The sequence below is a fragment of the Xanthomonas sp. 1678 genome (assembly GCF_031455575.1).
Lineage (GTDB): Bacteria > Pseudomonadota > Gammaproteobacteria > Xanthomonadales > Xanthomonadaceae > Xanthomonas_A.
In genome coordinates, this window is record NZ_JAVDSZ010000007.1 from 111058 (window position 1) to 276195 (window position 165138).

The 165138-nt window shown below is 68.4% G+C and carries 142 protein-coding genes and 1 pseudogene (1 of these 143 only partly in view); 68 read left to right on the plus strand and 75 right to left on the minus strand.

The genetic code is table 11. The features are described from left to right. On the plus strand, nucleotides 1-413 hold the 3' portion of the coding sequence (locus J2Y70_RS13900) for a lysophospholipid acyltransferase family protein (RefSeq protein ID WP_309918588.1). The gene continues 220 nt to the left of window position 1, outside the view; only the last 413 of its 633 coding nucleotides appear in the window; its start codon lies beyond the left edge, outside the window; the stop codon is at nucleotides 411-413. Then, the gene (locus J2Y70_RS13905; RefSeq protein ID WP_263396939.1) at nucleotides 410-1384 is read left to right on the plus strand and encodes a phosphatidate cytidylyltransferase; all 975 of its coding nucleotides are present in this window, start codon (nucleotides 410-412) and stop codon (nucleotides 1382-1384) included. The genes J2Y70_RS13900 and J2Y70_RS13905 overlap by 4 nt, the downstream gene beginning before the upstream one ends. A gap of 296 nt (nucleotides 1385-1680) precedes the next feature. Here the strand turns inward: J2Y70_RS13905 and fis are convergent, their stop codons facing one another. From fis to J2Y70_RS13920, 3 genes are all read right to left on the minus strand, one after another. Next, on the minus strand, nucleotides 1681-1953 hold the full coding sequence (fis, locus tag J2Y70_RS13910) for a DNA-binding transcriptional regulator Fis (protein ID WP_003471008.1): 273 nt from the start codon (nucleotides 1951-1953) through the stop codon (nucleotides 1681-1683). 115 nt (nucleotides 1954-2068) lie between these two features. Further along, nucleotides 2069-2569 (minus strand): DUF3426 domain-containing protein, encoded by a 501-nt coding sequence (locus tag J2Y70_RS13915; protein WP_309918592.1) that lies wholly within the window; start codon nucleotides 2567-2569, stop codon nucleotides 2069-2071. 617 nt (nucleotides 2570-3186) lie between these two features. After that, nucleotides 3187-3555, minus strand: coding sequence for a helix-turn-helix transcriptional regulator (locus J2Y70_RS13920; protein WP_263396941.1), 369 nt, complete (start codon nucleotides 3553-3555; stop codon nucleotides 3187-3189). A 161-nt stretch (nucleotides 3556-3716) separates the two neighbouring features. On the opposite strand from J2Y70_RS13920, the gene J2Y70_RS13925 reads away from it, so the two are divergent. Beyond that, entirely contained in the window at nucleotides 3717-4202 is a 486-nt protein-coding gene (locus J2Y70_RS13925; protein WP_309918596.1) for a hypothetical protein, read from the plus strand. 43 nt (nucleotides 4203-4245) lie between these two features. Here the strand turns inward: J2Y70_RS13925 and prmA are convergent, their stop codons facing one another. After that, complete coding sequence (gene prmA / locus J2Y70_RS13930) at nucleotides 4246-5166, minus strand: 50S ribosomal protein L11 methyltransferase (protein ID WP_309918599.1); 921 nt, start codon at nucleotides 5164-5166, stop codon at nucleotides 4246-4248. 194 nt (nucleotides 5167-5360) lie between these two features. Between prmA and J2Y70_RS13935 the strand changes: the two genes are divergently transcribed. Both J2Y70_RS13935 and J2Y70_RS13940 read left to right on the plus strand, forming a co-directional pair. After that, entirely contained in the window at nucleotides 5361-6290 is a 930-nt protein-coding gene (locus J2Y70_RS13935; protein ID WP_309918602.1) for a hypothetical protein, read from the plus strand. Beyond that, nucleotides 6287-6640, plus strand: a complete 354-nt coding sequence (locus J2Y70_RS13940; RefSeq protein ID WP_263396945.1) for a hypothetical protein — start codon at nucleotides 6287-6289, stop codon at nucleotides 6638-6640. Before J2Y70_RS13935 ends, J2Y70_RS13940 begins: the two co-directional genes overlap by 4 nt. Before the next feature lie 97 nt (nucleotides 6641-6737). Here J2Y70_RS13940 and J2Y70_RS13945 read toward each other — a convergent pair whose 3' ends face one another. Next, on the minus strand, nucleotides 6738-7481 hold the full coding sequence (locus J2Y70_RS13945; RefSeq protein WP_309918605.1) for an SDR family oxidoreductase: 744 nt from the start codon (nucleotides 7479-7481) through the stop codon (nucleotides 6738-6740). A 100-nt stretch (nucleotides 7482-7581) separates the two neighbouring features. Here J2Y70_RS13945 and J2Y70_RS13950 point away from each other — a divergent pair, with 100 nt between their 5' ends. Beyond that, on the plus strand, nucleotides 7582-8472 hold the full coding sequence (locus tag J2Y70_RS13950; protein ID WP_309918608.1) for an AraC family transcriptional regulator: 891 nt from the start codon (nucleotides 7582-7584) through the stop codon (nucleotides 8470-8472). Between the two features lie 236 nt (nucleotides 8473-8708). On the opposite strand, the gene accC is transcribed toward J2Y70_RS13950, so the two are convergent. From accC to J2Y70_RS13975, 5 genes are all read right to left on the minus strand, one after another. Beyond that, on the minus strand, nucleotides 8709-10076 hold the full coding sequence (gene accC, locus J2Y70_RS13955) for an acetyl-CoA carboxylase biotin carboxylase subunit (RefSeq protein ID WP_263396948.1): 1368 nt from the start codon (nucleotides 10074-10076) through the stop codon (nucleotides 8709-8711). Beyond that, complete coding sequence (locus tag J2Y70_RS13960) at nucleotides 10066-10500, minus strand: four helix bundle protein (RefSeq protein ID WP_309918612.1); 435 nt, start codon at nucleotides 10498-10500, stop codon at nucleotides 10066-10068. Before J2Y70_RS13960 ends, accC begins: the two co-directional genes overlap by 11 nt. 20 nt (nucleotides 10501-10520) lie before the next feature. Next, nucleotides 10521-11000 (minus strand): acetyl-CoA carboxylase biotin carboxyl carrier protein, encoded by a 480-nt coding sequence (gene accB / locus J2Y70_RS13965; RefSeq protein WP_263396949.1) that lies wholly within the window; start codon nucleotides 10998-11000, stop codon nucleotides 10521-10523. Nucleotides 11001-11093: 93 nt separating this feature from the next. Further along, nucleotides 11094-11540 carry a type II 3-dehydroquinate dehydratase gene (gene aroQ, locus J2Y70_RS13970; RefSeq protein ID WP_309918616.1) on the minus strand — a complete coding sequence of 149 codons (447 nt, stop codon included), beginning with the start codon at nucleotides 11538-11540 and terminating at the stop codon, nucleotides 11094-11096. Nucleotides 11541-11854: 314 nt separating this feature from the next. Then, complete coding sequence (locus J2Y70_RS13975) at nucleotides 11855-12178, minus strand: helix-turn-helix domain-containing protein (protein ID WP_309918618.1); 324 nt, start codon at nucleotides 12176-12178, stop codon at nucleotides 11855-11857. A 144-nt stretch (nucleotides 12179-12322) separates the two neighbouring features. Between J2Y70_RS13975 and gstA the strand changes: the two genes are divergently transcribed. Both gstA and J2Y70_RS13985 read left to right on the plus strand, forming a co-directional pair. Continuing rightward, the gene (gstA, locus tag J2Y70_RS13980; protein ID WP_309918621.1) at nucleotides 12323-12952 is read left to right on the plus strand and encodes a glutathione transferase GstA; all 630 of its coding nucleotides are present in this window, start codon (nucleotides 12323-12325) and stop codon (nucleotides 12950-12952) included. Nucleotides 12953-13223: 271 nt separating this feature from the next. Then, on the plus strand, nucleotides 13224-14621 hold the full coding sequence (locus J2Y70_RS13985) for an FAD/NAD(P)-binding protein (protein ID WP_309918624.1): 1398 nt from the start codon (nucleotides 13224-13226) through the stop codon (nucleotides 14619-14621). Nucleotides 14622-14837: 216 nt separating this feature from the next. Here J2Y70_RS13985 and J2Y70_RS13990 read toward each other — a convergent pair. From J2Y70_RS13990 to J2Y70_RS14015, 6 genes and pseudogenes are all read right to left on the minus strand, one after another. After that, a pseudogene (locus tag J2Y70_RS13990) lies at nucleotides 14838-14969 on the minus strand (TlpA family protein disulfide reductase); the annotation flags it as partial. 87 nt (nucleotides 14970-15056) lie between these two features. Further along, a complete protein-coding gene (locus J2Y70_RS13995; protein WP_309918626.1) occupies nucleotides 15057-15584 on the minus strand; it encodes a hypothetical protein in 528 nt (175 codons plus the stop codon). Between the two features lie 476 nt (nucleotides 15585-16060). Further along, nucleotides 16061-16645, minus strand: a complete 585-nt coding sequence (locus J2Y70_RS14000; RefSeq protein WP_263396955.1) for a TlpA disulfide reductase family protein — start codon at nucleotides 16643-16645, stop codon at nucleotides 16061-16063. Beyond that, on the minus strand, nucleotides 16642-18927 hold the full coding sequence (locus J2Y70_RS14005) for a protein-disulfide reductase DsbD (RefSeq protein WP_309918631.1): 2286 nt from the start codon (nucleotides 18925-18927) through the stop codon (nucleotides 16642-16644). Before J2Y70_RS14005 ends, J2Y70_RS14000 begins: the two co-directional genes overlap by 4 nt. Before the next feature lie 4 nt (nucleotides 18928-18931). After that, nucleotides 18932-19264 (minus strand): divalent-cation tolerance protein CutA, encoded by a 333-nt coding sequence (cutA, locus tag J2Y70_RS14010; protein ID WP_309918634.1) that lies wholly within the window; start codon nucleotides 19262-19264, stop codon nucleotides 18932-18934. 447 nt (nucleotides 19265-19711) lie between these two features. After that, nucleotides 19712-21478 (minus strand): endonuclease, encoded by a 1767-nt coding sequence (locus J2Y70_RS14015; protein WP_309918637.1) that lies wholly within the window; start codon nucleotides 21476-21478, stop codon nucleotides 19712-19714. Nucleotides 21479-21751: 273 nt separating this feature from the next. Here J2Y70_RS14015 and J2Y70_RS14020 point away from each other — a divergent pair, with 273 nt between their 5' ends. The 4 genes from J2Y70_RS14020 (at nucleotide 21752) to J2Y70_RS14035 (ending at nucleotide 26251) form a co-directional block, all read left to right on the plus strand. After that, entirely contained in the window at nucleotides 21752-22039 is a 288-nt protein-coding gene (locus J2Y70_RS14020; protein WP_263111158.1) for a co-chaperone GroES, read from the plus strand. Between the two features lie 135 nt (nucleotides 22040-22174). Next, a complete protein-coding gene (groL, locus tag J2Y70_RS14025) occupies nucleotides 22175-23821 on the plus strand; it encodes a chaperonin GroEL (protein ID WP_263396959.1) in 1647 nt (548 codons plus the stop codon). Between the two features lie 438 nt (nucleotides 23822-24259). Continuing rightward, on the plus strand, nucleotides 24260-25333 hold the full coding sequence (locus tag J2Y70_RS14030) for a 3-deoxy-7-phosphoheptulonate synthase (protein ID WP_263396960.1): 1074 nt from the start codon (nucleotides 24260-24262) through the stop codon (nucleotides 25331-25333). Nucleotides 25334-25966: 633 nt separating this feature from the next. Next, nucleotides 25967-26251 (plus strand): GIY-YIG nuclease family protein, encoded by a 285-nt coding sequence (locus J2Y70_RS14035; RefSeq protein ID WP_309918924.1) that lies wholly within the window; start codon nucleotides 25967-25969, stop codon nucleotides 26249-26251. A gap of 233 nt (nucleotides 26252-26484) precedes the next feature. On the opposite strand, the gene J2Y70_RS14040 is transcribed toward J2Y70_RS14035, so the two are convergent. Then, the gene (locus tag J2Y70_RS14040; RefSeq protein ID WP_309918643.1) at nucleotides 26485-28005 is read right to left on the minus strand and encodes an acetyl-CoA hydrolase/transferase family protein; all 1521 of its coding nucleotides are present in this window, start codon (nucleotides 28003-28005) and stop codon (nucleotides 26485-26487) included. Between the two features lie 154 nt (nucleotides 28006-28159). Between J2Y70_RS14040 and J2Y70_RS14045 the strand changes: the two genes are divergently transcribed. Together J2Y70_RS14045 and glnE are read left to right on the plus strand one after the other, a co-directional pair. Then, entirely contained in the window at nucleotides 28160-30352 is a 2193-nt protein-coding gene (locus J2Y70_RS14045; RefSeq protein ID WP_309918646.1) for a hypothetical protein, read from the plus strand. Between the two features lie 615 nt (nucleotides 30353-30967). After that, entirely contained in the window at nucleotides 30968-33796 is a 2829-nt protein-coding gene (gene glnE / locus J2Y70_RS14050; protein ID WP_309918648.1) for a bifunctional [glutamate--ammonia ligase]-adenylyl-L-tyrosine phosphorylase/[glutamate--ammonia-ligase] adenylyltransferase, read from the plus strand. Nucleotides 33797-33886: 90 nt separating this feature from the next. On the opposite strand, the gene J2Y70_RS14055 is transcribed toward glnE, so the two are convergent. The 5 genes from J2Y70_RS14055 to J2Y70_RS14075 all read right to left on the minus strand — a co-directional run bounded on the left by J2Y70_RS14055 (nucleotide 33887) and on the right by J2Y70_RS14075 (nucleotide 40763). Continuing rightward, nucleotides 33887-34114, minus strand: a complete 228-nt coding sequence (locus J2Y70_RS14055; protein ID WP_309918651.1) for a hypothetical protein — start codon at nucleotides 34112-34114, stop codon at nucleotides 33887-33889. Between the two features lie 304 nt (nucleotides 34115-34418). Beyond that, nucleotides 34419-35012, minus strand: a complete 594-nt coding sequence (locus tag J2Y70_RS14060; RefSeq protein ID WP_263396966.1) for a queuosine precursor transporter — start codon at nucleotides 35010-35012, stop codon at nucleotides 34419-34421. 297 nt (nucleotides 35013-35309) lie between these two features. After that, nucleotides 35310-36422 carry a glycerophosphodiester phosphodiesterase gene (locus J2Y70_RS14065; protein ID WP_309918655.1) on the minus strand — a complete coding sequence of 371 codons (1113 nt, stop codon included), beginning with the start codon at nucleotides 36420-36422 and terminating at the stop codon, nucleotides 35310-35312. A 41-nt stretch (nucleotides 36423-36463) separates the two neighbouring features. Then, complete coding sequence (locus J2Y70_RS14070; RefSeq protein WP_309918658.1) at nucleotides 36464-38788, minus strand: TonB-dependent receptor; 2325 nt, start codon at nucleotides 38786-38788, stop codon at nucleotides 36464-36466. A 1003-nt stretch (nucleotides 38789-39791) separates the two neighbouring features. Continuing rightward, entirely contained in the window at nucleotides 39792-40763 is a 972-nt protein-coding gene (locus J2Y70_RS14075; RefSeq protein ID WP_309918661.1) for a mitochondrial fission ELM1 family protein, read from the minus strand. A gap of 127 nt (nucleotides 40764-40890) precedes the next feature. Between J2Y70_RS14075 and J2Y70_RS14080 the strand changes: the two genes are divergently transcribed. Together J2Y70_RS14080 and J2Y70_RS14085 are read left to right on the plus strand one after the other, a co-directional pair. Continuing rightward, a complete protein-coding gene (locus J2Y70_RS14080) occupies nucleotides 40891-41481 on the plus strand; it encodes a malonic semialdehyde reductase (RefSeq protein WP_309918664.1) in 591 nt (196 codons plus the stop codon). A gap of 88 nt (nucleotides 41482-41569) precedes the next feature. Next, entirely contained in the window at nucleotides 41570-42208 is a 639-nt protein-coding gene (locus tag J2Y70_RS14085) for a YceI family protein (protein ID WP_309918667.1), read from the plus strand. Between the two features lie 361 nt (nucleotides 42209-42569). Here J2Y70_RS14085 and J2Y70_RS14090 read toward each other — a convergent pair whose 3' ends face one another. The 9 genes from J2Y70_RS14090 to J2Y70_RS14130 form a co-directional block, all read right to left on the minus strand. Next, nucleotides 42570-43010 (minus strand): hypothetical protein, encoded by a 441-nt coding sequence (locus J2Y70_RS14090; protein ID WP_309918671.1) that lies wholly within the window; start codon nucleotides 43008-43010, stop codon nucleotides 42570-42572. 22 nt (nucleotides 43011-43032) lie between these two features. After that, a complete protein-coding gene (locus tag J2Y70_RS14095) occupies nucleotides 43033-43287 on the minus strand; it encodes a hypothetical protein (protein WP_309918674.1) in 255 nt (84 codons plus the stop codon). A gap of 9 nt (nucleotides 43288-43296) precedes the next feature. After that, complete coding sequence (locus J2Y70_RS14100) at nucleotides 43297-44280, minus strand: radical SAM protein (protein ID WP_309918676.1); 984 nt, start codon at nucleotides 44278-44280, stop codon at nucleotides 43297-43299. 8 nt (nucleotides 44281-44288) lie between these two features. Beyond that, nucleotides 44289-44555: a hypothetical protein gene (locus tag J2Y70_RS14105; protein ID WP_309918679.1), complete on the minus strand. Its 267-nt coding sequence runs from the start codon at nucleotides 44553-44555 to the stop codon at nucleotides 44289-44291. Nucleotides 44556-44803: 248 nt separating this feature from the next. Further along, the gene (locus J2Y70_RS14110) at nucleotides 44804-45595 is read right to left on the minus strand and encodes a siderophore-interacting protein (RefSeq protein ID WP_309918682.1); all 792 of its coding nucleotides are present in this window, start codon (nucleotides 45593-45595) and stop codon (nucleotides 44804-44806) included. 78 nt (nucleotides 45596-45673) lie between these two features. Further along, complete coding sequence (locus J2Y70_RS14115) at nucleotides 45674-46090, minus strand: PadR family transcriptional regulator (RefSeq protein WP_309918926.1); 417 nt, start codon at nucleotides 46088-46090, stop codon at nucleotides 45674-45676. 1024 nt (nucleotides 46091-47114) lie between these two features. Continuing rightward, nucleotides 47115-47501, minus strand: coding sequence for an STAS domain-containing protein (locus J2Y70_RS14120; RefSeq protein ID WP_263396973.1), 387 nt, complete (start codon nucleotides 47499-47501; stop codon nucleotides 47115-47117). Then, nucleotides 47498-47938 (minus strand): ATP-binding protein, encoded by a 441-nt coding sequence (locus J2Y70_RS14125; RefSeq protein WP_309918686.1) that lies wholly within the window; start codon nucleotides 47936-47938, stop codon nucleotides 47498-47500. Before J2Y70_RS14125 ends, J2Y70_RS14120 begins: the two co-directional genes overlap by 4 nt. Further along, on the minus strand, nucleotides 47935-49842 hold the full coding sequence (locus J2Y70_RS14130) for a SpoIIE family protein phosphatase (RefSeq protein ID WP_309918929.1): 1908 nt from the start codon (nucleotides 49840-49842) through the stop codon (nucleotides 47935-47937). Before J2Y70_RS14130 ends, J2Y70_RS14125 begins: the two co-directional genes overlap by 4 nt. Before the next feature lie 269 nt (nucleotides 49843-50111). On the opposite strand from J2Y70_RS14130, the gene aceE reads away from it, so the two are divergent. The 4 genes from aceE (at nucleotide 50112) to J2Y70_RS14150 (ending at nucleotide 61337) form a co-directional block, all read left to right on the plus strand. After that, a complete protein-coding gene (gene aceE, locus J2Y70_RS14135) occupies nucleotides 50112-52802 on the plus strand; it encodes a pyruvate dehydrogenase (acetyl-transferring), homodimeric type (protein WP_309918689.1) in 2691 nt (896 codons plus the stop codon). A 474-nt stretch (nucleotides 52803-53276) separates the two neighbouring features. Next, on the plus strand, nucleotides 53277-56357 hold the full coding sequence (locus J2Y70_RS14140) for a BPTD_3080 family restriction endonuclease (protein ID WP_369011099.1): 3081 nt from the start codon (nucleotides 53277-53279) through the stop codon (nucleotides 56355-56357). A gap of 1 nt (nucleotide 56358) precedes the next feature. Beyond that, a complete protein-coding gene (locus J2Y70_RS14145; protein WP_309918695.1) occupies nucleotides 56359-59259 on the plus strand; it encodes a DNA methyltransferase in 2901 nt (966 codons plus the stop codon). Continuing rightward, nucleotides 59259-61337: a UvrD-helicase domain-containing protein gene (locus J2Y70_RS14150; protein ID WP_309918698.1), complete on the plus strand. Its 2079-nt coding sequence runs from the start codon at nucleotides 59259-59261 to the stop codon at nucleotides 61335-61337. The genes J2Y70_RS14145 and J2Y70_RS14150 overlap by 1 nt, the downstream gene beginning before the upstream one ends. Before the next feature lie 173 nt (nucleotides 61338-61510). Here J2Y70_RS14150 and J2Y70_RS14155 read toward each other — a convergent pair whose 3' ends face one another. Both J2Y70_RS14155 and J2Y70_RS14160 read right to left on the minus strand, forming a co-directional pair. Beyond that, nucleotides 61511-61774, minus strand: a complete 264-nt coding sequence (locus tag J2Y70_RS14155; protein ID WP_309918701.1) for a hypothetical protein — start codon at nucleotides 61772-61774, stop codon at nucleotides 61511-61513. A gap of 159 nt (nucleotides 61775-61933) precedes the next feature. After that, nucleotides 61934-62746 (minus strand): hypothetical protein, encoded by an 813-nt coding sequence (locus J2Y70_RS14160; RefSeq protein WP_309918704.1) that lies wholly within the window; start codon nucleotides 62744-62746, stop codon nucleotides 61934-61936. 356 nt (nucleotides 62747-63102) lie between these two features. Here J2Y70_RS14160 and J2Y70_RS14165 point away from each other — a divergent pair, with 356 nt between their 5' ends. From J2Y70_RS14165 to J2Y70_RS14185, 5 genes are all read left to right on the plus strand, one after another. Continuing rightward, nucleotides 63103-63702 (plus strand): XAC0095 family protein, encoded by a 600-nt coding sequence (locus J2Y70_RS14165; RefSeq protein ID WP_309918707.1) that lies wholly within the window; start codon nucleotides 63103-63105, stop codon nucleotides 63700-63702. A gap of 428 nt (nucleotides 63703-64130) precedes the next feature. Next, the gene (locus tag J2Y70_RS14170) at nucleotides 64131-64619 is read left to right on the plus strand and encodes a hypothetical protein (protein ID WP_309918710.1); all 489 of its coding nucleotides are present in this window, start codon (nucleotides 64131-64133) and stop codon (nucleotides 64617-64619) included. A 27-nt stretch (nucleotides 64620-64646) separates the two neighbouring features. Continuing rightward, nucleotides 64647-66464: an XVIPCD domain-containing protein gene (locus J2Y70_RS14175; RefSeq protein ID WP_309918712.1), complete on the plus strand. Its 1818-nt coding sequence runs from the start codon at nucleotides 64647-64649 to the stop codon at nucleotides 66462-66464. 246 nt (nucleotides 66465-66710) lie between these two features. Beyond that, the gene (locus J2Y70_RS14180; protein ID WP_309918715.1) at nucleotides 66711-67190 is read left to right on the plus strand and encodes a hypothetical protein; all 480 of its coding nucleotides are present in this window, start codon (nucleotides 66711-66713) and stop codon (nucleotides 67188-67190) included. Then, nucleotides 67187-68098, plus strand: coding sequence for a hypothetical protein (locus tag J2Y70_RS14185; RefSeq protein ID WP_309918718.1), 912 nt, complete (start codon nucleotides 67187-67189; stop codon nucleotides 68096-68098). Before J2Y70_RS14180 ends, J2Y70_RS14185 begins: the two co-directional genes overlap by 4 nt. Before the next feature lie 232 nt (nucleotides 68099-68330). On the opposite strand, the gene J2Y70_RS14190 is transcribed toward J2Y70_RS14185, so the two are convergent. Continuing rightward, entirely contained in the window at nucleotides 68331-69050 is a 720-nt protein-coding gene (locus J2Y70_RS14190) for a helix-turn-helix domain-containing protein (RefSeq protein ID WP_309918720.1), read from the minus strand. A 459-nt stretch (nucleotides 69051-69509) separates the two neighbouring features. On the opposite strand from J2Y70_RS14190, the gene J2Y70_RS14195 reads away from it, so the two are divergent. Both J2Y70_RS14195 and J2Y70_RS14200 read left to right on the plus strand, forming a co-directional pair. Continuing rightward, entirely contained in the window at nucleotides 69510-70196 is a 687-nt protein-coding gene (locus J2Y70_RS14195; RefSeq protein WP_309918723.1) for a MipA/OmpV family protein, read from the plus strand. 91 nt (nucleotides 70197-70287) lie between these two features. Beyond that, nucleotides 70288-70470: a hypothetical protein gene (locus J2Y70_RS14200; protein ID WP_309918726.1), complete on the plus strand. Its 183-nt coding sequence runs from the start codon at nucleotides 70288-70290 to the stop codon at nucleotides 70468-70470. 13 nt (nucleotides 70471-70483) lie between these two features. Here the strand turns inward: J2Y70_RS14200 and J2Y70_RS14205 are convergent, their stop codons facing one another. Further along, on the minus strand, nucleotides 70484-70897 hold the full coding sequence (locus tag J2Y70_RS14205) for a hypothetical protein (RefSeq protein ID WP_309918729.1): 414 nt from the start codon (nucleotides 70895-70897) through the stop codon (nucleotides 70484-70486). A gap of 228 nt (nucleotides 70898-71125) precedes the next feature. Next, a complete protein-coding gene (locus J2Y70_RS14210; RefSeq protein ID WP_309918731.1) occupies nucleotides 71126-72382 on the minus strand; it encodes a hypothetical protein in 1257 nt (418 codons plus the stop codon). Nucleotides 72383-72523: 141 nt separating this feature from the next. On the opposite strand from J2Y70_RS14210, the gene J2Y70_RS14215 reads away from it, so the two are divergent. The 4 genes from J2Y70_RS14215 (at nucleotide 72524) to J2Y70_RS14230 (ending at nucleotide 76316) form a co-directional block, all read left to right on the plus strand. Then, complete coding sequence (locus J2Y70_RS14215; protein ID WP_309918732.1) at nucleotides 72524-74050, plus strand: SAM-dependent methyltransferase; 1527 nt, start codon at nucleotides 72524-72526, stop codon at nucleotides 74048-74050. 43 nt (nucleotides 74051-74093) lie between these two features. Beyond that, a complete protein-coding gene (locus tag J2Y70_RS14220; RefSeq protein ID WP_309918735.1) occupies nucleotides 74094-75008 on the plus strand; it encodes a hypothetical protein in 915 nt (304 codons plus the stop codon). A gap of 48 nt (nucleotides 75009-75056) precedes the next feature. After that, the gene (locus J2Y70_RS14225; protein WP_309918738.1) at nucleotides 75057-75698 is read left to right on the plus strand and encodes a hypothetical protein; all 642 of its coding nucleotides are present in this window, start codon (nucleotides 75057-75059) and stop codon (nucleotides 75696-75698) included. A 204-nt stretch (nucleotides 75699-75902) separates the two neighbouring features. Continuing rightward, nucleotides 75903-76316: a hypothetical protein gene (locus J2Y70_RS14230; RefSeq protein WP_309918740.1), complete on the plus strand. Its 414-nt coding sequence runs from the start codon at nucleotides 75903-75905 to the stop codon at nucleotides 76314-76316. 218 nt (nucleotides 76317-76534) lie between these two features. Here the strand turns inward: J2Y70_RS14230 and J2Y70_RS14235 are convergent, their stop codons facing one another. Both J2Y70_RS14235 and J2Y70_RS14240 read right to left on the minus strand, forming a co-directional pair. After that, nucleotides 76535-76807 carry a hypothetical protein gene (locus tag J2Y70_RS14235; protein WP_309918932.1) on the minus strand — a complete coding sequence of 91 codons (273 nt, stop codon included), beginning with the start codon at nucleotides 76805-76807 and terminating at the stop codon, nucleotides 76535-76537. A gap of 1562 nt (nucleotides 76808-78369) precedes the next feature. Beyond that, nucleotides 78370-80922, minus strand: a complete 2553-nt coding sequence (locus J2Y70_RS14240; RefSeq protein WP_309918742.1) for a DUF1963 domain-containing protein — start codon at nucleotides 80920-80922, stop codon at nucleotides 78370-78372. A 187-nt stretch (nucleotides 80923-81109) separates the two neighbouring features. Here J2Y70_RS14240 and J2Y70_RS14245 point away from each other — a divergent pair, with 187 nt between their 5' ends. From J2Y70_RS14245 to J2Y70_RS14255, 3 genes are all read left to right on the plus strand, one after another. Then, nucleotides 81110-82030 (plus strand): hypothetical protein, encoded by a 921-nt coding sequence (locus J2Y70_RS14245; protein ID WP_309918745.1) that lies wholly within the window; start codon nucleotides 81110-81112, stop codon nucleotides 82028-82030. A 245-nt stretch (nucleotides 82031-82275) separates the two neighbouring features. Beyond that, entirely contained in the window at nucleotides 82276-82908 is a 633-nt protein-coding gene (locus tag J2Y70_RS14250) for a DUF4142 domain-containing protein (RefSeq protein ID WP_309918747.1), read from the plus strand. A gap of 320 nt (nucleotides 82909-83228) precedes the next feature. Further along, complete coding sequence (locus J2Y70_RS14255; protein WP_309918935.1) at nucleotides 83229-84266, plus strand: DUF5694 domain-containing protein; 1038 nt, start codon at nucleotides 83229-83231, stop codon at nucleotides 84264-84266. Between the two features lie 64 nt (nucleotides 84267-84330). On the opposite strand, the gene J2Y70_RS14260 is transcribed toward J2Y70_RS14255, so the two are convergent. Beyond that, entirely contained in the window at nucleotides 84331-85659 is a 1329-nt protein-coding gene (locus J2Y70_RS14260) for a M1 family aminopeptidase (RefSeq protein WP_309918750.1), read from the minus strand. Nucleotides 85660-85703: 44 nt separating this feature from the next. Beyond that, entirely contained in the window at nucleotides 85704-86624 is a 921-nt protein-coding gene (locus J2Y70_RS14265; protein ID WP_309918938.1) for an alpha/beta hydrolase-fold protein, read from the minus strand. Between the two features lie 234 nt (nucleotides 86625-86858). On the opposite strand from J2Y70_RS14265, the gene J2Y70_RS14270 reads away from it, so the two are divergent. Together J2Y70_RS14270 and J2Y70_RS14275 are read left to right on the plus strand one after the other, a co-directional pair. Beyond that, complete coding sequence (locus J2Y70_RS14270; RefSeq protein WP_309918753.1) at nucleotides 86859-87836, plus strand: polysaccharide deacetylase family protein; 978 nt, start codon at nucleotides 86859-86861, stop codon at nucleotides 87834-87836. Nucleotides 87837-87944: 108 nt separating this feature from the next. Then, nucleotides 87945-88145 carry a hypothetical protein gene (locus J2Y70_RS14275; protein ID WP_309918756.1) on the plus strand — a complete coding sequence of 67 codons (201 nt, stop codon included), beginning with the start codon at nucleotides 87945-87947 and terminating at the stop codon, nucleotides 88143-88145. Between the two features lie 201 nt (nucleotides 88146-88346). On the opposite strand, the gene J2Y70_RS14280 is transcribed toward J2Y70_RS14275, so the two are convergent. Next, nucleotides 88347-89663 carry an acetamidase/formamidase family protein gene (locus J2Y70_RS14280; protein WP_309918759.1) on the minus strand — a complete coding sequence of 439 codons (1317 nt, stop codon included), beginning with the start codon at nucleotides 89661-89663 and terminating at the stop codon, nucleotides 88347-88349. 237 nt (nucleotides 89664-89900) lie between these two features. Between J2Y70_RS14280 and J2Y70_RS14285 the strand changes: the two genes are divergently transcribed. After that, nucleotides 89901-90524 carry a DUF2076 family protein gene (locus tag J2Y70_RS14285; protein WP_309918762.1) on the plus strand — a complete coding sequence of 208 codons (624 nt, stop codon included), beginning with the start codon at nucleotides 89901-89903 and terminating at the stop codon, nucleotides 90522-90524. A 375-nt stretch (nucleotides 90525-90899) separates the two neighbouring features. On the opposite strand, the gene J2Y70_RS14290 is transcribed toward J2Y70_RS14285, so the two are convergent. After that, a complete protein-coding gene (locus J2Y70_RS14290) occupies nucleotides 90900-92081 on the minus strand; it encodes a glycoside hydrolase family 30 beta sandwich domain-containing protein (RefSeq protein WP_309918941.1) in 1182 nt (393 codons plus the stop codon). A gap of 495 nt (nucleotides 92082-92576) precedes the next feature. On the opposite strand from J2Y70_RS14290, the gene J2Y70_RS14295 reads away from it, so the two are divergent. From J2Y70_RS14295 to J2Y70_RS14305, 3 genes are all read left to right on the plus strand, one after another. Further along, entirely contained in the window at nucleotides 92577-94664 is a 2088-nt protein-coding gene (locus tag J2Y70_RS14295; RefSeq protein WP_309918765.1) for a beta-galactosidase, read from the plus strand. A 176-nt stretch (nucleotides 94665-94840) separates the two neighbouring features. After that, nucleotides 94841-95602, plus strand: coding sequence for an AAA family ATPase (locus J2Y70_RS14300; RefSeq protein ID WP_309918768.1), 762 nt, complete (start codon nucleotides 94841-94843; stop codon nucleotides 95600-95602). A 116-nt stretch (nucleotides 95603-95718) separates the two neighbouring features. After that, complete coding sequence (locus tag J2Y70_RS14305; RefSeq protein ID WP_309918771.1) at nucleotides 95719-96060, plus strand: DUF3817 domain-containing protein; 342 nt, start codon at nucleotides 95719-95721, stop codon at nucleotides 96058-96060. A gap of 120 nt (nucleotides 96061-96180) precedes the next feature. On the opposite strand, the gene J2Y70_RS14310 is transcribed toward J2Y70_RS14305, so the two are convergent. After that, nucleotides 96181-96714: a hypothetical protein gene (locus tag J2Y70_RS14310; RefSeq protein WP_309918774.1), complete on the minus strand. Its 534-nt coding sequence runs from the start codon at nucleotides 96712-96714 to the stop codon at nucleotides 96181-96183. 410 nt (nucleotides 96715-97124) lie between these two features. On the opposite strand from J2Y70_RS14310, the gene J2Y70_RS14315 reads away from it, so the two are divergent. Then, nucleotides 97125-97460 (plus strand): hypothetical protein, encoded by a 336-nt coding sequence (locus J2Y70_RS14315; RefSeq protein WP_309918777.1) that lies wholly within the window; start codon nucleotides 97125-97127, stop codon nucleotides 97458-97460. 21 nt (nucleotides 97461-97481) lie between these two features. Here J2Y70_RS14315 and J2Y70_RS14320 read toward each other — a convergent pair whose 3' ends face one another. Continuing rightward, nucleotides 97482-98585, minus strand: coding sequence for a DUF1615 domain-containing protein (locus tag J2Y70_RS14320; RefSeq protein WP_309918778.1), 1104 nt, complete (start codon nucleotides 98583-98585; stop codon nucleotides 97482-97484). 85 nt (nucleotides 98586-98670) lie between these two features. After that, complete coding sequence (locus tag J2Y70_RS14325; RefSeq protein WP_309918781.1) at nucleotides 98671-99474, minus strand: NAD(P)H-dependent oxidoreductase; 804 nt, start codon at nucleotides 99472-99474, stop codon at nucleotides 98671-98673. Nucleotides 99475-99558: 84 nt separating this feature from the next. Here J2Y70_RS14325 and J2Y70_RS14330 point away from each other — a divergent pair, with 84 nt between their 5' ends. After that, nucleotides 99559-100452: a LysR family transcriptional regulator gene (locus J2Y70_RS14330; protein ID WP_309918784.1), complete on the plus strand. Its 894-nt coding sequence runs from the start codon at nucleotides 99559-99561 to the stop codon at nucleotides 100450-100452. 136 nt (nucleotides 100453-100588) lie between these two features. Here J2Y70_RS14330 and J2Y70_RS14335 read toward each other — a convergent pair whose 3' ends face one another. The 3 genes from J2Y70_RS14335 to J2Y70_RS14345 all read right to left on the minus strand — a co-directional run bounded on the left by J2Y70_RS14335 (nucleotide 100589) and on the right by J2Y70_RS14345 (nucleotide 103613). Further along, nucleotides 100589-101446 carry an SAM-dependent methyltransferase gene (locus J2Y70_RS14335; RefSeq protein ID WP_309918787.1) on the minus strand — a complete coding sequence of 286 codons (858 nt, stop codon included), beginning with the start codon at nucleotides 101444-101446 and terminating at the stop codon, nucleotides 100589-100591. A gap of 254 nt (nucleotides 101447-101700) precedes the next feature. Then, complete coding sequence (locus tag J2Y70_RS14340) at nucleotides 101701-102900, minus strand: peptidoglycan-binding protein (RefSeq protein WP_309918790.1); 1200 nt, start codon at nucleotides 102898-102900, stop codon at nucleotides 101701-101703. A 20-nt stretch (nucleotides 102901-102920) separates the two neighbouring features. Beyond that, a complete protein-coding gene (locus J2Y70_RS14345; protein WP_263397010.1) occupies nucleotides 102921-103613 on the minus strand; it encodes a hypothetical protein in 693 nt (230 codons plus the stop codon). A 426-nt stretch (nucleotides 103614-104039) separates the two neighbouring features. Here J2Y70_RS14345 and J2Y70_RS14350 point away from each other — a divergent pair, with 426 nt between their 5' ends. Together J2Y70_RS14350 and J2Y70_RS14355 are read left to right on the plus strand one after the other, a co-directional pair. Next, nucleotides 104040-104915: a DMT family transporter gene (locus tag J2Y70_RS14350; RefSeq protein WP_309918795.1), complete on the plus strand. Its 876-nt coding sequence runs from the start codon at nucleotides 104040-104042 to the stop codon at nucleotides 104913-104915. A 176-nt stretch (nucleotides 104916-105091) separates the two neighbouring features. Next, nucleotides 105092-106003: a CorA family divalent cation transporter gene (locus J2Y70_RS14355; protein ID WP_263397011.1), complete on the plus strand. Its 912-nt coding sequence runs from the start codon at nucleotides 105092-105094 to the stop codon at nucleotides 106001-106003. Between the two features lie 52 nt (nucleotides 106004-106055). On the opposite strand, the gene J2Y70_RS14360 is transcribed toward J2Y70_RS14355, so the two are convergent. Continuing rightward, nucleotides 106056-106415: a hypothetical protein gene (locus tag J2Y70_RS14360; protein ID WP_263397012.1), complete on the minus strand. Its 360-nt coding sequence runs from the start codon at nucleotides 106413-106415 to the stop codon at nucleotides 106056-106058. Nucleotides 106416-106716: 301 nt separating this feature from the next. Between J2Y70_RS14360 and J2Y70_RS14365 the strand changes: the two genes are divergently transcribed. Together J2Y70_RS14365 and J2Y70_RS14370 are read left to right on the plus strand one after the other, a co-directional pair. Continuing rightward, on the plus strand, nucleotides 106717-107616 hold the full coding sequence (locus J2Y70_RS14365; protein ID WP_309918802.1) for an AraC family transcriptional regulator: 900 nt from the start codon (nucleotides 106717-106719) through the stop codon (nucleotides 107614-107616). A gap of 137 nt (nucleotides 107617-107753) precedes the next feature. Then, nucleotides 107754-109847 (plus strand): gluconolaconase, encoded by a 2094-nt coding sequence (locus tag J2Y70_RS14370; RefSeq protein ID WP_309918805.1) that lies wholly within the window; start codon nucleotides 107754-107756, stop codon nucleotides 109845-109847. A 478-nt stretch (nucleotides 109848-110325) separates the two neighbouring features. Here J2Y70_RS14370 and J2Y70_RS14375 read toward each other — a convergent pair whose 3' ends face one another. Next, complete coding sequence (locus tag J2Y70_RS14375; RefSeq protein WP_263397015.1) at nucleotides 110326-110796, minus strand: DUF4410 domain-containing protein; 471 nt, start codon at nucleotides 110794-110796, stop codon at nucleotides 110326-110328. Nucleotides 110797-110947: 151 nt separating this feature from the next. Then, the gene (locus tag J2Y70_RS14380; protein WP_309918809.1) at nucleotides 110948-111724 is read right to left on the minus strand and encodes a transporter substrate-binding domain-containing protein; all 777 of its coding nucleotides are present in this window, start codon (nucleotides 111722-111724) and stop codon (nucleotides 110948-110950) included. A 275-nt stretch (nucleotides 111725-111999) separates the two neighbouring features. Here J2Y70_RS14380 and J2Y70_RS14385 point away from each other — a divergent pair, with 275 nt between their 5' ends. Then, nucleotides 112000-112986 (plus strand): hypothetical protein, encoded by a 987-nt coding sequence (locus J2Y70_RS14385; protein ID WP_309918812.1) that lies wholly within the window; start codon nucleotides 112000-112002, stop codon nucleotides 112984-112986. Nucleotides 112987-113647: 661 nt separating this feature from the next. Continuing rightward, nucleotides 113648-114421 (plus strand): lytic transglycosylase domain-containing protein, encoded by a 774-nt coding sequence (locus J2Y70_RS14390; protein WP_263397018.1) that lies wholly within the window; start codon nucleotides 113648-113650, stop codon nucleotides 114419-114421. Nucleotides 114422-114765: 344 nt separating this feature from the next. On the opposite strand, the gene J2Y70_RS14395 is transcribed toward J2Y70_RS14390, so the two are convergent. From J2Y70_RS14395 to J2Y70_RS14415, 5 genes are all read right to left on the minus strand, one after another. Continuing rightward, nucleotides 114766-115461, minus strand: a complete 696-nt coding sequence (locus J2Y70_RS14395; protein ID WP_309918816.1) for an AIM24 family protein — start codon at nucleotides 115459-115461, stop codon at nucleotides 114766-114768. A 51-nt stretch (nucleotides 115462-115512) separates the two neighbouring features. Then, nucleotides 115513-117210, minus strand: coding sequence for an alpha,alpha-trehalase TreA (gene treA, locus J2Y70_RS14400; protein ID WP_309918817.1), 1698 nt, complete (start codon nucleotides 117208-117210; stop codon nucleotides 115513-115515). A gap of 556 nt (nucleotides 117211-117766) precedes the next feature. Further along, nucleotides 117767-118555, minus strand: a complete 789-nt coding sequence (locus J2Y70_RS14405; protein WP_309918820.1) for a DUF72 domain-containing protein — start codon at nucleotides 118553-118555, stop codon at nucleotides 117767-117769. 96 nt (nucleotides 118556-118651) lie between these two features. Next, a complete protein-coding gene (locus J2Y70_RS14410) occupies nucleotides 118652-119125 on the minus strand; it encodes an SMI1/KNR4 family protein (RefSeq protein WP_309918825.1) in 474 nt (157 codons plus the stop codon). A 342-nt stretch (nucleotides 119126-119467) separates the two neighbouring features. Then, nucleotides 119468-122362 carry a pitrilysin family protein gene (locus tag J2Y70_RS14415; protein WP_309918827.1) on the minus strand — a complete coding sequence of 965 codons (2895 nt, stop codon included), beginning with the start codon at nucleotides 122360-122362 and terminating at the stop codon, nucleotides 119468-119470. A gap of 367 nt (nucleotides 122363-122729) precedes the next feature. Between J2Y70_RS14415 and J2Y70_RS14420 the strand changes: the two genes are divergently transcribed. From J2Y70_RS14420 to J2Y70_RS14430, 3 genes are all read left to right on the plus strand, one after another. After that, entirely contained in the window at nucleotides 122730-124406 is a 1677-nt protein-coding gene (locus J2Y70_RS14420) for a M28 family metallopeptidase (RefSeq protein WP_309918830.1), read from the plus strand. 98 nt (nucleotides 124407-124504) lie between these two features. After that, nucleotides 124505-124960 (plus strand): hypothetical protein, encoded by a 456-nt coding sequence (locus tag J2Y70_RS14425; protein WP_263397025.1) that lies wholly within the window; start codon nucleotides 124505-124507, stop codon nucleotides 124958-124960. A gap of 181 nt (nucleotides 124961-125141) precedes the next feature. Next, the gene (locus J2Y70_RS14430; protein WP_263397026.1) at nucleotides 125142-125702 is read left to right on the plus strand and encodes a hypothetical protein; all 561 of its coding nucleotides are present in this window, start codon (nucleotides 125142-125144) and stop codon (nucleotides 125700-125702) included. Nucleotides 125703-125720: 18 nt separating this feature from the next. Here the strand turns inward: J2Y70_RS14430 and J2Y70_RS14435 are convergent, their stop codons facing one another. Beyond that, nucleotides 125721-127313, minus strand: coding sequence for an APC family permease (locus J2Y70_RS14435; protein ID WP_309918834.1), 1593 nt, complete (start codon nucleotides 127311-127313; stop codon nucleotides 125721-125723). A 296-nt stretch (nucleotides 127314-127609) separates the two neighbouring features. Between J2Y70_RS14435 and J2Y70_RS14440 the strand changes: the two genes are divergently transcribed. The 3 genes from J2Y70_RS14440 to J2Y70_RS14450 are packed head-to-tail and all read left to right on the plus strand — an operon-like array spanning nucleotide 127610 to nucleotide 128691. Beyond that, nucleotides 127610-128032: a hypothetical protein gene (locus tag J2Y70_RS14440; protein WP_309918837.1), complete on the plus strand. Its 423-nt coding sequence runs from the start codon at nucleotides 127610-127612 to the stop codon at nucleotides 128030-128032. 10 nt (nucleotides 128033-128042) lie between these two features. Next, nucleotides 128043-128492 carry a type II 3-dehydroquinate dehydratase gene (locus tag J2Y70_RS14445; protein ID WP_263397029.1) on the plus strand — a complete coding sequence of 150 codons (450 nt, stop codon included), beginning with the start codon at nucleotides 128043-128045 and terminating at the stop codon, nucleotides 128490-128492. Next, nucleotides 128473-128691, plus strand: coding sequence for a hypothetical protein (locus J2Y70_RS14450; RefSeq protein ID WP_309918839.1), 219 nt, complete (start codon nucleotides 128473-128475; stop codon nucleotides 128689-128691). The genes J2Y70_RS14445 and J2Y70_RS14450 overlap by 20 nt, the downstream gene beginning before the upstream one ends. 273 nt (nucleotides 128692-128964) lie before the next feature. Here J2Y70_RS14450 and J2Y70_RS14455 read toward each other — a convergent pair whose 3' ends face one another. Next, the gene (locus J2Y70_RS14455; protein WP_309918842.1) at nucleotides 128965-130176 is read right to left on the minus strand and encodes an FAD-dependent oxidoreductase; all 1212 of its coding nucleotides are present in this window, start codon (nucleotides 130174-130176) and stop codon (nucleotides 128965-128967) included. 339 nt (nucleotides 130177-130515) lie between these two features. On the opposite strand from J2Y70_RS14455, the gene J2Y70_RS14460 reads away from it, so the two are divergent. Genes J2Y70_RS14460 through J2Y70_RS14470 form a run of 3 tightly spaced genes read left to right on the plus strand, consistent with a single transcriptional unit; the run spans nucleotide 130516 to nucleotide 133026 of the window. After that, entirely contained in the window at nucleotides 130516-131817 is a 1302-nt protein-coding gene (locus tag J2Y70_RS14460) for a histidine kinase (protein WP_309918943.1), read from the plus strand. Then, on the plus strand, nucleotides 131810-132577 hold the full coding sequence (locus J2Y70_RS14465; RefSeq protein ID WP_263397032.1) for a LytTR family DNA-binding domain-containing protein: 768 nt from the start codon (nucleotides 131810-131812) through the stop codon (nucleotides 132575-132577). The genes J2Y70_RS14460 and J2Y70_RS14465 overlap by 8 nt, the downstream gene beginning before the upstream one ends. A 41-nt stretch (nucleotides 132578-132618) precedes the next feature. Further along, nucleotides 132619-133026 carry a hypothetical protein gene (locus J2Y70_RS14470; RefSeq protein ID WP_309918846.1) on the plus strand — a complete coding sequence of 136 codons (408 nt, stop codon included), beginning with the start codon at nucleotides 132619-132621 and terminating at the stop codon, nucleotides 133024-133026. A 903-nt stretch (nucleotides 133027-133929) separates the two neighbouring features. Here J2Y70_RS14470 and J2Y70_RS14475 read toward each other — a convergent pair. Continuing rightward, on the minus strand, nucleotides 133930-136020 hold the full coding sequence (locus tag J2Y70_RS14475) for a TonB-dependent siderophore receptor (protein WP_309918849.1): 2091 nt from the start codon (nucleotides 136018-136020) through the stop codon (nucleotides 133930-133932). Between the two features lie 452 nt (nucleotides 136021-136472). Next, on the minus strand, nucleotides 136473-137090 hold the full coding sequence (locus J2Y70_RS14480; RefSeq protein ID WP_263397035.1) for a hypothetical protein: 618 nt from the start codon (nucleotides 137088-137090) through the stop codon (nucleotides 136473-136475). A gap of 219 nt (nucleotides 137091-137309) precedes the next feature. On the opposite strand from J2Y70_RS14480, the gene J2Y70_RS14485 reads away from it, so the two are divergent. Together J2Y70_RS14485 and J2Y70_RS14490 are read left to right on the plus strand one after the other, a co-directional pair. Continuing rightward, on the plus strand, nucleotides 137310-138257 hold the full coding sequence (locus J2Y70_RS14485) for an oxygenase MpaB family protein (RefSeq protein ID WP_309918851.1): 948 nt from the start codon (nucleotides 137310-137312) through the stop codon (nucleotides 138255-138257). A 109-nt stretch (nucleotides 138258-138366) separates the two neighbouring features. After that, nucleotides 138367-141360, plus strand: a complete 2994-nt coding sequence (locus J2Y70_RS14490) for an EAL domain-containing protein (protein ID WP_309918854.1) — start codon at nucleotides 138367-138369, stop codon at nucleotides 141358-141360. Here J2Y70_RS14490 and J2Y70_RS14495 read toward each other — a convergent pair. The 10 genes from J2Y70_RS14495 to J2Y70_RS14540 all read right to left on the minus strand — a co-directional run bounded on the left by J2Y70_RS14495 (nucleotide 141350) and on the right by J2Y70_RS14540 (nucleotide 151679). Next, nucleotides 141350-142363, minus strand: coding sequence for a Rieske 2Fe-2S domain-containing protein (locus tag J2Y70_RS14495; protein ID WP_309918857.1), 1014 nt, complete (start codon nucleotides 142361-142363; stop codon nucleotides 141350-141352). The genes J2Y70_RS14490 and J2Y70_RS14495 overlap by 11 nt on opposite strands. Before the next feature lie 264 nt (nucleotides 142364-142627). Next, nucleotides 142628-143737 carry a hypothetical protein gene (locus tag J2Y70_RS14500; RefSeq protein ID WP_309918860.1) on the minus strand — a complete coding sequence of 370 codons (1110 nt, stop codon included), beginning with the start codon at nucleotides 143735-143737 and terminating at the stop codon, nucleotides 142628-142630. Continuing rightward, nucleotides 143734-144915 (minus strand): ATP-grasp domain-containing protein, encoded by a 1182-nt coding sequence (locus J2Y70_RS14505; RefSeq protein ID WP_309918863.1) that lies wholly within the window; start codon nucleotides 144913-144915, stop codon nucleotides 143734-143736. Before J2Y70_RS14505 ends, J2Y70_RS14500 begins: the two co-directional genes overlap by 4 nt. Next, nucleotides 144908-145756 carry an MBL fold metallo-hydrolase gene (locus J2Y70_RS14510; protein ID WP_309918866.1) on the minus strand — a complete coding sequence of 283 codons (849 nt, stop codon included), beginning with the start codon at nucleotides 145754-145756 and terminating at the stop codon, nucleotides 144908-144910. Before J2Y70_RS14510 ends, J2Y70_RS14505 begins: the two co-directional genes overlap by 8 nt. A gap of 166 nt (nucleotides 145757-145922) precedes the next feature. Beyond that, nucleotides 145923-146900, minus strand: coding sequence for an NAD-dependent epimerase/dehydratase family protein (locus J2Y70_RS14515; RefSeq protein WP_309918870.1), 978 nt, complete (start codon nucleotides 146898-146900; stop codon nucleotides 145923-145925). A 1-nt stretch (nucleotide 146901) separates the two neighbouring features. Continuing rightward, nucleotides 146902-147918, minus strand: coding sequence for a 3-oxoacyl-[acyl-carrier-protein] synthase III C-terminal domain-containing protein (locus J2Y70_RS14520; protein WP_309918873.1), 1017 nt, complete (start codon nucleotides 147916-147918; stop codon nucleotides 146902-146904). Nucleotides 147919-148029: 111 nt separating this feature from the next. Next, on the minus strand, nucleotides 148030-148437 hold the full coding sequence (locus J2Y70_RS14525; RefSeq protein ID WP_309918876.1) for a GNAT family N-acetyltransferase: 408 nt from the start codon (nucleotides 148435-148437) through the stop codon (nucleotides 148030-148032). Between the two features lie 121 nt (nucleotides 148438-148558). Next, entirely contained in the window at nucleotides 148559-149260 is a 702-nt protein-coding gene (locus tag J2Y70_RS14530; RefSeq protein WP_309918878.1) for a glycosyltransferase, read from the minus strand. 97 nt (nucleotides 149261-149357) lie between these two features. After that, nucleotides 149358-150353, minus strand: a complete 996-nt coding sequence (locus J2Y70_RS14535) for an aldo/keto reductase (RefSeq protein ID WP_309918881.1) — start codon at nucleotides 150351-150353, stop codon at nucleotides 149358-149360. Between the two features lie 243 nt (nucleotides 150354-150596). Next, nucleotides 150597-151679 (minus strand): aldo/keto reductase, encoded by a 1083-nt coding sequence (locus tag J2Y70_RS14540; protein ID WP_309918884.1) that lies wholly within the window; start codon nucleotides 151677-151679, stop codon nucleotides 150597-150599. A gap of 108 nt (nucleotides 151680-151787) precedes the next feature. Between J2Y70_RS14540 and J2Y70_RS14545 the strand changes: the two genes are divergently transcribed. Further along, nucleotides 151788-152690, plus strand: a complete 903-nt coding sequence (locus J2Y70_RS14545; protein WP_309918887.1) for a LysR family transcriptional regulator — start codon at nucleotides 151788-151790, stop codon at nucleotides 152688-152690. Nucleotides 152691-152772: 82 nt separating this feature from the next. On the opposite strand, the gene J2Y70_RS14550 is transcribed toward J2Y70_RS14545, so the two are convergent. Next, nucleotides 152773-153342 carry a flavodoxin family protein gene (locus tag J2Y70_RS14550; protein WP_309918890.1) on the minus strand — a complete coding sequence of 190 codons (570 nt, stop codon included), beginning with the start codon at nucleotides 153340-153342 and terminating at the stop codon, nucleotides 152773-152775. A 111-nt stretch (nucleotides 153343-153453) separates the two neighbouring features. Next, complete coding sequence (locus tag J2Y70_RS14555; RefSeq protein WP_309918893.1) at nucleotides 153454-154362, minus strand: LysR family transcriptional regulator; 909 nt, start codon at nucleotides 154360-154362, stop codon at nucleotides 153454-153456. Nucleotides 154363-154553: 191 nt separating this feature from the next. On the opposite strand from J2Y70_RS14555, the gene J2Y70_RS14560 reads away from it, so the two are divergent. The 4 genes from J2Y70_RS14560 (at nucleotide 154554) to J2Y70_RS14575 (ending at nucleotide 158653) form a co-directional block, all read left to right on the plus strand. Then, complete coding sequence (locus tag J2Y70_RS14560; protein ID WP_309918896.1) at nucleotides 154554-155360, plus strand: class III extradiol ring-cleavage dioxygenase; 807 nt, start codon at nucleotides 154554-154556, stop codon at nucleotides 155358-155360. A 108-nt stretch (nucleotides 155361-155468) separates the two neighbouring features. Beyond that, on the plus strand, nucleotides 155469-156713 hold the full coding sequence (locus J2Y70_RS14565; protein WP_309918899.1) for a putative DNA modification/repair radical SAM protein: 1245 nt from the start codon (nucleotides 155469-155471) through the stop codon (nucleotides 156711-156713). Next, nucleotides 156706-157215 (plus strand): hypothetical protein, encoded by a 510-nt coding sequence (locus tag J2Y70_RS14570; protein WP_309918901.1) that lies wholly within the window; start codon nucleotides 156706-156708, stop codon nucleotides 157213-157215. The genes J2Y70_RS14565 and J2Y70_RS14570 overlap by 8 nt, the downstream gene beginning before the upstream one ends. After that, a complete protein-coding gene (locus J2Y70_RS14575; RefSeq protein ID WP_309918904.1) occupies nucleotides 157202-158653 on the plus strand; it encodes a UdgX family uracil-DNA binding protein in 1452 nt (483 codons plus the stop codon). The genes J2Y70_RS14570 and J2Y70_RS14575 overlap by 14 nt, the downstream gene beginning before the upstream one ends. A gap of 128 nt (nucleotides 158654-158781) precedes the next feature. On the opposite strand, the gene J2Y70_RS14580 is transcribed toward J2Y70_RS14575, so the two are convergent. Both J2Y70_RS14580 and J2Y70_RS14585 read right to left on the minus strand, forming a co-directional pair. After that, nucleotides 158782-159372, minus strand: coding sequence for a fasciclin domain-containing protein (locus J2Y70_RS14580; protein ID WP_309918907.1), 591 nt, complete (start codon nucleotides 159370-159372; stop codon nucleotides 158782-158784). A 138-nt stretch (nucleotides 159373-159510) separates the two neighbouring features. Then, complete coding sequence (locus tag J2Y70_RS14585; RefSeq protein WP_309918910.1) at nucleotides 159511-159711, minus strand: hypothetical protein; 201 nt, start codon at nucleotides 159709-159711, stop codon at nucleotides 159511-159513. Between the two features lie 191 nt (nucleotides 159712-159902). Between J2Y70_RS14585 and J2Y70_RS14590 the strand changes: the two genes are divergently transcribed. The 3 genes from J2Y70_RS14590 to J2Y70_RS14600 all read left to right on the plus strand — a co-directional run bounded on the left by J2Y70_RS14590 (nucleotide 159903) and on the right by J2Y70_RS14600 (nucleotide 163526). Then, a complete protein-coding gene (locus J2Y70_RS14590; protein ID WP_263397057.1) occupies nucleotides 159903-161540 on the plus strand; it encodes a Na+/H+ antiporter in 1638 nt (545 codons plus the stop codon). A 280-nt stretch (nucleotides 161541-161820) separates the two neighbouring features. Then, a complete protein-coding gene (locus tag J2Y70_RS14595; RefSeq protein ID WP_263397058.1) occupies nucleotides 161821-162768 on the plus strand; it encodes an ABC transporter ATP-binding protein in 948 nt (315 codons plus the stop codon). Continuing rightward, nucleotides 162765-163526, plus strand: coding sequence for an ABC transporter permease (locus J2Y70_RS14600; RefSeq protein ID WP_309918916.1), 762 nt, complete (start codon nucleotides 162765-162767; stop codon nucleotides 163524-163526). The genes J2Y70_RS14595 and J2Y70_RS14600 overlap by 4 nt, the downstream gene beginning before the upstream one ends. Nucleotides 163527-163887: 361 nt before the next feature. Here the strand turns inward: J2Y70_RS14600 and J2Y70_RS14605 are convergent, their stop codons facing one another. Then, nucleotides 163888-164130, minus strand: coding sequence for a DUF3297 family protein (locus J2Y70_RS14605; protein WP_263397060.1), 243 nt, complete (start codon nucleotides 164128-164130; stop codon nucleotides 163888-163890). Nucleotides 164131-164277: 147 nt separating this feature from the next. On the opposite strand from J2Y70_RS14605, the gene J2Y70_RS14610 reads away from it, so the two are divergent. Beyond that, nucleotides 164278-164823: a hypothetical protein gene (locus J2Y70_RS14610; RefSeq protein WP_309918919.1), complete on the plus strand. Its 546-nt coding sequence runs from the start codon at nucleotides 164278-164280 to the stop codon at nucleotides 164821-164823. Nucleotides 164824-165138 lie beyond the last annotated feature (315 nt).

Consider the following 165138-nt stretch of genomic DNA (forward strand, 5'->3'; position numbering starts at 1 on the left):
CGCTGCGCCGCTACCTGATCCACGCGGTGTTCAACGGCGTGCTGATCGAGCGCGAGGCCGCGCAGCGCACCCGCGATCCGATCGATTGCCTGTGCGAAGCGGTTGACGGCGGCGGTTCGCTGATCCTGTTCCCGGAAGGTACCCGCAACACCGACGAAGGCGTGCTGCCGTTCAAGAGCGGCATCTACCACCTGGCGCGGCACCGGCCGGAACTGGAATTCGTGCCGGTGTGGATCGACAACCTGAAGCGGGTGATGCCAAAGGGCAAGTGGCTGCCGTTGCCGCTGCTGTGCACCACCACCTTCGGCGCGCCGCTGCGGCTGGACGCTGGCGAGGACAAGCAGGCGTTCCTGGAACGCACGCGCGCGGCGCTGCTGGCGCTGTCGCCGGAACAGATGGAGGCCGCGCGATGAACCCGATCGCCTTCAGCGACCACCTGCAGCAATCCTCGCTGCGCCAGCAGACCATCTGGCTGTTCCTCGGCATCGCCGCGGTGCTGCTGCTGGCCACGCTGATCTCCGAGACGCTGCGCTGGCGCGCGCGCGAACGCCCGACCGCGGTGCTGGACAACCTGGTCGCGCGGATCCGCGCATGGTGGGTGATGGCGGCGGTGGTGGCGCTGGCGTTCGTGTTCGGGCGCATCGGCGTGATCGTGCTGTTCGCGCTGGTGTCGCTGTTCGCGCTGCGCGAATTCATCACCCTGGCGCCGACCCGGCGCGGCGACTACTACGCGTTGCTGGCCGCGTTCTACATCGTGCTGCCGTGGCAGTACTGGCTGGTGTGGAGCGGCTGGTACGGCCTGTACACGCTGCTGATCCCGGTCTACGCGTTCCTGGTGCTGCCGATCCTGGCCACCATCGGCGGCGACACCACGCGCTACCTGGAACGCACCGCCAAGGTGCAGTGGGGGCTGATGATCTGCGTGTTCTGCATCTCGCACGTGCCGGCGCTGCTGAACCTGGAGATCCCCGGCTACGAAGGCCGCAACCTGCTGTTGTTCGCGTTCCTGGTGATCGTGGTGCAGTCCTCCGACGTGCTGCAGTACGTGTGGGGCAAGCTGATCGGCAAGCACCTGATCGCGCCGAAGCTGTCGCCGTCCAAGACCGTGGAAGGTTTCGTCGGCGGCCTGCTGTCGGCGAGCCTGCTCGGCGCGGCGCTGTGGTGGATCACCCCGTTCTCGCCGCTGCAGGCGTTCGCGCTGGCGCTGGTGGCCAACCTGATGGGCTTCTTCGGCGGCCTGGTGATGTCGGCGATCAAGCGCGACCGCGGCATCAAGGACTGGGGCCACATGATCGAAGGCCACGGCGGCGTGCTCGACCGGCTGGACTCGGTGTGCTTCGCCGCGCCGGTGTTCTTTCACTTGATTCGGTATGGGTGGGTTTGAGGGCTTCGGGACCGGGGACCAGGGACCAGGGACCCGGGGGGATGGTCGCGAGTGCGTTGCGTCTTCGCTTTCTGTAGGAAGGGCTTCGCCCCCGGCGATTGGCCGGCTAGATGTCGGGGCTGAGCCCCCTCCTACACAAAAACCGATGGGCTGAAAATAAAAAAAGCGCCGCTTTTCCGAGGGAAAGGTGGCGCTTTTTTTATCAAATCGCTTGACAGTGATTTTTGCCAGGAGATGATCCTGCGGTCCCCGGTCCCCGGTCCCCGGTCCCCGGTCCCCGGTCCCCGGTCCCCGCCTCACGCCAATCCATATTCCTTCAGCTTCTTGCGCAAGGTCGCGCGATGGATGCCGAGCATCGCCGCGGCGCGGCTCTGGTTGCCTTCGCAGTGGTTGAGCACTTCCACGAACAGCGGGATCTCCATCTCGCGCAGCACGATCTCGTACACGTCGTCGGCGTCGCAGCCATCGAGGTCGCGCAGGTAGCGGCGCACGGACTGCGCCACGTGTTCGCGCAGCGGCGGCTTCGGCGCGCCGCGACTGGAGTCAGGACGAGTGGTGGCAGCGTTCAAGTTCGACGGGTCCCCGGATGACGGCGGCGCCGGAGGGCTGGAGGGCCGGCGCGGGGGGACGAGTCTAGCGCGTGGCCTGCCCGGCTGCCATCGCGGATCGTGGTGCCACAGCGTTTCAGTGGAACTCGAAGCTGAATGCCGCGGTCTCCGCCGCCGGTTCGCGCACCTGGAACGCCACCTGCGCGCTCTGCCCGGGCGCCAGCGTCGCCGCGTCGGGGCGGGTGCGGCCCAGGTACTCCTCCGGGCGCAGCACGCGGCTGCCGATGGTGCGGCCGTCGGCGTCGGCCAGCGACAGTTGCAGCAGCGGCCAGGCCTGCGCCCAGCGTGCGTCGTTGCGGAACGTGGCCTGGATCTGCAGCGTGCCGGCGCGGCCGGGCAGCGGCCGCACTTCGCGGCTGAGCATGGTGAACGCGCTCGGCTCGCGCCACGGCGGCAGGCTGCAGCGCAGCACCTGGCACACGCCGGCCACCCAGGGCCGCCAGCGCGCGTCGGCGCCCAGCCTTTGCCGGTCGGCGATCAGGATCTGCAGCGCCAGCAGCAGGCCCAGCCCAGCCAGCGCGATCCATTGCCATGGCGCAGCGCGCAACACCGGCCGGCGTGGCGCGCTGGGCTGCATGAAGCTGGGCGCGATGGGCGTCGTGGCGGACGCGAGGGCCGGTTCTGGCGCTGGCGTCGGCTCGGGCTCGGGGTCTTGCTCCAGGGCCGGCTCCGCTTCGTAAGCCGATGCGCCTGCGCGCGGCGCGCTCGAATCGCTGGCCTCGGAAGCGGGCGGTGACGGCGTAGCGGCGAGCGATGCGTCCGTGTCCGCCTCAGCCTCCGCCTGGGGCACCAGCGCAGATGCGGACGGAGGTGCCGGCGCGGGTTCGGCGTGGGGCGCAGCGTCGGTGCCGGTGCCGGGACCGCTCGTCTCGCCTGCGCTGGCGCTCGCGCCCGGGTCCGCGTCCGCGTCCGCCGGCGCGGCGGCATCGGCCTGCTCCGGCGCAGGCCGATCGGGCTGGCGCAGCAGGGTCGCGAGGCTGGGGTGGGGCGGAGTGGGATCGGGCATGCGCGGGGACGACGGCGGCGGCAACGAGAGCGCTATTCAAGCACGCGCGGGAACGGGCTGCAGGGCCGGGCGGCGTTCCCGCGTCCTGTAGGAGCGGCTTCAGCCGCGACAGGCACTCCGGTCAGCTCCGTGTCGCGGCTGAAGCCGCTCCTACAAGGGCGCGCGGAGGCGGCTTGGGTCTGTGCCGCTCAGCGCCGCTTCCTGCCGGCGCCGATCAGGTCCAGCAGGCCGGCGCGCTGGCGCGGGCTCAGGGTCTCGAAGCCGTCGAGCAGGCGCGCCTGCTGGTCGGACAGCTGCCGGTAGTGCGCGGCTTCCTCGGCCACGGACAGCGGTTCGCCGAACACGCGTTCGCCGCGGCCGGTGGCCAGGTATTCGAAGGTCAGCCCGCTGCGGCGGGCCAGGGCGATCAGGTGCTCCACCGCCGGCGCGGTGCCGTCGGCCATTTCCCACTGCGCCACGGCGCTGCGGGTCACCGCCAGGTCCAGCGCCAGCGCTTCCTGGGTGAGACCGGTCAGCTTGCGCGCCTCGCGCACCCGTTCGTACAGCTTGCTGCTCACGCTCACCTCCGCAGGGGAGGCGAGATATAGCCGCGTCGACTGGAGAAGTTGGTTCGTACGGCTTTCAATCGCCGCTTTGTTGTTGATACTGTCAACCGTGACGGGTGGGCGTGGTGAAGATGCGCGCCGTCCGCCAGGGATCGCCCAGACCGACCGCTGCCATGGACCAGGACGCGCCGATGCACATGCAGGATGCCCACCCGCGGGACGCCCGCCACCCCCGTTTCGCCCGCGCGCCGCTGTGCGCGCAGCGCCGCCCGCGGCCGCCGCCGGGGATCGGCGTGCGCCGCTACCGGATCTGGGCCGACGCTGGCGACGGCCGCCGCGCGGTCAGGCAGGGCTGGTCGTGGCAGGTGTTCGCGCTGCCGTATCCGCCCGCGCCGCCGGCGCGGCTGCCGGTGGCGCTATGGCTGCTGCCGCACGTCGCGGCCTGGATCGTCCTGGTGCAGGCGCTGGGCCTGTCGGCGGTGTTCGCCTTGGCACTGGAGCTGGCCTGGCGGCTGCCGCAGGCGTGGCGCGGCCATCGCTGGCACGAACGCCGCCTGCGCGCACAGGGCTGGCGGCCGCGCGCGCGGGTGCTGGCGATCCACGCCGAGGCGGCGCTGCTGACGGTGGCGATCCGCAGTCTGGCTGCAGGGCGGCGCTGAACGTACCGGCCCGCACGGCCAGGGCAACGGCGGCGTGCCGGCCTCAGCCGCGGCGCACGCCGTCGATGCGCATCCAGTCGCCGTCCTGTTCGCTGCGCAGCTGCTCGAACCACGGTGCGTAGCGCTGCAGCAGCTCCTGTTCCTGGCCGTGCAGGATGCCGGACAGGGCGATGCGCCCGCCCGGCGCCACCCGTTCGGCCAGGGTCGGCGCCAGCGCGTCCAGCGCCGAGGCGAGGATGTTGGCGACCACCACCGGGTAGGTCGCCGGCGGCTCGTCGGCCGGCAGGTGCACGGCCAGGCGCGCGCCGACCGCGTTGCGCTCGGCGTTGTCGTGCGTGGCCAGCAGCGCCTGCGGGTCGTTGTCCACGCCCACCGCCGCGGCCGCGCCCAGCTTCAGCGCGGCCAGCGCCAGGATCCCGGAGCCGCAGCCGAAGTCCAGCACGCGCGCCTGCGCCAGGGCGCCGTCGGCGGCCAGGGCGTCGAGCCAGCGCAGGCACAGCGCGGTGGTCGGGTGGGTGCCGGAACCGAACGCCAGGCCCGGGTCCAGCCGCACCACCGCGGCATCGGCGCCGCGCGCCTCCTCCGGCAGGTCGTGGTTCCACGGCACGATGAAGGTGCGCGCGCCGAAGCGCATCGGCTGGAACTGGTCCAGCCAGGCGCGTTCCCAGTCCTGGTCGTCGACCTTGCGGAACGTGGCCTGGGCCCAGTCCAGGCCCGGGTCGAACGCATCCAGCGCGGCCAGCAGCAGCAACGCGTCCTGCTCGGCGGGAAACAGCGCGCTGAGCACCAGCGTGCCCCACAGCGGGGTCTCGCCGACGCCCGGTTCCAGGATCGCGCGCTCGTTGCTGGTGTCGGCCTCGGCGTCGAGCAGGGTGACCGCCAGCGCGCCGACGTCCTCCAGCGCGTTCTCGTAGCGGGGCTGGGTGGCGTCGGTGCAGCGCACAGTCAGTTCGAGGAACGGCATCGGTCGGGCACGAGGAGGAATGAGCGCGCATCTTAGACGACCGCCGCAGCGGCTCGGCTGCGGCGCCGCCCCACCCCGCGACCGCTCCCGTATGTCGTGGGCCGCCATCGGCTGCGCTAGACTGCGACATTGCGCGGCCGCCGGTTCCAAGGGCTTGCCGCCATTGCCGCCTGTCGCCCTCATCGCCTCCGCGCATGTCCCTCGCCGTGTCTCGCAAAACCTGGCTGTTGCTGGCGCCCGCTGCGCTGCTGCTCGGCGTGGTCGCGTATCGCGCCGCGCTGCTGGTGGCCGCGCCGGCGGCGCCGGCCGCCGCCACGGCAATGGCGACGGCCGACGCCGTGGCGGTGCCGACCCAGGACCGCCGGCGGTCGACGTCGGTGCAGGCGCTGCCGCTCGACCGCCGCGCCGCGCTGGAGCGCAGTCCCGACCTGTACCGCTCGGCGCAGCAGCTGTCCGCCGCCGTGGCCCAGGGCGATGCCGACGCGTCCTGGCTGCTCAGCCGCATCTACGACTATTGCGCCGGCTATGCGATGGACCCGGCCGGCTTCGCCGCCGACACCCGCGCGATCGACGCGGCGCGGCTGCCGACCTCGGCACGCATGGTCGCCGCGCGCGCGCGGGTCGGCAGCCGCTGCGCCGGCTTCGTGCCCGGCGACGGCCTGACCCGCCAGGCCATCGTCGCCCAGCGCGTGCAGGCCGCGCGTGGCGGCAACCTGGCCGCCGAGGCGGCGCTGCTGGCGCTGGGGCAGCCCCTGCAGCCGTCGGCCGACTACAAGCGCGACCTGGTCGAACGGGTCCGCGCCTCCGGCGATCCGGACGCATACATGGCGCTGGCGCCGGCGATGGGCCTGGCCGCCAGCGGCGACGACAGCCTGGACGAGCGCATCGCCGGCACCGCCTTCACCGAATTGGCCTGGCAACTGGCGGCATGCCGGCTGGGGCTGGATTGCGGCCCGGACAGCGAGTTGATGACTCGCTATTGCGCCAACGGCGGGATCTGCGCGCAGGACCCGACCCAGGATTTCAGCAGTTTTGTTTTCGACGCCGCGGTGCCGCGGCAAGGCACGGACACGATGAACGACATGGTCAACCGTCTGGTAGGCAGGACAGGAGCAGGCTCATGAAATACCGGCAATGGCTGCACGGCGCCAAGTTCTGGTTCTGGGTGCTGGCCCTGGTCGCCTACTCGGCGGCGGCGGCCGGCTTGCTGCTGATCGACACCAGCGAGCAGCGCTATCGCGGCCTGTCCAAGGTCGAGCTGACCACCGCGCATGCCGCGCCCGACCTGCGCCGCGCCGGCGCCGCACAGGTCGCGGCGATCTACCGCGCGCGCAGCGGCATGCCGTTCTCCACGCTGCCGCCCGGCAGCACCTTCCAGATCGTCTGGCCGGACGGCTCGACCGAGACGGTGATGATCGTCAGCCCGACCTCGAGCCTGGGCGCCGAGCCGGTGCAGGGGACCCAGGCAAAGTAGCCGGGATTGGGGATTGGGGATTCGCAAAGGCGGGTCTCCGGTTCCGATCTGTTAGTGCTGCCTGACGTGCCAACGCTCGCGGCGCCGCGCGGTACAGCTAGCGCTGTTCGGACAGCGCCACGGCATCGGCGCCGGCCGGGAAATGCAGTCGCTCGGAATCGTCGTTGGCCGCGTGCCAGATCGCCTGGGCGACGTCGCTCGCCGTGGTCACCGCCGCCGGTTGGCCCAGGCGCGAGAACACTTCGTGGGCAAACGGCGCATAGGCGTCGGGGATCAGGCCCTGCATGCGCTGCTGCCCGTTGGCGGTGAACCGGGTGGACGGACCGTAGCCGGGTTCCACCAGCTTGACTCGCACGCCGAACGCCTGCAGTTCGTGGCGCAGCGACGCGGTGAAGCCCTGCACCGCGGTCTTGCTCGCCGTGTACGCGGCCACCAGCGGGAACGGCGCGAGCGTGGCGCTGGAGGTCACGTTGACGATGACGCCCGCGCCGCGCTCGCGGAACTGGGGAATCGCGGCCTGGCACATCGCCATGACGCCGAAGGTGTTGGTCTCGAACACTTCGCGCACGGTCGCCATCGGCGTGGCCTCGAACGCGCCGAACAGCCCGATGCCGGCATTGTTGACGAGCGCGTCGATGGGGCCGGCCGCCTGCAGCGCCCGCGCGATGCTGTCGGGCTGGGTCACGTCCAGCGCCAGCAGGCGCAGCTCGGGCGAGGCCGGCAGCAGCGCCGGGTGCGGCTGGCGCATGGTGGCCACGACGTTCCAGCCTTGGGCCAGGAAGTGGCGCGCGGTTTCCAGGCCGTAGCCGGAGGAGCAGCCAGTGATCAGGACGGTCTTCATTTCGTTCTCCAATAGTGAGTGGACTCGGGAAGAAACGATAGGCCGGCCGCCTCGGATGATCGATAATGCGGAATCCGTTTTGTTTTAGCCAAAGTCCGAAATGCACGATCCGCTTTCCGACGTCGTCCGCCTGCTCCATCCCCGCGCGGTGTTCGCCAACCTCATCAGCGGCAAGGGCAACTGGGCGGTGCGCTATGCCGAGTACGGGCAGCCGGGGTTCTGCATCGTCCTGGAAGGCACCGCCGTGCTGGCGGTGGACGGGCATGCGCCGGTCACGATCGGCGCCGGCGATTTCGTGCTGCTGCCGACCACGCCGGCGTTCACGCTCTCCAGCCTGGTGCCGGCGCCACCGGTGTTCATCGATCCGAAGGTCGTCCCCGGCGGGCAGGGCGAACGGCGCCATGGCGATCCGGACGGCGCACCGGACATGCGCTCGTTGGGCGGCGCGTTCGAGTTCGACGGCGCCCATGCCGGGCTGCTGGTCTCGCTGCTGCCGGCGTTGGTCCACGTGCGCGGCGCGGGCCGCCTGATGCAGCTGGTGCAGATGGTGGGTGAGGAATACCAGGACCGGAAGCCGGGCAACGACTACATGCTGTCCCGGCTGGTCGAGATGCTGCTGGTCGAGGCCATGCGCTGGACGACGGCGGGCAGCGCGCCGCCGGGCCTGCTGCGCGGCCTGGGCGACGCACGGCTGGCGCCGGCGCTCAAGCAGATACACGGGCGTATCGACCACGCCTGGACGGTGGGCGAGCTGGCACGCGCGGCGGCATTGTCGCGCTCCACGTTCTTCGACCGCTTCGCCCGCACCGTCGGCGTGCCGCCGATGGAGTACGTGCTGGCCTGGCGCATGGAGCTGGCGAAGGACCTGCTGCGGCGCGGATCGAACGTGGCCGAGGTGGCGCAACGCGTCGGCTATGGCTCGACCAGCAGCTTCAGCGTCGCCTTCAGCCGCCACGTGGGCGAAGCGCCCAGCCAATACGCCAAGCGCTGACGCAAAACGCGGCGGGGATGCCGATGGCAGTGCTTTGCAACGCCATCTGCGAGCAATCCGAAGTGGCCGGATGCGATCGCCAATCTGCCGCGCAACGCGCATCCGGCGAAGGCTTGCCCAAGGCGCGTCCTGGCAGCGACTAGAACCGGTCGCCTGCCATCACCAGGAATGGATCAGGACCCGGGTCCGCATTTGCGAATCCCGAATCCGAAATCCCAAATCCCAAATCCCGGCTCTCAAACCAACGCGATCGACTTGTTCTTGCGCTCTGCCAGCCGCTTTTCCAGGTAGTGGATGTTCTGCCCGCCGGCCTGGAAGCCCTTGTCGCGCATGATCCGCTGCTGCAGCGGGATGTTGGTCTTGATCCCGTCCACCACCATCTCGCTCAGCGCCACGCGCATGCGCGCGATCGCGGTGTCACGGTCGGGGCCGTGCACGATCAGCTTGCCGATCATCGAGTCGTAGTTCGGCGGCACCTTGTAGCCGCTGTAGATGTGCGTGTCCACGCGCACGCCGGGGCCGCCGGGCGGGTGGAAGCCGGTGATCAGGCCCGGGTTGGGCATGAACGTCTCCGGGTCCTCGGCATTGATGCGGCACTCGATCGCATGGCCGCGCAGCACGATGTCGCTCTGCTTGATGCTCAGCTTCTGCCCGGCGGCGATGCGCAACTGCTCGCAGACCAGGTCGATGCCGGTGATGCGCTCGGTGACCGGGTGCTCGACCTGGATGCGCGTGTTCATTTCGATGAAGTAGAAGCTGCCGTTCTCGAACAGGAACTCGAAGGTGCCGGCGCCGCGATAGCCGATGCGCACGCAGGCGTCCACGCAGACCTTGCCGATCTCGTTGCGCAGCGCTTCGCTGATGCCCGGCGCCGGCGCTTCCTCCACCACCTTCTGGTGGCGGCGCTGCATCGAGCAGTCGCGCTCGCCCAGGTGGATGGCGTTGCCCTGGCCGTCGGCCAGCACCTGGATCTCCACGTGGCGCGGATTCTCCAGGAACTTCTCCATGTACACCTGGTCGTTGCTGAAAGCGGCCTTGGCCTCGGACTTGGTGGTCTCGATCGCCGCCTTCAGCGCCGCCTCCGAATGCACCACGCGCATGCCGCGGCCGCCGCCGCCGCCGGCCGCCTTGATGATCACCGGGTAGCCGATCTCGCGCGCGACCTTGGTGTTGGCGACGATGTCGTCGCCCAGTGGGCCGCCCGAGCCGGGCACGCACGGCACGCCGGCGGCCTTCATCGCGCGGATCGCCTCAACCTTGTCGCCCATCAGGCGGATGGTGTCGGCCTTGGGCCCGATGAAGATGAAGCCGGACTGCTCCACGCGCTCGGCGAAGTCGGCGTTTTCCGACAGGAAGCCGTAGCCGGGATGGATGGCCTGCGCGTCGGTGACCTCGGCCGCGGCGATCAGCGCCGGGATGTTGAGGTAGCTCTCGGCCGAGGACGCCGGGCCGATGCACACCGACTCGTCGGCCATCGCCACGTGCTTGAGGTTGCGGTCGACGGTGGAGTGCACCGCGACCGTGCGGATGCCGAGCGTATGGCACGCGCGCAGGATGCGCAGCGCGATTTCGCCGCGATTGGCGATGACGACTTTATCGAGCATGGGATTCGGGATTCGAGATTGGGGATTCGTAGAGGGCGCCGGGCTCGCGCAGATGTCGCGAATCGTCCAGCGTGCGGATCAATGCGTTGAGCCTGGAAAAGGTGCGGTTCAAGAGATCGAGGGTTGCCGCGTCCGGCGAACCGAACTGCAGCCGTGCCGCGATCTGCATCTGCGTATCCAGCTCGGCCAGCGAGCCTCGCGCCATCGACAGATAACGCAGGTACTCGGCAGTGGACCGCCGTGCGGCGCCCTCCGCGATGTTGGAGGGAACGCTGATCGCCGCGCGCCGCATCTGTGCGGTCAGTCCAAAGCGTTCGGCATCGGGGAAGTTCTGGGTGAGATGGTAGGTGGCTTCGACCAACGCCATCGCGTCGCGCCACACCGTGAGGCGCTCGTGCGGCCGCTGTTGCGAATCCCAAATCACGAATCCCCAATCCCGGCCGCTCAGCCAATCACGAACAACGGCTGATCGAACTCCACCGGCACGCCGCTCTCGCTGAGGATCGCGACGATGGTGCCGGAGACGTCGGCTTCGATCGGGTTGAACATCTTCATCGCCTCGATGATCGCCAGGGTCTCGCCGGCCTTCACCGCCTGGCCGACGCTGACGAACGCGGGCTTATCCGGCGACGGCGAGGTGTAGAAGGTGCCGACCATCGGCGCGCGCAGCACGTGGCCCTCGGGCAGGGCGTTGCCGGGCTTGGCGGTGCCGCCGGTGGAGGCCTCGGTGGGCGAGCTCATCGGCATCGGCGCGGCCGCCGGCGGCGCGGCGGGGGCCGGCGCGGCGTACTGCGGGGCACTGGCCATCATGCCCGTGGGCGTGCGCGCCAGGCGCACGCTTTCCTCGCCTTCCTTGATCTCGATCTCGGCGAGATTGGATTCTTCCAGCAGGTCGATCAGCTTCTTGATTTTACGGAGATCCATAACGGCCTCTTGAGGTGAATCGGGGAAAGACCGGGCACGCGGCCCGGCGAACTCGAAAAGAAGGGGCGCCGCGCGCTGCAGGCGGGGTAGGGCTCATGCGCTGGTCCCCAGCCGGGCCAGCGCCGCGTCCATCGCATAGCGGTAGCTGTCGGCGCCGAAGCCGCAGATCACGCCGACCGCGTGGTCGCTGAAATAGCTGTGGTGGCGGAACGGCTCGCGGCTGTGCGGGTTGGACAGGTGGATCTCGATGAACGGGATCGCCACCGCCGCCAGCGCGTCGCGCAGCGCCACCGAGGTGTGGGTGAACGCGGCCGGGTTGATCAGGATGAAGGCGGTGCCGTCGCCGCGCGCGGCCTGCACCCGCTCCACCAGCACGTGCTCGGCGTTGGACTGCAGGCTGTCGAGCTGGTGCCCTGCTGCGCTGGCCTGGGCCAGCAGCGCCGCATCGATCTGCGCCAGCGTCGCGTGCCCATAGACCCCCGGCTCGCGGCTGCCGAGCAGGTTGAGGTTGGGGCCGTGCAGCAGCAGCAGTCGCGCCATGGAAGACAAAGCAGCGGAAAGGGCGGCAGTCTGCGCGAAGCCGGCATTACTGTCCAGTTCGGCGAAGTTGCGCATGTTTTAAACGGATGTTTGGTTCTGCCGCCCTATGCACCGGGGCGACTTGGGCACGCAAGCGATGGATCGTCCCTGCCGTCGCTCATCCTGTCCCAGCGCAGCGATCGAACCGGCGAGGAGGGAAGACGATGTGCCGCTCCAGGTCGCGGAAAGGTGAAGCGCGATGCTGCATGGCACCGCGCATTTCCGCCACCAGCGCTGGCGCCCCGATCCCGCACCAGCCGCCAGCCCCGCGCCGCTCAGCCGGCAGCCCGCGCCTTGAGCCACAGCCCGAATTCCTTCATCACCGCCACCACGGGCTCCAGGCGGCGACCGTCCTCGGTCAGCGCGTACTCGACCTTGACCGGCACGGTCGGATACACGGTGCGCTGGACCAGGCCCGCTTCTTCCAGGGCTCTCAGATCCAGGGTCAGCATCCGTTGCGAGATCGCCGGAATGTCGCGCCGCAGGACGTTGAACCGCTTGGGCCCGTCCAGCAGGTACGACACCAGCAACAGCCGCCATCTTCCGCCCAGCAGGCGCATGGCCTCTTCCACGGAGCAGCCGGAAACGTTGTCTTTCATGTGGGCTCCTCGGCACTCGGCGCCAGGTATAAATTATGTACCTATACAACACTATAGTGCCTTCTTCCTTTTTTATACCCGGTTCCTAGAATGCAGCGGCCGCTCCGCCGAGACCGGCAGTCCCGCCTGTTTCTGGAGATCGCAATGAAGCTGTACTACATCCCGGCCGCCTGCTCGCTCGCGGCGCATATCGTGCTGCACGAGCTCGGCCTCGCCGCGACCCTGGTGAAGGTCGACCACAGGACGCACCTGGCCGAGGACGGAGCGGATTTCCATCGGGTCAATGCACTGGGCTACGTGCCGGCGCTCGAACTCGACGACGGCAGCGTGCTGCGCGAAGGCCCCGCCATCGTCCAGTACCTGGGCGACCGCAAGCCGGAACTGGGCCTGGTGCCGCGCAATGGCAGCATGGAACGCTATCGCCTCCAGGAGTGGCTGAACTTCCTGAGCACCGAGATCCACAAGGGTTTCATTCCCCTGCTGTATGCGCGGCTCGCCGGCCAGTACGTGGACACCGCGCGGCCGAAGCTGGAGCAGCGTTTCGCCTGGATCGACGCGCAGCTCGCCGATCGCCGGTTCCTGATGGGAGACGCCTTCACTGTCGCCGACGCCTACCTGTACGCGCTGGCCGGCTGGGGTCAGGCGCCCTGGCTGACGTCGCACTACAAGGCCGACATCCACTTCGACGGCTTGCAGCATCTGGAAGCGTGGTACCGGCGCGTGCATGCGCGGCCTTCGGTGCAGCAGGCGCTGGGCGAAGAAGGGCTTCATTAGGTCGACGTCGCGCCGGCGTGTGTGTGTCCTTGGTGTGTTTCCTGGGCAATGCGAGAAACGATCGCTTCGTACGGGCAATCGTGCATTTCCACGGCCACGCGCCGAGCGCGCGGACCCTGTTGCGAAGGCCCGCCGGACGCGGCTCATGTAGCAGGCGCATGTGCTGATGCCCGATCGGCATGCGCCGCAACGCGCGCATTAACCGGCGATTTACACCCGCGGCCGGCATCCCGGGCACAAAGGACGCCCCGACCGGCCAAGAGTGCGAGCCATGCGAATTGCGATCATCGGCGCAGGATTCTGCGGCAACGTGCTGGCCGCAGAGTTGGCCAGCCGGGGAGCGGCCAGCCGCATCACCCTCGTCGGCGTGGCCGACACCTTCGGCCGCGGCATCGCCTACGGCGCGGCACGCCCGGAACATCTATTGAACGTGCGCGCCAAGGACCTGGGCGTGGACCCGCAGGATCCGGGCGGGTTCGCCGACGCCTTGCAGCTCGATGCCGCGCAGCGCCTGGAATTCCTGCCGCGGCTGCGCTACGGCCGCTACCTGGAGCAGCACCTGGACGCGGCGCTGGCCGCGTCGGCCGTCGAGGTGGCGCGGGTGACCGAGGAGGCGGTGGCGGTGGAGCGCGATCCGGACGGCTTCCGCATCTTCCTGGCCAACGGCGAGGACGTGGTCAGCGACGTGGTGGTGCTGGCGATCGGCGCGCTGCCGCCGGCGGCGCTGCCGGGCATCGGTCCGCGCCTGGCGGTGCACCGGCGCTACATCGGCTGGCCGTGGCAGGACGGGGTGCTGGACGAGGTGCCGCCGCAGGCGCGGCTGTTGCTGGTCGGCACCGGCCTGACCATGGCCGATGTCGCGCTGACCCTGCGCCGCCGCGGCCATCGCGGCCAGATCACCGCGTTGTCGCGGCGCGGCCTGGCGCCGCAGGCGCACCTGGCGGTGCCGGGCGCGCCGGTGACGCTGCCGCCGAGCGTGGCGCAGGCGCTGCGCCACCACGATCTGGCCGGGCTGGTGCGCAGCCTGCGCCAGCTGACCACGGTGGTGGAGGACTGGCGCAGCGTGGTGGACGCGTTGCGCCCGCACCTGCAACCGTTCTGGCAGGGCCTGGCGCCGCCAGCGCGCGCGCGCTTCCTGCGCCACCTGCGTCCGTACTGGGAAGCGGCGCGGCATCGGCTGGCGCCGGCCGCGGCCAGCGCGTTGGCGCAGCTGCAGCAGCAGGGCCAGTTGCGCATCCGCGCCGGGCGCCTGCTGCGCGCGCGGCTGGGCGAACACGCGGTGGAGGCGGTGATCCGCGATCGCGCCAGCAGCAGCGCGCGTACCGAAACCTTCGACGTGCTGATCCGCGCCACCGGGCTGGACACCGACGTCGCCCGCACCAGCCATCCGCTGGTCGCGTCGATGCGCGATGCCGGCCTGCTGCAGGCCGATCCGCTGGGCCTGGGGCTGGTCGTCGACGCGCGCCTGCAGGTGCGCGACGGCAGCGGCCATCCGGTCCCCGGCCTGTACTGCCTGGGGCCGCTGCTGCGCGGCGTGCTGTGGGAGATCACCGCAGTGCCGGAGCTGCGCGCCGGCGCGCAGCGCCTGGCCGCGGAGCTGGCGGCGCTGGGGCAGGCGCGGGTTACAGGTGGCGGCGTCGGCGGCGAGGCGCAGCGGCAGGCGCTCTAGCCCAATCCCGATCCAGGCGACGATTCCCTGTAGGAGCGGCTTCAGCCGCGACCGGGTTTACTGGTAGTGCCTGTCGCGGCTGAAGCCGCTCCTACAGGTGGATTGCGGCCAGCGGACCGGATGCGCTGCAGAAGAGACTTCAGCCCCGACCGCGACCAGGCCGGATCAAGCGCGATCGCGCCGGTCGTGGCGATGGTCGTTCAACCAAGAAGTCCGCTATCGCGCCCAGTGCTGCACTTCGCCCGGCGCGAACGGGCCGAGTTTCTGCTTGACCATGCGGCCGTCGGCGCCGATCGGCACGCTGTACGGCAGCAGGCCCTGGGTATCGCCCAGGCGCGCGCTGGCGTCGGCGAGGTTGCGGTTGTTTTTAAAACGGATGTTTCTTATGGCGGGCGCTGCCGCGGCGCGAAACGCGCCTGGGCGCCAGGCTCGCCCTCATCCGCCGGCGCCCGATTCGCGTCCCCGTGCCCGTCTGGCGAGCCACATGGCCGCCGGCCATGCGATGCGATGGGCCGCAGCGGAGATCCCCGCCACCACCAGGGCGATGATGCCTGGAAGCACCGAGCCGAACACGAACGTCATGCCGAGCACGAAACCGAAGCCGTACTCCGCGCGGTAGGCGGGCACCACGAGGCCCGAGGCCAATATCGCCAGAAACAGCGCCGACGCCGCTGGCTCGTTGCCGGCGACGAAGGCCGCCGACAGCGCCGCGCCCGCGGCGAGCGCCGCGACGAAGGCGGCCAGCGCGCGCGGCAGTGCCGAAGGGCTGGCGTGCGCCCTGCGGCCGACCGACCGTCCGGCCAGGGCGCCCAGCAGCGGAAGCACGATCAAGCCCCACCAGTTGGAGATCGCGGGCAGGTCGGCGCGGTCGAGCAAGTGGTGGCTCTTGACCCCGCCGTGCGTGTATTCCCAGCCCAGGTGCAGTGCGGCCGCCGCGAGGGCAAGTCCCAGCGCGACCGGCATCAGCCAACGACGATCCTGTTTCGGCATTCCCATCCCCAGTGTGAGCAGCCGTCTTGGCCAGGTTGAACCGCTGCGGCCGCGGGTGGCGCGGGCGGCCGCTTTGTTCGATTCGATGGTAGGCCGTGCTTGAACGCACACAACGTGCTGGGCGGCATCGTGACTTCCAGCCCTTGGCCGCGGATTTCGCCCCCCGACCCTCACCCCAGCCCCTCTCGGGCGAGAGGCTTGTTGCTTGCCCATTGCTTGCCATGCGCCGCAGGGAGGGATCCCGCTCCGGTTCGGCCAGCCGTTCGGCGACCGTCAAGCCAGCGCGGTGCGCCGCGTGCCCGGTGTGGCGAGCAGGATGGGCTTGGAGCGGCCGCGTTGACCACGCCGCCGCGAAGATTCAGCAGTCGGTGTCGGATGCCGCGCCGTCTGCGCAAGCACACGCGCGACGGCACATGCGCAGGACGCAGTATCGTTCCGGAAGATCGCGCCTACGGCAGTCGCGCCCACCGCTCCGCTTCGCCCGGCGCGAACGGCCCCAGTTTCTGCCGCACGATGCGGCCGTCGGCGCCGATCAGCACGCTGTAGGGCAGCAGGCCCTGGGTATCGCCCAGGCGCACGCTGGCATCGGCGGGGCCGGGCGTTTCCAGCGCGATCGGGTAGGCGATCGGCACCCGTTGCAGGAAGGCGCGCACGTCCTCGGGGCGGTCCAGGGCGATACCGAGCACCTGCAGGCCGTCGGCCGGCTGCGCCTGCGCCAGGCGGTCGAGCTCGGGCATCTCGCGCACGCACGGCTCGCACCAACTGGCCCAGACGTTGACCAGCAGCGGACGGCCGCGGAACCGTTCCAGGGTCAGGCTGCCGCCGTCGAGCGTGGGCAGGCGCAGCGCTGGCGCCATGTCGCCGGGGCGGGCCGCGGCGACGCGTGCGGGTGCGGCGGGAGCAGTTGTCGCGGTGCCGGTGGCCGGCGTCGGCGACGAGGTCGTCGGCACGCGCCACCACAGCTGCGCGGCGGCCACGCCCAGCACCGCCGCCACCGCGGCGACCGCGAGCAGCCGCGGCGGCGTGGCCTTCATCGCGCCGCGCGCAGCAGGGCGTCCTCGACCACCGCCTGGCTCAGTACCGGCGGCAGCACGGTCGGCGGCGCGCCCGGGCCGTAGACCACGTACAGCGGCACGCCGACCGCCTTGTGCTCGGCGAGGAAGGCGCTGATGCGCTGGTCCTCGTTGGTCCAGTCGCCTTTCATGTACACCGCGTCGACGCGCTTGAGCGTGTCGCGGAAGGCGTCGCCGCTGAACACGTTGCGCTCGTTGGCCTTGCAGGTCACGCACCAGTCGGCGGTCATGTTGACGAACACCACGCGGTTGTCGGTGCGCAGCCGGTCCAGCATCTCCGGCGAATAGGCCACCGTGTTGCGCTCCACCGTGGCGCCGGGCGCCGGCAGCCGGGTCACGCCCCAGGCCGGCACCAGCGCCAGCAGCAGCAACACGCTGGCCAGGCGCATGCCCGCCTTGTGTCCGCGCCAGCGCGCGCGCTCGAACCACCACAGGCCCAGCGCCAGCAGCGTGGCGCCGACCAGCAGCAGCGCCACCGCATCCACGCCGCGCTGCTTGCCCAGCACCCACAGCAGCCAGATCGCGGTCAGGTACATCGGGAACGCCAGCACCTGCTTGAGCGTTTCCATCCACGCGCCGGGCTTGGGCAGGCGCCTGGCCAGCGAGGGCACGAAGCCGATCAGCAGGAACGGCAGCGCCAGGCCCAGGCCCAGGGTCAGGAACACCAGCATCGCCATCGCCGGCGGCGCGGTCAGCGCATAGCCCAGCGCCGGGCCCATGAACGGGCCGATGCAGGCGCTGGACACCACGCAGGCCAGCACGCCGGTGAAGAAGTCGCCGACCGGGCCGCTGCGCGTGGACAGCGATTGGCCCAGGCCGCCGAGGTTGGCGCTCAGGGTGAACACGCCCGACAGGCTCAGGCCGACCACGAACATCAGGTACACCAGCACCGCGACGAAGCCCGGGCGCTGCAACTGGAAGCCCCACAGCAAGCGCGCGGCGACGGCGATGCCGCCGACCACGGCGAAGGACACCAGCACGCCCAGCGTGTACCACAGCGCATGGCTGCGCGCGCGGCTGCGGCTCTCGCCGCTCTGCGCCACGCCCAGCACCTTCAGCGACAGGATCGGCAGCACGCACGGCAGCAGGTTCAGCACCAGCCCGCCGCCCAGCGCCAGCAGCAGCATCCACAGCAGGTTCTGCGGCTCGGCCTGCGGCGCGGTGCTGCGCGCGGCGTTGTGCACCGACGCATCGGGCGGCGTCGCCGCGTCGGCCGCGGTCACCGGGGTCGCGGTGTCGGCGGCCGCGGCGCTGGCGTCGGCCTGGCTGCTGTTGAGCGGCGTCACCAGCAACGGCGCCACCTCGGCCTGGCCGTCGGGGCTGACCTTGCCCTTGGGCAGCGACAGCTTCACCCGCCGGGTCATCGGCGGATAGCAGATGCCCTCGCTCTGGCAGCCCTGGAAGGTGGCGACCAGGGTCGCCTCGGCCGCATCGGCGCGCTGGCGCTGCAGCGGCACGGTGACCTCGGCCTGGTCGAAATACACCACCACGTTGCCGAAATGCTCGTCCTTGTGCGAGCGGCCCTGCGGCCACTGCGGCATGCCGGTGCGGATGCCGGCGGCGCCTTCCAGCGCCAGCGCGGTGCGGTCCCGATACAGGTAGTAGCCCGGCGCCGGGGTGAAGCGCAGCAGCAGGGTGTTGCCGTCGCCGACGATGGCCTCGAAACCGAACGCCTGGTCCGACGGCAGCGGCAGCCCCTGCACGGCGCTGGCGCCAGCGCCGAACAGCGGCTTGGCGGCGGGGCCGGCGTTACCCGGACCGCTGCCGGGTAGCGGCGAGGACGCGGCCGCGGCCAAGCCGGTCTCTTCCGCCGGCAGCGCCACGCTGAGCAGGCGCTTCTGCGGCGGATAGCAGACCCCGGCATCGGCGCAGCCCTGGTAGCGCACTTCCACCTGCAGCGTGTCCACGCCGCTGGCGGCGGCGCCGGTCTGCACCGCGCTGAGCTGGCCGCGGTAGGTTTCCACCTCGCCGAAGTAGGGGTCGGTCTTCTTGTGCCCGGCGGGCAGTTGCAGGGTCGGGTTGGCCTTGAAGCCGCTCTCCACCCGCACCGCGATCCGGTGCCGGTACAGGTAGTAGCCGTCGGCGATCTTCCAGTGCAGCGCGATGCGGCCGCGCTCCGGCGCCTGCGCGGTCAGCACGAAGGCCTGGTCGACCGGCAGCAGGTCCTTTTCGTTGATCGCCAGGGCGGGGAAGGCGGCCACGGCCAGCAGGCACAGGGCGGCGAGACGGTGCAGCAAGGTCATCGGCTTACGGTTCCTCACGGGTTTCGGCATGCACCCACTGCAGGTAGGCGGGCAGGCCGCCGGCGACCTCGAGCTCGATCAGTTCGGGGACGTCGTAGGGATGCAGTTCGCTCAGCCGCCGCTGCAACGCGGGGACGCGGTCGGCAGCGGTCTTGATCAGCAGCAGCACTTCCTCGGCCTGCTCCACGGCGTCCTGCCATCGATAGGTCGACTGCACGCCGGGCAAGCGGCTCACGCACGCGGCCAACCGTTCCTCGACCAAGACCAGCGCGATGCGCGCGGCGCTGGCCGGATCGGGGCAGGTGCTGAACAGCAAACGGAGCGGGGGCGAAGACATGCGGCCGACAGTATAGGGACGCCGGCAGGGCTTTGCCGGCGCGTATGGGCAGTGGGTCCGCGGACGGCGGCGGCCGGTTGCGATGGCGTGCGCGGCAGTCGGCGAGGGCCGCCGCGCCGTGCCTGCGCCGGTACCGCCGCCAGAGGCGGACGTGTGCGGATGCCGTCGGCGGGCGGCGGTTCTAACCAGGCAAGCAGATTTCATGACGCCGGCGGCGATGCCGGCGTGTTCTGGTGCCGCGCGATTGCCGCAGTTGCGGCACGGCACGCAGCGTCGCGACGCCTCGTGCAGCCGTGGAGCCCGGTCGTGTGTGTGCCTGTCGTCCCAGGGGTGCAGAATGCAGGCGATGGCGGCGATGCACGCGCCGCGCGCAGGAGCGACCGGGGCGATGCCCAGGCCGCGCCGCCAACCCTGGCGCGCCGCGATCGGCGCGCGCCAGGGGATACGTCAGTTGAGCAACTGGCAGCTCGCCGGCTTGGCCGAGGTGAACAGCCCGGAGGTCGCCCACTCCGGATGGTCGATGAACGGGTTGCGGTTGCCCTGGAAGCTGTAGATCACTTCGTTGCGGGCACGCTCGGCATCGTCCGGCGGATCCAGCTGGCTCCACGCGATCAGCGTCGACAGCAGGCCCATGTAGGCCGGCGAGGCCGAGGTCTGCACGATCTTGCTGCGGTCGTCGGTCAGCTCCAGGTCCGGCTCGGACTGCCCGGTGCCGGCGTCGGTGCCGCCTTCGTAGCGGATCGCCATGTACATCACAGCGCGCGCCATGTCGCCCTTGCGGTGGTTCCACACCTCGAAGCTGCCGCCATTGCCGTCCGGGGTGCGCACCCAGTTGGAATTGCCGGGGTAGCTGCCGCTGCCGCCGCCGAAACCGGCGTTGGCCTCGGTGATGCGCTCGCCGCAGTTGCTGTCGCAGTTCGCGTAGGGCTTGTTGCCGCGGTCGGCGTTCCAGGTGGCGTCGGTCAGGTACAGCATGTGCGTATCGGTGTACGGCGCGTAGGGCAGGCCCTTGTCGCCGCTGGCCGAGCCGAAGCCGAGCGAGTTCGGCCAGCTGTGCTCGCGGTTGTAGCGCAGGCCGCTGCCGCTGCCGGCGCGGTCGCTGACCTTGGCGTAGCTGCGGTTGCGGTAGGCGTCGAGGATGCGCCCGCTGTTGTTCGGGTCCTCGTCGGCGATCTCCAGGATGGTCCAGGTGCTGGTGCCCGAGCTGCTGCTGTACGGGTAGACGGTGTGGCCCTTGATCGTCTCGTGCAGCGAGCAACGCAACTGGCTGGCATTGGCGGTGTTGACCCGCGAGTAGTAGCCGGTGCTGCCGCCGCCACCGCTGGCGACGCTGAAGGCGATGCTGCCGTCCTGCGCCGGATGCGCGCCGCCGGCGTCGCTGACCCGCGCGGCGAGGATGCTCAGGCTGCAGCTTTCGCCGGCCGCCAGCGCGGTGTTGGTGGAGATGGCGAACTGGCTGCCGCTGCTCGGGTAGCTCAGCGCCACCGTGCCGGACTGGCTGCAGCTCAGCGCGAACGCGCCGCTGGCCAGGCTCACCGTCTCGCTGAAGGTCACCGCCAGGTCGCCGGCGGCGGGGAAGTTGCTGGCGCCCTGGGTGGGCGTGGTCGAGACCACCGACGGCGCGGTGTTGCTGCTGCCGCCGCTGAAGGTCTGGCCGCTGTTGCAGGCGCCGAAGCTGCTGGCCGAGCTGCCGGCCCAGGTGAAATTGGCGGCCGCGCTGCCGTTGCTGCCGCGCAGCTGCAGTGAGGTGCCGGCCGCGGTGCTGTTGCTCTCGCTGACCGGCAGGTTCTGGCTGCTCAGGCCGGCGGCCGGGCCGCCGCCGCCGGTGATCGCGCCCTCGTAGCTGAGGAACTGCACCACCTGACCGCTGCCGTCGACCAGCGCCAGGCCGTCGTTGGCGCCGTTCTGCACGCCGTTGCTGGCATAGCCGACGGTGGCGATGCGCACCTGCCCGCCGCAGCTGACCAGGTTGCCGGCCGGCACCGCGGTATTGGCGTACGCCACCGCGGCGCCCGGGTTGCTGCCGTTGTACAGGTAGACCTTGTAGCCGCTCAGGCTCTCGCCGGCGGTGGCGACGATCTCCACGCCCTCGCCGGTATCGCCGGCGGCGGTGGCATCGTCGTAGTGCAATTCGTTGATGAATACGGCGGCCTGGGCGGGGCCGGCCAGGGCCAGCAGACAGGCGAGGGGTAGCGCAACGGCGGATGGCTTCATCGACAACTCCTTTTGGATGGTCCCCCCTGGGTCTGCGAGACTAGCCTGCCTCTGTGACAGCGTGCGGAATCCGGGTACCAGTTCCGCAGCCCGGGCGGCCGGCAGGGCGAAATTTTTTGCGGCCGGCCCTTGAAAGGGCGCCGGCCAGCACCACATCAAGCGCATCCCGGCACACCGGGTTTTTTCGCGAGCGTTGCTGGCAGTCGTCACATGCGAGTGCTAACATCGCCAGCCTTTCCCAGACCAATCAATCACTTAAGAGGGTCTCTCTCAATGAGCATCAAGCCGCTTCACGACCGCGTCGTAGTCAAGCCGATCGAAGCCGACGAAATTTCCGCCGGTGGCATCGTGATCCCGGACTCGGCCAAGGAAAAGTCCACCAAGGGCGAGATCGTGGCCATCGGCAGCGGCAAGCCGCTGGACAACGGCAGCGTCCGCGCTCCGGCGGTCAAGGTCGGCGACAAGGTCATCTACGGCCAGTACGCCGGCTCCAGCTACAAGTCCGAAGGCGTCGAGTACAAGGTGCTGCGCGAAGACGACATCCTGGCGATCGTGGGCTAAGAGCCCCCTGATAGCGGGATCCGGCAATCGGATCCGGGATTCGCAGCGCGCCTGCCGCGCCGCGATCCCTGATCGGCCCGAATCCCGCTTCTAGCGAATCCCCAATCCCCAATCACGAATCCCGGAGTTACACACATGGCTGCCAAAGATATCCGTTTCGGTGAAGACGCTCGTTCGCGCATGGTGCGCGGCGTCAACATTCTCGCCAATGCCGTCAAGGCCACCCTGGGTCCGAAGGGCCGCAACGTCGTGCTCGAGAAGAGCTTCGGCGCCCCGACCATCACCAAGGACGGCGTCTCCGTCGCCAAGGAAATCGAGCTTGCCGACAAGTTCGAGAACATGGGCGCGCAGATGGTGAAGGAAGTCGCCTCCAAGACCTCCGACAACGCCGGCGACGGCACCACCACCGCCACCGTGCTGGCGCAGGCGCTGATCCGCGAAGGTTCCAAGGCGGTCGCCGCCGGCATGAACCCGATGGACCTCAAGCGCGGCATCGACAAGGCCGTCGTGGCCGCCGTGGCCGAGCTGAAGAAGATCAGCAAGCCCACCGCCGACGACAAGGCGATCGCCCAGGTCGGCACCATCTCGGCCAACTCCGACGAGTCGATCGGCAACATCATCGCCGACGCGATGAAGAAGGTCGGCAAGGAAGGCGTCATCACCGTTGAAGAAGGCTCGGGCCTGGACAACGAGCTGGACGTGGTCGAGGGCATGCAGTTCGACCGCGGCTACCTGTCGCCGTACTTCATCAACAACCAGCAGAGCCAGTCGGCCGACCTGGACGACCCGTTCATCCTGCTGCACGACAAGAAGATCTCCAACGTCCGTGACCTGCTGCCGGTGCTGGAAGGCGTCGCCAAGTCGGGCAAGCCGCTGCTGATCGTCGCCGAGGAAGTCGAAGGCGAAGCGCTGGCGACCCTGGTGGTCAACACCATCCGCGGCATCGTCAAGGTCGTGGCGGTCAAGGCCCCGGGCTTCGGCGACCGTCGCAAGGCGATGCTGGAAGACATGGCCGTGCTGACCGGCGGCACCGTGATCTCCGAGGAAGTGGGCCTGGCGCTGGAGAAGGCGACCATCAAGGACCTGGGCCGCGCCAAGAAGGTGCAGGTCTCCAAGGAGAACACCACCATCATCGACGGCGCCGGCGAAACCACCGGCATCGAATCGCGCATCAAGCAGATCAAGGCGCAGATCGAAGAGACCTCTTCGGACTACGACCGCGAGAAGCTGCAGGAGCGCGTGGCCAAGCTGGCCGGCGGCGTGGCGGTGATCAAGGTCGGTGCCTCGACCGAGATCGAGATGAAGGAAAAGAAGGCGCGCGTCGAAGACGCCCTGCACGCGACCCGTGCGGCCGTGGAAGAAGGCGTGGTCCCGGGCGGCGGTGTGGCCCTGGTGCGCGCGCTGACCGCGATCGGCGAGCTGAAGGGCGCCAACGAAGATCAGACCCACGGCATCCAGATCGCGCTGCGCGCGATGGAAGCGCCGCTGCGCGAGATCGTCACCAACGCCGGCGAAGAGCCGTCGGTGATCCTGAACCGCGTCAAGGAAGGCACCGGTAACTTCGGTTACAACGCCGCCAACGGCGAGTTCGGCGACATGGTCGAGTTCGGCATCCTGGACCCGACCAAGGTGACCCGTTCGGCGCTGCAGAACGCCGCGTCGATCGCCGGCCTGATGATCACCACCGAAGCGATGGTGGCCGATGCGCCGAAGAAGGAAGAGCCGGCCGCCGGTGGCGGCATGGGCGGCGGCATGGGCGGCATGGGCGGCATGGATTTCTGATCCGCGCCGGCGCAAGCCGACCTGCAGTACGCAGTCGAAAGGAGCCCCGCAGCGATGCGGGGCTCTTTTTTTGTGCGCGGTGGGATGTGTTCGACTTGAGCCGGGACTCGGGACAGGGGACCCGGGACTCGGAAGAGCCGAGAGCCGGCCTGCGCGCGAGAACCTGCCCTGCGAGTCCCGAGTCCCGAGTCCCGCAGCCACAGTTGCATCAGCAACTGTGGCACCCGCAAAAATCCTGTGCTATCAATGCATCCCATGAACGCCAACCGCAGCTTTTATTTTTGGTACTACGGTTTTCCGATGCCGCTGGCGGAGGAAGGAATGCGTTCACCCTGAAGGAAACTTCAGCCGCATCCCCGAAAGCCGCCAGCGAACCTGGCGGCTTTTTTCATGCCGCCGGACCTGGCTCCCCACCCAGACCCCCGACGAGAGATTCCAATGGCTCCCCACACCGACGATCTGCGCATCCGCAAGATCGAACCGCTGACCCCGCCCGCCCAGTTGCAGTCGCTGCTGCCCTGCGACGAAGAGGCCTCGCAGACCGTCGCCGCTTCGCGCGCGGCGCTGCATGAAATCCTGCACGGCCGCGACGATCGCCTGGCGGTGGTGATCGGCCCGTGCTCGATCCACGATCCGGTCGCAGCGATGGAGTACGCGCAGCGCCTGCGCCCGCTGCGCGACGCCTACGGCGATGCGCTGGAGATCGTGATGCGGGTGTATTTCGAGAAGCCGCGCACCACGGTCGGCTGGAAGGGCCTGATCAACGATCCCAACCTCGACGGCAGCTTCGACATCAACAAGGGCCTGCGCCTGGCGCGCGGCCTGCTGCGCGACATCAACCGCCTCGGCCTGCCGGCCGGCGTGGAATTCCTCGACATCATCTCGCCGCAGTACATCGCCGACCTGGTGGCCTGGGGCGCGATCGGCGCGCGCACCACCGAAAGCCAGGTGCACCGGGAAATGGCGTCGGGGCTGTCGTGCCCGGTCGGGTTCAAGAACGGCACCAGCGGCGACGTCAAGATCGCGGTCGACGCGGTCGGCGCGGCCTCGCATCCGCATCATTTCCTGGCGGTGACCAAGGACGGGCAGACCGCGGTCGCCGCGACCACCGGCAATCCCGATTGCCACGTGATCCTGCGCGGCGGCAAGCTGCCCAACTACGATGCGGCCAGCGTCGACGCCGCCGGCCAGGTGCTGGAGAAGGCCGGGCTGCCGGCGCGGCTGATGGTCGATGCGAGCCACGCCAACAGCGGCAAGAACCCAGACAACCAGCCGAAGGTGGTCGAGGACATCGCCACCCAGCTGGAGGCCGGACAGACCCGCATCGTCGGAGTGATGGTGGAAAGCCACTTGGTCGGCGGGCGCCAGGAACTGGTCGACGGCCAGCCGCTGGTCTACGGGCAGAGCATCACCGATGGCTGCATCGATTGGGACAGTTCGGTGCAGGTGCTGGAGCGACTGGCGCAGGCGGTGCGCGCGCGGCGCCAGGCGCGTTTGTCGCAGGCGGCCTGAGCAAAGCGGCAACACCACACGGAACGCGTGCCGCTCTCACGCGTGCCGCTCTTCTGTAGGAGCGGCTTCAGCCGCGACGAGCGCAGGAGTGATCTCTCCAACCCCGGTGACAGCAGGGATGGAAGCCTCTTCCACAGCGCGCGTAGCAGGGGAGGCGCAGTCCTTGTAGGCGGCTTCAGCGCGACATGCCGGCGTCGCCAGCAAAGGCTGGGGGCGCGTCCGATGCGGCGCCAGACATGGGCCGTCGAAGCGCTGTTGATCCGGTGGCGGGTCACAGGCGACGCACGAGATGTCCGTTGCGTATCGCCTAAAAAAGACCCGGCCGTGCCGTCGAATCCAAAGGGAGAGAGCCTCGTCATCGACGGCATCCGGCCGGTGGTGAAATTTATGCGCCTGCGCCGTGGCTGTGGTTTGCCGGCGTGTGCCAGGGACTGGCAAGGTGTTCGGGTTGTGTTAAAGCCGGTTTCGTAGCGGTTCAGCGCGGCGCGGCGATCGCGATGATCGGCGCCGGCGTCGGCGTCGGCATCGATGGGATGGGATGGATCGGCAGAGGTATGGCCAGAGGTCGAACGCATAGGGCAATGCAACGCTGCGGACGGTGGCGCGAAGCGCGCGCTGACCGATAATGCGCGCATGGCCGACTCCACGCCCTGGTTCCTGTATCTGCTCGAATGCCGCAACGGCAGCTACTACGCGGGCATCACCGTCGACCTCGAGGCGCGCTTCCAGGCGCATCTGCGCGGCACCGGCGCCAAGTACACCCGCGCCAACCCACCGCTGCGACTACTGGCCAGCCGCGCCTATCCGGACCGCGCCGCCGCCTCGCGCGCCGAATGGGCGCTCAAGCAATTGCCGCGCGCACGCAAACTGGCGTTCCTGCACGAGCCTGAGTTGGTTCTTTCGTCCATCGATTCATAGCGGAGGTTGTCGAGGTTCGGCCCCGGCAACTCCCGACGTCGGCGGGTCTCTTCCTTCGTTCGTCGCGGCTGAAGCCGCTCCTACAGGGACTCGCGGCAAGCTTGCTGGGTGCACTGTAGGAGGGGTTTCAGCCCCGACAGCATCCTAGGCCGGCAGCAGTGCCGCTTCGCTCGTCGCGGCCGAAGCTGCAAGAAGCGAGGAAGCCGCGATGGCGACGTGCGCACCGCTCTCGATCAACCCGCGGCGTGCATGCTGCCGGTGTCCAGCCAGCGCTGGTGCCAGGACAGCGCCTCGGGCAGCAGGTGCGGGGTGTGCTTGCCGTAGCTGTCGTGCAGCGCGCGATCGAAATAGTCTTCCAGCTGCGCGTGGTAGCTCGGGTCCACGCAGTGGTCGATCAGCTGGCGTGCGCGATGCCGCGGCGGCAGGCCGCGCAGGTCGGCCAGGCCGTGTTCGGTGACGACGATGGAGACGTCGTGCTCGGTGTGGTCGACGTGGCTGACCATCGGCACGATCGCCGAGATGCTGCCCTGCTTTGCGGTGCTGGGGCTGAGGAAGATCGACAGGAAACTGTTGCGGGCGAAGTCGCCGGAGCCGCCGATGCCGTTCATGATGCGGCTGCCCATCACGTGGGTGGAGTTGACGTTGCCGTACAGGTCGGCCTCGATCATGCCGTTCATCGCGATGCAGCCCAGCCGCCGCACCAGCTCCGGATGGTTGGAGATCTCCTGCGTGCGCAGGATGATGCGCTCGCGGTAGAAATCGATGTTGCGCTTGAACTCCTCGTTCGCCTCCGGGCTCAGCGCGAAGCCGGTGCACGACGCGACCTTCAGTACGCCGCTGCGCAGCAGGTCGAGCATGCCGTCCTGGATCACCTCGGTGAAGGCGCTCAGGTCGCGGAAGCCGCTGCTGGCCAGGCCGGCCAGCACCGCATTGGGGATGTTGCCCACGCCCGACTGCAGCGGCAGCAGGTTGGCCGGCAGCCGGCCCTTGCCGACTTCGTGTTGGAGGAAGTCGATCAGGTGCGCGGCGATGCGCTCGCTGGTGGCGTCGGCCGCGGCGAACGGGCTGTTGCGGTCCGGGCCATGGGTGCGCACCACCGCCACGATCTTGTCCGGATCGCAGCGCAGCGACGGCTCGCCGATGCGATCGTCGGCGTGCAGCAGCGGGATCGGCTTGCGCTGCGGCGGCAGCGCGGTGCCGTAGTACACGTCGTGCATGCCGTCGATGCCGGCCGGCTGCCAATCGTTGACCTCCACGATCACTTTCTTGGCTAGGTCCAGCCAGGTCTTGTTGTTGCCGATCGAGGTCGACGGGATCAGGCTGCCGTCCTCGCGGATGCCGGCCACTTCGACCACCGCGGTGTCGATCTCGCCGTAGAAGCCGAACCACACATGCTGGGCGACGTGGCTGAGGTGGATGTCGATGTAGTCCAGGGTGCCGGCGTTGATGCGCTGGCGCGCGTCCGGATCGGTCTGGAACGGCATGCGCAGGGCGATGCCGTCGGCCTTGGCCAGCGCGCCGTCCAGTTCCGGCGCGGTGGAGGCGCCGGTCATCAACTGGATCTTGAACGCCTGGCCCTGCAGGTGCGCGGCCTCGATCCGCTGCGCCAGCGCGATCGGCACCGCCTTCGGGTAGCCGGAGCCGGTGAAGCCGCTCATCGCCACCGTCTCGCCGGGCTGGATCAGCGCGGCCGCGGCCTCGGCGGTGACGACGCGCTCGCGCAGGCGCGGGTGGAGGATGCGTTCGGCGGACATGGGCAACCGTGCGGAAAGAGAGGGAGTGCCGATTATCGCGGATCGCGCCGGGTCCGGGTTTGCGCCGATGGGGCACTGGCGGCGCGCGGCTTTCACGCGCCCGACGCCGCAGCGCAGCGATAGTGCCGCAGTGCCGCCCTTCGCCCGCCTCTCGTTGAACGCCGCCCTCGAACGCTACCGGCGCTGGCCGCGGCCGTGGCGCCTGCTGCTGCGCGGGCTGCTGGTCGCCTATCTGCTGTACCTGCTGCTGGGCAACGTGTTCCTCAACACGCCGCTGTTCGACATGGCGACCAACCGCAAGCCGGAAAAATTCCGCATGCAGACCGGCCCGGCGCTGACCGTGCTGCCGGGCTTCGTCACCGCCTGGAACGTGCGCATGCGCGGCCATGTGCAGCGCACCGTGTGGACCCTGCGCGCCGACCGCGCCAGCGCGCGCATCGCGTTGCTGCCGCTGCTGCACCGCGAAGTGCGGCTGCCGTGGCTGGAGGCGGTGAACGTGATCGGCGAGATCGATCGCGTCGCCGACACCATCCCGCCGCCGCCGCCCAGCGACCAGGGCTGGACGCTGCGCTTCGATGCGATCCACAGCGGCACGCTGCGTCGCGCGCGCTTCGGCGACCTGGCGATCGAGGGCAAGGGCCACGGCACCGTGGGCTTCCTCAAGCAGTTGCGCGGCGGGCCGTCGGAACTGTTCCCGTCGCAGATCGTGTTCGACGACGCCAGCGTGCGCTACGGCAAGCGCCAGATCGCCGACCAGGCGCACGTGGACGCGCGCTTCTCGTTCCCGCGCCACTACCGGGCGCAGGCACCGGGCCTGCGCAAGCTGGGCATCGCCGACGTGGCGCTGCAAGTGCATGGACGCAGCGTGGCGCTGCGTATCGATACGGCCGGCGGCCAGACCCGGCTGAGCACCGAACCCGGACTCGGACACGTGGAAGCGAACCTGCGCCTGCTGCGTGGCGAACTGCAGCCGGGCAGCAAACTCAACTGGCGGGTGCCGCTGCACGCCGGCGTCGGCGCCACCGACCGCGGCGTGCTGGCGCTGCTGCTCGACGTCGATCGCGACATCCGGCTGCGCGCGCGCCTGCCCGGCCAGGTCGACCCGCGCAGCATGATCGATGCCGACCTGCGCATCGCCGGGCGCAGCATTCCCTTCGCCGACCCGGCGGCGCTGCTGCCACGGTTGTCCGGCACGCTGCAGGGGCGTTGGCATTTCGAATCGCTGAACTGGATCAGCGACCTGCTGGTGCGCAAGCCGTGGTTCCGGCTCGACGGCGGCGGCGACGTGTCCGCCGATCTGCGTCTGGCGCAGGGTGCGCTGCAGCCGGGCAGCCGCCTCGACGTGCCCGACGTGCAGGCGGTGGCCGACGTGCTGCAGGTACGGATTCGCGGCAAGGCGCAGGCCATCGGACGCATCGTCGGCAGCGCCGCGCAGCCGCGCACGCAGGTGAACGTGCGCATGCACACGTTCGCGTTGACGCCGGTGGCCGAGCCCAAGGCGATCTTCGTGCAGGGCGAGGACCTGCGCCTGGATCTGGACGGCGACGGCACGCTGGCGACGCTGAAGGAATCGCTGCAGGCACGCCTGCGTTTCGACGATGCGCGCGTGCCCGACCTGCGCGCCTACAACCGCTACCTGCCGGCATCGCAGGTGCGCGTGCTCGGCGGCAACGGCTCGCTCAGCGGCGACCTGCATCTGGACGCCGCCGGGCAGGTCGGCGCAGGCAACGTGCGCCTGCGCGGCCGCCAGGCGCAGTTGCAGGCCGCCGGGCTGGCGCTGGTGGGCGACCTGGACCTGGACGCGCGCTTGCGGCGCGCGGAACTGCACGGCAAGCGCTTCGATCTGAGCGGCAGCACGCTGCGCCTGCAAGGCGTGCGCTACGGCGAAGCGGCGAAACAGCGCGACTGGTGGGCCACGCTGCGCGTGCCGCGCGGCCGCATCGTCGCCGAGCGGGACAAGCAGGCCGATGCGCAGGTGCAGATCCAGATGCGCGACGCCGGCCCGGTGCTGGCGGTGTTCGCGCAGCGCAGCGAGGCGCCGGCGTGGCTGCTCAAGCTGGCCGATGCCGGGCAGCTGGATGCGAGCGGCCAGCTGCGTTGGCGCAAGGACGCGCTGTGGCTGGATCGCCTGTCCGCGGAAAACCAGCGCGTGTCGCTGCGCGCGCGCCTGCGGGTCGGCGATGCCGGTACCCAGGGCGACCTGTACGCGCGCTGGGGCGTGCTCGGCGTCGGCGTGGCGCTGCGCGGCGAACAGCGGCAATGGCATCTGCTGAACGCGCGCGAGTGGTACGAGCGGCAGCCGGCGTGGTTGCCGGACAGCGCGGCGCCGCCCGCGTCGGCACCCTGATCGAGTCGCAAGGCGGCATCGGCTTCGCGCGTGGCTGCGGTCATGCAAACGCGCAGCCGGATGCACCGTGCCGCGCCGCCGTCGCGATGCAGGCAAAGCGTTTGCGCATGGCTGGATGACAGCGTGTGGAGTCGGCTCGGAAGCGGCTGGGGTCATCGGTCGCTGCAGGCGTAGTCGACGAAGCGTGTCGCGATCGATGTCGACCACGCCCCGCACGGATCGCGACATGCGGGTGCGACAATTGCGCCTTCGCCAAGGCAGCGCGCGTACGGCGGGAACAGCCCTCGGCGCATCCCGCAGCGCAGCAGAATGTACCGCCCGGTATCGTTTTGCAGTGCAGCGTGCAATGTGCAAACAAAGCGCCCAAGATCGTCCTGCATCCCGACGTGGGGGAGGGAGCAAGGCCCGCTGGCAGTTCGCTGCAAGCGGGCTTTTTTTTGCCTGGATTTTGGCCGAGCCGAAGACGCCGGGCCGCGTTCTAAGGCAATACCAGGGCATGGTGCCGAACGCATGCGGCGCGGCGTAGCCGCGATCCAGTCGGCGGCCTGGGCGCAAACATCGTCCGGCGACATGCGGCCCCTGTCTGCGGGCGCGGCGGGATGCCAGAATCGGCGGATGCCTGCGCCCTCCCTGCTTGTTCCCGACATCCTGCAGCCCGTGCTGGACCGCAACCTGGCGCGCCTGCGCCAAGCCGTCGGCGCCTTGCCCTGGCCCGACCGCCCGGGCTTCGACGCCGACCTGCAGCGCGCCGTGCTGGCCAGCGAGTTCCTGCTCGACACGCTGTGCCGGCAGCCGACGCTGCTCGCGCACCTGGCGCAGCCCGATCCGCCGCCGTTGCCGCCGCCGCTGCTGGACCCGGCGCAGCCGGCGCAATGGCCGGCGCAACTGCGCCGCCATCGCGCCGCCGCGTCGGCGCGGCTGGTATGGCGCGACGTGCTGGGTCTGGACGATGTCGACGCGACCCTGGCCAGCAGCACGCAGCTGGCCGAGACCTGCCTGGACCTGGCGCTGCAGGCGCTGGAAGGCGAGTTCGCCACCCGCCACGGCGTGGTCCGCGCCGCCGACGGCAGCGCGCAGCGGCTGGTGGTGTTCGGCCTGGGCAAGCTCGGCGGCGGCGAACTGAATTTTTCCTCGGACGTGGACCTGGTCTACGCGTATCCGCAGGGCGGCGAGTCCGATGGCGCGCGTCCGCTCGCCGCCGAGGAATATTTCGCGCGCCTCGGCCAGCGCCTGGCGCGGCTGCTGGACGAGACCACCGCCGACGGTTTCTCGCACCGCGTGGACCTGCGCCTGCGGCCGTTCGGCACCGCAGGGCGGGTGGCGCTGTCGTTCGCCGGCATGGACCACTACTTCCAGCGCGAAGGCCGCGACTGGGAGCGCTATGCGTGGCTGAAGGCGCGCGCGGTGGCCGGCGACATCGCCGCCGGCGAGGACTGGCTGCAGACCCTGCGCCCGTTCGTGTACCGGCGCTATCTCGACTTCACCGCGCTCGACGGGCTGCGCGAGATGAAGGCGGCGATCACCGCCGAGGTCGCGCGCCACGATCGCTTGGACGACATCAAGCGCGGCCCCGGCGGTATCCGCGAGATCGAATTCCTGGTGCAGTCGCTGCAGCTGATCCGCGGCGGCCGCGAGCCGGCGTTGCGCGAGCGCCGCTTGCTGCCGGCGCTGCAGGCGTTGGTCGCCGGCGGCCAGGTCGCGGCCGCGGATGGCGCCGCGCTGGCCCATGCGTACCGCTTCCTGCGCCAGGTCGAGAACCGCCTGCAGATGCTGCGCGACGCGCAAACCCATGCGCTGCCGGAAGACCCGCTGGACCGCGCGCGCATCGCGCTCGGCCTCGGTTACGCCGACTGGGCGCAGCTGTATGCCGCGTTGCAGGTGCAGCGCGACCGCGTCGCCGCCGAATTCGCCGAGCTGCTGGCGCCGCGGGTGCAGGCCGCGGCGCCGGATGCGCTGGCCAGCTACTGGCGCGGCCTGCCGCACGAGGCCGGCTCCCAGGTGCTGGCCGCGGCCGGATTCGCCGATGCCGACGGCGCCGACCAGGCGCTGCGCGGTTTCGTGCAGTCGCTGGGCGTGCGCACGCTGTCGGACGCGGCGCGCGCGCGCCTGGATCGGGTGCTGCCGGCGCTGCTGCATGCCGCCACGCGCTCGCCGCAGGCCGACGCCGCGCTGCACCGCGTGCTCGGCCTGCTGCAGGCGATTCTGCGCCGCGCCAGCTACCTGGCGCTGCTCGACGAACAGCCCAGCGCGCTGGCGCGGCTGGTCGACGTGCTGGCGCGCAGCGCGTTCCTGTCCGAACGCCTGGCCGCGTATCCGCTGCTGCTCGACGAACTGCTCGACAGCCGCGTCGCCGGGCCGATGCCGGATCGGGCGGCGATGCAGCGGCTGTGCGACAGCGCGGTCGCCGCCGCCGGCGACGATCCGGAAGCCGCGCTGCGCGGCCTCAACGAAGCGCGCCAGGCCTTGAGTTTCCGCATCGCGCTGGCCGCGCTGGACCGGCGCCAGCCGGCGGTGCGCAGCGCCCGCCAACTCGCGGAACTGGCCGAGGGTGTGGTGCTGACGGTGCTGCGCCTGGCCCGCGCCGAACTGGCCGCCGCCCATGGCGAAGTACCCGGCGGCAGCTTCGCGATCATCGGCTACGGCAGCCTGGGCGGCATCGAACTGGGCATCGGCTCGGACCTGGACCTGGTGTTCCTGTACGACCACGCCGCCGGCGTGGAGGCCTCGGACGGCGCGCGCCCGCTGGAGAGCGGACGCTGGTTCGCGCGGCTGGCGCAGAAGGTGATCGCCCTGCTCGGCGCGGTCACCGGCGGCGGTCGCCTGTACGACATCGACGTGCGCCTGCGCCCGGACGGCGGCAAGGGCGCGCTGGTGTCGTCGTTGGCCAGCTACACCGACTACCAGCGCGAGCGTGCCTGGACCTGGGAGCACCAGGCACTGGTGCGCGCGCGCGGCGTGGCCGGCGACGCCGACCTGCTGCAACGCTTCGAGCAGGTACGGGCGCAGACCCTGGCACGCCCGCGCGAGGCCGCGCAGTTGCGCGAGGAAGTGCTGAAGATGCGCGCACGCATGCGCGCCGAACTGGACCGCAGCGATGCGGCGCGTTTCGACCTGAAGCAGGGCGCCGGCGGCCTGGTCGACCTGGAGTTCCTGCTGCAGGCCGGCGTGCTGCTCGGCGCCGCGCAGCATCCCGAGCTGACCCAGCCGCGCGATACGCCGGCGCTGATCGACGCCTTGGCGGCCAGCGCATGGTTCGATGCGCCGACCGTCGCCACGTTGCACGACGCACACGCGACCCTGGTCGACGCCGGCCTGGCCTGCACGCTGGATCGGCGCCCGCGGCTGACCGCCAGCACCGAGGCGATCGCGCACGCACGCGCGGCGATCACCGCCGCGGCGCAGGCCAAGGAGTTGGCGTTCGAGCCGGGGCGCAGCGGGCGATAGCGCGGCAGGCCCGCCGACGGCGCGCCGGATCCCACCCGGCCTGCCCGGAAGTGGATGGCGCGCCCCTGAAGTGGACATGGGGCATGCCTGTCATCTGGGGTTGACGCGCTTTTTGAGCCAAAGCGCCCTGATGAGCGTGAGCACAAGCAGAAGAAAGCCGCAGAGTCCTTGCAGTAATTCCGGCCAGCCGGGGCCGAGGTCGCATGCGGCCGCAATTTTCTGCCACAGAACGCCTGCGGAAAGCGCATTCAGAAGCGAGGCGAGCAATAACGGAAGAAGCAGTGGATCGCGGAGCATGCGCCTAGAGTTCGATGTCATCTGTCTTCGCCTCCTTTCGTTTGTGAGGTGGCCGATTCGCGTCCGAGTCGTGGCGCCGTCGATGCATCGCGGGGAAGAATTCGAAGCGTGTATTGGGTCCGAGCCACGTGCGCGTCCGCACGTAGCGGCGTTGTTCGATCCGTCGTACTGGCTCGGCGACGATGTTGCCGACGTCGGCCTGGCGTGGCGAGTGCCGACGGGGCGTCCATTGGCGTTTGCGTGGCTGCGCGTTGCCAGGCCGGGACGTTGCGCAAACGCCGGGTGCCTGATTCCATGGCGGCCGCCAAGCGGATCGCGGTGCGCCCTAACGCGGCGGCGCGCGCGTGGCCGATGCATCGTCGGCGGCCGGCGGGGCGGTCCGCCACAGCAGTGCGCGGAACGGCGCCAGCAGGAACACGCCGATGCCCAGCTTCACCGCCAGGTCGCCGGCGGCCCAGCTGACCCACGGCAGCGCCGAACCGGCGAAGGCGATCGACCAGAAGATCGCGGTGTCCAGCGTCGCGCTGCAGGTGGTGGCGACGATCGGCGCGCGCCACCAGCGGCCGCGGCGCAGGCGGTCGAACACGGTGATGTCCAGCAGCTGCGCGGCGATGAACGCCAGGCACGAGGCGGCGGCGATGCGCGGGGTGGCGATCCAGATCGACAGCAGCACCGCCAGCGCAAAGCCGCACCAGGCCACGCGCCGTGCCGCGCGCGGCCCGAAGCGGCGATTGATCAGATTGCTGACCAGGAACGCCACCGGATAGCTGAAGGCGCCCCAGGTCAGCCAATCGTTGATCGGGAATTGCACCAGCACGTTCGACAGCAGCACCACCGCACCCATCGCCAGCACCGCCAGCAGCAGGGCGCGTGGGGTCAGCGCAGCGAAGGTCGGCGATGGCGAGGATGGTTGGTTCACGGGCGGCGGCGCTAGGGCGAGGCGAAGCGGCGCATTATCGCGATGCGGCGGCGTGGCGGCCAGCGCGGTGTACCGGCGAGATCGCAGGTGCCTCCTGTAGGAGCGGCTTCAGCCGCGACAGGATCTTACTGGTGAAGCCCGGTCGCGGCTGAAGCTGCTCCTGCAGGGAGAAGCGATCCTTGCGAATCCCTTTGGCCCTTCTGTGGGAGCGACTTCAGTCGCGACGGGCTTTCCCGATAGAGCCCGTCGCGACTGAAGTCGCTCCCACAGGATCGCTAGGTGTCCCTGCAGAGCGCCTCAGCGCTCGCGCGACACCGCCGTCCCATCCACTGCCGCACGACCCACTGCCGGGTCGTCGGTGAAGAAGCCATCGACCCCTGCGGCAATGAACGCACGCATCTCGGCGATGCTGCCATCGGCATTCACCGCCGCCGGACCGCGCGCGTCCTGCAGGTGCTCGGGCAGGAAATAGTTCTCCGGACGGAACGTGTACGGCACCACCTGCAGCCCGGCCGCATGCGCGTCGGCGACGAAGGCGGTGGGCGCGGCCAGCGCGCCGTCGGCATCGACCGGGACGATGGCGCGCAGGCTGGGACTGACCAGCTGCGCGTACTTGGCGATCGCGCGCAGGCCCTGCGCGCTGCCCATCTGCGCATAGGTCGGGCCGTCGCGCAGCTGGTCGCCCGGGCGTTCCTCCGGGTCGCCCAGCAACTGCACCAGGCGCACGTTCGGATGGGTGTCGCCGAGCTTGCGGTGCAGCGACTGCAGGTTGCCGATCTCGAACGACTGCACGATCACCGGTGCGCTGCGCGTGTACGCATGCGCGTCCAGCATGGCCAGCACCTTGTCTTCCATCGCCAGGCCCAGCGCCTGGAAATAGGTGCCGTGCTTGATCTCCGGGATCAGCCCGATCGGACGCCCGCGCGTGGCCGATTCGGCCGCGGCGAAATCGATGATCTCGTCGAAGGTGAGCAACTGGAACTGCCCGTCGAACGCGGTGCCGCGCAGTTGCGGCAGGCGCTCGCGCGCGCGCAGCGTCTTCAGCTCGGCCAGGGTGAAGTCTTCGGTGAACCAGCCTTCCACCTGCTGCCCGTCGATGGTCTTGCGCGTCTTGCGCGCGGCGAACTGCGGGTGCGCGGCGACGTCGGTGGTGGCGCCGATCTCGTTCTCGTGGCGCGCCACCAGCGCACCGTCCTTGGTCGAGACCAGGTCCGGCTCGATGAAATCGGCGCCGTCGGCGATGGCCTTGGCATACGCCGCCAGCGTGTGCTCCGGGCGCAGCGCGCTGGCGCCGCGGTGACCGATCACCAGCGGCTTGTGCGGACCCGCAGCCGCGGCGTTTTCGGCCGCGGCGGTCAGCGACGACAGCGCCATCGAACATCCCAGCAACCAGACAATCGGTTTCATCATCGCATGCGTTCCGGAGAGAAGTGGCGACAGGATGCGCGCGTTCAGAAGCGCGCGTCCAGGGTCAGGAACACCTGCCGTGGCGCGCTGGCGTGGAACGCCAGCGAACGCCCGTTCGGGTCGCTGTTGCTGAAGGCGGTGAGGTTGGAGGCGTAGCGCTTGTCGGTGAGGTTGGTCACGTTGAGCGACAGCTTCAGGTCCTGCAGGAACGACACCGCGCCGAAGTCGTAACCGGTGCCGGCGTCGAACGCGGTGTAGCCGCCGAAGCCCTGGTCGTTGGTGTAGGTGTAGTAGCGCTGGCCGGTGTACTTGCCTCGCAGGTTCGCGTTCCAGCCGTTGTAGTTCCAGCTGATCTCGCTGGTGAACATGCGCTTGGGCGTGTCCACCGTGTACTTGCTGGCGGTCGGAATGGTCACGCCGTTCTGCACGTAGTTGTCGTCGTAGGTGGAGCGGTTGATCGAGGCCGAGTTGTACCACTGCAGGTGCGCGGTCGGCTTCCAGATGAAGGTCAGCTCGCCGCCGCGGCTGCTGACCGAGCCGACGTTGAAGAAGCGCGTGGTGCACGCCGGGGTGGTGCCCTGCTGGATGCTCGGGCAGGGGTTGAGCGAGAGCAGGCGGTTGTCGAAGGTGACGTCGTAGCCGACCAGCGAGGCCTCGAAGGTATCGCGCACCAGCCGGTAGCCTGCCTCGAAGGTCTTGGACTTCTCCGGCTCCAGCGCACCGGCGCTGGCGTCGAACGAGGCCTGCGTGACCAGCAGCGGGCCGCCGGCGCCGCCGCCCTGGAACGCGGCGATGTTTTCGGCGTAGGAGGCGAACAGTTCCTGCCCGTCGGCCAGGCGGTAGCTCACGCCCACCTGCGGCAGCAGCGCCTCGCTCGCCTTCAGTGTGCCGTTGGCGACCGGCGCTTCGACCGCGATCCCCGGCGTCTCGCGCGCGGTCATCGTGGTGTGCGGGCTCTTTACGCCCAGATCCAGGGTCAGGCGCTCGTCGAGCAGCTTGAAGGTGCCCTGCAGGTAGGCCTGCTTGGTGGTGATCGTGTAGTCCTGCGAAAACAGCCGGCGGTCCGGGCCGCTGAGGAACAGGTCGTCGTCGATCGGGCCGTCGATCCAGTAGAAGTTGCGCTCCACGTGATGCTTGTTGCGCTCGTACCACACGCCGGCTTCCAGGTGGTGCGGGCCCAGGTCCCAGCCCAGCGAGGCGATGCCGCCGGTGCGGTTGATGGTGTAGTTGGTGCTGCGGATCGAGATCGGCAGCGCCTGCGGCGTACCCGGGTTCGACGCCTGGCCCGGCGACCACCAGTGGCCCTGGCCTTCGTTCTCGTGGTGGTAGACCTGGGTGTGCACGCTCACCGTGTCCGATGGCTGGAAGTCGCCGGCGAGGTAGTACAGGTCGTCGTTGCGCAGCGCGCGGCTCTGGTAGTACGCGTCGTCGATGTTGTCCACGCCACCGCTGTAGGCGCAGCGGCTGGCGTCGCGGGTGGCGGGCGCGCAATAGGCCGCGGCCAGCGCGCGTTGCCAGTCCGGCGCGTACAGGTTCCAGTCCCAGCCCAGGCCGCGGCGCATGCCGCTCTTGGACAGGTAGGCGTAGTCGGCCTGCGAGGTGCGCGAGGTATCGACGAAGGCGGTGATCTTGCCGCCGTCGAACTGGTACACGCCCTTGCCGTTGAACTGCGCGGTGCTGGTCGGCGAGTCCGGCTTGGCCCACATGTCGGCGCTGGCGTAGATGCCGGACAGGTAGGCGGAGAAGCCGTTGTGCTCGCCGGTGTCCAGGCGCAGGTAGGTGCGGCGGTTGGCGTCCGAGCCCACGGTCTGCGACAGGCGCACGCCGGTTTCGGTGGCCGGATCGTCCGAGAAATACTGCACGGTGCCGCCGAGGTTGCTGGTGGAGGCGGTGCCCAGGCTGCCGATGCCCGAGGCCAGTTCCACCCCGCCGAAGTTCTCGGCGATCAGCGCGCGACTGATGTTCAGGCCGTTGTAGTTGCCGTAGGCGTTGTCGCCCAACGGCAGGCCGTCGAGCGTATAGCCCAGGCGCGTGCCGTTGAAGCCGCGCAGGCTCACCGTCTGCGATTCCTCGTTGGCGCCGAACGCGTCGTTGGACTGCACGTTGACGCCGGGGATGCGGTTGAGCAGCTTCTGGATGCTGGTGCCCGGCGGCAGCACCGGCACGTCCTGACGGGTGATGCGCTGCACCTGGCGGGTCTCGCCCTGGCCGATCACCGACACCGCGTCGAGTTGCTGCACGCTACCAGTGCCTGTGTCGGCGTCGGCCGAGGCGGCATCGGCCGCGGCCGGATCGGCATCGGCGGCCTGAGCGGCGAAGGACGACAGGACGAGCGCCAGCGCGGCGGCGAGCGGGTAGGGACGGGGCATCGGGCGATTCCATGGCAACGGGGGAGGAGAGGAATCGGCCCGGCGCAGGACGCGTTCGTGCGAGCGGCAGCGATGGTGGGGCGGCGCAGATTCCAGAAGCCAGGGTGTTGCCGAACTGTTAACGGCAGATGCAACGCTGCTGACACTGCGGTGACAGTGGCGGCGAATGCGACGGCGTTTGCCGTGTGCGCCGCATGTGCGTGCCTTTGTCTTGGTGGCGTTGGAGGCGGGTGCTGGAGTGCTAGCGAGCGGCGCAGATTCTGTTGCGCCGCTATCGTGGCCAATGGGAGCCAAGTGCTGCTCGTCGGGACTGAAGTCCCTCCCACAAAAAAGCGTGCTCCCACGAGAAGCCACTGTGGGAGCGGCTTCAGCCGCGACGCTTTCTCAACTCGATCCATCCGGCCGTTTCATTTTCCGGTCGCGGCTGAAGCCGCTCCTACACGGGTACTTGGCGATGCGGCAACCAAGGTGCCACTCGTCAGGACTGAAGTCCCTCCCACAAAAAAGCAGGATCCCTTGTAGGCCACTGTAGGAGCGGCTTCAGCCGCGACGCTTTTCTCGGCTCGATCGATCCGACCATTTCGTTCTCCGGTCGCGGCTGAAGCCGCTCCTACACGGGTACTTGGCGATGCGGGAGCCAAGGTTCCGCTCGTCGGGACTGAAGTCCCTCCCACAAAAAAGCAGGATCCCTTGTAGGCCACTGTAGGAGCGGCTTCAGCCGCGACGCTTTCTCAACTCGATCCATCCGGCCGTTTCATTTTCCGGTCGCGGCTGAAGCCGCTCCTACACAGGCACTTGGCGATGCGGGAGCCAAGATGCTGCTCGTCAGGACTGAAGTCCCTCCCACAGTGCATTCAGGACGCCGGCCGCGATTCCTTGTGGGAGCGACTTCAGTCGCGACGAACGAAGCGGTGTACCCGACGGCTCTGGAACAAGTCGATCGGCACCCCATCAGACGAGCGCATACACAGCACCTCGCCGCAGCGGACGAACGGAGCGGGCGTTACGCCTCGTCCAGGCCCAACATCGCGCGCAGCTGCGTGGCGATGCGCGCCGTCTCGCGCAGTGGCGTACAGGCAGCGCCGATGTCGCCGGGCACCGTTTCGTCCAGGCGGCCGCGCGCGCGCAGCGCCGCATGGAAGTCGCGCGCCCGGCCGCGTGCCAGCGTCGGCATCGCTACGCGCACCGGCACCCGCGTCGCGCACGCCTCCGACAGCAGGTTCACCGAATCGGGCGTGCAGACGACGCGTTCGGCCCAGCCCAGCATGCCGGCATACGGGTTCGGGCCATCCTGCTCACCGCACCAGACCAGCCCCGGCACGCCGGCGAACGCACTGCGCAGCGCGGCGGCCACCGCGGGCGGCGTGCGTCGCGAGGTGCTGGCGAGCACGCTGCCGCCGCTGTCGCGCAACTCCGCGGCCAGTTGCCTGAACAGCGCCGCCGCCGCGTCGGCGGTCCACGGCGCCAGCGCGGCGGGACCGCCGACCAGCAGTGCAGTGCGCGGCGACGGCAGCGCGCCGAACGCCGGGAACGCCGCGCGCGCAGTGGCCAGCCAGGCATCGTCGACCGGATGCAGGCTGCCGAGCAGGGTGAGCACGTTGTCGCCACGCAGGCGATCGTGGTCGGGCACCACCACCACATCCCAGTGCCGCGGCGGCAGGCGCGGATCCAGTACCTGCACCACGCGGCTGCCGCGCGCGCGCAGCAACCGCGTCGCCAATGCCGCCTGGCGGCCGCAGCCGATCGCCAGCGCCGGCGGTTGCCGCAACAGGTCGGCAAGGCCGGGGCCGTAGGCGTGCGCCGCGCCGGGCAGCCGCCGCGGCGCCAGCCAGCGCCAGGGCATGTGCGGGTGCAATACCAGCGACGCGGCGGGCGTCGCCGCGTCCCGGGCCAGCGCGGCGGCCAGTGCCTCGGCCTGGCGCGCATTGCCGGCGCGACCATCGCTAATCGCCCAGAGCGCGCCCGATCGTTTCACGTTTGGTAGTAATCCGTTGCATTGCGGCTGGGTGTTGCGGCTATCGTGCCACTCTACACTGGCCGTCTTGCGCCGAGACCGCCCCCTGGGGCGCCGGCGTCCCACTGAAGACAAAAGGAATGCCCGCATGTCCGACGCCCTGCACGACGCCGCCCTGGATCAGCTGTTCCGTACCGCCCGCACCCAGAACGCCTTCCGCGACACGCCGGTCGGCGAAGACACCCTGCGCGCCCTCTACGACCTGCTGAAGTGGGGCCCGACCGCAGCCAACGGCAGCCCGGCGCGTTTCGTGTTCGTGACCTCGGCCGCGGGCAAGGAGAAGCTCAAGCCCACGCTGTCCGAAGGCAACCTGGCCAAGACCATGGCCGCGCCGGTGACGGTGATCGTCGCCCACGACGAAGACTTCCATGAGAAGCTGCCGTACCTGTTCCCGCACGCCGATGCCAAGAGCTGGTTCGACGGCCCGCGCGAAGGCCGCAGCGAATCGGCGTTCCGCAACGGCTCGCTGCAGGGCGCCTACCTGATCCTGGCCGCGCGTTCGCTGGGCCTGGATGCCGGCCCGATGTCGGGCTTCGACAACGCCAAGGTCGATGCGGCATTCTTCGCCGGCACCGCGATCAAGTCCAACTTCCTGGTCAACCTCGGCTATGGCGATCCCACCGGCCTGTTCCCGCGCCTGCCGCGGCTGAGTTTCGACGAGGCCGCGCGCATCGAGTAAGCCGCAACAGATCCGCTTCATCCTCACACCGCTGTACCTGCGCTTGCCGCAGTTTCCCAACCACCGATTTCCCAGGAGCTCCTCGCCCATGAACAAGACCCGCAAACTGCTGCTTCCGCTCGCCCTGGCGCTGGCCGTCGTCGTCGCCCAGCCGGCCACCACCGCCTTCGCCGCGCCGGCCGCAGCAGCCGCCACCGCGATCAAGGGCGCCACCGGCACCTACAAGCTGGACCCGACCCACACCGACGTGCTGGTGCAGTGGAACCACCTCGGCTTCTCCAACCCCACCGCGCACTTCGGCGACGTCGACGGCACCCTGGTCTACAACGCCGAGAACGTGGGCAAGTCCAGCGTCCAGGTGACCCTGCCGCTGTCGGGCCTCAACAGCTTCACCGCCAAGTTCGACGAGCACCTGAAGAGCGGCGACTTCTTCGACGCCGCCAAGTTCCCGACCGCCACCTTCAAGAGCACCAAGGTGAGCGCCGCCGGCACCAACAAGCTGAGCGTGGCCGGCGACCTGACCATCAAGGGCGTCACCAAGCCGGTGGTGCTGGCGGTGACGCTCAACGGTGCCGGCCCGCACCCGATGAAGAAGGTGCCGGCGCTGGGCTTCGACGCCTCCACCACGATCAAGCGCAGCGATTTCGGCCTGGGCGCGTACGTGCCCAACGTCAGCGACGAGGTCAAGATCCGCATCACCACCGAGGCGCTGCAGGACGCGAAGTAAGCCTGCGCTCTGAGGTGAAGGCAGTGGCCTGAACTGGCCGTCGCTTTCGAGGAAAACGCCCGCCATCCGGCGGGCGTTTTCGTGTGTGCCCTCGCGGCGCGACATGTTGGCCCCGCTGGCGGGAGTGCGCGGTGCCCGCGCGCAGCCGCAGGTGTTTCGGCTGCCTGCAGTCGGGACTGAAGTCCCTCCCACAAGGAGCGATGCGTTTTGTGGGAGGGACTTCAGTCCCGACGCATGACCCTATGGCTTCCGCATCGCCAAGCGCTTATGTAGGAGCGGCTTCAGCCGCGACCGGAGAATGAAGCGGTCGGATCGATCGAGCCAAGAAAAGTGAAACGTTGTCACCGCCGTCTGGGAAGACTCACACGGCCTGTTCTATCGACAGCGCATAGACCTGGACGCCATACCGGGTAAAGATCGCGGTGGTGTCGCTGCCGATGTTCATCTGTTCCAGTGGCGTGCCATTGGCATCGGCAAGCACGAGCGAATAGATCGGCCCGAACCGAGAGGCCATGTCGGTGGGTGTGATGCGCACACGATAGGTGTCGTTGCCCTTGAGGGCGATCGGGTCTGAAAGCTGGCCCGGGATCAGTTGCAGCTCCGCCGGCAGTTCACGTAGGTCGCCGAACAGCTTCACCGCAAATACCTGAGTTTCCGGCAGCGCCAGGTGTGCGGAGCGGGCCGACGTGCCAGCGTGGGCGAGGTCCGATGCGTTTCCTGCCACAGGCACGATCGCGGCGACTGCACTGGCGGCAGTGCCAATCAGGAAGTTGCGGCGGCTGTCGTTCGTGCGCGTCGTCATGCTATCCACCTGTCAGTGAGGGTCAGCCCTGGCCAGGGCCTGGGGTCGGTGTGAAAAAACACTTGCCTTGGTTGTTGCAATTGGTGTTGCTGCCCAATGAACAATCCTTCGTGTTCGTGCAGGATGGATTGGTGCCATTGCAGACCTCGTTGGTGGCCATCGGCCCGAAGCGCTGCGTTGCCAGCGCTTCGATTGCCGACGCTGTATCGGGATCCCCGAACTGGATCGCTGCATCCTTGTCCAATGAAATCCTGTCTGGGCTGATGCGGAGCGGCATGGGTCCTCCTCAGGCGCGCGGCAGGCTGGCGAGCGGGCAGCCCAGCGTCTGTTCGGAAAGGTCGGAAAAGCCGCTCATCCATCGGCGCAGCTTGTCGTTTGCTACCTCGACCGTTCCATCGGAATGGAGTCGCCCTAGATCGTTGCGGTCGTCGTTCAGTGCCACCGTGCATTTGCCGATGCGGCCGTTGGCGCGGATCATGAGCGAGTTGGGCTTTGCGGCGTAGCAGATGTAGCCGTCCAGGTGTTCTTCGGAGATCGCCTTGCCTGATCCGGTACAGCCGTTGCCCTGGTCGGTAATGAAGGCAATCGCCTCCAGATACCGATCGCGCGGCAAGACCGTCTCCTTGATCGTGCTGGTCGCGCTGAGGTTGGACACCTTGTGGAAATAGACCGAGAACCGGCCGTCATCCAGCAGTTCGCGCTGCAACTTGCCGTAGAGGCGTTTGACGGACGCGATGTTGTCCTGGTGAACATGCAGCCTGAGCGAAACGGAAAAGTTTCCGGACAGTGCGCGATACGCGATGAGGTTGGACCAGATCTTCTCGAACGTGGCGCCCTTGTTGGCCGTGATCCGGGTTTTGTCGTGCCAGTCGGCGTCGCCGTCCAGGGTGATCTGGAATTCTCGGTGACGCAGCTCGATGAGCTGGCTCAGCAGATCCGGGGTGAGCAGGTAGCCGTTGGTGGTGAAGCCTGCGCTGAACTGGACATCGTGACGCTCGCATTCCTGGTGCGCATGGTGGCCGATGTCGAGCACGGTCCCCAGCGCCAGCAGCGGTTCGCCGCCGAACCAGGAGATGTTCAACCTGTCCAATGTCGAGGCGCGCCTGGAAATCAGTTGCTTGATCCCGCCCACGACGGCAGGCTGCATGCGCCCGATCGCGAAATCCTCATAGCAATAGGTGCAGCGGAAATTGCACTTTTCCGTCGGAAGAAGAATCAAGGAAAGAATGCGCGGAGATAGCGCCTCCGCCACGGTCGCGTCGCTTAACATCGCGTCCCTCAACCGCCAGGGGTGGGTTGGCGGACGAGGCAGACGCCAACATTGGAGGCCTTGGAACAGTCGCCGGTATTCGTGCAGGTGTAGTTGGTGCCGGAACACGTGCCGGAATTCGTACAGTTTCCGGCGTTCTCACCCATTGGGCGAATCGTCCCGCGTGTCGCGGACGCAATGGCAGCGGCACGCAGCCGGTGGTTGTCGAAATGGAGGGATCCGTCCGGATTCAACGTAATGCCGCGCGGATCTATAGTGTGGAACGCTTTGTCCATGTGCGCTGTCCGTAATCGTTCGCTGCATCCAAGTCGCCAGCGACTAAAAAATCTAAGGAAGCCTCACATGCTGTTTTGTGACGAGTCTCACTTTAAGAAGTGTTGTCTACATTTGCTGCTGTGATCTTTGCTCGCTACTTGGACTGGGCAATGATGCTGGCGTGCTGATACAGCTTTAGGAGTCGGAAAGCATCTGCTGCTGGTTCAGCGCATGCATGCAGGCTCGAAGCTCTCTACTGCTGGCGCCATTAGCCCTGCTCCTCGCGCCCCGACTTCCAGTACCCTGTCGCGCGGATCCAGTCCCTGGGCACGTTGAGGCGGCCTTCGACGAACTTGCGCATCATCCGGGCGCGTGCCGATTCGCAGGCGATCCAGTAGAACGCGTCGCCGTCCGGCGCCTCGAAATCACGCAGTGCGTCTTCCAGCAGTTGGCTGCCGAGCACAGGCACGCCGTTGCGTTCCAGCCAACTGACGCGCACCTGCGCGCGCGAGGGCAGCGCCTGCCGATCGGCGGTGCCGGCGATCTCGATCAGGGCGTGCACCCGGGCGCTGGCCGGCAGTTCCTCCAGCCAGCGGCCGATCGCCGGCAGCGCGGTCTCGTCGCCGATCAGCACGTAGGCGTCGTAGTCGTCGGCCACGACGAACGAGCCGCGCGGGCCGCCGACCACCAGCGGGTCGCCCGGATTGGCGCGCGCCGCCCAGCGGCAGGCCGGGCCGTCGCCGTGCAGCACGAAATCCAGGGTCAGCTCCTGCGCCGCCGCGTCGTGGTGGCGCGGCGTGTAGTCGCGCGCCGGCGAGGGCGCGGCGTCGGCCGGGTAGACCGGGCCGCTGTCGGTCATCGTCGGCAGCACGAACGCGCTGTCGGCGTTGGGGAAGAACAGCTTGACGTGATCGTCGGGGCCGGCGCTGACGAAGCCGTCCAGCTCCGGGCCGCCGACCACGATGCGGCGCATGTGCGGGGTCAGCGGCTGGGTGCGCAGCACCTGCAGCTGGCGCATCTTCAGTGGATGGCGCAGCAGGCGGTTTTCATGGGGGGTCATGCGAAATCCTTTGGGGAAAGGGTGGCGGCGCGGTGCGCCTGCATAGAAGAAGGAAAGGCGGTAGAGCGCGGGCAGGTTTCAGTCATCGCCGTCGCGCTCCATGCCGTCGGCGGCCTCCGACAGCAGCTGCGCGACGCGGGCGATTTCCGCCTCGGTCCAGCGGCCGTGGCGCGCCAGCAAGGCGTGCTTGATCCGGCGCATCGCCTCGCGCACCGGTGCCGGCACGTTGGCGCGCACCAGCGCGCGGGCGCTGTGATGGGTGCGTTCCACTGCCGCATCCAGCTGCGTGCGCTGCGCCTGCACGAAGGCGCGGCCATCGGCGGTGATCGCGTAGCGCTTGCGCCCCGCATCGGCGTCGGCCTGCACCAGGCCCTGCGCCTCCAGTTGCGCCAGGGTCGGGTAGACGGTGCCGGCGCTGGGCGTGTACAGGCCATGGAACAGATCGGCGACCGCGCGGATCAACTCGTAGCCGTGGCGCGGCTGGGTCTCGATCATCGCCAGCAGCAGCAGGCGCAGGTCGCCATGGCCGAGCGGGCGCCCGCCACGCCCGCCGCTACGGCCCTGCGGGCCGCGGCCGGGGCTGTCCTCGTCGAACAGGCGGTGCGGGTGGCGGTGGCTGGAATCGGTCGGGCGCGGCATCGTTTCGATATGTCTAAGTTTTGCGAAACGATATATCGAATCTAGTCTGCGGGCAAGGCAAGAGCGGTGGGTGGGGCGAATGGAATGGGCGCGCGTTCAGTCAGGGGCTGCTCACCGATGCGGCGCGTTCGGGATGGTCGAACGGATTCAGTTGGTCGCGTCGCGACTGAAGTCGCTCCCACAACAAGCGCGAGGCTGGAGCACCCGGCGAGCTGGTCGCAAGCTTTTTGTAGGAGCGGCTTCAGCCGCGACAGGGTGTCTCACTCGGTCAAAGGGTTTCAGTTCCCTGTCGAAGTCGAATCGCCTTCGGTTGCTGTCGGGACAGAAGCTCCCACAGTGCAGCGAGCCAGCACTCCTAATTGTGGGAGCGACTTCAGTCGCGACGCGCGTGGCGGCATATCTAGCGCTTGCAGATCCTGTCGGGGCTGAAGCCCCTCCTACAGAAGCGGGCGCAAGGATCCACCAAGCGCCCTCTGTAGGAGCGGCTTCAGCCGCGACAAGGTGTCCACTCGGTCGACCGGCTTCAGTTCCCCTGTCGAGTCGAATAAGCTTCGTTTGCTGTCGGGACTGAAGTCCCTCCTACAGCGCAGCGAGCCAGCACCTCGAGTGCCTACATGTGGGAGCGACTTCAGCCGCGACGCGCGCGGTGTGAATATTGCGCGCTTGCAGATCCTGTCGGGGCTGAAGCCCCTTCTACAGAAGCGATGCACGCTCCAGCAGATACCCCTGTAGGAGCGGCTTCAGCCGCGACAAGGTGTCCTGCCCGGCGGACCGGCTTCAGCTCCCTGTCGAATCGATCGGCTTCAGAAGCAGTCGGGACTGAAGTCCCTCCGGCAGTGCACCCAACAGGCCACGACCCAACCGAACACCCGCGCCCAACTCAGCCGCCATCCCCATCCTCAAGCACCCTGCGCTGCATCTCGTCCAGGTACTCGTCCAGCTCCTGCACCGAGGTGAAGATCTCGTTCAACGGCACCGCTTTGACCACGTCGAACACCTTGCGGATCTGCGGTTGCGGGTTGACCACCAGCACCCGGCCCTCGCGCGTGGCCAGCACCTTGCGCGCCTTGAAGATCGAGCGGATGCCGGCGCTGCTGATGTAGTCCAGGTGCGACAGGTCCAGCACCAAGGTGGTGATCTGCGTGGCCAGCAGCGGGGCCAGCGCCTCGTCCAGCGCCTGGTAGGTGTGCGTGTCCAGGCGCCCGCTGAGGGTGATGCGCTGGCGCCTATCTTGCGTCGGTTCGATCTGCAGGCTCAACGTGGTCATGCGGGGAACTCCTGGGGGATGGGGTCGAAGGGCTGCAGCAAGGTGATGCGCACGACGTTGCGGCCGGCGTCGTGACGGTAGTCGATGTGGTCGGCCAGCTGCCGCACCAGGTGCAGGCCGAGGCCGCCGATCGGGCGCTCGGCGATGTCCGCGTCCAGGTCCGGCATTGGTGCGTTGCGCAGGTCGAAGGCCGGGCCGCTGTCGTGGAATTCCAGCACCAGCGCGCCGCTGTCCACCTGCAGGGTCACCTCCACCGGCGGCTGTTCGCCGCTCAGGTGCCCGTGCTCGAGCGTGTTGCAGGCCAGTTCCTCCACGATCAGCCGCGCCCGGTGCACGTGCTCCAGGACCACGCCGTGGCGCAGCAGCGCGGCTTCCAGTGCGTCGCTCAGCTGCGCCAGCGTGTCCAGCGCCGGCACCATCTGCAGCCGTAGTTTCATGTGCTTGCCTCCCGCGTCGGGTCCTGGCGCAACCGGATCGCCAGCAACGTAATGTCGTCGGACTGCGGTGCGCCTGCGGTGAACGCGTGCACGTCGGCCAGCACCCGCGCGCATTGCGCCTGCGCGTCGATGCCCGGCCGCAGCGCCGCCAGCAACCGCGCTTCGCCGTACGCCTGGTCCTGCGCGTCCATCGCTTCGGTGATGCCGTCGGTGTAGCTCAGCAGCGTGGCGCCGGCGGCCAGGCGCCCGCGCACCACCGGGTAGCGCGTCTGCGGCTCGATCCCCAACGGCGGGCCCGATTCCACCGCCAGCAGCTGCACCTGGCCGTCGGCGCCGAGCAGCACCGGCGGATCGTGGCCGGCGCTGGACAGCCAGTAGTCGCCGCTGTGCACGTCGATCAACCCGCACAGCACGGTGGCGAACATGCAGGTGTCGTTGCCGTCCACCATGCGCTGCGAGGCCGCGATCAGGATCGCGTCCGGCCGGGTGTGGCGGCGCGCGGCCACTTCCAGCACGGTCATCGCCCGCGCCATGAACAGCGCCGCCGGCACGCCCTTGTCTGACACGTCGCCGACCACGAACCACAGCAGCCCCGGCTCGGTCTCGAAGAACTGGTAGAAATCCCCGCCGACCATCGTCGCCGGCTCCAGCAGCGCGTAGGTCTCCAGGTGCTTGTGCGCGCTGTCGAAGGTGCGCCCGTCCGGCAGCATCGCCTGCTGGATGTCGCGCGCGATCGACAGCTCGCTCTGCATCCGCTGCCGCGCCTGCGCCAGCGTGGCGATCTCTTCCAGCTGCAGCTTGATCGAGCCGCGCGCGCGGTCGAACGCGCGCGCCATCACCCCCACCTCGTCCTGCCGCTCCACGTGCCGCAGCGGGTAGTCGAACTCGCCCTGGCTGAAGTGTCCCGCCGAGTTGGTCAGGTCCTCGATCGGTCGCGCCAGCCGCAACGTGTAGCGGCGCAGCAGCCACAGCCACAGCAGCAGCGCGGTGCCGCCGCCCAGTCCCACCCACAGCGCGATGCGGTTGAGCCCGGCCAGGATGTAGCGCTCGGACACGGTCAGCGCGAAGGTCCAGCCGGTGTCGCCGACCGCCGCGCTCTGGGTCAGGTAGCGCTCGCCGTCGGGCGCGGTATGGGAAAAGCGCACCGGCCGGTGCGCGGCCACGGCGGCGGCCAGCGGCGACAGGTCCGGCCGCGCCCGCGCCACGTGCGCCTCCAGGGTGCGGCGGAAGCGCAGGGCCGGGTCCGGATGCAGCACGAACAGCCCATCCGGCGACAGCAGCATCGGCTGCAGCCCGGCGCTGGCCGGCAGCTCGCCGACGATGGTCTGCAACCGCTTCAGCGGCACGTCCACGCTAACCATGCCGATCGCCGGCGCCCCCGTATCGTCGCCGGGCAGGCGCAGCGGCAGGTTGTAGGTGGTGAGGAAATCGCCGCCGGTGGAGGCGTCGCTGTACGGCTCGGACCACCACGGTGCCGACGCCGCCAGCGTGCGCCGGTACCAGGGCATGCTGCGGTAGTCGAAGCCCAGCGCCTCGGCCGGCTGCTCGATGATCTTGCCGCGCGTGCGCCGCAGGTGCCAGGCGAAGCCGCGGTCGTCGCCCTTCAGCGCGCCCGGCTCGATCACCAGCAGCGCCCCGGCGATGTCCGGGTCGCCCTCCAGCGTGGCGTGCAGCAGGCTGCGCAGGTTGAACGGCTGGCGCCCGACCCCGGACGCGCCGGCGGCCAGGGTGCGGCCGCTCACCTGCACCGACCCCAGCGTCGCGTCCAGGCTGCGCGCGGTCTGCTGGGCCAGCCCGGCCACTTCCTCGCGCGCGTTGCGCACCACCACCTGGCGCGCGCCCAGGTAGAACAGCAGCGCCAGGCCCAGCAGCAACGCCACCTGGATCAGGCTGCCCCACAGCATCAGCCGGGTGCGCAGGCTGTGCCGCCAGGCGACCGCGGAAGCGTCCTGCACGGAGGATAGGGCGGCGATGGCGGCGCTCCGCGGGAGTCGGCCACGATCATAAGCGCAGCCGCGCCCCGCCGCGCATCCATGGCCCGCGCTGTCCCGGGCCAATGTGACAGTGCGTTCCATACGCTGCCGTACGAGGTCCGGCGGGGTGGTTGCGCTACACTTGGAGGCTTCGAAAAACACATGCAATCGCGCGCGTGCGTGCGACCGACGGGAGCGCTATGAACTGGTTGAACGAGGTGCTGCAGAACGATCCGAACCCCACTGAGACCCAGGAGTGGATCGAATCGCTCAAGGCCGTCATCGATGTGGCGGGCCCCGAGCGCGCGCATCAGCTGCTGGAGGACATGGTCGAACTGACCCGTCGCTCCGGTGCCTACCTGCCGTTCTCGCCGACCACCGAGTACGTCAACACCATCGCGCCCGCCAACGAGGCCAAGAGCCCGGGCGATGCGGCCATCGAGTGGAAGATCCGCTCGATCATCCGCTGGAACGCCATGGCCACCGTGGTCCGCGCCAACCGCAAGCCGGGCGACCTGGGCGGCCACATCGCCTCCTTCGCCTCCAGCGCCACCCTGTACGACGTGGGCTTCAACCACTTCTGGCGCGCGCCCTCGGACAACCACCCGGGCGACCTGCTCTACATCCAGGGCCACAGCTCCCCGGGCATCTACGCCCGCGCCTTCCTCGAAGGCCGCATCAGCGAAGACCAGCTCAACAACTTCCGCATGGAAGTGGACGGGCAGGGCATCTCCTCCTATCCGCACCCGTGGCTGATGCCGGATTTCTGGCAGACCCCCACCGTGTCGATGGGCCTGGGCCCGCTCAGCGCCATCTACCAGGCGCAGTTCATGAAGTACCTGGAACACCGCGGCCTGATCGAGAAGTCCGACCGCAAGGTGTGGTGCTTCATCGGCGACGGCGAGTCCGACGAGCCGGAAACCCTGGGCGCCATCGCCCTGGCCGGCCGCGAAGGCCTGGACAACCTCATCTTCGTGGTGAACTGCAACCTGCAGCGCCTGGACGGCCCGGTGCGCGGCAACGGCAAGATCATCCAGGAACTGGAAGGCGTGTTCCGCGGCGGCGGCTGGAACGTCATCAAGCTGCTGTGGGGCGGCTACTGGGATGCCCTGCTGGCGCGCGACACCGACGGCGTGCTGCGCAAGCTGATGATGGAAACCGTCGACGGCGAATACCAGAACTGCAAGGCCTTCGGCGGCGCCTACACCCGTGCCAACTTCTTCGGCAAATACCCGGAGACCGCGGCCATGGTTGCCGGCCTGTCCGACGACGACATCTGGCGCCTGAACCGCGGCGGCCACGATCCGCACAAGGTCTACGCCGCCTACCACCAGGCGGTGAACACCAAAGGCATGCCCACCGTGATCCTGGCCAAGACGGTCAAGGGCTACGGCATGGGTTCCTCGGGCGAATCGCTCAACCCCACCCACCAGACCAAGAAGCTGGACGACGACGCCGTGCGCGCGTTCCGCGACCGCTTCAACATCCCGCTCAGCGACAAGCAGCTGGCCGACGCCGAGCAGGTGCCGTTCTACCACCCCGGCCCGGATTCGCCGGAAGTGCAGTACCTGCAGGAGCGCCGCGCCGCGCTCGGCGGCCACCTGCCGCAGCGCCGCCGCAAGGCCGACCAGTCGTTCACCGTGCCCGGCCTGGACAAGTACGACCGCCTGCTCAAGTCCAGCGGCGAGCGCAGCTACTCCACCACCATGGCCTTCGTGCAGAGCCTCAACATCGCCCTGCGCGACAAGGACCTGGGCCCGCGCATCGTGCCCATCGTGGCCGACGAAGCGCGCACCTTCGGCATGGAAGGCATGTTCCGCCAGATCGGCATCTATGCCCCGTTCGGCCAGAAGTACAAGCCGGTGGACGCCGACCAGCTGATGTTCTACCGCGAGGACCAGTCCGGCCAGGTGCTGCAGCAGGGCATCAGCGAGCCGGGCGCGATTTCCTCGTGGCTGGCCGCCGGCACCAGCTACTCGGTCAGCAACGTGCCGATGCTGCCGTTCTACATCTACTACTCCATGTTCGGCTTCCAGCGCGTGGGCGACATCGCCTGGCAGGCCGCGGACATGCGCACCCGCGGCTTCCTGCTCGGCGGCACCGCCGGCCGCACCACGTTGAACGGCGAAGGCCTGCAGCACGAAGACGGCTTCAGCCAGGTCATCGCCGGGTCGATCCCGAACGTGCGCAGCTACGACCCCACCTTCGGCTACGAAGTCACCGTGGTCATGCAGTACGGCATGAAGCGGATGATGCAAGAGCAGGTGGACGAGTACTACTACATCACCCTGATGAACGAAAACTACACCCACCCGGAAATGCCGGCCGGTGCAGAAGACGGCATCATCAAGGGCATGTACCTGCTGACCGACGCCGGCAAGCCCAAGAAGGGCGAACTGCGCGTGCAGCTGCTGGGCTCGGGCACCATCCTGCGCGAAGCCATCGCCGCCGCCGAACTGCTGGACAAGGACTTCGGCGTCACCGCCGACATCTGGTCCTGCCCCAGCTTCAACGAACTGCGCCGCGACGGCTTCGACGCCGAGCGCTGGAATCGCCTGCATCCGGAAGGCGAGCAGCGCAAGCCGTATGTGACCCAGCTGCTGGAAGGGCGTCAGGGTCCGGTGATCGCCGCTACGGACTACGTACGTGCCTTCGCCGACCAGATCCGTGCGTTCGTGCCGACGCACTACACCGTGCTGGGCACCGATGGCTTCGGCCGCTCCGACACCCGCGCCAACCTGCGTCGGTTCTTCGAAGTGGACCGGTACTACATCGCGCATGCCGCGATTGCGGCGCTGGCGAAGGATGGGAAGATGACCGGGAAGGATGTGGCTCGGGCGATCAAGCAGTACAAGATCGATGCGGAGAAGGCTAATCCGGTTGGGGTTTGATGGCTTGATGAGCTGACTACTATCCGAGAGGTGCGCTGGCTCGAGCCCAAGCCTTGATGCCGGAGTTTGTTTTAAAAGATGGGGCCCTCACCGCTGTGTAGGGCCTTTTTCTTTGCATTCGGGTTGTATGAGTAGTACTCAGTACATGCCAGCATCCTCCAATGCCGCGTGGCATGGTATTAGGGCCGGTACTAGAGTGCTCGTGTCAGTCTCTGGGGTGGATAGCCAGAAAGGGCGCCCGCCTTTCAGTGTTGCCTGCTGACGCCTTTGGTGTGAAAAACCAGTGCCAAGTCGCAGCGTGCTAGAGCCGGGCGGCGGATGCTAACGTCGAAAGTTTGCTTCGTCGCCCACTGGCTGATCTACTTCATGGCTCGGGGAAAATTATGGGGTTGGCTTGCTGGCATGCCTTCCTTTCAAATCGGGAAGCCCCACCCTAAGGGATGGGGCATCATGCTGGATCAAGGGATTAAAGAAGTGAATGACCAGTTTTTCAAGCAGCCTATTCTCAATTCTCCTTACGGCTACCCATCCCTGCACTGGGAGCTTGATGACGAGGGGCAACCCACCCAGCAAATCGTTGAGTCTCGCCGAGCGTCCAGCTTCATTAGCCCGATCCCAAAGCCACGCTGGCACCACGGTGAACAGGCAGCTCTTGCACTAGATGAAATCGAGAACTTGGCTGATGACGGCCAACGTTACCGCCATTCGGAACTGATCAATTCGGTCCGGCGCGAGGTTGACACCTGGCGTCGCTTGCCAGCGTCGCAGTGGCGCGTCACCGCTGAAACAGCTCGTCTGTTAGAGCACTGGCGCAATCATACGTTCGCAGGTATACGCCCGTTCTTCTGTCAGGTAGAAGCGGCCGAAACTGCCATCTGGCTGACCGAGGTCGCCCCGCAGCTTGGCAAGAACGGCGAGCGCTTCCTCGATCACCTGAAAAAGGCTAGCAACGATGCCAATCCAGGCTTGATGCGTCTGGCGCTGAAGCTGGCCACTGGTGCTGGCAAGACTACGGTCATGTCCATGCTCATTGCGTGGCAGACGGTCAATGCCGTGCGGCATCCACAGAGCAAGAAATTCACCCGTGGTTTCCTGCTGGTCGCACCTGGCCTGACCATCAAGGATCGTTTGCGTGTGCTGTTGCCCAATGATGCAGACAGCTACTACGCCAACCGCGAGATCGTGCCGCGCGACATGCTGGCCGATCTGGATAAGGCCAAGATTGTCATCACCAATTACCACGCTTTCAAGCCGCGCGAGCGAATGGAATTGTCCAAGGGCGGCCGCCGTTTGCTGCAAGGCCGTACCGGCAGCGAGCTGGGCACGTTGGAAACCGAGGGCCAGATGCTCCAGCGGGTCATGCCGGAGCTGATGGGGCTGAAGAACATTCTCGCCATCAACGACGAGGCGCACCATTGCTATCGAGAGAAGCCGCACGCTGCTGGGGACGACGACGATCTCGATAAAGATCAGAAAGCCGAGGCCGATGAGAACAACGAAGCAGCGCGACTGTGGATTTCCGGCTTGGAAGCCGTGAATCGCAAGCTGGGCCTCCAGCAGGTGATGGACCTGTCGGCGACGCCTTTCTTTCTGGCCGGCTCCGGCTATGTCGAGGGCACGCTGTTTCCTTGGACGATGAGCGACTTTTCGCTGATGGACGCCATCGAATGCGGCATCGTCAAATTGCCGCGCGTTCCTGTAGCCGACAACATCCCCGGCGCGGAAATGCCCATCTACCGCGAACTCTGGAAGCACATCGGCAAGAGGATGCCGAAGAAGGGGCGCGGCAAGAACGCCCAGCTAGATCCGTTGGCCATTCCGGTGGAATTGCAGACCGCGCTGGAAGCCCTATATGGCCACTATCTCAAAACCTACGAAGCCTGGAAGCAGGCCGGTATCAATGTGCCGCCATGCTTCATCGTGGTATGCAACAACACCGCCACTTCTAAACTGGTTTTCGACTACATCTCCGGTTTCGAACGCACTAACGATGATGACTCCATCACGCGCGTGCCAGGACGGCTGGAATTGTTTCGCAACTTCGACGAGCATGGCGAGCCCCTGGCTCGCCCGAACACGTTGCTGATTGACAGCGAGCAGCTCGAATCCGGCGAGGCGCTGGACGACAACTTCCGAGGCATGGCCTCCGACGAGATCGAACGCTTCAAGCGCGAGATCATCGAGCGCACCGGCGACCGTCGCCAAGCTGAGAACCTGAGTGACAGCGAACTGCTGCGCGAAGTGATGAATACCGTTGGCAAGCAGGGCCGCCTGGGTGAGCAAATCCGCTGCGTCGTGTCGGTGTCCATGCTCACAGAAGGTTGGGATGCCAATACCGTTACCCACATCCTCGGTGTGCGGGCGTTCGGCACCCAGTTGCTGTGCGAGCAGGTGATTGGCCGAGCCCTGCGCCGCCAATCCTATGAGTTGAACGAGCGGGGCCTGTTCGACGTGGAGTACGCCGACGTATTCGGCATTCCCTTCGACTTCACCGCCAAGCCGGTCGTTGTCACTCCGCCCAAACCCCGCGAAACCGTCACGGTCAAGGCACTTCGACCAGAGCGCGACTATCTGGAAATCCGATTCCCTCGCGTGCAGGGCTATCGTGTCGAACTTCCAGAAGAGCAACTCGAAGCTGAATTCAACGACGACCACCACCTCACCCTGACGCCAGACATGGTCGGCGCAACCAAGACCCACAACGCCGGCATCATTGGCGAAGCGGTGGAGCTGGATATCAAGCATCTGGGAGACGTGCGCCAGTCCACCCTGCTGATGGAGCTGACCAAACACCTGCTGTTCCAGCATTGGCGTGATCAAGGCCAGGATGCACCTATTGCCTTGTTTGGTCAGCTCAAGCGCATCGTGCGCCAATGGCTAGACGAGTGCCTGGAATGCAAAGGCGGCACCCACCCGGCGCAGTTGATGTATCGAGAATTGGCGGACATGGCCTGCCAGCGCATCACCAAGGGCATTACCGCGAAGGAGCTGGAGAAAGGCCGGCAGGTCAAGGCCATCCTTGACCCATTCAACCCTACCGGCAGCACCGCGCACGTGCGCTTCAACACCTCTCGTCCGGGCAGCGAACGCTGGGAAACCCTCGGCGTGGAGAACCAGCCGAAGAATCAGGTCAACTTGGTGATCCTGGACAGTGGCTGGGAAGCTGAATTCTGCCGAGTCGCCGAGTCGCATCCCAAGGTGCTGGCCTACACCAAGAACCACAACCTCGGCCTGGAAGTTCCTTACCGCTTCGGCTCGGCCAACCGCATCTACATCCCGGACTTCATTGTGCAAGTGGACGACGGTCGCGGCAAGAACGACCCGCTGAACCTGATCGTCGAGATCAAGGGTTACCGGCGCGAGGACGCGAAGGAGAAGAAGTCCACCATGGACACCTACTGGATTCCCGGCGTGAACCACCTTGGCACACACGGTCGCTGGGCCTTCGTCGAGTTCGGCGACGTGTACGAAATGCAGGATGACTTCGCCAAAGAGGTCGAAGCGAAGTTCAACCAAATGATTGAAGCGGCTGCACCGGGAAACAAGGAATATTGAGATGGCAACCAAGAAAAACCAGAAGCCCGGCAAGAGTATCGAGCAGATAACGCATACCGAGGCCAAACGCAAGAACATTCCGACTGTCGAGCACCAGTCGGTGATGCAGCAGCACGAGCAGGCGCCAGTGCAAGTGGTCTACCCCCGCGCTAATCGGCAATGGCTGGAGGAACTGTGCGCATTGCATGACGCGGGAAAGGTCTCCCCGGGATTCCAGCAGCGGCTGAATCGCGATCTCGACCCGCAGCTCATCTGGCGCGGCAAGGACCAGCAAGACTGGTCAGATCTGGTCGTCAACGCGCCGCCGCTCTACATTCAGGAAAAGGTCAAACCCAAGGCGCTGATCGACGACCTGCGCCGCCAAACGGAAGAACGCCGCGAAGCCGCCGCGCCGCAACAGGACACGCTGGATCTGTTTGGCGACTTCAACGGTATGCCCGAAGGCGCGGACCGCACCGAGTTCTATCAGCATGAAGGCCACTGGCAGAACCGTTTCATCCTGGGCGACAGCCTGCAGGTGATGGCCAGCCTGGCCGAGCGCGAGGGGCTGCGGGGCAAGGTGCAATGCATCTATTTCGATCCGCCCTACGGCATCAAATTCAACAGCAACTTCCAGTGGTCAACGACCAGCCGCGACGTAAAGGACGGCAACGCCGAGCACATCACCCGCGAGCCTGAGCAGGTCAAGGCCTTCCGCGATACCTGGCGCGACGGCATCCATTCCTACCTGACGTATCTGCGCGACCGGCTGATAGTGGCACGGGATTTGTTGACGGAATCCGGCTCCATCTTTGTGCAGATTGGCGATGAAAATGTACATCGCGTGCGGGCGGTGATGGATGAGGTGTTCGGAGACGACAACTTTTGCAACCTGATTGCCTTCAAGAAGACCGGTGGACTCATCAGTGGTTTCCTTCCTTCAACTGGCGACTACTTACTCTGGTACAGCCGAAACAAGCACAAGGCGAAATTCCGACAGCCATACATCGAGAAGGCATATGGCGCAGACTCGGATTACCAGCATGTGCGCCTACCAAAACTCGAAGTGCGTAGGCTCACACGACAAGAAGCCGAGCAAGCTGACAGCCTTCCCGAAGGCTGGAAAGTCTTGCAAACTACTGCACTTGAGTCGGCGAATCCAACCTTCGACTTCAGTTTCCGAGGCAAAAAATATTCGCAGCGGTGGAAGACAAATTTGGTGGGCCTGAGCAGGCTCCAAAGGGCTGATCGTCTTTACGAGGCCACGAGCAAGCTACGCTACTTGCGCTACGTCGATGATTTTCCGGTGATTCCAATCATCAATAATTGGGACGATACCGGGTCCAGCGGCTATCGCGACGCGAACATCTATGTCGTCCAAACAGTTTCTAAGGTTATCGAACGCTGCCTGCTGATGGCATCCGACCCCGGTGATTTGGTGCTTGACCCCACCTGTGGCTCCGGCACCACCGCCTATGTCGCCGAACAATGGGGCCGCCGTTGGATCACCATCGACACCAGCCGCGTCGCGCTGGCGCTGGCCCGCGCCCGCATCATGGGTGCGCGCTACCCGTACTACCTGTTGGCCGACTCCCGCGAAGGCCAGTTGAAGGAAGCCGAAATCACCCGTAGCGTGCCGTCCAGTCAGCCCACCTACGGCAACATCGCCCACGGCTTCGTCTATGAGCGCGTGCCGCACATCACCCTCAAATCCATCGCCAACAACGCCGAAATCGACGTCCTCTGGGACAAGTTTCAGGCCGTGCTGGAGCCGCTGCGCGAAGCGCTGAACAACGCGCTTGGCAAGCAGTGGCAGGAATGGGAGATTCCACGAGATGCCGATGCCAAGTGGAGCGACGCCGCTAAAAAGCTGCACGCCGACTGGTGGCAGCGGCGCATAGCCCGCCAAAAGGAAATCGACGCCTCCATCGCAGCCAAGGCGGAATTCGAGTACCTCTACGACAAGCCCTACGAGGACAAGAAGAAGGTGCGCGTAGCTGGCCCCTTCACCGTGGAATCGCTCAGCCCGCACCGCGTATTAGGCGTGGACGAGGAAGACAACCTGATCGACCATGTGGCCGAGACCCAAGCCGAATACGGCCAAGACTTTGCCAGCCTGATCCTGGCCAACCTGCGCACTGCCGGTGTGCAACAGGCGCACAAGGCCGACAAGATCGAATTCACCTCACTGGAGCCGTGGCCTGGTGAGCTGGTCTGCGCCGAAGGTCGCTACCTGGAAAACGAGCAGGTGAAGCGTGCCGGCATTCTGATCGGGCCAGAATTCGGCACCGTCACCCGCGCTGACCTGGTTGATGCTGCCCGCGAAGCCGGTGATGCCAACTTTGAGGTGCTCATCGCCTGCGCTTTCAACTATGACGCGCCGGCCACCGAATTCAGCAAGCTGGGCCGTATCAACGTACTTAAGGCACGTATGAACGCCGACCTGCATATGGCCGAGGACTTAAAGAACACTGGTAAGGGCAACCTATTCGTGATCTTCGGCGAGCCGGATGTGGGTGTGCTGGACACGCAAGGCCGCAGCATCCGTAGATACGATGGCAGGCGCGACATTATCGAGGTGCCCGCCGATGGGCAACTGGTGGTGCGCATCAACGGCGTGGACGTGTTCCACCCCAGCACAGGTGAAGTCCGCAGCGACGGCGCAGACGGCATAGCCTGTTGGTTCCTGGACACCGACTACAACGAGGAGTCCTTCTTCGTCCGCCATGCCTACTTCCTCGGCGCGAACGACCCATACAAGGCTCTGAGGACTACCCTCAAAGCTGAAGTCGATCCCGACGCCTGGGCGACGCTCAACTCCGACACCTCGCGCCCTTTCCCGAAACCGAGCAACGGCCGGTTTGCGGTGAAGGTCATCAATCACCTCGGCGATGAGGTGATGAAAGTATTTAAGGTGAACTGATGGAATTCCGGATCGCCGATACGTTTACTACCAGTCTCGCCCGCTTGACCGGCGATGAGCAGAAGGCCACCAAGACCACCGCATTCGATTTGCAGGTCGATCCGACCGGCAAGGGTATGAGCTTTCATAAGCTCGACAGGGCCAAAGACCCGAATTTCTGGTCGGTGCGCGTCAGTCGCGATATTCGCGTGATCGTCCACAAGACGGCAGGCAGACTGCTGCTGTGCTATGTCGATCATCACGACCGGGCCTATCAATGGGCCGAGCGACGCAAGCTTGAAGTGCACCCGACTACCGGCGCGGCACAACTCGTTGAGATTCGCGAACGTGTCGAGGAAATCCTCGTTCCGAAGTGCGTCCAGGATCGTGCGTCGGCCATGCACCAGAAGCCGAAATTGTTCGAAAAATACGGTGATGCGCAACTGCTGGCCTATGGCGTGCCGCAGGAATGGCTAGCCGATGTAAAGGCTACCGACGAAGATACGCTGCTGGAACTGGCCGGCCACCTGCCGGGCGAAGCGGCCGAGGCCCTGCTCGAACTGGCGACTGGCGGTATGCCGGCGTTGCCGGAAGTGGCGAGCAAAGGAGCAGATCCATTCCAGCACCCCGATGCGCAACGCCGCTTCCGCGTCATGTCCGATATGGACGAGTTGGCTCGCGCCCTGGAGTATCCATGGGACAGATGGACAGTGTTCCTACATCCGGCACAGCGGCAACTCGTTGAACGGAATTACAACGGAGCGGCACGCGTGTCCGGCTCGGCGGGTACGGGGAAAACTGTAGTGGCTTTGCACCGCGCTGTGCATCTGGCACATAAAGATGAAGACGCACGCGTTCTGCTTTCCACGTTTTCCGATACGCTGGCCAATGCGTTGCGTGGCAGTCTGTACCGACTTATCTGGAACACTCCAAAGCTCGGCGAGCGTATCGACGTGGCCGCAATGGAGGCTGTCGGCATTCGCTTGTATTCAGCGGAATTTGGCAAGCCGGTATTCGCTAGCAGGGATGAAATTTCCGCCCTGCTGAAGGCTGCCGCCATGCAAGTCGATGGCCTGAAATCCAACGCTGCATTCCTGCTTTCCGAATGGGAGGACGTGGTAGACACCTGGCAGGTCGATGACTGGGAGAATTACCGGGATGCCAAGCGGCTGGGACGAAAGACGCGCCTGCCGGAGGCGCAGCGCGCCTTGTATTGGCAAGCATTCGCCCAAGCAAAGGCACAGTTGAAAAAATCTGGCAAGATCACTACCGCTGAAATGTTCGCCAGGCTTGGCGACGTTATGCCCAAGCGTAAGCATGCGGTATTCGATTACATCGTGGTGGATGAGGCGCAGGACATCAGCGTGCAACAATTGCGCTTCCTCGCAGCGATTGCCGGCAACCGCGCCAATGCGCTCTTCTTCGCCGGCGATCTCGGCCAACGCATCTTCCAGACGCCCTTCTCGTGGAAATCACTGGGGGTGGAAGTGCGCGGTCGTTCGCGTACGCTCAATATCAATTACCGCACATCACACCAGATTCGCTCACAGGCCGATCGTCTGCTCGGCCCGGAGGTATCCGATGTGGACGGAAACGTCGAAAGTCGCAAGGGTACTATTTCGGTGTTTAATGGGCCTGAGCCGACTGTCTGCAGCTATGCTGATGCCGAAGTGGAGAGCCAAGCCGTTGGCGGATGGTTGAAGCAATGTATAGCGAGTGGTGTGTTGCCGCGGGAAATCGGCGTATTCGTCAGATCCGAAAGTGAACTGCCCCGCGCGCAGGCGGCAATAAAGTTCGCTGGCTTGCAGTGTCGCGTACTGGGAAAGGAGATGGCGACGGAAGAAGGTTCGGTAAGCATCACCACCATGCATTTAGCAAAAGGTATGGAATTCCGCGTGGTCGCGGTGATGGCTTGCGATGATGAAATAATCCCTTCACAGGCGCGCATCGATATTGCCGCTGACGAGGTCGAGCTAACCGAAATTTATAACACCGAGCGCCAGTTGCTATATGTGGCTTGCACCCGTGCCCGCGATCAGCTGCATGTTTCGGCAGTGAAACCTGAGTCGGAGTTCATGCGAGACTTGATGCAAATTTAGTTAGTTCCCCTATGGCGCATCTCGTGCCTGAAAAAAGATGTCAGGTTTTTTCTTTTGAAATTCCCGATGGCAACGGTTCGATGCGTGAATCCACTGGCTTCATGCATCACCTCCGTCGATCTGAGCTCCATAGAAAAAATCGCGTGCAGTGATCGCATCGCTACTCTGATAAATCAATAGTGCGACCGAGAAGCCGAGAAGCCTTTTTCTGCTGGGCTGTGTGTTGCATGGAGCAAAAAGCCATTGGCCAGTGGTGATTGCTTCACTTCGTGCCAGGAATGCGCCGCATCCGCAGGAGGATCGAGCTTGATGCCGAACGCCGCCTCCATGCATGGATAGACTAGGTCCGTTGGCGCTTTCAGGGCGTCGGCATAGCGCAGCAGCCTGCGCTCCAGGTCCTGAACGCTGGTGTTGGCCGTGCTGGCGGCTGTAGCCATAGAGTGAGGTGCCTCACCGATCTTTACGAGAGTTCGAGCGCAAGCGCTTGGCAGCATGGCTGCAAGTGCCAGCAAGAAGAGCGCTCTTGATTGAGGCCTTTCCATGGCGCCTCGTTCTCGTGGTGTGCTAGCAAACGCTAGTGTCTGTGGCGGCGCGCGTCAAGTTGGCGTCGGCTTCGCGGTGCTCACATGTGCTGATGGTCTCTCGCCACCTGGGCGTGCGCTGGCGTGCTCAACGGCTTGTACATTGTTTTGTCGGTTTGCTTCGATGAGCAGTTGCTCATATCTCTGCAAGCGAACGTGTAGGCGGATCAGATGCCAGGAAAGCGCGTAAGCAAACAGCAACAAGAACGCGAGCACGCCCTGGATCGCCGTGATCTTGCTCAGCACGCTCCAATCACCCAGTCGCCAATCCTTGAATTGTAGATAGAGTGCTAACAGGAGCGGCATGATGCCCAGCTTCTCCATTCCGCCGGTAAACAAGCCCAAGCGCTCATGCATATTCGTCCGCCTGTCCCGGACGAAGGTCTCTCGCTGACGGCGCTGCTCCAGCGGAAACTTGCGCAGTGCAGTGATGATGCCTTGGTACTGATAAAAATCCTGCTCCAACTGCTCTGCTTGGGTGGCGTAGGGACGTCGAAATTCCTTTACTTCGCGTTTGAGCTGCAACGCAGCGGACAAGGCAAAGCCAACGATCTCAACCGCCAGTCCCGCTGCTGCAAAGGCGAACCCTGCCTTTCCATCCAGCACAGCGCCTAATAGCATGCCAAAACCTGCGCCCAAGAGCCCTATGATAAAACTCCAGCGCTCCACTGATCCTGCGCGGCTCTGATCGGTGATCTGCAAGTAGCGACTCATCACTACGGACAGCGAAGTAAAGCTGAGCTCGTAGAGTGCTGTGCTGTCTTCTGACTTTTTGGCAGGCGCTGCGGTCATTTCTTCCGTTGAGTTTGCCATTTTTTCTTTGAGCATCCAGGCTGAGTCTGTCTCCGGCTAGTATTCCGTAGCCACTGACACGGCGCTAGAGCAAGTCGATTTCCCAATGCAAGATTCTACAAATTGCTATTGACAGCTATGTATCGCGGTAGCACTCTCTACATCAAGGAGCGTCGAAACTCCTCTAGTAGCGGTACCCACCTCCGACAAACCGGTGGGTTTTTTGTGCCCGATGCTCGGGCGCAAGCCGACGCGATGCCTGCGTCGGGAGGGCGGCTAATACAACACCCTTCGGGGAAATACGCCCGCCGGCTACTAGCGGTTTCGAACCTCCCGACTTCCCGTCCGCCATGCGTGGCGGACGGGCCCCTTCATGGACCGAGGAGGCAACGATGTCGTACGACCGTTTGGACGATGAAGACATGCCCGGCTATTTCCTGCCGGAGGAGAGCCAGTTCCGGCTGGCGAAGCTGCGCGATCACGTGAGGTTCCTGGTCCGGCTGGCGCAGCCGCGCACGCCGGACGAGGAGCGTGCCGCCGAGCCCAAAGTGCGCATGGGCGAGCTGGCACTTTGTCTGGAGCTGTTGGCCGACCAGGCGGAGCTGGTGCTGGACGCGCTGTCCTATCCTGCGCAGCGGACCGACACGACGCACGGCGCCCGGCCCGCTGCCACCGTCGAGGTGGCGCCGGACGTAGGCGGCGGCGCCTTCCGTGTCACGCTGGCGCAGATCGACCGACTCACCCTGCTGGCCGAGACCGTCTCGGCCCATGCCCGGGCGGTGGCGGCCGGCGATGCTGCCGCGCGTGCCGGCCAGGCATTGCCAGCGGTGGGCGACACGCTCTGCGACGCGGCGAACGCGATGCGGGCGCTGCTGCAGCAGATCGAGCGCCAGCCGCTGCACGAACCAACGCCCAACGCCGTACGCGAGGAGCGGGCGGTCTATGCGGTGGAGTGGAGCGCGCCGCCTGCGGGAGGCGGGCGGCTGCATTGATCGCGGGTGGGATGAGGCACGGATGCGTCGCCGGAGAGGGCTGGTCTCGTGTTGCGGGGCCGGCCCTGGATGCAGCGAGCGTCAGTGCGCGGGCAAAGGGAGCGAGGCGCCAGAGGAATAAGCGGCCGTCATGCGATCAGCCAGCCCATCCATTGCGCCCCGGCCTATCCCGCGTTGCACTGCCACACCGGTGATCACCGCGTTCCGGTCCTGCGCCCGAGCGGCCTCTGGCTGGAGCAACTGGGCTTCGCCATCGGCAGCAGGCTGCAAAGCACCTGCCAGGGCGGTAGATAGGTGATGGAGCTGGCAAATTTTGATCGCGATTGACGTGGACGCGCAACCGGCGGTGGGCTATTTTCCACGTGGCTAGCCCACAACGTGGCGGCACGTGCCTAGGGCGCGTGTAGCCGTCCAAGCAAGGAGTGTGCATGACAACCAAGTTCTTCCGGGGCTTCCTCCTGACACTGGTTCTCATGACGGGGTGTACCTCCGTATCGGCTGGCGGCGAAGACGCCCTGCCGGAGAAGAGATCGCTATGCGAACAGTCACGCGGCTGGGGTGGCAGCGCATCGTCGGCAGCCAGTCAGATTGAGCCTCAGGTGTCTGAGGACGACAGCGGGCGCACCTATCGTTTCGATCTTGGCGGCCGCGGAGGAGTCCGGTCACTGGATGCCAGCTGTGGTTGGGGAAGCTACGCCGAGTGCGATATCAAAGTGCTTCAAGTTGACGGCGCGAGCTATCATTTCCCGGAAATGTCGACGTTCGGCCTATGGGAGTCGCAAGACAACCTTTATCTCCTTTATCGCATCGTTGCCCCCAAGGACGATGTGGCAGCTGGCAAGCGCCGAGTGGTGAGGGTGGGGAATCCCCCGCTTGAAGTCTGCAATGAGATTGGGGATTACTCGAACATCATGTAGTTGTGCTTTTTGATACGGAGATCATGCATGCCTATCGTCTATCGCCAACTCACCCAAGATCAGTACAACACGCTGACTGGTGATTTGATCAAGCTCACTGAAAGCTTGCACGCCCGGTCGCAGGACGTAGGGGATGGCCGGGCAACCATCGGCTATGGGTACACCTTCAATCGTTCCAACAATACCGAGATCTGGCGAGATTCGGGAGTCGGTCTCTCCGAAGCACAGTGGCGCCAGCTTGCTGCCATTGATGCTGCCGCCCCAGGCGACCGCACAAGACTGGGCTTGCAGTTCGACAGGACGCTCAACGCGGCTGAGGGCGATAGGCTGTTATCAGCGTCCATGCCTGAATATGAGCGCCCGATTGCTGGCTTGAACATGCCGATGTCGCAGGAACGCGCCGCACTGGTGTCGCTGGTCTACAACCGCGGCGCCGGGTCCTATAACGCCAACATGCAGCCGTTTCGGGACGCGGTTACTTCGGGGGATCGCGCCGAGGCCTGGTTCGAGATGCGGTACAACGCGTGGGGCAGTAACGCGACTGCCGAGGCCGGCTTGCGCAAGCGCCGCGTGATGGAAGCAGAACTGTTTGGCCTCTACAACGATCCCAACAACGTAACGCCCGAGGAGGCGTTGTCGACCTATGGCATGTATCAACAACACCGAGACCGCATCAATCGGGACGAGACACGATGGGGCGTTGACGTGGATGGAAATCCAGGCCGGCGCAACCTGATTGCGGAGGCGAACCGCGACTACGCCACCCTGTTGGCCGGTCGTGGTGAAGTGCAAACGCTGGCGCAGTCCTTGGAGCCTGCCCGCGTACGTCTGCTGTCCGACCTACGTGAGCAGCATCCGGAGATCGCGGACCGTTTGACGGAAAATGCATTCAATGCTGGTTCGATCTATGTCGATCCAGGCAGGGATTCAGCGCGTGTGGCGGTAGACGCCAACCATGCTGCCACGCTCGATGCGACCCGCAGCCGTGGTGGCAGTGAGGTCGCCAATAACGATCTGCTGTTGGGGCAGGGAGGAAACGACACGCTGATCGGAGGACAAGGAAATGACGTTCTGATCGGTGGAGGTGGCCGTGACGTGCTGCAGGGTGGCGCCGGTAATGACACGTATGTCGTTGGTGACGGCGATGTGGTCAGGGACGCCGATCGCAGCGGGCAAATATTCTGGAGCGGCCAGCATCTCACAGGCGGCATTCGGCAAGCAGAAGATCCAGAAGGTGTGTTTCGAAGTGTGGACGGTCAACATACCTACCATCTGGAAGGTGCTGATTTGTTGATTCGCAACGGACAGGGTCAAACCGTGACTGTCCAAGACTATCAACCTGGTAGCCTCGGCATCGAATTGGGTGAAGCGCGCCGACAGGATCGGGACAGGGCTTCGATAGCTGATCCTGATCTGCGTCACGTTGATAGTCGCCCGGTCTCTCCAGCGGATCAACGGCAGCCAGAGTCGCTCGCCGCAAATCCGCTGGTGGATCAAGCACGAAGTGCTGTGCATCGCTTGGATGCCTCGCTCGGCCGGGCGTCGGACGATGCCAGCGAACGGATGACCGCGAGCTTGGCTGGGTTGGCGCGAGAAAATGGCCTGACTCGTATCGATCACATTGTTCTGAGTGAGAAGACCGAACGACGTGCCGCCGGAGAGAATGTCTTCGTGGTGCAAGGTGCCTTGAACGATCCGGCGCACCTGCGTGCTCACATGAGTACCGAACAGGCCGTTGCTACTCCGGTGCAGGAGTCGATGCAACGGCTGCAAGAGCTGGAGCAACGACAGGCACTGGCTCAAACTCAGGAGCAGACCACACCGCACCGAACGATGGGAGTATAGGCCCGTTGCTGATGATTGTCTTTTGGGCTCTAGGTGCCGGGGCCTGGTAGGCCGTTAAATCGGTGTCGGCATTGTCTCCATCCCTTCCGGCGACTGTTGCTTTCGCGCCTGCGTCTAAATGGCCAGGCTGGAGCAATCGCTTTGCCAGCGACAGCAAGCTGCAGATCAGCGTCGTGTCTCGTGGCACGCTGGTTGGTGTCTTCCTTCATGCGTAGCCGCCGATGCAGGTGTATTGAGGAGATGCCGATGGCCGGCTCAGGGAAATATGGATTTCGGCTGCTGGGCATCTTGCTCTTTGCAGCGACAGTGTTGCCCGCTAGCGTCGCTTCTGCGGCTAAGGCGCCTCCATTTGAGGGGAAGTGGGCGTACGCCAATAAGTGTGGTTCGGGCCACTACCTGGGCATAAATCTTCGGCAAAGCGGCGATCGCGTGAGTGGCAATTGGAGCGAAGGCACCAACGTGCATGGCGGTGACGGAAAGCTTGAAGGCCAGCTGCGTGGGAAAAAGCTCTATGTCCGCTATTGCAGCGACGATGAAGAGGTTGGGTATGCAGACTGTCCCGAATTTTCGGGGGACGAGGATTATTTCCGAGTCGATAGAGGAATGCTGGTTCGCTACAAGAAGTATGGTTCCAGCTATGTACGTACCGTCGCTCTATATCCCGACGTTATCGGAAAAGACGTGCCTTTGGTCGAGGAATGCCTCGACGAGGAAGGCGGCCCGTGAACCGCCCCACTGATCAGGATCTGCACATAGCCCGCGCCAGCCAAGCTGCTATTCCATCAGCGCTGATTCCGATCTCGATCTTCAGGCCAAGTGCTCGTCTTTCCTTGGGGTCTGTCGTTCTATTGGGATTGGCACTTGCCCTACTAACTTCTTGTGCTTCAATTCAGGTCCCTCCTTCAGATTTGATCGCAAAGGAGGGAGCGCATGCCACTGCCATCGACAAATTTGGCCCTCTCTCCATTGTGCGCACGGCGACAGTGCTGCCTGGCGAGAAGCTCGCCGGCGGCAAGTTTTCTGTTCTGGACGAGTGTCACGAGGGCAAGGTGCGCGTAGTTGTTCGGCTGGAAAGCGGCCAGGAGGCTTATGGCGACCTCGTGCCTCCCTGCGCCGTGGTTCTGCGAGGGATCCAGTACGTCATCGACGGATCTGCAATGCATACCATCCAGTTGACCTTGACCGTGGATCTGGTGGGGGCCGACAGGTCCCTCGTGGCCAGATCCTCATCACTGGCAACAGCTAGACGCGCAAGTGCGCGCTACGCGTTCGCAGTCGATCGGGATGGTGACCTGTTGAGTGCCAATGTCGTGTCGACAACGGCGCACGAAACGTTTCATGTTCTGCAGGGACTGCGTGGTGCTCCTGTAAACGTTCAGGGCGATGAGGAGCTCGCCTACACGATTGGCGCGTGCGCCCAGCTGGATGCCCTGGGGTGGGTAAGGGAAGTGGATCTTCCCTCCATCGCTATCCCTCGCGGTGCCGAGGGAGTTTCGGATAGCGTGGCAGCTTCCAATGTGGCGGGCATCGCTGTGAAAAAGAAGCTCGAGCAGTTCACGCAGGGTGGCGCGGTGACCGGTAACTCAATCAATGGTTCGGCCATGAGGCGGTTTTGCCGGAACGTGTTTCGTTGAAGCCTGGGGCAGTCTTCGGCGTAGGTGGTGCCGCATCCAAACTGGCTGGTTGGATTTCATGCGCCGGTAGGTAAGGGCGCCGGCAAGTGGCGCTTACGATCCGCTCTTGTTGCTAGTTCTTCGTCGACCCTTTGCGACACAAGCCGATGTTGGAACTCGCGGCGCGCACGCGCTACTGCGCCGGTGTGATTGCTGTGTGGGTTGATGCTTGCGAGAACCTCGACCGCCGCGCCTACGGCTCCAGCAACTGATGCAGCAGCTTGCGGTGCGTTTCCTTCATGCGTTCCACCTCTTCCGTGGCGGCGTCGCCGAATACCAGCTTGGCGATGCCGGCGTACACGAACGGGGTCATGGCGAAGTGGAAGTGTTCGCTGAGCGGGCTGCGCTTCATCCGGCCCGCCGCCACCTGTTCGTCGACGATGGCTTGGCGTTCGGCGCGGGCGTTGACGTTGGATTCGTTCCACTTGGCCAGCACGTCCGGGATGCGATGCCCTTCGGCGATCATCAGCCGCAGGATGGCCAGGGCCTCGGGCGTGAACGAGGCATAGGTGACATCGACCAGGTTGTCGATGAAGCCGGGCACGTCGTGGGTGTCCTCGATCTGGCGCCAGTTGCCTTGGCTCCTTCCCAGTGCGGACAGCGACCGCAGCAAGGTCTCGAAGATCTCGTCCTTGCTGGAGAAATGCACGTAGACGTTGGCCTTGGAGATGCCGACGCGCCGCGCAATCATGGCGATGCTGGTGGCGGCGAAGCCTTGCGCGCTGAACTCGACCAGCGCGGCCTCCAGGATCTGCTTGCGGCGGACCTCCGGGGAAAGCCGCGTCCTTTTCTTCTTGGTGCCATCCGCCGTTTCAGGCGTCTTTTTCGCGTTCTTCGTCGCCATCGGTGCCTCCATCGTTCGGGCCGTTCCGGTCCCGCCAGGCCAAGCCCGGCAAGCCTGCAAACCCGGCAAGCGACCTTGACCCGTCAGTGTAGCGGGTGGCGTCACGGCGGCGGCAGCGGCTGGACCGGCTGCAGCACTGGCTGGCTTGCGCTGCGCTGACGCGGTGCACATCGGGACGCGGGGATCAGCGGCGCGCAAGCTGAACGCCCAATTACCGCAGCCGGACTTGTAATGACCGTTCGGTCATTATAGCGCTAGGATCTCTACTGTCCGATCGGTCAGTAAGGCGGCGTTCCCACTGCGCGACGCGGCGGCGATCGAGCGGGAGCGGCCGCTCTGCCGCCAGGGCAACCCCTAACCGCTTGCCGGCCACCGATGGCCGGCCCTATCGAGGATTCAAAGATGCGTCATGAGGAATCTCGTCGTTCGTCGCCAAATACATCGTCGCCGCGTGCGGCTCTGGGGTGGGCCGGTGTTCTTTCCATCGGACTGGCCGCTGCGCTGCCCGCCGGCGCCCAGGAGGCCGAGGTGCCGGAGGGCAAGACATCGCGTTGGGGAATCGGGCTGGGCGCCGCAGTGATCGACCGCCCCTACCGCGACTACGACCAGGAAACGAAGGGGCTGCCGATCGTCTATTTCGAGAACCGCTGGACGGAGATCAATGCGGGACGGTTCGACTTCAAGATCAACGACAGCGACGTGCTGAACTTCCGCGTGCGCGCACGCTACGCCATGGACGGCTACGACCCGGAGGACTCCGATTACCTGCAAGGCATGCAGGAGCGCGACGACAGCATCTGGGCCGGCGCTGCGGTGACCTGGAACAGCCCGTTTGCCGAGATCTCCGCCGAATACCTGGTGGACGTGATGGACAAGAGCGAAGGCGCGCGCGGACGCGTGCAGGCCGAGCGCCGCTTCGGCATGGGCCGCTTCGGCCTGACGCCGCGTGTGGCGGCGGAATGGGTCGACGACAAGTACGTGGCCTATTACTACGGCGTGCGTCCCGAGGAAGCCACGCTGGCCCGCCCGGCCTACGACGGCGAGGGCACGGTCAATGTCGAGCTGGGTCTGCGTCTGGACTACAGCCCTGCAGAACGACACACGTTCTTCGTGGACGTGGCCGGCACCCAGTTCGGCGACGGGATCAAGGACAGCCCGTTGCTCGAGCAATCGCGACAGACCCGGATCTCGGCCGGCTATCTGTTCCGCTTCTGACACGACACCGCACCGGCGGCGCACGCGACGTTGCCATGCATCGGCAGCACGCGTGCGATGCCTTCCACCACAGTTGCAGATGGAGCGATGCATGTTTCCTGGATCTTCGAAGCGAAACCAGTCTTCCCCGCCGCACGAAGACAGTGGCTACTGGTTCGATTTGCCGGACATCGAACGGCGCAACGCGCGCCGCCAGAGAGTACGTTTGGTCGGAATCGGCTTGGCCGTGGCGGCGGTGTTGCTGATGTTAGTGGTGTTCGGCGACAGCGCTTGAGAACGCTGCGCCGCTACCGCTGCGGTACCGCAGGTGCCTCCACCTCGATCCGCACCGGCACGCCAAGCGCTTGCGTCAGCTCCGCTTCCTTCGCCTTGCCGGCAGCACTGTCTGGCGCGATCGCGATGACGATCGCGCCGCTGCGTTCGTCCACATAGCGGGCGTGCGCCGTCGGCAGCGCCGCCGCGATCTTGGCCGTGCTGTCGGCCATGATCCGGTTCAACTCCGCGAACGAGTGGGCAGCGCCGGGTTCGAACATCACCTGCAACGAGCCGCCTGCCAAGGTGTGCGTTTCCGGTGCCACGGGCTCCATGCCGGTGAGCCGGACCACGATCCGCTTCTGCTCGTGCTCGTAGTAGAGCCCGGCCAGGCGTTCGGCGTATTGCTTGCGGATACGCTCCACGATCACGCCGGTGGCCGCCTCCATTCGTTCGTCCGGCGCGGCTGCCGCCGGCGCCGTCGCGGCCGCGTCGGCCGGTGCGCTTGCCGGCCTTGGCGTGGTGTCGTCTGCCTTGCCGCAACTTGTTGCGCCCAAGCACATCATCAATGCAATTCCCGGAACTCGCATGGCGCTTCCCACTTGGCCAGAAGATCGGCCATATATACACCGGCCGATCTCCAGTACACGCTGCGCAGCATCATGCCGCGCTTCGCTCTACGGATAGAGCAGGTTGAGCCCCATGCTGTCGTAGGCCCAGTCGGTGCTGGTGTAGTAGCAGGGGCTGCCGCCTGCGGTGGGCCCGGCGAAGTGGATGCCCGCGGCGAGCGTGGTGCCGGTGAACCAGGGGCCGCCGCTGTCGCCGCCGATGCAGAACAGTGAGGCGCCGGCCACGCGCACGTACACCGCATTGCAGGCGGAGGTGTTGCTGGGGCCGCAGATGCTGCCGGGGTTGGCCACGGTCGACTGCACGCTGCCGCAGTTGTAGCCGCCGTTGCGTCCGTAGTGGCAGTGCACGGCGCCCGTCGTGGTTGCGGCGCGGGTGCGACGGCCGGTCGCTGCGCGCCAGGCGTCGGCGTAGAAGTAACCACCGAACGCGACGGCGGTGTTGCCCAGGCGCAGCAGGTCCGCATTCGCGTTGGCCAGCAGCGCCACCTCGTTCAGCGTGTGCGATGCGCCGTCGATGCCGGAGTAGGTCTGCGCCGCGCCGGTGTCGCAATGCCCGGCCGTCAGCACGCCGTGCTGGTTGCTGGCTGCATGGTTGACCGCGAAGCCCGTGGTGCACAGCGACGAGATGCTGCCGCTGCCATAGACCGCCTGCGTCACCGCGCGCGGCGAAACTTCGATGCGCACCGGTACGCCCGCGAGCTGCTCGAGCTGCATGGTCAGCCGGGCCGTGCTGCGGGTGTCCTGGTCCACCTCGATGACGATCGTGCCGGTGCGCTCGTCGACGTAGCCGGCATGGACGCCGGATGCCTTCTCGCGCAGGCCGGTCGCCAGCGCACGTTCCAGTCCTCTGGTCAGTTGCGCGACGGTATGCGTCGCACCGGGCACGAAGGTCACTTCGAGCGGATCGGTGCCGAAGGTGTGGAACTGGGTGCGCACCGCCTGGTCGCCGGTCAGGCGCACGACCAGCCTGTCCGCCGGAGCGTGTTCGAGGTACATGCCCGCGAGCCGATCGGCGTATTGCGTGCGCAGCGTGTCCGCTAGTTCGGCGGCGTGCTCCTGCACGTTGATGATGCTGCGGGCACGTGCGGGATCGACATCCAGTGCGGCCGCAATGGCGGGGAGATCGTGCTCTACCGCCTGCGCCGCTGTCAGCGCATCGCTCGGCGCCGCCTGCGGCGCCGCTGCGTTCGCGGCACCTGCCGTCACCACTGCCATGGCCGCTGCCAGGGCCAAGCCCATGCCGTGCATCTTTATCGTCTTGGTTCCTGTTGCCGACAGCCGCGCGCTCAACCGTTCGAGGTTCATCGTCGCTCTCCTGTGGATGGAAGGCCGCGGGACGCCGCGACCAAGGCGACTGTAGGAAGCACGCCTTCGGTTTTTCTGTGATGGACAGGATGGTCTGGCCAGGGTGCCGACACTTGTCTACCCCAGGAGCCAGGGTGCGGAATGCGCTTCACGGCGAAAAGCATTGCGTGGTTCTTCGGTTTACTGGGTTTATATGGAGAGAATCAAAGAAAACCTAGATCGGAAATCCACATTTACGCGCTTGAGATGTCTACAAACTATTTTTTGAATCGGCGTAGCGTCTATCCACATCTCTCTGAAACCGGGGCGGCCTTTATGTCAAGCGGCGAACAAGGTGCTGTGCGTGAGAAACAGGGAAGGCTGGTTGTCATCGGTTCCGGAATCAAGGCCGTGTCGCATTTCACGCTGGAGGCGCAGGCGCATATCCAGCAGGCGGACATCGTGCTGTACGCCGCCGCCGACCCGGTCACCGATATGTGGATCGAGGCGCAGAACTCCAATGCCTTCGATCTCTACGAGTATTACGCCGACGACAAGGCGCGAATCATCACCTACGTGCAGATGATCGAGCGGATCATGGCCGAAGTGCGTGCGGGAAAGTATGTTTGCGCGCTGTTCTACGGCCATCCCGGCGTGTTCGTGACGCCGTCCCACAACGCGATCGAGATCGCGCGCCAGGAAGGCTACGACGCGGTGATGCTGCCGGCGGTGTCGGCCGAGGATTGCCTGTACGCCGATCTCGGTGTGGACCCGAGCGTGCCGGGCATGCAGATCTACGAGGCCACCGATTTCCTGCTGCGCCGGCGCAAGATCGATACCACCGCCAACTTCGTGCTGTGGCAGGTCGGTTGCATCGGCGATCTGGGCTTCAAGTTCGGCGGCTACAAGAACGACAAGTTCGATGTGCTGCTCGATTATCTCGAAGAGATCTACGGCCCCGATCATCCGGCGATCAATTATGTCGCCAACATGTTCGCCGGCCCGCCGCAGATCGATCGCTATGTGATCCGCGACTATCGCGATCCGGAGGTGAAGGCGAAGGTGTCCGGCATCTCCACGTTCTTCATTCCGGCCAAGGACGCGATCCAGTCCGATCCGGACATGCTCGCCAAGCTCGGCCTGGCCAAGATCAGCGAGGCGCGGCGCACGCCGCTGATCTGCGACCGCGACGATTATCCGGTCTTGGCCGAGATCGCCCGTCGCAACATCCACAACCACAAGGTGCCTGCTGGCTACAAGTACAGCTTCGCCTCCGAGCCGCTGTACCAGACGCTGCTCACGCTTGCACTGGACCAGCGCGCCCAGGGCGAGTTCCGCACCAACCCCAAGGCCTACCTCGACGCCCGCGCTGGCCTGACCGCCGACGAGCGGCGTTCGCTGCTGCTGCAACACACCGGCGTGACCCGGATGATGTTCAAGCGCGATCCGGACAAGGAGGCGGTGCGCTTCGTTGGCGCCGCGCTGCTCAATCCGGCGTTGGCACGCGGCTATCGCGACCGACAGACCGCGGTCGCGCAGGCCGTCGCCGACCGCGAGATCGCCATCGGGGAATACGAAGGCCTGGTCGCATCCTGGCTGCGGCAGCGCGGCTACGCCGCCACGCCCTCCGCGGTGACGCGCGCGATGGCCGAGGTCCATACCAGCAAAGACAGCTTGATAGAAGCCTGATCTTCCGCCGCTCCTTCCATCTGCAGGACAAGAGGACACGACAATGGCGACCTTCGATCCGTCCGGAACCTACATGACCAGCTGGCTGCAACCGGACGGGAAAACCTATATTCCCGGCCCGGTGGTGATCGATGCCAGCAGCCAGTCGATCACGCTCAATGGCGCGGCGATCAACTCCCCGGCGTTCACCGCGACTGGAGTGAGTTGGTCCGCGTCGAGCAACAACGCGACCTCGGCGCAGCTGACGTTCTACCAGAATGCCGGCGTCAACGGCTTCGTCGGCCTGTTCGCGCAGGGCAGCGATCCGCTGCCGGCGGCCAACAATCTATTCGGCAATGCCGGCACCGCGACCCAGCAACTGTCGACGTGGAACGGCACCTACAACCTGTTCAGTCTGACCAGCGACGGCAAGAGCACGGAGCTCAGCGACAAGCTGGTGATCAATGCGCCCGAGGTCACCTATGCCGGATCGGTCGTCAACAAGCCGGTCTATACCGGCGAAAAGGGGCCGAACGGCGAGATCGACCAACTCGCATGGTTCAGCCAGAACGGCAATCCGCAGAACGCGATCATCCAGTTCTCCAATTCGCAGGCGCCGACGCTGACGCTTTACGGGGAGATGTGGAACAGCGGAGCGCAGCCTACCTACGTGAACCTCTCGGGGACCACCAAGTCGACGACCAGTCCGCCGAACATCACCGTGATCGCCGCGATGATCAGCAACACGACGACGGAAGTGACCACCGAAGTGACGACGGAAGTCACCACGGAGGTGACCACCGAGGTCACGACCGAAGTGACCACCGAGGTCATGACCGAGGTCGCGGTCGCGGTGGTCGAAGTGCTGGCGGAGGAAGACGACAATCCGTCGCTGGGTTCGGCGAAGGCGTCGCGCCCCAAGGACGACACGGTGGCGGCGGAAGACCTGCTCACCAAGGCGCTGGCGCTTGCGGGCTAGGCCGCCGCGGCGCCGGTTCGGTGCGATCGACGAAGGGTAGGGCCCGTCATGGCATCCATCGCATCCCCCGTCCGGTTTTGCAGCCCGGCGACGGTCGAGGTGGCAGGGCGCGCCCTGCCGCTGTCGTCGGTCTTCGCCTACGACACCGCACGCTGGGACCTGCGCGCGATCGTCGCCGACTTCTTCGGCACCGACGCGCTCGAAACGCTGCATCTGGATCCGCGCTGGAACCCTCGGGATGCGGACCTCGTATTGCCGCACCACTTCGTCACCCGCAACAGCTGGGATGTCAGCAAGGCCTTGCGTGAGGCGGTGACCGAGCGCTCGATGGCGCTCATCCACTCGCTCGTCTTCGACCACATCGCCGGATTCGTCGGTCCGATCCGCAGCCTGCAGCCGGAGGCGATGATGCGCGTCAACTTCCATGGCTCGCGGGCGATCCTGCGCTTCCATCGCGACGAGGAGTACGGGCAGCGGCCGAACCTGGTCAACATCTGGTTGCCGGTGACCCGGACCCACGGCAGCAATTCGATGTACGTGGAGTCCGCGCCGGGCCTGAGCGACTTTAAGCCGGTCGAACTCGAGTACGGCGAAGGCTTCATGTTCTACGGCACGGAAATGGTGCATGGCACGCTGGACAATCTGAGCGGCGGCACCAGGATCTCCTACGACTTCCGTTTTTCGCTGTAGCTACCGACGGTCCGGATCAAGCCAGCGCGCCGGCATTGCGGCGCGAGTGCCGTACAGGATCATTGGGGATTTGCAGGCCTTCCCGAGCGGCGGACGCTTCGGACCCTGAGCGCGGTCGAGGAACCGGGCGCCTGGCCGATAACGCGTCCATCGGCATCGCGCTATCGCGCTTCGATGCTTCCCGCTCGACCATGGAGGTCCTGTTTGAACCTGTTCCCTCGCGAGTTTTGCTGGCTGATGCTGCTCGTCCTGCCGTTCTGCGCGGCTGCGGAAGGAGGCGCCGCCGATGGTCTGGTCGCCGCGCCTGCCCGCCTGCGTACGTTCGGCCAAAATGGCGTAGGCCCCACCCTGTACACCAACGCGATGTGCGAGGACCAGTATGACGAGGAAATCGAGGTGCCCGGTTCGCTCGGCAATGCGTTCCGTTCGATGGTCGGCGAGATTCCCGGCACCTCGCTCGGCATGCCCGAGACCGGCAGCATACGCACGATCAACGAGGGCAAGGTGAGCATGGCCAAGCCGTACTACCGCGAATATGCGTTGGTGGCGGGCCAGCCGGTCATGGTGCAGGCCGATATCCGGTCGGCCGCGAACATCAGATGTAGCGGAACACCATAGCCCGCTGGCTACGTCAGGTGCCACGGCATGGATGCGCTTCACTTCGCCAGGATCGCCGCGCCGGCTGAAGCAATACCAGTGCCAGACCGCGGCATCGAATGGAAAAAACGCGCTTGTTCACCGGCTGCACGCTGCCTATCGCCGTGCGCTGGCCGCTGACGTCTTGTCCATGATCGGAGCCGGTTCAGCTCTGCAGGCGAGGTGATTGACGGCGCTGCTCAACCCACTTCCTGAGCTCGCAAGTGGCCGATCAGCAGCGCATGCAGCACTGGCGGCATTGGCAGGTCGCGCTGGCCTTCGTCCCATTGCTGCAGGAACGGAGCCAGATGGTCGCGGTGCCAAGGGCTGAGGCGCTCGCGCGCGGCCTGGCGTGTCCGCAGGCGCTCGACGATCGCCGTGGCACCGGCCTCGTCGCCATGCTGCAGGTGATGGAAGACGAAGGCCAGCAACAGGCTGTCGGGGCTGTCGAACAGCACGTCCGGTGGCACCATGCCGTCGTCATCGCCTTCTTCCAGCAGGTGCAGCAGGCTATCGGCGCTGCGGGCGAAAAACCGCTCCGGGAACTGCTGGTCGATGAAGCCGAAGTAGTTCGCATCCACTGCGGGCAGCGCGGCAATCAGGCGCTCGATGGCGGCGCACAGCTGCGTATCGTTCTTGGAGGCATCCAGCGCCCAGCCGCCGAAATCGCCGATGTCCGCGCTCTGCTGCACCTCCTCGGCAAAGAATCCTGCGGCGATCGCGTAGAAATGCAGGTCGTGCAATTGCGGGGTGGCCTGGCGCCGTTGCCATGCCAGCAGTCGCGCGTGCTGCACGCCCACCTGGATCATCAGCATGCCCCGACCCATTTCATGGGTGGCCCAGAGGAACTGGCGGCTGCCGTCGCGCTCGCGGATCCAGCACCATTGACGGTCCCTGCCGGCGCGCACCGGCAACCAGCCTGCGGCCTGCAGGGCGGCGCCGAGATTCTGCTCGACCAGCGCGGGAATCAGTTCACGCACCCTGGCCTGCTGGATCAACGCCTTGTCGCGCGCGGCCAGCAGGAGGGACGGTTTGCGTTTGGGTTCCAGGAAGAAGCGCAGGCCGAAGCTGCGTTCGACCTCGTCGTGCTCGCTCTCCGTCAGCCGGGGCAGCGTTAGGTCTTGCGGCACGCCACCCCGGCGCTTGAGCCCACGGCGCGCTGCCAACGCGCGGATCGCCTGGAAGTCGTCCGACGCGAGCAAGCCGTCGAGCGTGGGCGCCATGCCATCCTCGGCGGTGAATGTCTCGTCCAGCCAGCCGTTCACCAGCAGCGCATACCAGTCGCTGAACAGTTCGGTCTCGATAGCCTGGTCGGCGAGCGTGAGTACGCTGCGCAGCAACGTCGGCAACGGCAGGGCGTGGTCGGCATCGGCCTGCCGATAGAGCACGCGCGCCTGGCCTTCCCATTCGAGGTAGCCCGCATCGTCATCGCGCCCGAGCCAGCCCGGCTCAGTCGCAGCCAGCGCCTCGGCCCGCAGTCCGGCATCGGCGATGGCCTCCACTGGCGTACGCATCAGCACCCCGTGGCGCAGCAACACATCGGGCAACCGGAACCAGGTCAGGCTGGTGTCGTAGCGCGCTTGCAGATGCAACAGCCCGTGGATCAGCGAGGATTGGCGTGGGCCATCCAGTGCGCTGCGGTCGACCAGATGGATCGTGCTCTCGATCAGGTCCTCGATGGCGTGCTGCGACATCGTGCGTCCTTCTGCGTCCGTGGCGTCAAGTGGAGCTTAGCCGTCTGTCCTTTGCAGGGGCATGAACGCGCGCAACGGCTGTCGCGGCGTGGATAAAGGGACTTCATAAAGCAGCGTCGAATGCGGGCGAGACACGTCGCCGCCAGGTCGCTAGCGCAGCGGCTGTATTGCTTGCGTGCGCACAAGTGACGCCGCGGCCCATGTGCGCGTTGCCGATCCGCCATGGCGAGCGTTCTCTCGGGAAGAGGAGCAGCACCATGCGCGAAGTGGGAGGCGCGATGATGGAAGCGGGAAGCAGGCAGCAGGACGCCTGCTCAGATACCCGTTCCCAGGTTGCGCGCCTAGCTGCTCTCCAACCCGCAGTACACGTTGGAGAAATCCTGCTTGGCGAGGTCGCTCTTGTGGATCACGAAATACAGCTCGCCCGCGTCCCAGAAGCAGAAGCCGGGGTTAGCATCCGATGCGACGCGCAGCAGCACCATGAAATCCTCCGGGCGACCGTGCAGGCGGTTGGCGGCTTCGCTGAGCGGGGTGTCGTGTTGCTTGAACACGTGGCTGTTCACGCCGTGCACCGGAGAGACGGCGGACTGCGCCGCAAGCCGATCGCGCAGCGATTCGACGAGCTCATATGCTTCCTCCAGGGCATCCAGGCCCTCGGCCGTGCCTTGGTAGTACTCCTCGTCGGAATAGAAATGCGGCACGCTGATCCAGCGGGCGGCGCTGGCGCGGTAGGGAAGGGTGCCGTCGTCCTGGTCGTCGAGCAACGCTGCATCGCTCGCCAGGTCCGCAGCGGTCTGCAGCGCCGCGCGCGGACCGGCGTAGTGGAAGACCTGCGGTGTGAGGTCTTCCTGGTCCGAGATTAAGAAATACAGCACGCCCTCCCGCGGCAGGTAGGTCTGTAGCGGGGCCAGCTGCGTGCAGTCCAGTTGCGCGATGAACTGCATGGGGCGGATCGTGCCGTCGAAGGCAGTGACCCGGGGGTAGGGCATGTCCGGTGGCAGGTCGGGCAGTCCGCCGAAGCGCGTGTTGCCGCGCATCCGGTAGTCGTCCGCCTCGTCCGTGGCAAGCGCGATTGCGCGCCACGCCAGCGCCTGCATCCCAGTCCGGTAGGGCGCCCACTGCGCGTCGCTTGCCAGCGCCTCCTCCAGTTGCTGGGCCAAACCCGGGTCGTTGCGCACGTAGTAGGCGTCATCGTCGAAGGCGACCGTGCCTTGACCGCCGGCGCCCTTGTAGCGGTAGTCCAGCAGGGCGTGCTTCTTCGGCAGTTCCAGTTCCAACCGTTCGATGCGCTCCAGTCCGGCGGGCAGCGCGGTCAACGGGTTGTTGGTGAGGTCCAGCCGTTGCAGCGCCGGCGAGGCCGCGACGCTGGCGGGCACGGTCTGCAACTGGTTGCCTGCGAGCGACAGGGTCTTGAGCGTGGCGGAGAACGATGCGTCGGGCAGCTGCTCGATGGCGTTGTCGTCCAGCACGCAATACATCAGTGGCAGCGACAGCAGTTCCGGCGGCACGGTGCGAATGCCGGTGCGGGTGACGTGCAGGCGCCGCAGTGCGCGCAGCGCCCCGAGCGCGGCGGGCAGACGCTCGAGGGCCTTGGCCCTGACGATGCTCAGGTCCTCCAGGGCGGAGAAGCGGGCGATGGCGTCCGGCAATTCCTGCAATCCGTTGGCGCCGGCGGCTTCGTCGTCGTAGTAGATGCTCAGCGAACGCAGCGACGTATAGGCGTACAACGCCTCCGGTAGCGTGGGGCCGGCCAGATTGGATAGATGCGCGTGGCGCGGCAGGCCAGGCGGTGCGCTCGACAGCTCGTCCATCGAGGTGAAGCGGTAATTCGACCAGTCCAGGGTCTCCGTCGCCAGCTTGCGCGCGATGCGCACGGGATAGCGATGGCCGGCGCCGTACGCCTGCAGGTAGCCGCTGAAGCCGACCCAGCCCTGCTCCAGCACCAACTCTCCCCAGAGCTTGAGGTCGAAGCGCAGGCCGCCCGACCAGAGATAGGCCTGGTGGGCCGGCTCGCGATCGTCCTCGAAGCGGATACGGCCGGTCGGCACGCCCGCGCGGTGGACGCCCTTCACCGAGAAACGGAAATAGACCTTGGTATCGTCCACCAGATGCGCTCGGGCGGTCGCGTCCGCCTTGCGTGCACGCGCTTGCAGGTCGATGACCAGTTCGTCGCCACTGCTGCCCGTATTGCCGATGCTCGCCCCGGTCTCGCGCCGGAAGTCGAACGCCAGGTCGTCGATCCGAAAGACGTCGCGGCCGTCCTCGGGAATGCGGAAGGGTTCCGCCGGTGCGGTCACGGGGGCGGGATGTCCGTCGTCGTTGCCGTCCTCGTCGTCCTGGCCGCCGAACATGTTCTGCATCCAGGCGTCGTGTGCCGCCAGCGCGGCGGCGGCGTCGCCGGTCACGCGCAGGCTGCGCAGCGCGGCGTCGAGCACTGGAACATGCTCGGCCTCGGTGCCGGCCGGGCAGTCGCCCACGATGTCCAGGTATAACGCATCGTCCAAAAGCACCATGACGAACAGATACACATAGTCGTCGCCCTGCGCGGTCACCTGGAATGCAGGGCGGCCGTCGATCGTCAGTGCCTGCTCGGCCAACACCGCGACTTCGCCGCGCCGTGTCCGGCACTCGGCACGAAAGCCTTCCCAGGGATCAGCGGTGGCATCGTGCGGGGTCTCGCGTCGCACGATGACGACGCCCAGCGAAACTTCATCATCGGCGACGGGGTACGCCGCTTTGACGAACTGGCCTACCTGCCGCACGACGGTGAAGCGGTCGGGCAGGTCGATGGAGAGGGCATCGGTCTGAACGCGGCGCATGGGCGTGGCATCGGCAGCGGTTGAGTGGCCGCAGCTTACCTTGGTGTTTTTACGGTTGTCATGCGTGGGGGGCATGTTGATCCCACACACGAGCTGGCATGGAAGCGCCTACGTCGTGCGATATCCAGGACGTTTCCGATGATGCAAAGCGCCCCGTCATAGGACTTGACGGCACATGGAGGTACGATTGGAGAGAGGCAGCGCGCGCGCTTCGGTCTATTGGCGAACGTGCTTGGCAGCTTGGGTAGAGGGAGGCAATCGATTGGAAGCGCCCCAGCATCACGCGCAACAGCGTCCCCCGGCTACGCGGCTCTACGCGCTGCTGGCGCGCGAGGCGCGCACTGGCGTGATCTTCCGCCGCGGGCCCAGCAAACAGGTGCAGCTGGTCCGCTGGGACCTGCGCGAGGACAGCTTCGAGCACGGGCAGTGGTTCAAGGGCCGCATCTACGAGCGACGTTGCGACCTGTCGCCGTCGGGCAGGTTGCTGGTGTATTTCGCATCCAAGCAAAAAGGCGATTTCGTCACCTGGACGGCGCTGTCGCGTCCGCCGTTCTTCACCGCGCTGGCGTTGTGGCCGAAGGGCGACTGCTGGGGTGGTGGCGGCATGTTCGAGGACGAAAGGACCCTGCTGTTGAACCATCGCCCGCAGGAGGGCCGCGATCCCTTTCCGTTGCCGACCGGCTTCCAGGTGCCGCACGACCTGCAGGTGCGGCCGTTCGGGCGCGGCTCGGGCGGCGGCGAGGACGAGCCGATCGACAGCGCGCTGCGGCAGCGCGACGGCTGGCAGGTGATCGATGCGGGTGCGGGCGAAACCGGTGGCCTGACATCGGACGTGCTCTACCGCTTCACCCGTCCGCGCGTGTGGGAGAAGCCGGGCGCCAGCGGCCGCCGGCTGCAGTCGCTGCTGCAGGCTGTCGGCCGCGAAAACGAGGCGTGGTACGGCCTGGACCATCGTGTCCTGGACCGCGACGGCACGGTGCTGCTGGACCTGCCCGGCAGCGACTGGGCCGACTGGGATGGCGGCGACCTGGTCTTCGCCCGCGATGGCTGTCTGTACCGGCTTACGAAAAGCGGTTTTCGGGACTACGCGCAGGACGGCGAACGGGTCTTCCGTCTGCTGCAGGATTTCAGGAGCGCGCGATTCGCTCCGCTCGCGCCGACCGCGAACGCGCTCAAATACTGATCGCGATATGCCGGTGGATGGAGGCATTGCCTAGGTAGGATCGCGGCGCAGCGATCCGATGCATGGCGACAGACACACTCGACTGCCGCGCCTCTTCGTCCGAAACAGCCCATGGCCGTCGCGCTTGACCATGCATCGTCACTTTCATCGTCACACTACAAAACTGAAGAATTCATCGCGATTGCATGATGCGTCTTCACCCGCGTAGCGCGATGCTGGCCTCCCCATTGGAGGAGGAATCGCATATGAAACATTCACTGTTGGTGCTGTCCATCGTCGGTGCGCTGGCCATCGCGGGCTGCAAGAACAAGGACAACGACGCTCCGGCACCCACCGCGGACACGCCGGCGGCCTCCACCGAGCCGACGCCGGTCGGCGGCGCCGCGACGCCCACCACGCCGCCGGTCGGCGAGGCCAGTCCGGCACCGGAAGGTGCGGCGCGCGCCAGCTCCGGGGACGACATCGCGCTCGGCCTGCTGGGTGCGGTCGACAAGAACGAAATCGCCGCGGCAAAGCAGGCGCAGGAAAAGAAAGTGACGGGTGCGGTGCTGGACTACGCCAAGATGATGGAGAAGGAACACTCCGCCAACCTGGAGAAGACCAAGGCGCTCGGTACGCTGGCCGAAACGCCGGACGTCAAGCAGCTGGAGACCAAGGGCGAGCAGGAGCTGAGCACGCTGGGCCAGAAGTCCGGCAAGGACTACGCGGCGGCTTACATCGACGCGATGATCGCCGGGCACAAGGAGGCGCTGCAGCTGATCGACTCGCAGATGACGGCGGCGGCGTCGACCGATCCGGTCAAGAAGCACTTGACCGAGACCAGGACGCACGTCGAGCAGCATCTGGCGAAGGCGGAAGAGATCAAGAAGTCGATGTGATCCCATGGTGTGGCAGGTCGTCGACCTGTCACGCCTTGCTGGCGTAAGGTCCGCACGTACGCGTTGGCCTTCCTCGTAACAACCGATCGGGCTCGCTTCTTTTCGTCCACTCCTTGGAATGGAAAGAAGCGAGCCCGCTTGGTTGTTGCGCAACGATTCGCACGCACGCACGCACGCGCCGCGGCGACGGCGAAACCCATCGCACGTCACCGACGCATGCCTTTCGGCACGCCATCCAACGGCACGGGTGGCGGTGCGTGCGTTTGGCGACACTGTCCGCTACAACCGGATGGAGGAATGACATGGCGCGATGGCGGTCGATGGTCGGATGGTGCGTGGCGCTGGCGCTGCCCGCCGTTGCGCAGGCGCAGGTCGATCTGACGACGTTGGACAAGGACATGCTGGGGCCGCGCACGCAGGTGCTGGTGCTGGGGTCGGTCCATCTCAGCGAAATCGACGGCGGCGTTGCGCCTGCGGCGCTGGACGCGCTGCTCGATCGCCTCGCGGCATTCAAGCCGGACATCGTCGCCATCGAGGCCATCGGCGGCGAGCAGTGCGATCTCGCTGCGCGCCACCCCAGCGTCTATGGCGCCGACTATTGCCTGTCGACCAGCGAGGCGCAGGCAGCGACGGGGTTGGATGTGCCCGCCGCCCTCGCCGAGGTCGACACGACGCTCGCCGCCTGGCCGGCGCAGCCGACGCCTGCGCAGCGGCGACGACTGGCGGCCGTGTTCCTGGCGGCCAACGAACGTGCCTCCGCCTATGCGCAATGGCTGCAGTTGGCGCCGGCCGAGCGGCACGCGGGCGACGGCCTGGACGCGGTGCTGGTGGCGGCGCTTGCCAAGATCGCCACGAGCAGCAACGAGAACTACCGCATCGGTTCGCGCCTGGCGGCACGGCTGGGCTTGCCGCGCGTGCACCCGGTGGACGATCACACCGGCGACAACATCCGGGTCGCCGACAGGAAGGCGTTCGGCCAGTCGATCGAGCAGGCGTGGAAGGATGGCAGGGCCGCGCTGGACGGGATCGAGCGGCAGGAACAGGCGCTGCAGCAGGGAAGCGATCTGCTGCCGTTGTACCGCTTCATCAATCGCCCGGAGAATCTGGCGATCTACGCAGACGTCAATGCCGGCGCGGCGATGCGCGCGGCGTCGCCGCAGCACTATCCGCAGATCTGGGTGAGCGGCTGGGAAATCCGCAACCTGCGCATGGTCGCCAACCTCCAGCAGACGTTCCGAGAGACGCCGGGCGCTCGGGTGCTCTCGATTGTCGGCGTGTCGCACAAGCCATGGTTCGACAGTTGGCTCGGGCAACTGCAGGGCGTGGAGAGCGTCGATGCGCAGCGGGTGTTGCAGTGACCGGCGACGGCCGCTGCGATGCGGCGCAGGCGGCCGTGCGGCGACGGTGTCGCGGTGACCGACTTCAGGGTTTTGCCGCCGCCGGCTCGGCGGCGCCGTAGACCCATTCGGCGAAGACCGCCGACAGGTCCTGGCCGCTCGCGCGCTCCATCGCGGCCTGGAAATCGCGGCTGGTGACGGTCTTTCCGGCATGGCCGCGGGTGAACCCGCGGATGCCGTTCCAGAAGGCCTGTTCGCCCAGGCGCTCGCGCAGGTGCGCCAGGAACAGTGCGCCCTTGCTGTACTGGACGGCGCGGCGAATGCCGAGCGAGGGGTAGCTGCCCGACCACGCGAGCGGCTTGTCGAAGCCCGCGGCGCGGGCGCGCTCGAGCCGACGCTGCGCCTGGTCCAGTTCCTGCCGATAGGCGGCAGCGCCGACCGCCTGCTCCTTCCACGCCGCGGTCATGAACGTGGTGATGCCTTCGTTCAACCAGAAGTCCTGCCAGGTCGCGCAGGTCACCAGGTTTCCCCACCACTGGTGGGCCATCTCGTGGGCCACGATCCATGCCGCGGACGGCGCCTGGCGATCTTCTTCCAGGGCCTCCTGCCCGATCAGCGAAAACGTCGCGGCCTCCTGCGCTTCCTGTCCCGGCACCAGCAACTGCGTATAGCGCCGGTCGGGCAGGGCGATGCCGGCCTTGTCGGCGAGGAAGCGCGCGATGCCTGGCGCCTGCGCGAACGCCGCCGGCAGGTCGGCACTGTTCCCGGTGGCGTCCAGGTACATCAGTTCGCCGACGTCGGTGTTGACCGTCGCCTTGGCGAAGGTGCCCGCGGCGAAGCCGAACAGGTAGGCCGAGTAGGGCCGGGTGGAGCGCCAGCGGTGCAGGACCAGGCCGTCGCGGCGCGGACGCAGCGGCAACGCCTTGCCGACACCGAGTGAGGTCGCGCCTGCCGGCAGCAGCAGGTCGAGCGCGAACGCGGCCTTGTCGCCGGGCGCGTCCTGCAGGCAGACCATCCAGTCGCAGGCGAAATAGCTGCTGTAGACGCCGTCGCCGGCGCGCACCAGGCCGCGCGCGGGCACGCCCTCCAGCGCGAAGCGGAGCGTGGCGCTCGCGCCCTTCTCCAGCGGCGCGGGCAGTTCGAAGACGATGCCGTCGGCGCGACTGACCACCGTCACCGCGCGCCCGTCCAGCGACGCGGCACGCAGCCGCAAGGCGTTGGGCGAGAACACCAACTGCGACACCCGCTGCGTGCCGCGCAACGTGATGCTCTGCGTGCCCGCCACGGCGGTGGTCGCCAGGTCGGGGTGCAGGGTCACCGCATAGCGCTCGACTTCGAATCCCGCACCGGGCGCCGGCGCCACGGTCTGCGCCGCCGCGCCTGTCGCTGCCGATGCGGCGACCAGCGCGGCCAATGCCGCGCATGTGCGCCGGCTCGCTCGCCGGGGCGCCGGGCGTGTCATCGAGGCTCCTTGGTGCCCAGCAGATACTTCAGCCCGTGGGTGAGTCCGCGCGGCGCCACGCTCAGGTGGTCCTCGTCGTTGAGCACGTCCAGTTGCACCTGCAGCCCGGGATAGCGCCTGGCGCGCAGGCTGCGCACCATCGCCTGCGCATCGTCCACCATGTCGTAGTTCTGCCCGTAGCGGATCTGCTCGTACTCGCCGACGTAGAGATAGACCTGCGCCGGCAGATCCTTGTGAGTGGCGGCGAACGCCTTCTCCTGGTCGCGCATGGCGTGCTCGCCGTACCAGTACGACGGGCTGCCCAGGATGTAGCCGGCGAACATCTGCGGCGCGCTCAGCAGGATCTGCGTGCCGAGCAGGCCGCCGTAGGAGTGGCCGAGGTACAGGCGCCTGCGTTCGTCGGTGCGGTAGCGCTGCGCCACGAACGGCAGGACTTGGTCGCGCAGGTAGCCGATGTAGCCGTTGGCCTTGCCGTGCGTCGGGGTCGGCGCCGCGTTCGCCCCGTCCTCCGGCGTCGGCGTGTAGTCGCGGCGTCGGCTCGGCATGGGCTCGTCGCCGACGGCGTACGACAGGCCCACCAGGATGAAGTCGTCGATCTTCGGCCCTTCGCCGTTCAGGCGCCGCGCGATCTGCCGCACCAGCGGGAAGGCGTAGTCGGCGTCGGTGACATAGAGGACGGGATAGCGGCGGGCGGGATCGTCTGCATAGCCGCGCGGCAAGGCGACGAACACCTGGTAGTCGCGGCCGGAGGCCGGGTCGGGCACCGTCCAGACCTGGCTCTCCGGGATTTCGTAGGGCTTTCCTTCGCCGCGCTGCCGTCCCGGCACGGAGGCGCTGGCTGGCGCGGACGTGGCCGGCGTCGGGGACGTGGACGTGGCGTCCTTCGGTGTCCTGGCGCAACCTGCGAGCAGCAACACGATCCATCCCAGCGACATCCACTTGCTCAATTCGTTCTCCTGCCCGCTCGGGCTGCATGGGATCCGGCGTGTGCGGACAGGGCGGCATAATGGCACGGCATCCGGTCGGGTCCGTTGCAGCGGCGTTTGCACAGCAGGCTGCGGTGCAGGACGCGCGGGCGTGTGCGCATGCGTGCGCGGCGGACGCATCTGCGGCATCCGCTAGACTGGCCCGCTCCGGATCTGGTGTCGCCGATGAAACGTTACTGTCGCTATGTGCTGCTGGCCGTGCTGGCTGTCTTCGGTGCCGCGCAGGTGCAGGCGCAGGAGTCGGACCGCCGCATCGCGGTGACCATCGACGACCTGCCGTGGCAGCGCATGGGCGAGACCCCGGCTGCGCAGTTGCCGGCGTTCCATGCGCAGCTGATGGCGTCGTTGCGGCAGGCGGATGTGCCCATCGTCGGTTTCGTCAACGAGGACAAGCTCGAACAGGACGGCCACCTGCAGCCGCAGCGCGTGGCGATGCTGCGCGACTGGCTGGATGCCGGTTACGAACTGGGCAACCACACCTACGGCCATGTAAACCTGCACGAGGTCGGCTTGCCGGCCTACGAGGACGCGATCGTGCGCGGCGAGCGCAGCCTGCGGCCGCTGCTGGCCGAGTACGGGCAACAGCTGCGCTGGTTCCGCCATCCGTACCTGGCCACTGGCCGCAGCGCGGCCGATCGCGAAGCGGTCGTCGCGTTCGTTGCCGCACGCGGTTACCGCATCGCACCGGTCACCGTGGACAACAGCGAGTGGGTGTGGGCCTTCGCCTATGCGCGGGTGCTGGAAACCGAGCCGCAAGGCGCGGCGCGCGAGGCCACGCTGCTGCGGCTGCGCAAGGGCTATGTGCCGTACATGCTCAACAAGCTGGACTACTACGAAGCGCAATCGCAGCAGCTGTTCGGCCGCCGCATCGCGCAGGTGTGGCTGATGCATGCCAACGAACTCAATGCTGTCGCCTTCCCGGAGCTGATCGCGGCCACGCGCCGCCGCGGCTATGCGTTCGTCACTCTGGACGAGGCGCTGCGTGATCCGGCCTATCGGCACGCCGAAGGCTATACCGGTGGTGGCGGCATCAGCTGGCTGCACCGCTGGGCCATGGCCGAACACAAGCCCAAGGACTTTTATGCCGGCGAGCCGCTGGTGCCGGCGTGGGTGTCCGCGCTGGCGGGGATCGATTCGGAATAGGGGCAAGCGGGTCGGGCACGTCGGGTGCATGGGTCGCATCTGCGCCGTTCACCCGTCCATGCATGCGATGGCGTCACGCTGTCGTTTCCCTCGCTCGCCAGCCTCTCCATGCGCGCCTCAGACACGCCACCCTGGAAGAAACCCAAGCCGCGCGGCCAGCGCTCGCAGCCGCTGTCGCCTGCGCAGAAGGCCGCGGCGCGGCAGCGCGCCGAAGAGAATGGACGCCCGTATCCGAACCTGATCGACAACATGTGGGCGGTGCGGCTGCCGCGCGGCGATGGCGTGGCGGAGGACGTTGGGGAGGAATAGGCGTGAAGTAGGCACGCGTGGCAAGCCATGGTTCGGTTCGTGCGTGCGACCTGCAATTGCGGCGCCGTTTGATCTTGGGCTATCGGTCGCGGCAGGCCTTGTCGGTAAGGCCCGTCGCGACTGAAGTCGCTCCCACAAGGAAGCCGCTCCCGCTGCGCTTTGCTGGCTGCAGTGCCTGGACGAATGCGCTGGCTCCGGCGCTCACCGCGCCGGCGTCTGCAACGTGCGCAGCACCGACTTGTCGATGCTGGCCGCCACGCCGATGCTGCGCCCGGCGAGATTGGCCACCCGGTACTGCACCGCCACGCCCAGCACCTGGGTGGCCTGCGCCAGCGAAAGGCCGTAGTCCTGTTGCAGCCAGTGCAGCATGCCGGAGGTGGCCACGCGCAAGGCCTCGTCGCTGGAGCCGGCCTGGCCCAGCGTCATGATCTGCTCGGGCGATTCGACCCGCGGCATCGCGATCGCCCGGCGCTTGATCAGGTCGACCCGCAGTTCCACGTCCAGCGAAGTCTCCAGCGCCCATTGCGTGGTCTCGCCGTCGCCCTGCAGCGCGTGCCCGTCGCCGAGATAGAGCAGCGCGCCGGGCTGTTGCACCGGCAGATACACCGTATTGCCGGCGACCACCGCGTTGAAATCCATGTTGCCGCCGCTGGCGCCGGTATCGCCGGTGGACAGGGCGGCGCTGCCGAAGCCCGGCGCCAGCGCAAGGCCGCCGAGCATCGGCCGCAGCGGGATCGCGAAATGCTTCATCGGCCCTTCGGCATCGAGCGGCGACGCGAGCGAGGCGTCGCGGTCCAGGCGCCAGCGCACGTGCTTGCCGAGTCCGGCGGCTTGCGCGGCCACGCGCGGGGTCTGCAGGCGCCCAACCAGGCCATCGAGGCTGTCTGCACTGTCGCGGTTGAGCCGCAGCGAGACCAGATGGATGGCGAGCGTGTCGCCGGGTTCGGCGCCGGCCACGAAGAACGGCCCGACCTGTGGATTGCCGAACAGCGCGCGGGTGGTGCCGCTTGCGTCCACGCCGCCCGAATCCAGCGTCTGCGTGCGCAGCGTGTCGCCGGGCCAGAGCACCAGCACCGGCGCGCGATCGGCGCTGAAGGTATTGGCGTAATCGGCGGGCACGAAACGGTGCGTGCGTGCCGCGCCGCTGCTGCGTGCAGGCACGCGCCAAGCCTCGAAGGGGTGGGTGGCGCGTACGTCGGCGGCATTGGTATCGGGTTGGTCGCTGCGCCCGCGCATGCGCTCGCCATCGACGCTGCCGTCGAAGCGGTAGACGCGGCCATCGGCGGAGGTGGCCACGAACGCCACCGCATCGCCGTGGCGGGTGCCGCGTACCGGGTCGGCGTCCAGCCGTCCTTGCAGTTGCGTGCCGGTCGCGTCCAGTTCGAGCGTCTGATAGACGCGGTTGCCCCATAGATCCGTGGCCACGATCCATTGCTCGCCGCCCCATGCCGGCGCCGCTGCCGCCAATGCCAATGCCAATGCCAGTGCCGCGTTCCAGCGCATGCTTCGCCGCTTCATCGTCGTTTCCCTGATGCGTGGTCGTTGACTACATTTGTAGTTATTGGCCGCCGGGACTGGAAATGCCGGAAGTCACGCATCCAGGCTGTCGTCGCTGACGGCCTGCGTCGCGCGCCGTTCCCGCGGTCTCGATGAATGTCGCCGCACCAAGGTGGCGGCCTTTCCCTTGGTGCCGGCGCGTCCGCGCCCATGCTGTGCCTGCCGGCATTGGGCCGGTCACCTCCTCCAGGTACTGGTATGACCCCGCAAGAACAACAGCTTCTCGAAGATTTCCTGGCCCGCGTACGCGGCGCCGGCGGTGTGGCGAAGGATCCGCAGGCGGACGCGCTGATCCGCGAACGCCTGGCCGGCCAGCCCGATGCGGCCTATCTGCTGGTGCAGCGGGCGCTGCTGCTCGAGCATGCGCTGGAGACCGCCAAGGCGCAGATCGCGCAGCTGCAGCAGGCCGCGCCGCCGCCAGCGGCCGCCAGTTTTCTCGGCCAGGGATTCAGCGCGGGACCGCCGCCGTTGCCGCCGGCGCCCGCGCCGCAGGGCGCACCGGGGTGGCGCGAGCGCTTGTTCGGCGGTGGCGGTGGCGCGGCCGAACAGGCGCCGGTCGCGGCACCGGCTGCGCGTGGGCCGAGCTTCCTCGGCACCGCGGCCACGACGGCGGCCGGCGTGGCCGGCGGCATGTTCCTGTTCGAGGGCGTGGAGAGCCTGCTCGGCGGTCACCACGGCGGCGGATTCCTGGGCGGCGGCGCGTCGCAACCCGCCATGGTCGAGAACGTCACCAACAACTACTACGACGATGCGCCGCTGCAGGACGCCGATCAGGACTTTTCGGACGACACCAGCCCGGATGGCGACGACAACTGGACCTAGGGATCTGGACGCCTCGCTTGGCAGGCCCCTTGATGGGGCCAATGAGCGGGCGTTGTAGCGCATTGCGCCTGCGATGTCTGTCCGCCGTGGGCACTTTTCCCTGCTCTTCATCAAGCTGCCGCCGCATGGCCACGTTTCGCTGTCCAGCGTGGATGCTGCCTTGGCGGACGTCAGGTCGGGACTCGCCGCGGCGGGTCCCAGCCTGATGCTGGCGACAAGGCACGAAAGGCGACGCGCGAGGTTACGGCATGGTCGTCACGCCTGACGCGCAGCATGCATGGCCGGACGAATCTGCGGCCTGTCGGGCCGCAGATCCTCGGTGTGTCGTGCGCTGTGGCGAACGGACCATCGGTCCGGGCGCCGCAACGCAAACGCTCAGTTGCTGATGAACGTCGCCACGCTCTGCGGATCGACATAGAACGCAGTCTGGCCGTTGCTGACCTGATACGTGCCGCCGTAGCCGACATTGACGCTGGCCGAGGTGCTGTACTTGGTGAAGCTGGGCGCGCTGCCGCTGGGCAGGGTGACCTTCAGTTCGCGGTACTGGGTGCCGGTGTTGACCGCAACCAGCACGATCTTGTTGTCGGTCCGCTTGTAGGCGGTGACGGCGACGTCGCTGTACGGCGCGGCGGTGGCGCCGATCCGCTTGGCGCCGGGGCGCACGAAGCGCGCGTACTGCGCCATCGCGTAGCCGCGCTTGCTGATCGCACCGCCCTCGGTGATCAGGCCATAGCTGCGGCGGATGTACCACCAGATGTAGGCGCTGTAGTTGGCCGCCATGCTCTTGTGCAGCTCGCTCGCCACGCCCAGCGCGGACGGCCAGGCATTGCCGTCGGTGTTGTCGGTGTAGTGCTCGGTCATCCACAGCGGCTTGCCCTTGCTGCGTGCCAGCGGATAGTCCTTCGGCTGCACCCCGTACAGGTGTCCGCCGATGATGTCCACGTGCTGGCTGGCGCTGCTGTTGAGCAACGTGTCGGTCAGGTTGGGATTGAAGTTCAGCGACTCGGCGGCGAGCACTTTCAGGTTGCCGAATCCGGCGCCCTGGGCGCTGAGGAAGTTGGTGAAGTCGCTGGCGCTCCATTCCGCCGACTCGTAGTCCGGATGCCAGTCCGGCTCGTTCTGCAAGGAAAGCGCGTACAGCGGCGCGCCCTTTCCGGACATGTAGTTGGAGAAGTCCAGCAGATGCTTGGCGTAGGCGCCGTAGTACTGCGGCAGCAGCTTGCCGCCGTTGTTGAGGTTGTTGTTCGACTTCATGTACGCCGGCGGCGACCACGGCGAGGCCAGCAACAGCGCGCCATGCGCGCGCGCGCGCACCGCGGCCGGAACCTGCAGGCTCCAGCCGGAACTGGAGGGATCGATGCGCATGCGCATGATCGACAACCCGATCTGGCCCTCGCCGCTGCCGAAGGCCAGATCGACCTGGGCCGGCGTGAGGTCGGCGATCCAGCCGGCGCCGCTCATGCCGCCGAAGCCCTGGATGGTCTGGTGCGTTTCGCTGGGGGTGACGGCGACGTTCTGCGCCAAGGCCGGTGCGGTGGACAAGATCGCTGTGGCCATCGCCAGCACAGTGGCGAGGATCCGTGGTGTTCTCATGGTTGTCTCCGGGGGAATGGGACAGGGGCTTGTGGCAGGGCGTGACGCTACGCCGCCGACATGACATAGACAATCGCTGCATGCACCAAGCGCGGCAAGTGGGATGCAACGCGCAGGGAGGCAGGGATTGCATTCGCGAAGGCGTAGGACAGTCGCGAGCCTGCCCCGGGACACGCGCATAGCGAATGGCGATGCCGCGGCTACTGTGCAGGGCCGGCGCTGCGCATGCCGAACTGCGGGTGCATGCGCGAAAGCGGCCTTGCCGGTGCATTGCGGATACCAGGTGTTGTGCGGGTGCAATCCTGAGCCGCGCGGCCGCGACATCGCCTGCTTTGTGCACAGTTGCGCATCCAGGTTCGGCAAGTTACGCAAGTGCGCACATGGTACGTGCGTGCACAATGACGCTGGCGGCCGCCAGGGTTTGCCGGTCGCCTTTCCCCCCTCCCGACGAGTCCGCCTATGCCATCGCCTTCCTGGTTCCCGCAGCGTGCGATCGCGCTGTTGTTCGGCACGCTGTTCGCCCTGGCTGCCGTGGTGCCCGACGCTCGTGCCCAGGCCACCCGTTATGCCGATGCCGCGCCGGTGCTGTTGGGCGTGGCCTGGTATCCGGAGCAGTGGCCCGAGCAGCAATGGGAGCGCGATCTGGCCTTGATGGAGGCCGCGCACGTGCGTGTGGTCCGGATCGGCGAGTTCGCCTGGAGCCGCATGGAGCCGCGCGAGGGCCAGTACGATTTCGGATGGATGGACCGCGCCATCGCCGCGGCCGCGCGGCACCACATGGTGGTGGTGCTCGGCACGCCGACCGCCGCACCGCCGGCGTGGTTGACCCAGGCCTACCCGGACACGCTGCGCATCAGCCAGGATGGCGTTCGCGACGAACACGGCAACCGCCAGCAGTTCTCCTTCGCCAGCACACGCTATCGCCGCTTCGCGCGCGCCATCGCCGGGCAGATGGCGCAGCGCTATGGGCGCAATCCGCACGTGGTCGGCTGGCAACTGGACAACGAGTACGCGCAGGCCTCGTTCGATCCGGAGGCCAAGGCGCAGTTCCATGCCTGGCTGCAGCGCAAGTACGGCAGCATCGAAGCGTTGAACCAACGCTGGGCGACCGCGTACTGGAGCCAGACCTACAACGACTTCGCGCAGATCCCGGTGCATGAGGACGAGCAGAATCCGGCCCTGTTGCTGGAGTGGAAGCGCTTCGTCAGCGACACCTGGACCGACTATTCGCGCAATCAGATCGAGGCGATCCGCCCGCATGCCGACCCGCGCCAGTTCATCACCACCAACACCATGGGGTGGTTCGCCGGCTTCGATGCCTACAAGCTGCATGAGGTGCTCGACATCGCCGCGTGGGACGACTATGTCGCCGGGGAGCGGTACGACTGGGTGGACAATGCGGCGCGCCACGATCTCACCCGCGGCTACAAGCACCGCAACTACTGGGTGATGGAAACCCAGCCGGGCTTCGTCAACTGGCGCGCGACCAACGTGGCGCTGCGCAAGGGCCAAGTGCGGGCGATGGCCTGGCAGGCGGTGGCGCACGGTGCCGACGCGGTCGCGTACTGGCAGTGGCGCGCGGCGCCGAACGGGCAGGAGGAATACCACGGCACCCTGGTCGGCGCCGATGGCGAGCCGGTGCCGGTGTATGCGGAGATCCAGCAGGTCGGCGCGGAGTTCGCCAAGGCCGGCGGGGCGCTGGCGGGCACCACGCCGCATGCCGACGTCGCGCTGATCAACGATTTCGACAGCCGCTGGGCGCTGGGGTTCCAGAAGCATTCGGCCGATTTCGATGCGGTCGTGCAGATGAAGTCGTTCTACCGCCCGCTGCGGCAGCAGGCGCAGGTGGTCGACGTGGTCTCGGCGATGGCGCCGCTGGATGGCTACAAGCTGGTGGTGGCGCCGTCGCTCAACGTGCTCAGCGATGCGCAGGCGCAGCGCTTGAAGGCCTACGTCGAACGCGGCGGGCATCTGGTGCTGGGCCCGCGCAGCGCGATGAAGAACGCCGACAACGGCCTGCAGCCGCAGCGTCAGCCCGGCCCGTTGGGCGAGTTGCTGGGCGGGCGCGTGGAGCAGTTCTATGCGCTGGACAAGCCGATTCCGGTCGCCGGTGCGGCCGGCGAGGGCAGTGCCAAGATCTGGGCTGAGCAGCTAAAGGCACGTTCGCCGCAGACCGAGGTGCCGCTGCGCTATGGCCAAGCCAACGGCTGGCTGGACGGCGAGGCGGCGGTGCTGACCCGGCGTGTCGGCAAGGGCCGCATCAGCTACGTCGGCGCCTGGCTCGACGACGCCACCCTCGACCGCCTCACCGGCGACTGGCTGCGCGATGCGCAGGTGCGCGCGCCGCTGGCGGATGTGCCCGCGGACGTGGAAGTGGGTGTGCGCAGCGATGGCCGCCGCCGCGTCGTGGTGCTGATCAACCATGGCAGCGAAGCGCAGCAGGTGCGTCTGCCGGTGCCGATGCGCTCGCTGCTGAGCACGGGCGCGGCCAGCGACGTGGTGCAGCTGGCGCCGGAGGACGTGGCGGTGCTGGACGATCGCCGATGAGCGCGGTTGCGATGCGCGGCTGACGCCGTGCGGCCGATCCGTGCGTGCAGCACGTGTGGATCGGCGCAGGAACGGCCATGGCGGATGCCCCGCGCTGCGCGCGCATTGCGCGCAACGCGTCTCGCCGCGAAACTTGGCGCAGTAACGCCGGCTTCCTGCCGGCCGGGAGGGAGCCCGTGCGCGCGATCGATGCCGAGCACTATCTGATGGATGTGACGTTGAAGCAGGACCGCGTGGCGTCGATGCAGGCCTGGCCGTATTCGCTGCCGGCGGTGCGCAACCTGGGCGTGCTGCGCTTCCATCCGAAAGTGACCTTCATCGTCGGCGAGAACGGCAGCGGCAAGTCGACCCTGTTGGAAGCCATCGCGGTGGCCTGGGGCTTCAATGCCGAGGGCGGGACCAGGAATTTCAACTTCAGCACGCTGGCATCGCACTCCGACCTGCACCAGGCCTTGCGCCTGGGTCGCAGCGGCCGCCGTGCACGCGACGGATTCTTCCTGCGTGCGGAGAGTTTCTACAACGTCGCCAGCGAGATCGAGCGCCTGGATGGGGCGCCGTCGTTCGGCGCTCCCGTCATCGACAGTTACGGCGGCGTGTCGCTGCACGCGCAGTCGCATGGCGAGTCCTTCTTCGCGCTGATGCTGCATCGCTTCGGCGGCAACGGCTTCTACGTACTCGACGAGCCGGAGGCGGCGCTGTCGCCATCGCGGCAGATGGCGATGCTGACGCGTCTGCATCAGTTGGTGCAGCAGCGCTCGCAGTTCGTCATTGCGACCCATTCGCCGATCCTGATGGCGTACCCGCATGCCGACATCCTGCAGATCGGCGAGGATGGACTGCAGCGCGTCGAGTATCGCGACACCGAGCACTACCGGCTGACGCGCGCGTTCCTGGAGCAGCCGCAGCGCATGCTGGATACGTTGCTCGACGACGATTGAAGGCGCGGCGGTGCGTCACGGTCAAGTGCCGGCACCAGTGCCGACTCTGTAGAATGGCATCGCCAGCGGGCGTCGCCGCCGCCATCGCGTCGCGGCGTCTTCCTTTCCCACTGGAGTTGCGCGTGCCTTCCCATCCGATTTCGCCTGTCGGCCGTCTGTTCGCCGCCGCGGCCTTCTTCGAAGGCCTGACCTGGGCCGGGCTGCTGCTCGGCATGTTGCTCAAGTACGGCACCCAGACCACCGAACTGGGCGTATGGCTGTTCGGCCGCCTGCACGGGGTGGCGTTCCTGGTCTATCTGGTCGCCAGCGTGATCGCCGCGGTTCGGCTGCGCTGGCCGTGGTGGGCGTGGCTGTTGAGCCTGCTGGCGGCGTTGCCGCCGCTGGTCACGGTGCCGCTGGAAATGTGGTTCCGCCGCATCGGGCTGCTCGGCTTGCCGCGGCATCGCGCGGGGCGCTAGGCGCGGAAGGCCGGGCGCACGCTGCGCAACCTTGCATTCGGCGCACTGCTTCCTGTTCCACGGCGCCAGACAAAAAAAGCGGCCCGGAGGCCGCTTTTCCTGCTGCATCGGCGCTATCGCTCAGCCTTGGGTCACCAGCTTGATGTGGTGCTTCTTGGCGTAGGCATTCTGCGCGGCGTCCAGCGCGGTGGCGTCCTTGTCGAGGGTCTCCGATTCAGTGTTCAGCCGCTCCAGCAGCGGCTGCACCTGCGCTTCGGTGTAGCCGTCCGGCAGTGCGGCGATCTCCTGCAGCGTCGCCAGCACCGTGTCGGCGCCCTTCTGGTAGGCCTTCAGCTTGGCGTCCATGTCCTGCGCGTCTTCGGGAATGCCGAAGCCTTCGTAGGCCTTGCCGCTGCTGGCGATCTGCTTGCGCGGATTGTTCAGCGCGTTGCGGTGGGGCTGCATCGACTTCAGCGCGCTCGCATCGGCCAGCAGCTGCTCGCCGCGCTCGCCGCCGAGCCACGGCTCGGTCACCGTGCCAATGCCATTCCAGGTCGAGACGTTGTACATCAGGTAGTCGTCCGGCGACATGTTCTTGTTGCCGGTGGTGGGGTCGCAGGCGGACAGCACGGTCGCGCACAGGGCGAGCAGGACGAGGGTGACGAGATTCTTCAAGAGGATTTCCTTGGGACGAACGAGGTACGGGCCGGGCGACCGGCACGGTAACGACGGGACAAGGAAGTCACGCATGCGGCATGCCGGGGCGAGACCGGCGCGATCATCCTTGATGGGTGCAATGGCGGCAGTCCGGACGGTGCGCGGCCTGCCTTGGCGATGCGCGGCGATTATACCGGCAACGCCACGCGGGTAGGTCCGTTGCGCACGACGGACCTGTCTGCGGCGGCTATCATGCCCCCCCGCGCAGGCACGTCGAAGCCTGCGGCGCCACTGTCGTGCACCGTTCGCGGACGGGCGCGATGCGTCCTGCGTCGCGATCCTCGCCGCAGTCGCGCCAGCGCGTACAGGCGTGTCAGGCATGCGGGGATGCAAGGGACGATAGGCGATCACCGCGACGGAGCGAGACGATGGGCAAGCACACACGACGGCGACCTATTCACGCGGCACCCACCGGACCGTGGCGGCGGCTGGGCGACCGCCTGCGCCGGCCGGCCCTGTTGCTGGCCGCGGCGCTGCTGGTGACCACCGCGTTGTTGAAGCTGTTCCTGCTGGTGCAGGCCGTGTCGCGCGGCGTGCTGGTCACCAGCGGAGCGCGCGGCGGTCCGTCCCGGGTGTATCGGCTGGATGCCGACGCGGGGCAATACTGGTTCTGGATCGCCTGGGACGGGGTATTCACTGTCGCGTTGCTGCTGCTGGCCGGCGTCTTCGTGTGGACGCTGCTGCCGCCGCACAAGCGGCGGTAGCGCCCGGCCAGCGCGCCGACGTCACTTGCCCATGCAGCGGCGCCAGCGTTCGGCGACGCGCTGTGCGAACCAGGCGGTGGTGAGGGTACGGGTGATCTTCGGGCTCTCCAGGGTGATGCCGGGCAGCACCGCGCGCGGCAGCGGCTTGCCTGCGCTGCGCTCGGCCAACGCGAAGACCTTGCGATAGAGTTCGGTGTCGCCGAAGTCGGCAGCGTTGCCGCGCTCCAGTGCACGGCGGATTTCCTGGTCGCGCAGCGCCAGCCGTTCGCCAAGGCTGCGCGCGGCGCGCTCGGTGGCGCCGGGCTGGTCGATGCCCGCGCCGGGAATCAACAGATCGCCGTCCAACGCCAGGGTCGTGCCGCTGACCTTGGACAGCGCGGCCTGGAACGCCGCATTGCGGCTGGCGTACCAGCCGGCGTTGAAGTCGGCGAAGCGATACAGCAGGGCGTCGTAGTCGCTCGGGTAGCCGAGCAGGTGCCGCGTGCCGAACCAGACCCCGCCGCGGCGGCTGAACACCTCGTGGCGCACCGTGTCCTGCACCGGATACGGATACCCGTCGGTATGCGCCTCGGCGAAGGCAATGCTGACCTGCATCGGGCCACCGGTGCGCACCGGGTTCAGATCGCCGAACAGGCGCTGGCCCAGCGGCACGCTGCCGGCGACGTCCTCGAAGATGGCGCTGAGTTCCTGCTCGGTGCGCGCCGCGGCGATGCGCTCGCCATAGCTGCGGCCATTGGGCGACTTCAGCGCCAGCGCCGCATCGAGCATGAACCCGGGCACGTGCAGCGCCGCCGCGCGCCGGTCCAGTTCCGCGCGCGACAGTTTGCCGAGCCCGGGCACCGGCGGGTTGGCCCGATAGGTGGACTCCTGCTCGATCACCGCCAGCACCGCGCAGATGTTGTCGGCGCTGGTGGCCATCTCCTGCGAGGACAGCGCGACATAGACGTCGTTGGCCCAGCCGCTGCGGTCGGGAATCGTCGCCGGAATGCGCCGTGCGATGTCGGCCTTGACCTCGGCCGGGGTGCGCTCAGGCGCGCGCGGCGCCTGCGTGGCGCATGCGCTCAGCAGCGCGGTGGCGCACAGGACGAGCAGGCGGGCGAGCGTTGAGAAGGGCGGGTGCTGCATGGATCCGGTGGCAGGCGCGACACCGTTGTCGCACGCGCCATCCTACAGGCGCGTCGGGCTGCGATGCGCCATGCACGAGCCGGGCCTAGCGCGGCGCTTCGTCCTCGTCGGGCGCCCGGACATGCGCCGCGAATCCGCTCCGGCCCGGGGCGACCTCCGGCCGCAGCGTCAGTTCCGGAATGGCGTAGTCGCCGCCGTTCTGCGTGCGGAACGCGATCGGCGGCGTGCTCCACAGTGTGTCCAGGCGCTGGCCGAGCGCATCGCGGGTCTGTGCGAACCGGTCCGCATCCATGCGGCCGGTGCGGTGGACCACGAACGGCGGCAGCACGTCGAAGCCGGGGTAGTGCAGGATGCCGTGCTGGATCGGGAACAGCAGCTCGTCGATCGGGCCGTTGATGCCGCGCGGCGCGTAGTGCGACTCCCAGCCGCCGGTGCTGACGATCAGCATCGCGCGCTTGCCTGCCAGCGTGCCTTCGCCATAGCGGGCGCCCCAGCGCGCATCGGAATGTTCGCCGACGCCGTAGGCGAACCCATACGCATACACGCGGTCCACCCAGCCTTTCAGGATCGCCGGCAGCGAGAACCACCACAGCGGGAACTGCAGCAGCACGGCGTCCGCCCAGCGCAGCTTGTCCTGCTCGGTGGCGATGTCCGCGCTCTGGCGGCCGTCGGCGAAGGCGCGCTTGGAAGCGAGCGACGGATCGAAGCGATCGCCGTGCGCGTGGTTCAGGCTGTCCTGCGCGTCGAGCGTGGGCTTCCATCGCATCGCGTACAGGTCCGACACCTGCACGTGGTGCCCGGCGGCCTGCAGGCGCTGCACGGCGAAGTCCTTGAGCGCGCCGTTGAGCGACCTCGGTTCGGGGTGGGCGTAGACCAGCAACACGTTCATGGGCGGGCTCGGTGACGGGACGCAGGCAAGGTAGGCCGCGGCTCGCTATAGTAGAAATGAATTAATGAAATTCCAGCTATTGCCATGATTAATTTCGGACGCCTGGACCTGAACCTGCTGCTGACCCTGGACGCGCTGCTCGCCGAGCACAATGTGACCCGTGCGGCCGCGCGCCTGCACCTGTCGCAGCCTTCGGTCAGCGTGCACCTGGCCAAGCTGCGCGAGGCGCTGGACGATCCGCTGCTGCTGCCCGGGCCGCGCGGCATGCGCCCGACCGCGCGCGCCGACGCCTTGCGCGCGCCGCTGCGGCAGGCGCTGGAGACGCTGCAGCGTGCCGTCGCGCCGGCCCCGCCGTTCGATCCTGCGCAGGCCGGCAACACGTGGCGCGTGGCGGCGACCGACTACGGCGAATCGACCATCGTGCTGCCGGCGCTGGCGGCATTGCGCCGCGCGGCGCCGGGCACGCGCTTGGCGGTGTTGGAGATGTCGCCGTTACAGATCGCGCGCCAGGCCGAGCAGGGCGAGATCGATCTGGCCCTGCATACGCGCGAGGATGCGCCGCCGAACCTGCGCCAACGCACCCTGTTCGCCGAGCGCTACGTGCTGGCCGGCCGTGCCGGGCATCCGCGCCTGCAGCGGCGGCCGACGCTGGCGCAGTTCTGCAAGCTCGAACACGTGATCGTGTCGCCGGACGGCGGCGGTTTCAGCGGCGTCACCGACGCGGCGCTGCACGAACGCGGGTTGCAGCGCCGGGTGGTGCTGTCGGTGCCGCACTTCCTGTTCGTCATCGACGCGCTGCTGCGCAGCGATCTGGTGGCGATGCTGCCGGAGCGGCTGTTGCGCGATCAGCCCGGTCTGAAGGTCTGCGCGCCGCCGGTGGAGGTGGCCGGTTACGAGATGGCCATGCTGTGGCACGAGCGTGTGCACCGCGATCCGGCGCATCGCTGGCTGCGCGAGCATATCGCCGCTTCGGTTTGAATGGCGCACGCTTGGCTTCGGGTGTGCTGCACGCTATCGGAGTGGTTCGGATGGCGTCGGGTTGGCCGCTCGCGGCGGGCTGCCTGTCGCGGCTGAAGCCGCTCCTACAAAGGGCGTGCGGCACGGGTCGAACTGGCTAGCGGCGCGTCGCCAATACGCCGTCCAACGCGAGCTCTGCGCGGAAGCCGGCCTTGTCCAGGCGCTTGGCCACCTCGCGCGGTACGTCGCGGCCGCTGGTCAGCTTGTTCGGGCTGCCGGTGTAGTGGAACAGCCGCCCGCCACGGCGCAGCACCCGCGCCAGCTGGTCGTAGAACACCTGCGAATACAGTTCGCCGGCGATGCCGAAGCGCGGCGGGTCGTGCAGCAGCGCATCCATCGACTCGCTGGCGATCGCGCCGATGGCCTCGGCCACATCGGCGTGCGCGAGCTGCAGGCGGCCGTCGCTGGCCGCCGGATCCGGCGACCATGGATTGAGCGTGCGCAGCCACAGCACGTCGGCGTTCTTCTCGAACGAGTGCAGCTGCGTCACGCCGGCCTCCAGCGCGCAGGCGGCGAAATAGCCGAGCCCGCCGCACGTATCCAGCACTCGCTTGCCGCGCGGTTCGATCAGCGCGACCTTGCGCCGCGCGTCCTCGAACGGCGACAGCTGTGCGCTGGGCAGCATCTTGATGCCGTCGATCTCGAAGGTCGGCGCGCCCCATTCGGTCGGCACCAGCTTGATCAGCGCGCCGCCGAAGCGCGACACCGGCGCGAAGTCCTCGCCGTCCCAGTAATAGATCGTGCGGTCCTTGAGTTTCGGCGGATACGGGTAGGTCTGCCCGCCCCACTGCCAGCCGTCCGCGGCGAGCAGCGCCTGACCCTCGCTGCGCTGCAGATCCAGCGACCCGGACCAGCGGGCGGCGCCGCCATCGCGTGCGGCAAGCAGCGCTGCGGCGAGCGGGCGGGTCAGCAGGGGGCCGGAGTAGGGATTCACAGGGTTGGCACGTTGCGTCATCGAACGCCAGATCCAGCGGTCGTGACGGAGGAGGGGATGGGGCTGGCATCGTAACCGACGCGCTGCGGCACGGATATCGCCGCTGTGGAGGATCTGCGGCCTGGGGCAGCGTAGTTGTCGCTTCGCGCAAGGTCGCCGCCACGCAGTTGAAGATTCATTGGCTAAACGCCGCAAGGCTCTCGGGCAACGGTGGCCTGAAGCGCCAAGGCCCCGCGGAAGCAGGGCCTTGGCGTGCAGACAGCGACGTTTGGTACTCAGACCGCCATTCCGCCCCGTGCCTGCGCAGGCTCCTGCTGGAGCGTGTGCTGTTGCTGCAGTTCCTGCCCGCGCTGCTGGCTGTGCAGATCGATTTGACGCGTGCTCTCCTGCAGCGACGGCGCCTGCTCGAGATCGACGCGCGCGCGGAAACCCGGCGTGGTGCCAGCGACGAAGGCGACGTTGTCGCGTACCGTCACTTCCTGGATCTGCTGCGGGCCGTTGACGCCCTCGGCCTTCGCGGACTGCAGGGTATACGCGACCTGGGCGTCGGTGGCGTCAGGCATGCGTTCGCGTAGATGCTCGAAGTAGGGGTTCTCGGGATGCGTCGCTTCCGAGACCAGCGGCGTTTGCTTGGCCTCGGCCAGCGCCTCTCGCGTGTTGCGTCCGACGACCGCGTCGTCGTCCAACCCGTGCGCGCGCTGGAAATCCTGCAGGGCGTGGCGGGTATTGCGGCCGAAATCGCCGTCCGGGTTCAGCGGCTTGCCGTCGGCGCCGCGGTAACCCAGTTCGGACAGTTGTTCCTGCAGTGCGCGCGTCTGGTTGCTGCGTTCGTCTCCGCCCATGCGCGCCAATTGGTCCAGCGTGACCTTGCCGCTCTGGATGTCGGCGACCAGTTCCGGAGTGATGGTCTGCGCCCATTGGTCCGCGGCTCGCACGCGCTCGTCGGCGCCATTGTCGCCGCCGTTGATGATGCGTCCGGCGGCACGTGCATCGTCGCGCAGGTTCTGCGGCACGCGGTCTTCCCAGTAGGCCACCGCGAGGTTGGCGGCGGTCTGCGGCTCGGCGGCCAGGTCGGGATTGTTGGCGAGGTCGACACCGAAGCGTTCGCCATAGCGCTCGTAGTTGTCGCGGCCGGTGTACTGCAGGTAGCCGCGGCCATGGAAACGCCAGCCGTCGCCTGGCTCGGTGTTGCCGATATCGGGGCGGTTCTCGTACATCACGGTGGCGATGCGCTGCGGATCGCGACTGGCGACGGCCTCTTCGACCTGTTGGCGAGTGAAGCGGTCGTCGGCAGAGGACACCGCGCCGATCAGGCTGTCGGCCGAGGTGTAGCCCATGTTCTCGTGCATGCGGCGGAAGTGGCCGGTCTCGACGGCCGCGTTCCCCATCAGGTTGGCCAGTTCCGCGGGCGAGGTGATGCCGGAATCGACCGCGGTCTTCAACAGCAGTGCCGAACTCTCGTTGAAACGGGGCATGTTCTACTCCTTGAGATGGGCTATTGGATAACGGCCCGGTGCTTGTCCATTGCCTTTTGCAGTTGTTCCGGATCGATCTGCGCGATAGGGGTCCAGGGAAGGTCCGCGGGATAGCGCACCGTTCCGCGAAGCACGTCCATCGTGCCGGTCTTGGGGTTCTCGGTCGGTGCGGCGCTGCTCGCTTCGGCGAGATACCACGCTTGTTTGGTGGTGTCGTACTTCAGGGTGTAGGTGACGTTGCTGCGCGCCTGCTGGTTGATGTAGACGATTTCCTGGGGTTTGAGGGTCAGGTTGTCGTCCAGGCGCGTCGCGTTCCGCGCTACGTCGTTGTAGAGGCAGTCGACGGCCTGCGGACTGCGATCGGACACGGTCCATGCCTTGCCCGTCTGTTGCAGCACCAGGAGTTCGCAGGTATTGCCCGAGGCGGCGGCGGTGGCATGACGGACGATGGCCACGGCATCGTCCTGGCCGTCGCCGGTCAGGTCGTGGTTCTTGAAGGCGAGGATGTGGTCGTCCGGCTTGAGCAGCGGGCGCAGCGACGCCTCGCCGAAGTCGGCTTCCGTGGCAATGGGAGGCGGAGCGCTCGCGACGGCTGGGCTGGCAGCGTTAGCGTTGGCGGGCGGCGCCGCTTCCGCAGATTCGGTGGCGGCAGGCTTGCAGGCCGCCAGGCTCGCGGCGATCAGCAGAGGTAGACACTTGTGTAGTGAGGTCATTGAACGGCTCTCCGGATCTGCAGGCGCGATTGCGCACATGGCGAACGGGCTGGAGGAGCGGAAACCGTCATGTCCAAGGAGGTGGCACCTCTCCCTGTGCTTCATGCGGCATCCCGTTCCATGGACGCGGCCGCGAGCGTAGGCCCGTGGCGATGGCCGCGTTATAGCAAGGGAATGCTTAAAAAATCGTTTCGGCTCAAAAAGCGGCCCGCGCCGAATCGATGCATGGCCGCGAGGCAGCGCCTCCGCCGGACGCAGGGTCGGGATCGGACGGGCTATGGCAAGCGGTTTGCATCGAACGCATATCGGCGGCGAGTCCCATATCCATCGCCATGTCGCCTCGCAAATGGGTACCCCACCGGCATAATGCGGATCTCTCTCGCGTCCATGTCGATACGGACGCTCTCCGATCGCAAGAGGCTTATGATGCTCAAAGGTGTGCTGCTCGGTTTCGCCTGCTACGCCGCCTATTCGATCAGCGATGCGTTCGTGAAGGGCCTGGAGGGCGCGCTGCCGGCCTACGAAGTGGTGTTCTTCGGCGCGCTGCTGATGCTCACCGCGCTGCCGTTCCTGAAGAAGCGTGGCGACCGCTGGCGCGAGGTGGTGGTGGCGCAGCGTCCCAGCATCTGGTTGCTGCGCGCGTTCACCGGTGCGATCGGCAATCTTTCCGCGGTCACCGCGTTCACCCTGTTGCCGATGGCCGAGGCGTTCGCGCTGATCTTCCTGATGCCGATCTTCGTCACCTTGCTGTCGGTGCTGCTGCTCAAGGAAGAGGTGCGCTGGCGGCGCTGGCTGGCGGTGATCGTCGGCTTTATCGGGGTGCTGATCGTGCTGCGGCCGGGCTTCCGGCACCTGGGCGAGGGCCACGTCGCGGCCATCGTTTGCGGGTTGGTCGGCGCGGTGTCGGTGATCAGCCTGCGCATGGCCGGGCCTGGGGAGAAACGCCTCACCCTGTACGGTGCCGGCGTGCTCGGCCCGTTGCTGATGGGGGCGCTGCTGATGCTGCCGACCTTCGTGTGGCCGACGCCGCAGCAGTGGCTGCTGCTGGCCGGCTACGGCCTGCCCGCCGGCTTGGCCGCGATCTTGCTGATGTACGCCTCGCGCGCCGCACCGGTCAGCGCGGTGGCGCCGACCCAGTACAGCCAGATGCTGTGGGCGATCGGTTTCGGCTACTGGCTGTTCCACGACCATCTGGACTGGCCGATGCTGGTGGGCATCGCGCTGATCCTGGGCGCCGGGCTGTTCACTCTGGTGCGCGAGGAGAAGGTCACGCAGTGGTGGCGGCGCACCAAGATCGTGTGACGCGGCGGCGCGCTGGCGCCGGGCTATGCGGTCAAGCGCCGCGGCGCGGCCCGCGGCTGACGCCGGCGCGTGGCGGGCGTGCTGCCGCCGCAGCTGAATCGTCCGGGCTCGGGCGCGTTGACGCTTCACCCGCGGCGGAGGATGCTCGCGCCCTCTCCGCCACGAAGCCGATCCCGATGATCACGATCCACCGCATCGCCGGAACGTCCGCGCAGCCGTTCTGCTGGGTGGACCTGTGCCAGCCCAGCGGCGAGGAGCTGGCCGAGGCCGACCGGAGCGTGGGCTTCGCCTTGCCCACGCGTGCGGCGATCGGCGAGATCGAGTTCAGCAGCCGGGTGCGCATCCAGGGCGATGTGCTGTTCCTCAACGTGCCGCGGTTCCAGGACGAGGACGGCCCGACCGCGCCGCTGGGCTTCGCGCTGTCGCCGCGGGTGCTGGTGACCCAGCGCGAGCAGCGCATGGGCTCGCTGGAAGCGGTGGCCGCGAAACTGGAGCAGAGTCCGTGCCGGACCAGCGACGATCTGCTGCTGCGCCTGCTCGACCAAGTGGTCGGGCAACTGGCGGACCGGCTGGAAGCGCTGGAGGCGGAGATCACCGAGACCACCCGCGTGGCCTTCGACCAACCGCACACCTCGCGCGACCTGGAGCGGATGCTGCACGCGGTCGGCGGCATGGGGCGGCGGCTGGGCGGCATGCACAACGCCGGCCAGGGCCTGTTGCGCCTGGCCACCTACCTGGACGGCGCCGCGCCGGACTGGTTCGGCGCCGATGCGGCCAAGCGCATCGGCCTGTTGCACAAGGACCTGGTCACCCTGAGCGAGTTCGAGCAGCACCTGGACGACCGCGTCGAGTTCCTGCTCGACAGCGTGCTGGGCATGATCAACATGGACCAGAACAACGTGATGAAGGTGATGGCGGTGGCGTCGGTGGTGGGTATCCCGCCGACGGTGCTGGTCGGCATCTGGGGCATGAACTTCGCCTACATGCCCGAACTCAAGTGGCACGACGCCTATTTCTGGGCGCTGGGCGTGATCGCGCTGAGCGTGGTGCTGCCGCTGGCGTGGTTCCGGCGTCGCGGCTGGGTGTGATGGCGTCGCACGATGGCGGCCGCCTCGATGGGCGGCACCGCCGGCGCCTGCGCTAGGCCGCGAGGCTGTCGGCCTCGGCTTCGGCTTCGCTGTCGCCGGGCTCCTCGCCGCTGACGTGCTGCACCGGCGCGATGTCCCAGGACACCGTATCCGGATCGATCAGCGCGTGGATCGCGGCGCCGCGCAGCTCGCGCATCAGCCGCCGCGCCGAGGCGGTGCCGTGCGCCACGCTGTCCCACAGCAGCATGTCGACCACGGTGCCGTCGCGGCGCCGCGCGATGCGCCGCGAGCGGAAACCGGGCTGGCGCTGCAGCCAGGCGTCGACCTCGGCGTTGGCGCGCAGGAAGGTGCGCCAGGTGCAGTCCTGCAGGCGGAAGGTGGTGATTTCCAGGGCTTCGGTATGCGCTTGCATCGGTTCAGCCCTGCGTTTTGCGCGGCGCGGCGCGGTGGTGGGAGGGGCAACGGCGCGCCGTCGCGGCGGCGCTCGGCGCGTTGGGGGAAGGGGAGGGGAGCAGGATGGGCATGGGAGCACTCCGGTAGACGCGGCGGGGGATCCAGCCTGCACAGGATGCGAGCGCGGCGCCGCGGCGCGTTATCGCGATCCCGCGGAATTCTTGTCCGATCCTGCAAACCGTGCCGACGCGGCGTCCGCGCCGCCGCAGCATCAGGCAAGCTGTACATCCCTGGATCGACCGCCACTGCGCCTTACGCCGATGACTGCGCTTGCCGACCGCTACCAAGAAATGGCCACCCTGGTTGCCCGATTGACCACCGCCGACGGCGAGGGCGACACCGCCATCGACGGCTTCTTCTGTTCGCACCGCACCGCGCCATCGCCCAAGACGCATGCCGCGCAGTGGCCGTGCTTCGCCCTGGTGGTACAGGGCGAGAAGTGCCTGAGCCTGGGCACCGAGGAATACCGCTACGGCGTCGGCAATTACCTGCTGGTGGCGCTGGACCTGCCGGTGGTGTCGCGGATCACCCAGGCCAGCCCGGAGCGGCCGCTGCTGGGCGTGGCCATGGCGATCCGCCCGGACCGGCTGCGCGACCTGCTCGAGCGCATCCCGCTGCCGGCGCAGGCCAGTGCCGTGTGCGTGCGCGGGGTGTCGGTCAACACCGCCGACCCGGCGCTGCTGGATGCCGCGCTGCGCATGCTCAGGCTGCTCGAGCGGCCCGAGGACATCGCCGCGATGGCGCCGCTGATCGAGCAGGAGATCCTGTATCGCCTGCTGACCGGCCCGTGCGGGCCGAACCTGCTGCGCATCGCGCAGGAGGACAGTCCCAGCAACCGCATCGCCAAGGCGATCGCGTGGCTGCGCCAGCACTATGCCGAGCCGGTGCGGATCGAGGACCTGGCGCGCCATGTCAACATGAGCGCCTCGTCGCTGCATCACCATTTCAACGCGGTGACCGCGATGACCCCGCTGCAATACCAGAAGCAGTTGCGCCTGCGCGAGGCGCGGCGACTGATGGTGGTGGAGCGGATGGACGTGGGCTCGGCCGGCTATCGCGTCGGCTACCAGAGCCCCTCGCAGTTCAGCCGCGAATACAGCCGCCTGTACGGCCGTTCGCCGCGCAACGACCTGGCCGAGCAGCTCGGCCTGGCGGGTTGATCGCGCTCCCGATCCGCACTGGCGCCGCCTGTTGCGGACGCATGCGCTGAAGCCGCTGCGATGCACCACGCCGCAGGCGCTTCCCTGCGCCGCGCGCTTTGTCTAAGGTGCCTGACCATTCGTCGCGCGGGCAGGGCATGAGAAAGACCGGGGTGTGGCTGCTGTCGCTGGCGCTGCTGTCGCTCGCGGTGTTCGCGTGGTGGCCGAACCTGCGCCCGCACAGCGCGGCGCGCGCCTCCAACGCACCGGCGCCGACGCCGCTGGGCTGGCTGGCGCAGTTGCAGTGGGTGGCCGGCGACGGCGTGCGCGGCCTGGCCGACGGCGCCGCGGCGCGCGCACGCTTCGCCGATCCCTACGGCATCGTGGTCGATGCGCACGGGGTGCTGTACGTGGCCGATGCCGGCGACAACAACCGCATTCGCCGCATCGGCCGCGACGGCACGGTCGCCACTGTCGCCGGCGGCGCCGAAGGTTTCGTCGACGGCATCGCCGGCGCGGCGCGGTTCGATACGCCCTCGGGCATCGCCGTGGATGCGGCGGGCACGCTGTACATCGCCGATACCGGCAACCACGCGATCCGCAAGCTCACCGCGCAGGGCGTGGTGACGACATTGGCCGGCGACGGCACCGCCGGCTTCCGCGACGGTCCGGCGGCGCAGGCGCGCTTCAACGGCCCGATGGGCGTGGCGGTGGATGCGCAGGGACGCGTCTACGTCGCCGACACCTACAACGACCGCATCCGTGTGATCGAACGCGACGGCCAGGTGCGCACGCTCGCCGGCGGCGAGCGCCCCGGCTATGCCGATGGCCTGGGCGCCGCTGCGCGCTTCGATACGCCGACCGACCTGAAGGTGGATCGTGCCGGCGTGCTGTGGATCGCCGATCTGCGCAATAACGCGATCCGCCAGCTGCTGCCGGACGGACGGGTGGTCACCCTGGCCGGCGCCAGCGACGCGTCGCCGCTGGCGCGGCCGCTGAGCCTGGGGCTCACCTTCGATGGCCACGGCTACGTCGGCAGCGACGATGGCCGGGTGTTGCAGGTCACTTCGACCGGGCACGTGCTGGTGTTGTCCGGCGAACGCAGCGAGACCAGTCTTGCGCGTCCGGCCGGCGTCACCGTCGCCGCGGACGGCGTGGTCTACGTCACCGATGCCGGCAGTGCGCGCGTGCACCGGTTGTCGCCGACCACACCGCAGGCCGCCGCCGCCGCCGCGCCAGCGGTGATCGGGCCGGCCGCCACGCAGCCGCTGCCGCTCACCCACGGCCGCTGGCCGCTGCGCCCGCAGGACGGCTGGCACGAGCTGGTCGGCACGCTCGGCGAAGTGCGCGGCAACTATCAGGGCGAGAGCCGCGACCATCTGCACGCCGGCCTGGATATCCGCGGCGACGTCGGGCAGACGGTCTACGCCATCGCCGACGGCAAGGTCGCCAGCGCCAGCGCGACCTGGGCGCTGGGCAAGCTGGGCGAAGGCATGGCGCTGGACCAGCTCGGCTACATCCACATGCGCGTGGGCCGCACCGCGCAGGGCACGGTGCTGGACCCGCAGCGCTTCCATCTGCTCGTCGACGACAGCGGCGCACCGGAGCGGGTGCGGGTGCTGCGCGGCACCCGCTTCGCCGCTGGCGAGGCGCTGGGCACGATCAACGCGATGGCGCACGTGCACTTGAGCGTCGGCGCCAGCGGCTTCGAACGCAACGCGGTGCTGCTGGGCTTCCGCGACTACGCCGACCACTACCCGCCGCAGATCCAGCGCATCGAGCTGCGCGATGCCGCGGGCCAAGCGCTGCCGGCGACGCGCGGGCGCGTGCGGGTGGCGCGCGGCAACGGCGGCGTGCAGATCGTGGTGGAGGCCTGGGACCAGGTCGACCGCAACCTGCCGCGTCGGCGCCTGGGGCTGTATGCGCTCGGCTACGAAGTGCTCGATGCGCAGGGCCGGCAGCTGCCCGGCGCCACGCCGGCGCGGCCGAGCATCGAGTTCGATCGGATGCCCGCCGATCCGGATGCGGTGAAGCTGGCGTACGCCGCCGACAGCGGCATCACCGTGCACGGCAGCGCGCGGACCCGCTTCCGTTACGTGGTGACCAACACCGTGCGCGATGGCCGCATCGCCGAAGGCCTGTGGCAGCCGGGCGCGCTGCCCGCCGGCGACTACCTGATCCGCATCGCCGCGCGCGACTACAGCGGCAACCAGGCCACGGCTAACCGCGATCTGCCGGTGACGCTGGAGTAGGCGGGCGACAGCGCATCGGAATGCTCAGGCGCAGCGTGCCGGCTGGAGAGACGGCTGTGGAGTCGCTTCTCTTGTCCATCTGCAGAGATGAAATCCCTTGTGGGAGCGACTTCAGTCGCGACGGGGGGTGTATCGGGAAAACCCGTCGCGACTGAAGTCGCTCCCACAACGCTGCGTTGGCGCCGAACGCCCGGTGGAAAGCGCTCGGGCGCAATCATCGGCGGGCTTCAGTCGCGACGGCGCTGGAGCCGCTTTCTTGTCTGTCCGCAGGCATGGATCCCTTGTAGGAGCGACTTCAGTCGCGACAGGGTGTATCGGGAAGGCCTGTCGCGACTGACGTCGCTCCCACAATGCGGCGTTGGCGTTGGCGTTGGCGTCGAGCGGCCGAGCGGCCGAGCGGAAGGCGCTCGCGCACGGTGATCTCGCGCGCGGGACACCGGTTGCGTCCCCGCGCAATGGCGATCGCTAACGCATGCGCCTACTGCAGCTGCTTGAGCCGTTCGACGATTTCTTCGGCATGGCGGCCGACCAATCCTTCGGAGGTGCCCCAGGCGCTGGTATTGGTCGACTCGACATCGAAGCGCGCCGCGGTCTTGCCGTCCGCGCCGGCGACTTCGATCCGGCTCTTGATCTTGTCGCGCCCGGCCATGATGCCGGCCCAGAAACGCGCCCCGTTGCTGCGCATGTAGTAATGGTCGATGGTGATCGTCATCTTGCGCGCGTCCGCCTTGCCTTCGGCACCGCGCAGATGCGCCGCGTCCAGCTTCTCGTCGAGCTGGCGCTGGAACATGCCCAGGCTTTCGGCGTCGGTGTCTGCGTTGCCCTTGATCTGATACCAGTAGGTTTCCGGCGCGGCGGCCTTGTAGCTCTGGCGTACCACGCTGTTGGTCGAGCACCCGGCCAGCAGCATGACGCCCGCCAATGCGAGCGCGCTCCATACGTTCTTCATGATGCCCCCTTGTCGATGTCCTTTTCTGCCGGGGCGATCGCCGCCGGCGTCGGCAGCATAGCGCGGCGTCGATGCCGCTGCCGCTGTCTCTGCCCCAACGATTGGTGCCGCGCGGAAGCAGCTGCGGCGATGGGCCGTTCGCGTTGCGAGGCTAGTCCGCATCCCCCAGCCACGGCGCCTGCGCCTTGCGGTACTCGCCGCTGGCCTTGCTCAGGTGCAGCCACTGGTCCACGTAGGCCTTCCAGGCCATGTCGTCGCGCGGCAGCAGGAACGCCTTTTCGCTGTATTGCAGCGGCTGCTGCGGGTTCACCGCGCACAGCCCGGGAACGCGGCGCTGCTGGAAACGCGCTTCCGAGGCATCGGTGATCATCACGTCGGCGCGGCCCTCGGCCAGTTCGCGGAAGATCGCGGTGTTGTCGTCGGACAGGGTCAGCCGCGCCTGCGGCAGCTCGCGGCGGGCGAAGGCCTCGTTGGTGCCGCCGCGCGGCTCGATCAGCCGCACCTCGGCGCGGTTGATCTGGGCGACGTCGCGATAGCGGTCCTGGTCGGCGCAGCGCACCAGCGGGATCTTGCCGTCCACCTCGAGTACGGCGCTGAACCAGGCGTGGCGTTGCCGCGGCAGCGACACCGAGATGCCGCCGACGGCGATGTCGCAGCGGTCGGCGAGCAGGTCCGGCAGCAGCGTCGCCCAGCGCGTGGGTACCCAGCGCACCGGCACTTCCAGGCTGGCCGCGAGCGATTGCGCCAGGGCGATGTCGATGCCTTCGTAGCGACCGTCGGCGCGCAGCAGGCTGTGCGGCAGGTAGTCGCCGGTCGTGCATACGCGCAGCGCGCCGCGTTGCGCGATGGCGTCCAGGTGCGACGTCGCGGCGGCTGCCGGCAGCGCCGCGGCCGCGCTCAGCAGGCAGGCGCCTAGCCATCGGATCATTGCGTTCTCCAACAGGATATCGGGGCGCCGGCGTGCGCTGGCTGTACGCCGGCTGTCGCGACATCGGCGCGCGCCACCTTAGCCGGTTTCCTCGCCGCATGGCGCAGCGTCAAGCGCGGCAGGGGTTTTGCACCTGCAATCCGGCGGCGCATGCCGGGACATGGCCGTTGTGGACGCCGGCCGACACGTTTCGGCACAGGAACTCACGGCACCATAGCGGGGTCCGGAGACAATCCTCCGGTGGACGCATACCCTGCTATGGAATCTCGATCGTCGTGACGTCTGCGCCTGCGGAAGACCGCCTGCTGCGCCTGGGCGCGGCGGCCACCACGTTGCTGATCCTGCTGCTGCTGGGCCGATTGCTGCTGATCGCGCCGTCGCCGCCGCCGGCGCATGCCCACGATGCGCTGCGGCTGGTGTTCGTGCCGCGGCCGGTGCCGGCTGCCGCACCGCCGCCGCAATCGCCGGCCGCCCAGTCCGCGCCGCATGCCGCGGCACGGCGCGCGCCGGCCGCCGCACGCGCGGCGCAAGCGCCGCTGCCGCCACCGACCCGCACCGCGGCCCCCGTGGCCACGCAGGCCGCGCCGATGAGTGCGACGCTGTACACCCGCGACGGCAGCGCACGGCTGCCGGACGGCGTGGCGGTGGATCCGTTCGCCGAGGCGCAGGGCACGCCGCCGGGCACCACCAACCCGCGCGATCTGGCCAAGGCCAAGCGCCTGCTCGAGCGTCCCAATCCGATCGACTACCGGCCCACCCGCTTCGACAAGGACTGGGCCAGCGACGGCACCCTGGGCGACGTGGCGATGCAGGGCATCGGCGATGCGATGAAGAAGATGCTGCCCAAGAGCACCCATCAGCCGGCGGTGGCGCGGCCGCCGCCGGAGGTGCGCTTCAATCCCGGCTTGCACGAGCGCCCGGGCGATCTGGGCAGCGAGGCCACCGGCGACGCCTACAAGGGCGCGCCGATCGCATTCGAGAAGGCGCCCGGGCTGGACGGCGAGGCCAGCCGCCGCATCCGCAAGGCGATCGGCGAGCTGGAGCGGCGCCGCGCGGCCTGCCCGGCGGCGCAGCGCAGCCGCCTGCTGCAATCGGTGCTGGACAACCTGGATGCGCTGCAGCGGGTGGAAAGCGCCATGGCCAAGGGCGCCGACCCGATCCAGGCGCAGCAGACGCTGCCGCGCGCCGCCGACAGCGCCTACGACCTGGCGCGGCGCGCGCTGTGGTATGCGGATCAGAAGCTGGCGGTCTGCGCGCCGTAAGGGGGGGGCACAGGCCGCTCGCCTTTGCAGGAGCGGCTTCAGCCGCGACAGGCAGCCGAAGGTCTCTGTCGCGGCTGAAGCCGCTCCTACAGTGCACACACCATCGTGGCGGGGCGTTCCTCGCTCGTGCCGGCGGCCGGTGCGCAATGGTGCGTGCCCCAGAGGTTGGCGACTTGCGCGCCCAAGTTGTTCGTCCGCTGAGCTGCCCTTGTAGGAGCGGTTCAACCGCAAAGGAAGAAGCCATCCGGTATCCGGCTTCGATGCAGTCGGGACTGAAGTCCCTCCCACAGTGCACCCAGCCGGCTCGCCGCGAGTCCCTGTGGGAGCGGCTTCAGTCGCGACGGACGGAGTCGGGATCCGTGACGGTTTTCGGCAGCCTGTCGGGACTGAAGTCCCTCCCACAGTGCACCCGGCCGGCTCGCCGCAAGTTCCTGTGGGAGCGACTTCAGTCGCGACGAACGGAGGCGGGATCCGCGACGGTTTTCGGCGCGACGAACGGAGCCGGGAACCTCGGCAGCGTCGGTGACCTGTCAGGGACGCTGCCCCACCTAAAGTGCGCGTCAAAGCCTCGGTCGGAAGGAGCCCCATTGCGGTCCTCACCCGCGCCGACGCCGGTTGCGCGATGATGCGCGCCCACCTTTGCCCGTCCTGCAGCCCACCCATGCCCGGTTCCCGAACGCTGCTGATCCTGTTGCTGTCGTGCTGCGTCGCCGCCGGCGCGCAGGCGCGCACGGTGTACCGCTGCGTGCGCGACGGCACGGTCAGCCTGGCAACCGCGCCGGAGCCGGGCTCCAAGTGCACGCCGAAGGAGCTCGACGATGCCGCGATCGCCACGCCCAACCTGTGGGGCAGCATGGGCGTGTTCAGCGGCACCTTGTACGAGCGCGAGCAGGACGGGCGCCTGGTGTATTCCACGCGCAACCTGCCTGGGTCGCGCCCGTACCTGCGCTTCACCGCGGTGACCCCGCCGGGCGAGGCGGCGCATCCGGGCCTGGGCAAGGTCGGCGCGCCGCAGTTGAACATGCACGCCAAGCAGTTCCGTGCCGCGGCGCGCGCCACCGGCGTGGACGATCCGTGGCTGCGCGCGATCGCGCATGCCGAAAGCGGCTTCGACGCCGCCGCGGTCTCACCGAAGGGCGCGCAGGGGGTGATGCAGCTGATGCCGGAGGTGGCCAAGGAATACGGCGTGGCCGATCCGTTCGCCGCCGACCAGTCGATCGCTGGCGGCGCGCGCTACATGCAGTCGCTGCTGCGCCGCTACCAGGGCGACCGCACGCTGGCCGCGGCCGCCTACAACGCCGGCATCGGCACCGTGGCGCGCTACCGCGGCGTGCCGCCGTATGCGGAGACGCGCGAGTACATCGACAAGGTGCTGGCGCTGTACCAGCGCTACCGCGAGGCGATGGGGATCAAGGCGGAGACGCCGGCGCAGTAACGCGCGTTGCGATCGGGCGCTTGCGGGTCGCGTGGTCGCGCGCGTCGCTGCCGACGCGCGCACGATCGAACCTGACATGCGCACACATCCCGCAATGGTGCGTCCGCGCAGCGCACGGCATCGCATGGGGCATGGCGTACCGACCCGGCGGTCATGCACGGCATCCGGCCATTCCATCGGCAAGCCAGGCTGGCCGTGTGCGCCAGGCCGCGGCTCCTGGCCTGCAGCGCCACTTCCTCGTACGGCTGCACCTTACAGGGCTCACGCCGGCGAAACGCAGCTCGATGCCCTCACCGGGGCCGCGGCCAAAGCAGCGTGCCCAGGCCGGCGCCGGCGGCGAGCTCTCAGCTCTTGGCCTGCAGCGCCACTTCCTCGTACGGCTGCACCACCACCCAGCCGTCGCCGGCGAAGCGCAGCTGGATGCTCTCGCCCGAGCCGCGCCCGAACAGCGTGCCCAGGCTGACGTCGGTGATGATCTCCGGGGTCAGCCCACCGGACCAGGCCACGGTCGCGTTGGGGTCGGTGAACACTGGCCCGGTCTGCGCGTTGACCGGCAGCGTCAGCGGTTCGTAGTGCGAGGTGATGGCGACGATGCCGTGGCCGCTCAGGCGCACGTTGAACAGGCCGCCGGAGAGCATGCCGGCGACCTTGCGCATCATGGTGATCTGGCTGTCGATGCCGGCCTCGGTGGCGAGCACATCGTTGCCGTTGACGAAGATCGCCTCGCCGGCCAGGCGCAGCAGGGTGATCTTCTTGCCGGCGTCGGCCAGGTACACGCGGCCTTCGCCCTCGACCTTCATCAGCTGCATGCCTTCGCCGCTGACCGCTTTCTTGAGCAGATTGCCCAGGCCCTGTTCCATCAACCCCTGGCGGGTGAACTTGACCGCGCCCTTGCGCGCCACCATCGCCCCGGCCTTGGCCCAGACCAGGCCGTCCAGGCGTACTTCCAGCAGGTGCGGGTTTTCCAGTTCGAACGCGTCGGCGGACGCGTCCTTCTCGCGCGAGGCGGACAGGAATTCGGCCAGGGTGCGTACGCTCATCTTCGGTCCTTGGTGTGGGCAAGGACCGCAGCATACCCGCCGGCCGGCGCCTCAGGGCGTGGCCGGCTCCGGCTGCCGCTGGCGCTGCGCCGCCGGCGCGGCCGCTGCCGGCGCCGCCGGCGTGGCGTACAGGTCCAGCAGCAGCAGGGTCACGCCGTTGGTCCAGCCGAAGCCGTCCTGCAGCGCGTATTCGCCGCCGCCGCCGCCGCTGGCCTGCGCGTCCACGCCGTACTTCTCCACCAGCTTGTGCTGCTGCGCGAACAGCGCCTGCACGCGGGCCAGGAAACGGCTGCCGATGCGCTGCGCCAGCGCGTCCTGGCCGTAGCGGCGCAGGCCGTTCACCGCGATCCACTGCAGCGGCGCCCAGCCGTTGGGCTCGTCCCACTGCTGGCCGGTGTGCAGCCGGGTGCTGGCCAGGCCGCCGGGACGCAGCAGCTGCGCCTGCACGGTGTCGGCGCTGCGCTTGGCGCGCGCCGGCGAGGCGACGCCGACGAACAGCGGATACAGCGCGGCGGCGGTGACCTGGTCGCGCAGACGGCGCTGCTGCCAGTCGTAGTCGGCGTAGTAGCCGGCATCGCTCCACAGGTGCTTGTCCATCGCGGTCTTGCGCGCGCCGGCCAGGGCCGTGTAGTCGGTGTCGCAGCCGGCCGCGCCGGGGGCCTTGGCGCAGGCCAGGGCCAGGGTCGTTTCGAGGTGGTAGAGCAGGCTGTTGAGGTCGACCGGGACGATGGCGGTGGTGCGGATCGTGGCCAGGGTCTTGCGGTCGCCCAGCCAGCGGCTGGAATAGTCCCAGCCGCTCTCGGCGCCGGCGCGCAGGTCGCGGTAGACCTCCGCGGCCGGGCGGTCCTTGGCCTGCGCGGCGGTGCGCACGTCGTGCAGCCAGGCTTCCGGGCGCGGGGTGTCGCGCGCGTCCCAGTAGCGGTTGAGCAGGCTGCCGTCGGCCAGCCGCACCACGTGCGCATGCGCGCTGCCCGGGGCCAGCGACTGCGCGCCTTCCATCCAGTACGCGTATTCCTTCTGCAGCTGCGGCAGGTAGCGCGCGTAGGCGGCGTCGCCTTCCACCTTGGCCTGCAGCTGCACCATGTGCGAGAAGAACGGCGGCTGCGAGCGACTCAGGTAGTAGGTGCGGTTGCCGTTGGGGATGTGCCCGTAGGTGTCGATCAGGTAGGCGAAGTTGTCCAGCATCTGCCGGCTGCGCTCGGTCTCGCCGCTCTCGACCAGGCCGAGCATGGTGAAGTAGGAATCCCAGTAGTAGACCTCGCGGAAGCGCCCGCCCGGCACCACGTACGGCTGCGGCAGCGACAGCAGGCTGCTGTGCGCCGGCACGTCCACCTGGCGCCGCACCAGCAGCGGCCACAGCGCGTCGATGTGCTCGCGCAGGCCGGTGTCCTGGCGGATCGCCTCGGTCTGCACCGGGCCGGATTCCTCGAAGTTGGCGGCGACGAAGCGGCGCAGGTCGAAGCCCGGCTGCTGGCGCTGGGCCAGGTAGTCGGCGTTGATCAGCGCCGGGTCGCGCAGCGGCAGCGCGTCGACGAAATGCTTCTGGTCGTCGAACAGTTCCTGCTGCTGCACCGCCTGGAACAGCTCGGGGTAGGCTAGGTCCGGAGTCAGCGGCACGGGCGTGGGCGCGGGCGCGGTCTGCACCGCGGCCGGTGCGGCCTGCGCGGCGGCGGTGTTGCAGCTGCCCAGCAGCAGGCCCAGCGACAGGCTCAGCAGCGGGGTGCAGCAGGGAGGAGCGGCATGGCTCATCTCGGGTCCAGAGCAGGATGCGTGCGGCATGGTAAACGACCGAAGGAGGAGACGGGAGACCGGCGGCGGTGGCGGCCGCGTGCCGACGAAAGAAGAAAGCGCAGCGCGCTCCGGGCCGAGGCACGGCGCCGACGGCCGATCTGGCGATATCGGCCATGCGCCGGCTGGCTTGAATCGGAGGGTGGACGGCTGGGACATGCGCAAAGCGATGCAAGAGCGGGGCCAATCGCGCTGCGGCGTGGATTCCGCGGCGCGTCGGAGGCGGCCGCCATCGGTTTGATTGCCATGGGCTCATGGGCCTGGGTCTGCCGGGGTGGGCAGGCGCCCGAAGCCCAGCGCCGGGAGCAGGCGACTCCGGCGTCTACGGCAAGCGCGGGCTTTTGTGGGAGCGACTTCAGTCGCGACGGGCTTTACCGGTAGTGCGTCGCGACTGAAGTCGCTCCCACAGGTCGCTGCACGCTTGGCATGATCGCTGGAGCTTGAGTGAATGGTGGCGTTGCCGGCCCGCGCTCCGCGGCTGGCGTGGCCGTCGGCGGCGTTCGTGTGACGCGCTGCGTCAGGTGCCTGGGCCGACGCCGATGCCCGCCTCGCGCAGCTGCGCCTGCAGCGTGGCGGCGTTGTCGAGCGCGTTGCCGAGCGCGGTGTTGTCGAAGATCACCCAGGCCTCGCCCGTCGGCGGCGTGGCGGCGACGACGCGTGCGGCCAACTGCTGCAGGACGTCGTCGGGATAGTCGCTGTAGTAGATGCGCGGCGTGCCGTGCCAGCGCCAGTAAGCCGGCGCCGCCGTGCCCGCCGGCTGCGCGGCGGCGTCATTCAGGGCCGGGTCGGCGGCCACGCGCGCGACCCCGTGGCGCTGCCACAGCGCCTCGGCGCGCGCGCTGAACCAGCTGGCGTGGCGCGGTTCGCAGGCGATGCCGCCGTGCCAGCGGCGCCGCAGCATCGCGAAGAAGGTGGTGGCGGTGCGCGCGTCGAAGGCCAGGCTCGGCGGCAGTTGCACCAGCAGGCAGCCGAGCTTGTCGCCAAGATGGCCGACCTCGCCGAGGAAGGTCTGCAGCAGTGGCGCGACCCGGTACAGGCGCGCGTCGTGGGTGATGGTGCGCGGCAGCTTGGCCGAGAAGCGGAAATCCGCCGGCACGCTGTCGGCCCAGCGCTGGTAGGTGGCCGGGCGGTGCGGGCGGTAGAACGAGGAGTTGATCTCGACCGCATTGAAGCGGGTGGCATAGCGCGCCAGCTGGCTGGCGCCCTCGCCGACCAGCGCGCGCTGCGTGCTGGCGATCGACCAGCCGGCGCAGCCGACGCGGATGCGTGGGGCGACGTCGGCGCGGCGGGGCGAGGCGGTCGGCATCGGCGGTGGTAGGTGAGGACAGGCGTTCGGGATACCAAGCGCTGCGGCCAAGGGCCGTGAAGGACATTGCCGGCCATGCGCGCCTTGCCTGCCGGTTCATGCGTCGTACGCATCCTCCTCGTCGATCAGCCCGTGGACGAACTGGAGGAAATCCGGGCACACCGGCCGTTCGGCATTGACCTGGTTTTGTTCCGGGCTGAGGTCGCTGTCGAAGGTGTCGGTGGGGAAATAGCTGACGGCGCCCGTGTCCAGATCCAGGCAAAAGAAGTTGCCGCCCCAGTCCTTCGCGAACGGCAGCAGGCGTGCGGGCAGAACCTGTTTCTGCAGCATCGACCGGTAGCTGGACAGCAGCGTGTAGTCGCCATGCGCGATCGGTTTGAAAGCGGCGACTTCTATCGGCTCGTCCCCATCCTCGCCGACCCAGTACGCCCGATCCGGCATGCCGCCGTTGTACTTGAGGTAGTGCGCCCTGAACGACGCCGGCAGCTTGCAGCCGATGACGGATTCCAGGTGATCCAGGTCCGCCGGGACGATGGCGGCTTCGCCATCAGAGAAGGTGTTTTCGAGCATCGCGATCTCCGATCGGCAGCAGCGTCCAGGAGGCGAGTCTACTTCTTGGAGGATGCCTGGTCGGCCAGCTTACGGATGGCGCAAGGACCGGCTCGCAGTCTTGTCATTGGCCGTAGCGCTTGCATGCCGCGCGACCGATAGTGGAACGCGCAGCGATGGCTGCGTGCTGTACCCGCTTGTGTGCATGCAGGTTGCGCCGGAGCGCAGCGTGCGAGGCCACATGCCGTCGCATGTCGCATGTCGCATGTCGCATCGCGATGGCGATGGCGATGGCGCCGGCGGATCACGCAGATGCCGACGCGTCGCGCATGGCCGGGCAGTCCCGGCCATGCGTGTGCGGCGTTACTGCTTGCCGGCGGCCTTGGCCTTCGCCTTGACCGGCTGGCCGTCGCTGTCCAGCACCTGCACCTCGCCCAGCTTCAGCGCGCGCACCGGCGCCTCGATCTGCTTGAGGTCGCCGACGATGACCCAGGTCATCGCCTGCGGCGCGACGATCTCCTTGATCGCCGCCTGCGCGGCGCGCTGGTCGATCGCTTCCAGGCGCGTCTTCAGGGTCTGCACGTAGTCGTCCGGACGGTCGTACTGGACGATGCTCTCGACCGCGCCCAGCACCGCGCCGGTGGTCTCGAAGCTGCCCGGCAGGGCGCGGATGCGCTGGTTCTTGATCTTGGCGATCTCATCGGCGGTCAGCGGCTTGTCGCCGACCACGGCCTTGGCTTCCTTCAGGATCTCGGCGGCCGACTCGGCGGTCTTGTCGGTCTGCACCGGGGCGAAGAACAGGAACGGGCGCTGGCCCTGCGCATCCAGCATGAAGCTGTTGGCGCCGTAGGCCCAGCGCTTGTCTTCGCGCAGGTTCATGTTCAACCGCGAGGTGAAGGTGCCGCCGAAGGCGCCGTTGGCCACGCCGATGGCCAGGTTGTCCGGCGCCTTGGTCGACGGTGCCAGCAGGCCGGCCAGGATCAGCGACTGCGGCGCGTCGGTGCGGTTGATCAGGTACACCCGCGGCTTGGGCTGCGCGGCGACCTGCGACAGGGTCTTGGTCGGGCGCGCGGCCGCCGGCGGCTGCCAGTCGCCGAACGCCGCGTCCAGCTGCGGGATGATCTGCGCCAGCGTGGTGTCGCCGGCGACCAGGATGCGCAGGTTGTCCGGGCGCAGCCAGTCGTTCTGGAACGCGGTCAGGTCGCTGGCGCCCAGGCTCTTGATCGCCGCCTCGGTGCCGCTGCCGGTGAGCGGCACGCCATAGGGATGCTGCGGGCCGTACAGCAGCGGCGGCAAGGTGCGCAGCGCCAGGCCCTGCGGCTGGGTCTTCTCCTGCGCGATGGAGGCCAGCCACTGGCCGCGCACGCGCTCGATGTCCTCGGCCTTGAACGCCGGGTTGCGCACGATGTCGGCGAACAACGCCAGCGACGGCGCGAGCTGGTCGTTGAGCGCATCGAGCGAGGCGGCGCAGCTGTCCAGCTCGCACGCCACGCTGGTGATCGCGCCCAGGCGCTGGCGGCGCTGCGCCACTTCCACCGAGTCCAGGCTGCGGGTGCTTTCGTTCATCAGCGCCGCGGTGAAGTTGGCGGTGCCGAGCTTGCCGCCCTGGTCGACGGCGTAGCCGGCGTCGAACAGCAGTTCGACCTGGGTCACCGGAATGGTGTGGCGCTCGGCCAGCACCACCTCGATGCCGTTCTTGAGCTTGCCGCGCTGCAGCTGCGGGAAGCTCAGGCTCGGGAACTGGGTGGTTTCCGGGATGCCGGCGGCACGGTCGACCTGGTTCTTGCCGACGCTGTAGCTGGCCTTGGCCGGCAGCTTGGGCGCGGGCTTGCCGTCGGCCGCGGGCAGCGGCGTGAGCGCCTTGTCCTCGGCCACCGGGTCGAAGCCCTCGGCCGCCGGCAGCACGGTCAGCAGGTAGTCGCCCTTGCCGAACCAGGTGTCGGCGGCCTTGCGCACGCTGGCCGCGGTGGCGGCCTGGGCGCGCTGCAGGTCGTGCTTGTAGGCGCCCGGATCCTTGCGATAGACCTGGCCCTCGGCCAGGATCGCGGCCTTGCCGGTGAAGCCGCCGACCTTCTCCAGGCCGCGCACGAAGCCGGCGCGGTAGTTGACCTGCGCGCGCTGCAGTTCGTCGGCGCTCGGGCCTTCGCTGAGGAATTTCTTCAGTTCGTCGGCGATGGCGGCCTCGACCTTGGCCGGGTCCACGCCGTCCTTCACGTCGGCGCTGATCTGCAGCTGGCTGGCCAGCGCGAACGGCTGGATGCTGGCCGAGACGTCGTCCACCAGGTTGTCGCGGTACACCAGGCGCTGGTACAGGCGGCTGGTCTTGCCGCCGCCGAGCACGGTGGTGGCCAGGTCCAGCTGCACCGCGTCGTCGGTGCCCAGCTGCGGCGCCACCCAGGTGCGGTAGATGCGCGGCTGCGCGACCTGGTCGTGCTGCACGCCGCGGGTCTGCTTGGCCAGCGGGGTGATCCACGGCTGCTGGCGCGGCACCGGCTTGCCGGCGGGGATGTCGCCGAAGTACTGCTCGGCCTTGGCCTTGGCCTGGGCCACGGTGATGTCGCCGGCCAGCACCAGGGTGGTGTTGGCGGCGCCGTAGTTGTCGTGGAACCACTGCTTGACGTCGTCCAGCGAGGCCGCGTCGAGGTCGGCCATCGAGCCGATGGTGTCGTGCTGGTACGGATGGTTGGCCGGGAAGATGTTGGCCAGGATGTTCTCGTCCACGCGCCCGTAGGGGCGGTTCTCGCCCTGGCGCTTCTCGTTCTGCACCACGCCGCGCTGGGTATCCAGTTCTTTCTGCCCGATCGCGCCGAGCAGGTGGCCCATGCGGTCCGATTCCATCCACAGCGCCATGTCCAGCGCGGTGGTCGGCACGGTCTCGAAGTAGTTGGTGCGGTCGAACCAGGTGGTACCGTTCATGTCGGTGGCGCCGACCTTCTCGAACGGCTGGAAATAGGTGCCCTTGTGGTTTTCCGAGCCGGAGAACATCAGGTGCTCGAACAGGTGGGCGAAGCCGGTCTTGCCGGCCGGTTCGTCGCCGGAGCCGATGTGGTACCAGATGCTCACCGCCACCACCGGCGCCTTGTGGTCCTCGTGCACCACCACGGTCAGCCCGTTGGGCAGGGTGAAGCGGGTGTAGCCGATCTCCGGCACGGTGGCCTTGGCGGCCAGCGCCGGCGGCGCGGCGCTGGCCGGCGCGATCACGGCGCCCGCGCCGAGGGTGAGGATGCTGGAGATCAACAGCGACAAGGGTCGGAGCATGGGCCTGGCCTGACAAGGAGAATGGCCCAGCATAGTGGGCGCGTGACGGGCTCGAAACGTGACTGATGGCACGGCATGGTGGCCGGGCGTGCACGGCGCCGGCCCGAAGCGGACCGCATCGGAACACGGCAGCGCCGCTGGACGCCCCCGGTTGCGCGGCCGCCGTGCAGCGTGCGACGAGGCGGCCACACCGCAGGCGGTGCGCGGCGCGCAGGCCGCGCACCGTCTGTCTGCACAGAGGCCGCTCCCATTCCCGGGCAGCGCGGCATGTGCGCCGCCTAAGGCGCCGCCGCTGCGTGCGCATGCGGCGTGCCGGCTGCGGCATCCGTCGCTACACTCGGACGCGCACACCAACCAAGGGGCAAGAGTGAAGCGACCGATCCTGGGCATGCTGGCGCTGGCGATTTCAGGCGCGCTGATGGCGGCGCCGCCGTCCGCGCCGAACTTCGATACGCAGCGCATTTCCGCCGACGTCAAGACGCTGGCGTCCGACGCCTACGAAGGCCGCGCGCCGGCCACGCCGGGCGAGGACAAGACCGTGGCCTACCTGAGCGCGCAATTCCAGGCCGCCGGCCTGCAGCCGGGCGGCGATCTGCGCGACGGCAAGCGCCTGTGGACGCAGGCGGTGCCGCTGCGTCGCGCCGACATCGTCGGTGCCCCGCAGGTGGCGGTCGAAGCCGGCGGCCAGCGCCAGGCACTGACCCAGGGCCAGCAGATCGCCGTGCGCGCCGCGCTCGACGGCAGCAGCCAGGTCGCCATCGACGGCGCGCCGCTGGTCTTCGTCGGCTACGGGGTCAAGGCGCCGGAGCGCGGCTGGGACGACTTCAAGGGCTTGGACCTGAAGGGCAAGATCGCGGTGGTGCTGATCAACGACCCGGACTTCGAGACCGGCAAGGGCGCCTTCGACGGCAAGGGCATGACCTACTACGGCCGCTGGACCTACAAGTACGAGGAAGGCGCGCGGCAGGGCGCGGCCGGCGTGCTGATCGTGCACGAGACCGCACCGGCGTCGTACGGCTGGGCCACGGTGGCCAGTTCCAACACCAACAGCATGTTCGACGTGGTCCGCGACGATCCCAAGTCCGCGCACCCCGCGCTCGAAGGCTGGATCCAGCGCGACGTCGCGGCGGACCTGTTCAAGCGCGCCGGGCTGGATTTCGATGCGCTGAAGAAGCAGGCTCAATCGCGCGACTTCAAGCCGGTGGAACTGAAGGGTGAGCGGTTGCACGCAAACTACGCGGTGAAGTCGGAGGTCATCACCTCGCACAACGTGGTCGCGCGGCTGCCCGGCAGCACGCACCCGGACGACAGCGTGATCTACACCGCGCACTGGGACCACATCGGCGTGGGCACGGCCGACGCCAACGGCGATGGCATCTTCAACGGCGCGCTGGACAACGCCAGCGGCACCGCCGCATTGCTGGAACTGGGCCGGGTGTTCGCGAAACAGCCGGCGCCGCAGCGCTCGGTGGTGTTCCTGGCGGTCACCGCCGAGGAGAAGGGCCTGCTCGGCTCGGAGTACTACGCGTCCAAGCCGCTGTATCCGCTGGCGCGCACGGTGGCGGTGATCAACATGGACGGCATGAGCCCGTTCGGCCCGTCGCGCGATTTCGGCATCTACGGCAGCGCCAAGCTGGAGTTGCTGGATGACCTGAAGACGGTCGCCAAGCGCTGGGGCCTGCGCTACACGCCGGACCCGAAGCCGGAAGCCGGTTATTTCTTCCGCTCCGACCACTTCTCCTTCGCCAAGCGCGGCGTGCCGGCGCTGTCGTTCGCCGCCGGGCAGGACTGGGTGGACGGCGGGATCAAGGCCGGCAAGGCGGCCTCCGACGACTACACCGCCAAGCGCTACCACCAGCCCGGCGACGAATGGCTGCCGAGCTGGACCTTCGCCGGCGCCGCGCGCGACCTGCAGGTGCTGTACACGCTGGGCGCGGAGCTGGCCAATTCGTCGCAATGGCCGAACTGGAGCAGCGATTCGGAGTTCCGCGCCACCCGCGACGCCAGCGCGACGCAGCGGCAAGCCGGCCCCGCGGCGCGGTGACGGCCGAGGGACCGGACCCTGCGGCCGATCCGCGGGCGGTCCCGGCCGGAGCTCGGCGGCGCCTCGCCCGGCCTGCGCCAGGCGAAGGCGCCGCTCCATTGCCGCGCTGGCTGGTCCACACCGGCGTGGTGCTGGCGTTCCTGATCGCCGGCCCGCCGCTGGGCACGGTCGTGGTCGGCTTTCCGGTGGCCATGGTGTGGTCGGGGCAAGGCCCCTCCGTCAGCACGCTGTTGCTGGCCCTGATGATGGCGCTGTTTTCCTATGCGTTCGGCGCGCTGCCGGCGCTGCTGACCGGCCTGTTGGCGGCACGTTGCTGGCCACGCCTGCGCGGCTGGCGCGCGCATCTGCGCCTGGGCCTGGCCGCCGCGCTGCTGTCGGCGATCTGCGTCGGCGCGGCGATCGTCCTGCTGCGCCGCCCGCTGCCGCCCATCAACGAGGTCGCCATCGCGTTGGCCTTGTGCGCGCTGGCGGGGTTCGTTGGCGCCACGCTGATCTCACGCTTGCTGCAGGCGCTGCGTGGCGGGACACGCGCGCGTGCGCCCGAATCGGCATAGCCGTACTGCTGCGGTCCGTGTCCACCCGGTATCGCGTGCGCGTTGCTGGACGTGGCGCCGCGACCGTCTCCTGCCGCTGCGCAGCCTGCCGATGGCGATCGGTATTTCCCAGATGTCGCAGTCGCCGCAGAGCGGGCGCCATCGCAACGACGAGCCAACCACACCGTAACGGCACTGATCCATGACGACCGACGATCCACCCGATACCGATACCGTCTCTGCCGCGCCCACGGCACCGGCGCATGCGCCCGCCACCGGCGTGCCGCAAGGCGACGATCGGGCCGATGCCACCGCCACCCCCGATGCCATCGATCCATTGCATCCGGGCCTGGTGCGCACCGGCGTGGTGCTGGCGTTCCTGATCGCCGGGCCGCCGCTGGGCACGTTCCTGGTGGCGGCGCCGTTGCTGCTGATCGGATCGGCGGGGAGCAGCCTGCCGCCCGGCAATGCGCTGCTGGTCGCATTGGCGATCGCGCTGGTGTCCTACCTGTTCGGTGCGTTGCCGGCCTTGCTGACCGGCGCGACCGCCGCGTGGTATTGGCCACGGTTACGCGGCTGGCGCGCGCATGCGCGGATCGGCCTGGTGGGGTTTCTGTCGTCCCTGCTCTGCCTCGGCATCGCGTTCGCGGTGCTGGACATGCAGCGCGATGCCATCGAGACCTTCAGCATGGCGTTGCTGTGCAGCCTGCCAGGATTCGTCGGCGCCACGCTGGTCTCGCGCCTGCTGCAGGCGCTGCGCTGACCCGCGCCGACGCCGGCCTCAGCCGGCGCTGGCCTGCTGCAGCGACGGGGTGCGCCAGCCGGCGCGCACGCCCCAGAAATAGAAGCCCAGCGCGACCACCGCGACGACGGCCAGATCCGGCCCGTAGGACAGGTAGCCATGCCCGCCGAAGGTGGTGCTGCCGGCCCACGACAGCAGCGCGATGGTCGGCAGGTAGGCGATCAGCCAGCTGGCGCCGCGCAGGTGCTTGCCGAAATCCTTCCAGCCCTGGCGGTGCTGGTAGTAGGCGTACACCGGCAGCGCCACCAGCATCAGCACGATGATCTCGCCGGTCAGCGGCCAGCGCGCCCAGTACAGCAGTTCGGTGGCCAGCACGAAGGCGGTGGCGGCCAGCACCGGCAGGCCGAAGATGCGCAGCGGACGGCGCATCTCCGGCGCGTGGCGGCGCAGCGCCATCGCGCTGATCGGGCCGGTGAGGTAGGAGATGATCGTGGCCACCGAGATCACCGCCGCCAGCGTGCCCCAGCCGCGGAAGAAGAACAGGAACAGGTAGGACACCGCCAGGTTGAAGAACATCGCCGGGCGCGGCACGCCCCAATGCGGATGCAGCTTGCCCAGCACCGCCGGCAGCGTGCCGTTGCGCTCCATGCCGTAGATCATCCGCGCGGTGGTCGCGGTGTAGGTGATGCCGGTGCCGCTGGGGCTGACGAAGGCATCCACGTACAGCAGCATCGCCAGCCAGTGCAGGTTGACGATGATCGCCAGCTGCGCGAACGGCGAGCGGAAATCGATGCCGTGCCAGCCGGCCTTGGCCAGCAGCTCCGGCGGCACCGCGCCGATGTAGGCCACCTGCAGGATCAGGTAGATCACCGTCGCCAGCGCGATCGACCCCAGCACCGCGAACGGGATGCTGCGCCCCGGATTGCGCGCTTCGCCGGCCAGGTTCACCGGGCTCTGGAAGCCGTTGAAGCTGAACACGATGCCGGCGGTGGCCACCGCGGTCAGCACCGCGGCGAGATCGATCACATGCGCGCCGCCGTGCAGGCCGACGCTGAAGTTCTCGCGGTGGAAACCGCTGGCGATCAGCGCGATGCCGGTCAGCGCCGGCACCACCAGCTTGAACACGGTGATCAGGCTGTTGGAGCGCGCGAACAGCTTCACGCTCCAGAAGTTCAGCAGGAAATACACCAGCACCAGCGCCGCGGCGATGTACAGGCCGGGCACCGACAATTCGCCGGCGCCGCCGGGCTGCTGCATGTACAGGTCCTGCGCCCACTGCCACGGCCACGAGGCCATGTACTGCACCGAGGCCTCGGCCTCCACCGGGATCACCGAAACGATCGCGATCCAGTTGGCCCAGCCGGCGATGAAACCGACCAGCGAGCCGTGCGAATAGTGGCTGTAGCGGACCATGCCGCCGGACTCGGGGAACATCGCGCCCAGTTCGGCATAGGCCAGGGCGATGGTGGTGACGATCGCCGCGCCCAGCAGCCAGGCCCAGACCGCGCCGGGGCCGGCCAGCCCGGCCGCGCGCCAGGCGCCGAACAGCCAGCCGGAGCCGATGATCGAACCCAGGCCGGTCAGCATCAGGGCGAATGGGCCGACATCGCGGCGCAGGGCGGGTTGGTTCATGAGATGTTCCAGGCGGCGCGTGCTGCGGGAAACCGCGGATGATCGCAGATGCGGCCGGCTGTCGCACGGCTGCAGGGGGCTTGGAGTCGGGACCAGGGACCGGGGACCAGGGACCCGGAAGAGCGCGTCGCCGCATCTGGGGCATTACCGACTTCCGTTCTTCGGGTCCCTGGTCCCCGGTCCCTGGTCCCGGCTTCATTCTTACGCAAGCTTTACGCCGCAACGTCATGCCGCAATGGCACGCTTACGCGGCACGCGCCTAGAGTCTGCAGCGTCCTTTCCGTTGGATGTCTTCCATGTCGATTCTGCTGATCCAGGGCCCGCATCGCGATGCGCCGGCCATTGCCGTTGCGCGACGCCTGGCTGGCGCGTCCGGTGCGCATGTGGTGCCGGTCGCCTGCGCCGATGCGGCGCAGATCGTGGCGCGGCTGCGGCAGGGCGCGCACGACGAGACCGAGCTGGTGCTGCTGGATTCCGGCGAGTTGCCGGCCGCGGACCTGGCCGAACACGGCGCGCACCTGCGCGAGGCGCTCGATGCGCTCGGCCATCCGTACATCGAGATGCACGATGCCAGCGCGCAGGCGCTGGAGCCGCTGTTGCATCCGCGGCACGCGCCGCTGCTGACGGTGATCGCCAACGGCGCGCTCGCCGACAGCTACGCGATCGCGCTGGGCATGGCCGCGCGCCGGCTTGGCGCGCGCGCCGCGCTGGCCAACTGAGGGCGCCGCCATGTCGATCCTGTTGTTGCGCGGCCCGGACTGCGTGGCCGGCCATCGCGGCCGCCCGGCGCGCATCGCGCCGCCGGTGCTGCGGCAATTGCTTGCGCATGCCGGGCGTGCCGGCAAGACCCTGGCGGTGCGCGGCTGCGCCAGCGAGGCCGAACTGCTGCAGGCGCTGGCCCAGGCCGATGCGGCGCGGGTGGAGATGCTGCTGCTGGATCCGGGCGCGTGCTCGGACAGCGCCGCCACCGCCGCCGCGGTCGCGCAACTCGGCCGGCCGTACGTGGAAGTGCACGACGATGCCTGCGACCAGCGCGAACCCTGCCTGTGCGTGGTCTCGCGGCAGCGCGTGGGGCAGGTCGGCGGCTACTGCGCGCAGAGCTACGCGCTGGCCTTGTCGATCGCGCTGGAACACCTGGGCTGCAACGGCTACGAAGGCGATGTGCACGTCGGCACCTGAGCCTGCGCGGCACTACCTGGCCGACTACGACGCCTACAGCTACGGCCAGCGCATCGCCTGGGGCACGCTGGCGCACAGCTGGGACAGCGGCGAGCCGCTGGATCCGGCACGGCTGCTGCAGCGGTTGCGCGCGCAGGCCGCGCAGCGGCACGGCGTGGACAGCGACGACATCCGCATCCGCAGCGTCAGCCGGCTGTAGCGCGCACCGCGCATGCTGGCCAGTCGCGGAGGCGTTAGCAAGGCGTGCCACGGCGTCCGCGTGCTGGTCACGAGCGAAGCGCAGGTGCCGCGCGTGCGGAGCACGCGCTGTGGGCTTCGGTGAGCGAAGCGCGGCCGCCACGGCGTGGCAAGCGAGGCGGTACGCTGGGCGCGGCGCAGGCGGTATGTCCGTCCACCGATGCATTGGAGCCTCGGTGCACTGGGGCCGCGGTCGCCACGATGAGGTTGGCGAAGTGACGCGATGAGGCGTGGCTTACGCGAACAGGGCGGCCAGTCGCGCCACCGCCGCCTCCGACGCGGCCCGATCCGGAGTGGCGTCGGCATTGCCGAAGTCGCCGTCGGCCTGCGCCTGCACCAGGATTCCGTCGCGGCGCGGCACCACGTTGAGGTTGTGGCCGCGATAGACCAGCCCGTACGTCACGTCCGGCTGCGGCACCAGCCGCGCGGTCTGTCCGCGCACCGGCACCAGGCTGTCGTCGCCGAGCAGGGCGCGCGCGCCGTAGCCGGTGGCGTTGACCAGGGTCTTCTCGCGCAGCTCGGCGAACTGGCGCGGGCTTTCGAACTCGCGCGTCTGGATCTCGCCGCCGGCGGCGAGGAAGTCGTCCAGCAGCAGCCGCGCATAGGCGCTGATGTTGAACACCAGTTGCGTGTAGCGGCGCACGTGCGCCACCGGGAACGGATGCTGGTTCGCCGCCAGCGGCTGCGAGCGCGGGCCCAGGTCGGCCAGATACTGCGCCTCCAGCGCTGGATAGTCGGGTTCGCCGTTGCCGCCATGGCCGCTGGGTTGGTCGAACGGCACGTCCGACAGCACGTAGCCGTCGCGCCACTCGATCGGGTCGCCGGGCAGGCCGAGCAGGTTCTGGTACATGCCGAACGAAGTGCGCGCCATCTGTTCCCAGCGTCGCCCGAATTCGGGCGTGGCGTAGGCGCTGGTGCACACCCGCGAATCCGGCGACCACACCCCGGTGGCGAAGGAGGAGCGCACTTCCGGCGGCCGCTCCTTTGCATAGATGCGCACGCGCAGCCCGGCACGCTGCGCGACCAGCGCGGTGGTCAGGCCGATCGCGCCGCAGCCGATCACCGCCAGCTCGGGATGGCCCGTGGCGCGCGCCAGTTGCGTGGCGATCGCCGCCGAGCCCCATGACAGCGACCAGCCGCTGCCGCCGTGGCCGTAGTTGTGGATCACGGTCTTGCGGCCGATGCGCTCGGCCTCGATGCGCGGCCCCTGCGCGCGGAACGGTCGCGTGCACGCGTGCAGCGCGACGATGCGGTCGGCGCTGGCGCGGATCGGCGCCAATGGCGACGACGACGCGAACGCGGCGGGAGCGGGCGCCGCCGGCAGGACCGGCAGGGTCGGCGCTGGCCGCGACAGCGCGGCGTCGCGCTGCGTACGTGCGAACAAGGGCCCGGCGCCGAGCGTGGCGGCGGCCAGTGCGCCGCTGCGCAGAAAGTGTCGTCGGTGCATGCCGGGCTCCTGATCGTGACGGCGAAGTTTAAGCGAGCGCGTGCGCTCGCGTCGCCAACACCGCTTGCTTGCGGTATGCGTCCTGCGCCGGCGCTGGCGCTGGCGCTGGCGCAGGCCTTCGCTGGGCGCAGCCACAGCGACAGGGCAGGCGGTCGCTGTGCAGCACGGCTCGGTCCCGTCGTGCACTGCGGTCGCGGGACGCCCCCGAAGCCTCGCCAGCGCCATGTTTCGCTCCGCCGATCCGCTGCCTCGTCCGCGTCGGCGCGGTTTCGTCGCAAGGGGACTGGCGGCCCGCGCCGCCGCGGCTATGCTCGCCGCATGTCACCGATCCCCGCCGCCATGTTTTCCAGCGTGTCCCTGATCATCCGCCTGCTGTGCGCCTGGGCGGCCGCCGTGATCGTCGCCGGCTTCGTCTGGAGCGGCCTGTTCTACGGCATGGAAGAGCCGCCGGGCTGGTTCTTCGGCCTGCTGGCGATGCTGCTGATGCTGTCGGCGCTGGTCGCCGGCATCACCCACCTGCGCCGGGTCTGGCTGGTCGCCGGGCGCCTGGACACCGCCAGCCTGTCCAGCCGCCAGCGGCGCCAGATCGAGATCCCGCTGGACACCCGCGAGGCGTTCGCGCTGGTCGATGCGGCGGTGCGCGAACTGCCGCGGGTGGAAGAGATCGAAAGCGCCGCCGACAGCCTGCAGGTGCGCGCGAAAGTGCGCCGCATCGATCCGTACAACGGCCGTAAGCCGTCGCGCTGGAACCTGGCCGCGCGCTTTGCGGTCAAGCGCAACCAGGTGCTGGCGACGCTGACCCCCGGCGCCGGCTCCAGCAGCCTGATCCTGCTGCTGGAGCCGGACGCCAGCGCCTGGATCGACCTGTTCGCGGTCGACGAGGGCAGCAACTACGAGAATGCCGAGGCGCTGAGCCGCGCGGTGGCGCGCCGGGTCGCCGAACTGCGCCGCGACGAACAGGCCGCCGCCGCGCAGGCGGCCACCGCGCAGGAACTGACCGTGGCGCGGCTGAACCTGCTGCACGCGCAGGTCGAACCGCACTTCCTGTACAACACGCTGGCCAGCGCGCAGGTGCTGGCGCGCACCGATCCGCCGCGCGCCGACCTGATGCTCGGCTACCTGATCCAGTACCTGCGCCGCTCGCTGCCCAGCGCCGAGGACGCGCTGAGTTCGCTCGGCGAGGAACTCGAACGCACCCAGGCCTACCTGGAGATCCTCAAGATCCGCATGGGTGCGCGGCTGCAGCTGGAAGTGCAGGTGCCGGAGGCGATGAAGACCCTGGCGCTGCCGTCGATGATGCTGCAGACGCTGGTGGAGAACGCGATCAAGCACGGCCTGGAACCCAAGCCCGGCGGCGGCACGGTCTGGATCCTGGCGCGCGCCTTCGACGACCACGTCACCATCACCGTCGCCGACGACGGCCTGGGCTTCAACAGCCAGTCCAGCGGCACCGGCATCGGCCTGAAGAACCTGCGCGAGCGCCTGCGCCTGACCTATGCCGGCGCGGCCACGTTCGCGATCGTGTCCAACTTCCCCAGCGGCGTGGCCGCGACGATCACCTTGCCGTGTCCGCCGCAATGGCAAGCGCCGTCGCCGTCGCCGGTCCCGCCGCCGCTGCCGGCAGGAGCGCGACATGGTTGACGCGATCGTCGCCGAAGACGAGGAACTGCTGCGCACCGCGCTGGTCGCGCTGCTCGGCGAGGTCTGGCCGCAGCTGCGCATCGTCGCCGAATGCGAGGACGGCGCCAGCGCGCTGGAGCGCCTGGCCGAGCACCAGCCGGACGTGGCCTTCCTGGACATCCGCATGCCCGGCCTGAGCGGCATCGAAGTGGCGCGCGCGCTGGGCGAACTGAGCCCGCGCACCCAGGTGGTGTTCGTCACCGCCTACGACCAGTACGCGATCGACGCGTTCGAGCAGGGCGCGGTGGACTACCTGCTCAAGCCGATCGCGCGCGAACGCCTGCTGGCGACCGTGCAGCGGCTGCAGGCGCGCGCCGCGCAGGGGCCGGACGTGGCAGTGCTGGATGCGTTGCTGCAGCGTCTTGGGCAGCGCCCGCCGTCGCCCTCGGCGCCGCCGCCGCTGGCCTGGATCACCGCCAACAGCGGTCGCGAGACGCGGCTGATCCTGCTCGACGACGTGGTCTATTTCCAGGCCGACAACAAGTACACCACGGTGCTGACCCGCGACGGCGAGGCGTTGCTGCGCACGCCGCTGCGCGAACTGCTGGACGTGCTGGACCCGGCCGCGTTCCGGCAGATCCACCGCTCCACCATCGTCAACCTGAAGGCGGTGGCCTCGGTGGTCCGCGACGACACCGGCAAGGGCCGGATGAAGCTGCGCCACCGTGACGAAGTGCTGACCGTCAGCCAGCCGTACATGAGTCTGTTCCGCGGCATGTAAGCGCCGCCTTCGCCTTTTCGCACTGGAACAAGGAATCCGCCATGCGTCTGCTCTCCGCGCTGTGGTCGTGCCTGCTCAGCCTCGCCGGCTGCCAGGGCCACGCCAACCTCGACCTGTCCACCGACGCCCACCGCGAGACCGTGGTGCATACCAGCGAGCGCGGCGTGGCGGTGATCTTCAGCCGCACCACCTACCGCGGCGGGCTGGCCACGTTCCGCTGCGTCGACAGCCGCAGCGGGCACTGCCACTACCAGGTCTATGCCGCCTGCGCGGCGCCGGGCGCCGCTGCCGGCAGCGGCACGGCGACAGCGTCGTGCGCACCGCGCGTGCTGCAGGAGTTCGACCTGCAGGTCGGCCAGCGCCGAGAAATCCCCGGCCTGCCGCGCGACTTCGGCCAGTGCGTCGCGCCCGAGACCCCGGCGGCGGCGCAGCCGTGCGCGCAGGGCTGAGCGGCGACCGGCGTCGAGGGGGCAGTTGCCGATACCGTCGCGGGTCAGAGTCCACTCATCAGTCCCGACTGTTTCCAAAGCCGGATAGCTGGATGCTTCGTCGTCGCGGCTGAAGCCGCTCCCACAAAGACTTGCACCAAGCCTACTGGTGCACGGTGGGAGGGACTTCAGTCCCGACTGCTTCCGAAGCCGGATAGCTGGATGGCTTCGTTCGTCGCGGCTGAAGCCGCTCCTGCAGGAAGCAGACGGCCGACTCGCCGGGTGCACTGTAGGAGCGGCTTCAGCCGCGACAGGTTGCCGAAGCCGCTGCGATATCGATTTTTTTGGGTCCATCTGTCGCGATCGCTTCATGAGGCCTGGCAATCGGACGGCTCCGCTCGTCGCGACTGAAGTCGCTCCCACAGTGGCCTGCGGTGAGCCGTCTGGGTGCACTGTGGGAGGGACTTCAGTCCCGACTGCTTCCGAAGCCGGACAGCAGATGGCTTCGTTCGTCGCGGCTGAAGCCGCTCCTACAGGAAGCAAACGGCCGACTCGCCAGGTGCACTGTAGGAGCGGCTTCAGCCGCGACAGGTTGCCGAAGTCGCTGCGATGCCTCTTTTGGGGTCCATCCGTCACGATCGCTCCATGAAACCCGGCAATCGGACGCTCCGCTCGTCGCGACTGAAGTCGCTCCCACAATGAATTGCGGCGAGCCTGCTGGGTGCACTGTGGGAGGGACTTCAGTCCCGACTGCTTTCGAGGTCGGATAGCTGGATGGCTTCGTTCGTCGCGGCTGAAGCCGCTCCTACAGAAGCTCGCGGGCTATGCAGGAGCTCGCGACGACGAGCTGGGTGCACTGTAGGAGGGGCTTCAGCCCCGACATGTCGCCGGGGCTGCCGAGTTTCCTGCCAAGCGAAACAGGCGCTAGTAATCCACGCCCACCGAGAACAGCAGCGTGCGCGGGTCGCCCAGCGCCACCGCGCGTTGCAGGCCGCCGCTGTAGTAGTCGTGGTCGAATGCGTTCTTCAGGTTCAGCGCGTAGCGCCAGCGGCCCTGGCGGTAGGCCAGGCCGGCGTCGAACACCACGTAGCCGGGGATGCGGTGGCCGTAGGCGGTCTTCTCGCCTTCGGCGCGGCCGCCGCCGCTGAAGGTCCAGCCGTCGTCCACGCCATGCGGCGCGTACTGCAGCCACAGCGAGCCGCTGTGCTTGGGCACGTTGTACAGGCGGTCGCCGACGGTGGTGACGCGTTGCGCGCCGTCGTCGGTCACCACCGCGTCGGTGTAGGCATAGCCGGCGAACAGGCTGACCCCGCTGCCCAGGTCGGCGGCGGCGTTGAGCTCCACGCCGCGGCTGCGCTGCTCGCCGACCGCGATGCTGTAGCCGTCGTTGAGCGGGTCGGCCTGCAGCACGTTGCGCCGGCGCAGGTCGTACAGCGCCATGCTCAGGCTGGTGCCAGCGTCCAGTTCCATCTTCACTCCAAGCTCCACCTGGCGGCCGCGCTCGGGGTCGAACTGCGCGCCCTGCGCGTCGGTGCCGACGTTGGGAAAGAACGAGGTGGCGACGCTGGCGTAGGGATGCAGTCCGCCGCCGGCATCGAACATCAGCGCGGCCGAGCCGGTGGTGGCGCTGGCGTCGTTGCGCGCGTCCACGCCGGTGAGATGGTCCTCGCTGCGGTTGCGGCTGCGGTCGTGACGCAGGCCCAGCAGCAGCTGCCAGTCGCGCGCGAACTGGATGCGGTCGCGCAGGTAGAGGCCGCCGGAAGCGACCACGCTGAGATTGTCGCGGCTGGGCGTGGCCGGGCAGGCGATGGCGCCGCCGTAGACCGGCGCGTACACGTTCAGCGTGCCGACCCGGCAGGTGGATTGCACGTTCCATTCCCAGGTCTTGAACGCGTCCACGCCGACGGTCAGCGTGTGCTGCCAGGCGCCGGTGGCGACGCCGCGCTGCAGGTAGGTGTCCTGCACCCAGGTGCGGCCGTCGTAGTGCTGGTCGGTGGCGGTGCGGCGCAGCGTGCGCAGGTCGGCGGCCAGGCCGTTGTTGGCGATGAAGAAACCGTCCAGCCCGAATGCCTGCCAGCGCGCCGCGTGGTGCAGGGTCCAACCGTTGTCGAAGCGGTGGTCCAGCACGTAGCCGACGCGGCTCTGGTGGCTGTGGTACGGCGGTTGCGTCGGCTCGCCGGTGAACAGCGAACGGTCGATCCTGCCGTTCGGATTGGCGTCGACGCTGCCTTCCCAGGGCAGTCCCTGCTGGCGGATGTAGTCGCGTTCCTGGTAGCTGGTCAACAGCACGAAGTCGGTGCGTTCGCCCAGGTCCAGCGACAGCGACGGTGCGATCCAGCGGCTGCGGAAATACACGTGGTCGGTGGGGTCGTCCGCATTCATCGCCAGGCCGTTGAGGCGCAGCGCGACCTTGCCGTTGGCCGACAGCGGCTGGTTCAGGTCGACGCTGCCCTGCTGCAGGCCGTCGCTGCCGACGCCCAGCTCGGCGCGGCGCAGCGGCGTGCGCGCGGGGCGCTTGCTGACCAGGTTGACCAGCCCGCCGGGCAGCACCTGGCCGTACAGCAGCGAGGCCGGGCCCTTCAGCACTTCCACCTGTTGCATGCCGAACAGCTGCTCGGCGACGCGGTTGTTGGCGGCGGTGCGCAGGCCATCGACGAACAGCGAGTCCGAGGCGGTCTGGCCGCGGATGATCAGGTCGTCCCAGCCGCGCCGGCCGAAGGTGTTGGCGACCACGCCGGACACGTTGTGCAGCGCATCGGCCAGGGTCTGCGCCTGCTGGCTGTCCAGCAGCGCGCGCGGCACCACGGTGATCGAGAACGGGGTCTGCGCCAGCGGCGCGTCCGACTTGTCGGACTGCGCCGGCGCGGTGCTGCGGAAGCCGGTGTCGACCTCGGCGCGGACCTGCACCGCGGGCAGTGCGGTGGCCTGCACGGCGTCGGTCGCGTCGGCCGCGCGCGCAGCCGGGGAAGCCGCCATGCCGAGCAGGCAGGCGAGCGGAAGGGGATGCAGTTTCATCGGAACCGTGGGGTGGAGGCGGGGAGGGCCAATCGAGAATGATTATATTTCGCGAAGAGGCATTTGCGAAGCGCCGGCGCTCGGCGCGGCGGGCGGCCTCCGGTGCAGGCGCCGCGCAGGCGGGCGCCATCGTCGCGACGCGAGCGCTGCGTCAGGGAGACGCAGGAGTATCGCTGCGGGCAATGGCGGCCACGGGCGAGGCGGCGCACGACCGACTTGCGGTGCGTTGGCATGCCTTGCATGGATGCGCACGCCACCGGTGCGCATGCCGGCCGCCAACGGCCGCGGCGGCAAGAACCTGGATGGGTGCGGATGACGGACATCGGTGTAGCGCTGTCGCCGCGCGCGGCGCGCCGATATGCCCACTACGATGATTTGCGCCCGCCCTCCGTTGCGGAGGGCGATGCGCCTAGTTGAGACGCGTCGTGCAGTAACGGCGCGACGCAGCCGGCTCAGCCGGCGACGCGGAACACGCCGGTCTGGCCGCCCGGCGGCAGCCCTTCGAACTGGATCAGCGCGGCGACCAGTTCGGCGTGCAGGCGGATGCGGCCCATCTCGCGCATGATGCGGATGTCCTCGTGGCGCAACTCGCGGTTGGCGACCACTTCGCGCTTGTACTCGAGGATCTCCGGATACTTGCGCGCCATGTTCAGCGCATCGGCCACACACTCCACCGTGTCGGCATCGACGGTCAGCGGCTCGCGGCTGTTGAACGCGGTGAGCCAGCGCTCGAAGCCGGCGGTGCGGTCGAACATGTTGGCGATGAACCAGATCACGAACAGGATCGCGACCCACGAACTGAACACGATGACGATGCGCGAGAAGGTCACGTGGTAGTCGTGCTGCCACAGCTGGTTGGTGATGACTCCCAGGATCACCAGCGAGATCGCCTGCCAGCCGACGATCGAGGCCACCAGCCACTGCTGCTTGGCCTTGGCCAGCACGTCCACTTCCGAGCGCAGCTGCGCTTCGCTCTTGTGCTGCCAATGCGCGACCTGTTCGGGGAACGAACGCTGGTGCAGCGCGTTGTCCTCCAGCAACAACCCCAACCCCTTGAACAAAGCGATCATGACAGGCTCCTTGCAGATACGGTGACGAACGACGATGCCGCTGGCGATCTTGAGGCAGGTTCTTTCTAGCACAGTGGCCGCAATTGCCATGCTGCGATCGCACATGCGGCCGTCGCAGCGCCGCGCCGCCGCGCAGGCTGCGGCGCGGCACGCGCAGCCCCCGGCGGCCGCTGCATTGCGTGCGGCGTCGCCAACGCGGGCATGCGGTTTGCGCGGCGCATGCACGCCGCTCGCTACCATGTGCCGATGACCGCCATGCTGCGTACGCTCACCGCCCCGGCTTCCGCCCAGATCCGCCGCTGGGTGCTGGGCGCGTTCCCGCGTGGCCATAGCGGCATCGACTACGATCAACCGCACGGCGACGCCGGCCTGTTCGGCCCGGACAGCGTCACCTGGCGCATCCATGCCGAGTTCCCCGGCATGCTCTCCGGCGGCCTGTGCGCCTTGTTGCTGCAGACCCTGCATCCGCTGGCGCTGGCCGGCGTCTACGACCATTCCAATTTCCGCGAGGACCTGGTCGGGCGCCTGCGCCGCACCACCCAGTTCGTCGCCGCCACCAGCTATGCGCCGCTGGCCGAGGCGCAACGCCTGATCCAGCGGGTACGCGCGATCCACGCGCGGATCCGCGGCCACACGCCGGACGGCCGCGCCTATGCCGCCGACGATCCGGCGCTGCTCACCTGGGTGCACGTCACCGAGGCCTACGGCTTCCTGCAGGGCTATCGCCGCTACTGCCGCGCGGTGCCGCCGGCCATCGCCGATCGTTACTACGATGAGGTGCGGCGCGTGGCCGAGGCGCTGGGCGCGCAGGCGGTGCCGTCGTCCGAGCGCGAAGTGCTGGCGTACTTCGCCCAGGTGCGCCCGCAGCTGCGGGTGGACGCGCGCTCGCGCGAGGTGCTGGCGGTGCTGTCCTCGCTGCGCCTGCCGGTGCCCGCCGCTGGGTTGTCGCGCGACCTGTTCCTGGGCGCAGGCGCGGCGCCGCTGCCGCCGTGGGCCACGGCGATGCTTGGACGCGGACGCCTGCAAGGCCTGCACGCGGCGGCTTCGGCGCGGATGCTGCAAGGGCTGGCGCCGCTGTTCCGGGTGGCGCTCAGCGACGGCATCGCGCAACGCGCCTGCCGGCGGGTGGGGATCGCGCCGCAGCAACTGGCGCACTGGCCCGGCTAGGTACGGTCCGGCCGTTGCGGAAGATGAACGGGAATGCGCGTGTGCAACCCGGATGCACGGCTCCTGGCCGGTCAAGATCGCGGCCGCCGTGCCGCTCTAAAGACGACCTATGCCGCACCGTTTCTCCGCCACCGATAAGACGCGCAACCTGCGCTTCAGGCACCGCCTGCGGCGGGCGTTGCGCGCGCCGCTGCATGCGATCCTGGTGTGGGGCCTGTTGCTGGCGGTGGTGCTGGCCGGTGCGCTGGCATACGTGCTGGTGCAGGACCGCGACAACCGGCTGGCGGCCGCGCAGCGGCAGAGCCTGGCGCTGGCGACCGGCGCCGACCGCCTGCTGCAGGTGAAGCTGGACACCTTGGGCCAAGCGCTGCGCGGCGAGGCGGCGAACGCGTGGGCGCTGCGCACGGAAACCCCGGCGCGTGCGCCGGCGCTGGTCGAGGCCTCGCTGCAGGGGTTGCTGGCGCGGCACCCGGAATTGCACAGCGTGGCGCTGCTGGATGCGCAAGGCGCGCGCTGGCTCGGCGGCGCGAGCGATCCCAGCGTGCGCCAGTGGACGCAGCAGGCGCAGCGCGGCAGCGCGGGCGTGTTCGTCGGGCCGCTGCAGCGCACCGCCGACGGCGAGCCGGTGGTGCGCCTGGCGTTGCCGCTGGCCTCCGGCGGCTGGGTGCTGGCGCGCTGGCGGGTCGCGGCGCTGCAGCAGATCGTCGCAGGCTTCGATACCGGGCACGACGGCGTGGTCGGCCTGATCGACGCCCACGGCCTGCTGCTGGCCGCCAGCGGTCCGGCCGCCGGCGGCCGCGTGCAGCTGCCGCCGGGCCTGGCCCGGTCGCAACCGCAGGGCCTGGCGCTGGGCATGCGCGAAGCGGTGTTCGGGCAGCAGGCGCGGATGGTGGCGATCAGCGGCGGGCGCGACTATCCGCTGCTGGCGGTGGCGGGGCTGTCGGTGCGCGAGGCGCTGGCGGGCTGGTGGTGGTTCGCCGGCGGCGCGAGTGCGGTGTACCTGTTGTACCTGGCCGGGTTCACCTACCTGCTCGGCAGCCTGCGCCGCGCCGAGCACCGCCAGCGGCACCTGCTGCAACGGCTGCGCCGCGGCGACGAGGACCTGCGCCTGGCCCACGAGATGGGCGGCATCGGCACCTGGCAGATCGACACCGACCAGCGCCAGCTGCTGCTGTCCGAGCCGACCGGGGCGATGCTGGGGCTGCCGCGGATGAGCATGACGGTCGACGCGTTCCTGGCCCGCGTGCACGACGACGACCGCGCGCGGGTGGCGCGCAGCTATGAGGACGCGCTGCAAGGGCTTGGCGAGTACAACGCGGTGTACCGCATGCACATGCCGGACGGGCGCCTGCGCTGGCTGGCCGCGCGCGGCGCGCTGGTGCATGGGCGCGACGGGATGTGCATGACCGGTGCGGTGCAGGACGTGAGCGAGCGGCTGGAGGTGGCGGCGCGGCTGATCGATGCCGAGCGCCAGTTCCGGCTGATGTTCGAACGCAACCCGCTGCCGTTCTGGCTGTTCGCGGTGGACAGCCTGCGCTTCCTGGAAGTGAATCAGGCCGCGATCCGCCAGTACGGCTACAGCCGCGACGAGTTCCTGGCGATGACCCTGCTCGACCTGCGACCGGCCAGCGACGCCGAGCGGCTGCTGGCGGACGTGCGCAAGCCGCGCGAAGGCTTCGACGAGCCGAGCATCTGGACCCACCGGCGCAAGGACGGCAGCCTGCTGTCGGTGCGCATCCACAGCGCCGACCTGGAGTTCGGCGGCGCGCCGGCGCGGCTGATCCTGGCCGAGGACGTCAGCCAGCGCCTGGCCTACGAGCGCGAACTCGCGTTCCGCGCCAGCCACGACGTCGCCACCGGCCTGCTCAATCCGCGCGCGCTGGCCGAGGCGCTGAACGCACGGCCGCACGCCGCCTACGCGGTGGCCTACGTGCAGCTGCGCGGCCTGGCGCTGATCGGCGACACCCTGGGCCGCGCCGCCGGCGACGCGGTGCGCTGCGCGGTGGCGGCGCGCGTGCGCGGGCTCGGCGAGCGCTTCGGCCTGACCGCGTACCAGCCATCGCAGGACTTCGTGCTGGCGGTGCTGGATCCGCAGCAGCTGCCGCAGGCGTTGCAGGCGCTGCTCGAGGCGGTTTCCACGCCGGTGCAGGGCGGCGACTTCGCCCAGCAACTGCAGGCGCATGTCGGCGTGGCGCTGTGTCCGGACGATGCCGCCGGCGCCGAGGAGGCCATCGGCAGCGCCGCGCAGGCGGCGCACGCGGCGCAGGCCGACGGGCGCAGCGTCGCCCGCTTCGAGCGCAACATGTCCGCGCGCATCGGCGAACGCCTGCGCCTGGCCGGGCGCATCCACCAGGCGATCGAGCGGCAGGAATTCGAGCTGTACTTCCAGCCGGTGGTGCGTGCCGACAGCGGCGCGCCGCGCCTGCTGGAGGCGCTGATCCGCTGGCCGCAGGCCGACGGCAGCTACATCGCCCCGGATCAGTTCATCCAGCTGTGCGAGGACACCGGGCTGATCCTGCCGCTGGGCCGCTGGGTGATGCGCGCCGCGGCGCAGGCACGGCGGCAGCTGGCGGCGCATGGCTGGCCGGCGTTGCCGGTGGCGGTGAACGTCTCGGCGCTGCAGTTCTTCGATGGCGACCTGGTCGCGGACCTGGCCCAGGCCTGCGCCGAGGCCGGCCTGGCCGCCGACGGCCTGCACCTGGAGCTGACCGAGAGCAGCCTGATGCGGCATCCGCAGCAGGCGCTGGAGGTGCTGCGGCAGCTGCGCGCGCTCGGCGTGTGCGTGGCACTGGACGATTTCGGTACCGGCTTTTCCAGCATGGCCTACCTGCGCGACCTGCCGCTGGATACGCTGAAGATCGATCGCAGCTTCGTCGCCGACGTGCATCGCGACGCGCGCAATGCGTCGATCTGCGAGGCCCTGCTGACGCTCGGCCGCAGCCTGGGCCTGGAAGTGGTGGCCGAGGGAGTGGAAAGCGCCGAGCAGTTGCAGTGGTTGCGAACGCACGGCTGCGACCACGTGCAGGGTTACCTGATCGGGCGGCCGGTGCCGTTGGCGCAGGCGATCGACGCGCTCGGCGCGTTCGACGCGGTCACAGCATGATGTCGACGGACTGCTGCGCGCCGGGTGCCGGCAGCGGCGCGCCGTCCCAGTAGCGGCGCAGCGGCTCGCGCACCAGGTCCAGCGCGGTCGAGGCGCCGCGCGCGCCGGGAAAGCGCTGCAGGTTGTGCGCTTGCAATGCGAGCATGCGCCGGTCCTGCTCGCCGACCTTGCGCAGCAGCGGCCACACCAGCCAGCGCACCGCCCATGCCGGCGCCCAGCGCCCGTCCACGTGCAGGCTGGCGAACACCTCGGTGCTGCGCGGGCCGACCGGGGTGAAGTGCAGGCTGATCCGCACGCGGCCGCCGCGCGCGTAGCGGTATTCGATCTGCGCGGTGCCCGGCGCGGCGAAGTGCGCGCGTTCCAGCGTGCGCGGCGATTCGAACAAGCGGTACAGCCAGCCGCTCTGCGCGGCGGCGCCGGCGTAGTCGACGTGGAAGCCTTCGGTGGTGGTCTGCAGGCAGGCGCGCATCGCGGTGCGCGCGCCGCCGCGGCGCACCAGTCCCGGATGCAGCAGGTGGGTGTGCAGCGGGTCGAGGAAGTTCTCCAGCGCATCGACCACGTGCGCCTCCCAGCGCGTGCGCCACAGGAAGCGCCGCGACGGCGGCTGCAAGGCCTGCACCAATTGCGCCGGGTGCGCGTCGCCGTCGGGATCCGGGCGCAGCCAGATCAATCCGTCGTGTTCGCGCGCGGCGAAGGCGCGCACCCGCACCGCCGGCGGCGCCTGCCCGGGCGGCATGCCGGGGATCTCGCGCAGCGCGCCGTCGCGGTCGAAGCGCCAGCCGTGGTACGGGCAGGCCAGGCCGTCGCCGGTGGCGCAGCCGGCCGACAGCGGCGCATGCCGGTGCGGGCAGCGGTCCTCCAGCGCGAGCAGGCTGCCGTCGGCGCAGCGCGCGATCGCCGCGTGCCGGTCCATCACCGTCACCGCCAGCGGCCGAGTGCGCAGCGCGTCGGCCCGGGCGACGGCGAACCAGTGTCGGTACAGCGAGGGATGCCAATCGTTCATGGCCGCTAGCGTCGCATGCGCGGCATGCCGATGTCTGGAGGCGCTTTCCCGATGTAGCGCGTGCGCGCCGGCGGGCGCTGCGTTTTGGCGTCGCCGCAAGCGATCGTCATGTTGTGCAGGACATCGGTATGCCGCGCGCGCTTGCAGCGGCGGCCGATCCACGCAGACCGTGCGCGGCCTGCACTGCGCGTGCGCTAACGCACGCAACGCAGGCGGTTCGCACCGCGACGATCTGCGCCCGCCGCACTTGCCCGGGCACGCCGTTCACAGCCGATAGCGGCGCATGAGCGGCACGCCGACGCGTTCGGTCAGCGCGCCGAGCGCGGCGATCGGCTGGCGCCGGCGCAGCGGCAGGTGGCGCGCGTCCACCGCGCTGTACTCGATCACCGGTGTGCCGCCGCGCTGGCGCTTGAAGCTGGCCGCGCCGGCGCTCTGGTTGAGTCGGCGGCCATGGCGCAGCGCGTGTTCGAAGCCGCACGCGGTGAGCGTGCGGTACAGCGCCAGCCGCTGCGGCTGGCGCAGGTCGTAGCCGACGATCGGCGCGGTCAGCGTGCGCCCGATACCGAACAGCCCGGTGATGCAGACCAGTTCGCCGCTCGCGTCGCGAAAGCCATCGAAGCGCAGCAGTCCGGCGCGGTGCCAGGCGCGCAGGAACTCGGGGTGGTAGTCCGGATTGCAGCGCGAATACTTGTCCAGGTACAGCTGCGCGTACAGCGCGGCGATGCGCGGGTAGTCGGCTTCGCCGATGGCGTCGTTGCCGCAGCGCTGCAGGTCGGTGCGTGCGGTCAGCTTGAGGTCGCGGGCCAGGTCGCGGTGCTGCAGCAGCGCCGGCCAGTCCTCGTACAGGTACACCTGGCGGCTGCCGATCAGGGTGAAGCCCTGCGCCTGCAGCGCGTCCAGCCAGTGCGGCGTGTCCACCCGGTTCAACGAGCGGAACCACAACGCGTGGTCCGGCCAGCGTGCGCGCGCGGCGTCCAGCAGGCCACCCAGTCCCTCGGGCGGCAGCGGCGGATACAGGTTGGTGGACAGCAGCCAGTTGTTGAGGGTGACCGCGCGGTCGATCCGCGCCCAGTCCAGCCAGGCGCCGATGCCGCCGCACAGCCCGCGCAGCGGCGCGGCCAATGCCGGCGGCAGCAGGCGCGCGGCTTCCTCGGCGGCGTAGTCGGCATAGGTGGTGCGCGGCGAACACACCCAGGCGTTGCCCGCACGCTCCTCGCTGACCGTCGCCGGCATCGCCAGCGCGCCGGCCTGCAGCATTTCGATGCGCGCGTACAGGTTGGTGCCCACGCTTTGCGCGTCGCGGCCGGCGTGCAGCGCGGCGAAGCGTTGCGCTTGCACGGCGTAGTCGGTGCCGGGCTCGGCGTCGCCGTTCATGGCGGCGGCAGGGCCTCGCCGTCCCATTCGATGTCGCGGGTGGAGGCCTCGCGCAGCGTGCAGCGCCGGGCCAGCGCCAGCCGCGCATGGCTGCCCAGGTCGCGCAGCGCGCCGGCCAGCGGGCGCCGGTCGCCGCGCGGCGCCAGCACGTCGTCGGCGCGCGCATAGTCATCGCGCCAGCGGCGCAGCTGGCCGTGGCGCAGCGCCGCCGGCAGGGCGACACCAAGCATCAGCGGGCCGAGCATCGCCGCGCGCGTGGCTGCCGGGCGCACCACCGCCGCCGGATCGCGGCGGCTGCCGTCCAGCGCCGCGACCAGCGGGTCGGCGGCAGCGAACAGGTGCAGGCCGCTGGTCGCGCGCGGATTGCATTCGATCACGCTGCAGCGGCCCTGCGCCGAGACGATCCAGTCGAAGGAGAGCTGCCCGCTGAAACCGAGCTTGCCGACCAGCTGCGCGGTGAAGCGCTCGATCTGCGGCGACGGCGCGGCCTCGAAGTAATAGCTGGAGCTGCGCTGCAGCCGGTAGCGCGGCCGGTACACCGCATGCGCCAGCAACACGCCGTCGCGCGCCACCGCGTACGAACAGCGTTCCTCGCCTTCGCAATAGCGCTGCGCGACCCAGTCGCCCTGGTCGGGCAGCGGCGGCGCGGCGGCGGGCAGGCCATGCGGATGCACCCGCACGTGCACGCCGAAGCGCGAGTATTCCGGCTTCAGCACCAGCGGCGCGCTGCCGGCCCAGTCGCGCGCCTGCGCCAGGCTGCGCACCCGCATGCTGTCCGGTACGTCCACGTCGGCATCGAGCGTGCGCGCAAGCTGCAGGAACTGCCACTTGCTGTGCAGCGTACGCAGCGTGTCGAACGCGTCCACCAGCACGTCGAGTTGCGCCGGCAGCGCCTGGCGGTAACGCGCGAGATAGAACACTTCCTCGCAGGTCGGCAGCAGCAGCGCGATGCGATGGCGCGCGACCAGCGCGTTGAGGTCGGCGACGTAGGTGGCCGGCGCGTCGCGTGCGGGGGCGATGCGATGGCTGGCGGTCACCGCGCGCGACCAGGCGGAAATACGGCAGGCCACGCTGTCGGCCAGATGCACGCGCCAGCCCTGCGCGGCGAAGCGCCGCGCCAGGTCCAGCGCCACCGGCGCGCGCGCGCCGGTGATCAGCACCGCCGGCGCGCTAGCCATCGGCCGCAGTGCGCGCGGCCGGCCGCCATTGCCGGCAATGCGAGGGCACCATGCGCAGCGCCGGTTCGGCCAGGCGCAGCGCATGCAGCCGCGCCAGCGTGTCGCGATAGACGCGGTGCTCGCCGAGCAGATGCGTGACCAGGGCCGGCGGCGGCGTGCCGTCGGCGATCGCCGCGCTGGACCAGGCCGCGTCGGCGACCAGGAACACCGGTCCGTGCGCATCCTCGAACCACAGGCCGTAGTGGCCGGGTGCGTGCCCGGGCAGTGGCACCAGCAGCACGCTGCCGTCGCCGAACAGGTCGCGCAGCGTGCCGAAGCCGCGCAGTGCCGCCGGTGCCGGACAGGTCGGCAATGCTTCGAACCACTGCATGCGTTCGCGCGCGCCGTGCAGCAGCGCCGGCAGGAAGCCTTCGCGCAACGCCGCCAGCCGCCCGCGCCGTTGCAGGTCGTCCCAGGCCTGTTGCGCGCAGGCGATGCGCGCCTGCGCGAAGTCGGCCACGCCGCCGACGTGGTCGCCGTGGAAATGCGACAGCACGACCCAGCCGATCGCCGCCGCGTCGATGCCGTCGCGAGCCAGTTGTTCGCGCAACGACTGGCCCGGCGCCAGGTGCACCGGCGTCAGCACGCGGTACAGGCGTTCGGGAAACTGCGCGGTGGCATCGAGGAAGTGCTGCGAGTAGCCGGTGTCGAACAGCAGGTTGCCGTGTACCGGGTGCTGCAGCAGCGCCGCCAGTGCCGGGAACTGGCACGGTGCCAGCGTCGCGCCGCGGCGCGTGGCGCGCTCGGGATGGGTGCAGTGCCCGGCTTCGTACAGCCGCCAGCGCAGCGTCGGTGCGCTCATGTGCGTTCTCGCCCGGCGGCGTGGTGCGTGGGCGATGTTGCGGCCACGGCGCTTGGGCGGGCAAGTCGCGTCGGGACTGAAGTCCCTCCTACACATGCGAAAACGCGCACGCCTGCGTCGGCAGGCGATGCCGGACAGGCCGGGCCACGGACTTGCCAGGACCGCCTCACCTGCGCGCCAGGGCCGCCAGCCCGGCCTCGGTGGACAGCACCGGCGCGTAGCCGAGTTCGCGCCGGGCGCGGCCGATGTCCAGCGTCTGCGAATAGCCGAGCACGCCGATGCCGTAGCGGCTCAGCCGCGGCTCCGGTTGCCCGCGCCGGCGCAGCGCGATCTGCTCGCCGACCGTGGCCAGCGCCAGCGCCAGGCCGCGCGGCACCGGCAGCAGGCGCACCCGCAGCTGCAGCACCGCGAACAGTTCGATGAGCAGGTCGCGCACCGCGATCGGCGCGCCGTTGCTGATGTTGTAGGCGCGGCCGTCGCCGACATGCTCGGCGCGCAGCGCGGCCAGCGCCGCGGCGACTGCGTTCTCCACGCAGCACACGTCGATCATCGCGCGCCCGCCGTGCACCAGCGGGAACCAGCCGCGCTGCGCCACCGCCAGCAGCCGCGGCACGATCGCGTTGTCGCCGTGGCCGAACACCGCGCGCGGGCGCAGCACCAGCGCCGGCAGCCCGGCCGCGGCGGCGGAGCGCACCTTTTCCTCGGCTTCCCACTTGGTCTGCGGATAGCCGCCGATCCAGCGCGCCGGCGGGGTGAACTCTTCCGTCACCTGGTACTGGTCGGCGAAGCGGAAATAGATGCTGGGCGAACTGAAGTGCACGAAGCGGCGCACCTGCGCGCGCTGCGCGGCGGCGAGCATGCGCTCGGTGGCGACCACGTTGGCCTGGCGGAACACCTCGGCGCTGGCCCACGGCGCGGACAGCGCGGCGCAGTGGATCACCGCGTCGCAGCCGTGCAGCAGCGGCGCCAGGTCGTCGCGGCACAGTTCGGCGCGGACCACGTCGATGCGCGGATCACCGGCGAAGGCGGCCAGCGCGGCGGCGTTGCGGCCGCTGGCGCGGACCTGCGCGCCTTCGGCGGCGAGGGCGCGGACGATGTGCGCGCCGATGAAGCCGGACGCGCCGGTGACCAGGATGCGCGCCATGTCAGTACCGCAGCACCGCGCCGCCGAACGCCAGCCCGGCGCCGGAACCGACCAGGCCGATCAGGTCGCCGCGCACGATGCGGCCGTCGGCGATGGCCTGGTGCAGCGCACTCGGGATCGACGCGGCCATCTGGTTGCCGCGCGTGCCGATCACGTTGACCAGCGTGTCCGGCGCCAGCCGCAGCGCGACCTGCAGGTGCCGCAGCGCCTTGGCGCTGGCCTGGTGCGGCACGATCCGCTGCAACTGCTCCAGGTCGACGCCGGCCTTGTCCAGCAGCCGCTGCAGGAACCCGGGCAACTTCGCAGCGGCGAGCCGGTAGGTGGCGCGGCCGTTCATTTCGAACAGCGAGCCGGCGCGCAACGCCTCCACGCCGTGTTCCAGGCGCAGGCGGGTGCCGCCGGCGCGGACCCGGCAATGCTCGATGCCTTCGGAATAGGTTTCCAGGTGCGCGGCCAGCAACTGCGAACCGCTGTCGCCGCTGTCCGCGCCCAGCACCACCGCCGCGGCGCCGTCGCCGAACAGCGGCGCGGTGTCCATGTCCTCGCCGTTGAGGCCGACGCTGGCGATCTCGCTGGACACGATCAGCACGCGCCGGTAGCGGCCGGCGGCGATCGCGCAGGCGGCCAGGTCCAGCGCGGCGATGAAGCTCAGGCAGGTGGCGTTGACGTCGAACGCGGCCAGTCCGCTGCCCTGCAGGCCGAGCCGCGCATGCAGCAACGCGGCGCTGCACGGGATCGCCTGCTCCATCAGGCTGCAGGCGGAGATCACGCAATCGACCTGGCCCGGTTCCAGCTGCGCCGCCGCCAGCGCCGCGCGCGCAGCGCGTTCGCCCATCAGCGAGGCCGGTTCCTCGGCGCCGGCGTAGTGGCGCACGCCGACCCCGGCATGGCGCAGGGTCCAGCCGGCGGGCTTGCCCCAGCGCCGGTCGAAGCTGTCCGAGGCCACCTGCCGCGCCGGCAGATAGTCGCCCGTGCCGAGGATGCGCACCGCGATGGGCCTGCTGGGTTCGACGGTCATCGCCAAAGCTCGGGCAAAGGGGGCGCAGCGTACTGCCAGCGGATCGGCGCCGGCAACCGCTCTTGGGGAACTCGCGGCGCTGTCTGTCGCTGGCGGCCTCAGACAGCCGACTCAATCATGCAGCGACTTGGCGAAGTATTTGGGTGCTTCGACGAAGCCTTCCCGCCGGTAGAAGGCGTGCGCCCGTTCGCGCCGGCGATGGCAGTGCACCTCCAGGCGGTCGCAGCCGCGCTGCCGCGCCAACGCTTCGCCCTCCGCCAGCAAACGCTGCCCCACGCCGGCGCCGCGCGCGCGATCGTCCACGCAGAAATAGCTGATGCGGCAGATGTCGCCGGCCAAGGCCAACTGCGGCAGGAAATGCAGCGACAACACGCCTACGACGTCGTCCCCGGCGGCGGCCACCAGCAAGGCCTGGTCCGGATGCGCCAGCAGCTGTGCCAGGCGCGCCTGGATGAAGTCCTCGGTTCCGGCATAGTCCAGCGCCGCCAGCAACGCCACGATGGCCTGCCGGTCCGCCATCGCCGCATTCCTGATCGTCAGGTTGCCGTTCTCGCCCATTTGCCGATAGTAGAAAGTCGCCCAAGTCGGGCGCAACCGCTTTACAGACCCAATGCGGCCTATGCGGCAATGGGCGACGCGCCTAGCGGCCGCGGCGCTGCCCGTACCAGAAGCCGAGCGCCTCGCGCGAGCGCAGCATGCCGCGGCCGCGGCGCAGCAACTGCAGCAGCAGGCCCAGGTGCTCGCGCTTGCTGAAACTGCGCAGCTTGCGGTCGGAGGTGTGCACCGGCTCGCGCAGGATCACGAAGCGGCCGTGGCGGGCCAGCGCTCGGCTCAGCGCCACGTCCTCGCCGGCGTAGTAGCGCTCGTCGAAGCCGCCGGCGGCCACAAAGGCGCTGCGCGTGCAGAACAGGAAGCAGCCCGGGGCGATGCCGGTGCGGCGGAACAGCCAGCCGAACACGGCTTGCGCCACGCGTTCGTGCCAGGCGACGGCGCCGAGCAACTGCACCTGCGCGCCGCCGCCCACCGCGCCGGTGTGCAACGCGCGCAGCGCCGCGGCCAGCAATGGCGTGTTGACGCGGGTGTCGGCATCGACGAACAGCAGATAGCGGCCGCGGCTGGCGGCGGCGCCGGCATTGCGCGTGGCAGCGATGTGCCGCAACTGCACGTCCAGCACCTGCGCGCCATGGCGGCGCGCGACCTGCGCGGTGTCGTCGCTGCAGGCGTCGGCGACCACCAGGGTCTCGTAGTCCAGCCGCAAGGCTTCGGCGGCGATATGCAGCGACGCCAGGGTGTCGCCGATCAGGGCGGCTTCGTCGTGGGCGGGAACGATGAACGAGATCACGTCCGGCATCATGCGACGCCGGCGCGGCGCGGGCAAATCGGCCCGCGCCGCGTGCCGGCCGGCCGCAGGCGCGGCGCGGCCGGATCCAGGCAGCGGGTCAGCGCTGCAGGGTCGCCATCATCGCCGGCGGATAACGGGTGCCGGCGGCGGCGTCGGCCGGGAAGATCGCCTCGATCTGCGCGAGGTCCTCGGCGCTCAGCGTCACTTGCAGCGCGCCCAGGTTCTCTTCCAGGTAGGCCAGGCGCTTGGTGCCCGGGATCGGCACCAGGTCCTCGCCCTGCGCCAGCACCCAGGCCAGCGCCAGCTGGCCCGGCGTGACGCCCTTGGCCTGGGCCAGCGTGCGCACCTGTTCCACCAGCTGCAGGTTGCGCGCGAAGTTCTCGCCCTGGAAGCGCGGCGAATGGCGGCGGTAGTCGTCGGCATCGAAGTCCTCCGGCGAGCGGATCGCGCCGGTCAGGAAGCCGCGGCCCAGCGGCGAGTACGGCACGAAGCCGATGCCCAGCTCGCGCACCGTTTCGAGCACGCCGTCGCCCTCCGGATCTCGCGACCACAGCGAGTACTCGCTCTGCAGCGCGGTGATCGGATGCACCGCATGGGCGCGGCGAATGGTGCCGGCGGCGGCCTCGGACAGACCCAGGAAGCGCACCTTGCCCTGTTCCACCAACCGCGCCATCGCGCCGACGGTGTCCTCGATCGGCACGTTCGGGTCGACCCGGTGCTGGTAGTACAGGTCGATGTGGTCCACGCCCAGGCGCTGCAGGCTGCCCTCGCAGGCGGCCTGCACGTACTCGGGACGCCCGTCGACGCCGCGCACGCTGGGGTCGTTGGGATCGAGCTTGATGCCGAACTTGGTGGCCAGGAACGCCTGGTCGCGGCGTCCGGCCAGGGCCTTGCCGACCAGCACTTCGTTGGTGTGCGGGCCGTACATGTCGGCGGTGTCGATCAGGGTGACGCCGTGGTCCAGCGCGGCGTGGATCACCGCGATCGAGGCGGCGTCGTCGCTGCGGCCGCCGTAGAACGCGCTCATGCCCATGCAGCCGAGGCCGAGGGCGGACACGCGGGGGCCGTTGCGGCCGAGGGTGCGGGTTTGCATCGGGAAGCTCCTGTCGGGAAGTCGGGGGAGACGGGGGAGAAAAAAGACGCAGCGCGGACGCTGTCGTCGCGGGGCAGGGAGGATGCGGGCGCGGCGCGGCGGTGCGTTATCGCGATCGCGCAGGATCCTTGTCCGATCCTGCAAACGCGCCGCCGCGCCGCGATCTGCGCAGGCGCCGACCATGCCATGGCCGGCGTTTGCGCAGAGTCAGTGCCGCGTTCGGCCACGCGTTGCCGGCGCGGTTCAGATCGCCGGCGTGCGCGGCCGCAGGCGGGTGCCGCCAGACACCAGCTGCCGCGGCACCGGCAGGCGCACGAACGCGTGCGGGAACGGCAGCGCCACCGCGCTGACCGCATCCAACTGCTGCAACTGCTGCGCGTCCAGCTGCAGGTCCAGCGCGCCGAGGTTGTCGTCCAGCTGCGCCAGGGTGCGCGCGCCGACGATCGGGATCGCGCCGGCGCCCGGCCGCTGCAGCAGCCAGGCCAGCGCCACCTGCGCCGGCGAACGGCCCAGTTCCGAGGCGACCTGCTTGACCACGTCGGCGATGTCCAGCGCGCGCTCGGTCAGCATCTCGTGCGCATGCGCGGCATCGCCGCGCTCGGCGCCGGCCTGGCCGTCCGCGGCACGGCGCTGCACCGCGGCCAGGTCCTGGCGGCTGTACTTGCCGGTCAGGATGCCCATGGTCAGCGGCGACCAGGCCAGCACCGCCAGCCCGAGCGCCTCGGCCATCGGCACCAGCTCGGCCTCGACCGTGCGCTGCGCCAGGCTGTATTCGATCTGCAGCGCGACCAGCGGCGACCAGCCGCGCAGGTCGGCCAGGGTCTGCATCCGCGCCACCTGCCAGGCCGGCGTGTCGGAGATGCCGGCGTAGACGATCTTGCCGGCGCGCACCAGGTCGTCGAAGCCGCGCATCACTTCCTCCACCGGCGTGGTGTCGTCCCAGATGTGCAGGTACAGCAGGTCCAGGTAGTCGGTGCGCAGCCGCTTCAGGCTGGCCTCCACCGACTGCAGCAGGTTCTTGCGGTGGTTGCCGCCGCCGTTGGGGTCGCCGGGGAAGGGGTTGAGGGTGTACTTGCTGGCGATGACCAGGCGGTCGCGGCGGCCTTCGGCGAACTTGCCGAGCAGGGTCTCGGAACTGCCGTTGGTGTAGGTGTTGGCGGTGTCGATGAAGTTGCCGCCGCGTTCGACGTAGCGCGCGAACAGGCGCTCGGCTTCGGCTTCGTCGGCGCCCCAGCCCCAGTCGTTGCCGAAGGTCATCGTGCCCAGCGAGATGGGGCTGACGCGCAGGCCGGAGCGGCCGAGCAGGCGGTAGTGGTCGAGCGTCATGGGGAGGTTCCTGGCAAGCGGTCGGTACCGCGGGATGGGCAGGATGCGCCGCGCGACCACGCGGATAAACTGGCATAGTCTGCATCTTCCTTGAAGTTGAGCTTCACAATGGCTGCCAGTCCCCTGCCTGCCGTGGTCGCTTTCGCCCGCGTCGCCCACCACGCCAGCTTCACCCGCGCCGCCGACGAACTCGGCGTCTCGGCCTCGGCCCTGTCGCAGACGGTGCGCGCGCTGGAAGCGCAACTGGGCGTGCGCCTGCTGCACCGGACCACGCGCCGGGTGGCGCTGAGCGAACACGGCGCGCGCTTCCTGGAACGGGTGAAGCCCGGCCTGGCGCAGATCGAGGCGGCGTTCCTGGACCTGGACACGGTGCGCGAGCGCCCGGCCGGGCGCCTGCGCATCACCTTGCCGCGGGCGGTGGCCGATCAGTTGGTGATGCCGTGGCTGCCGGCGTTCCTGGCGCGCTATCCGCAGATCGAAGTGGAACTGTGCGTGGACGCGGCGCTGGTCGACGTGGTGGCCGAGGGCTTCGATGCCGGCATCCGCCTCGGCGAATGCCTGGCGCGCGACATGATCGCGGTGCCGCTGGGGCCGATGCAGCGCCAGGTGATCGTCGCCGCGCCGGCCTATTTCCAGCGCCATCCGCTGCCGCAGACGCCCGCCGACCTGGTCGACCACGACTGCATCGTGCACCGCATGAGCAATGGCCGGCGCATGGCCTGGGAATTCACCCGCGACGGCCGCGATTTCGAAGTGGAGGTGAGCGGCACCCTGGTGTTCAACGACAGCGGCCTGACCCAGGCCGCCGCGCTGGCCGGCCTGGGCCTGGCGCAGGGCTTCGAATCGGTGGTCGCCGCCGACGTCGCCGCCGGCCGCCTGGTGCGCGTGCTCGACGACTGGCAGCAGCCGTTCGCCGGCTTCTATCTCTATTACCCGGCGCGCGAACACCTGGCGCCGAAGTTGCGCGTGTTCATCGACCACCTGCGCGCGGCGAACGCGCCGGCAGGGTAGCGGCGGCACCGTCCGGCCGGCGCCGCGCGCGCAACGGCGGCCTTCCGTCGCCACCGTGGCGGTGGCGACGCAGGAGCGCGGCTCAGCCCTTGAGCTTGGCCGCGTATTCGGCCACGCGCTGGCCGAGCAGGCGCGCGGTTTCCAGGTCGCCAGCACGCGGCGCTTCCTCCGGCGAGGCGTCCGACGGCGAGATCGCCAGCGCGCCGGCCGAGCCGGCGGTCCAGTTGGTGTCGGCCGGGCCGTGCGCCTTGGTGTTGGACGGCAGCAGGCCGGTGCCGACCCAGATCTGCCCGTGCTGCTGCGACAGGGTCCAGAAGTAGGCGATGGTGGCGAACTTGTCGCCGTTGACCGAGGCCGAATTGGTGAAGCCGGCCGCGATCTTGTTCTTCCACGCCTGCGAGAACCAGGGCTTGGAGCTGGCGTCGGCGAACTTCTTGAACTGCCAAGCCGGGCCGCCCATGTAGGTCGGGCTGCCGTAGACGATGGCGTCGGCCTGGCCGAGCGCTTCCCAGTCAGCATCCGGAAGGTTGCCGTCCTGGTCGATGCGGTACAGCGTGGCCTCGCCGACGCTGGCCGCGCCGGCGTGCACGGCTTCGGCCTGTTTGGCGGTATGGCCGTAGCCGCTGAAATAGACGATTGCGATCTTGCTCATGGGGGAGCTCCTGAAGTGGCGGGGGAAGCGCGGGCATTGTGCGCATGCGCCGCCGCTTGGATCATCGCCACGCGCGGGATGTTGTGTCCGACCGGCGTCCGCGCGTCGGCGTCAGGGCGTCGCGTCGGCGTGCATCTCGCGTTCGATGCCGACCTCAACCAGGTAGTCGATGAAGCTGCGCACCTTCGGCGCCAGGTGGCTGCGGCTGGCATAGACCGCGTACACGCCAATGGGCTCGAGCTGGTGGTCGGGCAGCACCCGCACCAGGCGCCCGTCCTCCAGCGCCTCCTGGGCGATGAAGTCCGGCTGCACGACGATGCCCATCCCGGCGATGGCGGCTTCGCGCAGCACGTCGCCGCTGTTGGCGCGCAGCCCGCCGTGTACCCGCACCCGGGTCTCGCCGTCGGGGCCGCGCAGGGGCAACTCGTCGAGCGGCACGTAGCTGTAGTTGAGGAACTCGTGGCCGGCGATGTCGGCGGCCAGGCGCGGCGTGCCGGCGCGCTCCAGGTAGGCCGGCGCGGCGCACAGGAAGGCCTGCACCTCGCCGAGCTTGCGCGCGATCAGGGTCGGCGTCACCTGCCGGGTGATGCGGATCGCCATGTCGTAGCCTTCCTCGACGATGTCCACCAGCCGGTCCGACAGCGACAGGTCCAGGGCGACCTGCGGATAGCGCGCCCGGTAGCCGGCCAGGCGCGGCCCCAGCCGGGCGATGCCGAAGCTGAAGGGCGCGTTGATCCGCAGCGTGCCGGAGGGGGTCAATGCCTGCTCGCCGACCGCCGCCTCCATGTCGTCGAACTCGGCCAGCAGCACCTGGCAGCGCTGGTAGTAGCCGGTGCCGACGCTGCTCGGGCTGACCCGGCGGGTGGTGCGGTTGAGCAGGCGCAGGCCCAGCCGCTTCTCCAGCCAGGCCACCTGCCGGGTGACGCTGGCGGTGGACATGCCCAGCGCGTCGGCGGCGGCGTTGAAGCCGTTGCGATCGACCACGGTGACGAACACGCGCATCGCGTCCAGCGTATCCATTGTTGCCGTTCCTGAAATAGATATCCGGTCGGAGGGTAATTTATCTCCCCTCGGGTCGGGAATACCCTGGGTTCCTGGCGCCGTGACCGACGATCGCGACCGCCGGCGTCGGCGACGCGATGCATGGCTGTGCCGATCGCCGGCGGCCGCGTCGCCCGGCATCCGCCGCCTCATTCCCCTGGAGACCCACCATGTCCCGCTTGCCTTCGCTGTACATCTCGCACGGTTCGCCGATGACCGCGCTGCATCCGGGCCTGGTCGGCGCGCGGCTGGCCGAACTGGCGGCGGCGTTGCCGCGCCCGCGCGCGATCGTGGTGGCCTCGGCGCACTGGCTGGGACGGCGGCCGCTGGTCGGCGGCGCCGCGCAGCCGCCGACCATCCACGACTTCGGCGGCTTCCCGCGTGAACTGCACGAGATGCAGTACCCGGCGCCGGGCGCGCCGGCGCTGGCGCGCGAGGTCGCCGAGCGGCTCGATCGGGCGGGCCTGCAGCCCCACCTGGACGAACGCCGCGGCCTGGACCATGGGGTGTGGGTGCCGCTGTCGCTGCTGTATCCGCTGGCCGACATCCCGGTGGTGCCGCTGTCGATCCAGCCCGAGCTGGGCCCGGCCCATCAGCTGGCGCTGGGCCGGGCGCTGGCGCCGCTGCGCGAGGATGGCGTGCTGCTGGTCGGCTCGGGCAGCATCACCCACAACCTGCACGACTTCGGCCGCTACGCCGACGGCAAGGACGCGCCCTACGTGCGCCCCTTCATCGGCTGGGTGGAGCAGGCGCTGGCGCGCGAGGACCTGCCGGCGTTGCTCGACTACCGCCGGCAAGCGCCATTCGCCGAACGCGCGCATCCCACCGACGAACACTGGCTGCCGATCTACTTCGCGATGGGTGCGGCCGGCGAGGGCGGGTTGGGCGCGCAGCGCATCGATGCCGGCATCGACGCCGGGATGATTGCGATGGACCTGTATCGCTTCGACGGCGGCGCGCAGCGCCTCGCCGCCTGACCGGTGGCCGCCGCGGCGGTGCGCCGCGGGCTGAGCGATTCATCGCGGTGAAGGCGATGGCGCATCGCCGTCTCACAGGTTGAGACGGCAAGCGCGCATCGTCCGCGGGTGAACACCCTGGAAAAGCTCGCCGTGCTCGCCGACGCGGCCAAATACGACGCCTCCTGCGCCTCCAGCGGTGCGGACAAGCGCCATTCGCTGCGCAGCGGCGGCATCGGCAGCACCGAGGGCATGGGCATCTGCCATTCGTACACGCCCGACGGCCGCTGCGTGTCGCTGCTGAAGATCCTGTTGACCAACTTCTGCGTGTTCGATTGCGCGTACTGCGTCAACCGCGTGTCCAGCAACGTGCGCCGCGCGCGCTTCGCCCCGGCCGAGGTGGTGAAGCTGACCCTGGATTTCTACAAGCGCAACTACATCGAGGGCCTGTTCCTGTCCAGCGGCATCATCCGCAACAGCGACTACACGATGGAGCAGCTGGTGGAAGTGGCGCGGCAGCTGCGCGAGGAGCACCGCTTCGCCGGCTACATCCATCTCAAGACCATTCCCGATGCGGCGCCGGAGCTGTTGGCCGCGGCCGGCCGCTACGCCGACCGGCTCAGCATCAACGTCGAGTTGCCGACCGAACAGGGCCTGGCGCAGTTGGCGCCGGAAAAGAACGTCGGCGGCATCCGCGCGGCGATGGGCGAGTTGCGCTGGCGCATCGAGGAAAACAAGGAGGCGCGCAAGGCCGAGCGCAAGCTCAGCGCCAAGCCGCCGCGGTTCGCCCCGGCCGGGCAGAGCACGCAGATGATCGTCGGCGCCGATGGTGCCGACGACCGCGCGATCCTGCGCACCAGCCACAATCTGTACGGCAACTACCGGTTGCGGCGGGTCTACTACTCGGCGTTCAGTCCGATTCCCGATGCGTCGTCGAAGCTGCCGCTGCAGGCGCCGCCGTTGCAGCGCGAGCATCGCCTGTACCAGGCCGATTGGCTGCTGCGTTTCTACGATTTCTCGGTGGAGGAGATCGCGCCGGAGGCGGCCAGCGGCATGCTCGATCTGGACGTGGATCCGAAGCTGGCCTGGGCGCTGCGGCATCCGGAGCGGTTTCCGGTCGATCTGAATACGGCGGCGCGGGAGATGTTGTTGCGGGTGCCGGGATTGGGGACGCGCAATGTGGAGCGGTTGTTGGTGTCGCGGCGGCATGCGCGGTTGCGGGTGGGGGATTTGGCGCGGTTGCGGATGCCGATGAAGAAGGTGCTGCCGTTCGTCAGTGTGGTCGATCATCATCCGCGGCGGCGGTTGGACGATCCGCAGCGGTTGCGGGCGCAGTTGGCGCCGGCGCCGCGGCAGGGTGGGTTGTTTGATTGACTTGGTGGGGTGGGGGTCTGTTGCGATGGTGGTTGCATCTGCATCTGCATCTGCATCTGCAGAAGCAACAGCAACTGCAAAAGCTGGAGCAAGATCAAGAGCTTTCGCGCCGGTCGGCGCGAGTCACTTTTGTCTTGGCAAAAGTAACCAAAACCGCTCCCGCCCGACACGAGCCGGTGCGATACAGCCGCACCGGTCCCCTGCGCTCCTCGCGACGAGCGGCACGGCGCCCAAACTCGCTTCGCTCAAACAGGGGCGCCTCTTCGGCCGCTCGTCACTGCGGTGCTCGGCTCGCTTTAAGGCGGGAAAGGTCAAGATCAAAATCACTGGCAACGGCAACGGCAACGGCAACGGCAAGAGCAAGAGCAAGAGCAGTAGCAAGAGCAAGAGCAAGAGCAAGAGCAAGAGCAGTAGTTGCTGTGGTGGCAAAGGTGCTGGCGTTTTTGCCTTTTGCTTTGGTGTTGGTTGGGTGATGCGGGGGCTGGGCTGTGTTTCGGGCTGAGGTGGTGCCGGGGTGGAGTCTGGAGGCGTGGCGGGTGGCGGCGCGGGCGGCGTGGTGTGCGCAGGTGGCGCCAGAGTCGCTGCTCTGGGAGGGGGATGCGCAGGGTGGGTTGTTGGCGGGGGCGGAGGTGGGCGGGTTGCCGGCGGTGGTGGCGGCGCCGCGGGTGTCCGCGGAATTCCTGGCGTTGGCGGGGGCGGTGTTGTGCCATCGCGATCCGCAGCGGCATGCGGTGTTGTATCGGTTGCTGTGGCGCGTCGCGTCGGGCGAGCGGGCGCTGTTGCAGCGGGTCACCGATGCCGATGTGCATCGGGCGCAGCAGTGGGCGCAGGCGGTGCGCCGCGATAGCCACAAGATGAAGGCGTTCGTGCGCTTCCGCGAGGTGCCGGGCGAGGAGGAGGCGTTCGTCGCCTGGTTCGAGCCGGAGCACCACATCGTCGATCGCATCGCGCCGTTCTTCGCGCGCCGTTTCGCCGGGATGCGCTGGGCGATCCTGACCCCGTATCGCAGCGTGCGCTGGGATGGGGACGCGTTGCAGTTCGGCGCCGGTGCGCAGCGCGACGATGCACCGGCCGACGATGCGCAGGATGCGTTGTGGCGGACCTACTACGCCAACATCTTCAATCCGGCGCGGCTCAATCCGACCATGATGCGCCAGGAAATGCCGCAGAAGTACTGGAAGAACCTGCCGGAGACGCAGTTGCTGCCGGGCCTGATCCGCGAAGCCGGGCAGCGCGTGCGCGAGATGGCCGAACGTGCGCCGGAGCCGGTGCGGCGACGCATTCCCACGCCGCCGCCGGCCGCGGTCGATGCCGATGCCGATGCCGATGGCAGTCTGGATGCGCTGCGCGCCGCGGCGCGCGAGTGCCGGCGTTGCGAGCTCTGGCAGCCGGCCACGCAGACCGTGTTCGGCGAGGGACCGCACGATGCGGCGGTGATGGTGGTGGGCGAGCAGCCCGGCGACGAGGAGGATCTGAGCGGGCGGCCGTTCGTGGGGCCGGCAGGGCGCCTGTTCGATCGCGCGCTGGGCGAACTGGGCATCGCCCGCGGCGGGCTGTACGTGACCAATGCGGTCAAGCATTTCCGCTTCGAGCAGCGTGGCAAGGCGCGGTTGCACCGCAATCCCGAACGCGCGCAGGTCGAGGCGTGCCGGTTCTGGCTGGCCGGCGAACTGGCGTGGGTGCGGCCGCGCATCGTGCTGTGCCTGGGCGCGACCGCGGCGCGCGCGGTGCTGGGCAACGGGTTCGCGCTGATGGCGCAGCGCGGGCAGTGGCAGGCGCTGGCCGACGGCACCCGCGCCCTGGCCACCGTGCATCCGTCATGGGTGCTGCGCCAGCGTGGCGGCGATACGGCCGATGCCGCCTATCGAGGCTTCGTGCACGACTTGCGCGTTCTGGCAGAGCAGATGCAGGCACCGCGCGCAGCCAGTGCCGGCGACTGACCGCCTGTGCGAGTTCGTCCGTCGTTGAAGTGTGCAGGCAGCGCCGTCCGCTGTCGGCCGAAGGTACGGCGCAAAACGGGGACGGCCCTAGCCGTCCCCGCGACGCCAATGCACTCCCCGAGGGGTGCTTACGGCATCAAAACCTTGTCCACGACATGGATCACGCCATTGCTCTGCATCACGTCGGCGGTGGTGACGTGGGCGGTATTGCCCTTGCTGTCGGTGAGGGTGACCTTGCCGCCGCGGGTCTTGGCGATCAGGGTTTCGCCCTGCACAGTGGTCAGCTTGGCGCTGCCACCGCCGGCCTTGATCTGCGCCAGCAACGTCGTCGCATCGAGCTTGCCGGCGACCACGTGATAGGTCAGTACCTGAGTCAGCTTGTCCTTGTTTTCGGGTTTGAGCAGCGTGTCCACGGTGCCCGCCGGCAGTGCGGCGAAGGCGGCGTTGGTCGGTGCGAACACGGTGAACGGGCCTGCGCCCTTCAGCGTGTCCACCAGGCCGGCGGCTTTGACCGCGGCGACCAGCGTCGTGTGATCCTTGGAGTTGACCGCGTTGTCGACGATGTCCTTGGTCGCGTACATCGGGGCGCCGCCGACCATCGGATTGGGCTTGGCCTCGGTCATCGCGGCGTGGTCATGCATCGCGGTTTGGCCGGTCGCGGCCATGGCGGGCATCGCGACGAGGCCAGCGAGGGCGAGGGCCAGCAAATGGATCTTCATGGGTTGCTCCTTGAGGGAATGCCCGGCCAGTCGACCGTGCACACGCTTCTACGGCGATTGCGCTGGCGCGGTTGCATCACGCGAACCAGATAATGATGAATGGGCGTCGCGGGCGGCGACGGACGCAGCGCCGTTGGCTCAGTGGTGCTGCAGCACGTAGCTGTTCTCGAACCCGTGCGCGCAGCCCAACACGTGGAAGCCGTTGGAGTAGCCGGTGGCCCGGAGCGGGTCGACCGCAGGGCCGACTTCCGGGGAGTGCTGGTGGTCGCCGTAGTCGTCGAACACCACGAACCCGCCGCTCACCACGCTGGACCCGTACAGCAGGAAATCCAGCAGCACGTTGCGACCGGCGTCCCCGCCGTCGCCGTGGCACGGCGACGGCGTGGGCGTTTTCCGGCCGCGGCAGGCGCGCCGCCGCCTAAATGCCGCGCGCCGCCGCCACTGGACATCGTGCCTGCGGTGCGCTTTGCTTGCCGCTTCCCCCATTCATGGTGCGGTGCCGTCGGCGCGGCGCCGCCGTCCGGACGAGCATGCATTCGATCGAAGTGGTGTTGGCGATGTTGCTGGCGGTGGTCGCCAGCGGCTATCTGGTGCGCGTGCTGCCGTTCTCGCTGCCGTTGCCGCTGGTGCAGATCGGCCTGGGCGCGGTCATCGCCGGAGTGTTCAAGAAGGGCTACGCGCTGGAGCCGGAGCTGTTCTTCCTGCTGTTCCTGCCGCCGCTGCTGTTCCTGGACGGCTGGCGCATCCCCAAGCAGGGCCTGTTCCGCGACAAGGGCGCGATCCTGGAACTGGCGCTGGGCCTGGTGGTGTTCACCGTGGTCGGCGCCGGCTTCCTGATCCACTGGATGATTCCGGCGATGCCGCTGGCGGTGGCGTTCGCGCTGGCCGCGGTGGTGTCGCCGACCGATCCGATCGCGGTGTCCTCGATCGCCTCGCGCGCGCCGATCCCGAAACGGCTGATGCACATCCTGGAGGGCGAATCGCTGCTCAACGACGCCTCCGGCCTGGTCTGCTTCCAGTTCGCGGTGGCCGCGGCGGTCACCGGCACGTTCTCGCTGGCCGACGCCTCGCTGACCTTCCTGTGGGTGGCGCTGGTCGGCGTCGCTGCCGGCGTCGGCGTGACCCTGGGCGCGAGCCTGGCGCAGCGCTGGATCTGGCGCCAGGTCGGCGAGGAGCCCGGCGCGGCGATCCTGGTCAACCTGTTGCTGCCGTTCGCCGCCTACCTGCTGGCCGAGGCAATCAATGCCTCCGGCATCCTCGCCGCGGTCGCCGCCGGGATCAGCATGAGCTACGTGGAACTGAGCGGCCGCGCGCCCGGCAGCATGCGCGTGCAGCGCTCGGCGGTGTGGGACATGGTCCAGTTCACCCTCAACGGCATCATGTTCGTGCTGCTCGGCGAGCAGTTGCCGGGGATCGTGCAGGGCGCGGTGCACAACATCGACGAGGCCGGTCACCTCAATCCGTGGTGGCTGCTGGGCTATGCGCTGGCGATCTACGTCGGCCTGTTGCTGCTGCGCTTCGTGTGGGTGTGGCTGTCGCTGCGCTGGAACCTGCTCAAGGCGCGGCGCCGCGGCGAGGCGCATCTCAGTCCGCCGTGGCGGATCGTGGTGGCGGCCTCACTGGCCGGCGTGCGTGGCGCGATCACCCTGGCCGGCGTGCTGACCCTGCCGCTGGCGCTGCCCAACGGCGCCGCGTTCCCGGCGCGCGACCTGGTGATCTTCCTGGCCAGCGCGGTGATCGTCACCTCGCTGCTGGTTGCCAGCGTGGCGCTGCCGCGGTTGCTGCGCGGCCTGGAACTGCCGGAGGAACCCAGCGACCGCCTCGAGGAGGACCTGGCGCGGCGCGAATCCTCGCGCGCGGCGCTGGTCGCGGTGGAGAAGCTGCGCCAGCGGCTGGTGCAGGACAGCGAGCATGCCGATCTCTACAACGAGGCGGCGATCCGGGTCAGCGCCCTGTACCAGCGCCACCTCGACCACGGCGAGGCGATGGAGAGCGACCCGGAAGAGGCGCGGCGGCTGGACGACGTGCTGCGCCAGCTGCGCCACGCCGGCCTGCAGGCCGAACGCCAGGAGCTGTTCCGGCTGACCCGCCAGCGCAAGATCTCCGACGAGATCGCGCGCCGGCTGATCCGCAATCTGGATCTGCTGGAGGCGCGGCGCAAGGGTTGAGTGAGGAGCCGGGACTGGGGACTCGGGACTCGGAGGTGCGCGCCGCTGAGGGCAGCCCGGCTGGCGGACGCTGCGCTTGTCATCATGCCCGCGACGGCGTTGCTGCTAGGCTCTTCGAGTCCCGAGTCCCGAGTCCCGAGTCCCGAGTCCCGGAGTTCCGCCACTATCCCGCATGCGGGAGACTGCTTCCGTCCATCGGGGTTTATCGGAGCGGGGCGGGCCTCTACCCTGTCGGGCGTTCGTCGCGGTGGCGATCCGTTCCGCCGCGCAAGGAGTTCGTGTGTCGCCGATCATTTCCATCCAGCAGCTCACCAAGACCTACAAAGGCGGCTTCCAGGCGCTGAAGGGCATCGACCTGGACATCCAGCGCGGCGAGATCTTCGCCCTGCTCGGGCCCAACGGCGCCGGCAAGACCACGCTGATCAGCGTGGTCTGCGGCCTGGTCAATCCCAGCTCCGGCACCGTGCTGGCTGACGGCCACGACATCGTCCGCGACTACCGCGCCGCGCGCGCCAAGATCGGGTTGGTGCCGCAGGAACTGGCCACCGATGCGTTCGAGACGGTGTGGGCGACGGTGCGCTTCAGCCGCGGCTTGTTCGGCAAGCCGAAGAATCCCGCCTACCTGGAGCAGGTGCTGCGCGAACTGTCGCTGTGGGACAAGCGCGACAGCAAGATCTCCACCCTGTCCGGCGGCATGAAGCGGCGCGTGCTGATCGCCAAGGCGCTGGCGCACGAGCCGAGCATCCTGTTCCTGGACGAACCCACCGCCGGCGTGGACGTGGAGCTGCGCCACGACATGTGGCAGATGGTGCGGCGCCTGCGCGAGCAGGGCACCACCATCATCCTGACCACCCACTACATCGAGGAAGCCGAGGACATGGCCGACCGCGTCGGCGTGATCAACCGCGGCGAACTGGTGCTGGTGGAGGACAAGCGCACGCTGATGCGCAAGCTCGGCAAGAAGCAGCTGGCGCTGACCCTGCAGGCGCCGCTGCCGGCGCTGCCCGCGGCGCTGGCGGCGCAGCCGTTGGAGCTGTCCGCCGACGGCGCCACGCTGACCTACACCTACGACGTACAGGCCGAGCAGACCGGCATCGGCACCCTGCTGCGGCAACTGGAGGAACACGGCGTGGAGATCAAGGACCTGCATTCCAGCGAAAGCTCGCTGGAGGAGATCTTCGTCAACCTGGTGCGCCCGGCCGCCGCCGGCGCGGAGGCGCGCGCATGAACCTGCACGCGATCGCCGCGATCTACCGGTTCGAGATGGCGCGCACCTTCCGCACCCTGACCCAGTCGATCGCCTCGCCGGTGCTGTCGACCTCGCTCTACTTCGTGGTGTTCGGCGCGGCAATCGGCTCGCGCATGGGCGCCATCGACGGCATCAGCTATGGCGCCTACATCATTCCCGGGTTGGTGATGCTGTCGCTGCTCAACGAGAGCATCTCCAACGCCTCGTTCGGCATCTACATGCCGCGCTGGGCCGGCACCATCTACGAGGTGCTGTCGGCACCGGTGGCGTGGTGGGAGGTGGTGATCGGCTACGTCGGCGCGGCGGCGAGCAAGTCGGTGCTGCTCGGCCTGCTGATCCTGCTCACCGCGCGCGCGTTCGTGCCGTACGAGATCGCGCATCCGCTGTGGATGTTCGGCTTCCTGGTGCTGACCGCGCTGACCTTCAGCCTGTTCGGCTTCATCATCGGCATCTGGGCCGACGGCTTCGAGAAGCTGCAGGTGATCCCGCTGATGGTGGTGACCCCGCTGACCTTCCTCGGCGGCAGCTTCTACTCGATCAGCATGCTGCCGCCGCTGTGGCAGAAGATCAGCCTGTTCAACCCGGTGGTGTACCTGGTCAGCGGCTTCCGCTGGGCGTTCTTCGGCAAGGCCGACGTGCATATCGCGGTCAGCGCGAGCATGACCGGGGTGTTCCTGGCGGTGTGCCTGACCGTGGTCTGGGCGATCTTCCGCAGCGGCTACCGGCTCAAGTCCTGAGCCGGCGCAGGATCGCGCGTTGCGCGGCGACGCCTGTGCGCGAGCAGCCGCCGCCGCGATCCGGCGCGGTGGAGCGGCAACGCGCGAGCGGATCTCGTCGCTGTTGAGGCCGAAGCCCCTCGCGACACTGCACCAGCAAGCCAGCCGCCGCCCTGTGTAGGAGCGGCTTCAGCCGCGACAGAAAAGGTCGGTGACTACGTCCCCGGCCTGCCGCGCAGGCGGACGCGATGCGCCCGCCGACCGCATCCGCACGAGCCGCGGCGCACGACAGGTGCTCAGGCCATGACCAGCATGGGCACATCGATCGCCAACGCGGACAGCGGCCAGCGCACGCTGCCGCGCGATCGCCGCGCCTGCGCGATTACTCCTTCTCGAGAAAGTACGCCTCGACCTGGCCGTTGATCTTCATCGTCATCGGATTGCCGCGGCGGTCGCGCGCCTTGCCCACCTGCACGCGGATCCAGCCTTCGCTGACCGAATACTCCTCCACGTTGTCGCGCTCCACGCCGTTGAAGCGGATGCCGACGCCGCGCGCCAGCGCCTCGGCGTCGTGGAACGGGCTCTGCGGGCTGATCGCCAGGTGATCGGGAGGGGTATCGCTCATCGTCGTGGGTTCGCTTGGCGGCGGGTGGCGCCGTCTTCCGGGGGGCGAAGGATAAACGCCTGCGGCGCCGTTGCCGAATTTCGCCGCGCTTCCGTCGCCGCGCCCGGCGCGTCACACTGCGCGTCCCGTCCTTCCCGATCCGCCGCCATGCCCGACAACAGCGCCGACTACGACGAACCCGACGACCTCAGCGGCGACGCGGACGACGACGATCCGGACACCCAGCAGGGCCTGATCTGGAACCTGCTGCTGCTGATCAATCCCGGCGACGACGAGACCGCGCTGCGCCAGTTTAACGCCTACCGCGAGGCGGCGGGCGAGGCGGAGAGCGACGGCGACGGCTGGCTGTGGACGCTGAAGGACGCCATCGACTGGACCTCCGGCTTCTACGTGGACGGCCGCGACGCCGAAGCGCTGATCGGCGCCATCGACGAACTGGCCGCGCGCTGGAACCTGCGCATCGACTGGGGCGGCGACATCGACGACGAGGACTTCCTCGGCGCCCACGACACCGCCTCGCTGCTGGGGGTGGCCTACGACCGCCTGCGCGAGTACGGCTACAGCGTCTGGTGCTGGGACACCGGCGGCGACGACCGCGCCGGCTGGATGGCGCTCAGCCGCGACGACGAGGACATGCAGCGCCTGGCCGCGATCCTGGGCATCGACCTGCGCCCGGGCAGCGACCCGTTCTAAGCGACCCGTTCTAGATGCCGCTGCGAGGAATGGAATCTTCGACGACGGCAGCTTCGGTCCAGGCGTTGTCGAAGCCCTCTCACAGTGCCCACGCAAGCCCGCCGCAAGCCCCTTGTAGGAGCGGCTTCAGCCGCGACGAACGGAGTCCGGACCCTGCACCGGCTTCGGCGGGTGTGGGGCCGAAGCCCCTCCGACAGTCCACGAGCCGAGCATCCGGAGCTCCCTGTGGGAGCGACTTCAGTCGCGACGAGCGAAGAAGTGGATTTCCAGGCTGCAAATGCTGTCGGGACTGAAGTCCCTCCCACAGTGCACCCG

Bases quoted from the DNA above. Each gene is read 5' to 3' on its own strand.
- J2Y70_RS13905 (WP_263396939.1), top strand. From the start codon at position 410: ATGAACCCGATCGCCTTCAGCGACCACCTGCAGCAATCCTCGCTGCGC.
- J2Y70_RS13915 (WP_309918592.1), bottom strand. From the start codon at position 2,569: ATGCAGCCCAGCGCGCCACGCCGGCCGGTGTTGCGCGCTGCGCCATGG.
- J2Y70_RS13925 (WP_309918596.1), top strand. From the start codon at position 3,717: ATGGACCAGGACGCGCCGATGCACATGCAGGATGCCCACCCGCGGGAC.
- prmA (WP_309918599.1), bottom strand. From the start codon at position 5,166: ATGCCGTTCCTCGAACTGACTGTGCGCTGCACCGACGCCACCCAGCCC.
- J2Y70_RS13935 (WP_309918602.1), top strand. From the start codon at position 5,361: ATGTCCCTCGCCGTGTCTCGCAAAACCTGGCTGTTGCTGGCGCCCGCT.
- J2Y70_RS13940 (WP_263396945.1), top strand. From the start codon at position 6,287: ATGAAATACCGGCAATGGCTGCACGGCGCCAAGTTCTGGTTCTGGGTG.
- J2Y70_RS13945 (WP_309918605.1), bottom strand. From the start codon at position 7,481: ATGAAGACCGTCCTGATCACTGGCTGCTCCTCCGGCTACGGCCTGGAA.
- J2Y70_RS13950 (WP_309918608.1), top strand. From the start codon at position 7,582: ATGCACGATCCGCTTTCCGACGTCGTCCGCCTGCTCCATCCCCGCGCG.
- accC (WP_263396948.1), bottom strand. From the start codon at position 10,076: ATGCTCGATAAAGTCGTCATCGCCAATCGCGGCGAAATCGCGCTGCGC.
- accB (WP_263396949.1), bottom strand. From the start codon at position 11,000: ATGGATCTCCGTAAAATCAAGAAGCTGATCGACCTGCTGGAAGAATCC.
- aroQ (WP_309918616.1), bottom strand. From the start codon at position 11,540: ATGGCGCGACTGCTGCTGCTGCACGGCCCCAACCTCAACCTGCTCGGC.
- J2Y70_RS13975 (WP_309918618.1), bottom strand. From the start codon at position 12,178: ATGAAAGACAACGTTTCCGGCTGCTCCGTGGAAGAGGCCATGCGCCTG.
- gstA (WP_309918621.1), top strand. From the start codon at position 12,323: ATGAAGCTGTACTACATCCCGGCCGCCTGCTCGCTCGCGGCGCATATC.
- J2Y70_RS13985 (WP_309918624.1), top strand. From the start codon at position 13,224: ATGCGAATTGCGATCATCGGCGCAGGATTCTGCGGCAACGTGCTGGCC.
- J2Y70_RS13995 (WP_309918626.1), bottom strand. From the start codon at position 15,584: ATGCCGGTCGCGCTGGGACTTGCCCTCGCGGCGGCCGCACTGCACCTG.
- J2Y70_RS14000 (WP_263396955.1), bottom strand. From the start codon at position 16,645: ATGAAGGCCACGCCGCCGCGGCTGCTCGCGGTCGCCGCGGTGGCGGCG.
- J2Y70_RS14005 (WP_309918631.1), bottom strand. From the start codon at position 18,927: ATGACCTTGCTGCACCGTCTCGCCGCCCTGTGCCTGCTGGCCGTGGCC.
- cutA (WP_309918634.1), bottom strand. From the start codon at position 19,264: ATGTCTTCGCCCCCGCTCCGTTTGCTGTTCAGCACCTGCCCCGATCCG.
- J2Y70_RS14015 (WP_309918637.1), bottom strand. From the start codon at position 21,478: ATGAAGCCATCCGCCGTTGCGCTACCCCTCGCCTGTCTGCTGGCCCTG.
- J2Y70_RS14020 (WP_263111158.1), top strand. From the start codon at position 21,752: ATGAGCATCAAGCCGCTTCACGACCGCGTCGTAGTCAAGCCGATCGAA.
- groL (WP_263396959.1), top strand. From the start codon at position 22,175: ATGGCTGCCAAAGATATCCGTTTCGGTGAAGACGCTCGTTCGCGCATG.
- J2Y70_RS14030 (WP_263396960.1), top strand. From the start codon at position 24,260: ATGGCTCCCCACACCGACGATCTGCGCATCCGCAAGATCGAACCGCTG.
- J2Y70_RS14035 (WP_309918924.1), top strand. From the start codon at position 25,967: ATGGCCGACTCCACGCCCTGGTTCCTGTATCTGCTCGAATGCCGCAAC.
- J2Y70_RS14040 (WP_309918643.1), bottom strand. From the start codon at position 28,005: ATGTCCGCCGAACGCATCCTCCACCCGCGCCTGCGCGAGCGCGTCGTC.
- glnE (WP_309918648.1), top strand. From the start codon at position 30,968: ATGCCTGCGCCCTCCCTGCTTGTTCCCGACATCCTGCAGCCCGTGCTG.
- J2Y70_RS14055 (WP_309918651.1), bottom strand. From the start codon at position 34,114: ATGACATCGAACTCTAGGCGCATGCTCCGCGATCCACTGCTTCTTCCG.
- J2Y70_RS14065 (WP_309918655.1), bottom strand. From the start codon at position 36,422: ATGATGAAACCGATTGTCTGGTTGCTGGGATGTTCGATGGCGCTGTCG.
- J2Y70_RS14070 (WP_309918658.1), bottom strand. From the start codon at position 38,788: ATGCCCCGTCCCTACCCGCTCGCCGCCGCGCTGGCGCTCGTCCTGTCG.
- J2Y70_RS14080 (WP_309918664.1), top strand. From the start codon at position 40,891: ATGTCCGACGCCCTGCACGACGCCGCCCTGGATCAGCTGTTCCGTACC.
- J2Y70_RS14085 (WP_309918667.1), top strand. From the start codon at position 41,570: ATGAACAAGACCCGCAAACTGCTGCTTCCGCTCGCCCTGGCGCTGGCC.
- J2Y70_RS14090 (WP_309918671.1), bottom strand. From the start codon at position 43,010: ATGACGACGCGCACGAACGACAGCCGCCGCAACTTCCTGATTGGCACT.
- J2Y70_RS14095 (WP_309918674.1), bottom strand. From the start codon at position 43,287: ATGCCGCTCCGCATCAGCCCAGACAGGATTTCATTGGACAAGGATGCA.
- J2Y70_RS14100 (WP_309918676.1), bottom strand. From the start codon at position 44,280: ATGTTAAGCGACGCGACCGTGGCGGAGGCGCTATCTCCGCGCATTCTT.
- J2Y70_RS14105 (WP_309918679.1), bottom strand. From the start codon at position 44,555: ATGGACAAAGCGTTCCACACTATAGATCCGCGCGGCATTACGTTGAAT.
- J2Y70_RS14110 (WP_309918682.1), bottom strand. From the start codon at position 45,595: ATGACCCCCCATGAAAACCGCCTGCTGCGCCATCCACTGAAGATGCGC.
- J2Y70_RS14115 (WP_309918926.1), bottom strand. From the start codon at position 46,090: ATGATCGAGACCCAGCCGCGCCACGGCTACGAGTTGATCCGCGCGGTC.
- J2Y70_RS14120 (WP_263396973.1), bottom strand. From the start codon at position 47,501: ATGACCACGTTGAGCCTGCAGATCGAACCGACGCAAGATAGGCGCCAG.
- J2Y70_RS14125 (WP_309918686.1), bottom strand. From the start codon at position 47,938: ATGAAACTACGGCTGCAGATGGTGCCGGCGCTGGACACGCTGGCGCAG.
- J2Y70_RS14130 (WP_309918929.1), bottom strand. From the start codon at position 49,842: ATGCTGTGGGGCAGCCTGATCCAGGTGGCGTTGCTGCTGGGCCTGGCG.
- aceE (WP_309918689.1), top strand. From the start codon at position 50,112: ATGAACTGGTTGAACGAGGTGCTGCAGAACGATCCGAACCCCACTGAG.
- J2Y70_RS14145 (WP_309918695.1), top strand. From the start codon at position 56,359: ATGGCAACCAAGAAAAACCAGAAGCCCGGCAAGAGTATCGAGCAGATA.
- J2Y70_RS14150 (WP_309918698.1), top strand. From the start codon at position 59,259: ATGGAATTCCGGATCGCCGATACGTTTACTACCAGTCTCGCCCGCTTG.
- J2Y70_RS14155 (WP_309918701.1), bottom strand. From the start codon at position 61,774: ATGGCTACAGCCGCCAGCACGGCCAACACCAGCGTTCAGGACCTGGAG.
- J2Y70_RS14160 (WP_309918704.1), bottom strand. From the start codon at position 62,746: ATGCTCAAAGAAAAAATGGCAAACTCAACGGAAGAAATGACCGCAGCG.
- J2Y70_RS14165 (WP_309918707.1), top strand. From the start codon at position 63,103: ATGTCGTACGACCGTTTGGACGATGAAGACATGCCCGGCTATTTCCTG.
- J2Y70_RS14170 (WP_309918710.1), top strand. From the start codon at position 64,131: ATGACAACCAAGTTCTTCCGGGGCTTCCTCCTGACACTGGTTCTCATG.
- J2Y70_RS14175 (WP_309918712.1), top strand. From the start codon at position 64,647: ATGCCTATCGTCTATCGCCAACTCACCCAAGATCAGTACAACACGCTG.
- J2Y70_RS14180 (WP_309918715.1), top strand. From the start codon at position 66,711: ATGGCCGGCTCAGGGAAATATGGATTTCGGCTGCTGGGCATCTTGCTC.
- J2Y70_RS14200 (WP_309918726.1), top strand. From the start codon at position 70,288: ATGTTTCCTGGATCTTCGAAGCGAAACCAGTCTTCCCCGCCGCACGAA.
- J2Y70_RS14205 (WP_309918729.1), bottom strand. From the start codon at position 70,897: ATGGAGGCGGCCACCGGCGTGATCGTGGAGCGTATCCGCAAGCAATAC.
- J2Y70_RS14210 (WP_309918731.1), bottom strand. From the start codon at position 72,382: ATGAACCTCGAACGGTTGAGCGCGCGGCTGTCGGCAACAGGAACCAAG.
- J2Y70_RS14215 (WP_309918732.1), top strand. From the start codon at position 72,524: ATGCGCTTCACGGCGAAAAGCATTGCGTGGTTCTTCGGTTTACTGGGT.
- J2Y70_RS14220 (WP_309918735.1), top strand. From the start codon at position 74,094: ATGGCGACCTTCGATCCGTCCGGAACCTACATGACCAGCTGGCTGCAA.
- J2Y70_RS14225 (WP_309918738.1), top strand. From the start codon at position 75,057: ATGGCATCCATCGCATCCCCCGTCCGGTTTTGCAGCCCGGCGACGGTC.
- J2Y70_RS14235 (WP_309918932.1), bottom strand. From the start codon at position 76,807: ATGGTGCCACCGGACGTGCTGTTCGACAGCCCCGACAGCCTGTTGCTG.
- J2Y70_RS14240 (WP_309918742.1), bottom strand. From the start codon at position 80,922: ATGCCCCCCACGCATGACAACCGTAAAAACACCAAGGTAAGCTGCGGC.
- J2Y70_RS14250 (WP_309918747.1), top strand. From the start codon at position 82,276: ATGAAACATTCACTGTTGGTGCTGTCCATCGTCGGTGCGCTGGCCATC.
- J2Y70_RS14255 (WP_309918935.1), top strand. From the start codon at position 83,229: ATGGTCGGATGGTGCGTGGCGCTGGCGCTGCCCGCCGTTGCGCAGGCG.
- J2Y70_RS14270 (WP_309918753.1), top strand. From the start codon at position 86,859: ATGAAACGTTACTGTCGCTATGTGCTGCTGGCCGTGCTGGCTGTCTTC.
- J2Y70_RS14275 (WP_309918756.1), top strand. From the start codon at position 87,945: ATGCGCGCCTCAGACACGCCACCCTGGAAGAAACCCAAGCCGCGCGGC.
- J2Y70_RS14280 (WP_309918759.1), bottom strand. From the start codon at position 89,663: ATGAAGCGGCGAAGCATGCGCTGGAACGCGGCACTGGCATTGGCATTG.
- J2Y70_RS14285 (WP_309918762.1), top strand. From the start codon at position 89,901: ATGACCCCGCAAGAACAACAGCTTCTCGAAGATTTCCTGGCCCGCGTA.
- J2Y70_RS14290 (WP_309918941.1), bottom strand. From the start codon at position 92,081: ATGGCCACAGCGATCTTGTCCACCGCACCGGCCTTGGCGCAGAACGTC.
- J2Y70_RS14295 (WP_309918765.1), top strand. From the start codon at position 92,577: ATGCCATCGCCTTCCTGGTTCCCGCAGCGTGCGATCGCGCTGTTGTTC.
- J2Y70_RS14315 (WP_309918777.1), top strand. From the start codon at position 97,125: ATGGGCAAGCACACACGACGGCGACCTATTCACGCGGCACCCACCGGA.
- J2Y70_RS14320 (WP_309918778.1), bottom strand. From the start codon at position 98,585: ATGCAGCACCCGCCCTTCTCAACGCTCGCCCGCCTGCTCGTCCTGTGC.
- J2Y70_RS14325 (WP_309918781.1), bottom strand. From the start codon at position 99,474: ATGAACGTGTTGCTGGTCTACGCCCACCCCGAACCGAGGTCGCTCAAC.
- J2Y70_RS14330 (WP_309918784.1), top strand. From the start codon at position 99,559: ATGATTAATTTCGGACGCCTGGACCTGAACCTGCTGCTGACCCTGGAC.
- J2Y70_RS14335 (WP_309918787.1), bottom strand. From the start codon at position 101,446: ATGACGCAACGTGCCAACCCTGTGAATCCCTACTCCGGCCCCCTGCTG.
- J2Y70_RS14340 (WP_309918790.1), bottom strand. From the start codon at position 102,900: ATGCCCCGTTTCAACGAGAGTTCGGCACTGCTGTTGAAGACCGCGGTC.
- J2Y70_RS14345 (WP_263397010.1), bottom strand. From the start codon at position 103,613: ATGACCTCACTACACAAGTGTCTACCTCTGCTGATCGCCGCGAGCCTG.
- J2Y70_RS14350 (WP_309918795.1), top strand. From the start codon at position 104,040: ATGCTCAAAGGTGTGCTGCTCGGTTTCGCCTGCTACGCCGCCTATTCG.
- J2Y70_RS14355 (WP_263397011.1), top strand. From the start codon at position 105,092: ATGATCACGATCCACCGCATCGCCGGAACGTCCGCGCAGCCGTTCTGC.
- J2Y70_RS14360 (WP_263397012.1), bottom strand. From the start codon at position 106,415: ATGCAAGCGCATACCGAAGCCCTGGAAATCACCACCTTCCGCCTGCAG.
- J2Y70_RS14365 (WP_309918802.1), top strand. From the start codon at position 106,717: ATGACTGCGCTTGCCGACCGCTACCAAGAAATGGCCACCCTGGTTGCC.
- J2Y70_RS14370 (WP_309918805.1), top strand. From the start codon at position 107,754: ATGAGAAAGACCGGGGTGTGGCTGCTGTCGCTGGCGCTGCTGTCGCTC.
- J2Y70_RS14375 (WP_263397015.1), bottom strand. From the start codon at position 110,796: ATGAAGAACGTATGGAGCGCGCTCGCATTGGCGGGCGTCATGCTGCTG.
- J2Y70_RS14380 (WP_309918809.1), bottom strand. From the start codon at position 111,724: ATGATCCGATGGCTAGGCGCCTGCCTGCTGAGCGCGGCCGCGGCGCTG.
- J2Y70_RS14390 (WP_263397018.1), top strand. From the start codon at position 113,648: ATGCCCGGTTCCCGAACGCTGCTGATCCTGTTGCTGTCGTGCTGCGTC.
- J2Y70_RS14395 (WP_309918816.1), bottom strand. From the start codon at position 115,461: ATGAGCGTACGCACCCTGGCCGAATTCCTGTCCGCCTCGCGCGAGAAG.
- treA (WP_309918817.1), bottom strand. From the start codon at position 117,210: ATGAGCCATGCCGCTCCTCCCTGCTGCACCCCGCTGCTGAGCCTGTCG.
- J2Y70_RS14405 (WP_309918820.1), bottom strand. From the start codon at position 118,555: ATGCCGACCGCCTCGCCCCGCCGCGCCGACGTCGCCCCACGCATCCGC.
- J2Y70_RS14410 (WP_309918825.1), bottom strand. From the start codon at position 119,125: ATGCTCGAAAACACCTTCTCTGATGGCGAAGCCGCCATCGTCCCGGCG.
- J2Y70_RS14415 (WP_309918827.1), bottom strand. From the start codon at position 122,362: ATGCTCCGACCCTTGTCGCTGTTGATCTCCAGCATCCTCACCCTCGGC.
- J2Y70_RS14430 (WP_263397026.1), top strand. From the start codon at position 125,142: ATGACGACCGACGATCCACCCGATACCGATACCGTCTCTGCCGCGCCC.
- J2Y70_RS14435 (WP_309918834.1), bottom strand. From the start codon at position 127,313: ATGAACCAACCCGCCCTGCGCCGCGATGTCGGCCCATTCGCCCTGATG.
- J2Y70_RS14440 (WP_309918837.1), top strand. From the start codon at position 127,610: ATGTCGATTCTGCTGATCCAGGGCCCGCATCGCGATGCGCCGGCCATT.
- J2Y70_RS14445 (WP_263397029.1), top strand. From the start codon at position 128,043: ATGTCGATCCTGTTGTTGCGCGGCCCGGACTGCGTGGCCGGCCATCGC.
- J2Y70_RS14450 (WP_309918839.1), top strand. From the start codon at position 128,473: ATGTGCACGTCGGCACCTGAGCCTGCGCGGCACTACCTGGCCGACTAC.
- J2Y70_RS14455 (WP_309918842.1), bottom strand. From the start codon at position 130,176: ATGCACCGACGACACTTTCTGCGCAGCGGCGCACTGGCCGCCGCCACG.
- J2Y70_RS14460 (WP_309918943.1), top strand. From the start codon at position 130,516: ATGTTTTCCAGCGTGTCCCTGATCATCCGCCTGCTGTGCGCCTGGGCG.
- J2Y70_RS14465 (WP_263397032.1), top strand. From the start codon at position 131,810: ATGGTTGACGCGATCGTCGCCGAAGACGAGGAACTGCTGCGCACCGCG.
- J2Y70_RS14470 (WP_309918846.1), top strand. From the start codon at position 132,619: ATGCGTCTGCTCTCCGCGCTGTGGTCGTGCCTGCTCAGCCTCGCCGGC.
- J2Y70_RS14475 (WP_309918849.1), bottom strand. From the start codon at position 136,020: ATGAAACTGCATCCCCTTCCGCTCGCCTGCCTGCTCGGCATGGCGGCT.
- J2Y70_RS14480 (WP_263397035.1), bottom strand. From the start codon at position 137,090: ATGATCGCTTTGTTCAAGGGGTTGGGGTTGTTGCTGGAGGACAACGCG.
- J2Y70_RS14485 (WP_309918851.1), top strand. From the start codon at position 137,310: ATGCACGCCGCTCGCTACCATGTGCCGATGACCGCCATGCTGCGTACG.
- J2Y70_RS14490 (WP_309918854.1), top strand. From the start codon at position 138,367: ATGCCGCACCGTTTCTCCGCCACCGATAAGACGCGCAACCTGCGCTTC.
- J2Y70_RS14495 (WP_309918857.1), bottom strand. From the start codon at position 142,363: ATGAACGATTGGCATCCCTCGCTGTACCGACACTGGTTCGCCGTCGCC.
- J2Y70_RS14500 (WP_309918860.1), bottom strand. From the start codon at position 143,737: ATGAACGGCGACGCCGAGCCCGGCACCGACTACGCCGTGCAAGCGCAA.
- J2Y70_RS14505 (WP_309918863.1), bottom strand. From the start codon at position 144,915: ATGGCTAGCGCGCCGGCGGTGCTGATCACCGGCGCGCGCGCGCCGGTG.
- J2Y70_RS14510 (WP_309918866.1), bottom strand. From the start codon at position 145,756: ATGAGCGCACCGACGCTGCGCTGGCGGCTGTACGAAGCCGGGCACTGC.
- J2Y70_RS14515 (WP_309918870.1), bottom strand. From the start codon at position 146,900: ATGGCGCGCATCCTGGTCACCGGCGCGTCCGGCTTCATCGGCGCGCAC.
- J2Y70_RS14520 (WP_309918873.1), bottom strand. From the start codon at position 147,918: ATGACCGTCGAACCCAGCAGGCCCATCGCGGTGCGCATCCTCGGCACG.
- J2Y70_RS14525 (WP_309918876.1), bottom strand. From the start codon at position 148,437: ATGGCGGACCGGCAGGCCATCGTGGCGTTGCTGGCGGCGCTGGACTAT.
- J2Y70_RS14535 (WP_309918881.1), bottom strand. From the start codon at position 150,353: ATGCAAACCCGCACCCTCGGCCGCAACGGCCCCCGCGTGTCCGCCCTC.
- J2Y70_RS14540 (WP_309918884.1), bottom strand. From the start codon at position 151,679: ATGACGCTCGACCACTACCGCCTGCTCGGCCGCTCCGGCCTGCGCGTC.
- J2Y70_RS14545 (WP_309918887.1), top strand. From the start codon at position 151,788: ATGGCTGCCAGTCCCCTGCCTGCCGTGGTCGCTTTCGCCCGCGTCGCC.
- J2Y70_RS14550 (WP_309918890.1), bottom strand. From the start codon at position 153,342: ATGAGCAAGATCGCAATCGTCTATTTCAGCGGCTACGGCCATACCGCC.
- J2Y70_RS14555 (WP_309918893.1), bottom strand. From the start codon at position 154,362: ATGGATACGCTGGACGCGATGCGCGTGTTCGTCACCGTGGTCGATCGC.
- J2Y70_RS14560 (WP_309918896.1), top strand. From the start codon at position 154,554: ATGTCCCGCTTGCCTTCGCTGTACATCTCGCACGGTTCGCCGATGACC.
- J2Y70_RS14580 (WP_309918907.1), bottom strand. From the start codon at position 159,372: ATGAAGATCCATTTGCTGGCCCTCGCCCTCGCTGGCCTCGTCGCGATG.
- J2Y70_RS14590 (WP_263397057.1), top strand. From the start codon at position 159,903: ATGCATTCGATCGAAGTGGTGTTGGCGATGTTGCTGGCGGTGGTCGCC.
- J2Y70_RS14600 (WP_309918916.1), top strand. From the start codon at position 162,765: ATGAACCTGCACGCGATCGCCGCGATCTACCGGTTCGAGATGGCGCGC.
- J2Y70_RS14605 (WP_263397060.1), bottom strand. From the start codon at position 164,130: ATGAGCGATACCCCTCCCGATCACCTGGCGATCAGCCCGCAGAGCCCG.
- J2Y70_RS14610 (WP_309918919.1), top strand. From the start codon at position 164,278: ATGCCCGACAACAGCGCCGACTACGACGAACCCGACGACCTCAGCGGC.